We start from the raw sequence: 230,686 nt of genomic DNA on the forward strand, positions 1-230,686 counted from the left end.
AGATTTAATGGCAATGCGCAAGTTGGCATGGTGCGCTGACCCATTTTATAGTTCGTCGCCGGAAAATCTGGCGCTCCTCGCTTCGGCGATGCTGCAGTCGGTGAGATGCATGAGCTCGGCTAGTGTGATGTTGTGGTTTTCTTGCACTAATCGTTGTAGTTTCACAGCAACGGGCTCTAATTGCGCGCCATATTTCTGAAGCCCTTGTTCGATTTTGTGAATCAGATACGCACTGGCTGATGGTTGCTGTTGTTTAAGGGCTTGCGAGAGTTGTTGTAATTGCGGTGCTTCGCCAGTCACTAGCCAGTTTCTTGAGCGGCGAATACGTTTAATTTGACAGCTATAAATTAAGGCGACTTGTTTGGCGAGTTTGACTTCGTTGCCACCGATTTGGCGGATTAAGGAAGGCAGTTGGATATCAATTGTGGTATCGGTCATCGATAGAATTCTGCATGCAATTCAATTTAAATTCAAATTTCTGTCCTTTGGCTTGGCGTGAATAGTTACTGCGCTGGCCGGTTTGGATGATTCGATAATATGCTCACCGATAAAAATCACTGAGTTTAGTGTTTTTGTCGGTGAGTGATACTTTTTAGGCGAGTGTTAGGTTTTGCATTTTTTGCTGGAAGTCCAGTAGCGGATCGAGAGAAAAGTCTGCTTCTACCGAAAAAGTAAAGTCTCTAAATTGAGTTTGTACTTGTAATGTTTTTAGGTAGCTGAAACGAGGGTGCTCACCGAGAGACATGCCTTTGATGAGTCGCCAAGGGATGAACAAATGCTCAACATGATAATCGGTACGTTTTTCTCGAATGATATCGGTCCCCCAATTTGAGATCATTAGATCATGGCCATCACTCATAAATAATACGTCTTGCATTTTGTATCTAAACAGCCGAGCTAATAAGTGCTGGAAGCCTTTGGTCAGTTCTTCGTCGAGGGAACGTGAGGCTTGAAAGGCTAATATACTCACGGGTTCGGTGATTGCTTCACGTTGTAAAAAATATTGATAGACCTGCAGTTTAGCCCCCTCAACGGGTTCGTGCTGAGTCAGCGCTAACGGCTGGCTATGTTGATGCATCGCCTCTCTGATGATGTGAAGTGCTTTGGCGGCAATGTTTACCGACACGAGGCTGTAGTCAATATGGATGCTGTGGTGCCTTGAAAACAGCTGCAAATGACAGGACAGTAAGTCACCGCTGTGAACTATATAGTTGATGTCGGCATAGTCCAGAGCCTGTTCTTGTAATTCTGCAGCCTTGTTGAAACTAAGTACGCGGATCCTGTTAGCCTCTAGAATCACCACACTTTGATACATCAGCATGCCTGGCTCTAGATCCCGCCGAGCTTGGTCTACCGGAACTTTGAAGCAATATTTTGCGGCTAAGATCGCTTGTTGGTAGTGCTCAAATTGCGGTGGAATGTCGATGAGCGCCTTTACCTCCATCATCCAAGGGCCATATCTTCGGTATTCAAGGGTTAATTTATCCATTGCCATTCTCCAAAACCATCAGTGGTGCGTTAAATGAACCTAGCAAGTTGCTTTAAGTTTAGTTCAAGCGCATTAAGATTGACGGGCTGGGTGTTTTGTCTGCAATTAGTCGACACAAGTTTGATCTAAATCGTCTACAGCGAGGCCATGAGTTTTAATTTGGCAGGGGCGGAGGCGAGCCAAAAACGAGAGCAGGCTGAATACCAGGCTACTTTGGTATTCAGCGCTGATTGTTCGATTTATTCCGCGCTGAGCAATTGTTGTAGTTGCAGGCGTTGCTGCTCAGTCATTTGTGTTTTATTTAAAAATGGCATGTCTTTGCTTACGGTGGCTCGAGCAATAATACGTTCTTTCCAGCGCTCAATGTCTTGCCAATGGTCCAGCATCACTCCTCCGGGGGCTGTGGTAAACATGTCATCACTTGGGGTGCGGCTATGACAAGAGCTGCAGCGTTGCTGAATAATTGCACTCGCCTGTTGTTGAGCACTGGTTAAGGCATTTTGCTTAACCGTCGAGCTGGCGGTGCTTGCTGTGTTCAACTGCGATCTGCTGCCAGTCCAGCTGACGAATATAGCTAACAGTAGTAAACCGATAGCACCACTCACGATGATGCTGGGTTTATTAATGCCTTGATGTTTCAGATTGAAGAAGTGACGGATCCAGGCACTTAAACCGATCAGGGCACAGAGGATTAACCAACTATAGTGATGTTGGTAAATCATCGGATAGTGATTACTGATCATCAAAAAAATCACCGGCAAGGTGAGGTAGTTATTATGTACCGAACGGCGTTTCGCCTCTAAACCGGGGGCAGGATCAACCGCCTCTCCGGCACTAACTTGGGCCACCATCTTGCGTTGTCCGGGAATTATTTTTACCCACACGTTGGCAACCATGATTGTGCCGATAAGGGCGCCCATGTGAATGAAGGCGCCGCGGCCACTAAACACCTGGCTAAAGCCATAACAAAACAGAGCCCCCAAGACCACTAAAATGACGCTCAGTAATAGCGGTTTTTCGGCAATTGGCGAGCGCAGCAAGCCTTCATACAGTAACCAAGCACCAGCGATCCCACCAATACCAATGCTCACTGCTTGGCCAGCACTTAACATCATCACTTGAGGGTCGATTAAATACGCCTCGGCTCGCAAGTAGTAAATCCAAAATAACAGTAGGGTGCCGCTCAGCCACGTACTGTAGGCTTCCCATTTAAACCAGTGTAAATGCTCGGGCATTTTCTCTGGCCCCACCTGGTATTTGGCAACCTCATAAAAGCCACCACCATGCACCGCCCACAAATCCCCTTTAATGCCTTTTTTTAATTTCCATTCCGGTGGCGTTCTGAGATTATTATCTAACCAGACAAAGTAAAAACTCGCGCCAATCCAGGCGATGCCTGCGATCACATGAAACCATTTAATAAACAGAGCTAACCATTCGTAAAGCTGTGGCCACATAGACTAATTCCTTTTGTTATAAACTTCTTTTCCCGCAATATAGCTTGCCGCAATCAGTCGATCGTCGCCTAAAATATTGATGGCAAATAATTGTTCGCTCAAGTGATTACAGCGGGCGATCCGCTGACTCAGGATGGGCGTTGCGTGCAAATCGATTTCGATAAAGTCGGCTTCGCTGCCGGGGTTTAAATTGCCGACCCACTGCTCAATGCCCATGCTCTGGGCGGCGCCTTGAGTACATAAATACAAGGACTCGAAGGCGCTTAAGCTGGTCTGTTGCATCTGGCAAACCTTGTAGGCATCGGCCTGATTAGCAAACATACTAAGGCTGGTTCCACCACCGACATCACTAGCGAGCGCGACCGACACACCATTCTCCTGGGCGCGGTGATAGTTAAACAGACCGCTGCCTAAGAACAGGTTGGAGGAAGGACAAAAGCTGATGGTTGCTCCGGTGTCGCTTAAGGCCCGATACTCGCGGTCGGTGAGGTGGATACCATGGCCAAATAACGCTCTTTCTCTCACCAGTCCGTGCGCCTGATAAACCGATAAATAGTCTGAATGTTCGGGAAACAGCTCATTAATCCATTGCACCTCTGCGGTATTTTCCGATAAATGGGTTTGAATAAAACTGTCGGGATGTTCCTTGGCTAACTGACCCGCCTTCGCCAATTGTTGTTCGCTGCTGGTGGGGGCAAAACGCGGAGTAATGGCATAGAGTTGGCGGCCATTATGATGCCAGCGCTCCAATAATTTTTTACTATCGCGATAGCCCGACTCAGGCGTATCGCTGAGCGCCTCGGGGCAGTGTCTGTCCATCAATACCTTGCCACAGATCATGCGCGCGTTATAGGACTCGGCGGCTTCAAAAAAGCTATTTACCGATTGAGGGTGCACGGTTGCATAGACGCTAGCGGTCGTGGTGCCGTTGGCAAAGAGTTGCTGTAAGAAAAAGTCGGCCTGACCACGAGCGTAGACGGCATTGGAAAACTGCTGCTCGGCAGGAAAGGTATAAGTATTTAGCCAATCCAATAGCTGCTTGCCGTAGCTCGCAATGACTTCAATTTGTGGGTAGTGCACGTGGCTGTCGATAAGGCCGGGCAGGAGTAACCCTGTATGTTGTTGTACTTCGAGCTCTGGCTGATTTTTTAAATAATCTTTGGCATCACCGAGGTAGAGGATCCGACCTTGCTCGATCACTAATACACCGTCTTCGAGATAGCAGTAATTATCGTTAGGGTTGCTGGTTGACTTGGGGAAATGCAAAATTTTTCCGCGGTGAATGCTTGGTTGCATCTTAACTCCCTCGATAGGTGGAGTAGCTAAAGCCGCTGAGCAGCAGGGGAATGTGGTAGTGCGGTTGCGACGATTCGCTAATAAAGACCACCTCAGCTTGCGGGAAGAAGCATTGGCCAAAGTGTTGTTGGCAATAATCTTCGGTCACAAAACGCAGGCAATAACGGCCAGCTTTTAATTCGAGTGACGCAAAGCTGAAGCGCCCATCGGCATTAGTCAGTCCTTCGGCCAAGCAGTCGGCTTCGCCAAAGCGAAGTAATTGGACTGGAATGTGAGTCGCTGGTTGGCCGCGACTGGTATCTAAGACATGACAACTCAAGGTGCTCAAAATAAATTCTCCATTCTAATATGGCTGATTTGCTGTTGTTGTTCGGCGGCGGTGAGCAGTTCCTGTTCGCGACTGCGGCCGAAACGCTGTTGCAACAGTGCTAACATGGTTTCGGCGGATTTTCCGCTGGCACAAACGATGAAAATAAAGCCATAACGGGCTAAATATTGTTGATTTAGTTGCAGTAACGCTTGTAGCGTCTGCCGTTGAGCATCGCCGACTTGTGCTTGCTCGGCTTGACTTAAGTGTTTGCCGTGGCTGTACTTTTGTTGTAATGAGGCGAGATCGCCAATCATTGGGTGACCGGCAAAGGCCTCCAGCCAATCGCTCTCTGCTAGTTGAGCAAAGGCTTGTTGAGCGCTGTCAATAAAATGTGCTTTGCTTCGAAAGGGGCGAGCTTGTTCTAGCAAGTTTTGCCAGCGGCGACTGGTACAAACATTGGCCATTTCATTCTTAAATTGATGACTATTTTGTTGATTGAGCAAGCTTAAACGCTCGGCGATTGAGGCTGAGCTTGGCTTAATCATGCTGAGTTTCTCCACGGAGTTGTTGGCGCAGACGATTACTCGATTGCCATTGCTGCTGACGCTGTTGTTTACGATTTGACATGGCTTGTTCTGAGGGCTGCAGATTGAGTCGCTGGATGAGCTGGGCACTGATCGATACCGCCACTTGCATCGGCAGTTTTCCACTGACTTCGCTTAGGCCGATCGGACAGCAAAGTTGCGCCAGGCTGCTGGGGTCGCTCAGTTGCTCTTGAAGTTTTAGGGCAAACCGCTGCGCCTTGGTTTGTGAACCGATCAGCCCGACAAAGGCAAAATCTTGGCGCTGTAGGGCGGCCAAACAGAGCTTGAAGTCCAAGCTGTGGTCTTGGCTTAAAATCACCAAATAACTATTGGCGGGTAATGAGTCGATATATTGTTCAGGTTGTGGGTGATAGTGGGTGCTTACACCAATGACCGCGATTGAGTCTAACCAATCTTGGCGATTGTCGACCACGGTGACTTGATAGGGCAGCTGGCTGAGTATTTGGCACAATGCATGGCTGACATGGCCAGCACCAAAGATGTAGACCCGAGCTTGCTCAACTAGAAAGTACTCAAATAAGACCTGCACCGCACCGCCGCAGCACTGCGCTAAGTCGGCAGCCAGTGAGAAGCGCTCAATTTGATTGTCTTGTTGGTCCAACTTGAGTTGTTGACGGGCATGCTTAATCACATTTAATTCTAAGTTTCCACCGCCGAGGGTATCAAATTGTTGTTGGCTCGAAATGACCATTTTACTACCCGTGGATCGTGGCACCGAGCCAGCCTCGGCCAAGATCGTCGCAATACAAAAAGGCTGCTGTTGCTGCTTTAATAATTGGCAGGCATCTAACCAATTGTTCGGCAATAAACTATTTGACCAGTTCTGCATCTTGCTGCGCCTCTTGATAAGCAAATTGCTGCTGACAAGCCATTAAAATACGTTCACCGGTGGCGGGGGCATCCAGTTGAGGCCTTAGTTGATGCTGACTAATTGCTGCAACCGCATCTCGAATGGCGCACCAGCTACTAATTGCCAGCATAAAAGGGGGCTCACCTACGGCTTTGGAGCGGAAGATACTATGTTCTGGGTTAGCTTGGTCGAACAGGGTAATATTCATTTGTTTCGGGTAGTCGCCAATGGTTGGAATTTTGTAATTTGCTGGGCTTTGGCTCAGTAAGCGCCCCGCAGTGTTCCACACCAATTCTTCGGTGGTTAACCAACCTAAGCCTTGAATAAATCCGCCTTCAATTTGGCCGATATCGATTGCAGGGTTAATGCTGGTGCCCACATCATGCAAAATATCCACTCTGTCTAAACTCATCTCGCCAGTGAGGGTGTCGATGGTGACCTCGCTGCAAGAGGCTCCCAGTGAGAAGTAATAGAAGGGTCGGCCTTCGGCTTTGTTTCGGTCATACCAGATTTTCGGCGTTTTATAAAAGCCGGTGGTGGACAAAGAAATACGCTGTAGGTAGGCCATTTGTACCAATTCGGCCCAACTTAAATGCTGTTCGCCGACTTGTACCTGGCCATCGCTGATGTGGATCTGCTCGGCGGGAATTTGGTAATGTTGCTCGGCGAAGTCCAGCAGCCGCTGTTTGAGTTCATTGGCCGCGTTGTGTGCTGCCATGCCGTTTAAGTCGGTCCCCGAAGAAGCCGCCGTGGGTGAAGTATTCGGCACCTTGTCGGTTCGAGTTGCGGTAATTAACACGTAGTTAGCTGGGATCCCTAAAGTTTGGGCGACAATTTGCTGTACCTTAGTATGCAAGCCTTGGCCCATTTCGGTGCCGCCGTGGTTTACCTGAACACTGCCATCGGTGTATATGTGTACCAAGGCGCCGGCCTGATTGAGATGCTGCGCCGTGAAAGAAATCCCAAACTTAACCGGGCTTAAAGCCAGCCCCTTTTTAAAGGTTGGGTTGTTTTCATTCCATTGTTTCACCTGCTCGCGACGGGCTCGGTAATCACAATTTTTTTCCAGTTGTTGCATCAGTTGGCGCATTGCCTGATGTTGCTCGACTGGCATGCCGTAGTGGGTGGTGCAATTGTCTTGCTGGTATAAATTAAGGTAGCGAACATCCAAGGCATCTTGTTGGGTGGCGATGGCGATGTCTTCCATCGCTTGCTCGATTAAGATCATCCCTTGAGGCCCACCAAAACCTCGAAATGCGGTGTGTGACACCATATCGGTTTTTAAACGATGTCCCACAACTTCGGCCTTATTTAAGCTATAAGCGTTATCGGTGTGAAACATAGCTCGGTCGACAATCGCATCCGAGAGATCTGGAGAATGACCACATAAGCCATTCACTTCAATCTTGGCGCTTTCAATCAGTCCTTGTTTACTTAAGCCCAGTTGATAGCGGTTGTAGAAAGGATGGCGTTTGCCGGTTGCTGCCATATCAATGCTACGAGGCAGTCGGATTTTTACCGGCTTACCGGTTTGCCAACAGCCCAAGCTGGCCAAACATGCCCATTGTGCCGCCTGGGTCTCTTTACCGCCAAAACCACCGCCCATACGACGCATGTCCACGGTCACCCGATGAAAAGGAATGTTGATGACTTCGGCAATTAATTTTTGTACTTCTGAAGGATGTTGGCTTGAGGTATACACCATGATGCCTTGATCTTCGGTGGGCAGCGCGAGACTTACCTGACCCTCCAAATAGAAGTGTTCTTGGCCACCAACGTTTAGCTCACCACTTAGTTGTAATGGGCTGGTGGCGAGATCGGCTTGATTAACGTTAATGCCCATTTGGTGGCTAGGTAACACGGTAGGTTCCGGGTTCCCCGCCACTTGGGCTTGTTCGGCAGTGATAATCGGTTGGTCATCGGCTTGGTATTGCAGCAAGTTATCACTGGCTTGCTTGGCGATGTGCCAAGCTTGGCGATGGCTGTGGGCTAATACCAAGGCGATGGGTTGTTGAAAGTAGCGGATCTCTGTCTCGCTGAGTAATGGATCACCTGGGAAAATTGCGCCAATATCTTGGTGGCCGGGAATATCGCCGCAACGAATAAGCGCTACCACATCTGGCTGTTGGGCTAAAGTGTCGAGCTGTTGTTCGCTGACCTTTCCCTTGGCGATGCTACTACAAATTACTGCACCATGCAGGCAACCCGATGGGGTGGCCATATCATCGACAAATGCGGCTTCGCCCGCGACTTGTTTGGCTGCGCTTTCATGAGCCATCGATTGACCGATTACTTGGCTGGGTGCGCTTTGGTGGAGTTGTTGAGTGGTGAGTTTACGCATAAGCCGCTAGCCTCGTTGGGAGTTGGTTACAGTATAAATGGAAGCGTTTTAATAGGTTTTGTACCAGTAAAACCCGATAACTGGCACTGGCTCGAACATCGTCAATTGGCTTCACATATAGCGGGACTTGTTGTTGTACTTGTTTCAGTTTTTGCAGATTAAATGGGTGACCGAGCAAACAAGCTTCCAGCTCGCTCAAACGGACCGATTTAGCCGCAACTCCGCCGGCTGAGATAATGCAATGACTGACCCTATTTTCTTGGTCAAACTGCATGGTGACAGCTAGCACCACGGTGGCGATATCATCTTCAAAACGCTTACTTACTTTGTAAATTTGATGTTTGGTGCTGGGCGCAAGATCGGGCAGATGAATGGCGCTAATCCACTGCTCTGGACGCAGTTGGGTTTGTCGGTAGCCGGTGATGTAATCTTCCGGCGCGTACAATTCAGTATTGTTGCCATCATCTAGTTCAATTTTGCCACTTAAGCTGATGAGTAGTGGCGCAATATCGCCAATTGGGGAGGCATTGCCCAGACTGCCGCCCAAAGTTGCGCGATGGCGAATGGTTAAACTGCCTAAGCGGGCAAAGATCTCATCGGCTGTGGGGTAATGCTGTTGCATAAAGGCGTGCACCTGACTTAGCGGCATTGCCGCGCCAATCCGCCAACCGCCTTCGATACGCTCGATGACCTTGAGGTCGGGCAAATAGGTGAGGTCAATAATCTCATCGATGCGTTGCATTTGCTGTGTGACTTCTAGGGCTAAATCGGTGCCGCCGCCGATCCACTTCGCGTCCGGATGTTGCTGGCGAAGTTCGGCCAATTCTCGGCGCGAACGCGGTTGCCAATAATTATCACTGGTCAGGCTCGGGCATTCGGCCATCCAATGCTGTACGCCAGTTTCTCGTTGGCGAATATGATCGGTATGTTGGTTCGCGGTTGCTGCCACTTGTTTGGCAGCTTCAATGAGTGGGCCATAACCAGTACAGCGACATAAATTGCCCGCAAGAAATTCTTCCGGATGCTCAGGGGCAACCGATTGGCGTGATAGGGCATATAAAGACATCACAAAACCGGGGGTACAAAAGCCGCATTGGCTACCATGGTGGTCAACAATAGCCTGTTGTACCGGGTGCAAATTTTGGCCTTGCTTTAAATACTCAACGGTAATCACTTGTTTGCCGTGTAATGAATGTAGGGGCGTAATACAGCTGTTGATTTGTTTATAGCTGAGCTTGCCGCTGAGATCGATTTCTACCATTACCACAGTGCAGGCACCACAATCGCCACTGGCACAGCCTTCTTTGCTGCCCACTAGGTTTTGACGCTCTCGCAGAAAGTTTAGCAACATGGTGTCTGCGGCTTGTTGGCTTAAGCTAATCTGTTGATCATTAATCATTAGCTGTAACATAATCTCTCCTGCCTATTAAAACTATTTAGTTGTCCAATCGGTCAACTTTTTGAGCAAATTTTTTATTCTTGTACGCTATCTATTGTTCTGGCGTTGGTTCACTGCGATAAGCATAAGTGTCGGCAAAGCGGGATAAAATCCATTCCCCAGCGGTGACCGTGGGATAGCGACTGCTTTCGCCTTCGGCTAAACATGAGTCGAGTGTGCTTACTTCGGTATCGAAGTTCGGTTCAACAAAAAATGGCATCGAAAAACGGGTGGTTTGTTGGCTAGGGCTGGTTACTCGATGAGGTGTCGACTGATAGCAATCGTTGGTCCAGCGTTGCATTAAGTCACCAATATTCACCACGTAGCTGTTTTCTACAGGGCTGGCATCAATCCATTGACCGTGTCGGTCTTGAACCTGCAAACCACCGATTTGATCTTGATAAAGTAAGGTAATGCAGCCGTAATCGGTATGCGCTCCTGCGCCATTTTGCTGGCCCTGTTGTGGGGGATAATGGATTAAGCGCAATACACTAATTGGGCAAGTAAAACTCTTCGTGAAAAAATCCAGCGGCAACTTTAAAGCCAGCGCCATGGCTGACAAAAGCTTCAGAGCGACCTGTAAGCTGAGCTCGTATTGTTGTTGCATCAATTGGATAAAACCCTGTAAATGCGGATATTGATTCGGGCCGTACAATTGAGGACAACGAGCTACCTGCGGATGATAAGGGCTTAAGTCTAGCGCCATATCGAAGGTCTCTTTAAAGTCTTTTGGGCCGTTGGGGTCGAGCTGCTCTGCGCTAACTTGTCCCCAACCGCGGTGATTGCTGGAGTGCTGGATACTAATCTGCTGTTTTATCGCCTCTGGCAGCGCAAAAAATTGCTCGGCCATGGCTTGTACTTTGGCGAATTGTTCGGCTGGAATGCCGTGACCTACCACATAAAAAAAACCAGTATCACGACAGGCCTTATCTATGGCGTCGGCCACGGTTTGCCAATCTTTAGGATTGGGCTTATCCAAGGCTGAGATGTTGATGATGGGCAGGGTTAGACTCATGGCATGTTCCATTGCTGTGGTTGAGGTTTAAGCCGCTGCCAAGGTTTTGCTTTGGCAGCGGTATATTGCAGTGTGGATATTGTTCCTATTTAGGAATGCTGGCGTCGATCCCTTCGACGTACCACATCACGCTCGCTAGCTCTTGGTCGTTCAGTGATTTACCTGCAGGGATCACTTCTTTACCTTGGTTGTCTTTGATTGGTCCAGTGAAAGGATGGAAGGCGCCGGAACGGATCTTCTCTTGAGTATCGCTAATCGCTTGTTTCACGTCTTCCGGTAAGTTTGGATTAACCGATGTGATATGTAGCAAGTCTTCAGCAAAGCCGCCCCAGTAATCTTCAGACTTCCAAGTGCCATTCATCACTTCTTCAACGGTGCGTATGTAATGCGGCGCCCAGTAGTCACGCACTGAGAACATGTGAGCAGTTGGTGCAAAGTGGCTCATGTCTGATGCTTGGCCAATGCCTTTCTTGCCGCGTTTTTCTGCCGCAATTAGCGGAGCAGGGCTGTCGGTGTGTTGTAAAATAACATCTACGCCTTGATCCATTAATGCGTTGGCTGCGTCGGCCTCTTTACCTGGGTCATACCAAGTATTGGCCCAAACGATTTTAATTTTAACATCTGGGTTAACACTTTTAGCGCCGAGATAAACCGCGTTAATATCGCGAATGACTTCCGGAATCGGGAAGGAGGCAATGTACCCAATCACATTGGATTTGGTGGTCATGCCTGCCGCAACCCCAGAAACATAGCGACCTTCATACGTTCGTAGTACATAGGTCGAGACGTTTTTAGATCGCTTGTAACCTGTTGCATGTTCAAAGCGTACATTTGGGAATCGTTTGGCGACTTTCAGGGTGGGGTTCATGAAACCAAATGAGGTGGTGAAGATCAGTTTATGCCCCGATTTCGCCAATTGAGTGATCACTCGTTCAGCATCAGCACCTTCAGGTACGTTTTCCACAAAGGTGGTTTTTACTTTACCTGCAAAGTGTTTTTCCATTTCGATACGGCCTTGGTCATGCTCGTAGCTCCAACCATGGTCTCCGACCGGACCAACGTAAACAAAGCCCACTTTGAGTGGTTCGTCGGCCGCGTTAGATGCTGATGATAGGATGCTGGTGAAAGCCAATGCTGCAGCAGCCATCCATTTATTTATTTTCATGAAGAACTCCATTTCATTATTCAACGGTTGTGGTTGTCTATTTGTAATACCGAATAGCGATAGCAAAAAGCTGGCCACTTGGTCATGTTTTTTGATTTAAGTCAAAAAAGTAGATTAACACAAGCTTTGTTGTAAATACCTTTAGAGAGTTGTTATTTCCATCAGAAAAAATTGATTTGTTTTGGTGCGAGCATGGTTTTGCGGGCACTACTTTGGTGCAGTGTTAGAGCCTTGAATGGCTGTGGCTTAAGGTGAAAAAATTGTGTTGGATGTGTCAGTTGTGGTGGTTTTGTAGTCCTTAAGTTGCTTTTTGGTGGGTTTTTGTTTGCAAGCTTACTTTGTTGGCAGGTTCCTTGCGTTAATAAGCTGACTTAGTGGTCAACTTTTTTGATGCGCGTGAGTTTTTTTGACAGGGAGTTAGTTATGACTAGCGAAAACGGAAACACCTCTTCACAAGAGTTACTATTTGAACTGGACGATCGTCCGCCAGTGAGTCAGGCATTTTTCGCGGGCCTGCAACATGTGCTGGCTTGTTTTGTGGGGATTATTACCCCCACTTTGGTGATAGGAGGAGTGCTTGGACTCGGTGCACATATTCCTTACTTGATTAGTATGGCACTGATGGTATCTGGGGTTGGCACCTTTATTCAGGCGAAAAAAATTGGTCCCGTTGGTGCGGGCATGATTTGCGTGCAAGGCACCAGCTTTGCCTTCTTGGGCTCGGTATTGGCAGCGGGATTTATCGCTAAAAGCCAAGGCGGGGGGCCTGAGCAGATATTGTCATTAATCTTTGGGGTTTGCTTTTTGGGAGCATTTATCGAGATTTTCCTATCTCAAGTGCTGATCAAAATGAAAAAAATCATCACCCCTTTGGTTACTGGTATTGTCATTACCATCATTGGTATATCGTTGATCAAAGTGGGCATGACCGATCTGGCGGGTGGATTCAATGCGCCAGACTTTGGGAGTTTCCAAAATTTAATCCTTGGCGCTATCGTATTACTCACAATTATTATGTTGAATCGCTCCAATAACGCTTGGTTACGGTTATCGTCTATTGTGATTGGACTGGTCGTGGGGACCTTGATTGCTTTGGCGATGGGTAAATTGGACGGCAGTTCAATTACCGCACAGCCTTGGGTTAGCATTCCGGTGCCTTTTAAATATGGTTTTAGCTTTGATTGGGTCGCTTTTCTTCCAGTAGCCTTGATTTACTTCATTACTGCTATTGAATCGGCAGGGGATATTACTGCTAACTGCATTATTTCGCAGCAAGCAATTAAAGGCGATGGTTACTTAAAGCGGATCCGGTCAGGGGTATTAGCCGATGGGTTTAATTCAATGTTAGCGGCAACCTTCAATACTTTTCCAAATACCACCTTTAGCCAGAATAATGGGGTAATCCAGCTCACGGGTGTCGCCAGTCGTTATATTGGTTATTACATTGCCGCTATCTTGGTAATTCTGGGCTTGTTCCCCATGTTGGGGGCGGTGCTACAGCTCATACCTAAACCAGTGTTAGGTGGGGCTACTTTAGTGATGTTTGGAACGGTGGCGGCTGCCGGTGTTAAGATCTTGGCCAGCGATCAATTGAATCGTCGTAAGCTGTTGATTATGGCGGTCTCCTTCGGGGTGGGGCTCGGTGTGATTCTAGTACCTAATTTACTTCAGCATGCGCCTAAGTTAGTACAAAATATTTTTGGCTCGTCAGTCACTTCGGGTGGCTTAATGGCGATTTTCTTAAGCCTGTTATTACCCGAAGAACAAAGCACTGTTTCCTCGGAGGCTGTATCGCAGCCGAGTTCTGCGGTGAGTTGAATTTTTCGTACTTGAGAAAGTATTACAGTTTTGGCAGAATAGCGGGCAGGTGCTAGGGGGCGCCTACCCGCCAAGAGGAACTCACCCCAACCTGTCTGTTAAGTTGACGCTATAGGCTAAAGCGCAACAGACAAACCTCAATATCGACACTGTATGTCATTCTGAATATTGTTCTGCGGGAAACAAATTAAGTATTTGGGAAACATATAGATGTTATCTGCGACTGAAGAACTAAAAATTCGCGCCAAGCTTTGGCTTAAAAAGTCACCGGACACAGCTGAACACCGCTCACTATTAGCCTTAAGCAGGGGTAATCCGCCACAACTCAAACATGCCTTGTTGTTATTGGCGCGCCAAGCTGGATTTAAAGACTGGCAGCAGGCCCAGTTGATACTCAGTTGTGAGCAATCCCTAACCCGCCACCAGGATGCGGGTAAGTTTTGGCATGCCAAACCCTGCCTGAGTCTGCTCAATCACTGGTGTGCCTCTTATTCTGAAGCACTACACTTGCAAGTATCGCAGGGTGGCGTGTTGCTGCCTTATAAAACCCAGTATGTATTGGCTCAAGAGGTGTATCTGCAAGCTTTAGGCATGCGGGTCAGCGACCCGCTGTGGGCAGAACTTAACTACAACTGGTGCCAAGGCCCACAAGCACTTCGGCAAGCGCTTGCTTATCAACGCTTATTGGCGCAACAAACGGAATGTTATCGAGCGTGTTAGCTATTTATTAAAGTGTAATTAGTTACAGCTTTTGGCGGTATAAAGCCTTATTATTTATCGGTAATTTGTCTATGTACCGCGAGTTTGGCTCGCAATTTTATAAGGAAAGCTCAATGTCTAAGAAAATCTACTGCGTTGCGATGTTTAAACCTAAAGCAGGTAAAGAGAATGAGTTATTTAAGGTGCTGCAAGCTTTAGAACCTAATGCTGCGCGTGAAGATGGCTGTATCCAGTATACGGTGACACGGAAAATCGATAATCCTTTCGCGCCTGCCGACGGTTATCCAATTGCCTTTCACGAAATTTGGGCCGATCAAACCAGCTTTGAGGCGCACTGTGAGCGCCAGGAAATTCAAGATTTCTTTCAAACCCATTGTGTGGCCGAAACTGGCTTGGTGGAAGATGCGCTGGTACGTGCTTATAGTGATGAACCAGCCGATTTTGATGCGCCTATACTGGCTTAACTGCTGTATATTTAGAGCATCAAGTCTTAATTAACAGACTTTATAACATTCGGGGAGATGACGTATTGGTCGACATCTCCCTTGTTGTTTGGCTAGTTATCTGGTTGAGGGACTTCCTCCGCCATGGCCTGTTTGCGGGTCGCGGCGCTGGGAAGGCGAGTGACCAGATAGATCCCTGAACAGACCAACGCTAAAGCCAGTAAATATTTCCATTCTAAAATCGATTCATTTAAAAATAATGCTGAAAGCATGCTGCCAAATACTGGGATCAAAAAGTTAAACACGGTGATCATGGCTACTGAATTGTATTTGAGTAAAGTACTCCAAAGTGCAAAGGCAGCCGAAGATAACAAGGCCAAATAAAAAAGTAATAGACTGCTAGCAAGGTCAAACTGGCCAAGTTTTCCACCAAAGGCGAAACCCAAGGCGAGTAATACTAAGCCACCAATTGCTAATTGCCAGGCTGTCATCAGCATTGCGTCGATCTCTTGAGAGATTTTTTTGCCATAGATAGAGGCCGCCGCGAGGATAAACGCTGCCAAAACAATGGAGCCTTCACCCGCCAGGCTGAATTCAAAATTGAGTAATGACCCATTAAAATTAACCAAAAAGACCCCCGCAAAACCAACCAAGCAACCAATAGACTTGCGATGACTTAAACGATCATTTTTATAGATGAAGTGCGCTAGAATCACGCTAAAAAAGGTCCCGGTAGCATTCAAAATCGACGCTTTTACACCGCTCGCAAAGGCGAGGCCAATATAGAAGAAAACATATTGGAAACTGGTTTGACTTACACCGAGTAGTGCAATTTGTCGCATTTTCTTGATGCTCATCCCAAAACGATGTTTACCCATGATGCGGGCGAGTATCAGTAATAAGATACCGGCTAGCAGGAAGCGCTCACCAGCAAATACCATTTGTGAAGCGATGTCATGGGGGGCGATGGCCAATAATTGGTAGCCAGTTTTAATGGCGGGATAGGCACTGCCCCATAGTAGGGTACATAAAATGGCTAAGCCAAATACAACCGGACGACGGGTAAAGAAAATAGCGGGTGTGTGGATCATGAATTGTTAACCTTAGCCAAATCACAAGGCTCATCAGCCAGTTTTGCTGGCTCGAGCGTCCAACAACTTTGTTGATGAGAAAATCAAGCCAAGCACTATAGCTTATTTGTAGTATTTTATCTCGATAGATTTAGTTTATCAGCGGAAATATTTCATAGTTGAAGTGTATATTTGGGCTTCAATAACCGATATATCTATGTTTCTGTATCTTCGATCCACCGTGCTTTGGGAAGCGCCGCTCGTTCGCGCTCACGCGATGTGGGGTCCGCATGTTGCCCCCTATATGGCATAACACTCGCCCCAACCGCGAAATTAATTCTGGCGTGCGGTATCTACTTATTATTTAACATCAGTAGCTTGGCGCCAAATCCAATAAACACTAAGCCTGTGATGCTCTTGAGTAGACCTTGAAACAAGCCTTTATTCACCATGCTGGAGAGTTTCGACATCAATACTACTAGTGAAGAGAACCAAAGTAGGGCGATCAAAGCATGCACCGTGACCAGTAACAAGGCATAAACAATGGCTTGCTGGTGATTTGGAATAAATTGGGGAAAAGCCGCAAGATAGAACATCGAAACTTTGGGATTGAGAGCGTTGGTTAAAAAACCTTCCCAAAATGCGCTGCGCTTAGTTAGTGTTGTGAGCGGGGAACTGAGTGTAGTTGCGTCTTCAGATGATGACGGTTTTGGCTTATAGGCCGCCCATAGCGACTTTAGCCCTATCCAAGTGAGATAGATTGCGCCGACAATTTTGAGCAGCATAAACGCGGTCGCAGATTGATATAGCAGCGCGGCAAGTCCAAAAATGGAAACACATCCATGCAGATAGAAAGCCGCAACAAAACCAGCGATATTTAAAAAGCCAGCTTTTTTACCGGATGTAGGAACCGTTTTTGCTATCAATAAACCGTTGGGGCCCGGGGAGATCACCAAGAGACTGGTGACGACAATAAAACTGAATAGCTGAATATATTCCAAAAGGTACTCCTTGCGTGTTGTATGACCAACAATCAAGACAAATCAGTTGATGTCTTTGAATGGGATGCTGATTGCATGAGACGAAGATTAAAACAAAATAAGCAAGAATTGTGCAATAAATAATTCTTGGGTGTTCGGTGAAGTGTCGATGGGCAACTTACAGCAAACGATTAAACAAAATAGAAGGTTTGGTTTTGCTGCGTTACATCTGTGGCTTAAGATTGGCGTTTTGTTAAAAAGACTTGTCTGCTAGTGATGTCGTCATCTGCAGGGGCTACCGCTTCGATTTTAACTTTACCTTGAAACTCGACTTTAATTTTTACTTCTTTGTTACTAGTATGGAGCCTTATCACTATGTGCAAGGATTTGCAGTGCCAGCCTGTCGACCAATTATTATCTTATTTTTGTTTTTATTTCAGTTCGTTGTTCTTAATTCGTCTCAGGCCGCCGAGTCGCCATTTTGGCGAGTGAGCACTGTGCCACAGTGGGTGGTACAACATCCGGCAGTCGCCAGTAAAGTTTCAGATAAAAGGCTACCGTCGGCTAATTTTTTAGTCACCGATACCCAAGTGAATCTAAAAACCAAGCAGGTTCATTTTTATCGGCATCTTCGTTTGCAAGTGAATGATGTTAGGGGAATAGAAGATAACTCGGATATTAAAATCACCTTCAATCCTGATTTTCAACGCATAGAATTACACCATATTGAAATTCATCGTCAGCATCACAAGCTCAATCGCTTGTTTACTAAAGATATTCGTTTAATTGATTTGGAAACGGAACAACACAATAAACTCTATTCAGGGGAAAAGCAGTTACAGTTATGGCTAAAAGACGTTCGCGCAGGTGACATTATTGATTATAGTTTTAGCGTGATTGGCGAAAATCCAGTCTTTGCAGGCAACTTTAGCCAAACTTTTGGTTTGGGCTGGAGAGATAATGTTGCCCAGGTTTGGGTTAGCGTTGTCAGTCCGAAGGCCCGACCGCTCTCTACCCAAGTGGTGAATTTGGATACCAAGGTTAAAGTTGAGTCGTTGGCCAATGCTTTGCGTTATTCGGTTCATCTTGAAGATGTTCCCGCTTATGATGAAGATGGTCAGGCTCCCAGTTGGGATAATGTCTATCCTTTTTGGCAAGTCACTAGCTTTCAAACATGGCAAGAAGTGTCTAACTGGGCAGAGCAGTTATTTAATTTGCCAGAAGATGACTCTCCTGCATTTACAAAGTGGCTAGCCGACTTAAAGACAAAGCCCACTCAATTAGCGATTGAAAAAGCGATTGCCTTTGCGCAGCAAGAGGTCCGTTATTTGGGGATTGAAATTGCCGAAAATTCTCACCGCCCCCATCAACCTTCGCAAGTGTTTGATAATCGTTATGGTGACTGTAAGGACAAATCTTTACTGTTGGTTCGCGCCTTAAGAGCCATTGGCGTCGAAGCTTACCCGGTTTTAGTCTCTAGTTATAAACGCAATACTATTGGCGATTCCTTACCCAGCTATAACGCTTTTAATCATGCCATCGTGCGTATGACCTACCAAAACCGGCAGTACTGGATTGATCCAACGAATGCTTATCAAGCATCGCAGCTACAAACGATTGTGCCTGCTAACTTCGGCCAAGCTTTAGTGATTGCTCCTGGAAATACCGGCTTAACGACAATGCCTGAGTTAAATGCTAGTGATAACTTAGTGGATGTATCCGAAACCTTTCGCGCCGCCGATTACCAATCGCCGGTTCTATTGACGGTGAATAGTGTTTTTACAGGTACCGAAGCGGAACGCATTCGTTATGACATGGCGAATCAATCGATAAAACGTTTGTCTCAGGCTTATTTGGAATACTACCAACGCTATTATCCTGCGCTAAGAGCCCTGCAAGATATTAATATTAATGATGACAAAATAAGTAATCGCATTGAAGTGAAAGAGCACTACGTGTTAGATGATTTTTGGAGATTGGAACAAGCGGATGCGGTGTTCAGTTTGTATTCAAGTAGTTTGGACTATTACTTGAGGGTTCCCAAAAAAATAGACCGCCGCCAAGCTTATGCGCTTGGCGGGCCGATCACCGTTTCACATCAATCAAAATTGATTTTGCCGTATGATGTTGATTTTAGTGCGCTTAACGATGAGCAGCTGTTCGAAGATGATTATTTTAAATTTAGCGCCACGTTTGATTCCCATTATCGAACGCTTATTTATAAACAGCGTTATCAAAATAAACAAGCCGCAGTTGATGCAAAAGGTGTGCGAGCCTTTGCCAAGTTGATGCGTGAGGCCAGAAAACAATTAGATATTAGTTATAGCATCACCAATGTCACCTCTGATCCGGCTTATCAGTCGATGAATCAATTGGTTAATTTTTTATTAAATAAAAAGCAAGCCACTGAGCAAGGAGAGTGATCATGAAGCATTTGATTATCGGGTTCTTGCTTGTGTTGCTGCAAGCCTGTGCCAGTACTGACGCCGAGCAAACCAATACACAACAGAGAACCTCTGGGCCGGAGTTGAGCACGGGGCAGATGGCTGAACCAGCACCTCGCACAGCAAAGCCAGTTGAATTATATAGCGAGCAATTTTTTCTCAATTTTGAGTCAGCGCTCAATCAACAAACCGAAGACGCGTTATCCAGTAAAATAGATTACGATAAAATGATTGAGTATTTCATCGGCACCAAGGATCTCAACGCCACTGCTAAAGAGAACTTAAACAGATTGTTTTCAACGGTGAGTGAAGGCATGATTACCGGGATGAAGCAAACGCCAGATATGGAGTGGATGTATATCGGCAGTCAAACCGGTAATAATGGCTCTTTTATTAGTTATTACCGCGCGGCTCATCATGACCTTTTGGCTTATTATCAATTCACATGGTTGAACGGTGTTATTGTTGATGTTGTGAATTTAGCTTTAGGTGCGGGGATCTCTAGTGGTTTCGATTTCATACAAGAGAGTTCTCGTACTAATGTTTATTCCCATAAACAGTTAGATAATTTAGGTCTATTTTTTAAATACCTAGAAGACTCTCGCTATAATCAAATGCTACGCACTTATAATCTCATGCCAAAACGCTTTCAGCAGCAAGACTCGATACTTGGGGTTCTGCTACGAGTTCGCGATGATGTACCAAATCGAGAATTACCGGTTGCTTTGAGTCGTTCCTTGGCAAGACACAAGACCATACACCCCCGTTACTTTTTGTATTATTACGAGCAAAAAAAATACGAACTCGCCTTGGCATGTTTAGCCGCATACCCTGAGCCAGTGGTTAAGGATGTTCGAATTCAGGTGGAAATGGCTAGTTTACAAGATGCTCTAGGTGAGTCTCAATTGGCGGAAACCATGCTGGTTGACAGCATTCTTAAGCAGCCTTATCAACCTGATGCATACTTAGCGTTGCTCCATCTGTCAATGAAAACCCAGCAGAATGAACAAGCAGAACTGTTACTCAAAGTCTTATATGACCGTTTTTCGGTGGCTTACAGTAAGCAATCTCTGTTAGAGCTAGAGGCAGGCAATTCGTTTATAACAACGGCCAACTATCAACGTTACGCTAAATATATAAATTAGTGCTGAAGTGCTGGTGTATGAGCCAGCTCAGTCCTGTATAGCATTATCGAGACGGCAAAAGCCAATGGGCTGATACTCTATGATTACATGGTCAAATGTATGAAAGAGCTAGCAAAGCCAGAGCCTGCTCTCGACGCTCTGTTGCCCTGGAACTTCTCACACTAAAATGGCCCGTGGGATCGTGGGGCGCGCTTACCCTGGAAATGATCACTCAACAAGATAAAGTCGGATCCAGTGCTGTCGGTCACATGTCAATAGGGGGGTGGTGAACGGTTACGTCCACTTCATCTATAAGGTCATAGAGTTATTTAAACTTATGAGTGTAATTTACTGCTGATGACAAAAGAGAAAACAGCATAAGTGAGAGGTTAAAACACCCCACAATTACAATGCCCATCACTATCGTATTATTGTTTCCAAATAGACCGGGTAAACTACTAAAGATAAAACCCATTCCAAATTGCATTATTCCAACTAAAGAGGAGGCTGGACCTGCATTGTTTGGAAAAGCTGACATTGCCAGAGCGGTACTATTTGCAGCTATTAGTGGCACCATGCCAACACAAAAAAATAGAGGAATCATTGTGTAGATTAACGATGATGATGATAAAGATAGCATTAATAATACAGAAAAAATTACGCTAAAAATCATTGACATCTTCAGTATCTGAGTAAGCGTGTAGCGTGATAATAACAGTCTATTAATTTGGCTGAAAACAACTATGCCACAGGCGATAACACCAAATGCAAATCCATATTGAGTTTCGTTTAATTGGTAGATCTTCATAAACAAATCTGGAGATGCTGCGATAAAGGTAAACATTACTGAAACGGCTAAAGAGCTAATAAGACATGGGATCAAGAAAGCTTTAACTTTCAGAATGTTGATAAACTGTCTGGCAATATCATTGACAGAAATATTTTTTCTTTCGTTATACACCAAAGTTTCTGGGATATAACGTAACGTCGTATATAAGCAAAAGAAACTGAAAACAGATAATAATAAGAACACAGATTGCCAAGCAAAATGGCTTATTAAGAAGCCACCTGAAATAGGAGCAAGTACGGGGCCTATTCCTTGCATCACCATCATCGTTGATAGTGCTTGAGCACTTTGTTTCTGATCGAATAAATCTTGAATGATTACCCTACTCATTACCATTCCGGCAGCTCCACCAATGCTTTGTATAAACCGAAGCACAATGAAAAGCTCATAGTTAGTGGTAAACATTATGAGTACTGATGCTATAAAGAAAATGGCAATCCCAGTTATTACGGGAGTCTTTCTTCCCCAACGATCTGATATTGGTCCGTATAACAGTTGTCCGACAGCTAACCCTAAAAAAAATATAGAAAGGCTTAATTGTAAGCTTGGTGTCGAAGTATTCAGAGTTTCGGCCATAGCAGCAAACCCAGGCAAATACATGTCTGTAGCGAATGGTGCAAAGGCGGTTAGCATTGCTAAAACCAGTATGATGGCCTTATGATTAACTTTATTCGTTGATTCTATATACATAATAATTAGGGGCTTCCAAGAAAATAGTCTGCCAGTATCGATGTACTGGCAGAACTTAGGTTTATGGGAAAATTAACTGTTTATCGGGTAGAGATATATCCACGGTATTGAGTTAAATGATCTGATTCCGGTCTATCAAGTAAGAATTCCCCAACAAAATCTTTATAAGGTTCGATGTATGGGAATTGGTCATATTCCGCCCAAGAAGGTTTCTTAATCTTATCTTTTACTTCAGACATAGCCTTTTCCCACTGCTTACTACTGTCAAACCAAATTTCAGCTACCCTCTGGAACGGACTGGTTCGTGGAGTGTTCAGTACACGACTTGATATAATTCGGTTTACTTCTGGTAACTTAGCAAGTTCTTTAGCAAAAGATTCTTTAAACCATTTGTCACCTTCTTCTTGGCTAATTCCGTCTGGATATTTAAACGCAATCGTCCAACGGTAGTTAGGACCATCTTCAATAGTACGGTCGCTGCCTTTAATATCGTCTTCCCAGAACATTGGTAGGAAAACAAATACAGTAGGGTGGTAGCCTTCTCTGCTCCCCATCCAAGTTGATGGACGAAGTTCACCATCGCTAGGTTGGCGTGTGAGTTCCAAATATTCCTTTGAATAAACTTCGCTAAAAGCTAGGCCGTTTGGTGTGGCTGAATCACTAGTGTTAAAAGGGTTTAATAACCAATAATGTTCAGTCATTATCCAGTTGTACGTACCATAATCTTCACCGTTTTTTGGAACAGGGAGCGCCCGGTAAGTTGCATATTTAGTTACATACGGCATGAATTGCGAAATGCTATCGGGCACATGATATTTGTATAGCCAACGGTATGCAGCAGGTAAATCACTATCATCTCTTACAGATACCATAATCATACTGCGCATTGGCGTAACTTGAACTGGATTAGCCTTTTGAACTTTTTGCGTAGCTTCATTAGACGGCTCTGCATTTACCCAGCCGTTCATACAGAAAATAGAGGATAGAAGTAGCGCAGATAAACCTAGTTTAGAAATAGACATAAAATGTACTCTTTGGTGTATTGGAACTACTTATTAGTATATTTCCGTATCATTAATATAAAAAATATATTATTTTTATCTGTGTGATATATTAATTTTATTTAATACTTTTAAAGTAGAGAGATTTGAAGTGGATATTAAACAGTTGAAGTATTTTGCATGTGTGGCTGAAGAGCTACACTTTGGAAAGGCTGCGGAAAAATTACATATTGTTCAACCCGCGTTAAGTATTCAAATCAAAAATTTAGAAGAGCACTTAGGAGGAAAACTATTTGTTCGTAATAAGCGAAACGTTGCTCTGACAGATGCTGGTAAAGACATTCTGAGTAAATCATATAAGATAATCAATGCGATGGACGAGTTACTAGAGTATTCAGAGGCGTTATTCAATGGTACAGCGGGGCACATCAATATTTCTTATTCTGGACTTGCTGCTTATACTGGCGTTATGGGAAGTGTCATTGAAACATTTAGACAAATGTATCCAGATATCGCGGTTGGTTTAGAAGAACATGACCCATATGAGCAGCTCCAGATGGTGCAGAATGGTGATATTCATACAGCGTTTATGACGACTATGAAGAAAGACATACCAGCAGGGTTACGATCTCTTCATTTGACTTCGTCACCTTTAACGTTTCTTCTCCCCAAAAATCATCATTTATCTACTAAGGGAATTGAAAATTACCAGCAATTAGAACATGAAGCATTTGTTATATATGCTTCTCCTGATGATACTCAAGCAACTGCGATCATAGAATCAGTGTGCGGCTTCAAACCAATTATTTCTCACAGAGCTTCTTCAGCGTTATTACTACCTTCGTTAGTGAGTGCTGGTTTAGGTATTGCGATTATTCCTAAGGCATTTGAAAAAATATCTTATCAGACAGACACGGTATCACTTCCATTACTTGAGCCACAAAAGATGGACATTAGTCTCATTTTCTTGGATAATGAAAAATCAGAAATAGTTAATAGATTCAAAGAGATAGTGAAAACACTATCTTTAACTTCTCAAGGTTTATCTGATTTATAGAAATGAAGGAATATGTCCGTCTTAGGCATAGTTAAAATGGTGCTTCATGAAAAATCTAGGTGAATAAACTAGACGAGAATAAACTAGACACCCATTCTAAAAACAAAAATCTTTCACACTCTCGATAACCAAGATTACGCTTTTAAATCCCATCATCTTCGCCGAGTAGCGCAAATGAACAAGGGAGCAAAGTTGGAGTCTGTTTGAGCGTAGCGAGTTACTTCAAAAATACATACAAAAATTAACAGCTTAGCACCAGTAAAGGCCCATGGAGGAGCTCAAAAACACCGGGCATCCAACAAGCATTATCGAATGCTTACTTGAAATCCCAAGGTCTATTTGCGCTACGATATGGATGGATAAAGCTTCACCATTCTAAGTGAAACGCCCTGTGCGGAGCCGCATGCAGGGTGTTGTGGGGGCTGGAGGCTAGATACCTCCGGCTACCCGACTAGGTTTTTTGTACCTGGTTTTTGGCAATATTTTTAATGCGTTTATTAGCGCCATTTTCAGATAAGCCTTTCAAAATACTTTCATCAATATTTTGTAACTCTAATAGAGCTTCATGGACAATGGAGTCACCTGAATCCAGGCAACGAGCTTGCAGCTCAAACTCGGCATTGCTACACAATTCCCGTAATAGCCTATAACGTATTGCTTGTTTTAGGGGCCACTTGCCGAACTTACGACTCTCGGTACATACCTTTTCAAATTGGGCATCAGTAATCCATTGACACTTAAGTAATTCAATAGCAGCACTTCCCCCCATAACCACATCCGTATCGTTAAGTGTTAATTCAAGGAATTGCGCTATCTCCTGATCCGTAGCCGAGTCACGAGTTCTTAGCCAATGTATAAATGCGCCATACCGATAATGTTCATACCCTTCATGCCCAGAACTTTCCTGATCTTTAACTTGAGAGGAAAAATATTGTTCTTCTAGCATTCGATATTCAATCCACTTCGTAGGGTAATCCTCCCATTATTAACCGCATTTATTCGTAGAATTCATGCTGCCGTTTTTAGTGGTGGGAACCCTCCATTTGCAAGGTGTGGTCGTTGATGATTGTAGAACCATAACCATTGGGTCGCCCGATCTTGAACATCTTCAAGTGTGTCAAACAAATACTTACTCACTAAGCCAAACCTCATAGTACGGTTGAACCTTTCTATATAGGCGTTTTGTTGTGGGTTTCCTGGCTGAATATAATCGATTCGAATGTCGTGGTTGTTGGCCCATTTAATAAACGCATGGCTAATGAACTCAGGACCATTGTCGCAGCGGATCGCAACAGGTTTGGTTCGTTGTTCGATGAGCTGCTCTAAGATCCGAGTGACTCGTACTGTGGGCATTGAAAAATCAGGTTCTGACGCCAGACCTTCACGTTTGTAATCATCTATCACATTGAATAAACGGTACTTCCGGCCATCAGATAGCTGATCATGCATAAAGTCCACGGACCAAACTTGGTTTGTTTTAATCGGCTCTTTAAGAGGCTCTGGCGTATGGCGATTCAGGCGTCGTTTTGGCCTAATACGTAAGTTTAGAGCCAATTCGCAGTAGATCCGATAAACCCGCTTATGGTTCCATGTATACCCTTTAACGTTCCGCAAATGGTGAAAACACAGGCCAAAGCCCCAGTCAGAGCAGTCTTCACTGTTGCACAGCGTTACTAACTCCTGAGCTATCAACTCATTCTCAGGTTGAAGCTTCGATTTATAGCGATAGCAGGTCTCGCTGATCCCAAACCAATAGCATGCACTTTTAATGCTGATGTGATAGTTCGCCACCGAACGCTGAGCCATCAATCGACGCTCACAGGGCTTCACCACTTTTTTGCCATCGCCTCTGAGATCACCTCTGCTTTAAGGCGTTCTTCCGCATACATCTTTTTAAGCCGTCGATTTTCATCTTCGAGTTCTTTCATCCGCGCCATAAGGGATGCGTCCATACCGCCGTATTTCGAACGCCACTTGTAAAAGGTTGCGTTGCTCATTCCATGCTCACGACAGAGCTCAGGAACAGGTGTACCAGCCTCAGCCTGCTTGAGAATAGATAAGATCTGACTGTCCGTGTAACGTGACTTTTTCATGTTGAATCTCCTGTATTTACTATACGAGAAAATTCTACTTTTGCATGGGATTAATTTTCGGGGGGATTACCGGTAAGGGTTTCGCGCCGTTCAACCTGTCTTAGCTAAACTCGCCTTGGGAAAACGAACAAGGCTTTGGCCCCGCTAACATCAACAGCGTTATTTACTATAGAAAGGAGCATCGGGCTTGTTCAACACCCGAATAAGGTGTCGGCTGCGCGACACCTATTCTTATTGTTAACTGCACTTTTTCGCAATGACTAAACCATGATTACTACTACCAAGTAATGATGGTTCCGCACACGTGGAAAGGTGATACTTCAGCCAAGCTTGATACTGCTTTTCGTTAAGCTGGTTGACCTCTTGATCAATAAAGCGAACATAACCATCCGTTGCAATATGGTTTTCGACACAAAACCCCGTTTGAACTGCGAGAGATTCAATTTCGGATGGTTTAGCAAAGTAACCTGTTCTAAAAAATGGATCTACGGCAGGTGAAGTCACTAAACCACTTTCATTTAACTCACTTAACATAGTTGGCAAAACTAAATCGCTGGACATTTTTGCGAGCAAACCTGCAACAAAGAACCGGCTGATATAAGCTATTGCAACTATGCCGTTTGGTTTTAAAACTCGATTAGCTTCTTTCAACACCGCTTCTCGGTCTAACTTTGATTGTATGTGATAAAGCGGTCCTAAAATTAATACGACATCTTGGGTGTTATTCTCTATAAAGCTTACGTCCGTTGCATTTGCTTCGTAGACAGACAAACTCAAAGATTGGCGTTTTGCATTATTATTAAGTTGTTCGACTAATTCAGGAACTAGCTCAACAGCTGTTACATTAATCCCTTGCTGAGCATAATGAAGTGAATAACGACCAGTCGCAGCACCAAGCTCTGTTAAATTGCATGAAGGATCTATATAAGACTCCAACATACTCAATGTTGTATCAAACTCAATACGCGTAATATTTTGAGAAAGAAGACGCTTCTCTTCATCAAACTTTGCGTAGTACTCCATATATTCTTCTTGCACGACTTCCTCCTGAGATAATAAACTAAACACCCATTCTAAAAACAAAAATCTTTCACACTCTCGATAGCCAAGATTACGCTTTTAAATCCCATCATCTTCGCCGAGTAGCGCAAATGAACAAGGGATCAAAGTTGAAGTCTGTTTGAGCGTAGCGAGTTACTTCAAAAATACATACAAAAATTAACAGCTTAGTACCAGTAAAGGCCCATGGATGAGCTCAAAAACACCGGGCATCCAACAAGCATTATCGAATGCTTACTTGAAATCCCAAGGTCTATTTGCGCTACGAGATGGATGGATAAAGCTTCACTATTCTAAGTGAAACGCCCTGTGCGGAGCCGAATGCAGGGTGTTGTGGGGGCTAGATACCTCCGGCTACCCGATTATGCTTGAATTTCATACAGCTCCACTAACTTACTGATAATCTTTTCTTCGTGCGAACCATTACCTTCAATGCGGTCTAGACGATTACGTAAGAGATTGAACTCACTTTCTGTTTTGATTTTACCGCGTTTGATGACTCGCTGAATTTTAGCATTTTGCTTTTCAAAGTAATCTGGATTTACCGAATTCACAGCTTGGTAAAAAGCGCTAAATGCTTTAGAACGGAAATTTGGTTCGAGGTCCTCAATTAACAACGACAGATCGTTAATACCTTGCTCTAAACCCTTAGCGATTTCGGATTTTGGTGCTGGAAAATTATTGTCATTTACCCAGCCTTTTATTTGATCAATAGATTTAGAAAACCCCTCGATAATTGGAGCCAATTGTTCGCTTCCAATATCAGAAAAAGCCTCTAATACTTTTTGGCATATTGCTAAATTCATATCAAATTTAGTTTTGCGCATATCCCTCGCGGTTCCCCTTTTTGTTAGGCATTTGCGTGATTGTTAACACGAATAGGCCCCATGTGTAACCCGTATACGATTGAGAGATTCCTTTTAGTGTTGTGAAAAAATATCATATAGCCAGTATTATTTGGCTCACCATACTCTTCTTTTTTGCCGTAATATTCCAAAAACCAATTCAGCTTCTCTGCCTTTTTCTTCTCACTGCCGTTAAATCGTTCTGTGAGGTAGTTTACATATGAAATCCTATCATTCGCAAAGCCGACGTGAATACGCGTCACGCCTTTTTCAACAACAAAAGAATAATCTATATCTTTTTCATCCGAATCTTCTCTTATATCTACTGATGAAAAAGCTGACAGCTTGCTGAAGACTTCATCTGGAATTGAGTCCAAGTCTATGACTGGGAATTCTGGTTCAAATTTTTCTTTCTTGAAGAAACTAAACATAGGGTTGCCTATATATTTTTGTCCCAGCGAACGCAGTGAGCGATTACAGCGGCTTGTTATATGCCATTCAGCTTCCTTAATTACTGGAATTTTAGCTAGCCATAACGCCTACCACATACTGAATACACTGCAACACATTTCAACATTGATGGCTATTTTTCACTTCATGAGTGTTTTCATAGTCACACTGACAAGTTTCGTAGTCAAAACTTCCGCCCCGATCCAAGCAGCTATCAACACCTAAATCGTCACATGAACAAGTGAGTGCTATTAATGTATTTTTCACTCAAACTCCGGTGGCATATAACGCCAAATTAAGGTGTGAACAACGCAGACACCTTACTTAAATCATTGTGCCATAAACACTAAACTGGCTAGAAGTGAAAGCGCCAAGCGTTGTGAATCTCTCTTAAATTTATTGTGTACGCCCAGCATGGGCATGAACTAATGAGGTGAAAGTCCTCTGTAGGAAGGTCACCGTTTAATAATATTTTGATTATTAAACGCTAACTACTAGCGAATGGCAAGGGCATTGCCGCGAGGGAATGTCTGAAGGAAGCCGGACGTCTTTTTATCTAAAGAGAGGGCGAACTGATGAACAAGAACATCATATGAGGCGTAGGCTGGAGGCGAGTTGGCACAAGACAACGAAGCCATGTGATCTAACGGCCACCGTAAATGATGCAGCAGTGCAGAGAAAAGAGAAAGTGCATGTTCTACTTCTTATAAACAAAGAGTGGGAGATCTGCTTAACAAGCGATTGTTTAACTCACGCTATGGCGATTTAAGCAGACGGCGTTTTTAGATAAAGAGCCCAATGCCGCTTTATTGTGTAATGGTTGGGACATGATGAAGGCCTGAACCTGAAAATCAATGAGGAGCCTGTGCAGCTCATTGTCTCCGTATCCGACCGGACTGAGGAGTCATGGCGCAAAAACAGAAGCCATCATTGGAATGCAAAGGAGCTAATCGGCCGTTGTATTTTAACCGTTTTCAGGAAACGCCCTGTGCGGAGCCGCATGCAGGGTGTTGTGGGGGCTGGAGGTTAGATACCTCCGGCTACCCGATTATGTTTCTCTTTTACCAAAACGGCCACCATGAAAAGAATGTTTGTCGACGAACGTTTTTAATGTCGGCAGTAGTAAATGGAACATCTGATACACCATTTTGTGAAGCCAACGAACCTGTAATATAGCGTCCGCCGCGAACTACCATCTTGGGATAGACTGAACCATCATTTAGTTTCACATCAATCCAGTGGCAATCCATTTTCATTTCAGCACCCAATTTACTTAATAAGTGCTGAGGTATTTCAATTTTACTCATTGCCATCCTTGAGGAGCGTAGCGACGAGTTAGTGAGCCGCATTGTTATGAATTACGGTACTCACCGATTACCTCAATTTTGCCCACAATATTCTCATTGAGAGTTTCAAGGTCTTCCGCAGGCACCCACCATTCAGTGTGCCGTTTAGCTCCTACACATTTGATTGGATATTGGTCCATAAAGGATTTCTTTACTTCAAACTTTGTCACGTAACCTGCGCCAAAATCCGTAATATTCCATCGAGTAACCTCAATAGCGTATTCTTCACTAGTTACGGGATAGAAAATTGGCTGTTCAGGCAAGCGCGGTGGCCATTTTGTAAAGCCCGACTCGGCTACTAGATCGAGTTCCTTTTGGCCCAAAGGCCTATAACAGGTAACGGTTTCCATTATTTCCTTCGTGATTCATAACATTTTATTAGTGCGCATGCGCGTTTACCTTGTTGGACCAGTGAAAACGCGCACAGTTAACTATCTGTATGTAATGAACTTATCAGTATTCTGCTAAATACACCATCAGGAAAAACGCGCATGCGCGTTTTCCAAACCTATTATCTCAAATCGTAAATATATAACTGATTGATAAAAATGAATAATCTGAATTAGTGCATGTATAAACGCGCAAATTTTTTCACTATTTCCCTTGATATCCTAGGAGTCCAAATAATACCGTATAAAAAAGGCCTTAAGCACAATCTTAAGGCCTTTTCGTTAAGCGCTAATCGCTAAGATTTAACCGCCGCTTTACGTTTCGCAGCCTGGTAGTCGAGTCCGGCCTTGCTGCGCTCCCAAAGGGGGCGTAGCAGTGGACTGAACAGAACCAGCGCGGCGATGCTAATGAAGCTGAGGGTGAGAGGACGTTCCCACAAAAAGCTGAGTTCGCCATCACCAATTAACAGGGCGCGGCGCAGGTTGTCTTCGAGCATGCCGCCGAGAATAAAGCCGAGTAGCATCGGCGCCATCGGAAAATTCAGCAGGCGTAAACCTAAAGCGGCTACACACACCGCCACCATAATCAAAATGTCCATACTATTGAACGACACCAAATACACTCCGGTGATGGAAAACAGCAGGATCATAGGGACTAAGTAGGGACGTGGAATGTTGAGTAACTTGGCCAAATAGGGGATCAGTGGCAAGTTTAAGATCAACAAAATAATGTTGCCAAAGTACATCGAGATGATGATCGACCAAAATAGGTCAGGGTGTTCGATGTACATGCGTGGGCCGGGTTGGATCCCATAGGCAATCAATGCGCCCAATAATACGGCAGTGGTGCCCGAACCAGGGATCCCAAGCGTGAGTAAAGGGACAAACGAGCCAGTGGAAGCTGCATTATTGGCCGATTCTGGCGCAGCCAGTCCCTTGAGTGAACCTTCACCAAATTTTTTCTTATCTTCTGGCTTGGCAATGTTGCGCTCAACGCCATAAGCCAAAAATGAGGCAATGGTTGCTCCGGCGCCGGGTAATACGCCGACAAAGAAGCCAAGAACAGAGGAGCGTAGGGTCGGGGCGGCAATCTCTTTGATTTCGTCCTTGCTAAGTTTTAAGCTGCCCAGCTCGGCCATCATTTTTTGTTCTTTGCCACTGTTGCCGGGATCTTCAGGTTTGAGTACCGACATCAGCGTTTCGGCGAGGGCAAAAGTGGCCATGGCTAATAGTAAGAAACTGAAACCATCGATTAGATCGAGTTGACCAAAGGTGAAACGTTCTACGCCTTCACTGCGATCAGTTCCCACCGTAGCCAGCATTAAGCCAAGAATGGTCATCATAATTGCTTTTAGTACTTGGCCTTTTCCGGAGAAGGCTGCGACCGCTGATAAACCCAAGACCATCAGCGCGAAGTAGTCGGCGCTTTGAAAGCTTAAGGAGACTGAGGCCAGCGCTGGAGCGGCAACTAGTAGCATTATTGCGCCAAGGGTTCCGCCAGTGAATGAGGCATATGCCGCAACCGCTAAGGCCTTACCTGCCTGGCCTTTTTTAGCCAGCGGGTTGCCGTCGAAGGCGGTCACCACGGTGGCACTACAACCGGGGGCATTAATTAAAATGGAAGATGAGGAAGCACCAAAAATTGCGCCATAGTAGACGCCTGCCATTAAAATTAAACCCGATGAAGGCTCTAAGCTGTAGGTGAGGGGGATCATCAAGGCGATGGCGGTAATCGGGCCAAGGCCTGGCAGCATGCCGATAAAGGTACCGACTAAACAGCCAACCACCACCATCATTAGGTTCATTGGCATGATTGCGGTGCCAAGTCCGGCTAAAATTCCGTCTAACATGTGTTACTCCTTGCGACTGGTTTACGTTTAAGCATTAAACCAGTGCCATAGCTGTCCAGGTTCCAGATAAATATCTAATATTTGAGTCAATAGCGCCCAAAATACCAGGGTAAAGATCACTGCGACCATGATTGCTTTTTTATGCTTGGTTTCGCCCATCAGGCGAAAACTGAGCACTAAGAAAAAAATCGTGGCGAGTACAAAACCCAACCAGTTCACGAACCAGCCGTAGGCGAACATCACTGCCAGCAATTTTGTTACTGCCTGCCATTGGGTGTGCTTAAGACTGGTGAGTAGATCTTGACCTCCGCCGATAATTAGCGCCAGAGAACACACAAGGCCGCTAATGGCTAAAAACTGTGGCAGAGTTCGCGGAGTAAAGGGTTCAAACTCGGCACCGGCAAATAGTTGAATGTCGTAGCTAAAATAGCCGTAAAACAAAGACAGCAGCAAAAACACTAGGCCGCCTATTCGTTGATTGCTAAGTTGCATATCTTGCTCCAGATTAAAAAAGGCCGGTGTCGATTCCGACACCGGTGCTTAAGCGAGTGTTTGGCTTAAGCAAAAGATTCAGCAAGGGATTTTCTGGCTGAAGTGAAGCTATTTAAGAAACCCTAGTTCTTTCATCAGACTACCGACGATTTTTTCCTGTTGCTCGAGAAAGCCGTAAAATTGGCTGTAGGGAACAAAGTTATTCACCCAGCCATTGCGACTGCGCACGGTTTCCCATTCTGGCGTGTCATACATCGCTTTTAGCTCGTTAGAGAACTTTTCTGCTTGTGCCTGACTAATTCCTGGCGCAGCAAAAAAACCTCGCCAGTTAGCAAATACTGTGTTGTTACCCATCTCTTTGAGGGTGGGGACATTAGGGGCATCTTTAACTCGTTGTTCAGCGGTAATTGCTAAGATCCGAATTTGCTCATTTTTAGCCATCTCTAAGGCCTCACCCAATCCGGTGGAGAGCAGAGCCGTTTCGCCAGAAAGCAAGCCAGCCATAGCTTTTCCGCCCGCATCATAGGCGACATAACGCAATTTCATTGGGTTTAAGCCTTCGTTTTTAATTGCTGCCGCAGCAATTAAGTGATCTAAGCTGCCGCGTGCACTGCCGCCAGCCACTTTGACCTTATTCGGATTGTCTTTAAAATCACTGACCACTTGATCCCAATGGGTATATTTGGAATCGGCACGCACGATTAATGCACCATAATCAGCGATGGTTGCAGCAATCGGTGTTAGGTCGCGAAATGATTGTGGAAAAACCCCCGTTAATGAGCGAACTACAATCGGAGTCGAGTTCACCATTAAGGTGTGATCTTGGGTTTTAGCCGTTTCAATCAGGTGAGCGATGGCTTTTCCGCCGCCACCCCCGCTCATGTTTTGAAAGGATACTTTGTCGATAATGCCCGATTTCATCAGGGCTTCACCAGTGCCGCGGGCGGTGCCGTCCCAACCACCACCGGCGCCGCCGGGAATTAAAAAATGAATTTCTTCAGCTTGTACAATGCTACTTAAACTGGTGGCCAATACTGCGGCCCCTACTAATGTTCTCAATAATTGAATCTTGGCGAACATGTTGGCTCTCCTTGTTCCATAGGGTGTCCAGAAGATCTGAACGTGACTTCGCCAGTTAAAATTATGTTTTTCAGCGAAGAAGGTTAACGCAATGTTAACGAAAGGTGATTTTTTATAAATAAAAGCCAAGTAATGGCTTTAAAATTCATATTGCTGATTAAGTTCATATTGTTCACGGGAGTGCAGTTCGATGCTCGTGCTAAGCTCATTTGTGTGAATACAGGGAGAAAGGAATGTATCAACCTGCTCGACTATTCAGTTATCGCGCTCGACTGCTACTGATTATGCTGCTCTACAGTTTGTTACAATTGAGCATTGTGGTGGTGACCAGCTACTGGTATGTAAGTGATTCAGAGTATCAAGACAAAGGTGAGCGTGCGCTGGATGTGGCAAGAGTGGTGGCCAAGTTACCGGATGTGGTGGCAGCAGTAGAGCGTGGAGACAGTGAGTTTTTGCAATTACTGGCGGAAGAGCTGCGCCGTACCATGGGCGCCAGTTTCATTGTGGTGGGTGATGCCAATGGTGTGCGCTTAGCGCACCCGAAGCAGGAGCGGATCGGTCAACCGATGGTGGGCGGTGATAATTACGCTGCGCTTAGTTTGGGCGAAGAATATGTGTCGCGGGCGAAAGGCTCTTTAGGTGTGTCGGTGCGCGGAAAAGTACCGGTAAAAAACGCGCAAGGAAATATTATCGGCATCGTTTCGGTGGGCTATCTATTAGAAAAAATTGATGTACAACTCAAGCCCTATCTGTATTTTATGATTTTATTAGTGATGGGGGTTTTGTCACTGAATATGCTCATTGGCTGGTGGCTGGCACAGCGAATTAAAAATACTTTATTGGGCTTTGAGCCGGAACAGATGAGTCGACTTTATGCTGAGTTACAGGCGACCTTGAATACCATTCGCGAAGGGGTGATAGCGATTAATCGAGAGGGTATCATCACCAACATTAATGCTAATGCGATCCGTTTGTTGGGTAAAGATCAAGGCGCGCAACCCAGTCCGGTCGGTTTGTCGCTTCGCGATTGGTTACCCGACAGCGACATGGTGGAGTTACTCGACCAACCTCAGGCGCAAAGCGACATCGAGTTGCTGCATGGCCATTTGCTGATCGCCAACCGAGTACCGATGCGCGACCCTCAAAACTCATTTATTGGCATGGTTTCAAGCTTTCGTCGCAAAGATGAAATTACCTCGCTCACTCAGCAACTGTCGCAAATTAAAGCCCATTCGGAAGCGCTGCGGGTGCAAACTCATGAACATGCCAATCAGTTGAATACCATCGCGGGTTTAATCCAGCTAGGCCAAGGTGAAAAGGCGCTGCAGTTTATTGGTCAGGCGAATGATCAATTTCAAGAGCTGATTCATTTTTTGATTGAGGCGGTCGATGACTCGGTGATTGCTGGCTGTATATTAGGCAAGTTCCATCGCGCTCATGAGCTGGGTTTGAGTTTGCATATTGATCCTGACAGTAGTTTACATCAGTTGCCTGAACACTGTGGCTCGGAGCAAATCGTGACTATTGTGGCGAACTTGCTGGATAACGCCTTTGAAGCGACTCGCAGAAGCGAGTCACCGTCGCCGATTAATTTGTCGATGACCGATCTTGGCCACGACATTATTATTGAAGTGGAAGATTTTGCAGGAGGCATTCAAAATAGTTTACAGGCCAATATTTATCAGCAAGGGGTCACCAGTAAGAGTCAGGAGGGGCATGGGATTGGCCTTTATTTAGTCAAAGAAACAGTGCAAATATTACGGGGTAATGTGGAATTTAGTAGCGATCAAAATGGGACTCGCTTTACCGTTTATTTACCCAAGCAATTGAAGTAGGAGTCAGGCTATGATTGAGGTTCTTATTGTTGAAGATGATCAAGGGATCGCCGAGATTCACCACCAGTATTTACAACGCGTTAGTGACTTTGAGGTCTCGGGGATTGCTTTGAGCATTGCCGATGCCAAAATCCATATTCATGCCAAACCGCCACAACTGATCTTGTTAGATGTGTATTTGCCCGATGGTACTGGTCTTGAATTATTGAAATATATTCGTAGCCAAGATTTAGCGATTGATGTGATGTTACTCACTGCCGCCAAAGAAGCTGCCACCTTACAAGAGGCTCTGCGTAATGGGGTGTTTGATTACATCTTAAAACCAGTGGTGTTTCCGCGGTTGCAAGAGTCCTTGCAAAACTATCGAACCTATTTACAGCGCTTGACCCAAAATAGTAGTTTTGAGCAGCAAGATGTCGATAAGCTCATGCCAATGAGCGAGGGGGCGAGTGGTGGGGCAGAAAACAAGCGGCGCTTACCCAAGGGCGTTGATGCGGTCACACTTGATAAGGTGCGCGCGCTATTTCGGGAGCATGCCAGCTTAACTGCTGAGCTGGCAGGGAAACAGATTGGCAGTAGCCGCACCACGGCCCGGCGCTACTTGGAGTATTTGGTCAGCTGTAACGAGCTGAGCCCTGAAGTGGCCTACGGCGCGGTGGGTCGACCTGAGCGGGTGTATCATCGGGTTGCTTGAATTGGTAAAGCGTTTCACGAGAGCTCAATCACTTGGCGAGTAATTGAGCGGTGCGAATTTTAAAGGGCTCAAGTGCTTGCTTGGTTTGTCTCTGCACTCAGTTGATCGATTTGCTCGGCGTAAGCGACAAAACTGTCGCTCATGCTCATGCCTAGATCTTGATGATCCCAAGTCTGGAGTAGCCCGTGATAACCTTCTTTACCGGCTAAGGTATAGGCCGAAGAAACCCCTCTATAGGCTTTTGCGGACTCCATTGCTTGCCATTGCTCGCCTTGGTATAACTCTATTTCACTCACTCGTTGGCCTTGAGGAAGTTCAGCTTGATAGCGATAACGCAGCCGATGAAAATAGGGAAAGCTGCCATCGCCAGTGCCGACAATGCCGTTACTATAGGCATTGTCGATAGCCCCTTCGATCACGATGGCTAAGTCTGCACCTTTTATTAAATAACTTACGATGGCAATCTCGAAGGGCAGTAGCCGACCGCAAATTTCGGCTTTGGTGAGTGGACCTGTTTTTAATGAAACCCTTACCCCTCCGGCATTATGTAAGGCAAAGTCGGTGGGAGAGTGTTGGTTTGCCACCCAATAGAAAGCGGCACAAACCAGTGGCGAAACCTCGCTACCTTGAGGAAAATCAACGGTGGGCGCTCGGGTATGAAATAGTGATTGAGGCACCGTGGTAACCACTTGCTGATGCATCTTTTCAACTGCTGGTCGATAGTCTCTATCGATGAGTGTCTGCATTTTGGGCTCGGCAGAATAGTGGCTGAAAAATCGGCTCCCGCTTAGGTAGTGTTGCATTGCTTGATGTTGGGGAGGCGTCACTGGTTGTTCATTGACAAAGGCTTGCCAATTTTCGCTGAGTAAGAAGGATATGCCACCATCCATATGGGTGACCTTACCCTCGCGATTAAACCCGAGTTTTGCTAAGCCAATAGATTCGGCATGTTTGCCCGCTTGTAAGATCAGGCTATCATTCACCCAAGCAGGCCCTTGTTCACAGGAATTAAGGCCTAAGCTGCTAAAATCGCCAGTGAGGGTATGTGAGTGCCCACCCACAATCAGACTAATACCGTTAACCGCCTTGGCGAGTTCAACATCAGCCTGATAACCCAAATGGCTGAGTATAATGATGTGCTGAATATCTTGGTGATGTAAATGCTCAATGGTGGCGCGGGTGGTTTCGATAGCATTCAGAAAACTGCAATCGCTATCGGGACAACCAATCTGATGCATTAAATCATGAGTGATCCCAACAATCGCTAGCTGTTTATCGGCTAAAGGCTTTAATAGGTACTGAGCTATTTTGCGAGAATTATCATAGCGATAAAGATTGCTATGTGGTGCCAGAGGGTGGGCTTTGTTTTGGTCTTCTTGGCTTAAGTCCATGTTGCCAGCCAGCAAGGGAAAGTTGGCTTGCTCGATAAACTGCGCCACTGGTGCATTGCCTAAATCAAACTCATGGTTGCCAATGGTCATGGCATCGGGTGCTAAACGATTGAGTAGGCGAACGTTAGCTAAGCCCTTAAATTGGCTAAAGTACAAACTTCCCTGAAAGCTATCGCCAGCATGTAAAAATAATGAAGGGCAACGCTGTTGCTTAGCTTCTTGGCGGAGCTGTTCTACCGCCGTGGCGATGCGGGCGTAACCGCCACATTGAGCCTCTAAACGATAATCTTCCCCTTGAATATTGATCTTGAAGTGAACCATGGACGCTTCGAAATGAGAGTGGGTATCGTTGATATGAGCTAAGTAAAGCGAGTAGGGCATAGCGAAGAAGTTCTCCTAGGGCCTGATGTATATGAGATTGTTATTGCAGTTGTAGTGAGATCAGATGCTGGTAACCATTGAGCGGAGTCGCGATGAAAACTAATTGATCAACAATGATGATCCGCGAAAGATAAACAAAGCCTGAACAAACATGATACGTGAAATTGTGTTGAACGGAAGGCTTTACTCACTGGACTGACAAAAAACTCATTCTAGAGTTGTATCAGGGATTAAACTAAGCGGTTTAATCCCTGTTTTTTGTTAGTGGATCCGAGCATCGAAGGGCTTAGCGAGGCTCATCGGTGCGGCCAGTTTTTGACGAATTGGATTCGAGCTAATCAAGACCATTACCACAATGGTTGCCACGTAAGGCATCATGGCTAACAGGTTTGGCGAGATCGTCACCCCGAGTCCTTGCATCACCAAGTGTAAAATTGAAGCGGCACCAAACAGGTAAGCTCCTACGACTAAATAGCCTACTCGCCAAGAGGCAAATACTACTAAAGAGAGGGCAATCCAGCCACGACCCGCGGTCATGTTTTCCATCCACATTGGGGTATAAGAGAGCGACATATAAGCACCCGCTAAACCAGCAAAGGCACCTCCGGTAAGTACCGCTAGGTAGCGAACCTTGAGCACTTTGATTCCCAAAGCATTGGCCGAATATGGGTTTTCGCCCACCGCTCGTAAGGTTAGCCCGGCGCGGGTTTTATTGACGACCCACCAACAAATACCAGTTAAGGCGAAGCTGGCATAAACTAAGATATCGTGGTTAAACAGCAAGGGGCCAATAAAAGGGATTTCGCTCAGCAGTGGGATCGGTATGGTTTTAAAGCCAACCACCGTGGAGCCGACTAAACTGGCACCTAAGAAGGCACTTAAACCGGCACCAAAAATGGTTAAGGCGAGGCCAGTGGCCACTTGATTGGTATTTAAATTTAACGATAAGATACCGAAGATCGCAGCCATCGCCATGCCTGCAATGACGGCTAATAATAAACCTAAGGCAAGATTTCCAGTAAAATAGGCACCAGCAAAACCAGCCATCGCACCCATCAACATCATGCCTTCTTGGCCTAAGTTGAGCACTCCGGACTTTTCGCAAATTAGCTCACCAAGGGCGACCAATAATAATGGGGTTCCGGTTTTAATTGCCGCAACCAAAATTTGTTGAATTAGTTCGATATCCATTAAGCGGTTCCTTGCTTTGGTTCGGAAGAAGAGCGGCTGGTGCTCGCTTTGGGTTTACTTGGCTGCAAAACAATGCGGTAGTGGATCAAGAAGTCACAAGCTAGCAGGAAGAACAATAGAATGCCCTGAAATAGTCCGGTAATTGCGGTAGGCATACCCAGTTCAATTTGTGCCAGGTCACTGCCCATATACAAGGTGCCCATGAAAAATGCCGCGAAAATAATACCAAAAGGATTCAATCGCCCTAAATAAGCGACGATGATTGCCGCATAGCCATAACCGGGTGAAACTTGTGGGATTAGCTGGCCAATGGGTCCGGTTACTTCGGCAACTCCAGCAAAGCCAGCTAACGCACCAGCGCTAAGCATTACACTCCACACAATAAACTTGCTGCTGTAGCCTGCGTAACGCGCTGCGGGTTGGTCGGAGCCAAATACTCGCAGCTGAAATCCAGGCAGAGTGCGATACAGGATGATCCCCGAGCCAATGGCTGCCAATATTGCAATCACAATACTGATGGAGGCGCGACCTTGTTCACTTAAGGTGGGGAGTAATACCGAATCGGCAAAAACAGCCGATTCAGGAAAGCCAAAACCAGCGGGATCGACTAGCGGGCCATGAACCCCCCATAATAACAAATACAAACCCACGTAGTTCAGCATGATGGTGGTTAAGATAATATTGGTATGAAATAACTGGTGCAGCAGGGTTGGAATGGCAGCCCATAGTAGGCCTGCTAAGGTGCCAGCTAAGAGCGTGACGATTAACCAGCTATAGCCGCTGTCATCACCGGCCTGTAAGGCAAAATAGCTGCCCACCAAGGCGCCAACGAGTAGCTGGCCTTCGGCGCCAATATTCCAGATATTGGCTTTATAACAGAGGGCTAAGCCCGTGGCACAGAGCAGTAAGGGCGTGGTTTTAACCATCAGTTCGCCCAAGTTATAACTGTCACTCAAGGGCGCAATAATAAACACTTTAAAGGCCGTTGCGGGGTTAATATCCAGCGCTAAAAACATCATGCTGGATACCAGCATGGTGAGTACGACCGCAATTAGCGGTGACAACCAAGACATTAACTTTGATGATTCTAAACGCGGTTGGGTTTTAAGCACGTCGCAGGCCCTCCTCGGGTTCATCGTGGTTAATAAAGCCGCCTGCAATCCATTTGCCTACTTGCTCAATATTGGTTTGTTCGGTATGCACGGCTTGTGACAGTTGCCCCTCATATAAGGCGGCAATTCGGTCTGAAATCATAAATAGCTCGTCAATATCTTCCGACACCACCAAGATAGCGGCACCGTTATCACGTAATTCAATCAGTTGCCGATGAATCGCACTAGCAGCACCAATGTCGACTCCCCAAGTTGGGTGGGCACAGATCAAAATGTCGGGTTCTTGGTCTACTTCACGACCAATAATGAATTTTTGCAAGTTACCGCCCGACAAGCTTTTGGCTTGAGAATGGGCGTTATGACACTTTACATCGTTGTGATGAATAATTGCCTTGGCCAGCTCAACTACCTTATGCTGCAAAATCAGCCCTCGTTTGGTGAGCCCCTTACGCGCACTGGTGAGTAGGGTATTGTCGGCTAGGCTCATCTCGGGCACGGCGCCTTGTCCTAGGCGGTCGGCGGGTACGTAGCTCATCCCTAATAGGCGGCGCTCGCCGGCATTTAATTTGCCAACGTTGCGCTCATGCATCACGATATTGCTGGCTTCGGCACGGGTATCTTCACCGCTCAGTGCTTCCAGTAAATCTTCCTGACCATTGCCTGCCACCCCTGCAATGCCTAAAATTTCGCCGCGGTGCAGACTTAAATTAACCTTGTTTAAACCCGTTCCAAAAGGATTGGTGGGGGGCACTGTTAAGTCGCGGGTCACCAGTACTTCGTCAGAGCCGATCCGTTTATGGTAACGCTCCGAGAGCACCGCATCGCTGCCTACCATCATTCGGGCGATAGAATCGGGGGTTTCGTTGGCGGGCACACATTCGCCACTGACTTTACCACCGCGTAAAATAACTGCGCGGTCACACAATGCAGTGACTTCTTTGAGTTTGTGGCTAATAAATAGAATGCTGCAGCCTTCACTGGCAAGGGTGCGCAAGACTTTAAATAAGCCCGAGACTTCCTGAGGCGTTAATACTGAAGTGGGCTCATCCAAAATCAGTAGTTTTACGTCTTGGATCAGGCAACGTAAGATTTCTAAGCGTTGTCGCTCGCCGATGCTCAGATTATATACGTAACGATCTGGGTCGACCTTCAACTCATAGTTGGCGCTTAACTCGATAATTTTGGCTCGCAATGCGGCGGCGTCTTTCACCACGCCAGCATCGAGGCTTAGTTCAATGTTTTCTTGCACGGTGAGCGTTTCAAAGACCGAGAAGTGTTGAAACACCATGCCAATCCCCATGGCCCGGGCCATGTTAGGAGAAGTGATTTTGACTTCTTTCCCATTCCACAGGATCCCACCTTCATCGGCTTGAACCACACCATAGATCATTTTTACTAAGGTGGATTTCCCCGCGCCATTCTCACCCAACAGGGCTAAAATCTCGCCCTTTTCTAGTTGCATGCTAACTTGGTCGTTGGCAATAACGCCGGGGTAGCGTTTGGAGACTTGCCAAAGTTCTAACAATGAATCGTGTTGGTTCATTCTGAGTCCATTCAATGTGTATATTTAACAGCTTGCCACAGCTAATGCATAAATCTGACCATTTGTTCAAGTTTATTGTTGTAGCTTACAAGTTATAAATGTTTAAAATATGTTGTACTTGATTGGTGCGCAATTTGCCAGTTTTGAAGCATTATGGTGCGCACCTAGCTTATCGCTGTGGCGACAGATTAGCACTAGTGATTTTATATTTTATCATTAATAATGCCTGACTTATTAATCGGGTCAGCGAATATAGAAGGGACTTCACGCGCATGGTAAAAACGACGGTGACGCAAGGCGGCACCATTCGAAAGAAGAATGAAAAAGTAATTTTGAAAGCTGCAACTCATGAGTTTGCAAAGCATGGTTATCAAGGGACATCTTTGCAAGTGATTGCCGACCGTGCGGAATTACCTAAGGCAAATTTACTGTATTATTTTAAGTCTAAGCAGGGTTTATACAAGGCTTTACTGCAAGACATATTAGCCATGTGGAACAATGCTTTTGAGCAGACCACAGTGGAAGATGATCCAGTAGAAGCCATCAGCGCCTATATTCGCTCAAAAATGCGCTATAGTCGCAGCCATCCGAAAAGTTCACGTATTTTCGCCATGGAAATTATTCAAGGTGTACCCAATGTGAAGGATCAATTGCAATTACCCGTCATCGATTGGGCTAACAGTAAATCTGACTTGATCCGAGCCTGGATTGCACAAGGTAAAATACGTCCTATCGAACCACTCAACTTATTATTTTTGATTTGGGGCGCGACCCAATTTTACGCCGACTTTGATACCGAAATTAAACTGATCAAAGGCCGAGCCCTAAACCAGCAAGAGTTTAACCTTGCGGAACAAAATCTGATTGATATTGTGCTGCGAGGGATTGGCTTAGTTAAAGATTGAACTTGATTATTTGGTCAGCTTTTTGCTTGTCCTGTTAGCATATGTTTTGTTTACAAGGGTGAGATGCCAACGATGTCTGTCGCGACACCAACTGCCACCAAATTATGGATTAAAGATCCGTTAGCTGTATTTAATGGGGCGATCAGCGGCCCTGATGCTGAACGTGACTGTGCGGGCGGATTAGTGGTACAAGGGTCGACGATCCTTGAATGTGTGGCGGCTGGCCAACGGCCGACGGGCACCATTGATGATATTTTTGACGCACATCGCTATGTGCTGATGCCGGGCTTGATTAATACCCATCATCATTTTTATCAAACTCTGACCCGCTGTCTACCCGCGGCGATTAATCAACCTTTATTCCCGTGGTTGCAAACTCTCTACCCCATCTGGAGTGGCTTAACAGCTAAACACATCGAACTTGCCACCGAAATTGCTTGCTGGGAGCTCATGCTGAGCGGTGCAACCACGGTGGCCGATCATCATTATGTGTTTAATCACGCACTGAGTGATGCCATCGATATTCAAGCCGAAGTGGTGGGGCGTTTAGGTGTGCGGGCGACCTTGACGCGCGGTAGCATGAGTCTGTCGCAAAAAGATGGCGGCCTGCCGCCGGATTCAGTGGTACAGAGTGAACAGCAAATTTTAGAGGACAGCCTGCGGCTGATCAAACGTTATCACGACGCGGATGACGGCAGTATGTTACAACTGGCCCTAGCACCTTGTTCGCCGTTTTCGGTGACGCAGTCACTGATGTGTGAAACCGCACAGTTAGCGAAACGTCATCGCGTACGGCTACATACCCATTTAGGTGAAACCATAGATGAGAACGATTTTTGCCTGAAAAAACTGGGCATGCGTCCAGTTGATTACTTGGAGCATTGCGGCTGGATGGGGCCACAAACTTGGCTGGCTCATGGCATTCATTTTGATCCCAGTGAAATACGACGTTTGGGTGAAGCGCAAATCGGTATTGCTCACTGTCCTACCTCGAATATGGTGCTCGCCTCGGGGATCTGCCCAACACTGGATTTAGCGGCCGCTGGATGTCATATCGGGATGGCCGTGGATGGTTCGGCCTCCAACGATAGTTCGAATATGATCCAAGAATTGCGACATTCATTGATGCAGCAGCGCTTACGTTATCGTGCTGATCAAATCACCCATCTACAAGTGTTGAACTGGGGAACTCAAGGCAGTGCTTCGGTACTAGGGCGAGATGATATTGGAGTGCTTGCGCCAGGCAAACAAGCTGACTTGGGCTTGTATCAATTAGACGGACTTAATTTTTCTGGGGCACATGATCCTTTGGCCGCGTTGATCTTGTGTGGCGCGAGTCAGGTGAGCAAGTTAATGGTGGCTGGCAAGTGGCTGATTGAAGATGCAGAGCAAACACGGGCGCAATTAAATCAGTTGAAAGCGCAACACCATCAGTTCGCAAAACAGCTGCTGGGCTAAACCTGAACAATGGCCTGCAAGTGTTGTCACTGTTTGATTCGACGGTGAAGTGCCAATGCGGGAGAGCTGCAAAACAAACGGCATTTTATTTCGCTTGGCTGAAGGCTTTGTGCTCTCCTCATTGCTTGTTTGCTGAGTGGTTTTAGCCTTGCAATAACTCGTGGTCTTTGGGGAGTTGGTTGGCTAACCATAATACTAATTTATGGCGCATTTCCGGTCCGGTCAGTTTATCTTTGGGCAGTGGGGTAAGACGTTTGTCTTCGGCCAATAACATGTACAGGGCTTCCACCTTATCTTTCTCAGAAATTCCTGGCGGAAATTTGGCAAAACCACGTTGTAAGGCATAAACCTCGCCGATTTGTATGGCCTTTTTTAACAGTTGTGCTTCGTGTTTATATTTTTTCACTCAAGGTCTCGCTGTGTCTACCATCTACTCCCTTCAACATACGGTAAAGCGCAGCTCAATAACAGGGCTTAACTCACTAAATCTAAGTTAAGCCCGGACTTGGCTTTATGTTGCCGAAAAAAACAGCATTTATTGCTAAGTGCTCAGTTTTGGGATGCAGCCTTTAGAAGGCTTGTTATTAACTATTATCGATGGCTTCTGCGGTTACCTCGTTACCGCTGCGTTTACCGTCGAGGAAGGCGCTGGCATTGGCGAGCGTGGTATTCGCGATGGTTTGTAACGCTTCGTCGGTTAGGAAGGCCTGATGACCAGTAAAGATTACATTGTGGCAAGCGGATAAACGGCGGAATACATCATCGAGGATCACTTCTGCCGACAGGTCTTCAAAGAATAGCTCTTTTTCATGTTCGTACACATCTAAGGCTAAACCACCTAAGGTGCCATCTTTAAGTGCTTCAATACAGGCGAGGGAATCGACCAATTTGCCACGACTGGTATTGATTAATAAGGTGCCTTTTTGCATCTGAGCGAAAGCAGACTTACCAATTAAGTAAGTATTTTCAACAGTTAAAGGGCAGTGTAGGGTGATGATGCGTGACTGTGATAAAAGTTCGGGCATGCTGACATACTCAATACCTAGCTCTTTCGCTGCGTCGTTGGGATAGGGGTCGAAGGCTAAAACCCGACAGCCAAACCCTTTTAAAATACGGGCCGTGGCTAAACCAATTTTACCGGTGCCAATCACGCCTGCGGTTTTGCCAAAGATATTCATACCAGTTAAACCTTCGAGCGAAAAATTGGCATCGCGAGTGCGTTGGTAGGCTTTATGGATCCGGCGGTTTAATGTCATCATCAAGGCTATTGCATGTTCGGCGACCGCCTCTGGCGAGTAGGCGGGTACTCGTGACACGGTGATACCTAAAGCTTCCGCCTCGGCTAGATCTAAATTGTTGAATCCTGCGCAGCGCAACAGTACCAACTTTATTCCCAGTTGATGCAATGCCTGCAAGGTGGGGGCCGATAAATCATCATTCACGAACGCACAGACTGCATCGCTGCCATGCGCTAAACGAGCCGTTTGTGTACTGAGGGCGGTATCAAAGTATTCAATGGCAAATGCTGAAGACTTATTTTGGGCATCAAAGTGTTGACGGTCGTAGCGCTTCGCGCTAAAAAAACTAATCTTCATGACTTCTCCTAAAAACAAAGCTTAGCTAGTAATAGCTTGTTATGTAATTTTATTACATAATAGCTTCATTGAATGACGGATGTCGACCGATTGTGATTAGAAAATTTCAGAAATCAATAGCCTTTGAAATTGGCCTGGGTTTAGCCATTATTTATGCAGCCCTATGGGCCGGACGAGGTTTGAGTTACCTTACCGGAAACCTTCTCCCCGCAAGTATTCTAGGGATGTTACTGCTGACCATCCTGTTGCAGTTAAGATGGATTAAACTGGCTTGGGTGGAGCGAAGTTCAATGCTATTTGTACGTTGGATGTCGTTATTATTTGTACCTATTAGTGTTGGTTTGGTCGACCATCTTGAAACTTTATTTCAGGCTTTGCCTGCGATGATGATGACCTGTGTATTAGCGACCCTCATTTTGTTAGTTGTGGTGGGTAAAATTTATCAGTATTGGGAGCAGAAGGCGGAGCGTCAGTCATGATTAATCTGATTTATTTACCGCTAACCATCGCGCTCTACATTTTTGCTAAACGCCTGCAACAACGTTACCCCTCACCATGGTTAAATCCGGTGCTGATTAGCCTGACTGTATTGGTGATTGCACTGTTAAGTTTTGGGATCGCGTTCAGCGATTATAACCAATACAGTGGTTGGTTAAGTGAGTTATTACAGCCAGCGGTTGTCGCCTTAGGTGTGCCTTTATACAAACAATTACATGAAATTAAGCGAGAACTGCCGCGCATTGCGTTGACCGTATTGGCGGCGGTGCTTATTGCTGTGAGTTCAACTTTGTTGATGGCATTGTTGGTGGGGGCTACACCAGTGATCGCCGCGTCTTTATCGCCCAAATCAGTAACGACTCCGATTGCCGTTTTGATTAGTGAACAGGTTCAAGGTCAGCCTGCGCTCTCCGCGATTGCGGTTCTAATCACTGGTTTGGTGGGGGCGGTTGCGGGTTTACCAACATTAAGGTTGTTCGGTATTCATTCCATTAAAGCACAAGGCATTGCCATGGGCACCGCTTGTCATGCTTTGGGGACGGCTCGTATTTCGGAAGATGGACATCAACAAGGTGCCTATAGTGCTTTGGCTTTGGTACTTAGCGCGATCTTTACCGCTATTTTATGTCCGATGATTGTGCCTTTTATTTTTTAGTCATTTTACTGCGGCAAAGCAGCCAACAAGCCATTTGAACCTTATTCAATGGCTTGTTGGTGTAATCTTACCCCCTTGTTTTTTGAAACTTCAATTACTTTACAAATCATCACCTCATGCGTTTATCGGCGTAGATCCCATTGCTCAAAATTTATGAGAACCTGATCACATTTATTTGCTTAGCCTGCTAAGCAATGTATTATGCTTAGCAGGCTAAGTAACTGAGGATTAAATGATGGATGATATCGCAGTGTTTAAACAATTGTCGTTGGCCGAGCAACTCAGTCGAGTTGCCCGTTTGTGGCGGACGGTGGCCGATCGTAAGTTGACTTCATTGGGTCTGACTCATTCGCGTTGGACGGTATTATGGAAATTAAAAACCTTAAACGACCATGTGAGTCAGAAAACACTCGCCAATGCATTGGAAATTGAATTGGCCTCGTTAATGCGAACTTTAAGTCAACTTGAAAGCCATGGTCTGATCGTTCGTGATTGCTGTGAGAGTGATAAACGGGTGCGTATTGTTAGCTTTACTGAAAATGGAATTGCGCTCATGACTCAGGTGGAGGGGCGTATTTTAGCGCTGCGGCGGAACATTCTGGCCAACATTGATGAAGCGGCACTTACTCAGTTTGAAACTGTGCTTGAGACCATCACCCATAATGCTTTACACCAATTAAACGACAATCATGTTGAGATCGAGGAGTCTGTGACATGACTGTAGAACAAAAATTTGCCCGTTGGATAAAGTTTTCGATACTGGTGTTTGTCATGGTATTTACTTACTTTTTATTTGCTGATTATAAAATTCCGTTGACACCTCAGGCCATGGTGAGTCGTGGGGTGACTCAGGTAGTGCCTCGAGTTAATGGTAATGTTGTTGCGATTCATATTGCGAATAATCAGTTGGTGAAGCAAGGCGATTTATTATTCACTATCGATTCAAAGCCCTACCAGTTGGCAGTGGAAAAGGCTGAGTTAGCGTTAGAGCTAGCCCAGCAAACTAACCACCAGTTGGATGCATCTTTAGCTGCGGCGAAAGCCGATGTTGTGTCGCTAGGGATAGTGGCGCAACAGAAACGGCAATATGCACAACGACTGGCAGAGTTATTTATCAAGCACAGCATTTCTCAGCAGCAAAAAGATGATGCACAAAGCGAATCGGTGGCTGAACAGGCTAACTTGCAGGCCGCTCAAGCTCGGCTAAATGCACTGCGGTTCAGTCGGGGTGAGATGAATGATAATAATGTTAATATTCGGCTTGCACGTAACCAACTTCGTCAAGCAAAACTCAATTTATCTTATACCCAAGTGAGGGCCGAGCGAGGGGGCATTGTGGCCAACCTGCAACTGGCCGCTGGGGCATATGCAACCGTGGGTCAGCCCTTATTAGCTTTGGTTTCAACGGAAGCGGAAGTTATTGCCGATTTTCGTGAAAAAAGTTCTCGCTTGGCGGTCACGGGAAGTAAAGCACTCATCACATTTGATGGCGATCCGGGGCAACTTTACTCGGCATCGGTGATCGGTATGGATGCTGGTGTGAGCGTTGGGCAGTTTGATGCTAATGGGCGTTTAGCAACACCCAGTACTTCTACCCGTTGGGTCAGAGATGCCCAACGGATGCGTATTCATTTTTCGCTAGAAGGTGCTCAAACCGCTGGTTTACCTTCTGGTGCTCAGGCAACGGTACAGCTATTACCCGAAGATGGTTTATTTCGCTGGCTCGCTAAAACGCAAATCAGTTTACTGAGCATGCTGCATTACATCTATTAAGGCTGAGCTATGAATTTGTGGCATCGCCCCTTATCGGAGAATGATCTTCGCCAAGCTTTACGAATAGCCTGCGGTGCTTGTCTTGGATTTCTCATTTGTAAATTTTTTGAGTTGAGTAACGGGGTCTTTTTTGTGGTGACCCCGATTTTATTGCTGGGAATGGTTCCGGTGATGAATGGTCATGTGGCTCGCCAATGTATTGCAGCGGCAGTGGTTTGCGGGATTGAAGTTGGCTTACTCGCTGGCTTATTTGGCAGTCATACCATCTTAATGAGCATGTTGGTGTTTGTATTATTCCTATATAAGTTCGCTTGTATGTCAAAAGGTAGCTTGTTTCTATTTGGAGCCACAAGTTTATTGAACTTAAGTATTATGCTGCACTTTGCAAGTTATCCCAGTACCGATTTGAATGATTTGATTTTCACTAATATGGGAGCCAATCTGCTGTCGGTATTGATTGCTTTTTTGGTGACAGCCTTGATCCCCGATGTAGCTCCTCGACCCAAACCAGCCGTATTAGCAAAGCAAGCTCACCGAATGCGGCATGAAGCGTTGATGGGGGCGTCAATTGCCACTATTTCATTCTGGGTATTTCAAGTGTTTGACTTACAAGATTCGATGTCGGCTCAGGCGACGACCATTTTATTGCTGTTTCCAATGCATTGGAATGGTGCTTTAAGTTATGCCAGAAAAAGGGCGATAGGCACTATGTTGGGAGTGAGTACAGGCCTTGTCTGTCAGCTAGTTTTATATCATTGGTCTGGACAAATGATCTTGGTACTTCCGCTATTGTGGATTGGACTGTTGTTGTTTAGCTATGTTCATTTGAAAGAGGGCGGTGGTTCAGGCGTTGGGTTTGGTGCTCTCACGACTTTAGGGATCTTATTTGGGCAATACCTTACACCGAGTAACGATTTGGTTTTCAGTGGTCTTTATCGACTAAGCAGTATTTTGTTTGCTACGGTTGTTACTTTGTTGGTGTGTTACCTGATTCATCGATTACTTAACAGCTTTGCGTTGACACGCTTTGGTCACTAAGCCTGCTATCAAAGATAAGCGGGTCGTAAGTAAAAGCGTAAGCAGCCGGCTTACGCTTCTTTTCCTTTCATTAAGCAGGTGATCTTGGCGTGAACGTTTAGCCGTTGGCGACTCTTAATTGCTCTGTTTGGCTGGCGAGGTATTCATTATAGCTGCCTTGAAAATCGATAATGCTTTGCTCTTTTATTTCGATTACTCGGCTAGCGAGCGAGGATACAAACTCGCGATCGTGGCTCACAAAAATGACCGTACCATCGTAAGTCTCTAAAGCTTGATTAAGCGCTTCAATGGCTTCCATATCGAGGTGGTTGGTGGGTTCGTCGAGCACTAGTACATTATTGTTTTGTAGCATCAATTTGCCAAACAACAAGCGATTTTTTTCGCCCCCCGAACATACTTTTGATTTTTTATTGAAGTCGTCTGCACTAAACAATAGTCGACCTAATAGGCCGCGAACCATTAAGTCGTCGTGTTTGGCACTACGCCATTGCGACATCCAATCAAAGATCGAGAGTTCACAATCAAAATCGCTACTGCTGTCTTGTGGACAATAGCCAATGGTGGCATTTTCAGACCACTTAATGTCTCCATTGTTGGCTGAAATTTGTTTCATCAAACAGCGTAAAAAAGTGGTTTTTCCTGCTCCATTTTCGCCAATTACCGCCAACTTTGCACCCGCTTCCAAAATAATATTACCTTGGCTGAATAGCGTCTCACCGGCAAAACCGTGGGCTAGATCTTCAATGATGAGTGCTTGACGGTGGAGTTTTTTATCTTGCTTAAGGCTAATTGAGGGCGTTCTACGGCTGGAAGATTTAACTTCGTCGAGGGTGATCTTTTCCATCCGTTTGGCTCGTGAGGTAGCCTGCTTGGCTTTAGAAGCATTGGCTGAAAAACGGTTCACAAAGGCCTGTAGTTCATCGATTTCGGCACTTTTCTTCGCATTTTCGCTATGCAGTTGCTCTCGGATCAGCGAAGACGCTTCGATGAATTTCTCATAGTTTCCGGGGTAAATACGCAGTTCGCCGTAATCAATATCGGCCATGTGGGTACAGACCGAGTTGAGAAAGTGGCGGTCATGGGAAATGATGATCATCGTGCACTTACGTTGGTTCAGTACTTTGGCTAACCACTCAATGGTATGAATATCTAGGTTATTGGTGGGTTCGTCGAGTAATAATATATCTGGGTTTGCAAATAGAGCTTGTGCAAGCAAGACTCGTAACTTCCATCCCGGTGCCACTTGTGCCATTAGCCCGTAGTGAAGCTCTTCGGCAATGCCTGCTTCTAATAGAATTTCACCCGCGCGACTTTCGGCACTGTATCCGTCCATTTCAGCGAATTCAGTTTCCAAGTGAGCCACGTCCATTCCGTCTTGTTCTGACATCTCGGGTAAGGCATAAATACGGTCGCGTTGTTGTTTGATTTTCCATAGGGCCGCATCGCCCATAATTACAGTATCTACCACACTAAAAGCTTCGAAGGCGAATTGGTCTTGGCTTAAGGTTCCAACCGTTTCGCCGGGGCTGATTGACACATTGCCTGAGCTAGGGGCTAGTTCTCCGCTAAGGATCTTCATAAAGGTTGATTTACCACAGCCGTTGGCGCCAATTAAGCCGTAACGGTTACCATTGCCAAACTTAGCGGAAATATTTTCGAATAGTGGCGTGGCGCCAAATTGCATGGTGATGTTTGCGGTAGAAATCAAAAGGTAATCCTAGAAAGATGGCCACGAAGGCTGAGATAAGCGGTATAAGGGGGCGCACTATAAAGAGTTGTCTCGCTAAAGTCGAGGGAAGTTGTGTGTTTATTAATCCGTTGGGTAGTTGAAGACGCAATCGCTGACGCCAGGATCCGTGTTCGAAAAGGATTGGTCACCAGCTAAGATTTGGTTAATTTTGCGCTACTGGATTGTTATGATGTTGTTTTGACAGAGGAATCGTTAAATGGCTAATATTTTTTCAGGGATTGCTGAAGATTTTCAGCAAGAGCAGTTTAGTGATTTGCTAGAGCGTCCCAATATACGTATCGAGCGGATCGTTTCTTTTGGTCATCGTTCACCCGAGCAAGGCTGGTACGATCAAGCCGAGCACGAATGGGTGATGGTATTGGAAGGCAGTGCCAGCTTGTTATTTGAAGACGGTCACGAGCAACATTTAAATAAAGGGGATTACTTTAATATCCCCGCCCATGTTAAACATAAAGTCAGTCAAACTGCAGCCGATAGGCCAACCATTTGGCTCGCTGTTTTTTACTCTTAAGCAAACTCGAAGCTTGGGGAGTTTGAAGTTGGCACTTTGATGAGTCGTTTGGCTGCCTTTGCTGTTAAGTTTCATGGTACTAGAGTTGTTTTCAAATACTTAAGGCTTCTGTTTTTTATGCTGGACTCTCTAATACCCATCTAACTCATTCTCTGTTCATTCTTGCTGATCTAAATCAGCGCTACTAGTTACTGCGCGTCATGCCTGATTATCGGTAGATTTATGTTGCGTAATCAGTTGTTCATATAATGAATCAGATTGGTATAAAAATTCAATCACATCGAGTTTAAAGCGAGAAGAGTCAAAATTCTTCACTTGTTTGGTAACTTATCTAACTTAGAAAAAGATTCAATGCAGACATCCTTTAACGGGGATCATCCATTCACCACCAAACTATGGATAAATTTTGAGACATATTAAAAAATTTCAAATTGTAACTAAAACTATGATTGATTTTTATTCGAGGGAGACCCATTTAAATGCAGCGCAATTAAATGGGGCTTAGGCGAACCCTTCAGCTGTGCGGGTTGTTCATTGATTCGAGCTTGGTCCATGAGTTATGTCGGTAACTACATTTTATCGGATCAATTAACAATAAACGCTTGCAAAAGTTATCACTAGAGAGCTTTTAGGATAGAACTTATTTGTTGATTTCTCGGTCGTAGCTGAGGCGTTTTGCTGCATCTAAGGTGAGCATTTGCATAAATGCTCGAGTTTCTGAATCGCTGCCTGCTGGTGTTGCCGCACTCCCCGCGCCAAATACGTTGGTGGGTACATTGCGTTTGGCAAAAGCATCGGCCCACAAGCTTTGAATTTTCACTTCAGCTTCGAGTTTTTGAGCAAGCGCGTTATCAGCTTCCAGAATGACCCGTTTTTGGTAGGCTTCTGCTTCCGCTAACGTTCTTTTAGTTTCGGCTTCGATGCGGGCTTTTTCCAGGTCAATTTCTGCGGTTTCTTTGGAAATCTCGGCTTGCGCCTTCATTTTTTCAGCGTTGGTGATCGCAAGTTGTTTGTCGGTTTGTGCTTCTGTGGTTTTTTGGATCTGTTCTACTTTCGCTTTGGCTTGACGCTCTGCCACTTCGCGCTCACCTCGGGCAATTGCGAGTAAGCGCTGCTCTTCTTCCTGCACTCGTTGTTCTCTGGCAATCGCGCGGTCTGCCGAAGCCTTTTGTTTTAATTGCATTCGTTCGATAAATTTGGCGTTAGGACGCATATCTGTGACCAAGGCGGATACGACGGTGACCCCAAAGTCGAGGAAACGTTGCGATTTTCGGCGCGGTTGTCCGTTGCTATCTAGAACTTTATTTACTACAAACACTGTTTTACTGTCATCGCCATATTCTTGCTGATCTTTGCCTAGCGCAGCATTAGCACTGCCGCTGGTGGCTTGTTTAGAATGAATGGTAATTTCTTCGCGCTTCACCAATAAGATCCCACTGCTCATTTGATTTTCAAACTCAGAATTAAATTCGGTTCGTCCGCCAGCATAATATTCTTCTGCGGCCATCAGCGAAGCATTGGCCTGCAAAGTTTCTTTAAACGCCGGGATCAGCGCTGTACGTAGCAGGTTTTCAGGGGATCTAAATTCGTGGGCTAGTTTTAAAAAGGAGTCATGGTCAGAGGGAATTGAAAAGCGCACTGTCGCCTCAGCATGGGCGTCTACTTGGTCAAGAAACATGATGCTCATCGGCGGTAAACTAGCTGAGGAATTATCCGAATCTTTCTCTGCACGGATTGGGTTTGCCGAGGCACCAGTAAGCGCTTGTACCGTCATTGAACGCTTCCAGGAATTATAACGACCAAAGGGATAAAATTTATAACCGACCTCGGTGACAACCGCTTCATTACCGGTGACCGTACGTACATGATAGATATAGCCGGGCTCTGCGTAGAAAAACGAATTACTGAGGGTATAAATTAAAGCCGCCAGTGCAACCAGACCCACAATGAATTTGTAATTAAATTCAAATTTACTGGCTATTTTTTTCACGCTTTTGGCTGCATCGTTATTTTTGACAAGATCGTCAGACATGATGAGTTCCTTCTACTCGGTTTTTGACTTGGATTTTTGCGGGGCGCATGATAACAGAATTAAAATACTAATAATGACTTTTTTGTCAATTTAATTTAGGGCTTATAAATTTGATGAGGCAAAGCCAGCATACTTTGCTGGCTTGGAGATGATTTAGGCTTTGGCCGGAATATTTTTTAGGGTGCTGAGCAGTAATTGCCAGTATTTTTCGACCGCTGCAATTTCTACTTTTTCATCGGGGCTATGCGGAAATTTAATGGTGGGGCCAAAGGAGGCCATATCCCACTGAGGGTAGGCCGATTTGAATAAGCCACATTCCAAGCCCGCATGGATAACCATCACTTTCGGGCATTCACCAAATAGCTGTTGGTAGCTATCCTGAATAACGGTTTTGAGCACCGAGTCTGTTTCTGGTTTCCAACCCGGATAAGCACCAGAGAAGCTAAATTTGGCATCAGTTAAGCTAAACAACGAGGCTATGCTGGCTTCCACTTGGAGACGGCTTGAGTCGATGAGCGAGCGAACTAAGATTTTGATCTCGATGTTACCTTGCTGATCGCGTTTTATTACACCTAAGTTCAGAGAGGTTTCGACTACGCCGACGATGTCTTGGCTCATGCTCACCACACCATTGTTACAGGCGTTTAGGCTATCAATTACTTGACTTGATAGGCGCGCGCTAAAGCTTTGTTGTGGCGTGGTTATTTCGGTGAGTTCGATACATAAATTGGTTTCTACTTTACCAAACTCATCGGCAATGGCTTGACGCTGTTGTGCTACTAAATCGATGAGGGCGGTTTTTTGGCTCGCATCGTAGACCAGCTGACAGCGGGCTTCGCGTGGGATGGCGTTACGCAGACTACCGCCCTGAATATCGCATAAAATCGGTTCTAAGCCTTGTTGTTGCATTGCCGCAAGCACTCGTAACATCAGTTTGTTGGCGTTAGCGCGTCCGCTATCGATATCACAACCGGAGTGTCCTCCCTTTAAACCTTTAATGTTGAGCGCGATGGCGGCTTGTTGGTTGGTGGTTGGCTGATAGTTTGCTGCAAAAGTAATGTTGGTATCACCGCCACCGGCACAGCCCATATATACTTCCCCCTCTTGCTCGGAGTCAGTATTAATGAGCAGCGAACCTTCTAATAGGCCAGCCTCAAGGCCAAATGCGCCGGTCATACCCGCTTCTTCATCAATGGTAAATAGAGCTTCAATGGGGCCGTGGGCAATTTTGTCACTGGTTAATATGGCTAAGATCGAGGCGCCACCAATACCATTATCTGCTCCTAATGTGGTGCCTTTGGCGGTGACCCATTCTCCATCGATATAGGGCTGAATCGGATCTTCGGCAAAGTTGTGTTGGGTATCATTGTTCGCTTGGGGAACCATGTCTAGATGGGCTTGTAGGATCACTCCTTGTCTATCTTCCATGCCTGCTGTGGCTGGTTTTTTGATAATGATATTCCCTACGGCATCTTGGAAGTGCTCTAGCTGGTGTTGCTGGGCTAAGCTAAGTATCCAATCAATCATGGCTTGTTCATGTTTAGAGGGGTGGGGAATAGAACAAATTGTTGCGAAGTGCTGCCATAGCGGCTGGGGTGATAGAGAAGACAATGTAGACACAATGTTACCTTAAATCTGTTTTTTTAGAATTAACTCACTTTATCAGCAAGGAAACTTTAATATAAGTCTGCTTATTGGCTTTTGTTTAGAATATATACGTATTGGCTAGAAAAGTTGAATCTGGATGACCGTTAGCATGATAACTCGCTACTAAAAAGGGATAAATCACGCAGATAAACGAAGTATTTCTATTTTATCCAGCTATCTTAACGTTCTAAGTTGAAAAAAATGGTGGTTTTTACTGATCTAGCTCAGTTTGGTGAGAACATACAGTAGCTTCTTGCTGGAGCCATGAATATAATGCCCCGCGATTGCCGCTACTAGCACAACGGAGTCCTCTGTATCGGCCCAATAAATACCTGTTGTCCAAGGAACATACATCGAGATGTTAGAGAAACTATTTAAATTAAAGGCGCATGGTACGGATCTGCGCACTGAAGTTATTGCTGGGATTACTACCTTTTTAACAATGGCTTACATTATCTTTGTAAACCCAAGCATGTTAGCGGCCACTGGGATGGATCAAGGAGCGGTATTTGTCGCGACTTGTTTAGCGGCCGCAATTGGTTGCTTTATTATGGGCTTGTATGCCAATTATCCGATTGCTCAAGCGCCGGGAATGGGCTTGAATGCCTTTTTCACCTACGGGGTGGTTCTTGGTATGGGACACACTTGGCAAGTTGCCTTGGGTGCGGTATTTCTCTCGGGTTGTATTTTCACTTGTTTGAGCTTATTTAAAGTTCGTGAATGGATCATTAACTCGATCCCACAAACACTGCGGGTTGGTATTGCCGCGGGTATTGGTTTGTTCCTCGGTTTTATTGCCTTACAAAATGCCGGCATCGTGGTGGATAACTCAGCCACTTTGATCAGTTTAGGTCACCAAAACCCGCATCAGATGATCTTAGCGGCTTTAGGTTTCTTCCTGATTATTGGCTTAGAATACCGCAAGGTTAAAGGTGGTGTACTTATCTCCATTTTGGCGATTACCGCTTTATCTATTGTACTGGGTTATAGCCAGTATCATGGTGTGATGTCGATGCCACCGAATCCAGCACCTACTTTCTTACAACTGGATATTGCGGGCGCCTTCGATATATCGATGCTCAGTGTTATTTTTGCATTTTTGTTTGTGGACTTGTTTGATACAGCTGGAACCCTTACCGCGGTTGCGCAGCGTGGCAACTTATTGGATGAACACGGTCACTTACCTAATTTGAAAAAAGCGTTGTTGGCCGATTCAACGGCCACTGTAACCGGGTCACTATTGGGAACGTCAAGCACCACATCTTACGTTGAAAGTGGAGCGGGTGTTGAAGTTGGCGGACGCACTGGTCTTACTGCTGTGGTTGTGGGGATCTTATTTGTATTGGCATTGCTGTTCTCTCCTCTGGCCGGGATGATTCCTGCCTATGCCACTGCTGGTGCCTTGTTCTATGTTTGTATCTTGATGCTATCGGGTCTCGTCAATGTTGATTGGACTGATTTGACCGAGGCTGCACCCGCTGCAATTGTGGCAATCTTGATGCCCTTGTCCTTCTCGATTGCCGATGGTATAGCGGTTGGTTTTATTTCTTACGCAGTGATTAAATTACTGGCTGGACGCCATAAAGAAGTTCCCCTTAGCGTATGGGTTCTGGCGCTAGTATTCTTGCTAAAGTTTGCATTTTTCTAGTCATTTTGTATTTTTTATAAAAAGCCATCACAACGTGATGGCTTTTTTTTATGTTATATTTTCTTCATTAATCAATATTTAGGCCTGCGAATGTGAAAGAGAATCTCTCTGAAGTGCTGTTTAAACCACGGATCAATGTGCTCGAAACATCGGCAATTTCTAATACTTTGGCGAAGGATTCTACAGCGGAAGGACAACAAGAAGGACGTAACTGGTATCGTTTGTTACGTCGTGAATATTGGGCTTGGTTAGGTTTAGACCCGATTGAAACCGAACGCTTATTTGCCGACATAGCGATAAGTGATAAACCTCGTACCAGTGCATTACTCGATACGGTGGGGGGCTATCAACCAGGAAATTGGAATTTTGAGTGGATGCAACGTGCCGTGCGTCATCAAACGGAAGCCAAGAAAGCCGAGCAAGGTGGTGATAAATCATTAGCTTACCAGCAGTTTTTAAATGCTAGCTATAGCGCGACGATTGCCGCTTATCCACATTTTAAAGGGGATGATCTGGCCACTTCGGCTCAAGCTTTAGCTTACAATAACTTTGCTTCGGCGATGCAACAAAGTGAATATGTTTGCAAGACCATGCAGATTCCCATCGAAGGTAAGAAAGTCGCCTGTTATCTGCATCTGCCCGATACCGATTCGATAAAACCGGTGGTATTAGTTAGTGGTGGACTTGATACTATACAAACTGAGCTCTATCCCATATTTGAACGGTTTTTAGCGCCTGCAGGTATTGCGATGTTAAGTATAGATTTACCCGGCGCTGGTTTCTGTTCACCGTGGCGCTTACAGCAAGATAGTAGCCGAATTCATCTGGCTGTATTGGACTACTTGCCAGAAATTCCTTGGGTGGATCAAGATAGAGTGGGGATCTTGGGTTATCGTTTTGCTGGAAATGTTGCGGCGCGTTTGGCTTTTCTTGCTAGTAACCGCCTAAGAGCTGTGGTCACGATTGGTGCGCCAGTCGACCGACTATTTACCGATGTCACCCGTTTTCAGTCGATGCCGCAAATGTATCGAGATTGTTTAGCGAACCGCAGTGGTGGTAACTCGGCGAATCGCGATAACTTATTCTATCGTTGTCTGCCTTTGTCACTGAAGACCCAAGGAATTTTAGGTGGCGCTAGAACCAAACTGCCGATGTATATTGTTGGACGAGAGAACGACCCAATCTCACCGCAAGCAGATATTACGCTGCTCGGTGCTGCCTCTCAAAGCAGTCAGGTTAGTATGATGAAAGAGCATGATTACTTACAAAATTACAATCAAATCTTTACGGAGGTCACGCAATGGTTACAAAAGCATTTGTGACTTCATTATGTTGTGGTCATTATGGTAAGGTAATAATTTAGACAATAATCACTATGGAGAGATTAAGCGCATGGAAGTGACTTGGCCAAGCCATGGAAAGTTAAGCTCAACATTTACGGCTATGGGTCCTTATTATCGGAAGGAACATAGCGTAAAGGAACAGTATTTTTTTGATTGCCTAGCCTCATGTGTTAGCGCTAAGCCAGCAGCTGAAGAACGAGAGTTTTTTGGTTGGTGGCTGGAGTTGCGGCTGGTTGATAGTGGCTTTGAATATCATTATTGGTATGGTCTCTACGACAAACAAGGTGAATGGCAAGAAATGTCGATCCCGCAAAAAAATCTGCAAGAGGTGCAACAGTCTTTAGACGTTTTCTACCAAAAATTAGTTACCCAACTGGACAAATTTAGTATCACCCTGAGTGCTGCTCCTTCCTTATCCCCGAACTTGACTCTCCCGGCAGCTTAAACGAGAAAGTTATATAAAATTGGCGCACAGAGTCTGTGCGTCAGGTTTTTATCAGGTAGAATACAAGCTTTGCGTTTTACCCGAGTTGGGATCATTAATTACCATGTCGAAGCAAACTATTGTTGTTAAGTTGGGGACCAGTGTGCTTACTGGTGGCACTGCTAAACTCGATCGAGCCCATATGATAGAGCTGGTTCGTCAGTTTTCCCTGTTACGCAAGGCTGGTCATCAGCTTATCGTTGTCACCTCCGGTGCGATAGCCGCAGGACGCGAGCATCTATCGTTGACCCATTCTAATATCGCACCAACTATCGCCAATAAACAAATGTTAGCGGCAGTTGGTCAGACCCGTCTGATTCAAGTGTGGGAAAGTTTATTCAGTATTTACGGCCTGCATGTCGGACAAATGCTGCTAACACGTGCCGATTTAGAAGATCGGGAGCGCTTTCTCAATGCGAAGGATATGCTGAAGGCTTTATTAGCGCATGGTATTGTGCCCATTATTAATGAAAATGATGCGGTTGCCACAGCCGAAATCAAGGTCGGTGATAACGATAACCTCTCGGCCTTGGCGGCAATCCTCGGCGAAGCCAATAAATTGCTGCTGTTGACGGATCAACCCGGTTTATTTACTGCAGACCCTCGTAATAATCCTCAGGCAAAATTGATCGAAGAAGTCCACGAAATTGATGCTTCAATTCGCGCCCTCGCTGGCGATAGCATCAGTGGTTTGGGCACTGGTGGTATGACGACTAAGTTACAAGCGGCGGAAATTGCTGGTCGTGCAGGCATTGAAGTGGTGATTGCTGCCGGGCATAGTGAAAATGTGATCACCCGGATGAGTAAAGGGGAGAGTGTTGGCACCCGATTCTTGGCAATATCAACGCCCCTGGAGCATCGCAAACAGTGGATCTTGGCTGGACCGCCGCCCCATGGTGAGTTAGTGCTCGATGGAGGGGCATGTAAAGCCGTTGTCGAGCGAGGATCTAGTCTATTACCTAAAGGCATTATAATCGTTAAAGGCGAGTTTAACCGGGGCGATGTGATAAGTTTGGTGAATACAGACGGTTTAGAGATCGCGCGTGGTATCTGTCGTTATCAGGCAAAAGATATGCAACAAATAAAAGGCTTACATTCAGAGCAAATCGATAAGACTCTGGGTTATGGTTATGGGTCGGTGGCGGTTCACCGTGACGACCTAGTACTGAAATAGGATGAATAAATGAGTTTACAGCAATTAGGCCAGCGAGCTAAACAAGCGAGCTTTGAACTGGCGACATTAACGACTCGTCAAAAAAATCAGGCTCTGGCTGCTATTGCCAGCCAACTCGAAGCGCAGCAAGCCAGCATTTTAGCCGCCAACAATGTAGACCTAGAGGCCGCTCGTCAAGCAGGCTTGTCTGAGGCTCTACTGGATCGCTTAATGTTAAATAGCGAACGGTTAGCTGGGATCGCCAATGATGTTCGAAATGTGATTTCTTTAAATGATCCGGTGGGTAGCGAGATGGACTGCCGGGTTCTAGAAAATGGTTTACGTTTATCTCGTCGCCGGGTGCCACTGGGTGTGGTAGGGGTGATTTATGAAGCTCGGCCTAATGTGACCATCGATATTGCCGCCTTATGTTTAAAAACGGGGAACGCCAGTATTTTACGCGGTGGTAAAGAAACTTTTCACTCGAATATGGCCTTGGTTGCAGTGATCCAATCGGCCTTGCAACAAAGTGGCTTACCTGCTGCTGCGGTACAATATATTGAACAGCCAGACCGTGAATTAGTCGCCGAATTGCTTCGTTTAGATGAATATGTTGACATGATTATTCCGCGAGGTGGCGCAGGGCTTCATAAAATGTGCCAAGAGAATAGTACGATCCCAGTGATTATTGGTGGTTTTGGTATTAGTCATATTTACGTGGATAACAGCGTAGACTTGGCTGCGGCGATCAAGGTGATTGAAAACGCCAAAGTACAGCGCCCATCAGCATGTAATGCTTTAGATTCCTTATTGGTGGATCAGAATATTGCCGCGGAGTTATTGCCGCAATTAGCCGAGTGTATGAACCAATCTTCGGTGAAATTAGTGGCCACCGACAATGCCATGAGCGGATTGGCTGCGGCCAAGGATTTACAGTTAGCCAAGGCGGGTGATTTTGACACCGAATGGCTGAGTTATACCTTGGGCGTGAAGGTGGTCGCCAATGTGGATGAAGCTATCGCCCATATGCGAAAGCACAACGCGAGTCATTCAGATGCTATTTTATCGAACAATCTGCAGTCGGTAGAACGGTTTGTGAATGCTGCGGGTTCGGCGGCGGTGTATGTGAATGCTTCGACGCGATTCACCGATGGTGCTCAGTTTGGTTTAGGTGCTGAAGTTGCGGTATCCACCCAGAAACTACATGCACGTGGTCCGATGGGCTTGGAAGAACTGACCAGCTACAAGTGGGTCGGGATTGGCGATATGTTGGTCCGGCCTTAAATATGAGCAATTGAAGCTAGTCTGAGGGCTAGCTTATTTATTCAAGGGAAGTTCATGGCGCGTCACTTATGGTTAATTCGTCATGCCAAATCGAGTTGGCAACAGCCTTGGATAAACGATCGGGAACGTCCCTTGAGTGCTCGAGGAAGAGCCGCTGCGGCATTGATGGCATGTGACTATGCGTTGCCATTTGCTCGACTTGAATTGCTGCAATGCTCACCAGCGATCCGCGCTCAACAAAGCTGTGAATATTGGTTAACCCAACGTCAGTTGCACTGTGACCGGTATATCGAAATCGACCTGCATGTCACAATTGAGGCAAGTTTATATACCAGTCGCTGGGCGGATCTACTGTTACATATCCAAGCTTTCGCCGATCGTTACCATCATGTTGCGCTGATTGGGCATAATCCGGCTTTGGAACAGTTGCTGGAATACCTAACGGCGCAACAGTTGCCTAAATTTCCGACGGCGAGTCTTGCTATCCTAGAGTGTAATGTCAGCGCTTGGTCCGAATTGACAGAAGGTAGTGCTAACCTGGTGCTGTTTGATACCCCCAAACGTCGGCTCGCGGCAAAGCCTTGAACCCTTATACCAACGAATTGATTTGTATTTATAGGCGATGAGCTGAGGGGTTTGAAACAAGCGTGCAATGAGCACAGGGATAAACAGCGCCTGACTTATCCCTAGATGTGATCAATTCGCTTATTTCTCAAATAGAGCTGCAACCTTGTAGTCCGAATGGAAGCTAATTTCACTAAAGGCCGTCCAAGTTCTGGCTACGTTTGTTCCAAAGCCTATAATTCGAGCATATTTGGCAGTAATGGGCGTAAAATTATAACGTTCAAAATCTTTGACCTTACCACTGGTCCAGGTTTTAAAGATACGTCGCCATTTTTTACCATCCATGGAGGTTTCCAAAGCAAATTTTTGTTTACGTTCATTCCCCTTATAAATCATGACATCTACCGAGTTTATCTCCTGAGGAACGTTGAATTCAAAATCTATCCATGATTCGCCTTTGTTTGCCCAGCGGGTTTTGTTGTTTCCGTCGATAACATTAGTTGCGATATGATTTTGGTCATGACTATTCGCAGTCACCTTCACCACATAGTAATTTGCAAGGCTTGAACCAGAGAATGCCAGCAAGGCGCCTAGAACCATCACATTGACTATTTTCTTCATTCCTTTATTCCAAATAAGTACATTTTTCAAGGCCGGGTACGATTTTTGTTCAAGTTGACTCGATAAAGGGTCAACATTAAACAATGTTCTCTCCTGCGCTGTATTACCTTGCAAATATTTGTTTAGGCTGGTTTGATTAAGCCTATTTTTATTATGATTTGTTTATCAAAGGAGCGACAAGGCGCTCAAGTGAGGCCGATGTTTGGCTTCATTCTTAATGATACTGGTCTCAGTGTTGCGTATGAAAGCTGCTGAAGCCTGCGCCAAGTTAAGATTTGGCGCAGGCCTTACGGTTAAGTGTTTAGACTATTTTGTAAACTCAACAGCAGCTGAATCATCGGATTGGAAACGGATATCATAAAAGGCGGTCCAGCTCTGGGATACATCGGTACCAAAACCATTGATCCGTGCAAATTTAGCTGTCACTGGTGCGAAATTATAGCGTTCGTAATCTCGGGTGGTTCCGCTACTTACCGCTTCAAAAACTTTCTGCCAGTTTTGACCATCGCTTGATACTTCTAAGTTAAAACTGGCTTTTCGTTCATCTCCTTTGAAGACTGATAGGTCTAGCTTTGAGAGTTTTTGCTCACCTGCGAATTCAAATTGGATCCACGATTCGCCTTTATTTGCCCAGCGAGTTTTTTTGCTGGAATCAAGTACGTTTTTCGCAACGTGGGCTTTATCGTGGCTATTGGCCTTCACATCGACAATTTCTAGATTAGCAAAGGCTGAGCTTGAGCATAGTAGGGCACTAATTAGTAAAAATGTTTTTTTCATTTCGATCTCCATATGTTAGTTATATTTTTTTATTGTAAATCTCTCGTTTATCGTAAGTGCTAGATTTTCCTAAATATTCACCGTGAATATAACCACCCTCAGAAATAAACTCTGGGATTTGCTGCGGTTGTCCTTTTAAAGTTGCATCTAAGGCCACTAACGCTAGCGGCTCTAGTGCATCAATTCTGGCATTAAGCAAAGCGTGATGATTTAGGAAGTATCCACGAATAAAGCGATGTTTAAGAATGTTGTTGCCAATCGCTCGCGCCAATTCGAGATATTGCTGGTCAGAGGATATCTTGTACATTTCGAGGGCACTGAAAATACCGCTAGGATCTTGATTATTAAGGTTTAAGTTTAATTGGCTCGGTTTTGTTTTTGGTTCGCCAATATCTCCCCATCCAAGATGTTTTGTCATGTTGCGTGCTAGGGCCCATAACGCTTGGTCGCCAGATAAACGATAAGCCTTTAATAAGGGAAATAAATACTTTTCACTGTCGATGACTTGAGCTTGAAATATACGGCCTTTTTTTCCGTAGTAACCGTCGCGTACTAATGGGATCCCCGTGATATCAGTACCATCATTGAATACCGCTTTAAATTGGCCTCTTTCGGCATCGTAAGCCACTCGATAAAAACCTTTTAAGTCTTTCACCGCCCAGCTTAAGATTTCGCTGTCTTGATGTTTTTCGGCAATGTAAAGCTTGACCAAGGCACTGCTGATGGCTATCGAATTAGCATTGCCTCTGAACAAGACATTGCCTTCTTTGGCTATCGCACCATATTCAGGACCAAACTGGCGTTGGGCACGGTCACCATATTTAGAATTGGTGTCATTATCGGATGGGGGAGATGATTCTCGTTGGCGCGGTGATGTAAATTGATAAACTGGGGCTCCAGTTTTTGGGTTACTGGCGAGTTCATATTGTTTTAGTAAAAATTTAGCCCAGTGATTGGCACCTTCAGCAATCTTCGGTTCGGCTAACTCTGTCAGTTTATAGGCCGCGTAGATAAGGTCTGAGCCGGCATTGATAAAGCTTAGACCTTTACTGAGAGGTAACTCGGGCAGTTTTGATGGTTCGACAATATCATCGGATAGCTTGCGTTGAAAAACTTTATCATTATAAGATTTTGAATATCGACCATGACGCCCCATATCCATCCTCTTCCAATTATCTAGGTGAGCGTTCCAAAAAGCTTTTATATATTTTTCAGTTGCCTTCGCATCCACTTGATGCAGAAAACTATAATAAGGAAAGTGATTTTTTAATTCATGAACTTGGTTTTTATTCTGAGGGCCTTCTAATTCCAAGCTATCCAGATTAATAAAACGATGACCTCCCCAAAAGAATAATCCATTTTCATGACTATAATTTTCTAGAAAATATCGCGCAGTTTTTTCTGCGGCTTGGTGGTACTTATCATCGCCAGTCACTAGGCTGAGACCATTTAAAGTTCGCATGAAGTTTTGTTGGCTCGCAAAGTTTGAAATAGTCACACGGTGTTTATCTGGGTAGATCCATTCGACTGGTTTTCGAGTGATGGTGTTCACGCCATCGGCGAGCAGTGGACTGCGATTTGAATGACTTCTTGCTTCGGTTAATACGTTATTCACATAGCTCTTCACCGCCTCTAAACGGCGTGCATCTTGATTGTTATATTGAGTACCAGCTTGCGCAATAAGAGGTAGTAAAAGCGATAAAACGGTGAGCGTTCGCATATTCGCGGTTTAATTACCAAGTCATGAGTTGTTCCTAGATTAATAACGTATTCAATTTTTTGTCAATTTATTTAAATTAATTGAACCGTTATTTCAACCATTGATCACAATCGTGTTAGTGAATGAAATATATCGATTATCTATTTGATGGTTTTGTCGGTTTAAACTGCCCTTGAATGAACGGGATTTACCAAGCTAAGATTACCGAGCATTTTGGGGAAGGGGTCGGAGCTTGCGGTTAAATGTGGCAGCGCGAGCTAGGGTAGTTATTGGTTGCAAGCATGTGGGATCCGGAGAGTATGACTCTCCGGGGGAATCTAGTGGTGACTATTTAACTTCGATGCCTTTCGCTTGTAGGTCAGCATGGTAGCTAGAACGTACCAGAGGACCACAGGCCGCATGAGTAAAGCCCATTGCCTCAGCTTGTTTGCGAAGCTCGTCAAACTCTTCTGGTGGCACATAGCGGGCTACGGGCAAGTGATGTCGACTTGGTTGCAAGTATTGTCCCAGTGTGAGCATGGTGACGCCATGGTCACGTAAATCTTGCATTACTTGCAGAATTTCTTCATTGGTTTCACCCAAACCCATCATTAACCCGGATTTGGTGGGGATATTCGGATGAAGCTCTTTAAAGCGTTTTAGCAAGGTTAATGACCACTGATAATCTGAGCCAGGGCGAACCTGTTTATATAGGCCTGGCGCCGTTTCTAGATTGTGGTTAAACACATCCGGGGGATTGCCATCTAAAATTTCTAGAGCCTTATCCATACGGCCTTTAAAATCAGGGACTAAAGTTTCAATCTGAATCTTTGGACTACGGCTGCGAATTTCTTTCACACATTCGGCAAAGTGGCCCGCGCCGCCATCCCGTAAGTCGTCGCGATCAACTGAAGTAATCACCACATAGCGAAGTTTCATATCGGCGATGGTCGCAGCTAATTTTACTGGTTCTTCTTGATCTAAAGCCAGTGGTTTTCCATGACCAACATCGCAGAAAGGACAGCGACGAGTACAGATGTCACCCATGATCATGAACGTAGCCGTGCCATGGTTAAAGCATTCGGCTAGGTTAGGACAGGAAGCCTCTTCACATACCGAGTGCAAGTCATGCTTGCGCATTGCACTTTTAATTTCATTGATTCGGGTACTATCTGAAGGTAATTTAATACGCATCCAGTCCGGCTTGCGTAACATGGTTTCCTTCTCTGAAGGGATCACTTTTACCGGAATAAATGCCATTTTGTCGGCATCACGAAGTTTTACTCCGGCTTCCAATCGCACTTTTTTTGCACTCATAATGGGAGCTGTCCTCGTTGATATTCTATTTGGCTATAGCCAAGTTGTTGTGCCAAAATCTCGGTGATTTTCTCAGCCACTTGCTCGACACTGGCTGAGTGTTGAAAATCGGCAATCTGGGTCATCTCCAATCCAGCGTAACCGCAGGGGTTAATCAGTAAAAATGGACTTAAATCCATATTTACATTCAGCGCTAGGCCATGAAATGAACAACCTCGACGGATCCGCAGACCCAAAGACGCGATTTTTTTCTGTTGAACATAGACCCCAGGGGCCTCTTTCTTGGCATAAGCTTCGATTTGATAACTAGCCAAGGTTTCGATGATACTTTGTTCTATCGCGGTAACTAATTGGCGTACACCAAGTTTACGACGACGAATATTCAGCAAGGGGTAAGCAACTAATTGACCCGGCCCATGGTAGGTCACTTGTCCACCGCGATCCGCTTGAATGACTGGAATGTCACTCTTTGCTAAAAGGTGTTCGGGTTTTCCGGTTTGGCCTTGAGTAAACACTGGCTCATGCTCTACCAGCCACAGCTGATCAAGCGAGTCTTCAGTACGTTGCTCGGTGAAATCTTTCATGGCTTGGAAAACCGTTTGGTAATCCTGCTGGCCTAAATGGCGAACCTGTAATATTTGCTGATTGGACATTTATAATACGTGTCGAACGTCTTCTATGGCACCAATTTCGGTGTAAAGGCTTTCAATATGAAACTTACTCGTGACTTTTACCACTAAGGTAATGGATTTGTAGTTTCCCTTGCTACTTGGACGAGTTCGCGGGCTATAGTCACCAGGCGCTAAGTTCTGAATCACACTAAGCACTTCATCTTCTAATGTGTGGCTATTCACTCCCATGATTTTAAAGGTAAAATCGCAGGGAAAATCAAGATATTCATCAAATTTGGTTTGCATAACTGACCTAAGGATACCGTTCTAGATGCTTTCAAGAAGCGAACTTAAAATAAAAACGCGTTATTCTAACGCGTTTTTATGATGTTTGCCTAAAATTTCCGTATCGCTTTATCTTCTATCAAGCTAGTCCTTCGCTTGTATGATTAAAATAGTGAAGCAAAAAATAGTTTGATGTAGTCAACTAGGCGTTTAAACAGACCGCCCTGTTCTACGTCTTGCAATACCACTAAGGGGTATTCGGCGACATCTTTACCATCGACTTGGAAAAATACTGACCCAACTTTTTGCCCTTTTGTTAAGGGTGCTTTGAGTTCTTCTTTTAGTTCAAAACTTGCTTGTAGTTTGCTCGCCTGACCCCGTGGTAGCGTTAATGCTATATTTTGGTCAACCCCCAAAGAAACACTGTCTTGGTCTGCCATCCATACGGTTTGTTCTACAAAACTATCACCCGCTTGGTAAGGTTTGACCGTTTCGAAGAAGCGGAATCCCCAATTGAGTAACTTTTTACTTTCGGCGGCTCTGGCTTTTGCTGAATTAGTTCCCATTACAACCGAGACTAAGCGCATGCCGTTATTGGTTGCTGAAGAGACTAAGCTATAGCCTGCGTGCGAAGTATGGCCAGTTTTCATACCATCAACGTTAATACTCTTGTCCCAGAGGAGGGTATTGCGGTTATGTTGGGTAATGCCGTTGTAGGTAAAAGATTTTTCTTTATAAATTGCATACTCATCCGGCGTATCACGGATTACCGCGCTGGCAAGGATCGCAATATCTTTTGCGGTAGAGTATTGCTCGGTGTTATCTAGGCCATGGCTGTTGACGTAGTGAGTATTTACCATACCTAGGTGAGCGGCCCAAGAATTCATCAGGCTGGCGAAAGAGTCTTCACTACCTGCAATATGCTCGGCCATTGCCACACAAGCATCGTTTCCAGATTGGATAATAATGCCTTTATTGAGGTCTGAGACTTTAACTTGTTTGCCGACTTCAATAAACATTTTGGAAGAGTCGGGGAAGTTTTTTGACCAAGCTTTTTCGCTGATGGTTACCATGCCATCCGGATCGAGTTTTCCAGATTTTATTTCTTTACCAATAATGTAACTGGTCATTATTTTCGTGAGGCTCGCTGGGGCGAGGCTTTTTTCCTCATTTTCGGCAGCGAGTACAGTGCCTGAGTCAAAGTCGACTAAATAATAAGCTTTTGCCGCAATGATAGGGGCATTTGGAATGACTTGTGGCGCAGCATCGGCAAGGCTCACATTGCTGACAATCAGAAGCGCGGAAGCGCAGCTAACACGCTGAAATACATTTTTAATCATGTTGGGCTCTTTGGCTTGTTAGTCAATTAACTTGGAAGGACATCACTATAACAAAACTTAAGCCTTGTTGGTAAGTTCCTACGCTAAATCCACTAGTTTGCTTTTAGATGAATAATATAGGCGTCTTTATATTGGCCTTGCTTAATTTGGGCTAAATTTTTCTCGGCGCTGAGGACATCCTGGTAAGGTCCAGCTCTAAGTTTTTGCCAACCATTTTCAGAAATTAATTGTGTGCTTACACCTTGGCCGTCGAGTTGACGTTGATGTTGTTCGATTTGTTGTTTGTTTTTACTGGCCAATAGTTGGATAAAATACAGAGCTTGATGGCTGCTTTGTGGTTCGGGGCTGGTTTTTTGATCATCGAAGCGAAGCAACTTGATTTTTACCTTGGCGGTACCCGCCTTGAGCATGTCTAGTTTGTAGGCTGCTGCGTAGGAGAGATCGATCATTCGCTGTTCATAAAAGGGGCCACGGTCATTGACCCGGACAATTACCGAGCGCTGGTTGCTTAAGTTGGTGACTTCCACGTAGCTTGGTAGAGGAAGATTTTTGTGGGCAGCGGAAAGACTGTACATATCGTAAATTTCACCATTAGAGGTGAGGTGCCCATGAAATTTTTTACCATACCAAGATGCTAGACCGGTGTCTTCATATTGTTCAATATCCTGCCAAACCTGATAGTTTTTCCCACGTACTCGATAGTCTCGATTACCTTGGCGGCTATAAGGCTCAAACCGCGGCACAGGGTTTTCCAAGTGGGCAAGCTCAGGTGCCTTATCTGGGGCCTTATCTTGACTGATCCCATAACGTTGGTCGCTTGGAGATGAGCTACAAGCCGTAAGAAGGCTCAATAGACCAAGGCTTAAGCAAAGCTTAATCATCGTGTGATTAATTCGCATCAAGTTGCGCCTTTGCTTGTTTGAGTTGTTGGCTAAATTGATAGACCGCCATGGCATAGAGGGGACTACGGTTATAACGAGTGATGACATAAAAATTGTGTTCCGCGAGCCAATAGCTATAACCATTAGTTTCTTCTAATTGTAGCAACTTAACCATTTTATCTGCGCTTAAGTCGTCGTCACTAGCAATGCCAGCTTGGGAGAGTTGTTGCCAAGTATGTATTAATTTTAATTCTTCACTTAACCACGGTTTGGCTTGGGCTGCACTCGCTGTCGCGGGATGGACCACGGGTTGGTTAATTTTCCAGTGATGTTGGCTAAAGTAATTAGCGACGCTGCCAATTGCATCGATGGGATTGTTGAGCATGTCGATACGCCCGTCTTGGTCGAAGTCGACCCCATAATACAAGTAGCTTGAGGGAATGAATTGTCCGAATCCCATTGCGCCAGCATAAGAGCCTTTAATCTCATCTAAGCCCCAGCCTTGTTGTTCCGCCAATTTGATAAAATAGCCAAACTCTTTGCTGAAAAATTGGCCTCGTTTGGGGTAATGAAAGCCAAGCGTATACAGCGCATCGAGCACTGAATAAGTACCTTTATGGCGACCGTAATAGGTTTCCACGCCAATGATCGCAACGATGATTTCTGCGGGGACTTGAAACGTTTGCTCTGCTTTAGCTAAACTTTTTTGATGTTGTTGCCAAAATGCTAGGCCAGCATCTAAACGCTCCTTAGTAAGGAACAAATCACGGTATTGGTACCAAGGTTTTGCTTCCCAAGGGCGTCTGATAGCATCGATAACCGCTTGCTGAAATTGGGCTTGTTTAGTGGCTTGTTGTAAATCTTTTAAGGGAATGTTTAATTCCTGACTTAAGCTGGTTAGCCGTTGCTGTTGATTCGCTGCAAAGGCAGAACTGATTCCCAATTGACAAATAATAAGCAGCAAATAACACCAACGCATAATAATCCTTATTGGGCATAAAGCCGTTTATGGGTATGAACAGACATTAGAATGCCAAAACCAGCCATTAGAGTCACGATAGAAGTACCGCCATAGCTGACTAAAGGTAGTGGAACCCCAACAACAGGTAGTAAACCGCTGACCATACCAATATTGACAAATATGTAAACAAAGAAAGTAAGAATAATACTGCCCGCGAGTAAGCGACCAAAAGCGGTTTGCGCTTGGCTTGCGATATATAGTCCCCGGCCGATGACGTAAAAATATAGGCAAAGTAATAACATTACGCCAATAAAGCCAAATTCTTCGGCGTATACGGCAAAAATAAAGTCGGTGTGTCGCTCGGGTAAAAAATCTAACTGGGATTGGGTGCCTTGCAGCCAGCCTTTGCCAGAGAAACCTCCGGAGCCGATGGCAATCTTGGATTGGATGATATGATAACCAGCCCCTAAAGGGTCACTTTCGGGGTTGAGTAGGGTTAATACCCGTTGGCGTTGATAATCATGCATTAAGAAAAACCACAATAGTGGTATAAAGGCGGCAATTATACCAGCGGCTGCGATGACTAGACGCCAACTCATGCCTGCTAAAAACAGAGCGAATACGCCAGATGTCGCCACCAATAGCGAGGTGCCCAAATCTGGTTGTTTAGCAATTAATAAGGTGGGGGCTACCGCGAGCGCAGTTCCGATAAATAAGTGTTTTAAACTCGGCGGTAGAGAGTGTTGACTAATGTAGCGTGCCACCATCAATGGTACTGCCAATTTCATGATTTCTGAAGGTTGAAAGCGAACCACACCTAAATCGAGCCAGCGTTGCGCTCCTTTACCAACATCACCAACCAGCAATACCGCCAGTAGCATGAGTAGGCCACTGAAGTAAAATAAGGGGGTCCAACGCATATAAACATCGGGGGGAATTTGTGCCAACACAAACATCACCACCGCAGCTACTGCGAGGCGAATTAATTGGCGATTCAGCATGGCAACACTTTGGCCACTGGCACTGTATAGGACACATAGCCCTAAGCCTATGAGGGCGAGTAAACCGAGTAATAGTGGCCAATCTAAATGAAGCCGCCACCAAAGTGAGTTGTTTTGCTGTTGGCTAAAGCTCCCCATTATTGAACACTACCTTTTGTTTCAAAATAACTATCAAACATACTACGAGCGAGCGGTGCGGCATTACTACTGCCGCCACCGGCATTTTCGATGACCACAACGGTGACAACTTGGGGATCATCAAAAGGTGCAAAGGCGACAAACATGGCATTGTCGCGATGTTTTTCTTTAAGCTTATCCGCATCATATTCTTGGTCTTCGGCGATATTCACCACCTGTGCGGTTCCTGATTTCCCTGCCGCTTTATAGGCTGTGCCTTTGAATGCTCGGCGCCCAGTACCGTTACTTTTGTTAATTACACCATACATACCATCGAGTGCTATTTGCCAATTCTTTTGGTTTTTCAAGTCGATTGGCGGTTTAATTTGTGGCGGAAGGCCAATATGCGAGTGGCTGTCTCCAACACTTTTTAAGATCCTCGGAGAGATGATCTTGCCGCGATTGACTAAAATATTTGTTGCTTGCACGAGTTGTAAGGGGGTTGTGGTCCAGTAACCTTGGCCAATCCCTACCGAGATAGTATCGCCTTGCCACCAAGGTTGGCGATAGCGGGCTCGCTTCCATTCCCGACTCGGCATATTGCCTCGACTTTCCTCGTGGATATCGATGCCAGTATATTCACCAAAACCAAACTTACTCATATAGTTATGAATTTGGTCGATGCCTGTTTCGTAGGCTAGCATGTAGAAGTAGGTGTCAACACTTTGTTCGATAGCTTTGTATACATCGACCCAACCATGGCCCCAGCGCTTCCAGTCGCGGAAGCGACGTTTGGTATTCGGAATTTGAAACCAACCTGGATCCCAAATTCGTTGTTGTTCAGTAATCGTGCCTAATTCCAATCCCATCACCGCTAGCTCCGGTTTGACGGTGGATGCAGGAGGGTAAACCCCTTTGGTTGCGCGGTTAATCAGGGGGCGGTCAGTTGAATTGAGTAATTTGTTGTAGTTCTTGCTGCTAATTCCGTTGACAAATAAATTGGGATCGTAGCTTGGGCTAGAAATCATCGCCAGTACCCCACTGGTTTTTGTATCAAGTAAGATGATGGAGCCACGGCGTCCATCTAACAGGCTTTGAGCTCTTAATTGAAGACGAATATCGACATTGAGGTAGAGATCTTTGCCCGGTACCGGGGGGACAATCTTCATGGTGCGAATAATTCGTCCCCGGTTATTGACTTCGACTTCTTGATAGCCAACGTTTCCATGTAAGATTTCTTCATAATAACGTTCAATGCCCTGTTTACCGATGGTGCGAGTTGCATCATATTCGGCAAGTTTATTTTCTTTTTCTAAACGCTGTAAGTCTTTGACATTGATGCGTGCTACATAACCGAGCAGATGAGTCAGGCTATCGCCATAGGGATAATATCGAGTTAGGCTCGCTTCGATACTCGCGCCTGGAAATTTATGTTGTTGGGCACTAAACATCGCCACTTGTTGCTCGCTTAGCTGTGATTTTAGTACCACCGGCTTAAAGCGACGAGTATGTTGTTTAGTTTGGTAAAAACGTTCAACGTCAGTTTCGCTTAAGTTTAGCAACTGGCTGAGCTGCTGGATTAGTGTCTCGAGATCGTTCGCCTTCTCAGGAATAATTTCTATGCTGAAGTTGGGCCGATTTTCTGCCAGTAGAACCCCGTTTCGGTCATAAATTAAACCTCGGGGTGGGGCGAGCGGCAGAACCTTAATTCGATTATCATCCGAGCGGGTGGTATAGGTTTCATGCTGTTCAAATTGCAGATAGTAAAGGTTTGCTAAAAGCACACAAATGAGCAGAAAAATACCAACAATCGAGACCAAACTACGACGAATAAATAATCGTGATTCAGCCGAGTGATCTCGCATTGCGACGCGTTGTCTTGGCATATCTTAGTAACTATTCCCGATGGTAAGGATGGTTGGCGGTAATGCTCCAAGCGCGATAGAGCGTTTCAGCAACGATCACTCTTACCATAGGATGAGGCAACGTCAGCGCCGATAGAGACCAACGTTGTTCAGCGATATCGATGCAACTGGGCGCTAAGCCTTCGGGGCCACCAATTAATAGGCTGACATCTCTGCCATCCATTTTCCAGAGTTCCAATTGCTGTGCTAACTGAGGGGTCGTCCAAGGCTTACCCGTTACTTCCAGAGTCACCACGCGGTTGCCTTTGGGGATCACCGCAAGGGTGGCTTCCCCTTCTTTGTCGAGGATGCGTTTAATATCGGCATTTTTGCCGCGCTTTCCAGCATTGACTTCGACTAGCTCTAGCGGCATATCTTTAGGAAAGCGACGAGCATACTCTTGATAAGCGGTTTCTACCCAACTGGGCATTTTGGTGCCGACCGCCACTAGTTGGATCTTCATCCAGCTTTAGACTCTGCGTGGTTTGGTGCCCACAGTTTTTCTAGTTGATAAAAGTCTCGAGCGCTGTCTTGCATTATATGTAATACCACATCGCCTAAATCAACTAATACCCATTCAGATTCTGCCACACCTTCTAAGCCGATAACCTCAAATTCTGCGCGTCTAGATTCGGCAATCACATTATCAGCAATGGATTTCACATGACGTTTAGAATTACCACTACAGATGATCATCGTATCGGTCACACTGGAAAATTGGCTTACGTCTAGACTTTGAATATCTCGACCTTTCATATCTTCGATTTTATCGATCACAAAATCGATTAGCTTTTTGTTTTGCAACAAATCAACCCCAAATTTGAACTAAAAAGTGAGTATACCACGCTCGGTCAAGCTAGGTTAAGCGCCATAGAGCTTATGTTGCACAATATAATGAGCGACGGCGGGAGAAAGTTTCGTTTTAAGTTGCGCTAAGCTAGCCCCTTTAGAAAGCATCTGACGAATTTGGGTCGATGAAATTGCCATGGGTTCTAATTCACAAAAATAGACCTTACCTGCACGTTGTTGTGTAGGTTGTTGATTGAGTTGTTGTAGCTGCTGGCAGTGCTTAGGGGCTAACCACTGGGCCAGCGCTTCAGAAATGTTGAGGGGGTAGCCGGGGCGTGCGATGACCAGTAGATGAGCATGATCGCATAAATTTTGCCAATGATGCCAGCGATCGAGTTGATTAAATGAGTCTAGCCCCATGACAAAACCAATCGCGTTAGTGGGATATTCGGTGGCCAATTGCTGTAAGGTTTCGTTGGTATAAGAATGGCCGCCTCGATCAACTTCCCGCCAGTCTATATGTAACTTCGGGTGATTGATTAAGGCTAGCTCTAGCAGCTGCTTGCGTTGGGCTGCAGAGGCATGTTGGCGAGCTTTTAATGGTGATAAGGCATTTGGGAGTAGGGTTAAATCTAAAGCCTTGGTTTGCGTGAGTAGTTGCTCGGCACTGCGTAAATGGCCAAGGTGGATCGGATCAAAGGATCCGCCAAAAAATAATTTAAGCGGGCTCATGTTGTACTGACGCGAGTTCGAAAACTAAACGTTCTAATTGATGCCAAGCTTGCTCTCCAGCAAATTGTTTAATCGCTTGGTCGATGGCTGCAATTTGTAGCCTAGCTCGATTGATTTGCTGCGCGTTGTAACGTTTAGCAGCCTGACTGATTAAGCCTTGGCGCTTGTTCCATACCCCATGTTGTTTAAATAAACTTGAATGGTGGTTGCTTGGCTGTTGTTGCAATAGTGCTAAGAGTTTAAATTCTTTATCCAGCGCCCAGTTTATTAAGGTGGGTTCTTCGCCTTCTAGACGGAGCTGTTTGATGATCAGTAAACCGCGCTGAAACTCCCCAGCAAGTAAGGCATCTACTAGTTGAAAACTTGAAAAGTGATTGGCATGTGACAAGCCTGATTCAATCTCTTTTAAGCTGGGAAGTTGTGGCCCCCAACGCAGTGCGATATTAGAAACTGCTTGATTCAGAGCCAGTAAATTACCCTCGTAGTAATGCAACAAGAGGGCGATTAACTCATGATTTGGGCTTAAATGATGTTGTTGAAGGCGCTGCCGGATCCAAGCCTGTAATTGGCCCCCTTCCGGTGTATAAACCATCACCACTAAACCGTGTTTTTCCAGCTGTTGGTACCAAGCCTGTTTTTCACTGGTTTTGCTGAGTTTAGGCAGGCTGAGTAATAATCGCGTTTCTGGATTGACCAATTTGAGCACTTGCTCAAGTTGAGTTTGTGTGGATTTATCAGGAGCTTTATCGAGTTGCAGCTCTATCAGCCGATACTGACTAAACAGTGATAATTCAGACATTGCATCAACAATGCTGGGCCACTCAAAGTCGGTGTCTTGGGTGAATTTTATCCGTTCTTCTGCTAGCCCGTGTTGCTGTAGCTGCTGACGAATATAGTCGATGGCTTCGATTTTAATCAGTGGTTCTTCGCCCGCGACTAAGAAACAGTGAGTGCTCGCGATATCTTGCTGCACAAGCCGATCGGCGAAGATCCGCATGCTACCAGCTTACCGTCGCTAATTGACGCATGATTTGGTCGGCGGCCATTCCCCGTAACTCGGTGTATAGGAGCTCGCGCTCTCGTTGCTTGGCTAAAGCGGCTAAGGGGTTATCTTGGAAGTCTCGGTGTAATTGTACCGTTAGTGGGTAGTTGCCAACATCGGCAATCTGGAGGTAGCCAGCAACACGGTAACTCAGCTCATATTCGGCGACTTGTCCATTGGCAAATAATGACAAGGTTCGCTTATTTATTTCTTCACCACCAATATGAAGAGTGGGAATATCCTCTTGAGGGGAATCAATCACCTGAACATTGTTTTGTGCTAACTGACGTTTTAGCTCACGGATTAGGGGGCTAAATTCATCACTAGAAGACAAATAAACTTGGGTGAGTTTTTCATCGAGTAAATAGCTACCACGAGGGGCAAAGCCACAAGCGCTGAGTATACTTAGACTCAGGATTAGCAATCCATAGCGCAGGTTTTTAAGATTCATACTTGCTCGTATTTAAAATGGCGGAATCTGCTAACAGACTCCGCCTAAGGTTTAGTTGGCAACAATGTTGAGTAATTTACCAGCAACGTAAATTACTTTACGTACAGTTTTTCCATCAACAAATTTGCTTACATTTTCATCGCTCATGGCTAAGGCCTGAACGGTGTCTTGATTCGCGTCAGCGGCTACGGTGAGTTTAGCTCGTAGCTTGCCATTGACTTGAATGACGATGAGTTTACTATCTTCAACCATGGCGTCTTCGTCGGCAATAGGCCAATCCGCAGTATCAATCTCGCCCTGATTTCCCAAAAGTGTCCAAAGTTGGTCACAAATATGAGGGGTGATAGGCGATAGCATTAATACCACGGCGTTGATTGCTTCGCGGGTTACCGCACGAGTATTTGCATCAGACTGGTCAGCTTTCGTCAGTTTGTTCATCAATTCCATAATTGCAGCAATCGCTGTATTAAAGGTTTGACGACGGCCAACATCATCACTTACTTTGGCAATGGTTTTGTGTACTTCACGGCGTAGATCTTTTTGCTGGGTACTGAGGCTTGCCAGATTGACTGCGCCCGCTGTGCCTGCGTTAATATGTTCAAAGCTGAACTTCCAAATTCGACGCAAAAAGCGTAGCGAGCCTTCTACAGCACTATCTTGCCATTCAAGTGTTTGCTCTGCCGGAGCCGCAAACATCATGAACAAACGAACCGTATCAGCCCCGTATTTGTCTACCATCACTTGCGGGTCAATACCGTTATTTTTCGATTTCGACATCTTGCTCATACCAGCGTAAACCAAGACTTTTCCAGTGGCTGTTTTGGCGCTAGTAATTCGGCCTTTTTCGTCTTTTTCGGTAATTGCATCGACAGGCGAAACCCATACTTTGCCGCCTTTTTCGTCTTCATAGTAGAAGGCATCGGCAAGTACCATTCCTTGAGTTAATAAGCGTTTGAAAGGTTCGTCTGACTCGACTAAACCAGCATCGCGTAATAATTTGTGGAAGAAACGAGCATATAATAAGTGCAAGATGGCATGTTCGATCCCGCCGATATATTGATCGACTGGTAGCCAGTAGTTGGCTTGCTCGGGGTCGAGCATCACATCCTGATTATTGGCGCTACAGTAACGAGCGTAATACCAGCTGGATTCCATAAAGGTATCGAAGGTGTCGGTTTCATGGAAGGCTACTTGCCCTTCAAACTCAGTTTTTGCCCACTCCGGGTCGGCTTTGATTGGCGAGGTGACGCCATTCATCACTACGTCTTCTGGTAGCACAACTGGTAGTTGGTCTTCTGGGACGGGAACCACATCACCATTGGCAAGGTTAAGCATTGGAATGGGGGTACCCCAATAGCGCTGTCGGCTAACGCCCCAGTCTCGTAGGCGAAAGTTAACCTGTTTGCTCCCTTTGCCAATCGATTCAAGTTTGGCGGCTACCGCATCAAAAGCGGCCTTAAATTCTAAGCCGTCAAATTCACCAGAGTTGAACACCTCGCCTTTTTCGGTAAAGGCTTGCTCTGATAGGTCTAGTGCTGCATCGCTTGGTTTAATTACACCAACAATTTCTAAGCCGTAGGCTTGAGCAAATTCATAGTCTCGTTGGTCGTGGGCGGGAACCGCCATGACAGCTCCAGAGCCGTAACCCATTAATACAAAGTTAGCCACCCAAATTGGCACCAGCTTGCCAGTTAGCGGATGAACGGCATTTAGCCCGGTGGCCATGCCTTTCTTCTCCATCGTCGCCATATCGGCTTCGGCTACTTTGTTGTTTTTACATTCATCTATGAAAGTGGCTAAGTCTGGGTTGGTTTTTGCAGCTTCTAGGGCGAGTGGGTGCTGTGCTGCGATACCCACATAAGTGACCCCCATGACGGTGTCAGGGCGGGTCGTGTAAATTGAGAATTGTTGGTCGCTATTTTCTAAACCAAACTGCATTTCGACGCCTTCGGAGCGGCCGATCCAGTTTCGTTGCATGGTTTTAACTTGTTCTGGCCAGTCATCTAGCTGGTCTAAGTCATCTAATAGCTCTTGCGCATAAGCGGTGATCTTAATAAACCACTGCGGAATATCTTTTTGCTCAACTAAAGCTCCAGAGCGCCAGCCGCGACCGTCGATCACTTGTTCATTGGCGAGTACGGTTTGATCGACCGGGTCCCAATTCACGGTGGCCATTTTTTTGTAAACTAAACCTTTCTCATAAAGCTTGGTGAAAAACCACTGCTCCCAACGATAGTAATCTGGCTTACAAGTTGCCAGCTCGCGGTCCCAGTCGTAACCGAAGCCTAGCTGTTTTAGCTGAGTTTTCATGTACTCAATGTTTTCGTAAGTCCATTTAGCTGGTGCGGTATTGTTGTTAATCGCAGCGTTTTCGGCAGGTAAACCAAAAGCATCCCAACCCATTGGTTGCATCACATTTTTACCCTGCATGCGCTGGTAGCGTGATACGACATCACCAATGGTGTAGTTGCGCACGTGGCCCATGTGTAAACGACCACTTGGGTAGGGGAACATCGACAGACAATAAAATTTTTCTTTCCCTGGCTGTTCAACGACTTTAAACGTTTGTGCTTGCTCCCAGTGCTGTTGCACTTTGGTTTCAATTTCACGTGGATTGTATTGCTCTTGCATCTGTGGATTCTTCCAGAATGAACCAAAATTTGGACATGGTAGCATATGCTACCGTACTCGATCCGCATAGGATACCGAGTCCGCTTGCTGACAACAATAGCTAGGCCCTGTTTATCTTTGTGTTGAGGTTTGTTGTGCTTGGTTTTTTATCACAAATGAGTAGGGATTTTCTCGGAGATAAACGAAAGTCAGTTTTTGATAAAGCGCCATGGCATGCTGTCTACAGTCGATTGGTATTCCAGAATAAACTGTGTTTAGCGCACATTCATAGGTAAGCAAACAGGCTATGCTTAACTAAGAAGCTAATCTTAAGGAGTGGGTGGGTATGCCAAAACGAATTAAAGCCTATCAGGCCTTTGTTAAAGATTTAGAACAGCGTATTCAGCAAAGTGGCGAAGTGAGTCGTGAGGAGTTATCTAAACTCATTGATGCCACTCAAGAGTATTTGCATGCAGCGAGTGACTTAAGTAAGGATGAATGGCAGCTGATTGCTAACTACGTGCGACGAGACTTGAGTGACTGGCGGGATGACTATCGTCGCGCCTATGAGGAAAGTCCGTCGATGGAGATGCTTAAACAGAGTATTTGGTATTGGTTAGCCAAATTAAGTGACCCGAGCCAAGTGGAATGGCATGAGTTGCTTGGTGATCTGCAACATCAAGGTATTTACCAGCGTGGAGAGTTGATTGGTTTGGGGGTTCTTGAATGTGCTCAATGTGGTGAGCACACCGCCCTATGGCACCCCACCATTATCGATGCTTGTCCGAAATGCCAAGGGGAGCGTTTCTATCGCCACCCCATGAGCCATGTGGAGGATTAAGCTTTGACTGAGCGGCGTTTTAGCCAGTAGGGCAGAGCCGTGGCAAAACCGAATAGGATGAGCAAGGCGATTGGCCATAAACCCAAGCGTTGATAGGGCGTCGCGCCAGTAGCTGGCGTGACCGCACCGCTGAGAGTCAGCTGTTGATATTCTGGCGCTCGTTGTTGGATCTTGCCAAAGCGATTAATAATTGCAGTGACCCCGGTATTCGTTGACCGTAGCACTGGACGGCCAAATTCGAGAGCGCGCATGCGAGCAATTTCTAAATGCTGCTGAGGTCCAATGGAATGGCCAAACCAAGCGTCGTTACTCACTGTTACAATGGCATCCGTTGTATCGGTTAATTGTGGCCTGAGTAGCTCACCAAAGGCGATCTCATAACAAATGGCTGCAAGCCAGTGATGTCCTTTTACCTGTAAATTATTTTGGTTTTCTTCACCGCGGGCGAATGAAGACATTGGCAAATTAAAATATGGCGCGAGAGGTCTTAACAAATCCTCGAAGGGAACAAACTCGCCGATCGGTAATAAGTGATTCTTATAATAACGATTAGGGTTTTCGTAGTAGTAACTGGCGCTGGCAGCAACTTGCTCGGTTTGCTGCCCTAGGGTGATTAGCGCGTTGTAGTAGCGATTGCTTTGTAGGTCATGAGCGATGACGCCAGTGATCAATGCTTGTTGCCGCTGGAGTAATTGTCCATCTAAGTCATGCAGAAAGTCGATCACTTGATATTCGATGGCTGCAATCGCCGACTCTGGCCAAATAATCACATCGGCTTGTTCTATGTTTAGGGTTTGTTGTTGATACATGCTCAAGCTCTCAGCACGATTCTCGGGTAACCATTTGATGTCTAATGGTACGTCTCCTTGCACTAAAGCGACTTGAATTGGTGTCTGCGCGGTGGTCCAAGCGTGGCCTTGAAATAACCAGCCGACAAGTAGCGGAGTCGCGACTATAACAGCGGCTAGCCAGCGCATTTTTCCTTGAATGGTGATTAGCAGGGCACTCGCAGCAGCCAACAGCAAGACTAACCAAGTGACGCCGTATAAGCCAAATATTGGGGCGATGCTCGCCAATGGAGAGTCGATTTGGCTATAGCCAGGTTGTAACCAAGGAAAACCAGTGAGAACCCAACTTCTTAACCATTCGCTGAGTAGCCAGCAAGCGGGAAACCAAGCCAAGTAAAATACCCAACGGCGTTTTCCTCGCCATTGATTGGCTAAGTAGCAAGCGAGGGCGGGATAAAGCGCTAAATAACAGGTTAATAAGGCCATTAAACTGAGGCTGGCTATCAATGGCATTCCGCCAAATTCGGCCATGCTCACATGGACCCAGTGAACCCCGTAACCAAACCAGCCTAAACCATAACAGAAACCGAGCTTAAAACCGGAACGACTGGGCTTGAGTAGTCCTAATAAAGCCAGTAATGATAGTGGCATGAGTGGCCAATAACCATAGGGAGCAAAGGCAAAAGGGGCGATTAAACCACTGACTAAAGCGGCTAATAGACTTAGCCGCGGGCTTAACAATAAGGGCATATTAGTCTTGTATATTCAATTGATTGGCATTCTCTTCAGGAATGCTGACCTGTAGCTGGACTAAGCGACGGCGGTCTGCGGTGCGAATTTTGAAATGGTAACCTTCTACGGTAATACTTTCACCTCGTCCAGGAAGATGGCCGAAGGCATGGGTCACCAAGCCGCCGATAGTATCTACTTCGTCATCACTAAAATTAGATTTAAAATAATGATTAAAATCTTCGATGTCGGTCAAGGCATTCACTGAGTAGGTTTTGTCATTAATTCGGCGAATGTCATCTTGCAGACTTTCTTCGTTGGCGAATTCATCTTCAATATCGCCTACGATGATTTCTAAAATGTCCTCGATGGTTACAAGGCCAGAGACGCCGCCAAACTCATCCACCACAATGGCCATATGGTAGCGTTTGCTACGGAATTCTTTTAATAACTTATCGATGCGTTTACTTTCTGGTACCACCACCGCGGGGCGAATCACTTGGCTCAGTGGTGTGCTGGCTGCATCTTGACTGAACGCATAGCCGAGTAGGTCTTTGGCGAGCAAAATACCTTCGATATGGTCCTTGTCTTCATTTATCACCGGAAATCGCGAGTGTCGCGCTTCGGTAAGTGTTGGTAAAATTTCAGCGATGGTTTGGCTGATGTCTAACGTGACCATCTGGGAGCGAGGGATCATAATGTCTCTCACTCGTTGACTCGATACATCGAGCACCCCTTCGATCATCTCGCGGGTATTTTGGTCGATCAGCTCGCGTTGATTGGCGTCTTGAATTACTTCTACCAAGTCCTCTTTACTCTTCGGCTCGCCTTGCATGAGTTGAACTATTTTGTCTAGCCAACCTTTTTTAGCTGAGCCGTTGCTCGAGTGAGGGTTGTCGTCGCTCATATACTTGTTTTTACCTAGTTGTTTAATAGGGGTCGCTAATACCCAGTTTGGTGAGCACGGCAACTTCTAAAGCTTCCATTTCTATTGCGTCTTGCTCATCAATATGATCATAACCTAGCAGATGAAGGCAACCATGTACAACCATGTGTGCCCAATGGTCGAAAACAGCTTTACCCTGCTGTTGGGCTTCGTATTCAACCACTTGTCGACATATTACTAAATCACCCAATAAAGGCAATTGTATTCCGGGAGGAGCCTGAAAGGGGAAGGATAATACGTTGGTGGGTTTATCCTTATTTCGGTATTGGTGATTGAGCGCCTGACTTTCTGCTTCATCGACGATGCGAATGGTTAATTCGATATCTTGCGCTTGTTCAACTAGGGTCGCATTTAGCCAAGCTTCAAAAGCGCTTACGGTAGGCAAGTTTTGTTTATCACCTGTGGCGATCTGTAAATCAACCATCGCCATTTTATTGCTCACTCGTTTGATTGAGCTGCTGAGTGGCACGGCGTTGCTGTTGTTTTTCAGTTGCAATACGGTCTCGTTCATCTTGTTGCTCGTAGGCTTCGACGATCGCGGCGACAATTGGATGGCGCACCACATCTGCGGCTTGGAAGAAGTTAAAACTTAAAGCTTCCACTTCGCTCAGTACTTCGATGGCATGCCGCAAGCCAGATTTTTGATGGCGAGGTAAGTCGACTTGAGTAATATCTCCGGTGATCACCGCGCGCGAGTTAAAGCCAATTCGAGTCAAAAACATTTTCATCTGCTCTACAGTTGTATTTTGACTTTCGTCTAAAATAACGTAGGCATCATTCAGGGTTCGGCCACGCATGTAAGCTAGTGGTGCGACTTCAATCACATTGCGCTCGATGAGTCGTTCAACCTTTTCAAAACCAAGCATTTCAAATAGTGCGTCATAAAGTGGACGTAAATATGGGTCAACCTTTTGGCTTAAATCGCCGGGTAAGAAACCCAATTTTTCACCTGCCTCAACGGCTGGGCGGGTGAGCAAAATTCGTCTCACTTCCTGACGTTCTAAGGCATCCACCGCACATGCTACCGCGAGGTAAGTTTTACCCGTACCAGCAGGGCCAATACCAAAAGTGACATCGTGACCAAGCATGTTGCTAATATAAGTGGCTTGATTTGGGGTGCGTGGTTTGATGACGCCCCGTTTGGTCTTAATGTTTAACTGCTTGCCGTAGTGAGGGCTCCCTTCTTCGTCTTGCTCCAGGGCTTGGCTCTCTTGAATAGCGAGGTGCACTTTTTCGGGACTTAACTCCGGTATATCTCCACCTTTAAGAGGTGCCGTCTCTACGTAAAGAGTGCGCAAAATACTCGCCGTAATTAGACAGATGCCATGACGACCGGTAATTTGAAATTGATTATTCCGATAGCTGATTTCAACCCCTAAGCGTTTTTCTAACTGTTTGAGGTTGTCATCGAGAGGGCCACATAATTGAGCGAGACGAGGGCTGGAAGCGGGCTCCAGATAAATTTCAATGGAATTGATTTTATTACTCAAATTGTTTTATGGGCAGGTTTTAAGAAACCTGCCGCTACTCCTTAAGGGGTTAGCATAGACTGCAACTAAGGGGTAAAGCTTGCCACGCCTAGGTGGTTTGCTTGCCCATCGGTTTTGTCGATAATAGTGGCAGGAGCGACGTCATTTCGCAACTGCATTTGTTGCTCAGTTCGGAGTAATTCACCACGTAAAGAATGAGCAAATACGTCGACGATCTTCACATCAACAAATTGACCAACCAGTTGGTGACCGCCTTCGAAGTTGACCACCCGGTTGTTTTCGGTACGTCCACGTAATTCCATTGGGTTTTTCTTCGAGGGACCTTCTACTAAAATCCGCTGTTCGCTATCCAGCATTCGACGACTCACCTGCATGGCTTGCTGGTTGATCCGTTCTTGCAAGATATACAGACGTTGTTTCTTCTCGGCTTCGCTCACATCGTCTGGTAGATCTGCCGCTGGTGTTCCTGGACGGGCGCTGTAGACAAAGCTATAGCTCATGTCGAAGTTAACCTGCTCGATTAGTTTCATGGTATTGGCAAAGTCTTCGGTAGATTCACCTGGGTAGCCAACAATGAAGTCGGAGCTGATTTCGATATCAGGGCGAGCCTTACGTAGTTTGCGAATAATCGATTTATATTCGATTGCAGTATGGCCACGCTTCATCAAGTTGAGGATCCGATCGGCGCCGCTTTGTACCGGTAAGTGTAAGAAGCTGACTAATTCAGGCGTATCAGCATACACTTCGATAATATCGTCAGTAAACTCAATTGGATGACTGGTGGTAAAACGAATACGGTCAATGCCATTAATGCTGGCGACGTAACGTAGCAATTCGGCGAAACTACAGATACTGCCGTCGTGCTGGAGACCACGGAAAGCATTTACATTTTGTCCCAGCAAGTTGACTTCGCGAACGCCCTGTTCTGCCAGTGAGGCGATCTCATAGAGTACATCATCTAAGGGGCGGCTGACTTCTTCGCCACGGGTATAAGGTACTACACAGAAGGTACAATACTTACTACAGCCTTCCATAATGGATACAAAGGCAGTAGCGCCTTCGGCACGAGGTTCAGGCAACCGATCAAATTTTTCAATTTCAGGGAAGCTTACGTCTACTACCGATTTCTCGCCACCTTTCACTTGTTTGATCATTTCAGGCAAGCGATGTAGGGTTTGCGGGCCAAATACAATGTCTACGTAAGGTGCGCGTTCGCGGATAGCTTTGCCTTCTTGTGAGGCCACACAACCACCTACGCCAATCACCAAATTAGGATTTTTTTGTTTCAGGGTTTTCCAACGGCCAAGCTGGTGGAATACTTTCTCTTGAGCTTTCTCTCGAATAGAACAAGTATTCAATAGCAGTACATCGGCTTCATTGGCTTCTTCAGTTAGCTGAAAACCATGGGTAGCATCTAGTAGGTCGGCCATTTTAGAGGAGTCATACTCGTTCATTTGGCAGCCCCAAGTTTTGATATGCAGCTTATTTCCCATCGTTTTACTCATTATTACATCGTTGAAAAAGGACGCATATTTTACTGGTTTATATTGGTTCTGACCAGCGTCAATTGTATGCTTTCGTGGCCGGAGAGGTAAAAAACGTCTAGCAGTGCTGAGTATTGATATCGAATTGAATTATTGTCGGCAAGATTAGCTTCAACTCTAGGCTTCGGGTTAAACTTGCTGCAAACGATTTGGCTAATGTGGTTCGAGTGGAAAAATTTGATGTAGTGGTTGTGGGTGGCGGCATGATCGGTGCTGCCAGTGCTCAAGGTTTTGCCTTGCAAGGTTTGCGCGTATTAATGATTGAGTCTTATGTACCGGAGGCTTACCAACCCAGTCAAGCACTCGATTTGCGGGTGAGTGCGATTAGTCACGCCAGTGTACAATTGTTAAAGAAATTACAAGCTTGGTCTGCCATTTGCGCGATGCGTGTATGTCCCTATCAGCAGCTACAAGTCTGGGAAGATCCTCTGGATAAATTAATTTTTGATTCTGCCCAGCTTAATTTGTCTGAGTTAGGTTTTATGGTTGAAAATCGAATTATTCAATTGGGACTTTGGCAGGCGAATCAACTCTCCGGTGTGGTTTGTCGAATAGCCAAGCAAAGCCGATTAGTGAGTAATACTAGTGAAGGTGTAGTGCTGTCGGTTGATGATTCTGAGATCACCGCCAAACTGATGGTGGTGGCTGATGGTGCAAACTCCAGTATGCGTCAACAATTGGGCTTAGGCATCACTGCTTGGGACTATCGCCACGACTGTTTTGCGATTAACGTTAAACTTGATGCACCGCAGCAAACGGCTACTTGGCAACAATTTTTCCCTAGCGGTCCTCGAGCTTTTCTACCACTAGCCAATCAGCACGCTGCACTCATTTGGTATGATGCCAAAGATACTGTGCGTGGATTAAAGCAACTCAACAAATTACAGCTTAAAAAACGCATTGAAGCAGAATTCCCGAGACTTCCAGGAGCGATTGAGATCTTAGATAGTGGCTGTTTTGCATTGACTCGCCGGCATGTGAATCGTTATCTGAAACAGAGTGCGGTGGTGATTGGTGATGCTGCACACACCATTAACCCCTTGGCTGGGCAGGGCGTGAATCTTGGCTACCGTGATGTGAAGTGCTTGCTTGCACAAATTGAGCATTATGGTTTAGCTAATAAAGGCAAGGCCTTGCGCAGCTTCAATGTGCGGCGTCGTCCTGATAACTTGATGATGCAAACGGGGATGGATTTATTTTATTTGCTGTTTTCGAATTCCCTAACACCCGTTCAGCGGTTACGCCAACTGGCGATCAAAGGTGCGCAGGGGAGTGGTCCCATCAAAGATTGGGCCTTGAAGTATGCACTGGGTGATATATAACCAGACAATAGAAATGTTAAACAAGTGAAAGCCTGCTCGATGCAGGTTTTTTTATTCGCTGTGAATTGACCAAAGAAAAAGGCCTGCTAAAAAGCAGGCCTTTTAAGGTGGCAGGGATAGCTGGATTTGAACCAACGAATGGCGGCATCAAAAGCCGCTGCCTTACCGCTTGGCGATATCCCTACAAAACTCTTTAAATTGTCTTCTTCACTAAAGAAGAATGGTGCGGAAGGAGAGACTTGAACTCTCACACCTTGCGATACTAGAACCTAAATCTAGCGCGTCTACCAATTCCGCCACTTCCGCAAATTGTTTTACATCAGACTCTTGATAGTGAGAATGATGGTGGCTATGGCGGGACTTGAACCTGCGACCCCAGCATTATGAGTGCTGTGCTCTAACCAGCTGAGCTACATAGCCATCTATAATGTTGCTAAGCAACACTACAAATTTATCGGCAGGGAAAGCAAACGCTAGTCTACGACATAGTACTTACTGCCTTACCTGGGTAAATTACCCTAATCAGTTACTGCATTCTCAAGTGATAAACTTGAGGACAATAAAAGTGGCAGGGATAGCTGGATTTGAACCAACGAATGGCGGCATCAAAAGCCGCTGCCTTACCGCTTGGCGATATCCCTGCAGAAACTTACACTCGAAACAATGTTTCGATAATCTTCACCCTAAAGTGTAGACCAACAACCAAGAATCTTAGTTCTTGTTGTTTAACTCAAGTATAAATACTCAAGCTTTAAAAGGTGGCAGGGATAGCTGGATTTGAACCAACGAATGGCGGCATCAAAAGCCGCTGCCTTACCGCTTGGCGATATCCCTACAAATTGTATCTTTCTCAAGAAAGATGGTGCGGAAGGAGAGACTTGAACTCTCACACCTTGCGATACTAGAACCTAAATCTAGCGCGTCTACCAATTCCGCCACTCCCGCAAATTGTTTTACATCAGACTCTTGGTAGTGAGAACGATGGTGGCTATGGCGGGACTTGAACCTGCGACCCCAGCATTATGAGTGCTGTGCTCTAACCAGCTGAGCTACATAGCCTTGTGAACGACGCTTTGCGTTGTTAACGGCGCGTATTATGCGTATCTGTCCTAGGAGCGTCAACCGTTTTTTTTCCAAAAAACTGCAAAAAAGTCTGTTTGAACAGTTTGTGTACGCGATGAGGCTTGTTTGTACAACTTGACTGTTTGCTTTGTGGCCAATTAGTCCTTTTAGCCTGTATGTGCGCTAATTTTGAACACGGTATTATTTCAAATTTTTATGACTTGTGATGGTGTCTTGGCATGAATGCGAAGTGCATGTTTGAACTCATCAATGGTCTCTGCGTTCTGAATGGGGTGATTGGTTTAAGCGTGCGCAATGAGTGTAAATAGCTTACGGCTTAATACTAATCTGATTCATTATATAAGCAACTTATTGCGCTGCATAAATCTGTCGATAACGAGGTATAAAGTGCCGTAACTCGTGGCTCTAATTACAAGATACATCAATCAGTTAGCGCGGATTTAGGCCAGCAACAATCAACCAATAATGAGTGAGGTTGGTATAAGGCATCGAAGGCTTGTCTATGGAGCTAAATAATAACCTTAGGTCGCTAAGCCTAGAAAATATCATTGATTGAGGTAAAAAGTAGGTGCTATGTCCATGGGTAAGTAAGGTGAATGAGTACATTAAACAATAAAAAAGCCAACCTAAGGTTGGCTTTTTGTGAAGTTCTAAGGTTTAAACGTTAAATAAGAAGTGAATCACATCACCATCTTTAACCACGTAAGTTTTCCCTTCTTGACGCCATTTACCAGCTACCTTTGCGCCAGATTCACCCTTGTATTCGATGTAGTCGTCATAACCAACCACTTCCGCGCGAATATAACCTTTTTCAAAGTCGGTATGAATCTTACCTGCTGCCTGGGGCCCTGTAGCGCCAACAGGCACGGTCCAAGCTCGCACTTCTTTCACGCCTGCGGTGAAATAGGTCTGCAAGTCGAGCAACTCGTAACCTGCTCTAATCACTCGGTTGAGTCCGGGCTCTTCCAAGCCCATTTCGTCCATAAACTCGGCTTTTTCTTCTGCGTCTAGTTCGGCGATTTCGCTTTCTATTTCCGCACAAACAGCCACTACGGCAGCATTTTCGTTCGCGGCGATCTCTTTTACTTTATCTAAGTAAGGATTATTCTCGAAACCATCATCGTTCACGTTGGCAATGTACATGGTTGGTTTCGCGGTTAAGAAGTTCATGTAAGCGATGGCTGCTTTTTCTTCTTTGCTTAAGTCTAAGCTACGTAGCATTAAGTCAGCTTCGAGGTGGGCTTGTACTTTTACCAATACCTCTAACTCAAATTTGGCCTCTTTGTCGCCACCTTTGGCTTTTTTAGCAACCCGGATTTGAGCTTTTTCACAGGTATCTAAATCAGACAAGGCTAGCTCGGTGTTAATTGTGTCGATGTCTTCTGCGGGGTCAACTTTACCTGACACGTGCACGATGTTGTCATTTTCAAAGCAACGAACCACATGTCCAATGGCATCCGTTTCACGGATGTTTGCTAAAAATTTGTTACCTAAACCTTCTCCCTTAGATGCACCCGCAACCAAACCTGCAATGTCTACAAATTCCATGGTGGTGGGTAATATGCGTTGTGGGTTTACAATTTCAGCCAATGCATTTAGGCGCTCGTCAGGTACCGGCACTACGCCGGTATTTGGCTCAATAGTACAAAATGGAAAATTTGCAGCTTCAATGCCGGCTTGAGTCAAAGCGTTAAAAAGGGTTGATTTACCCACATTTGGTAAACCAACGATGCCACATTTAAATCCCATAATATTACCTATTGTCTAGGGGCTTAGCCCGCTTTGTAACTATGTAATCGATTCATTGCTTTGCTTAAACCATCTTTAAGCAAAATATCGGTACTGCGCACCGCTTCATCAATTGCATCATCAATCTGTTGTTGGTCGCTTTTAGGAGCTTTTCCTAAAACGTAGCCTGAAACGCGGTCTTTATGACCCGGGTGTCCAATTCCTATCCGTAAACGATAAAAATCCTTGTTATTGCCAAATTTACTGATGATATCGCGCAGACCGTTATGTCCGCCATGTCCGCCACCTTTTTTAAAGCGAGCGACACCAGGGGGTAAATCAAGCTCATCGTGAGCAACCATGATTTGCTCAAGCTCGATACGATAAAATTTAGCTAAGGATGCAACGGCTTTACCGCTGAGATTCATAAACGTTGTGGGGATCAATAAACGGAGTTCTTGGTCTGCCAACTGAATACGGCCGGTCAATCCGAAGTGTTTACTGTCTGGTTTTAATTGGATGTGATGATTGTTGGCTAGTTGAGAGACTAACCATGCACCAGCGTTATGGCGGGTCGCGGCATATTCGGGGCCTGGATTACCCAGGCCCACGAGTAAACGAATTTCGTTTATCACTATTCTTCAGTAGCTGCTTCTTCAGAATCAGCAGCGTCTTCAGAGATACCTTTAGGCATTGTGATAGAAACTACTGCTTGGTCGTGGTTTTCACCTTTACCAAGAACAACAGAAACGACGCCTTCCGGAAGAGCGATTTCTGAAACATGAATAGAAGCGCCTAACTCTAGGTTCGCGATGTCTACTTCAATGTATTCAGGTAGATCTTTAGCCAAACAGCTTACTTCGATCTCAGTTGATAGGTGGTGTACTTTACCGCCATTTTTCACTGCTTCTGCTGAATCTTCGTTTAAGAAGTGCAGTGGTACTGATTTAGTAATGGTGTGGCTATTATCAACACGTTGGAAGTCGATGTGTTGAATACGTGGTTTGTAAGCATGACGCTGCATGTCTTTTACTAGCACATCTACGGCAGTGCCAGCAACGTTTACAGTAATGATGCTTGAGTAAAAAGCTTCCGCTTCTTGAGCTTTCATTACGTGGCGCTGCTCAAGCGTAATTGAAACAGGCTCTTGGCCTGCACCGTATACGATAGCTGGAACTTTATCTGCGTGACGTAGGCGGCGGCTCGCACCTTTCCCCAAGTCAGTACGCAGTTCAGCGTCAAGTTTGATATTAGACATTGTGTTTCTCCAAATAAATAAATGAGGCTAAGGTTTCGCGACCAAACCCTAACCAGTACCTCATTGAATGAGTGAACGAATGCATAATACGTCATTACTTCAATTCAAAAGGCGCAGCATTCTACCATTGAGCTTTTTGAAAGCCAATAAAAAAGCACGGTAAATCTGTTACAGTATCCATTGAATTAAGTTTGTGAGTCTGCTCTAGGCGGCGTAAGGCGTTCAAAACACCTAATTTTTAAACTAAGTTTGTGAGAGTGTTGAAGAACATCCAAAGTTCTAAAAACTAGTATTTAATTAAAGTTGTGACTGATAAGCTCAAAATGACGCTTGTACACTTGATTAGTTCTACGCCTTAGGTCTCAAAGTGATATTCAGCTAATACGTATTTGTACAAAACGAGTTTGGCTGCTTGTATGAAATCTGTCCTTCTGCTTTTTAGTATCCCAAAAGGCAGAATAGCATTACTTTTCAGTGGTGCTATCAATGAAAGCTTTAGGACAACGTTCATGGCATACTCAAAAATCAATTGCGATAACTTGCACGCCAATGCAGATAAAGTGTATGCGGTAACCTTTTAGTTAATCTTTTCCATTACAAAGTTAGTTAACAACTGTCCATTAATGTCTACTTTCTGTTTTTTTACGACACAGAAGCCAAAGTGTTCATAAAATGGTCGGGCTGTTTTACTCACCTGTGAGTAGTAACGCTTTATACCTTCCGAGCGCCCTTTAGCAAATAAGCGCTCCATTAATAATCTACCCACGCCGATACCTTGATATTCGGCATGACAGAAAAAATGATCAATATATCCATCCTGTTGCAAGTCTGCGAAACCGACTATTTTCCCATTTAGTTCTGCGACAAAAGGATTCATATCATCCACTCGCTTTTGCCAAACAATCATGTCTAAGTTATCAGGAGCCCAGGCAGTTACCTGTTCTAGAGAATAATCATTGATGTTTATATTTCGGATCGTGTGATACTTCAGTTTCCACGTTTCTGATGCATCTGTTTTTTGGTAATTTCTTATAATAATCATAGTTTTTTTACGGTTCCTTAATTTTCAGAACGTTATTTTACTAACGATTTATCACCATGAATAGCCACATAGTGTTGTGCTTTGGGATGAATATGCGAAATCAAAAAACTCATTGTAGTGGTACGGTTAATTTGGCCACCTAGTTAGAGGTGACACTATGAAAATGAGAGAGAGAGAAAACAAGACACCCAAACTAAAAGCAAAAAGTGTCAAAGAAGACACCCACCCCAACTAAGAACGAGAAAACAAGACACCCAAACTAACGAAACGTTTATTATGGTCTAAACTGTCAATAGTGATTTATTTGGGGGAGTTAACATTATGCCTCGGTCAAGACGCTCGCAAGTGAGCTTATCGGATACACCCTACTATCATTGTGTTTCGCGTTGTGTTCGACGGGCGTTTCTGTGTGGCGAAGACCAACAAACCGGTAAAAGCTATGAGCACCGCCGCCAGTGGGTCGAGGATTATCTGCTCAAATTAGCGTCGGTGTTCGCCATTGATGTTTGTGCTTATGCTGTCATGAGTAATCATACCCACCTCGTGCTACATGTTAATCAGCCGCAAGCAGAAGCTTGGTCAATGGATGAAGCCTTAGAACGTTGGCATAGCTTGCATCAGGGCACCTTACTGACTCAGATGTATCTTAATCTTGAGCTACGTCCGCAGTTAAGTGAGGTGCAACTGCAGGCCATTCGCGCCACCGCCGAAGTCTATCGGGCTCGACTCTTCGATTTAAGCTGGTTTATGCGCCATTTAAACGAACACATTGCGCGAGCCGCCAATCAAGAAGACCAATGTACCGGTCGATTTTGGGAAGGACGCTTTAAATCCCAAGCGCTTTTGGATGAAGCCGCACTCATGGCGTGTATGGCTTACGTAGACCTAAACCCCATCAGAGCCAAGATGGCAAGTACACCAGAGGACTCGGCCCATACCAGCGTACAGCGACGAGCAAAAGCCGCTCAGCTAAAACAAGCCCAGGCAACAAACCTGTTTCCCTTTGTGGGTAACCCAAGAGAGCCGATGCCCCAAGGCTTACCCTTTGAGCTGAAAGACTATCTTGAGTTGGTTGATATGACTGGACGCATGGTAAGAGAGGATAAACGGGGTGACATCGACAGTGGTGAAAGTTCCATCATCCAACGCTTAGGGATAAATGAAGCGCAGTGGCTGACTTTAAGCGGAGAGTTTGAACGGCACTTTTCTGGCGCAGTCGGTAAAGAGCGCTTGCTCAGGCAATATCATCAGCATATGGGGCACAAACGAACGGCCGGTTTAAGTTGCTGCAGACGTTTGCTAAATCGCACTTAAGTGCGAGCTTACTTTCGAACCATTCATTCTCCATCAGCTTTGCTGAGGCGTGTATTTCCTCAGAAATCATCAAGATGAGTGATTAATGATGAATTCAGCCACCAATCAGCATGATTAACGCCAGAGGACTAAATAATTGCAGTGGAATTACTTTCACAAACGGTGTTGCTGTCTCCATGGTTCTTATCATGGATGTCTATGCTCTTTTTAAACGCCTTATATGGTGAGTTAGTATGATGCACCATCGATCTTGCGAACTAGAATATTTGAAAGTACTTTATTTTCAGCCATTCTCATATTGACCGCCAAGATATTTTCGGAGCATTTCTGCGTTGTTACGTAATGCGTCAGGCAGCCACATGAGTTGCAACGATGAAACTCTACTTCTTTGTCTCCCCAACAATAAAAAGCAGTTTTCTCATTCATATTGATTTGAATTTGCTCTGGAGAAAAGTACGCCCAAGCCGCAGCATAACGACGACAAATAGAACAGTTACACTCGCCAACTTCTTTAGGGAGCGAACTTAATGTTAAACTAACATTTCCACAGTGACACTTTAATTCCATTCGATAATTCTCTGTATTCACCTAACACCGCAATCTAGATAATCCCTTGGAAATTCATATAAGTAGACGCGCCCCCCGTTGTTTAAGCTAATTGATTTCGCCAAAAACCTTTTCTATCAAATCCTGCGCGGAGGCTTTCAGGATGTGCGAAATTGAAATTCTACACTAAATGCTTATTGGGCTGCGCCCTTATATTCACAAAAAACACCTTAACTCTCTGATGGTTGCCCCTACATCACTCTTGGATTGCGACAAATTGTCTCTCATTGAACTCGGGCGCAATAGCACAAACCGAACCTAAACACAGCATTAAATGCATGGACCGCTTGCTCGGTAATCACCCTCTAAATCGTGAATGTTTAGCCATATACCAATGGCATGCTCGGCAGATTTGCGGGGCTAATCTCATGCCTGTGGTGCTAGTAGGTTGGACTGATGTGCGTGAGCAATGACGCGTGATGACCTTACGTGCATCTATCTAATAAAAGGCCGCTCCATTACTTTGTATGAACGCACCTTCGAGTTCAACGATTACAATGCACCATGTAATCATCATCAGTTCCTATCTGAGCTAGCCAGTGTGTACACCGTTGATAGTGACGGATCGGGATACCGTAATACTTGGTTTAGGGAGGTGGCCTCTTATGGGTGGTATTGGTTGGGTAAGTTGCGGGGAGAAGTTTGTTATCAGCTCAGTGAACAATGGGAACTCACTAAAACGGTAAATTTAGCCGTTAATCGGCATGACAATAAATAATAGCAGTGGAATTACTTTAACAATTGGTGTTGCTGTCTCCATGTTTCTTATCATGGATGTCCATAGTCTTTCATAGTCTTGCTTTAACAATTGGTGTTGTTGTCTCCATGTTTTTTATCATGGATGTCCATAGTCTTGTTTTTTGCGTATTGACACTGCCTCTGGCTACCCCAAGCACTTCCGCTATCTGTGTGCGGTTGTAGCCACGCTTAAAGTGGTAGATAGCCATTAAGCGAATTTTTAATCTAGGATCTGAGGTTTTTTTTAAGAGTCGTTTCAGTTCATTATGTGTATGTATGCGGATAAGTACTTGAATGAGCGATAAACTATTAGATCAGATATTTAGCGCAATCGGTATAACAAGTCTCTGTCCCAAAGCGATATAGACAAACCTCGTAAATAAAAAAAGCGAACCATGCGGTTCGCTTTTTACGCGTTGCTGCCATTAAGTCACAAACTTAATGGCCCCAACGACAAGTAGCATATTTTAATATGCTTGTTGTCAGAACATTGCAGAAATTGATTCTTCATTGCTGACGCGTCGAATCGCTTCTGCGAGCATTGGCGCTAAAGATAATTGACGTACTTTTTCCAAATTACGCATTTCATCTGTTAATGGGATAGAGTCAGTAATAATGACTTCATCGAGTGCAGAATCGGTAATGTTTTTCGCGGCATTACCCGAGAATACTGGGTGAGTCGCATAGGCAAATACCCGCTTAGCACCTTTGGCTTTGAGTGCTGCAGCTGCTTGGCAAAGCGTACCGCCAGTATCGATCATATCATCAACCATGATGCAATCACGGCCATCGACATCACCAATAATGTTCATGACTTGAGCAACATTTGCACGCGGACGACGTTTGTCGATGATTGCTAAATCACTGTCATTAAGCATTTTCGCGACGGCGCGGGCGCGGACGACGCCACCGATATCGGGTGATACCACAACCGGTGACTCGAGGTTTCTATCTAACATGTCTTGCAATAGCACTGGGCTACCAAAGGCATTGTCGACAGGTACGTCGAAGAAGCCTTGAATTTGTTCTGCGTGAAGATCAACGGTTAGAACTCGGTCAACGCCGACACTTGATAGAAAATCAGCCACAACTTTGGCTGTAATTGGCACCCGTGCGCTGCGTGGGCGACGGTCTTGACGAGCGTAACCAAAGTAGGGGATTACCGCAGTAATACGACCCGCAGAGGCGCGACGTAGAGCGTCAACCATCACGATCAGCTCCATTACGTTGTCGTTGGTTGGAGCACAAGTGGATTGGATAACAAAGATGTCTCCACCACGAACATTTTCATTGATTTGTACACTAATCTCGCCATCACTGAATCGACCTACTGATATATCACCAAGAGTGGTATATAGGCGATCAGCAATACGTTGGGCAAGTTCGGGCGTGGCGTTACCGGCGAAGAGTTTCATGTCTGGCACGATGGAAACCTCAGATTTATCGGGTCAAAAGAGCGTTACGTTGTTTAATACCTAAGAAGACGGTTCCTTAAGTATCTACTGTGTTGTTGAGTGTTGTTTTGTGATTCAATTGCTGATGAAGCGGCGATTGATTACAGGCCTTACACACAAAGCCGGAAATATTCTTAGGACATTTCGCCAAAACTGACAAGGCTTCATGTTCCGTGTCGAAGGCGGCAAAAACGCAACTACCCGTTCCGGTCATCTTCGACGGCGCGTATTCTACCAACCAGCGAAGAGCTTGTGCAACCTCCGGATAAACTTTAGCCACAATTTCTTGGCAATCATTTTGCCAATCTGCGTTGGATAATTGTTGCCAACTTCTTTTGGGCGTATCTCTGGGTAAGTCTGGATGGCCAAATACACTTTCTGTCGCCACATGCACCTGAGGGTGCAGCACTAGATACCAAGGCTCTGAAATTTCGACGTTTTGCAGTTTTTCGCCAACCCCTTCTGCAAAGGCACTATGCCCATGAATAAAAATAGGCACATCGGCGCCCAGTTGCAAACCGAGTTGAGCTAAGTCTTCAATAGCAAGTTGACACCCCCACAGTTCATTTAATACCAATAGTGTGGTCGCAGCATTGGAGGAACCACCGCCAATGCCACCGCCCATCGGTAAATGCTTGTCTAAAGTGATGTCGACCCCTTGGGTGATCTGACAATGTTGCTGAAGTAGCCGGGCTGCTTTGACGACGAGATTGTCATCGGCAGGGAAGTCTAGTTTGCTGGTTAGTGAGATGCTGCCGTGTGGATTCGCAACAAAATACAGTTGGTCGCAATAGTCAATGAATTGAAACAGGGTTTGAAGTTCATGGTAACCGTTAGGAAGACGCCCATTTACATATAAAAATAAATTGAGTTTAGCGGGAGAGAGCCATGGGCCGCTGTTTATTTGTTTAGTCATGTATTTGCCATTGATGAATATTGAGTTTCAATAGAGTGCTTTTTGAGCGAATTTCCAGTTGGCGCGGTAAAGCAAGCTGTCCGTACTGAGCATAATTGAGGTAATTCACCTGCCAGTTATCGGCTGTCGTGAACGCGGCTAAACGATGCTGCGGATTTAATTGATAATCATTTTGAGTCGGGATCCCGAGTAACCAATTCGGTAATTGGGCGATGGGGACTTGCCAACCGGTTAGCTGCATGATTAGTTGTTGCGCATTGTCACCGAAATACTCTTGGTTTTTGGTTTTTACCCACACCTTGTGTGGCTGATAATGTAACTCGATGGCTTGGGTTCCCAAAGGGCCATTGAGTTTGAGAATGCTTTGCTCGCCATCCTGTTGCCAAGACAAATTTGCTGCTTGGCGCGAAGTTTCGCCAATAAAGGCGATCTTGCCACTGAGCTGCCAAGCTGTAAGTTGCTGGAGTTGGCTGAGATGTTGGTCCCACTCACTATTTTTAGTTGTAATTGGGGGCTGGATGGTACAGGCGCTGAGTGACACCGCGAGTACGATAAATAAGGCAAATTGGCGCACAATAGCTCCGGTCTTTTTTTGCAGTATAAAAGTTTGCATAGGTGACTGTAAATTACCTAAAAGCAAAGATGTGTTGTAAAAGCTCGATAAAAATAGTCTAACTGGCGGCGCTTTGCGATGGAGTTTCTTTTATTTAGCCCCTTATTCCCGTACAATTTCTCTTTTTACCCATAGGATACGGCGCAACAAAGCCCCACAGCGATGACCTTGTTAGTCTTAGGAATCAATCATAAATCTGCTCCCATTGGTTTGCGTGAACTTGTCGCGTTTAGCCCAGAGCAAGTCAACCAAGCCTTGAGTAAAGCAGTTGCAGAGCTTGGTGTTGAAATGGTGATCGTATCAACCTGCAATCGTACTGAACTCTATTGTCATTTAGGAGAAGTTGATAGTACCGATGTCATTAATTGGTTAATTTCTTATAAACAGTTGCCCGAACAAGAAATTATCTCTTGCTTCTATCAGCACCAGCATCAGCAGGCAGTCGCTCATTTAATGCGAGTTGCCAGTGGTTTAGATTCGCTGATTTTAGGTGAACCGCAAATTCTTGGGCAAATTAAACAAGCCTACAATGAATCACGTGAAGCCGGTGCCGTCGGCAGTGTATTAGAGCGCTGCTTTCAGCGTGCATTTTCGGTGGCGAAAGAGGTTAGAACCAATACCGATATTGGCGTGAACGCAGTCTCGGTGGCCTTTGCTGCAGTCAGTTTAGCCAAGCAAATCTTTGATGATTTAAGTGAATCTAAAGTGTTGTTGGTTGGTGCGGGCGAAACCATCGAACTGGTGGCAAAGCACTTGGTGGATAAAGGGGTGACGCATTTGATGGTGGCAAACCGAACGGTGTCACGCGCTAAATTGTTAGCTGAGCGATTTTCAGCCGATGCGATAACCTTAAATGACATCCCTTTGCACTTGGCTGACTTTGACATTGTGATTAGTTCTACAGCGAGTCCTTTACCGATTATTGGTAAAGGCATGGTGGAGAGTGCTTTGAAGAAACGTCGTTATCAACCGATGTTTTTAGTCGATATTGCGATCCCGCGAGATATTGAAGAGCAAGTTGGTGAGTTACGCGATGCCTATTTGTATAGTGTTGATGATTTGGAAGGCATCGTTGAGCAGAATATGGCATCACGCGCTCAGGCAGCAGAACAGGCTGAATTTATTGTTGAGACTCATAGCGAAACATTTATGGGCTGGTTACGGTCATTGGAATCGGTAACCACCATTCGTGATTATCGAAGTCATAGTGAGCGGGTCCGCGACGCCGCGGTAGAAAAAGCACTGGAGTCTTTAGCCAATGGCAAAGATCCAGCAATAGTGATCCGTGAAACAGCTTTCCAATTAACTAACAAGCTTATTCACGCCCCAACAGAGGCGATTAATAAGGCGGGACGTGATGGCCGCTTTGATGAATTGGCTGTGATACGAGAGGCCGTAGGCCTAACTAAATAACCTGATTATTGTCGATGCTTCGTTGCTAATCATGGTTGGCGAAGTATTGTATTTATAGAGAGAAAGCATGAAAGCGTCCATTATATCCAAGCTTGAGACCCTACAAGAGCGGTATCAAGAAGTTCAAGTATTGCTCGGTGAGCTAGAAGTTATTTCTGATCAGAACCGTTTTAGAGCCCTGAACAAAGAATACTCTCAACTAGAAGAGGTGGTGAACTGTTTTACCACTTACCAACAGGCACAAGAGAATTTTGATTCTGCCAACGAAATGTTGAACGATGACGATCCTGAAATGCGAGAAATGGCTGAGTTAGAAATCGCCGATGCCAAGCAAGAGATGGCGCGTTTAACCGACGAATTACAGTTATTATTGTTACCGCGGGATCCCAATGATTCACGAAGCGTATTTTTAGAGATCCGAGCTGGCGCGGGTGGTGATGAAGCGGCTATTTTTGCTGGCAATTTGTTCCGTATGTACAGTAAGTTTTCTGAAAATCAGGGCTGGCGGATGTCGATTGTATCAAGCAACGACAGTGAGCAAGGCGGTTATAAAGAGCTGATTGCAAAGATCGACGGTGAAGATGTATATGGTTTAATGAAATTCGAGTCTGGCGGACACCGGGTGCAACGGGTGCCTGAAACTGAGTCACAAGGCCGGATCCACACCTCTGCTTGTACCGTCGCAGTGATGCCGGAGATCCCTGAAGCCGAACAAATCGAAATTAATCCCGGTGATTTACGGATCGATACCTTCCGAGCTTCTGGCGCGGGGGGGCAGCACGTGAACAAGACTGACTCTGCGATTCGTATTACCCATATACCCAGTGGAGTGGTGGTGGAATGTCAGGAAGAGCGTTCTCAGCATAAGAACCGGGCCAAAGCGATGTCAGTATTGTCGGCTCGTTTACAGGCTGCAGAAGATGATAAACGTCGTGCAGAAGAAACCAGCATGCGTCGTGAGTTGGTTGCCAGTGGCGATCGGAGCGAGCGGATCCGCACCTATAACTATCCACAAGGTCGCGTGAGTGACCATCGTATTAACCTTACTTTATATCGCTTAAACGATATTATGGAAGGGGATTTATTAGCCTTACTCGACCCTATTTTACAAGAATTTCAGGCAGACCAACTCGCGGCCTTGGCAGATAATGACGCCTAAGCCACCAAGCATCGCGGAGGCTTTAAATTGGGCGAAGCAGACTCTATTTAGTGGTGAGTCTCCGCAGATTGATGCTCGCGTATTATTACAATATGTATTGCAATGTGAACCAGCATACCTGATGACTTGGCCTGAGCGTCACTTAACGCAAGCTCAATGGGATGATTATCAATATTGGGTATTTAAGCGCCAAGGGGGACAGCCAGTGGCTTATATTACTGGTTTACGTGAATTTTGGTCCTTACCTTTAAAAGTATCAGCGGCGACGCTCATTCCACGTCCCGACACTGAAGTTTTAGTTGAACTAAGCCTAAAGAAAGTCACTAACCAAGCCGATACAGAAATAGTTGACCTTGGTACAGGCACGGGGGCGATCGCTTTAGCAATTGCCAGTGAGTTGCCCTTGGCCAAAGTATATGCTTGTGATGTGCGTTTAGATGCGGTTGAACTAGCGCGTGAGAATGCTCAAGGTTTAGATTTAGAACGAGTTGATATAAGACAGGGTTCTTGGTTTAGTCCGTTTGAGGGGCAACGCTTTAATTTAATTGTGAGTAATCCACCCTATATTGACCCGCAAGACCCACATTTACAGCAAGGTGATGTGCGTTTTGAACCAAGCTCTGCACTTACTGCTGAGCTTCGAGGTTTGGCTGATATTCAGCATATCATTAGTTCTGCTCAGGCTTATTTAAAGCCGGGTGGGTGGCTGCTGTTAGAGCATGGTTTCGATCAAAAAGAAGCCATTCAGCAACGATTAACTGCTGAAGGTTTTGTACAAGTATTTACCGCGCAAGACTATGGTGGCATGGATAGAGTCAGTGGCGGTTGTTATCTCGTTTAGTTGGACGGGTTATAACATCGTCAGTTGGGTGACTGAACAATTAGCTAAAGGATAGGGATTGAGTGATTTTTCGCATTTTAGGTATTGAAGAAGAAATCGCTGGGCAATCTTTTGGGGAGGTCCGCAAGAGTTTGCATCGACTGTGGTTAGATTGGCTTAAGGTCAACCCTGTTGCGCAGGGCACCGCTCCGCGTTTTGAACAATTAAAGCAATTGTTCTACCAAGACTTAGGTTTTAGTGGTGATTGGCAAAGTTACTACCATAGTAACAATTTGTTGATTCATGATGTGCTAGAGCGGCGCAGTGGAAATGGCACGACTTTGTCCGTGTTATTTCATTATTTTGCTCGTAAATTAGAGCTAGAATGTCAGGCTATTGTATTTCCTGCGCAAACGATATTAGCCTTTAACATTGAAGGGCAGGGGGTATATTTTGATGCCTTTGCTGGAGAATCCAAAAGCTTGGCGCAGTTAGCGGTGATGCACCGTGGTTATAAGGGCAATTTGGCCAGTTTAATTAAGGAAAACCTGCAACCACTCTCTTCGGTAGAGATGACGCTACGCTGGTTAGCAGAGCTGAAGGCGGCTTGTTTACGGGAAGAACTATTTGAGATGGCCTTACGGACCTCTCAGGTTTTGCTGCGTTTAAAACCTGGTGATCCTCACGAAATGCGTGATCGCGGTTTTATTTACCAACAATTGGATTGCAATAGTGTTGCAATTAACGATTTTGAATATTTTATTGAGCAATGTCCCGATGATCCCTTATCGAAGATACTGAAGATGCAGATCAACACGATGGACGCTCAGCCTGCAATTTTGCATTAAGAGGAATAGCATGCAGCAACAAACGATTAATATTGGCGAAATTAAAGTCGCCAACGATGCACCCTTTACCTTATTCGCTGGGATGAATGTACTAGAATCTCGTGAATTGGCGATGCGCATCGCCGAGCATTTTGTGGAAGTCACCGACAAGCTTGGTATCCCCTATGTATTTAAAGCTTCGTTTGATAAAGCGAACCGCTCTTCTATTCATTCTTATCGTGGTCCTGGAATGGAGCAAGGTTTACGTTTACTCGAAGAGATCAAACAGCAGTTTGCTATTCCAGTGATCACCGATGTTCACGAAGTGGCGCAAGCGGCTCCTGTGGCGGCGGTCGCTGACGTGATTCAATTACCGGCATTCTTGGCCCGTCAAACAGATTTAGTGGAAGCGATGGCTCGCACGGGGGCGGTGATTAACGTTAAAAAACCGCAGTTTTTGAGCCCATCACAGATGGGAAATATTGTCGATAAATTTGCCGAATGTGGCAACAATCAGGTGATATTGTGTGAGCGGGGCAGTAACTTTGGTTATGACAATTTAGTCGTCGATACGCTGGGGTTTGGCATCATGAAGCAAGTGAGTCGAGGCGCACCCGTTATTTTGGATGTGACTCATGCCTTACAGTGTCGTGATCCTTTAGGTTCGGCTTCGGGTGGGCGTCGAGAACAGGTTGGAGACTTGGCTAAGGCAGGCATGGCGACGGGTTTAGCGGGGCTGTTTCTGGAGGCTCATCCTGATCCTGATGATGCTTTATGTGATGGGCCAAGTGCCTTGCCTTTATCGAAACTAGAACCTCTCCTTAAGCAAATTAAAGCGCTGGATGATTTGGTGAAGTCTTTCGACAATTTAGATACCCTCTCAAAATAAGAAATTTGTCGTTAATGGTAACTTTAAGTTTCCCTGAGCTTTTTCTCTTGTTAGGGTAAACTGAATAAGCTAGACGTATTCGCTAGGTCTAGCGACTTTGCTAAACAGATAAAATGGAAGTGATATGTTAAAAAAAGCCTTGCGCACCGCTTGTTTGGTCGTGACTTTGGGTTACCTAAGCGCTTGTGCTAGCACTTCAAGCCAGACGCCGAATACAGTTGTTCTTGCAACGCCATTACAGGTGAATTATCAATCAGAAGTTGCGCTGGCTCGCTTGGGACAAATGCTTAGTTCTGGTGAATATGATCAACAACAGATGGCGCAGCTATATTACGAACGAGGCATTGTATTTGATCGTGTTGGGCTACGAGCCTTAGCCCGCTTCGACTTTAATCGAGCCATTCAGTTAAAGCCCGACTTTGTCGAAGCGTATAACTTTCTGGGGGTTTACTTTACCTTAGCCGAAGAATTTGACAGTGCTTTTGAAAGCTTTGATTCGGCCTTGGAGCTTGAGCCAGATTATGCATTCGCTTACTTTTATCGCGGTTTAGCACTGAATTACGCAAATAAGCCAAAGTTGGCAGTGGTTGATGTTAAACGCTATGCTGCTCAGGCTCCCAATGATCCTTACCGCGTATTATGGCGTTATCTCATTCAATTAGAAGCGGGTGAAACAGACGCATTAACAACGCTACAAGCGGCTTTAGCTGAATACTCTAGCGAACAGGACTGGGGTTGGCAGATTGTTCGCCTCTACGCTGGCCAAATCGATCAACAGCAGTTTTTGGCCAGTACGATGGCTGGCGAAACGGATAATCGCGCTTTGGCGGAGCGGCTTTGTGAAGCATACTTCTATATGGCGAAGCTCGCACAACGGGCGGGGAATCAGACCTTGGCCAGCAGTTATTTCAAACTCTCTTTAGCGAATAACGTTTATGATTTTGTCGAACATCGTTTAGCTTTATTTGAGTTGCACCGCTATGAGAGCCAACCCTAACCGGCTCTCATTGAGCTTGTTTTAGTCTTGCTGGTGGCGGATCCCAGCAATTTGATGCCAGTAGCCATTGACACTATCCGGCGTAGGAAATCGTTCGGTAGTTTGGCTGCGGCGGCGAAAGGCTTCTAGGTGTTCGATACTATCTTCACCTAGTGGACTAATTCTCACGATATCGACCAAACCCTGCATACTTTGTTGGTCATTAATTAAGTCGTAACAATCTCCCGACATGGTTTGAATACCATTTAATACAAATAGTGGCTGGCCTTCTTGGCTATCGACGCGGCGTCCATTTGGGTAATTAATGCAGCAGGTTTCGCAGTTGTCTTTGCTTTTCCCCTCAGCCTGAGCGGTAAAACAACGGGCTGAATAAGCCAGTGGTAAATGCCCGTAAGCAAAGACCTCTATCTCAAAGCGTTCACGGATCCCCATTTCAATACATTCATTACTAAGTTTTTGTAGCCAATCTCGGGAAAGTTCAACGGGCATTACCCAGCGTTGCATTCCTTGGTCAAGCAATACTTTCAGCGCATAGCCATTGTAAATATTAACCGCAGGACCGCAGACGAAAGGCAAACTGGCTCTATGTGCTTCTTCGATGGCACTAAAGTCATTTGCTTCGATTAAAAAATCGCCATTACTGACTAATTTTTGAAGTTGTTTAATCTCTGAAGGTGCTTCTAACAAAGCCATGGTCGATATTACAACTTGTTTGCCAGCGAAGCTGAGTTGTTTCGCTAAGTCTAGCCAGTCTTGTACCTTCATATTGCGTCGTTTGCTACATACGGTTTCGCCGAGATAGACAATGTCGGCGCTGCTGGCCTTGGCTAGATGATAGAACTCTTCAATTTGTTGGTTGGGCCAATAATATAGAATTGGTCCTAGTGCATATTTCATATGGTACCTATCCTTTATTGCCAAGCTTTTTGGTAAGCACCCAAAGTGGTTTGGCTGCCTTCAGATAAATTAGCTAATTGACTCATCCAGTGGCTTTTCGCGGAAAAACTCTCTGGGTTTGCTTTAAAGCTATCGATTGCTTCTCGCCACACTTGGGTCACTTGAGCGACATAGGCGGGACTACGTTGGCGCCCCTCTATTTTTACAGCGGCTATATTGGCGGCGAATAACTCTGGAATCAGTTCAATGGTATTGAGGCTGGTGGGTTCCTCTAAGGCATGATAACGCTGTCCGTCTACATCAAAACGCCCCTTACATAAGGTGGGGTAGCCGGCGGTTTCATTCGGAGCATAGCGGTCAATCAGAATGTTGTTTAGCCTAGACTCTAAGCCCTGTTCGGTTTCTTGCCAACGGACATAAGAAGCGGGTGAACAGGCTCCAACGGTATTGGGCGATTCTCCGGTTAAATAGGAGGACAAATAACAGCGACCTTCTGCCATGACACAAAGGCTACCAAAAGCAAATACTTCCAGCTCCATATCTGGGCAAGCTCTCGAGAGTTGTTTGACCTGATGGATGGATAATACTCGTGGTAGCACAACACGTTTTACCGCAAAGTTACGTTGATAAAAAGCGATGGCCGAAGCATTGGTTGCCGAGGCCTGCACCGAGAGGTGAACTTCTAGGTCTGGGTACTGTTGCTTCGCATATTCGAGCAAACAAATGTCGGCTAGAATGACGGCGTCAGCGCCGATATCAACGGCGCGGTCAATGGCTGAGAACCAAAGATGTTGCTGTTGTGGATGTGCAAAAGTATTAATCGCAATATGTAATTTACGCCGATGTTGCTTTAAGTAGTCGACCGCTTTATCAAGCTTCTTTCCTTCAAAGTTTAAACCAGCAAAATGGCGAGCATTAGTGGCGTCTTTAAAGCCAATATAGATAGCGTCGGCGCCGTGATCCACCGCCGCTTTAACTGCAGGTAAAGAGCCTGCAGGGCAAAGTAATTCCATAGGTCCCTCTCAAGAGATTTTTTGTTATTTTACTGGTCTTAGTTATTCAGGATATTGACTCAGAGCAGGTTTGATGTTGGCAAAGTTGAGTAAACTGAATCACTTATCTGCTCGATCTATTGTTTATATATGAGGAAATGAAGTGCTGGATAGCTTGAAACAATCTTTAGTGAAAGACATGCCCAAAATATTGAGCATTCCTGTGAAGTTCTGTCCTTTTGCTGTGCAAGGCTTGGTTTTAGAGAAAGCGCTAGCCCTTGCTTTTGCGGAAGCAATTGAAGAAGGCGATCTTGATTTTTTGCTACAACGTTGGTTGAAGCTTGAAGTGACCGATCTAAATGCTAGCTGGTTTGTCACTTTTCAACAGGGAAAATTGCGGGTTCAAGCGAATGCGCCTCAAATTGATGTCAGTTTTTCTGGTCAGCTTAATGAATTTGTATTGCTCATGGGACGCCAAGAAGATCCAGATACATTATTTTTTCAACGCCGCTTAAAAATAGAAGGTGATACCGAGCTCGGTTTAGAACTTAAAAATTTACTGGACAACTTAGACTTTGACAGCCTGCCCGCATGGCTTAGCGAAGGCTTGAAAAAAAGTGCCGGCATGGTGCTGCAATATCATAGCGCGTAACAGGGTTTGCGATTTAACCAGCCATTTGGTGCTTTTTAAATGGTCACTATAAAGTAGCTAGCAGAATCCTTGTGCTTATTTCTCCTTAGGAAACACGGCAATTCGGGTCTGTTTGCTCTTGGTATGCTTCTGCTGGCGGTGATTCAAATTCATTTATCTCAATAAAACTGAACATAAAAAATCATTCGCTGCCAGGTTTCTATCGCTTAAATCTCTCAAATTGTTGTTGGATTTGTTGATAAAGTTCTGTGGTCCATGGGGGTAAGTGATCTGGTACTGGAAACAGCGGCAATAGCCTTGGATCGTGCGGGGCGATAACCACTGAACTATTGCCGGGGCCAATACGTTCCACCAAGATAAATAAATCTTCGATATTTTGATCGCCGATGGCTAAACAGCCGATTGATGACGCTTTGCCATGAATAAAAATGTTTGAACCGGGCTGCTTGCGTTGTTCCAACTTTGCTTTGGCAAGATCGAAACTATTAGGGTAGTTCAGTTTCATCGAAAGATGAAATTGACTATTCGGGTTTAGAGCCTCAATCTGATAGATCCCCTCGGGGACTTGCAAGTCCCCTTCTCGAAGCTTTGGCCCTGCCGTGCCACTCGCATGTCGGATCCAATAAGTATGAATAAAGTGATAACCCTCCCCACTGTCGGCCCATAGCTCTAAGCGTCGTGAACGTTTGCTCGTCAATAAGGTGATTTTTTGCGGCGGGTAATCGACTTTAGCGGCGACAAATAGCGGTAATAAACGCTTTAGACTATCGTTATGGTAGGCCTTTATAGCCTGACTAATGGAGCGTTTTCCTGCTAAGTGCTGAGTCGAGTTTGGCCATGTAGCAGCCATTATAGAAAAACAATAGCCACCAAGGAGGGCATAAAAGCATAGTCGAATGAAACTCAAAGGTGAATGCTCGGTAGATTGCTGAGGCTGCAGTGTACTTGTTGTTTTGTCTTCTGACTAGCGTTGCCATGTTGGCTGCTGGTTGAATTTGCTGACTAGGCAAGTCGTGAAAATGAGAAATTTGGGGATTGGGATGAAATACAGGATTAAGTTACTCATTGCTTGTTCTCTATTCACGAGTATTCAGCTACAAGCTCATACATTGGAAGAGCTGAGTTACATGAGTGAAGACTTTTTCCCTTACAACTATGTTGAACAGCAACAGCCGCAAGGTTTTGCTGTGGAACTGTTAAGTTTGGTATTTCAGCAATTGGGTAGCCCGCTCCCAGAGATCCAGTTTTTACCTTGGAAACGGGCATACGCAAAACTGCAGCAACTGCCTTATACGGTGTTATTTTCAACTATTAAAACTGCCCAGCGAGAGTCAAAATTTAAATGGGCTTGTCCAATTAACATCGGTCAGGCCAATTTATATGCACTGAATGACAGCAAAATTGAGATCACGGCGTTGGCGGATTTAGCGAATTATAAAGTTGCATTACTCAGCGGTCAGTCGATCCATGCTTATCTAAATGATGCTGGCCTACAGCATAATATCGTGGCGATTAAGACGATTGAGCAAGCATTTAAATTATTAGCGCTACGCCGAGTTGATTTGTTGGCTCTGGTCTCGGAGCACATCGACCCACATGAACTAAGCTTCAAACAAGTCTATAGTTTGTTCGATAATGAATACTGTTATGCTTTTCATCCATCGGTGAGTGAGCCCGAATTACGACGCTTTCAACGAGCCTTGCAGTTAGTCGTCAGCTCTGCGAGTTATCAAAAGCTCTACCAAAAGTATTTTAAGTAGTTGCCTTATGGTTGGTTCCGACTTTAGTCGTAGGCTCGTGTTAATAACTTGTTAATTTGCAACTTGTTCATTAGCATGATTATTCGCTCGCTTGAAGATGGCGGGTGCCATAGAAATTCATCGAGAGCTGCTGATAATTGGCGTGATTAAGGCGTCGAGAGCTTTGAGTCGTTGATGACGCACGCTTAAATCAGCAAGTTGTAGGCTAGGGCTGAGTTTTCATCGTTTAGATATTCAGGATCAAGGGTTCGCGTGGTCGTAGAACCTTTACTAAGGAGAGTAAATCATGGCTTATTGGCTAAAAAGTTTATTACTACTGACAACAATGCTCGGTGTAACAGCGCAAGCGGACACCGCTAAAAACTACTTGTTGGCAACTGCGAGTACCGGAGGAACCTATTATCCGGTGGGGGTCGCATTGGCAACCCTAACTAAGGTGAAGATCCAACCGACCCATAAAGTGAGTGTTTCTGCGATTAATTCTGCTGGTTCAGCGGAGAACATTAAGTTATTGCGTGATAAAGAAGCTCAGTTTGCCATCTTACAGGGGCTCTATGGTTCCTATGCGGTTAATGGGAGTGGTCCTCTTGAACAACAAGGAAAGCAAACTCATCTGCGCTCTATTACTATGTTATGGCAGAATGTTGAGCAATTTGTTATTCAAAAGCAATACGCGAAAACAGGGGATATTAGCGACCTACTAGCATTAACTGGAAAGACACTCGCCTTGGGTAAGAAAAACTCCGGAACTATTGGCTCGAACCGTTTTCTACTGGGGCATCTTGGGGTTGATATTGATAGCCAAATGAAACTTTTTTCTGCAGGTTATGGCCCCTCTGCGGAAGCGCTACAAAATGGCCAAGTAGTCGGCATTAACACGCCGGCAGGGGCTCCTACCGGGGCTATCACTAAGTTATTTGCCGCAGCGGCGAAAGATGTTGTACCGCTGGATATTAGCGATGAGCAAATGCAGCAGGCAAATGGGGGCCTGGGTTTATGGACTCGGTATGTGATACCCGCAGGCACCTACCCGAATCAGGCAAAGGACTGGAATACCATTGCGCAACCGAATTTTTTAGCGGTACATGCTGACGTGGATGAAGAATTTGTTTATTTGTTGACCAAAACGATTTACGAAAACTTGGCTTTTTTACAGGCGATCCATAAAGCAACCCTCGCCATGTCGTTAGAAAAAGCGCTGGCAGGTTTGCCTGCTCCACTTCATCCCGGTGCGGCACGTTACTATCGCGAACAGGGGATTCAAATTCCCGATAACTTGGTGGCGAAATAAGCGCTTGTTTTGGCTTAACAAGTCAGTGAGTTTGCTTGTTAAGCCTCTCCATATCATAAGACCAAGCCGAATCACCGATAGAAAGGGCTTCAAATATTCAGTGCGAAGGCCTCTCGTGAGCATTGATCCCGTGGTCATCTTTTGCTGATGGAAGCAATTCTCATCATACGTGCACTTCGCATGCACTTTTATTTATGCACCGCGCATTATTGTTACTCAAGGAGCTTCTGCTATGCAATGGAATGCAGTCCCCGATAGTATCCGTCAAGAAGTCAACGAAACCCGTTCCTTGTCATTGGTGTATGTGCTGGGGATCGTGATTAGTCTAGTGCATGTCTATTTCAATATTTTCGCCGATATTGCAGTTCTGCAACAAAATATTATCCACTTTGCAGGTTTTGTCTTGTTATGTGGCTTGCTGAAGCCGCTGACAAAGCATCACTTGGCCAGTTGGTTGGATCGTATATGGGTATTTTCTATCACGCTGTCAGCGATTTATTTGCTGTTTGCCGAAGACTTGATTTACCAACGGGGCGTTCGTTTAGTCACTCTCGATTGGATCTGCGGCATAGTGGTGATCCTCGGCGCGATTGATATGACGCGTCGGGCGACAGGTTGGGTGATCCCATTGCTCATTGTGAGCTCTATTTCCTATTTGGCCTGGTGGGGCAATTATGTGCCGGGCGTGTTTCAATTCAAAGGTTTAAGTCTAGAGACGCTGTTGTTTCGAAGTATTTATGGTGACGATGCCATCTTTGGCAACATCGCCCGAATTTCGGCGAGCTTTGTGTTTATGTTTATCCTGTTTGGTGCCTTTTTATTACGCTCGGGCGCAGGGGATTTTGTGATCCACTTGTCAAAAAGCATCGCCAGTAAACTGGTTGGCGGACCAGGGATTGTGGCGATTATCGCCTCAGGTTTAACCGGGACTATTTCTGGTAGCGCAGTGGCCAATACGGCTTCAACTGGGGTGGTGACGATTCCTCTGATGAAAAATGCTGGATTTAGTGCACGTTTTGCTGCCGCCGTTGAGGCTTCGGCGTCGACTGGAGGGCAAATTGTCCCCCCGATTATGGGGGCTGGTGCCTTTGTGATGGCTAGTTATACTCAGATCCCCTACAGCACCATCGTCATCGTGAGTATTTTTCCTGCGATATTGTATTTTGCCTCACTGGTATTTTACGTGCGAACGGAATCTTACAAAATGGGTTTAACGCGTACCATGGAAAAAGGCGCGCCCTTACTGCCGATGGTGTTGCGAGAAGGTTTATCCTTTATTGTGCCCGTGAGTTTATTGATTAGCTTACTGGTGATGGGGTATACCCCGACTTATGCGGCGGTGATCGCAATTATCACGGTGGTTATCAGTTCCTGGTTTACCCCGAATAAGATGGGTTTTCGAGCCATCGCCGATGCATTTGCACTAGGGGCGCGAAATATGGTGGTAACTGCGGTATTGCTCTGTTCCGTAGGCCTGATTGTGAATGTGATCGCCACCGCCGGGATTGGTAATACCTTTTCGTTAATGATTACCGAGTGGTCAGGCGGAAGCTTATTATTGGCCTTATTGTTGGTGGCTATCGCTTCTTTGGTTTTGGGGATGGGTTTACCGGTCACTGCCTCATATATTGTACTGGCGACCTTGTCGGCACCCGCCTTGTTACAATTAATGGCGAACGCCGAGTTGGTGAGAGTGTTGAGCACCACAGAGATCAGCAGTGAGCTGCATGCGGTATTAATGCTGCTGGGGGTGGGGGCAGAGCAAAGCAGTTTGAGCTTAGTGGAGGCGCAAACTTTAGTCAGTCAAATCCCTGATGAGATGATGGCCTTGCTGCAACCGATGTTGCTTGATGATGGCAAAATAGCGATGTTGTTGCTGTCTGCTCATTTAATCATTTTCTGGTTGTCGCAAGACAGTAACGTAACCCCGCCAGTTTGTTTATGTACCTTCACTGCTGCCGCTATCGCCAAGTCGCCACCAATGGCGACCGGTTTTACTTCCTGGAAAATCGCCAAGGGTCTATACATCATTCCCTTGTTATTTGCCTATACGCCTTTAGTGCAGGGGGCGGGGTGGGAGCCGATACTCGTGTTTGCTTTTGCTTTGCCCGGCTTATACGCCTTTACTTTAGTGATGCAGGGCTGGCATAAACGACAGCTACAGATTTGGGAGCGAGTGCTGATGGCCGCGTTGGCCACGGCTTTATTGTATCCTTTGGGTTTTGTTTGGCAGTTGTTTAGCTTGTTCTGCCTAATTATATTTGTGCTTTACCTTGGCAAAAGCGCCAAACTGAAACTGTCTTCGGTGGAGTCGTGAAAAACCGCCAGCAAGCTCAGTGATAGTGCTTAAGTGCCTGGCGGATACTTCAAACAACTTAGTTCAAACATCTTAGGGAATGCCGGGTAGAACAAGAATTCGTCAATCCATAAAAAGTTTGACTCAATTGGCTGAATTGCGAGCGGTTGAACTGAAATAGCCTTTACATTTTAAAATCATAAACGTAATATTCACACCGCTGCGGAGGGGTGGCAGAGTGGTCGAATGCACCGGTCTTGAAAACCGGCAAGGGTTAATAGCCCTTCGAGAGTTCAAATCTCTCCTCCTCCGCCATATTAACTTGGCATGTCATCAATCAGAACATGACACTTTAATTGCAGCAACACCCCTGCGGAGGGGTGGCAGAGTGGTCGAATGCACCGGTCTTGAAAACCGGCAAGGGTTAATAGCCCTTCGAGAGTTCAAATCTCTCCTCCTCCGCCATTTTTAAAAGCCATGCTAAAGCATGGCTTTTTTCGTTTCTGCTCGGCACTTATTGTGCGAGCGGATAAAGACGCAGGTAGTTTTTCAGGGCATTTGCTAGATTTACCGACCAAAACTGTCCCGCTAAACTTAAGTTAAGCTGTTGGCCGTGCTGTGTGACCAGGCCGTTTTTTTGCCAAGCATCAAACAGCGTTTGACAATGGCGAAACACCTGCGCGCCTTGAGGAAGTTTAGCCGCGCTTAGCTCTCCTTGGTCACAGCCGCTGACAATGGCAGCTTGTAGCGTGGCATCTTGGCTCGGTGGGGTTAAGGTTTGAAAAGCCCAGCTGTTTTCTTGCACTGCATTTCTCCAGGTATCGATATCGCGAAACTGCATCATGCTAAAGCCATTGATTTTTCCGCCAGCCCCGGCGCCAATGGGCAAAATATCGACCCCCTGCTTGACCAGGCTATTGTAATGGCTTTGCTCTCGGGGATCGCTTGCCCAATGACAATAACTCAGCTGCTTTAAACCCTGCTTGGTGAAAAACTGATGCCCTTGGCGGTACATCAGTGCTTTTTCGCTGGTGCTTAAAGGTTGGGCAACTCCCTCCTTCTCCGAATTTCGTTGTAATGCGGTACCGCCAAATGTGAGCAGTTGATAGAGATCGACACCATGGACACCGCTGCTCAGCACATCTTGTAGATCCTGCTGCCAGTTTTCAGTCGTCTGATGGGGCAGACCATAGAGTAAGTCGATGGCAATAGTCGCTTGTTGTGAAGCGCTTAATTGTTGCAGCCGTTGGAGAATGGTCTCACGTTGGTCGAGCCGTTTGGCGCTGCGACGAACCTGGCTGTTAAAGCTTTGCACTCCAAAAGAGAAGCGATTAAATCCGCCCGCGAGCGCGGCGGAAAACTTGTCATCGTCAAATCGATTGAGTCGACCCTCTAAGGTGATTTCGCAGTCACTACTTAAAGGAAAGTAATGTTGGATCAGCTGACCAAGTTGCTTCAGTTGGGCTGAGTTTAAATCGGTGGGGGTGCCGCCGCCCACGTAGACTGCGTCGAAGGGCTGAGCCTTGCTCCAGGGATAAGCTGCTTTGGCCTTGAGCTCCTGTTCTAAAACTGCGAAATATTGGTCCATCATTTGCGGGCTACTGGCATATTGAAAAAAGCTGCAGAAACTACAGCGCACGCGACAAAAGGGGATATGAATATAAATCGCACGCTTTTGCTGTGAGGTTGGCGAAGCTGAAAGTTGTGCAAAGAGCTTGTTGAATGCGGTATCTCCTGACAGCTGTGCGCCGGTATTTTGCTGTGCATGGGCGGTGGTTTTTTTAGCGAAGGCAAACTGTAAAGGCGAAGGGCTTGCCTGGCCGGTGAGTGCTTCGGGTAAGGACGACAAAGACAGAGAATTTACTTGAGTCATGATTGGCTTCACAAAGTATTTATTGCAAATGTAAATTATTATCATTTGCATTTCATTGATCTAGACCAAGTCTACGCTGCTAAATGTTGAACAACATCTTTGGCTGATATCTGAGAAAATTGCCAATATAACTTGAATTTTCTTTGTAAGACTCTGTTCTTGTTGAAAGTAACTGAACTATTATTATTCTTCATTAACTGATCATCAAGGAATGAAGATGAAGCGCTGTTATCGTTTTGCAATATTACCCTTTGTGCTACTCATGAGTGTGTTAGTGGGCTGCAGCACCCAGCCCAGTCATAGTTGGCAGCCTGATCATAGCTATAAAATCACCGTGTTACATACCAACGATCATCATGGCCGTTTTTGGCAGAATAAATACGGCGAATACGGATTGGCGGCGCGTAAAACCCTCATCGATGGGATCCGTAAAGAGGTCGCGGCTGCAGGGGGCAGTGTATTACTGTTGTCTGGCGGGGACATTAATACTGGTGTTCCGGAGTCAGATTTACTGGATGCCGAGCCTGACTTTAAGGGGATGAAGTTACTCGGTTATGATGCGATGGCTTTAGGCAATCATGAGTTTGATAACAGCTTGGCGGTGCTGGCGCAGCAGCAGGAGTGGGCGGGATTTCCCTTCTTATCGGCCAATATTTATCAACGATCCACCGGTCAGCGTAAATTTCAGGCCTATACAATTTTCGACCTGCAGGGCGTTAAAGTGGCGGTGATCGGTTTTACGACGGAAGATACCTATAAATTGGTGCATCCCGATACGGTGGCTGATATCGAGTTTCGGGATCCCAAAGTCGAGGCGAAGAAGGTACTGGCAGAACTGCATCAACAAGAGCAACCGGATTTAGTATTTGCGGTGACCCACATGGGGCACTACGCCAATGCGCAACATGGGGTTAATGCGCCGGGTGATGTGAGTCTGGCGCGTTCATTAAAACCAGGTGAGTTAGACTTAATCGTTGGTGGCCACTCTCAAGAGCCAGTGTGTATGGAGCAGCCAAACCGTTACGATGTTCATTTTAAGCCTGGCGCGGAGTGTCAACCCGACCAACAAAATGGCACCTGGATCGTGCAAGCCCACGAATGGGGGAAGTATTTGGGACGCGCCGATTATACGTTTAAAAATGGTGAGTTTAGCCTCGATAGTTATCGCCTTATTCCAGTAAATTTGAAGAAAAAAGTACTGCTTGACGGTAAAAAGCTGCGGGTATTGGTCGCCGACGAAATTGCCGCCGATCCGCAAGCTTTAGCTTTGTTGAGTCCTTATCAGCAACAGGGGCAGGCGCAACTTGGGGTGAATATTGCGCAGCTCAAGGGACGTCTGGAAGGGGATAGAAATAAGGTGAGGTTTGCTCAAACCAACCTCGGTCGAATGATCGCAACGGCGCATATGCAGCGGGTGAATGCTGACTTTGCGGTGATGAACTCTGGCGGAGTGCGTGCTTCGATTGAGCCCGGTGATGTGAGCTATAAAGATGTTCTTACGGTACAACCCTTCTCCAATACCATTACCTATGTGGACATGAGCGGTGCTGAAGTGCTCGAGTATTTGTCGGTCGTGGCGACCATGCCGGTGGATACCGGGGCCTATGCGCAATTTGCTGGGATTGAGATGACCGTGAGTAACGGCAAGGTGAGCGATGTGGTGATTGCTGGTCAGCCGCTGGACAGCGCTCAAACCTACCGCTTTACTGTACCAAACTTCAATGCAGCAGGCGGCGATGGTTACCCTAAGATTACCGAACATCGGGGTTTTGTTGATACTGGCTTCGTGGATGCTGAAGTGCTAAAAGCCTTTATGCAACAGCATAGCCCGCTGAATGCGGCAGATTTCGCGGCTCAAGGAGAGATCACTTATCGCTAATTAAACGTTTCATCAATCAAGCTACATAACTGATTCTGGAGTTGGCTCCTTGCTTGATGGTTGCCTCGAAAATTTGGTCTCGAGCCTTATAATCGTCGGAGTATAGTGCTTAATACTTGCGTATTCATTGGGACTGATCAGTATTTTTCTAGGTCTGTTGTTAGGCTTGAACCACCGCCGACTTCAGGATTAACTCATACCATTACTTATCTTGGTATAAACCCGATTGCTGTTTTGCTAGCAAGTTGGGTAGCCGTTAAACCCATTTAGTGGTTGGTTGAATTGCATCATACATAGCTTTGTTATCTCACGCGGCTTTAAGCGTATAGACGAAGGGATATCACTTGGCTAAGTTCTCAAAAATTTGGATTACATCGACTGATTGGTTTTATGAATTTTCGGCTTAGCTTTCTTATGGCGTCACATCTAGGCGGTTGGGGAGAAACAACTCATATCAGCAGTGAGAGGATTGTGTCGCTTGTTCGATGAATAACTCACGATAAGATTTTGTCTCTAGGTCTGGAGTGCTTAAACCAAATTGACTGGCTAAGCTTTCGAGTTCAACTTTATAGTTTGCTAGCATTGACTGCTCATCGGTCATAATCGCAAATTCAGCAAAGTGTCCAATTCCTTCGAGATAATCTAGTGTTACATGGTACTGACCGATGAAGTAAATACTACGGATTTTTTTTGCTTGTAAAGCGACCTGATAGCCCATAGTTTGCAACATACTTTTTGCTGAGTTTGCATTGATGATATTCGTCGCTTCACAGCGATCAAACTCTGGACCTTTGACTATCCATAATTTTATTCCCGACGGTTCCATCTCACGGATACAAACACTCTTATTTTGCGCTTGAAGTTGTTGAGTGGATGTATCGAAGTAGCAATCCGATTCGACGTTATCTAGAAGCATTACCTTATGAGGTATCTTAGCTAAGGTTTGCAAAAAATCAGATTTTGACGGCAATTTAAATTTTAGTTCGACTTCATATTGCCCCTTGAAATGCTCTGAACTCATTTATTTTGCTTTCTTATTTTATCGGGAAGGACTGAATATTAGCATGACTGTAGCGCTAAAGTAGACAAAAACTCTTGAACCAAAGCGTGTGGGTGCGAAGCTTGCGACGAGCTGGCTAGCTCGTTGATTCAATGGTGCGATGTGACATTTCATTAATTATGTGGTATCGCAATATGCTATGGTGGGTCGAAGTAGTTTATTGTATTCAGTGTGATGCCACATGCGATGAGAGATGAGTTCTAAACGTGGTATTATTAATAACAATTAAAACAGTAGAGTTATAATATGTTGATTACATTTAGCTGTAAAGCCTATGCGGATATTACGATGTTTGGTGATGTGGGCCTACAGATGTTGAAGATGATGGGCCAAAGTGACAACGTGCCCGGAGCAATTTTGGCTGCAGATGTGGCAACCGCACTTGCTCAGTTAAAAGCTGCGATAGACCTAGCGGAAAAAGCGCCGGAACTTGGCGATATCAAAGATGAAGCCGACGATTTGATTGAAGCGCCAGTGAGTTTGGGGCATCGAGCATTTCCCTTAATTGAGTTATTGACCGCAGCTGCTAAAGAAGAATGTAACGTGATGTGGGAGGCGATTGGTAATCAACATCCATAAGGATGGCTAAGGCTTTTTGTCTGATTGCTTTGCGTAAGGTTTTTAGGGTGACAATAATCATGTAATAAGTATCTGTCAAACATACTAAGTCGCCTTGTTAGTAACAGCATTAGCCTCAGTTATAGTGTCCACTCATGTTAGTTTCTAAGTACGATTTGGCGGCTTCAACCTTGAGTCGGTGTACGTTTTTGTTAAACAGGCGTTGGTGGAATATGAATTTGAGATATTCATATTTGAATGAAACTGTTTTGTTGGTGATTGTTGATTCAGAACTTCAGTAAGAACATTGTTATTTCATTGCTGTTAAGTCATTTACGAAATCAGCGAAGTAAGCCTGCTTAAGGTTAGTTGAGAGTATGTTTTTCGGTTTTTCGCGCGCGTTGATGGCGCGGCTAAACGAAGGATCACTGAAGATACTTGTTAAAAATCATATCATAAGTACCGTCTTCCTTCATCGATGCAAGAGCTTTGTTGTAATCTGCAATGAGTTGTGTGAAGTCGCGTTTTCTTGTGAATGCGAGGTAACTTGGAACCGCCTCCAGATTCGGGGATAATTGCCTTATTTTATTGATTTCTCCCAGCGATTTAGCGGTGCTTAACACAACATGCCGATAGGAAGGGATCAAATCTACTCGGCCAGCTAAAAGTTTTCGAACATTACTTTTAGAGTTTTGAGCTACATCTATTTTTGAGAATAGTCCTTCAGCCAATGCAGCATCAAGTTTTGGCCCATAGCTGGTGTGATTAATCACGCCAATCGATTTATCAACCAATTTTGTGAGGTCACCGTCATAGGTAACTGTAGAATTACTCGAAACAAAAAAAGCTTGTACCTGAGTGATCAGGACTTCACTGGTATAGCTCATAAACTCTTGTCGTTCATCGGTTAAATATGCTGAGAATATACCATCTACATCACCAGATTTGACGGATTTTAAACATCGGGCCCAAGGCATGAGTTGAATTTCAACGGTATACCCAGCGCGATTAAATGCTTCATTTATAACATCAATTAAAATGCCCGTTTGTTTACCATTTTCTAGGTATGAAGTGGGAATACTGTCAGCTGCTGCGGCCAGCACAATAGTTTCAGCAGCGACTTTTTGATTAGATATTGTCAGTATTAAAATGGAAATGGCTAAATAACATATCCGCTTATATATTTTTTTTTGAAAAATATTTGTTAATGATTTCAATTTCAGAGCAAAGTGTTTGTTCAGCCTATTCAACATTTCGCTAGTCTTTGGGGATTGTTCATCGTGGCTCATTTTTTGAGACTGGGCATCTACAGTAGATTTATTTGGATACCGGGCAAAAAGTTTTACTGGTTTCATCTATATGTCAGCCTTTCAAAAATAAGTTCTTATGCCTTGAGTTGTTCAAGATACGCTCCGCTCGTATAAAAACATTTGGATACGGTTTCACTATGAAAATTTAGCCGCATTTTGTGGACCATTCATGTTTGCTTCAGACTTAAATTTTGCTCCGAAAAACCACATCAAGTTCTCATAGTATAGTGGGGAATCTGGTATTCACCCAATATCAACTCGTGGCATAAGGGACCTCTTGGCTTAGTCTGAGATAGCTTGATGGCTCTTAAATCGTGACTAATATTGATTAAAAGCAGTGGGTTTTTGCGTTTTCGAAGTTAACTATCCTGATTCAAGCAAAGCGATTTTTTGTGGTGTTGTGACCTGATTTTATGACTGAAAATTGTTTCGCCAGAATTTATTCTCAATCGACGTATTGTGTGTACCTCTTGGTTGGATTAACACCTCATTTTTGAACGAAACTCCTACACTTAGATCGAGGAAGAGTGAATCCATGAGGCTTCGATTTTGCCTGCTTCTTGGTGTGCTTATTACGCCCATGAGAAAAAGCGCTGATCTGGAACTCTCTAAACTCTGCTAGGCCTTGAATGAGGCCTTGAAATGAAGGATCGGCGTATGGAATTTAAAGATTACTACAACATCCTTGGCGTGAAGCCTGATGCGGGAAGCAAAGAGATCAAAGCGGCCTATCGTAAGCTCGCGCTGAAATACCATCCTGATATGAATTCTGATGCTCGAGCTGAAGCAAAGTTTAAAGAACTGGCTGAGGCGTATAAAGTTTTAAAACATCCCAAACGACGTGCTGAATATGATCAACTTCGCCAATATAGACAGCAGTCAAGTCACGGCTTTCGCCCACCACCGGGGTGGCGAAGTACCAGTTACGCTGAAGAGCCTGATAGCGAGCAATTCGAAGGTGATTTTTCTGAGTTTTTTAATTCAATTTTTGGTCAGCATCGGGCTACATTTCGGCAGCGGGCTTCAGCTGCGCCGCAACGCGGTCAGGATATCGAGATTGAACTGCCGCTATTTTTAGAAGAAACCATTCAACAAACGCATAAAACCATCGAGTATCAGCTGCCGGTGTTTCGTAACGGGCGGCTTGAGCATGTCACCAAGCAATTGAAGATTAAAGTGCCGATGGGAAGTTGCGATGGTGAACGGATCCGAGTGCCAGGCCAGGGGCACCCCAGTTCCAGTGGTGGCTTTGCGGGCGATCTCTATTTGCATGTTCGTTTAGTACCGCATCCGCTGTTTGATGTGCAGGGACATCATTTGTATATCTCATTGCCCTTGTCCCCATGGGAGGCCGCTTTAGGCACCAAGGTGACACTGCCCACCCTTGAAGGGAAAATCAGTTTATCGATCCCTGCGAATACTCAAGCAGGGCGCAAATTGCGAGTGAAGGGTAAAGGCTTAAGAAGTAAAAATGTCACTGGCGACTTATTTGCGGTGGTCAGCATTGCGATACCGAATAAAGCGACGCCACAGCAGCAAGCGTTATGGCAGGCGCTGGCCTCTAGTAGTCACTTTAATCCCAGAGCAGCGTGGAGGGAATGAGCATGAGTGAAGCTTTCGTCAATATATCTTTCAATGAACTCTGCCAACTTGCAGGAATAGAGCGTGATGTGCTGATTAATGTGGTGGAATACGGCATTGTTCAGCCACTAAAGGGGGAAGGGATAGAGCGCTGGATATTCGATACTACGAGTCTTCATTGGATCAAAAAAGCGGTGCGGCTTCATCAAGACTTAGAAATAGATTGGGTGGCGGTCGCCATGGTGGTTAACTTGTTGCAACAAAATGAAAATTTGTTGAAGCAAAATCAAGCTTACCAGAGACAGCTTCAGCGCTTTATCGGCGGCTAGCTAGTCTCTGGTGGTGATTGGTTCATGATTTGTCAGTTAGGTGAAGCTCAGCACTGTCCTTTATTGGTGTGGCAGTGTATCTGTTTGTTCGATGAATTGTTGAAACTGTTCGATAAACCAGATGAGCTTCGGATCCTGATAGCGGGTTTTATGCCAATATAAATTTAGTTGGTAGTTAGGAAGTTTAAAGGGCAAGGGACTTATGCTTAAACGAAGTTGTTGTTGCATCTGTTGAGCATAGCGATGGGGGAGGGTAAGTAAATAGTCGGTATTTTGCACAAAATAGGGAGCCGCTAATACACTGGCAGTTTTAATCGCAATCTGTCTCTTTTTTCTTATTTTGGCCAAGCTAATATCTACGATGCCGCGGGATTCGTTCCAAGGTGTGACTAGAATATGTTTATGTTCTAAAAATTGTTGTAAGTTGAGTGGGCCTGGGGTTCCTCGCTGCGCACAACGAGCATTAACATAGTGGTCTTCAAGCCAAGTTAAGCGCATTAAACTTTCGCTACTCTCTGGCTGATGGCTGAAACCACAGGCCAAGTCGAGCTCTCCCGATTTAAGCGCTGCTTCTGGTAGGCGTTGTTCTAATTGTAGAAACTCAATATTAATTGCTTTAAACCCTTGGCTTAAGTGAGCGGTAAACGCTTGCATACACCAAGAGCTATAGTCGGTAGTGGCGATTTTAAAGTTGTGGTTTTGCGTCGGCGAAAAGGCTTGAGATAACTCAAAACCCTGATTGAGCATGGTGAGTGCTGGCATCACATGTTCAGCCAAACGTTGGGCATAGGCTGTGGGTAGCATTCGGTTTTCGATACGAACGAACAGCTCATCGCCTAGTCGTTCTCGTAGGCGAGTGAGCGCATGACTACAGGCAGATTGACTCAGCTTAAGTGTTTCGGCGGTGACGGTTACAGAACCTGTTTGATATAAACTGGCAAATAGCTTCAGTAGATTGAGATCAATATTAGGAAATTTGTCCATGCACACTCTTCATTTGTCGCCTGCATATAATGCACTGTATTCATGAAGCTATAGAGCTTACACTCTCCCTACTTTGAGTCAACAGGATAAGCAAATGCCCTTAAATATTAGACCCGCAGAAAAAGTCGATGCTGCGACGATTTTAAATTTTATTCAGCAACTCGCAAATTATGAAAAGGAGCCGAAAGCGGTAGTGAATAGTGTTGCACAAATAGAACAACGTTTATTTGGTTCAGAGATCCATGCCCATGCGCTCATCTGCGAACAGGATGGTGTGGCGATTGGTTTTGCGGTGTATTTCTTTAACTACTCTACTTGGCTGGGTCAATATGGCCTTTATTTGGAAGATCTTTATGTGTCTCAAGATCAACGCGGTCAAGGGGCGGGTAAGGCTTTAATGGCGTATTTAGCTCGGCTTGCGGTGGCGAAAGACTGTGGCCGTTTTGAATGGTCGGTATTAGATTGGAATCAAAGCGCTATTGATTTTTATCATAGTATTGGCGCTCAGCCACAAGATGAATGGATTGCTTATCGCTTATCGGGTAAAAATCTAAAGCTTTTTGCTAGTATTGAAGGCTAGTTGTTGCTTTTTTTTGCTTAAAGTTGCCGCTTTGAACGGCGGTGAGTATGCTGAGCTTTGGTGAATAAATCGGAGCCATGGTGTTCGTTGGGAGCTCACCATTGCAGCGAAACACCTTGCGCCGAATCTTCAGGCTCCTTTGTTCAATGTTGGAAGACTGATTGTGAATTGAACGCGGCAAGCACCGTGAATTTGTTTGGCTCTCTATTCAGGCGTTGAAAAGTACCGTAACAGCGAAGTGTTGGGCAACTGCCCGTTTTTATAACAAAGCCAGCAATATATCTAGCTGGCTTTTTTGTTTTGAGCCGTTTGCGCTTGTTTGGAAACTCTCTCGTTATTTTCTAGTCTCTATATCTGTGAGTTTGCTCATAAATTCTCCATCAAATGATTGAGTACCGATGAGTTCGTGCTACCTTGTTTCCAGTATTCAAAACAGGGTTCCAGCATTTTGGAAAAAGAACTTAACATACCGGCTTTGAGTCGAACAATCAGAATTATTGACGTATTGGTCGCTCATGGAAATCTCAGTGCCAATCAAATCATTCGCATCCTCGGCCTACCGAAAAGTTCGGTGTATAACTTATTAAATCAACTCAAGCGTGAGCGGATTGTCGATCAAGATAGAACCGGCCAATATGTGCTGGGTTTGAAGTTACTCGAATGGGGTGGGGCCGTTTCTGCACATCAAGATTTAAGAGACGTTGCCTATCAGCATTTGGAAGCCCTTGCCAGCAAAACTGAAATGCTTTGTCATTTGGGGATTTTAGACAATGACACGCCTATCTATTTAGTTCGGGTGGATAGCCTATCGCACATCCAGGTGAAAACCTGGGAAGGCAAACAACTTTGTATTTATCGTTCGTCTTTAGGCAAATGCCTTTTAGCCTATTTAGATAAAGCAAAGCAGCAACAGATTATCAAATCAATCAGTTTTGTCGATCATCTCCCCAATAGCATTGGTTCACGGGCCGAGCTTGAGCAAGAGCTTACGCGAATACGAAGCCTTGGGTGGGCGAAAGATGATGAAGAAGATGCCGCCAATATTCGCTGCGTGAGTGCACCGATTTTCGATAAGCATGGTGCCGTTATTGCAGCGATTTCTTTGGTGGGTACGGTGATGCACATTGGTGATAATTTTACCTTTGAAGACGCCGCCTCAGAAGTACGAAACACAGCAACCGCAATATCTAGAGAGCTAGGTTTTAATGGAGAAGTAAATTAATGAATAGACCCCCAAAAGTATTATGTGCCTTATTAACGCCATGGAAAGATCAGTCCCCCAATTTGGCCGAAATCAGGCGAATTGTCGATTTTCAAATTAAGCAAGGTTTGCTCGGAATTTTCCCAATCTCTTCTGTGGGAGAGGCTGGCATTATGAGTTTTTCTCAAAAATGTGCGGTGATTGAAGCAGTTTGTGCCGAAGCGAAAGAGCGGGTTCCAGTTTGGAGTGGTATTCCTTCAAATAACGCAGATGAGAGTATTCAATTGGCGGCTTTTGCAAAGTCACAAGGTGCCACCGGATTGGTGTTAATGCCACCGGCTTTTTATCCCTGCGATGAAGCCGCGATTATTAGTTTTGTAAGCAAAGTTGCAGCCTCGACAGACCTCCCCATCTGTCTTTATAACATCCCTTTTATGGCGGATCCGATTAATGCCGAAACGGCGGCAAAACTAGCCCGTTTAGCCAATGTTGTTGGAATTAAAGATTCTGGCGGTTGTTCAGTTAATTTCATGAAAATGCTGAGCTTATGTAAAGCGGTTGATCCTGAATTTAGGGTGATGACTGGCCGCGAAGAGTTCTTATATGGCTCGTTGATGCTTGGTGGTGATGGTTGTATGACCGCAACTTCAGGGGTGATGCCAGAAGTGATGGTGAAAATTAACGCTTTATTTGAAGCCGGTCAGTTTTATGCGGCTAAAAAGCTTCAATTCGCAGCGATGGAAGCGATGATGGCGATGTCCTCAATTCGTTTTCCGTTTGGCTACCGAATTGCAATGGAAGCTCGAGGATTCGATATGGGTCAATCCCCATTAACCCATACCGAATCAGACTCGAGCTACACGACTGCCAAGGTTCAGAGCTTGGCAATATTAATTAACACACTAGTCGAATTAACGGTCAATTAACGATCGGGAGTATATAACAAAATGACGTTACCTAAAATAAAAGAAATTCGTGCCTATTACATAGGCGGGGCGACAGGTAAAAAAGGCAATGGTGGTGCAGACTATCATGACCAACAAGGTGGGCATTGGATTGATGACAAGATCTGTACCCCGATGAGTCGTTATAAAGAATATGAACAGTCTCGACAGTCTTTTGGGATTAATGTGCTTGGTACCCTGATCGTTGAAGTAGAAGCTGACGATGGCGCCACAGGATTTGCAGTTTCGACCGCTGGTGAGCCCGGTTGTTTTATTGTTGAGAAGCACTTAAATCGTTTTGTCGAAGGCAAGTGTGTCTCTGACATAAAATTAATCCACGACCAGATGATCCGCGCGTCAATGTACTATAACGGTGGCGCAGGTCTGGTCATGAATGTCATTAGCTGTGTTGATTTGGCGCTTTGGGATCTATTTGGCAAAGTCACCCAGCTTCCGGTATTTAAATTACTTGGTGGGGCTGTGCGGGATGAATTGCAGTTTTATGCCACCGGGGCACGACCCGATCTCGCTAAAGAGATGGGCTTTATTGGTGGCAAAATGCCCACGCATTTTGGTCCGCATGAAGGTGATGCTGGGATCCGTGAAACCGTGAAGCAGTTTAAAGACATGCGAGATCTTTGCGGCGATGACTTTTGGTTAATGGCCGATTGTTGGATGAGTATGGATGCTAATTATGCAATTAAAACCGCTTGGGCGATGCATCAAGCAGGTGTTAATTTGAAATGGATCGAAGAGTGTTTTCCCGCCAATCAACATCAAGCTTATCGTGAGCTAGTAGCAAAAGCCCCACCAGGTATGATGGTCACGACTGGAGAGCACCATGGCACCCTTGAGTCATTTCAAGAGTTATCTGAAACCGGGGTCAACATTATGCAACCAGATGTTGGCTGGTGTGGCGGATTAACCACGCTCGTAGAAATTGCGGCAGTGGCTAAATCTCGGGGCCAGTTAGTGGTGCCGCACGGCTCGTCCGTCTATTCTCATCACGCGGTGATTACTTTTACTAACTCACCTTTCAGTGAGTTTTTGATGACCGCGCCCAAAGCGGATCATACTCGTCCACAATTTGACCCTATTTTGATTAATGAGCCGGTTCCCGAGCGAGGTCGCATTCACAAAGACCAACTGGATAAGCCGGGATTTGGTGTTGAGCTAAATCGCGACGGTCTTACTCGCCCTTATACTCATTAATTATTAGGACTAGAGCAGGCGCGCTGCGTTCGCTCTAGTAATAAAAGGTCTTGTTATGAACAATTCATCATTGTTAGATTCTGCTGTCCATAAATCAATGGTCCGTCTCGTTCCATTGATGTTATTACTCTACATTTTAGCTTTTCTCGATCGAGCAAACATCGGCGTCGCGAAGGTTCAGTATATGGCTGATACCGGAATTGGTAGCGCCGCATTTGCCTCGGGGGCATCAATTTTCTTCTTAGCTTACGCCTTCTTGGGGGCTCCATGTAATTTGTTAATGAAGAAAGTCGGTGCCAAACGTTGGATCGCCTTTACCACCATCCTATGGGGCTTGGTTTCATGTTCGTTAGCGATTGCCGATACCGAAACTAAATTTGTGACCACTCGTTTCTTGCTAGGGGCTACAGAGGCTGGATTCTTCCCAGGAATGATTTACTTAACCTCTTTATGGTTCCCGCAAAAAAATCGCGGCACCATTATTGGTATGTTTTACGTGGGTCCCTGTATTGCCTTGGCTCTGGGTACCCCTTTTTCTGGGGCCTTACTCGAAGGTTTACACGGTTGGTTAGGCCATCCTGGTTGGTTTTGGATGTTCTTAGTGGAAGGTTTGTTAGCTGCTGCAGTCGGCGTATTTGTTTACTTTTATTTAGATAGTGAACCTAAACACGCCCGCTTTTTAAATGATGGTGAAAGAAAAGCCCTGATGCGCGAGCTGAGTCAAGAAGAGCAAAAATCGGTGGCATCGAGGATTTCTGATGCGATTAAAATTCCCCGGGTGTGGGCGCTCGCCATCGCTTACGGGGTGATCCAACTGTCGGTTTATGGTTTAGCATTTTATTTGCCTTCAACCGTTGCCAAGTTGATTAGCAGCGTTAATGTTACTTTTATTTCAACCCTTGTTGCAGCTATTCCTTGGGTGGTTGCAGGTTTTGCAACTTATTATATTCCTCGTTATGCGGCGAAGCGATTTGCTGAAGCGCATTATGCCGCCTTGGTATTAACAATTGCAGGGATTGGGGTCATTGGTTCTGCGGTGTTGAGTGCTTCTCCGGTTGCCTCTATCTTTTGTTTGTCTTTGGCAGCTTCCGGCTTTATTGCGGTTCAGCCGATGTTTTGGACGATGCCAAGCGCGATACTTTCCGGTAGTGCTTTAGCAGCAGGGATCGGTTTTGTGAACATGTTCGGTGCCTTTGGTGGCGCTTTGGGGGCTCCGGTTCGCGAATTTGCGGAACCAATATTTGGCAACCCGATGGCCCCTCAGATAGTGATGGGAGTGACAGCGATATTGGGCGCAATTTTGATTTACAGTTTACGTCCGCAACAAGCAGGCTCACAGCAGCCTATAGCCGAAGAGGTGATCGCTAAATAATGAACATGTAAATAAGGCGGCTTTAAAGCCGCCTTATTTTAGTTGGGATATGACAGCTCCGAGTCGCTACAGTACCCACTTCCAAATGATGAATAAGGCTAAGAAGCCGAAAAGATAAATCAGGCCAAGGTAACTGACGACCCGTAATCCGAGTCCACCTTTCAGCTCCGTTTTAATGGCCGCTGTGTTGACTAACTTGTGGTTGAGCCAAGCAAACATGGGGGTGGTCATAAAGGCGAGTGTCATGGCAAAGCCTAACATCGCTAATAAAGCAGATTTAAAAAATAATATAATCCCAAAGCTCACCACCGATACCACCAGCAACCAGCGCACAAATTGGCTATTGGAAGCCTCTGGTTGGCCTTTCAATAAAGAAAAACCTTCGGCGAGGGCTCGCGAATAGCCATCGTATACGGTGATCGACGAGCCAAAAATACACAAGAAAGCAATCACTGCGATGAGGTAGCGTGACCACTCGCCAATGGTACTGGCATACAAGCTCACTAATTGGTGAGAAAAACCAATGCCTCCAGCAGCTAAGGTTTCACCGCTGCCATTGAGAACTAATGCACCTAAGGCTAAAAATACTAAGGCCAATAACATTGTCGTCATATAACCGAGATTAAAGTCAAATAAGGCTGACTTGGCGGTGACTTTTTCATTTTGACACTGCTGCTTTAACCACAGTGAGGTAATGCCTGAAATTTCGATGGGGGCGGGCATCCAACCCATAGTGACCACTAAAAATCCAATGGTGGCCATATTCCAAGGCGAGGGCGCCTGATAATCTGCCGGAGCGACCGGCCCTTGATACCAGGCCATGGCGGTTGCACTCAGCGTTGCCACCACCAATGCCGCCATGATTATTTTGGCAACGTTGTTCAGCGCCGAAAAGTGACCCGCAATTAAGATGACTAAGCTTGCGGCTAAAATGATGGCACATAACACCGGCATGGGTAAGGCTACCGGCACAAAATAACCTAATAGACTAGCGGCAAACATGAGTAAGGCTGCCGAGTTCACCACGGCGGCGATACAATTGAGTAAAAAGGCTGTCAGCAGGTAGCCTTTGCCCATGCTCATATAACCCTGTTGCAGGGTTTGCTGAGTACTGATGGTATAACTGACACTCGCTCGGAAGAAAGGGTATTTAAATACGTTCACCAGAAAGATTAACAAGGCCAACTGCCAGCCAAATTTGGCGCCCGCCTGGGTGGAGGCAACTAAATGGCTGCCGCCAATGGCGGCGGTAGCCATTAAGATCCCGGGTCCAAGTAGCTGAATGATTTTTTGTAAAGATTGCACGGGGGAAGTTGTTGTGTTGGGAATACTCTGTTCCACTGGGGCGTCCTGTTGCTAAGTGTTGTGTTTATGTTTGGGTGTTTAATAATTATTCGAACATTGTAAAGCAAATATTCCATTTACAAAAAGCTTAGTTTTTAGCAAATGTTAACTGCCTCCCGCTGGGTGGTGGCCTTCGAGATATATCATCGATAAAAATGCAGTACGAAAAAATAAAAAACCAGCTTCATGAGAAGCTGGTTTTTAATTCAAGCAGACGCTTTAAACGCGGTCGTTTATTGACAAGTATCTGGCGCTAATTTAATGATTTCAGCTGCGCTGAGAGCGTCGTTGGCAACATAAGGGCTTAAACCTCCTTTACCAGCGGTCGCATAAACATAGTCGGCCAGGTCTTGGCTAGTTGCCATCATGTTTACGTTAATGGTGCTTTGACTCGCGGCATCATATCTGGCAAGCATATCAGGGACGTTACCGATTAATACGGATGAGCCATCGAGGCTGCTACCAGAACCCTGGGCCTGACAATTTGCGTTTGATTCGTAAACCTTGGTGCCACTGACCTTAAGACTAGAACCATCGTCGTAGACTAGTTTTGTGCCGATGATACTTTTGATCCAATAGTCAATATCATCTTTTTTCGCGTTATTGGTGTTGTTTAAGAACATATTATTTTCAAATAAGATGCTACCTGCTTTACGAACACTCAATACATCTTTTCGATAACCATAAAACACGTTGTTAAACATGTGTGACTGACCCCAGCGTAACAGCGGTACTCGACGTCCGGTGTTAAACTCCGAAGCAGCGTAAGAAGCATCATCGGTTACAAATAAGTTATTGTGAATTGTGGTTCGAATATTGGCATTCACCGGACGGCTATCACTTGAACCATGTAAAGCCGCGCGTTTCACGTTTTTCAATTTGTTAAATGAAACGGTGATGTTATAAGCACCTTGCTTCACATCGAAGGCGGAATCGCCAGTGTGGTCAAAGGTGTTTTGATGCAGCCAAATATCGTGCGATTGACCAGTTGAACGGATCATATCCGGATCGGCTTCATGGTCTTCGGTGTGGCCACCGCCAACAAAATGCATGTTGCTAATGATTACGTTTTCGGAGGCAGTATCGTCGCCATTACCAATTTCAAAACCGCTGTACTTAAAGTTGGCGTTCGCGCCACGTCCATCGATGGTAGTATTAGAGTGGATCATTGGAACTGCCAGCGCACTCTTCACATTGCTGTTATCAACGTTTAGTTTGATGTTGAAGAAGGTATTATCACAGTCGCTGCTGGAAACATCGTGATTGGTACACCATAATTCAGCGTCTAAACATTCGGCTTTGCTCGCATTGTCCAGAGCGCTGAGCACTGCAGGCTCCTCACAGGCTAAACGGTACATCGCAATGTTGGTATCGGCTTTAAAATCATCCTTATCAAATACAATCCAGTTGTAGGCATCGCTGCTAATTGCATTGAGTATTTGTTGTTCAACCAGCGAGCCATCTGTCGGCTTTTTGATGACAACCAAGTTACTATTACCACCTACATCATAACCGCCCACGGCTTTGCTACCGTAACCCACCGGCTTACCCAAGCTAGAGGATAAACACTCAACCTTCTCTTGTTCGCTTAATGAAGATTCGTCCCAATTCACATCAGCGTTTGTCACTAAGTCATGACAAGCGTTAATCGTGCTTGAATCTATGGTGGCGTGATACGCGGCACTGAGGTGCTCAGTCCCTGCCTTATCAGTGACACCTAACCAGTAGTAGTAGCTGCCGTCGGCGAGATTTTTATCGCTGTAACTGACGTTATCGATGTTGGATTGAATAGCGTTGCTACCCTCGAAGGTGGCGTCGGTATCACGGTAAACTTTCTGATTTGCAACCTCAATACTTCGAGCCGTCCAGTTTAAAGTGACTGAGGAACCAGCCGTTTTACCACTGAAAGTGAGAGTTGGTTCGGAGGAGGGCGTCGAGCCACTGCTGGAAACTTTGAAATCTGCAACCGTTGCAACTCCTGTCGAGCTGAGAATTTCGAAGGTGAGGCTATTGGTCTTGATGGTACTGATGTTGATGGTGCCCGCACCAGAACCCGACATGATCACCGAATCACTGCTTGCCTTGGCATTCACACCCACCGTAGTGTTTGAGCTATCTTGATTGATTAATTGCCACGCGCCGATGTGACCTTGATAATTAGCGGCTTCAGTGATGGTGACTGAGCTAATGTTTTGTTGCGCTGGCCAGGTAATAGAAACAGAACCAGTTGCGCCAGCTGGAGCCCAATAGCTGCTAAGGTCATTGTCAATAACGTTGTCGTAGCTGGTGCCATTGGCGAGGCTGCTACCAGTGGCGGTTGCACTTGGCGTGCTGTTTGGTGTGCCACCGTCAGAGGAACCCCCGCAGGAGGTGACAGCTAACAATAACAAGTAGCCCAGTGGCTTCATTGTTAGTGTTTTACCCTTGCTTATCATGATACTAGTCCTTATTTATCAAAACACTTTATCTGCGAGAACGATTACTTATTGTGAATAACCGTACTGTTTTTGGTTGATATTTTACTGAGGTTTAAAGAACCACATAATGTTCAATCTAAATTTATGTATAACTAAATAGTTAAATTTATCAAAAATAAAATAACGAGCGAATTTAAAAGAAACATCGGTTCAAAAAAATTAGCGTGTGATCATTATAACGACAAAGCCTTAAATATAGCCATGATGAAAATATTCAATATTTGCGGTAAGTCACTAAATTACTCGCGAAATTTTAATGATTGAGTCTTTGGGGTGCAGAATTGAATTTTTGAGGAGCGGTTATCAACTTGATATTTTTAATTATTTGTTTCGTCAATAAATTCATTCAAAATATGATCGATTTTTAGTGGCAGTGGGTGGATGAGACTCGCTTTATTAAGCGATAAGCCTCGGTGAAATGATAACTGCTAGCTCTTTGAATGGGTTGTCGCGATAGCTTCAGATGGTTATCGGAGAAAGAACTAGTATGAAAGATAAAAAGCCAGCCTCGCTAGAAGCTGGCAGTATTTAGTTTATTGAAGCATTATTGGCAAGAAGAGGGGGCCTGCGCAATCACTTGTTGGGTGGATAAAGCCGCAGGGGATAAATAGGGTGTTAAACCGCCTTTACCTGCTGTGGCAAAACTGTATTGCGCCAAATCGTCACCAGCACTGAAGCGATTACTATTAATTACGCTTTTACTGCTGCTGTCGTAGCTGGAAAACATATCTGGGGTCGTTCCATAAGACGCACTTAAATCGCCAGGATTGCCTTGAAGCTGGCAATTGGCATTGGCGTACCAAACATAGCTTCCACTGATCTCTAAGCCGCCTTCGCGATAGTCACGTAATAAAGTTTCAAGCCAGTAATCCATGTCATCACCCTTGCTGTTGTTGATATTATTCAGGAACATATTATCTTCAAAAGCAATTCGACCACCCACGCGTACACTCAGCAGGTCTTTACGATAGCCATAGAATACGTTGTTAAACATATGTGATTGGCCTCGACGCATTAGTGGCACTCGACGCAGGCCATTGTAGGCACTGTCACCAAAATGCTCATCGGTGGTAATGAACAAATTATTATGAATGGTGGTGGTGATTTGGTCGTTCACGGTTCGGCTATCGCTAGAACCATGTAAGGCAGCACGTTTTACATTGATCAATTTGTTAAAGGATACGCTAATATCGTAAGCGCCCACTTTCACATCAAAGGCTGAGTCACCCGTATGCTCGAAGGTATTTTGGTGGATCCAAATATTATGCGACTCTCCTGTAGAGCGCAGCATGTCGGGATCAAGATTGTGGTCTTCGGTGTGGCCAACACCAATGAATCGGTTGTTGGTGACAATTACATTTTCGGTGACATAGGTGCTACTACCACTGCTGTCTGCACCCATTTTGAAACCACTAAATTCAAAAGTAACTTTGCTGGTGCGTCCATCAAGGGTGGTATTGGAGTCGATCATCGGAATTTTGAGTGCATTTAGACTCTTATCGTTGAGCTTATCGTTAAAGAAGGTATCGTCACACTCATCACTTGCTACACCATGGTTCGAACACCAAAGTTGTGGGTTTAAACATTCCGCTTCGCTGGCACCATCTAAGGCATCGAGTACATCGCCATTGCTACAACCGAGGCGGTACATGGCAACGGTTGTGTCTGTGGCGAAGTCGTCTTTATCGAAGACTATCCAGTTATAGGCAGGAGAACTAATCGCGTTGAGGATTTGTTGTTCAACAGAAGTACTACTGTTTTTAGTAATCACAACAAGGTGACTGCCGCCATCAGGGTTGTAGCCCCCGGTGGTTTGACTACCGAAGCCGACAGGCTTACCTAACGATGTAGCCAGACACTCGACGATTTGTTGTTCTGTTTGTAAGGATGATTGCCACCAGTTGATTGAAGGGTCGTTGACTAGTTGATTACAATCGGCATCAAGATCTACATTGCCGGAGTCATCCGATACATTGACGGTCGCTGCAGTGGCGTCAGTATTGTAATTATTTCCTTCACTGTCGGTGAATTTAATCCAGTAGTAGTAAGTTCCATTTGCTAGGCCGCTATCGGTATAGGTGTTTGCGGTTATTCCCGAGGCTATTCTCACTCGTCCAGACGGATCGGCGTCGGTATCGCGATAAATTTGCTGACTTGCAAGATCAATGCCGCTGACACTCCAATTGAGTAATACGGAGTCGTTGCTGACCGAACTTGATAATGATGATTCAAAAGAGGGTTGTTCCGGTGTTGTGCTACCGCTACTACTATAGGTTTCAAATTCAGCCACGGTGGCTAAACCGGAAGCGCTGAGGATTTCGAAGTTAAGCTTTTTGGTGCTTATCGCGTTGAAATTTATGGTTCCAGCACCTGAACCAGTGGCCAGTACCGTGCCGTCATCATTATTGACGAGCTGCCATGAACCGATATTTCCCTGATAGCTTGTGGCTTCAACAATGGCGACAGAGGCAACACTCACTTCGCTACTCCATTTGATTGAAATTCTGCCACTACTGCCGTTGGGTGCCCAATAACTGCTTAGATCACCGTCTCGAACATTTCCATAGCTGGTGCCACTGGCCTTGCTACTACCATCGGATCCGGCTCCGATACTTAGATTATCTGCGGCTAGCAGTGCATTTGAGTTGAGTGTTAGCACCGATAACAGTAAGTATCCCAAGGGCTTGAGAGTGCCTACGTTGGTTTTACTAATCATTGATTTAGTCCTTTATCATGTAGTTTTAGTCAATTGATTCGTTCAATTTTTGTATAGGGTATTTTTGTTATATCTATTTATTTATGATGGTTCGATGATGCCTCCGATCTGTATTTTCTAAATGATTACGCTTTTTGATAATATTTTAGTAATAACTATTTATTATCAAAATACTGGTTTATTAAAAGTAAATATTTGTTTCTTTTGTGAGCAGTTATTACATTTAGATAAGATGACAAAAATAGCAATAAGGTTTTTGACAAAAACATTAAATAGGTGTTGTGGATCACTTTCTATTGTTTAGTTGTGTGGACTTAGTCGCAGTATATTGAAGGGAGAAATATGCTTTTATAAGGAATAAAGTCAGCAATTTGATATGCTGACTTTAAGTGATTGATGGTTAGTTGGGTAGGCTTAGCTTGCCGATTTGGCAATCAGCAAGTCGCCATGTAAGGCGACAAATTTATCGTACAACTGCTCTTCGCTTTCGACATAAGCTGGGTTAACGCTGATGCAGTCGATAGGACAAACAGCGATGCAAGTTGGCTGTTCATAGTGGCCTTTGCATTCGGTACAACGCGCAGGATCAATGACTGTCATCCTGCCATCGTAGGAGATGGCCTGATTCGGGCATTCTGGCTCACACATGTCACAGTTGATGCATTTTTTGCTAATTTGTAGCGCCATGCTTAACCTTTGGCGCTTGCTGTTTGATGAGGGTTACGGGTATTTTGCCCTGATTGTAGATTGCGCATCAACAATGCATGCGCTAAGTCTACATTTTCGGGAACTGGCAAAAACACGGTATGTCCGCTGCCTTTTGCATCATCGATGAGCTCACCTTTTTTATTTTCAAGATGCTCCAGTTTGAAGCTCAGGTTCCCTTGAGGGGTCATCAACTCGAGCGTATCACCTAAGATGAATTTATTTTTTACGGTGACTTCGGCCAAACCATTCGGATTGCGTCCGGCCACTTCGCCAACAAATTGTTGGCTATCACTGATTGAATAACCGTAGTCGTAATTTTGATACTCGTCGTGAGTATGACGACGCAAGAAGCCTTCGGTGTAACCACGATGGGCTAAGTTTTCTAAGGTGCCCATTAAATTTGGGTCGAATGGCTTACCAGCCACCGCATCATTGATCGCCTGACGATAGACTTGGGCGGTGCGAGCACAGTAGTAGAAAGATTTGGTTCGGCCTTCAATTTTAAGTGAGTGCACACCCATTTTTGTTAAACGTTCGACGTGTTGAATCGCCCGTAAATCTTTCGAGTTCATAATGTAAGTGCCATGCTCGTCTTCAAAGGCGGGCATATACTCGTTGGGGCGCCCTTGCTCTTGGAGTAAGAAGACTTGGTCGCTGGGTGCGCCTGCGCCTAAGGTCGGCTCTACGATTTGCGGCTGAGCGGCGATAATGTCACCCACTTCGTTTTCTTTGGCTTCGTGAGCGTTATATTTCCAACGGCAGGAGTTGGTGCACGTTCCTTGATTGGGGTCGCGTTTGTTAATGTAGCCTGATAACAAGCAGCGGCCAGAGTAGGCCATGCAGAGGGCACCATGGACAAAAACTTCTAATTCCATCTCTGGAACTTTCATCCGAATTTCTTCGATTTCGTCTAAGGATAGCTCGCGGGACAAAATTACTCGTTCAACCCCTTGCTGTTGCCAGAACTTCACCGTTGCCCAGTTGATCGCATTCGCCTGAACTGAGAGATGGATGGTTTGTTCAGGAAAAGCTTCTCGCACCATCATGATCATACCAGGATCCGACATAATGAGAGCATCGGGTTGCATCGCGATGACGGGTTCAATGTCACGTAAATAGGTTTTTAGTTTGGCGTTATGCGGCGCGATGTTACTTACCACATAGAGCTTTTTAGCTTGCTGGTGTGCTTCGTTAATCGCCAGTTCAAGGTTCTCATGATTAAATTCGTTATTACGTACGCGTAATGAGTAACGAGGTTGGCCTGCATAAACAGCATCAGCGCCGTAGGCAAAAGCGTAACGCATATTTTTTAGGGTGCCAGCAGGTGACAGTAATTCTGGTTTGAACATCAAAGCTCCGGGTCTGAGTCGAATCATTGAGAATGGCTGCGAGCAGCACAATAAGGGCGCGCATTTTACGCTTTGCTAAAGGGGCTTGCAATGGCTTTGTATGAAAAATCACCAACCATTAAGTAACTACTTGAAAGTATGTTAATGGTTGGTGAAATAGGTAAGTTTAAATGAGGACTTAGCTGGTTAATTCGCCGCCTAGGGCTGCAATGAGATCAGGGATCATTTTACTGAGTTCGCCGCTGGTCAGGGCAAAGTCGGCATCGAAGCGTGCCGCTACATCGCTTTTGTCGATGTCTTCATTTTGTTCGGTGATGGTATCGGTGAACTTCACACCTTTGATACTCATATCTTCACTGAGGATAAAACGTATTGATTCAGCCCAAGTTAGTTCTAGTTTAGTTACAAATTTATCGGCATCTAAATGCACTTTAATTTCGTCACTGAATAAGTCTTGTTCTTTACAGCGAATAATACCACCACCTTCTAGGGCGCTACGTAACTCGGCTTCTTCGCCCAATTCAAAATTAGCCGGAACCAGCTTTTCGTTTAACCAGTCGGTCATGGTGACATCGGCTTGGTTTGCTAACTTAATTGGTGTCACAGGTAAGCTGCCTAAGGATTTACGCAATAGCGAGACGACTTCTTCGGCTTTCTTTACGCTACCCGCATCAACCGCAATTAAGTCGTTTTCTGGACTAATCCAAGCGTAAGTTAAATTGGTTCTGGAAAAGGCTCGAGGTAATAAGCTCAGTATAATTTCTTCTTTCAACGCATCTTTTTCGGCTTTTTTAAGCGGGCGTTGTTGCTCTTGTTCAATAAGTTCAATTTTATCTTGTAAGGTATCGCGGATCACCGAAGCAGGGAGCATTTTTTCTTCTTTCTTGGCGCATACCAAGTATTCGTTCCCGACAACATGAATCAAACTTTGACCGAATTTACCCATGGGGGCTACCCAACCAAACTTGCTTAGGTCTTGGCTTCCGCAAGGGCTAAAGCTTAGCTCGTCTAAGGTAGCGTCTAGCTTTTCTGGTTCGAGTTCCAGTTCTTTGGTGATTCGAAACAACATTAGATTTTTAAACCACATAACGGATTGGCTCTTTGTCAAATAAGGGGCGCTATTCTAACAAAACTACCGCACTTGTCAGTGGCCATTTTCGTTTTTTTAGTTTGAGCTTTGACTTGCAAGACGCAATGATTGATTTTGTTGTCGTCGCGGATCCAGATTTGAACAGTTTGTTAATGATTTGTGATCTGAATCGAGATCTCGCACATGAAATAGGAGCTGACTCACATCGGCATGGCGCACGATTATCCATACTCAAAATCCACTTATTCAGTTGTGAATGCCTAAATGACATTTTCCAAGTTTGCTTCGACTTTAAGCTTACGCCAAGCCAAAACCTCCGACAGCGATGAGATTAGTGATATTTGGCTGGCGGCAAGTTTACGAGCGCATGACTTTTTGCCGAGTAGATATTGGTGGGAGCGGCAAGAGGCCTTACAACGTTTGTATCAATACGAATCGGAAGTGTGGGTGGCCGAAGTGTCTCAGCAGGTGTGTGGTTTTTTAGTTTTGGTACAGCATCAGTTGATTGCTTTGTTTGTCAGCCCGCATTGGCAGGGCAAAGGGATTGGCTCTCAGTTACTGGCGTTGGCAAAACGTCTTCGTTCGCATCTTCAGTTACATTTGTTTGTCGACAACGTAGCGGCTTATCAGTTCTATTTACGGCATCGTTTTCAAGTATTGCGTTACCGGTCCGAGCGTTATACTGGCTATCCCTTGGTACATATGGGATTTGGAGCTTACCCTAAAATGAGCGCCAGGGCTTAAGTCCTGGCGCTTGATCGCATTTTGCCGAACTTACTTGCCGTAAAGATTTTCAAAGCAGTAGTTGGTTGCGTCAACGAAACCTTCGACACTGCCGCAATCAAAGCGTTTACCTTTAAATTTATAAGCCATGACACAGCCGTTTTGGGCTTGAGTTAACAGTGCGTCGGTTAACTGAATTTCCCCATTTTTACCGGCGGGGGTATCGCGTAATAAATGAAATATGTCTGGGGTGAGAATATAGCGACCGATCACCGCTAAATTGGATGGCTCCTCGCCCAATGGTGGTTTTTCGACCATCGACGTCACTCGAAATAAATCATCTCGTAAGGCTTCGCCTTCGATCACGCCATATTTATGGGCCTCTTCTTTTGGTACTTCCATAACGGCGATAATCGAACAGCGGAATTGTTGATATAGTTTTGCCATTTGCGCAAGAACACCACCGTCATCACCAAAACATAAATCATCGGCTAACACTACGGCGAAAGGTTCTTGACCAATTAAAGTCTCACCACATAACACGGCATGTCCCAGGCCCATCATTTTTTTCTGGCGGGTATAGGTACAATTAACATTATCGACTAGGTGACGAATTTCTTTGAGGTAGGCTTCTTTACTGGTGCCGGCGATTTCATTTTCGAGCTCGTAACTGATGTCGAAATGATCGGCGATGGCACGCTTGCCTCGGCCTGTGATAAATGCCATATCACTCATACCCGCAGCAACGGCTTCTTCGACGCCATATTGAACCAGGGGTTTGTTAACGATGGGAAGCATTTCTTTAGGCATTGATTTAGTGGCCGGTAAAAAGCGGGTTCCATAGCCTGCTACCGGAAATAGACATTTCTTTATCATGGACATAGCAACTCCTTGTATCCTTTCAACGAGGCTCGTTTCAAGCCTAAGCTTAGTGTTATTGAATATCTAAGGTAAACGCAGCAAGAGCGATGCCAGTGTCGTTGCGCATGCTCGTTAAGCGTTTGTTTTAGAATTGTTTTATATGAATTCACTTGGTTTGGCCAGAGACTTCCAATGATTCAATTGCACTGCTTTAGTGCATATTTATCGGCTGAACCAAAATAATGCATTAAAACGGGACAAAGGGCACTAAGTAAAGATAATTATTTTTTATGTTAATAGTCGTTGGTTGTTTATTGATTGTTTTTTATATATGAAACAACGTATTACATCGGTTTTAGTTAACCGGGATTGATTATTTACGATTGGCACGTTACTTGGAGAGTTATATTCAAATACGTACAATGTTGATCACTGAGGGCTGTCTATGCAAAAACTCGAACACCTATTACAGCAAATTTTTGGTGATTCTGTACCTGAGTCGCTGGGCCATGACATTGGCTTAAAGATAGAAGCGGCTAAATCCACCTTTCCTCGTTATCAATCATGGTCGGAACAAGATCTGATTTTGATCAGTTATGGGGACAGTGTGTTGACTGAAGGCCTATTACCTTTGTCAAGTTTGCATCGGTTTTTAGGTGATTATTTAGAAGGACTGATTAGCGCCGTTCATATATTGCCTTTCTTTCCGTTTAGCTCCGACGATGGATTTTCGGTGATTGATTATTATCAAGTCAACTATAGCCTGGGGGATTGGCAAGATGTTGCGGCGCTCAATCAGGACTTTGAGTTGATGTTTGATTTGGTGATGAATCACTGTTCCAGACAGAGCCTTTGGTTTAATGATTTTGTAAATGGTTCGGGGGAAGGGAAAGATTATTTTATCGAGTCTGATCCCTCGCTGGATTATAGTGAAGTGACTCGGCCGCGCACTAATCCTTTAATTGTTGATGTTTATACTAGAAAAGGCTTAAAGCATGTTTGGGCCACCTTTAGTGATGATCAAATTGATTTAGATTTTTCAAATCCAAAGGTGCTATTAGCTTTTATCGATATTTTTATTTACTACTTAAATAAAGGTGGGCGGTTTATCCGTTTGGATGCGGTGGCTTTTGTTTGGAAACAACTCGGTACTAATTGCATTCACCTCCCGCAGACCCACGCGATTGTTAAGTTGCTACGTTGGGTGATGCAACAACTCGATCCAAACTTAGTCTTAATCACCGAAACTAACGTCCCTCACCAAGAGAATATTAGTTATTTTGGTGCCGGAGATGAGGCTCATCTGGTCTATCAATTTGCTTTACCCCCTTTACTGTTACACGCTTTAAATCGTGGTAACGGACACTATTTAACGGCGTGGGCTCGTGATTTAGCGGCATTGCCAGAAGGCTGTAGTTATTTTAATTTTGTCGCCTCTCATGACGGTATCGGTGTTCGGGCGGTGGAACAGATTATTCCGAAACATGAAATTTCCGATTTGGCGGAGTCGGTGCACAACTTTGGTGGTTTTGTCAGCATGAAATCTAATGGTGATGGCACTCAAAATCCCTATGAACTAAATATTTCTTTATTTGATGCCTTGCAGGGAACTCGTACGGGCTCCGATCAGTGGCAGGTTGAGCGGTTTTTATGTAGTCAGATGGTGTTGTTAAGTTTACAAGGGATCCCGGGGATTTATATTCATAGCTTAACGGCGACCGCTAATGATCATTTACTGGTGGAGCAGACTGGGCGCACTCGTTCGATTAATCGTCATCGTTGGCAGCGTCAAGAGTTTGAAGATTTATTAGCTCAAGGGCATAGTGCGCAAGCTCAGGTGTTTCATCGTTATCGCGATCTGTTGGCTTTGCGTAAGTCGATCGCAGCCTTTAACCCGCAAGCGGCTCAGCGCGTTTATGATTGTGGCGATGCTGTATTTGTGCTGCAACGAGGTTTAGCGCCAAATGGAGGTGTATCTTTGTCACACGAAGCGCTATTAGCAGTCTTTAACCTCACAAAATATCCGCAGCATCTTGATCACTGTGCTCAGTTGCCACAGGCCTACTTAGGGGAATGTGAAGACTTACTTAGTGAAGAGCGGCTTAACTTAGTGGACTATAAACTGAAGCCTTATCAAGTATTGTGGTTATGCCCAGTGACAGATTAAGTATATTGGTTTACGCCTTATAAAAAAACTCGGCCTTGATGCCGAGTTTTTTATTTCAGAATTGGATATTCGGCTTAGCAGTTGTCTGCTTCAACCGCTTCATAGAGGCGTTCTAAAAAGTCAGGAGCTGCGCTTTGTACACGGTTCCAACTTGGGATGAATGGTGTCGCAGAGGGATTATCGAGGAAGGTTTCTCCTGCTGCCATAATTGCCTTGGCAAACAGTTCTACAGCGTCTTCTTCAGCATGGCGGTCAAGGGTTAAACCGTTAATCAGTGCATCGCTGTGGTAATTTTCGATAAAGTCTAAGGCCATTCGATAATAAGTCGCTTTTAAAGTGCGTAGCTTACCAGGACTAAAAGTGTGCCCTTGGGTGGCGAGCTTTCTAATCACCGCTTTACTGATATCGGTGGCCATCTTAGCAAGACCCGTATCTAGGTTGTCGATGCTGAGTTCTTGGTGCTTATGGTCATAAACATCGGCAATATCCACCTGACAAATGCGATTGGTCGAATGATTACGGAAGACTTCCGATAATACGCCAATTTCTAAACCCCAGTCGGAGGGAATACGAATGTCATTAATTACATCTGATTGCATGGAGAACTCTCCAGCCAGAGAGTAACGGAAGCTATCAAGATATTCTAAGTAGTCATCATAACCTTCTATTTTTTTGAGCGCTTTCAATAAAGGCGTGACCAACAAACGCGCAACGCGACCATTTAATTTTCCATCGGCATGACGCGCATAAAAACCTTTACAGAATTCGTAGTTAAATAGCGGGTTGGCAACCGGATACATGAGTCGTGCGAGCATGCTTCGATCGTAGGTAATAATGTCACAGTCGTGCAAACCAATCGCTTTACTCTTACCCGACGCTAGGGCGTAGCCAAAGCAATACCATACATTCCGTCCCTTTCCGGCCTCTTTTGGAGCTAAGTTGAGTTCGGCTAGTTGCGAGTCGAGGGCTCGCAGGCGCGGGCCGTCGTTCCAAAGGATACGTACATGTTGTGGCAGCTCAGCAAAATAGTTCTTGGCAAAGGCAAATTGCTCTTCGGTGGCGCAGTCTAAGCCAATGATTATCTCGCTGAGGTAGGGTACTTTCGCTAGTTCTGCCACAATCGTGGCGAGGGCTGGTCGCTCTAATTCAGAAAACAAAGAGGGGAGTACCAGACTCATTGGCCGAACCTTGGAAAAAGCCATCAACTCTTGTTCTAGCTCTTCTAGTGGGCGGTCAGTTAAGTTGTGTAAGGTCGTTACAATACCGTTTTGATAAAAATCAGCCATGGTTATGCTCCAGTTAAAAAAGAATGTAAAACTTGTTGTATCATTTTGTGCCAACCATAGGGCCCTGGGTGTGGGGCTAAACTGCAGTTAGGATGGTCTATATAAAGGGCGGGGGCGTGTTTGCGTGGAATTATCACTGCCAAGTCGGCTTGTTCTAACATACTGCGATCGTTTTCGCTGTCACCGAGCGCGAGATTAAAGAAACGATGTTGGTAGTACTGTTGGTAATGTTGATTTAACCAGCGCATCGCGTCGGCTTTGTCTAGGCGAGCCTTGATATGTAAAAAGCGTCCTCCTTTGATCACCGCTAAATTGTGTGCTTCCAATTTTTTTATAAATAATTCAAGTTGCTCTGGGCTGTCATTCCATAATACCGGTTCAGAGGCCATGCGTTGCTTGGCCAGTTGCGCCTCGTATTTATTGAGACCAGTGTGTAGTTGTACCTCTTCTGCATTCATATCATTAAAGCCCTGAAAGCGAAATTGGCAACGTTGGCGAAGTACGCTTAAGTATTGGCAAATGTCGGGGTAGCTAGGGCCAAATATTTTAATATTCCATTGTTGCTTGCCTACATTGAGGGGACTTAAGTCATCAATTTGTAAAGGGCTGTGCGAAGGGATACATATGGCAGAGCCATTTTCGACCACGAAGGGCTGTTCAATTCCCAGTTTCTTTTGAAGTTCTAAGGCTTCCATTAAGGTTTTACTGGTATTAAAAATCACTGGAATGTTCAGTAGCTTGAGTTGTTTCAAGCTGGGCTGCGCGGGTTCGAAGCTATAAGAATCGTGGTCGAGTAAGGTGCCATCTAAATCGGTAAACACGAGTAGGTTGCTTGCATTAATTTGCAACTCTGCTGGAGATAGTTGTTTGGCTAAATACGGCATATGGCCTCAATATCGATGAATGATACATTTATTTATTAGAAGCAGGAGCAATGCCACAGTCGCTAAGTGCTACCTTAGTCAATAGATAAAATCTCTAATTATCATAAATTTACCATGATTTATTATGCCCTTTAGTCACTGAAGCTTGAGATTTGTTTTGCATTGTTTTGGTGCAAAGCTTTGCTAATATTTAGGTGAAGCCCTTTATTGGTGCGAATATATATTTGTTGGGTGGTTTGACTTACACTGACTGCTGTCATAAATCTGTCATTAATACGTCGCATAATTGCCACAGTTTCTTAGATCGAGATAAAAGTAATGCCAAGGAAGATACTTGTTGTAGAAGATGAAGCTCCAATTCGTGAAATGCTTTGTTTTGTATTAGAGCAACACGGTTATGAGCCAATTGAAGCTGCGGACTATGAGCAAGCGATAGCACAGTTAACTGAACCTTATCCAGAGCTGGTATTACTGGACTGGATGTTACCCGGTGGTAGTGGGATTTCTATTATTAAACATATGCGTCGCCATGACTTAACGCGCCAGATCCCCGTGATTATGTTAACCGCGAAAGGTGAAGAAGAAGATAAGGTTCAAGGTTTAGAAGCGGGCGCTGATGACTATCTTACCAAGCCTTTTTCTCCCAAGGAATTGATGGCGAGAGTGAAGGCAGTGATCCGTCGTATTTCACCGACATCTTTAGAAGAAACCATTGAAGTTCAAGGTTTACGTTTAGATCCAGTTTCACATCGAGTGAGTGTCGAAAATGAACCCTTGGATATGGGGCCTACAGAGTTTAAGCTATTGCACTTCTTTATGACTCACCCCGAGCGTGTTTATAGCAGAGAACAACTGCTAAATAATGTGTGGGGAACTAACGTGTACGTAGAAGATCGGACGGTTGATGTGCATATTCGTCGCTTACGTAAGGCTATAGGCCTACAAGGCTATGATCGTTTGATTCAAACCGTTCGAGGTTCTGGGTATCGTTTTTCAACTAGAGTGAAATAATACGAATGTTTGTGCCTTTTTCTTGGCAACGAGTAGTGTGGCGGGTCGCGTTGGTGTACTCGCCTTTATTCGTTTTGGGGATACTCACCGGGTATATTCTTGAGCTGAGTTTGTTATCGGCGGTGATCCATATTATATGGATGTATAGCCAGCAGCATAAGTTGCTTGATTGGTTGTACAATCAGCGCAAGCTGTCCCCGCCTCATGGCTCAGGGAGCTGGGAGCCTGTTTTTCACGGCATTTATAATATGCTGAAGCGACGTTTAGGCCGCGAGCGGGAACTTGCTCAGTTGATGAAGTATTTTCGTCTCGGTGCCGAAGCTTTGCCAGATGCGATTGTCGTGATCAATCAAGATGGCGCCATCTTGTGGTGTAATCAATTAGCGCAAGGAATGTTGGGTCTAAAGTGGCCTGCCGATGCAGGCCAGCATTTAACAAATTTGGTGAGAACACCGAGTTTCGTGAATTACTTGCGTAAAGGTCGCTTTAAGCAACCCTTAGAAATCGTGAGCCCAGTGCAGGCTGGTGTATGGTTAGAGTTTCGGGCGATGCCCTATAGTCAGCAGCAGTTATTGCTGGTGGTTCGGGATGTTAGTCAACTGCGTCAATTAGAAAAAATGCGTAAGCGTTTTGTTTCTAACGTGAGCCATGAGTTGCGTACTCCGCTCACCGTGTTACGGGGTTACTTGGAAATGCTCGATCAAGAGCAGGTTGATCCTATGATATGGGGGAAAGCTCGTAATACGATGCTGGACCAAAGCGCTCGGATGGAAAATCTGGTCAATCAATTGCTGACTTTAGCTAAAATCGAATCGGCCTCGGTTGAGGATAGTCTTGAACCGATTAACTTTTCCGAAATGGTCCGTAATTTAGAAATGGATGCCAGTGGTCTCGCTAAGGATAAACAGCTGGATTTTGATTTTAATATTGAAGCTAATATTAAGATTAAAGGAGAACGCGAACAGTTACGTAGCGCCTGTGGTAATTTACTTGGTAATGCCATTAAGTACTGTACTGAACCGGGACGGGTAGAGGTAAGCTTGTCTTTGGTGCCTCAGGGGGCTTTGTTTTTAGTGAAGGATTCAGGGCCAGGTATTGCACCAAAACACCTGCAGCGTCTTACCGAACGATTTTATCGGGTAGATAAAGCTCGCTCCAGAGATACCGGCGGAGCAGGCCTTGGTTTATCCATCGTAAAGCATGCATTGCAACATCATGATAGCGAACTTAACATCAAGAGCCGATTAAATCAGGGGAGCTCTTTTAGTTTCATTATTCCGCGAAAACTCTTTATAAAGTCTTAGTTATTGATTCGGCCGAGCGGTATGTTCGGCCTTAGTAAGCCCCAAAAGCGACTGATGCTGTCGCAGCTTGCATCGATAACGAGTGCTAAGATATTTGTAATTTCCCTATTATTCTTTTCATCTCAGGCTTGTGTTTGGCGACTTGCTTAAGCCAAATTCGAAGTCATTCGTATCGTCAACTGATCCTTAGATAGATGGTCTGTTTAAATCTTGGGAGCCAAAATTGTTCAAACACCATTTCAGTGAGAGCCGTGAAAGATTAAATGACGCTATTAATGTACTTGAACGGCGCCATTTTGAGTTGAAGTTGGTAGAACAAAGTAAAAGAAAAGCGAGACGGGCGCGGTCGTTACGCAGGCATCCGGTATTTGAACCTCGACCGTCTATAGTTTTTTCGCGAGTAATGGCTTAGCGAACAAGGTTTTTCTGATGTTTCATCAAAAGTTCAATTTTAAAGGCAGCGCTGCAGTTGATGAACGTGGTATCAAAAACGGAAAACTCATTCCTGCTATTTGGTGACCAAAATATTGTAGCGTGTTGTTGTTCATTAGCGATGATAACAGCGTCTGTGTGTGTGGTGAGATCCCTCTTTAATTTAGCGAATGCTGATTTGATTGTGGGCAAGGCCGACCGTTGGTTAGTGTTTAAATTGCCTAATCGATCTCCATTATTGATGGATATTTGCCGATATCAGTCCGCCGGAATGACGATTAAGACCCCGTTAAATATAGCTAAACAGGGGATTTTATAAAAAAATTGTTTTGACATATAAATGTCACATAGTCGAAATATAATCGTCATCGAATTCACCAATACTACATGACGAAAATAACTTAACGCGTCATTTATGGAGATAAAGATGACATTGAAAAAACTTGTAAGTGCAGTAGCTATTTCTGCTTCGTTGTTAACCACTAGCGTACTTGCAGCTGGCCTGGACGCCACGCTTCCGGAATACCATAAAACGACAGGTATTTCTGGTAACCTTTCATCTGTAGGTTCTGATACTTTAGCAAACATGATGACGCTATGGGCGGAAGAATTTAAGCGTGAATACCCAAATGTAAATGTACAAATTCAAGCGGCGGGTTCTTCTACTGCTCCTCCTGCGCTGACTGAAGGTACATCACAGTTTGGCCCGATGAGTCGCCAAATGAAGAGCAAAGAAGTTGAAGCGTTTGAGAAGAAATACGGTTATAAGCCAACTAAAGTACGTGTTGCAATCGATGCTCTCGCCGTATTTGTACATAAAGATAACCCGATTAAAGGTTTAAGTTTGGCGCAGGTTGATGCTATTTTTTCTTCAACCCTAAAATGTGGTGAAAATGGTGCTGCTGAGCGCTGGGGCGAAGTTGGTCTAGATGGCTCGTGGGCTGATAAAGACATTCAATTATTTGGTCGTAACTCAGTGTCGGGTACCTATGGTTACTTTAAGAAGAAAGCCTTATGTAAAGGTGACTTCAAAAACTCGGTGAACGAGCAACCTGGTTCTGCTTCTGTGGTTCAATCGGTATCTTCATCTTTGAATGCCATTGGTTATTCAGGTATCGGTTACAAGACTTCAGGTGTTAAAGCGGTCGCACTTGCTAAGAAAGGCACTGATTACATAGCCGCTAGCTTAGACAACGCAGCTACTGGTAAATACCCATTGTCTCGTTTCTTATACGTTTACGTGAACAAGCACCCTAACAAGCCTTTAGCCCCAATGGAGCGCGAGTTCCTTAAAATGATTCTGTCTAAAACTGGACAGCAGATTGTTGCTAAAGACGGTTATGTACCACTACCTTCTAAAGTTGTGTTATCTGATTTAGAAAAAGTTGGTATTAAGCTTTAATAATTAAAGCTTAAAGCGACCCTCGCTTCGGCGGGGGTTTTTACGTTTAGGCCTTCAAACATTTTGATGACTAAGTTGAGCGGGGTAACTGGTTCTCGTTCATGTATTTTGGCAAGGACTGATAGCCCTCAGTTCAATAGCTCTGTTAAGCGCTTGCTCTTTGGTTTACCACCGCACCAATCAACTTGCATGAGGAGCCATCAGCGTTAGCTGCAGGGTAAGCATCAAACTTTGTATTTAGCACCGCCGCATCATATTTAAGACTCCTCGCAAAGTCAGGAGCAAATAACAGCATTTGCTAGCAAGAAAATCTAAGCTTCGAAAGAAACATAAGGCGCAAGCTGTATCTTGAGTTCAGATGGTCGCTATTCCTCATGATGCTTGACCATGAGTGATAGTTGGATCGGCGATGAACTGGATCCAAAGCGTTTAAAATACTGAATGGCTAAGCTTGAAATCCTTCTCAGCCGAGGATCTTGGCGAATATACAGATTAACTAAATTGTCACTTGATGTGTGACCCAGATCACTATAGATTGTTATTGTGACTTGAGTCACAAATACGCTTAAATCACTAGGTATTTTAAATCCTGAGGAGAAAGACCATGTTTGATTATTTTGGTGTACTTTATTCATCGTATTACTTTACGAAAGCTGATGACTTTAACTACTATTGCGAAACTCGCAAGGACATTCACCGTTAAGCAATTTTGTAGGTAACGCTATGTACTATCGTCCGATTATTGGTTCAGCATTGTTAACTATTGTTTGTTTCGGATACCTTGGACAATTTAAACAACAGCAGAGATAAATGGAATGAGTCAAGCTAGCCCGAATGCCTAAATCACTTTGGTTTTTTAGGCATTTTTTATGCGTAATCCAAAATAATCGCTGATGCTTCCCCCCAACATTTTTATTTCCAAAAATTCAAAATACTTCTTGCAATGTGATCTGTATCACATTATATTTTAACTGTGACTTGGGTCACACTTTATTAATATTTAGGAGAAAGATTATGTTTGATTATTTTGGTTCTTTATACGCAAATTACTACTTCACTAAAGTCCATGGTTTTAGCTCAACGGAAGAAAAAAATATTCACCGTTAATCCTCACATTTGAACATGTGGGCTTAGCACTTAACTTGTCGCCTGAGGCGATGAAGTGATAGTCAACTGAGCGAGACTGAATCATGGGTCAAATGTTTTAAAATGCCTGATAGCTTAAACGCATCGGGCATTTTCCATTTTTACTCCTAAGCTGCTTATATTCCCTCTGTTTTATCTTCCTAGACCGCATATTTTTAAGCCGAATCAAACAACGTCATTGATAAATTATTTATACTATGCACTAATTTTTTATTAATGAGAGTATTCATTTTGTCTATTCAACCACAAATTCTCGAAGCAATTCCTAGTTATGCGAGTTGTTTGCGATTGAGCCTGGTCGACTCTCAGTCGCTGAAAGCCTGTCTGGGCAATATTGCCAAGGTATATTCGAAGGAAGATAGCCTTGTTGGTCTAGGTGCTCCTTTGTTAGCACTGCTAAATATAGATGTTCCCGGTTTGAAGTCAGTTGCTAGTATTCAGGGAATACGGCGTAGTAGTCCTGCGAATCAAGATGATTTGTGGCTGCGAGTGAGTGGCAAAGATCCAGGCCAAGTGATGTTACGAGTAAACCAGTGGCTGGCAGTGTTAACACCAACTTTTGCGGTTAATGAGCAGTTGGAGGGCTTTCGCCATGATGGAGGAAGAGACTTAAGCGGTTACGAAGACGGTACCGAAAACCCTGATCAAGAGCAGGCACCGAATGTTGTTGCCTTAGCAGGAGAGAAGGGGATCGCAGGCTCCTCGATGCTTGCAGTACAAAAATGGCAACATCAACTACAACACTTTCATCATCTACCGAGTGAGCATCAGGACAACATTATTGGCCGGCGTAAGCATGATAATGTCGAGTTTCCTGAGTCACCAAGCTATGCTCATGTTCGGCGTACAGCCCAAGAAAGCTTTACTCCAGAAGCATTTATGTTACGCCGCAGTCTCCCTTGGATACAGGGTCAGCAGTGTGGGCTTAATTTTATTTGCTTTGCCAATAGCTTTTATCCTTTTGAAGCACAACTTAAACGGATGTTGGGCTGCGAAGACGGTATCGAGGATGGCTTATTTCAGTTTAGTCGCCCACTCACTACCAGCTATTATTGGTGCCCACCGGTTGATGAACAAGTTCTCGACTTAAGGATCTTAAAGCTCTAACTTAGTGCTCTAGTATCGTCTGGTATAGGCTCATCCCACGCGCTTGATAATTTGCGAGAGCGCTGGGGTGGTCTAAATCACAAGTATGCACCCAGACTTTATTTGCCTGCCATTGCCAGGCAGTTTGCAGACAGCGGGTGAGTAAATCCCCGCCTAGCCCCTGTCCTAAATAATCTGCAGTTAAGCCAAAATATGCGATTTCAACACTGTTGTCTGAGTGTTTATGTAGTTCAAAATAACCTGCTAACAGTCCCTTAATATAAGCCCCAAAGGTGCGTAGCTGATTACTTTCGATGTAATCAAGCCATTGTTGTTCAGACCAAGCTAATTTGTCGTTCCATTGCCAGTTTTGACCCACGGCAATATAAAATTCTCGGCTTTTTTGTGCCTGTTGTTCGATGATTTCTTGTACCGATAAATGTTCGTTCATCGGCTTAGCTGATAATTGGCTGAGGCTGAGTTGTTGTAAATAGTATACTTTACTGCTCATTGTCATAAAAAATGAAGGAATGATGAATCCAGTCTAACATGATGTTTTCACTATCCGTAATCACACCATATTTAATAAGTGATTAATTTATAGGTTAATTTATCAGTGTAATGAATGCGATACATGGTGTCAGGTATTTTTACAGACGAAGCTATTGCATTTCGCTTTGTGTTATCAAGCTGTTGATTTTTTAGGTTGATTGTTACTGGCTTGGTTTATGCATTTACAACCCTAAGCAAGCATCATGTTGTTCACTGATTTAGCGGTGCACTATATAAGTGAGTAACTGATTTCATTATAGAGGGCATTATGTTGATCAAATTAATAAAATTAGCTTTTGTCATACTTATTGTTGGTTATTCCAGTTGGGGTTCGGCTGCGCCGGTGACCAGCTACGTTCCTTCCGGAACATGCAATACCAATAACGTGGTGCTTCGCTCCATGATGTTATCAGGGGGAAGCGAAGAACTGCTTTCAAGTGCTCATTCGGCGAGTTCATGCTTAGTGTTTGCTGGTAATGATGATGGTCATGCCAATGATCCTATAGTAAATATTGGTCAAAAAAATGATGGATTGTTGAATACTCGCTATGGTGCTTCTAACGACTTGTTCTTTATTGAGCCTGAGGATTTACAAAATCTAGATAATCAGCCTTTAGGTGTTGCCGATGACCCAGGTTGGATCCACTTAGCGAGCGTAAATGCTGATATGCAAGTTAATTATGATCAAGCGGGTCCCATCGTCCCTGGAGGCTTGTCTTTATCGATCGATGACTTATTGAATATGACTTTTAACTGCGTGGCTGGTCGTCGTGGAGAGTGTACCTCGGTAAATTGGGTTATCGAAACCGACCCTGGCATTATTGGTGATGTTAGCCAGTTGTTAGGTGCGGCAAGCTTTGATCACTTGGCTTTTTCGATCAAAGTAGCAAAAGGCTTTATTATTTATGATTTCGATTTTATTGATATTTTTCAACAAGAATTAGCGAATGACCCGGCTTCAAGTTTGAATTTCCAGACGCCTTACAAATTGTCAGGGTCTTTAGATACCGATGATTTTGAGAATCCTCAAGGTAACAGTACACAAGCTATTTCGCATCTGAATGTATGGGCTCGTGACCCCGCAGATCCAACACAAGTGATGGAGCCTAGTTCATTTGGTATTTTGGTTATTGCTCTACTGGGATTGATGATTGCGCGAATATCTCGTAAATCAATGTTGGTTCGTTGGTAAATGAAAGCTAATGATAAACGCTTTGCTTGATGCAGCTTGATCTTATGAAATTTTAGTTGAGCGAGATTTAAAATCTTATCAAGCCGTGCATACTTGGCGTGTAGTGCTGGTTCAGCTTCTGCGCGGTTAAACAAGCCTGATAAATGTATGTTCAAGCTTCAGATGGGTCTGCTGGTGTGGCTGATTGATTGTAGTGAGGTAGCCGTTTTATCGATATTAATGATTACCGTGGTTGCCTTTATTCAAGTGGTCATGCTTGAGCGATAAAGCGAGCGTTTATTCATCAAATTGAATGCTTGGTGCGTTTGTTAGCTGCCCCGAACTACTTATCGATGTGGACTGATTGGTTCTGCTCGGTTTGATTCAGCGGTGCGACGAGGCGGTAACGCTGCAGTTGATGAGGTTTTTTGTATGGCATGCCATCATGTGTTGGTTCATTTTGTCAGGTATTGAGGCAGTTGTTGGTGAACAGAGGCTGGTGATGACTTGCCCGCCGATAACTCAGGCAGGCAAGTTGGTTTTGAACCATTTAAGTGATGGTCTCATTATCCTCATCAATTATCCGACGAAGCGGCCTCGATTCAATCGCTTTGAAGTAATCGAGAGTCCATAATTGAGAACGAATTTTACGACGATTTCCTCTGGGAACATAACTATTGAGCTGTTGAGCGTCGATGATGCGCGCTTTGGTGGTGTCAGCAAATTGTAGTTCTAATAAGTCGATGACTCGTTGTTTGAGTGTTTCATCATAAATAGGGACGCCGACCTCGACTCGTTCTTCGATGTTGCGAGTCATCCAGTCGAAGGAGGCAATGAAGACTTGATTTTCCCCGCCATGGTAGAAATTAAATACCCGAGGATGTTCTAGGAAACGATCGACGATACTAATGATGTGAATGTTTTCACTCACGCCTTCTAATCCCGGAACCAGAGAGCACATGCCCCGAATAATCATCTTTATTTTAACCCCAGCCTTACTTGCCGCATAGAGCCGGGTAATGATTCCTTTGTCCACGAGGTTGTTCACTTTAATCGTAATCGCGGCGGGGTTTCCTGCATTGGCTTGGTTGATCTCATAGTCAATAAGGCTAAATAGCCGACGCCGAGTATCGTTGGGCGATACGATTAAATGCTGAAACTTAAAACGTCGATAAGGCTGTTGAATAAACCGAAAAACATTATCGATTTCTTGGCCAATCTCTTGGTTTTTGGTGAAAAGAGCGAAATCGGTATATATTTTGGCAGTTTTTTCATGAAAATTACCGGTACCAATATGGCTATAATAGACTCGTTGGTCGCCTTCTTTGCGTGTAATGAGCAACAGTTTGGAATGTACTTTCAGAGAAGGAACTCCGAAAACCACCTTAACCCCGGCATCGGTCAGTAGCTGAGCCCATTCAATGTTTGCTCCCTCATCGAAACGAGCCCGTAGCTCAATGACAACGGTGACGCGTTTACCATTGTTGGCTGCGTCAATGATTGAGTTCATCAAGTGCGACTTTTTGGCGACTCGATAAATATTAATCTTGATACTACTCACTTTAGGATCAAAAGATGCCTGGCGGACAAACTCTGAAATGTAACGAAACTTGTGGTAGGGGTAATAGAGTAAAATATCCCGCGCTGTAATTGCGTCGAATACCGTATCAAATTGGTCGAAATCGCGACAATTTAACGCGGACATCTTTTTGTTTTCTAGGTACTTACGCCCCACGTTAGGAAAGCCGATGAAGTCTTTAAAATTGTGGTAACGACTGCCGCCGACACTGTGGTCTAGCTTAGAAATATGTAGCATATTACTTAAGCGTTTAATCATGCTGCTCGGCATATCCCGATCATAGACAAAGCGCACCGGCTCTGCGGTTAGGCGCTGTTTGATCCCTTCCGACATTTTTTCGAGTAGACTCTGGTCCACTTCATCATTTAAGTCATACTCGGCATCACGGGTCATCTTAATCGAGTAGGCGGCGGCACTATCGTATTCGTAAAACCCACGTAATAAATCGTCGAGACAAAAACGAATAATATTATCCAAAATAATCATTGTTTTACGGGTTCTTCCTCCATCGGGAGGAAGCACCACAAAGCGTGGTAAATTATCTGTAGGAATTTCAATAAGTAAATGGTTTTCCTGCTTAGCATTTTTCACTTCGACGGCTAAATAGGTATATTCATCTTTCAGGAAGCGAACCAAATCGGTCCTTTTGGTCAATACGATTGGCGTAATGTGGCGCAACACCTTATCTTTAAAGTATTTTCTGACCCAATTTTGATGGTTTTCACTGAGTTGGTCTTCGTTGATCAAGAAAATATTTCGTCGCGCTAAGGTAAGAATGATTTCTCGGTAAGTATCATCAAAATCTTGTTGAAGTTCTGCCAACTTAGTTTGAACGTCGTTAAGAAGCTGGATTGAACCGTCATCTTTTTGCTTTAGTTCATTTAAGATAATACGGCGTTTTAGCGCGGCCACCCGCACCTTGAAAAATTCATCCTGATTGTTTGAAAAAATCCCTAAAAATCGCACTCGTTCAATGATTGGAACGGAATTATCTTGTGCTTCTTGCAATACTCGTTGGTTAAACGAAAGCCAGCTTAACTCTTTCTCTATATATAGACTGTCGCTCATTTTATACCTTTGTTACTTATTGCTCGTCGGAGAAATCAACCATTAAATCATCAGCTAACGATTCTAAAGATTGTTGGATAGCGATACGTTGCTGTTCATCTGCGCAGGGGACTTGTAACTGCGCGGTAAAAATCAATCCGCCCCAATTCGGCGCACTGCTAACACTGGTGGTGATTTTACTTAAACTCACGCCGAGTTGATTTAGCGCTTGAGTAACTTCTTGAACAATGCCAACACGATCATTGGCTGTCACATTGATGCTAATTTGTGTCTGTTCGGCATGGTCGTTATGGTCGCCTTCAGCGATATTGACCAATAATCCATGCTGATTATTTAGGTCATCACACAGTGCGGACAAATGTGCATCATCGACTTCAATATGTAAAATTCCTGTAAATTGCCCCGCCAGTTCGGTAAGGCGACTGGCTAGCCAATTGCCATGGTGTTTGACCACTAGCGTTGATAATTGATCGACAATACCCGGACGGTCTTTTCCAATGACGCTGACAACCAGTTGTTTCATGAATTGACTCCTACAAAGTGCTTCGCTGGGAAAATGGGTTCCCTTGTTTAAGATGCTAAGCATTGCCCTAAAGTATGCATAGCTTTTATGGATTAGGGAAGGTCTTATCCTCTTGAAATAGAGAACAAATTAGCCAAACCTACAATATAATTTTTCGGTAACAATAAACACGTATTATTGTCATAATCTCTTGCTAAAGATAGTTGAGCGGTCACTATTCGCCCATTGATTTGATATTTTTTTTAACTCTTGCATCCTGTAACAATACTGTCATAAAACTGCCATATACTTTCGCCAGACCTATTAGATTGTGAGGGAAACATGACGCAGTCAGTGTCATTTAATAGCAGTGCCCAACGGCTGATTAAGGACCGATTAACCCGCTACGGTGTAAGTGCTGGCGGGATAGTGGTGTTGTTAGCATTAATTTTAATCTTCTTTTATTTATTGTATGTGGTTGCACCGATTTTTTATGGGGCTAGTCTCGATAAACTGAAGACTATTCCATTGCATGATAGCAGTGCTACGGTCGCCATTGGTGTCGAAGAACAAAATGAAATTGCTTATCGTTTTAATATGGACGGTAGTTTGCAATTTTTTGATCTTACTAAAAATAATACCGAATACCCTAGTTATCAGCTTGACGCTGATATTACTTCAGCTGACCGTACCGTGCCGAATCAAGGTTTAGTCGCTTACGGTACTGCTCAAGGTGAAGTATTGGTCGTGACGCCTAAGTTTAGTGTTAGCTACCCTAACGATAAGCGTTTAATTACGCCAAGTCTAAGCTATCCCATGGGTGAGCAGGCCTTGTCAATTGATGAACAGGGTAAGGCTATCGTTAAATTGGCTTTCGAGCGACAAGAAGAGTCGGCGATGGTGGCTGCGATTACCGAAGATGGTCGAGGTTTGTTAGTGGCTTTGGACGCAGAGGAAAACATGTTCAGTGATTCCCTGGAGTGGACCGCTTCTCGAGCCGATATTCCTAGTTTGCCTCAAAATATTGACCAAATGTTGGTAACACCTGATTTACGCCGCTTGTATATTCGTAGTGGCAATCAACTAGCTAATTATAATATCTCCGATATCGATGATATCCGTCTGAATTCAGTGGATTTCATCAATAGTAAAGGCGCGAATGTAACTCGCTTAGCCTTGCTTTCGGGGGCCAGCTCGTTGATTGTTGCCAATGATAACGGAATTGTTACGCAGTGGTTTGATGTTGCTAAAGATGGTGTGCGTAAACTCACGCAGATCCGAGAGTTTGATGCTGGCGCAAACATTAATGACATTGGGGTTGAGTATTTCCGTAAAGGCTTTGCAGTTGGCGCAGATGATGGCTCCATTTCTTTGTTTCATACCACTGGTGGTGGTCGTTTGGTTCGAGAGGATACTAAACTTGGCACCAGCTTGAACTTGGCATTTTCTCCTCGGGCGAGTGGTTTACTGACCGAAAATGAGCAAAGCCTAACCTTCTATCATGTCGAAAATGAACACCCTGAAGTCACCTGGCAGGCGCTATGGCATAAAGTATGGTACGAAGGTTATCCGGAGCCACAGTATGTGTGGCAGTCAACTTCCGCAAGTGATGATTTTGAGCCTAAGTTAAGTCTGGTACCTATCTCATTTGGTACGATTAAGGCAGCTTTGTATGCCATGTTATTTGCAACGCCAATTGCCTTGGCGGGCGCGATTTATACCGCCTACTTTATGTCTTCTTCGTTACGTAAGGTGGTTAAACCGACGGTCGAAATTATGGAGGCCTTACCCACGGTTATTTTAGGCTTTTTAGCCGGTCTTTGGTTAGCACCGCTGATCGAGGATAACTTGCCTGGGGTGATTGCCATTATGATATTGCTGCCGATCGGATTTTTGGTGACCGCTTTTGCCTGGAGCAAAATGCCTAAACAATTGCGTCAAATGCTACCAGAGGGCTACGACGTGATGGTGTTGATCCCGGTGGTGATATTTATTGGCTGGGGTTGCATTGAAGTGAGTCCGTTGTTGGAGCTATGGTTGTTTGACGGTGATGCTCGCTTATTCTTAACCAACGAATTGGGGATCAGTTTTGACCAGCGTAACTCTATGGTGGTGGGCCTTGCCATGGGATTTGCGGTCATCCCCACTATCTTCTCGATTGCCGAAGACGCCATTTTTTCAGTGCCGAAGCACTTAAGTAATGGTTCATTAGCGCTCGGTGCAACACCTTGGCAAACCTTGGTTAAAGTGGTTATTTTAACCGCAAGTCCGGGGATTTTTTCTGCTGTGATGATGGGCCTAGGTCGCGCGGTCGGTGAAACAATGATTGTCTTAATGGCCACCGGTAATACTCCGGTTATGGATTGGAGTATTTTCCAGGGGATGCGTACCTTAGCGGCGAATATTGCGGTAGAAATGCCTGAGTCAGAAGTGGGAAGTTCACACTATCGGGTGTTGTTCTTAGCGGCCTTTGTCTTGTTTGTATTCACCTTTGCATTTAACACCATTGCTGAATTTGTGCGCCAACGTCTGCGCGACAAATATAGCTCGCTGTAATAGGGAAGTGGGAAATAACCGATGAATAAGTGGTTTAAATCAGGTAACCCGTGGATTTGGATGACCGCCGGGGCTGTTAGCATTAGTTTGGTTGCAGTTGTCGGCTTGTTGTTACTGATTGCGGCTCGAGGTTTGGTTTATTTTTGGCCGAGTCCGGTAATGGAAATGGAAGTTCACCAGTTTGGTAAAAACCAAACGGTCATTGGTGAGCTATATGAAACCGAGTTAGTTCCAATTGAGCGTTTACAAGCTTCCGGTGCGAATACCGAAGGCTTGGATGGTGCATTTGTGGAGCGCTTTTTGATCAAAACGGGTAATCGTGAATATGTGAATTTAGATTTTCGTTGGTTAAGCGAAAACGAAATCGTGTCCAAGCGCACACCTAAAAACATCGCGGTCGTCGAGCGTAGAACTAACGGTAACTTTTATGGTTATGTAGAAGGGATCATTAAAAATGGCGTGCATATTGAGGCAGCAAAAGATAATCAACATACTCAATTATTCGAGTTGTTAGATCGCTCAAATGGGATCATTAAACAAGCTGATGCTTTACAGCGGCACAAAATTGGTGGGGTGAACTATCAACTTGAGCGCTTACGTTTGAAACAGCGTCGATATGAATTGGATGATGCATTGACTGCCGAACATCTAGCGGATATTGAGGCGCAGACTAAGCAGCTACATGAAGAGTATCAAGTTTTAGAGAAGCAGTTATTTGCTTATCGAGATGAGGCTAAACGAGACCAATTAATCATTCGTGATATGCGTGGTGAATTGGTCACCATCCCGATGAACAATGTACTAGATGTGTTTTTCCCGAATGAAATGAACGGCTTTCAGAAGCTCGGACATTGGCTGCATCAGGCTGGTAAATTTGTGGTTGATGAACCGCGTGAAGCCAATACCGAAGGCGGGGTATTCCCGGCTATCTTTGGTACGGTATTCATGGTGATGTTGATGGCAGTGATTGTGACGCCGTTAGGGGTGGTTGCGGCTATTTACCTGCACGAGTATGCCGCAAATAATGGCTTCACCCGCTTGATCCGGATTGCTGTGATTAACCTGGCGGGAGTCCCCTCGATTGTTTATGGGGTATTTGGCTTAGGTTTCTTTGTTTATATGTTAGGCGGCAGTATTGATTCCTTGTTTTATACGGAATCCTTACCGACACCAACCTTTGGTTCGCCGGGCGTTATTTGGTCAGCTTTAACTTTAGCTATTTTAACTTTGCCAGTGGTGATTGTTTCTACAGAAGAAGGTTTATCGCGCATTCCTAGCGCAGTACGCCAAGGGTCACTGGCCTTAGGGGCAACCAAAGCTGAAACCTTATGGCGGATTGTGATCCCCATGGCAAGCCCGGCAATTATGACTGGTCTGATTTTGGCGGTTGCTCGTGCTGCGGGTGAGGTTGCGCCACTGATGTTAGTGGGGGTGGTGAAACTTGCGCCAACTTTACCTGTAGACGGCAATTTCCCCTTTGTTCATTTAGAACGTAAATTTATGCACTTAGGTTTCCATATTTATGATGTTGGCTTCCAAAGCCCCAATGTCGAGGCGGCACGACCTTTGGTATATGCCACCGCATTTTTATTGGTCACGGTAATCATTGGCTTAAACTTAGCTGCGATTCAAATCCGTAACCGTTTACGTGAAAAGTTTAAAACGTTAGACCAATAAGCTAACGGCAAATTTGTAGGAAAAAAAATGATTTCTTTGAATACAGAACTTCGTCGAGATACAAAATTAGATTTGGCTAACTTAAGTGCTGAACAAACCGCATTAGAGGTTAAAAATTTAGACCTCTATTATGGGGATAAACAGGCTTTGTTTGATGTATCGATGAAGATCCCTAAGGGACAAGTTACCGCCTTCATTGGTCCATCCGGTTGTGGTAAATCAACCTTATTACGTTGTATTAACCGGATGAACGATTTAGTCGATATTTGTAAGATCAGTGGTGAAATATTGCTGCATGGCCAGAACATTTACGATAAGAGTGTCGATGTTGCTGCGCTGCGTCGCAATGTAGGGATGGTTTTTCAACGCCCCAATCCATTTCCAAAGTCTATCTACGAGAATGTCGTTTATGGCTTACGTTTACAAGGGATGAAGGATCGTCGAGTATTAGATGAAGCGGTCGAACGCTCATTGCGTGGCGCGGCAATTTGGGAAGAGGTGAAAGACCGTTTGCACGATAATGCCTTTGGTCTATCGGGTGGTCAGCAGCAACGTTTAGTGATTGCGCGAGCGATTGCCATCGAGCCTGAAGTGTTGTTACTGGATGAACCAACTTCGGCCTTGGATCCTATCTCGACTTTAACCATTGAAGAATTGATTAATGATTTAAAGAGTCGTTATACGGTGGTTATTGTGACTCACAACATGCAGCAGGCGGCCCGAGTCTCCGACCAAACGGCCTTTATGTATATGGGGGACATGGTGGAATATGCGGATACTAATACCTTATTTACCACGCCAGCGAAAAAACAAACCGAAGATTACATTACAGGCCGTTACGGTTAAGTCCCCGTGACTGAGGAATTATTATGGATAAGTTGAATATGAACAAACACATCTCTGGCCAGTTTAACGCTGAGTTAGATCATGTGCGTAATCAAATTATGGCGATGGGAGGTTTGGTTGAGCAGCAGCTTAAAGATGCCTTAAGTTTATTAAATCGCCCCAACGCTGAGTTAGTGATAAAGGTCATCAATACCGATAGTAAGGTTAATTCTTACGAAGTCGCTATTGACGAAGAGTGCACTCGTATCATCGCTAAACGTCAACCAGCCGCGAGTGATTTGCGGGTCGTAATGGCCATTATTAAAACTATCGCGGATTTAGAACGAATAGGTGATGCTGCGGCGAGCATCGGTCGTATGGTTGAGCGGAATATGGATAAGCCTTTAAAGGCTTCATTGATTAGCTTAGAGCATCTAGGGCAACACACCGCGAAGATGTTGCATGACGTGTTAGATGGTTTCGCTAGAATGGATGTGGATATTGCTTGGCAAGTCCATCAAGAAGATAAAAAAGTGGATAAAGAATATGAACGACTCATCCGCGAATTGATGACGTACATGATGGAAGATCCTCGCTCCATCCCACAGGTGCTCGATGCATTAAATGCTGCTCGCGCCATCGAACGGGTAGGAGATCGTTGCCAAAATATCGCTGAGTACATTATTTACTTTGTGAGAGGTAAAGATATTCGCCATTTGGCAGGAGACGAAGTCGAAAAACTACTTTAATCTGAGTTTTTCTATTAAAAAGCTGGCAATAAGCCAGCTTTTTTATTTGCTATTTCTCAACAATAACGCTGCGACTACAGTTGATGCTGATTATTTTTGAGCAATTATTACATTTTTCACAGCTTGCTGGTCTGAGCTGTTATGACCGCAAGGTTTGTTTTATAACAAGCTATTATACGTATTCCTACCGATAGAAAAATCTCCGTTTTAAACATTTGAATCGCACAGCAAAAGCTAAACGTTTAAAAAACAATCTAAGATTATGTTTTTTAAAACCTTATATTATGTATTTTGTTTTCATTGTTTACCTTTTTGCAACGTTAACCTTTACGTAAACGTAAATCAATCAATCTCATCTCGTATCTTAAAAAACAAAAAGTAATTAAATTACGTAATTAAGTTTCATAATTAGACCTTGGTGGTAAGTTTTATCTCGCTGATAAATTCATTTTATAGAGTGATAACTTTAAATAATGCTTTGCTTTTAATTTATCTGGTGATATAAAAAACAGGCTCTTGAGGGTTAATTAAAACGGTCGTTTTAATTTATCAGAGGCTTTATACTTTAGTTTTAAGGGGCTATTCGGTGATAGGTTTTTGATGTAAGTTGAATTACAGATACGTAATAATTACATTGCTATCTTTGGTTTAAAGCCTATCGATAACTTGAGGTTTGTTGCTTTATTGTTAACTGAAGTGTTTGGCTAACTTGATGATTGCTGATTAAGTTGAATGTTCACTTGGTATGCGGTTATGCGTATATAAAGATTGCGAACATAGTAACAATATACTTAATAATGCATCCTCGTCGTCAAATAAAGGGTTTAGGTGATAACGATAACAAATCAAGACGCAGCATTATTTGGGTCGATTGACCGATTGCCGAGAGGCTAATCGCAAGTATAAGCGGTGTAAAACAAACTAGGTGAATACGCAGTACAGTTCGCTGTACTCAGGAATGAAAGTCGAAGAGGGATTGAACATGACATTAACAAGAGAACAGCAAATTCAAGCATTAGAAAAAGATTGGGCCGAAAATCCTCGTTGGAAAGGGGTGAAGCGTCCTTATAGCGCTGCAGAAGTGGTTAAGTTGCGAGGTTCGGTCATCCCTGAGAATACGATTGCTCGTCGTGGCGCAGAAAAATTATGGTCTTTGGTGAATGGCCAAGCTAAAAAAGGTTACGTGAATTGCTTGGGGGCTCTCACGGGTGGTCAAGCGGTACAGCAAGCTAAAGCAGGGATTGAGGCGATTTACTTGTCGGGTTGGCAGGTAGCGGCTGATAATAACTCTGCATCAAGTATGTATCCTGATCAGTCGCTATATCCAGTCGATTCGGTGCCTAAAGTGGTAGAGCGGATCAATAATTCTTTCCAGCGAGCTGACCAAATTCAATGGGCAAGTGGACTTTCTCCCGCAAATGGCGGTTTAGATTACTTTTTACCCATTGTGGCTGACGCTGAAGCTGGATTTGGTGGGGTTTTGAATGCTTTTGAACTGATGAAAAGTATGATTAAAGCAGGCGCTGCAGGTGTGCACTTTGAAGACCAACTCGCTTCGGTGAAAAAGTGTGGTCATATGGGAGGGAAGGTGCTGGTTCCCACTCAAGAAGCGGTACAAAAGTTGATCGCAGCCCGTTTTGCGGCCGATGTTGCCGATGTTCCAACTCTGGTGATTGCTCGTACCGATGCAAATGCAGCCGATCTATTAACTTCTGATGTTGACCCTTACGATGCAGAGTTTTTGGAGGGTGAACGTACCAGCGAAGGTTTTTACAAGGTTAGAGCGGGTATCGATCAGGCCATTAGTCGTGGTTTAGCTTATGCAGAATATGCCGACTTAATTTGGTGTGAAACTGCAACGCCTTGTTTAGAAGAAGCACGTAAATTTGCCGAAGCAATTCATGAAAAATACCCAGAGCAATTGCTTGCTTATAATTGTTCGCCTTCGTTTAATTGGCGTAAAAATCTAGATGACGAAACGATCGCTAAATTCCAACAGGAATTGAGTGATATGGGATATAAATACCAGTTTATCACCTTAGCTGGGATCCATAATATGTGGTACAACATGTTCGATTTGGCTCATAACTACGCTCAGGGCGAGGGGATGAAACACTACGTTAATATGGTGCAAGAAAAGGAATTTCAAGCTGCTGATCGTGGTTATACCTTTGTCGCCCACCAGCAAGAAGTAGGGACAGGCTATTTTGACCAAGTGACTAACGTCATTCAAGGCGGTAAGTCCTCGGTGACTGCTTTAACAGGATCTACTGAAGAAGAACAATTTAGTTAGTAATCGAACGATTGACTAAATTTGTACAGAATAAGATCAGTTTAACTGACGTTGTTCGTTAATTTGGCAGCCTTTTGGCTGCCTTTTCTGATTGAAGCGCTGTGAGGTTCAAGTTGAGTATCACTAACTCGCGTTAGTCATTTGGCGCCGAGTATATGTGAGTTTGATTTATGTCGATTGTAAATAGTGGTTAGCTTGAACTAATACTTGGCGATATAAATCCAAACAGACCGCGTCAATATCAGTGGCGTGTTGTTCTAAATCATGGGCCATGAGCACGAGTGGTGCCGGGCGGCGTAGGCGTTGGCTAATAGCTTCAAGTGTTCGGCCCAAGCTGGCCCGATGATGGTATTGATGTAACCAATCGTATTGTTGCATCCGCTGTGCGGTAAGCTTTGCCTGGGCTGGCAAGGGGAAGTTAGCGAGTTGCTGATAGCAGTGCTGAATAAAATCGCTGCGGTTTAGTATCGAGAAATCTTGCCAATGTTGACTGAGTAAATGGTCGAAATATACGTCGAGAGCGATCCCAGCATAGCGGCGTAGCTTGGGTCGAAAACAATGCTGTAAACCGGTTTTGATCACCATCTGGTCAATGAAGCTGTCGATATGTCGATGCAGTAAAATACCTTGTTGCTCAAACAGTGGATAATTTTTCCAGGCCTTACCTTTGACAAAGTCACCTAACAATGCACCGGGAATCGAACTCTTCGTTTGTTGAGCAATGTGGAAATGCGCGAGATAGTTCATTTTGTGAAACTGATGTCTGTGGTGTTATTCATTAATGATACGCACCGATAGCACCATAGATCCCTTCAATGAGCATTTGGCAACCAATAACCGCTAAGATCAGACCCATTAATCGAGTAATAATATTGATCCCTGATTTTCCGAGCAAGGCTTCTAGCTTTTGTCCAAAAATGAAGAACACGAAGGTGATCAAGCACAATAGAGCAAATGCGCTTACGGTTATCGCAATATCTTGCCAAGCATTTGAAGCTGAAAAACTCATTGCGGTGGCAATTGTTCCTGGGCCAGCCAAAATAGGTACTGCTAAAGGCGATATTGCAATATCTGTATCGCTTTCCTCTGAGGTTTTATGCATTTCGGAATGTTCTCCATGGAGCATATTGTAGCCGATGAGAAAAACTAAGATGCCACCAGTAATCCTGAGTGCTGGGAGGGTAATTCCAAACATGTGGAAAATGGTTTTACCTAATAATGCGAAGGCTAAGATGATAAAAAATGAGACCATTAATGCTTTAATTGCGATGGCTTTTTGCTGTCTTTCAGCTAACTGACCGCTTAATCCGATAAATACTGTGGTATTTGCAATAGGATTCATAATGGCAAAGAAGCCGAGGAATACCGTAATGGCGTGTTGGGTCAATTCATTCATCTGAAATCCTTATCGCTGAAGAAGATAGCGTTTACGGTCAAGGTGGTTCGCGACCGAAGTTTTTGATTTGTGGCGAGAGAGGTCGGCGATTGGTGAAGTCAGTTCATGTTTCTCAATTGCTAGCCTTTCTTACAGAGTTGCCAAAATATCGTAAGCTGAAATAAGACAGATTAACAGAGCTTTAGGCCTTTCTCGAGCTAAAAAAAATCCAGCACTAGGCTGGAAAAAAACATAAGGAATGGCTAATACGGGCTATTGCTGGAGGCTAAATAGCAGGGGCGATTAGCGGCCCCATAAATCGACTTATTCGAAACGACTGAATACGACGCTAAAGGATGGAAGCACCTCGCGATTTATGTGATGAAGAATACCGTGATATAGATCACAAAACAACTTTTATTGTAATTTTTTTACTTAATTTTTATTCTTTTTTAGTCATTTTTGTGAAAATCCAAAGTAATACAATGAACTATGTAGTAATTATACTTAATCTTCGGTGTTTTGCGGTTCTTGTTCCGCTAACATTTCTAGCAAGGATATGGCTACACCAACAAAATCTGTATCAGTAATTATGCCTAATAACCGTTTACCTTCTACGACGGGGAGGCAGCCGATACGATGTCGTTCAATGTGTTTAGCGGCTTGCTCAACACTCGCTTCGGCGGATACGGTGTGTAACTTGGTAATCATGATATGTTTTAGCATGATTTGTTGTTCATGGGCTCGTCTTTGTTCTGGAGTGGTTTTTGTTAATGATGATTCTTGCGCGGCGAGTAAGGTTCGTTCACTGACTAAACCGACCAGTTGCTGTTGCTTGTCGAGGATGGGTAGGTGGCGAATTTTGAATTCCTTACACAGACTAATCGCTTCTTCTAAGGTAGTTTGTTCAGTGCAAGTGTGTGGCGTAGTAGTCATGATGTCTGCAATTTTAATCATAACGAGCACCTCTGGTTGTCATCTCTTCTTTAAATCTAGAGGTTCTCGGTGAATTTGGGTTGATAAAAATCAACGAATTTTGTGCTTTTTCAAGGTGCGGTACAGACTTGTGGTGTTGCTTATAAAAGCGATGAAAATATCGTGAATTATCTTGCTAAATTGATGAATATCTACTGCTCATTCCCTTCGTTTTACTTCTGATCTTTGTTGCTGGTTCGAGCTTTGGTGATGGTTTTTGGGGGGATTACCGGGCTGCTTGTTATTGGCTTTAGTGAGGTCGATGGTAGGAAGCGGTGTTCGCTAGATACATCATGAAATAACAGGGAATAGGTGAGCAAGCCGAAGGGCTTGGTTGAGCATTGTTTACTTGCTCCCTATGAAACAGGGCTTAACGGTAGGCTATGAAGTCTGCCTACCGTGAGTCGTGATAAAACTGCCAATGAACACTCGATTTGCGCGAGTGTTCTCGTTTATTTCTGCTGAATGATGGCTAAAACAGTTTGTGATAGAGACGATTGGCATAGTCATCAGTCATGCCCGCAATATAATCAGCAATCACGCGTGCTTGATTACTTCCATTTTCGCCTGCTTGTAGCCAACGGGTTCGGGTATTTAGTGGCAACAAGCGCTCAGGGTCGCTGGCAAAGGCTTGAAATAGCTCCATGACGACTTGTTGGCCTTTGAAACGGGTCATTTCTATCTCAGGGGTTTGAATGACATAATGTAAGACGAAACGCTTAAGTACGTCTAAGGCTTGCGCCATGGGGGGCTCCATGGCGGCTTGTAAGTCCAATAATGGATCGTCGAACAGTTGTTGATGACGAAGCCTGATAGAGGTGATAAAGGCATTTACTAAGCTGCCTATCGCATCTTTTTGATCATAGTGATGTTGGCTGAATAGTTTTACGGATAACTCGCCAATTTCATCGGCTAACCAGCAATCTTTGATATCGGCAATCGCCGAGGCGACTTGTTCTTGCCAATCGTGGCGGCTGACAATACCCATGACAATGGCATCTTCAAGGTCGTGCACACCATAGGCGATGTCGTCGGCTAGTTCCATAATGGAGCAGTCTAAAGACTTAAAGCTGCTCTTACGATGTTGCTGGCTACTCACCTCGCGACTTTGTACGAAACGTTGGCGATCGTTTAAGCTAAAGCTGGCAAGGACCCAGTGATATAATTCACGGTCGTCATCATAGATCCCTTTCGCAGGGGTCCAATCTGCAACCTTTAACTGACGGAAGCTTTTGGCTTCTTGAGGCAGTGGTTGGCGCTGTAAGTGACTTAATAAACATGGGTATTTGATAATACCTAACAGAGTTCGTCGCGTCAGGTTCATGCCATTCGACTCGGTATACGGCTCTAATTTAGTTAAGATCCTAAAGGTTTGGGCATTGCCTTCGAATCCCCCGTGATGACGCATCATATAGTGCAGCGCGACTTCTCCACCATGGCCAAAGGGAGGGTGGCCGATATCATGAGCGAGACATAAACTCTCAATGAGATTTAATTCGGGTAAAAAGTGATGTGGTAGGTCCTTTAAGGAGTGAATGTGGCCGATAATGCCTGTACCAATCTGCGATACTTCCAGCGAATGAGTTAAGCGGGTTCGGTGAAAGTCATTACTGCCGATGCTGAGCACCTGAGTCTTGTTTTGTAAACGACGAAACGCTGCAGAATGAAGGATCCTCGCTCGATCTCGTTGCCAAGGAGTGCGATGATCATTGCGTCGTTGATTTTGTTCTTCAACAAATCTTGCTATGCCATCTTGTTCGAACAGTCCATTCATTTGGTGGGCTCCCACTACTACACATTCACTACCTTACACTACCTTTAGTAAAAATAGTATGTGCTTAATTTTAAGCAAAAAAAAGGCACCAAAAGTGCCTTACTATTTTCAGCCGAGAGCTTTAATCGACTTGCCGATAGCCATCTAAAAAATTTGCAATTCTTCCTATTGCTTCCCTTAGCTCTTCTTCTCGAGGTAAAAAAACAATCCGAAAATGGTCAGGTTTGGACCAGTTAAAGCCAGTACCTTGTACAATTAATATCTTTTCCTGCTGCAACAAATCTAGGGCAAATTGTTGGTCGTCCTTAATGTTGAATTTTTCCACATCAAGTTTTGGAAATAGATACATTGCGCCTTTGGGTTTTACGCAGCTAATTCCTGGGATATCGTTCAGCAGTTGCCAAGCAAGGTTGCGTTGTTCATATAAACGCCCCCCGGGAACAATTAATTCATTGATACTCTGATAGCCGCCGAGTGCTGTTTGAATTGCATGTTGCACGGGCACATTGGCACATAAGCGCATCGATGCCAGCATGTCTAAACCGTCGATGTAGTCCGTCGCGCGATGTTTCGGACCACTAACGAGTAACCAACCAGAACGGAAGCCACATACGCGATAAGCTTTGGATAAGCCGTTAAAGGTTAAGGTGAGCACGTCGTCAGATAATGTCGACATCGGGATGTGTAAGGCATCATCATAAATAACTTTAGAATAGATCTCGTCGGCAAATAGAATCAAATTATGTTCACGCGCCAATTCAACCAGCTCGAGAAGAATTTCTTTGCTATATACCGCTCCTGTTGGGTTATTTGGGTTGATCACCACCAAGCCTTTGGTACGAGGTGTAATTTTACTGCGGATATCGTCTATATCGGGAAACCAACCTGCTTGTTCATCACATTCGTAGTGAACTGGATTACCGCCAGATAAGGTTACGGCAGCTGTCCATAGCGGGTAATCGGGTGATGGGACTAACATTTCGTCGCCGTTATTTAGCAGTGCCTGCATCGCCATCACGATGAGTTCACTAACGCCATTACCGAGATAAATATCTTCGAGGGTGGTGCTACGTAGTCCTTGTAACTGGTAGTGGTGCATTACTGCTTTACGGGCCGAAAATAAACCTTTGGAGTCGCAGTAACCCTGAGCTGTCGGCAGGTTATGGATCACATCGACTAGAATTTCTTCAGGCGCTTCAAAATTAAACTCTGCAGTATTGCCAATATTTAACTTCAGTACACGGTGACCTTCTTCTTCAAGGCGTTTGGCTTGCTTTAATACAGGACCTCGTATGTCATAACAGACATTGTCGAGTTTATGGGATTTCGCTATTTGATACATGATAGTTACAGCCTTAGATGGATATGCTTATTAACTTATTTTTTGAGCTTGCTTGCAAGCCTTTGCGATGAGTATTTATACTTTTTTAGAATTTTTTATGGCTGATGCGATTTTGTGCGATGAGTTGATGATAAACTGCTACTTATAGTAGATTTTTCATTGTGAGACTATGTTAGAACTCAAGCATTTAAAAACCTTACAAGCGCTTCGAGAAAGTGGCTCCTTGGTGGTTGCCGCTCAGCGTTTATGTTTAACTCAGTCCGCTTTATCTCATCAACTCAAAGATCTTGAATCACGTATTGGCGCTAAACTATTTGTCCGAAAGACCAAACCATTACGCTTTACCATGGCGGGTTTAAGAGTATTAGACTTGGCCGATAATGTTATAGAACAGGTACAGCATACAGAGCGTGAATTGAGCCGTCTAGTTGGCGGTCAGGCTGGGCGGCTGCATCTCGCCATTGAGTGTCATAGTTGTTTTAATTGGTTGATGCCCGCTATCGATCATTATCGTGGCTTGTGGCCAGATGTGGAATTGGACTTTAGCAGCGGATTTAGTTTTGAACCCTTACCCGAACTTGCGTTGGGGCAGTTGGACTTAGTGATTACTTCTGATCCCCAAGTGTGGGAAGGGATTAGTTATTGGCCATTGTTCTCCTATCAACCGACATTAGCGTTAAGTCCTAATCATCCCTTGGTGAATAAACCGATCATCGAACCGGAAGATTTTTCCAAGCAAGTGCTAATTTCCTATCCTGTGGATAGTCATCGTTTAGACCTCTTTAATTTGTTTTTGGACCCCGCTGGTGTGGAGCCCTTGGCGATCCGTAAAGTTGATATGACCATCATGATGATGCAGTTGGTTGCCAGTGGCCGGGGAGTTGCGGTATTGCCCAATTGGGCATTAACTGAATATGTTAATAAAGGTTATATCGTGACCCGCCCCTTAGGGGATGGAACATTGTGGCAAAACCTTTACGCAGCCCGAGCTCAAAGTCATCAAGATAGTGCCTACATTGAAGCCTTTCTAGACATTGCCCGCGAGCATTGCTTTAGCCATTTAGAGGGGATCAAACCGATAGTCTAAAACGGCTTTTATTGAGTTATTAGATGGGGTCGATGGCAATCAATTGATTATCGAACATATTCTTGATAAGGCCCACAAATTCATCGATAAACTGTTGCTGCTGCTGGGTTGGACTGCTCATCCAAACACCAGATAAGACTTGTTCTAAGTCATTCATCACCGCGTCCATTTCGCGAATAACGGTGAAGCGATGTTCACTATCGAGGTGCTCGTGTTGGCGACACACTAACATCACGTTGTCAGATAACTTTTCAGTGACATAATCGCATATTGTTAACGGATTCTGTTGTGCCTGCGTATGTTCAAATAACGCAAGATTGTCACTTAAGAAGCCAATTAGCTGAACGTAGCCTTCACTATCAGTTACCATCGTTCTGTTTCCCTCTTCAACTTTATCTTTATCTGTTTAGTGTATAACGAAATATGACTTAAAAAAAATGTCAGTGAACAAATATGTTAGCTCTATAAGGTCTGAGTTAACTCAGCAGACTGAATATAGGCTTGATTACAAGAATTGGGTAGATAAAGTCTCGGATTCGCCCGTTTTAGATCGCTTAAATGATATTCTAACAAACGCTTGTCTATGGGAGCTGTGCTTTCAGTTTGTTGTAGCCAATTGACTAAGGATTTTGTGTTCTGTGCAAATGCCTGTTCTAAGTCGACGATTTGTTGTTTAGTTTTTTGTATTTGCTCCACATTTAGGGGGGAACGCTGTACTAAATTAATCAGGTAAGGCGTCAGCTTGTGGGCTTGTTTAAAATAACTATCACGAATAGGGACAGGAGACAGCTTCAATTGCTGCTGGCGTTCTAGTTGACCGCAGATATGATTCGCTTTAAGTAAGCCTACGGTTTGTTGGATCACTTGGTTGATATCAAAACCTTCGCCGTACATTTCATGGATCCCAGTGGCTAAGTCATGTTTAGCCAGCCGTAATTTGGGAAAGTTGAATTGTTCTCGAGTAAACACTCTTACTCGGTTAGGGGCCGCATGCCGGGGGACGATAATCGCCAGTTGATCGCGCTTTTGCTCAAAATATAGGTTGGCAATCGCGTGCTGTTGTTCACTTAAGCTAATCAGCCGACCACTAATTTGGCAATCTACGGACTTAGGTTTATCACCGATCTGGTTGGCACTAACATATTGTTGAGGATAATCGGGTAATGCCTGAACTTGTCCCAGTTGGCGCTGCAAATAGTGAGTTGCAATGGCGGCACGACAAATGGCGGTTTCATCTAATGGCTCGATGTTAAATACCTTCCAGGCAATTAATGCAACCATGAGTATTAACATACTGCTACTCATAACAATCAATGGTTGCCGTCGAATGATCATAACTGCCTCGTAAACTAGAAAATAATAGCCATAGTGTGTTTATCTGTTGTTTTTCAAAAAACTAAAGGACTATTTAGAATTATAGCGTCTTACTTGGCAGCGCTTGATCTTCTTTTCTCGGTGAATTTTCTAGCTAGCTTAAACTCGGCGCATACGTCGTGTTAGCACGCCAACAAGCTGTCTAGCAGAATTGCCAATTTAAAGTTCTTTACAGGACAAATTTTACAACCTTGTAGTGTGAACTTATGGCCGACTAAGGCCGCGTGCGTTTGGTGATTATTTAAACTTGCTGTTTAATTATTTAAGGCAAAGCAGCGTTTGAGAAAACTAGTGCCGGCATGAATCATTGCGCGTCGCGTGGCGATTGATTCGGTTCTTATTTTAAAGTCATCGTTTCGTCGTTAACAATTAGCTGACTGCTTGGGGCGAATGCCCCAACTTTAAATATTATGCTCGTTATTTTAGGCGGTTTTTTGTTTGACCGGAGGTCGCGTCGCTAATTCGATCCTTCCTTTGGGTTTACTACAACAGGTGAGGACTTGGCCTTGGGGAATATTGGCTAAAGGGGGCGTGGAATATTCAACTTCCCCCTTTAATAGGGTGTTTCTACAAGCGCCGCAGACACCTTCTCGACAATGATATTCAGGATTAAATCCTGCCTGCTCAAAGGCTTCTAGAATACTGCGATGGTGGCTATCAACCACCACCTCAATACCATCAGCGATCACTCGGCCTTCTTGATGCGGCATTACAGCTCAAAATCCTCAAAGTCATCGACTGCAATGGTTGAGTCAATTTGTCCGACGAGGTAGGAACTGATTTCAGCTTCTTGTGGTGCGACCTGTACATTGTCTGAAACTAGCCAAGAATTTATCCAAGGGATCGGGTTACTGCGGTCTTCAAAGCAAGGGTGTAAACCCACGGCTTGCATTCGGTTATTGGTTATATATTCAACGTATTGACAGAGGATCTCTTCATTCAAACCTATCATTGAACCGTCTTTAAATAGGTACTTGGCCCATTGTTTTTCTTGTTCAGCTGCATCGGTAAACATCCGCCAAGCGTCTACCTCACATTCGGCCGCTATTTCGGCCATCTCAGGATCGTCTTTCCCTTCGCGCATTAAATTAATCATGTGCTGGGTGCCTGTGAGATGAAGAGCTTCGTCACGGGCAATGAGCTTAATGATTTTGGCATTGCCTTCCATGAGTTCACGTTCAGCAAAGGCAAAAGAACATGCAAAGCTTACATAGAAGCGAATTGCTTCAAGTACATTAACCGACATTAAACAAAGGTAGAGTTTCTTTTTCAACTCACGAAGTGAGACGGTGTAAGGCTTGCCATCGAGCAGATGTTCTCCTTCGCCATAGAGGTGATACATTGAAGAGGCTCGAATTAAATCGTCGTAATATAGTGCAATGTCATTGGCTCGTTTGATGATTTCTTCGTTTTCCATGATGTCATCAAAGACTTCACCGGGATTTCCCATCACATTACGAATAATATGGGTATACGACCGCGAGTGGATGGTTTCACTGAAAGCCCATGTTTCTATCCAAGTTTCGAGTTCAGGTAGGCTCACCAAAGGCAATAGAGCGACATTGGGAGAGCGTCCTTGAATACTATCAAGCAAGGTTTGGTATTTTAAATTACTAATGAAAATATGCTGCTCATGTGCGGGCAATTTTGCATAATCGATGCGGTCTCTGCTGACATCCACTTCTTCTGGACGCCAGAAAAATGACAATTGCTTTTCAATTAATTTTTCAAAGATAGGATGACGTTGTTGGTCATAACGAGCCACGTTTACCGGCTGACCAAAGAACATGGGTTCTTTGGTGGCATCGTTGGCTGTTTGGGTAAAAATTGAGTAGTTCATCTACATTATTCCTAACAATTCTTTGCGCCTAAGCGCGTAAACTTGGCTTAAATTTTACATGCACCGCCGGCGCAATCATCATCTTCTGGCTCGGGTTTCATATTATCGTGCTGGTCGCTAGCGCCATCACGAGTATTATGATAATACAGAGTTTTTACGCCATATTTATAGGCGGTTAGCAGGTCGGCAATCAAGATTTTCATGGGGACTCGATTACCCACAAAGCGTGATGGATCGTAGTTAGTATTAGCCGAAATACTTTGGTCAACAAACTTTTGCATTAAACCCACTAATTGCAAATAACCGTCATTATTTGGGATATCCCAAAGTAATTCATAGCTATTTTTGAGGTTTCCAAAGTCAGGCACCACTTGTTTTAGAATGCCGTCTTTACTGGCTTTTACACTGACGTAACCGCGTGGTGGTTCAATGCCATTGGTCGCGTTGGAAATTTGGCTGGAGGTTTCCGATGGCATCAAGGCTGATAAGGTTGAGTTACGTAAGCCGTAAGTGGTTATTTCTTGGCGTAATTCTTCCCAATCGTAATGCAGCGGCTCGTTGCTTAATTGATCCAACGATTTTTTATAGGTATCGATGGGCAGAATACCTTGCGCATAGGTGGTCTCATTGAACATCGGGCAGGCACCTTGCTCCTTGGCAAGACGCATCGATGCTTTTAACAGCCAGTACTGGATTGCCTCAAAGGTGCGGTGGGTTAAATTGTTGGCACTACCGTCACTGTATTTGGAACCATTCTTAGCCAAATAATAGGCATAGTTAATGACCCCAATCCCTAAGGTGCGACGGCCAAATGACCCTTTTTTCGCTGCTAGTATGGGGTAGTCTTGGTAATCGAGTAAGCTATCTAAGGCTCGAACTGCAAGATCTGACAAGTCTTCCAATTCGTTGAGATCTTCAATCGCCCCTAAATTGAAAGCCGATAGAGTACATAGGGCGATTTCACCATTCTCGTCATGCACATGCTGTAACGGTTTGGTGGGCAGTGCAATCTCTAAACAAAGGTTTGATTGACGAACTGGTGCTTGAGCCGGATCAAATGGGCTATGAGTATTACAGTGGTCGACGTTTTGAATATAAATACGTCCGGTAGAAGCACGTTCCTGCATCAATAAAGAGAACAAATCAACGGCTTTAATCGCCTGTTTACGGATACTAGCGTCTTGCTCGTATTTTAGATAAAGCTGCTCGAAGGTATCTTGATCTTCGAAAAATGCATCATATAAACCCGGTACATCGCTGGGCGAAAATAAAGTGATGTTTTCACCCTTCACCAAACGTTGGTACATTAACCGATTCAGTTGCACCCCGTAGTCCATATGACGAACTCGGTTATCATCAACGCCTCGGTTGTTCTTGAGTACTAATAGTGACTCGACTTCGAGATGCCAGAATGGATAGAAGATAGTTGCAGCGCCACCACGCACACCACCTTGTGAACAGCATTTAACCGCCGTTTGAAAATACTTATAGAAAGGGATACATCCAGTATGGAAGGCTTCTCCCCCACGGATCTCACTACCCAAGGCGCGGATCCGTCCAGCGTTGATGCCGATCCCTGCGCGCTGTGATACGTAAGTTACAATCGATGATGCGGTGGCGTTGATGGACTCTAAGCTATCACCACACTCAATCAATACACAGGAGCTGAATTGACGGGTTGGGGTGCGTACTCCCGACATGATCGGTGTTGGCAAGGAAATCTTAAATAAAGAGGTCGCATCGTAAAAACGGCGAATGTAATCCAAGCGAACTGATTTGTCATAATGGGCAAATAAACAGGCTGCTACTAGGATATACAAAAATTGGGCACTTTCGTAGATCGTGCCAGTGACGCGGTTTTGTACTAGATATTTACCTTCCAGTTGTTTTACTGCTGCATAGGAAAAGTTCATATCGCGCCAGTGATCGATAAACTCATCCATTTGGGCAAATTCTTCCACGGTGTAGTCTTTCAGCAAATGCATGTCATAAAGACCCGCTTCACATTGTTTGACCACATGTTCGTAAAGCTTCGGTGGTTCAAACTGACCGTAGGCTTTTTTTCGTAAGTGGAAAACTGCTAAACGAGCGGCTAAAAATTGGTAATCGGGCGTTTCTTGAGAAATTAGATCTGCAGCCGCCTTGATAATCGTTTCATGGATATCTTTGGTGGCCATACCATCGTAGAATTGAATATGTGATTTTAGTTCGACCTGTGAAACGGATACATTTTTAAGGCCCTCGGCGGCCCATGTAATCACTCGGTGAATTTTATCCAAATTAATGGCTTCTTGTTTACCGCTACGTTTGGTTATCAGTAGATCTGTATTCATGAATGGAGGGCCTATATCCTAATTTTGTGCTACTGGCTGTCTAGTATGGCAAATATTGCCTGACTACTAGATATAGTGTTTATAAATTTATTTGATACAAGATAATGAGGTTTTGTCGATTTCGCAAGACTTGGAAAAATGAAGAACTTGTGCATAACATGCGGATAATTGCTATATGTTAGTGCTTACTAACTAGCTATCCATGTGACTTTGTTAGCGTGGCGTTAATGCAAGTTCTTTTTGCTATAAAAATAGAAAATTATTTATTTTTATGAAAACTTGAAGCGGTTTATAATTTAGCCAAATGTTTGGCGATTAGCTGTTCAAGTTGCTCACTTTTTTGACAGTGTAAATCGGCTTGCCAAGTGTGGATATTGTCATTTTCCGAAATATAGCCCCATTCGGCTAAAATAGTCGTCATCTGGGTGTTGTTTCCAGCTTCGATGTCACGCAGAGCGTCGCCAACATACAAACAATGCTGTGCTGCTACTTTGAGTTGTTGGCAGGCATGTAACATGGGTTCCGGATGCGGTTTCCGCTGGCTAACCGTATCGCCTCCGACTAGCGTTGCACAGCTCGCAAACTCAGTAAAGTAAGCAAGTAACTGCCGACTTAAACTTTCAGGTTTGTTTGTCACGATCCCCCAAGGTGTAGATGTTGCATCTAAGTAGGCTAAGGTTTGCTGAATGCCAGGGAATAAATTAGTGTCGATGCAGATGTTCGACTGATAAAAGTCGAGTAATTGTTGACGCAGTTTGGTTTGCTCTTGTTGATGCCAACTTTCGCCAAAACCAAAACCCAGTAGCCCCATGGCACCATGGGAGCTTAAAGTTCGAGCATCACTTAAACTAATGAGTGGTTGCTGGTGCTGCGCTAGTACATGATTTGCGGCCGCTGCAAGATCAGGCGCGGTGTCTAATAAAGTACCATCTAAATCAAATAGTACCGCAAGTTTATTGTTCATCCTGATCCTGCTTGGCAAGTTGTAACATGTAATTCACATCGACATTAGGGCTTAAGCGAAAGTGCTCAATCACTGGGTAAAATTGTACCCCGGTAATGGCCTGACTTTGTAGGCTGTGCTCATCAGCCCAGCTGAGCAACTCTGAAGGACGGATAAATTTATCATGCTGATGGGTTCCGTTGGGAACCAGCTTGAGCAGTTTTTCTGCCGCCAGAATCATAAACAGGTAGGCTTTTGGGGTACGATTGATGGTTGATACAAAGAGGTAACCGCCGGGCTTGACCAATTTGGCGCATGCTGCAATTACCGAGCTTGGATCGGGCACATGCTCAAGCATTTCCATGCATGTCACCACATCGTATTGGGCAGGCTGTTGTTCGGCGTGCTGTTCGGCGGTGGTCTGCAGATAAGTTAATTGTGCCCCGGTTTCTAAGGCGTGCAATTTGGCGACTTCAATTTGCTCTTGCCCCATATCGATCGCAGTCACATCAGCCCCTCGCAGGGCCATACTCTCGGCTAATATTCCGCCACCACAACCGATGTCGAGGACTTGCTTGCCAAATAGTCCCTTGGCTCCCCGCTCAATATAGTCGAGACGTAATGGATTGATCTGGTGCAGGGTTTTAAAATCCCCTTGTTCATCCCACCAACGGGAGGCTAAGCCTGCAAAATGTGCTATTTCTTGGTGGTCAACATTTTGGCTGTTATTTGGCTGTTCCATTGGTCTCTTTATCCAAGTCATTATTTATAAGTATTATAAGAACTTGTTCATCCTAGCCACAAGCTTTTGTTGAATTCCGGTAGTTTTTCATTTTTCTAAAAGAAAAGAGCGACATCAGGCCTGTTAAGGCGTCGGTTTTATGGTAAAGTTCTCGATTACGCTGAGTAATTGTAACAAGCAATAAAAACGAAGGATTTTGTCGTCTATGAGCGATCTTGCAAAAGAGATCATGCCTGTCAATATTGAGGATGAGCTGAAAAGTTCCTACCTTGATTATGCCATGAGCGTGATTGTTGGACGCGCCTTACCAGATGTACGTGATGGTTTAAAACCTGTGCATCGCCGGGTGTTGTTCGCAATGAATGTACTAGGTAACGATTGGAATAAGCCTTACAAAAAATCTGCCCGTGTGGTCGGTGATGTTATTGGTAAATATCACCCCCATGGTGATAGTGCCGTTTACGATACAATTGTGCGGATGGCACAGCCGTTCTCCTTACGTTATATGTTGGTAGATGGGCAAGGTAACTTTGGTTCGGTTGATGGTGATTCAGCTGCAGCAATGCGTTATACCGAAATCCGTATGGATAAGTTGGCGCACTCTTTACTGGCTGACTTAGAAAAAGAAACCGTTGATTACGTCCCCAACTACGATGGTACCGAGCAAATTCCTGCGGTGTTGCCGACTCGGATCCCGAACCTGTTAGTGAACGGAGCTTCGGGCATTGCGGTGGGCATGGCCACCAACATTCCACCACATAACCTCACCGAAGTGGTGAATGGTTGTTTGGCAATGATCGAAAATCCTGAGATCACCATCGACGAATTGATGGAATATATCCCTGCGCCGGATTTCCCTACCGCGGGTATTATTAATGGCCGCGCAGGCATTATTCAAGGCTATCGAACTGGTCGCGGTAAAGTGTCGATTCGAGCGAAAGCGGAAGTCGTCACCGACAAGGCCGGCAAAGAAACGATTATTGTTCATGAGATCCCTTATCAGGTGAACAAGGCTCGACTGATCGAGAAGATGGCCGAGTTAGTAAAAGATAAAAAACTGGAAGGTATATCTGCATTACGTGATGAATCCGATAAGGATGGCATGCGTATTGTGGTTGAATTGAAACGCGATGCAGTGGGCGAAGTTGTATTAAACAACTTATATTCACAAACCCAGATGCAAGTGTCCTTCGGCATGAACATGGTTGCCTTGGATAATGGTCAACCGAAGATTTTTAATCTTCAAGAGATGATCGAATGCTTCATTCGTCACCGCCGCGAGGTTGTGACACGCCGTACGGTATTCGAATTACGTAAAGCCCGTGATCGTGCGCATATCCTCGAAGGTCTAGCGATCGCGCTAGCCAATATCGATGAAATTATCGAGCTGATTAAAACCTCTCCGACTCCAGCCGAAGCAAAAACGGCTTTACTTGCTAAAGGTTGGGACTTAGGTGGTGTTGCGGCGATGCTCGAGCGTGCAGGCGATGATGCGGCTCGTCCTGATTGGCTAGAGGCCGAGTTTGGTATTCGAGATGGAAAATATTTCATCACACCGACTCAGGCACAAGCTATTCTCGAATTACGTTTGCATCGTTTGACCGGTCTTGAGCATGAGAAGATCATTGCAGAATACAAAGACTTATTAGATCTGATTGCTGAACTGTTGCATATCTTGAATACCCCGACTCGTTTGATGGAAGTGATCCGCGACGAGTTGATTGAAGTGCGCGAGCAATTTGGTGATGAGCGTCGCACCGAAATTTCAGCGAATAGCTCCGATCTGTCGATTGAAGATCTGATCAATGAAGAAGACGTGGTGGTGACGCTTTCCCATGAAGGCTACGTCAAATACCAACCTTTGAGCGAATATGAGTCACAGCGTCGTGGTGGTAAAGGCAAAGCCGCCACCAAGATGAAAGACGAAGACTTCATTGAGAAGTTGCTGGTGGCAAATACCCACGATACGGTCTTGTGTTTCTCAAGCGTCGGTAAAGTGTACTGGATTAAAGTTTATCAATTGCCGCTGGCGAGTCGTCAAGCGCGTGGTAAACCGATTGTCAACTTACTGCCATTGGGTGATGATGAGCGAATTACCGCGATTTTGCCCGTTCGTGAATATCAAGAAGACAAATTCATCTTGTTTGCAACGGCGAATGGCACCGTTAAGAAAACCCCGTTAACCGCCTTTAAGCGGCCATTATCCAGCGGTATCCGCGCGATTAACTTGCATGATGACGATAAGCTGATTGGCGTTGATATCACCAATGGTGACAACGAAATCATGTTGTTCTCTGATGCGGGTAAAGTGGTGCGCTTTAACGAGAAGCAACGGGATAGTGAGACGGGTGCGGTGAAACTCGATCCTGAAACCGGTGAAGAGCTGTTGGCCTTACGTCCAATGGGTCGTACCGCTGCCGGGGTTCGTGGGATTTCGCTTGACGCCGGTCAGAAAGTAGTCTCGTTGATTGTGCCAAATGGAGACGGAGACATTCTAACCGCCACCGAAAATGGCTATGGTAAACGAACTCGTTTAGATGAATATCCGGCGAAGAGCCGCGCGACCAAAGGTGTGGTATCGATTAAGGTGAGTGAGCGGAATGGCTTAGTGGTGGGGGCCGTGCAGGTGACCGAACTACAAGAAATGATGCTGATTACCGACGGTGGTACCTTGGTTCGTACTCGGGTCCATGAAGTTTCGTTGGTTGGCCGCAATACCCAGGGGGTAACGTTAATTCGTACTACCGAAGGTGAAAAGGTGGTTGGTCTACAACGGATTGACGAAATCGAAGAGGCAGAGTTTGAAGACTTAGCCGATGGTGAAGTAGCGGAGCAAAACGCTGAGGCTTCCCTCGACAACGATAACTCAGCCGCTGCCGAAGATGATTCGGCGGCCAGTGAGACTGATGCCGAATAGTCATCGGCTATAACATAAACGGGCGGCTTCGGTCGCTCGTTTTTGTTTGAGAGACCCGCCAAACCATTGGTATAGCCTATTACAGGCGGTATAAAATGAACCACTGCAGTGGTCGAACACAACATAACAAAGAGATAGGCATGAGAAAAATCTACAATTTTTGTGCAGGCCCGGCGATGTTGCCAGAGGCTGTGATGCAACAAGCCCAAGCTGAGTTTTGCGATTGGCAAGGTTTAGGGGTATCGGTCATGGAAGTGAGTCATCGAGGTAAAGAATATATCGCGATGGCTGCCGAGGCCGAACAAGATCTCCGCGATTTACTGGCGATTCCCGATAATTATAAAGTTCTATTCTGCCAGGGAGGGGGGCGTGGACAATTTGCTGCTGCCCCTCTGAACCTGCTTGGGGATAAAACCAGTATTAGTTATATTACCACCGGACAGTGGTCGAAAAGTGCCGTTGTCGAAGGTGAGAAACACGCGGCAGCCAAGGTGTTTGATGCACTGGCTGTGGATGAGCATGGTCAGGTTTCAGTGCAAGACAGCTCTCAATGGCAATACGATAAAGATTCTGCCTATGTTCACTACTGCCCCAACGAAACCATTGAAGGGATCGCCATCGAAGAGACTCCAGATGTGGGAGATATGATTTTAGTGGGGGATTTTTCTTCTACCATTTTGTCTCAGCCTATCGATGTTAGCCGCTATGGACTGATCTATGCTGGCGCACAAAAAAATATCGGCCCTTCGGGCTTGGCAATTGCCATCGTGCGCGAAGATCTGTTGGATAAAGCTCATTCACTCACCCCAGGTATCATGAATTACAGCGTATTGGCGGCCAGTGATTCGATGTTTAATACGCCACCGACTTACTCCTGGTACTTGGCTGGCTTGGTGTTTAAGTGGTTGAAGCAGCAAGGTGGCTTAAGCGCTATGGCTGAAAAAAATGCCGCTAAAGCCGAGTTATTATACCGATTTATTGATGCGAGTGACTTTTACCACAACTCGGTCGCGCCAGAGAATCGTTCAAAGATGAATATTCCCTTTCAACTGGATAATCCCGAGTTGGATGCACTGTTTTTGAGTGAAGCGGCACAAGCAGGTTTGATGACTCTGAAAGGACATCGCATTGTGGGTGGCATGCGCGCCAGTATTTATAACGCGATGCCCATTGAAGGGGTGCAAGCGCTGGTGGCCTTTATGGCCGATTTTGCACAGCGTCATCCGCAAGGCTAGCCAAACACTGGCAATTTTATCAAGCAATTAAGCCAGTCTATTGGCACTAAAGAAGTAGAGATAATAGATAAATGGAACAATTAACCCTACAGCCAATTTCACAAGTTGACGGTGAAATTAACCTTCCAGGCTCCAAGAGTGTGTCGAACCGAGCATTGCTGTTAGCTGCTCTCGCCGAAGGTGAAACGGTTCTTAACAACTTACTCGATAGCGATGATATTCGGCATATGTTAAACGCGCTGAAAACCCTGGGAGTGTCTTATCAGCTTTCTGACGATCGACGTCGTTGCACGGTGACGGGTTTAGGACGTGCCTTTAAGACGGAGCAGGCTGAGCAGTTGTTCCTTGGGAATGCCGGCACAGCCATGCGCCCACTGTGTGCCGCTTTATGTCTCTGTGAGGGGGAATTTAGCTTGACTGGCGAGCCTCGCATGGAAGAGCGACCGATTGGCGCCTTAGTCGATGCTTTACGCCAAGTGGGTGCCAACATCGATTACTTGAAGAGTGAAGGTTACCCGCCGCTGAAGATCAATGGTACCGGTTTGCAGGGTGGCAAAGTGAGCATCGATGGCTCGGTTTCCAGCCAGTTTCTAACCGCATTCCTGATGGCCGCCCCCTATGCTCAAGCTGACGTTGAAATTACCATTATTGGCGATTTGGTGTCCAAGCCTTATATTGATATCACTTTGAAGATGATGGCCGCTTTTGGGGTCGATGTAGCAAATGATAACTATCAGCGTTTTGTGGTCAAAGGCCAGCAGGTGTATCGTGCTGCCGGCGAGTTTCTGGTTGAAGGCGATGCCTCTTCTGCCTCCTATTTCTTAGCGGCCGGCGCGATTAAAGGTGGTCAGGTAAAAGTCACAGGGGTGGGCAAGAAATCGATGCAGGGTGATGTGTTATTTGCCGATGTATTGTCGGCCATGGGCGCAGATATTGAATGGGGCGATGATTATATTATCGCGCGCCCGGGTGAGCTAATGGCGGTGGATCTGGATATGAATCATATTCCCGATGCTGCCATGACGATCGCTACGACGGCGTTATTTGCTCGCGGTACCACTTGTATTCGCAATGTATACAACTGGCGTGTTAAAGAAACAGACCGCTTAAGTGCAATGGCGACTGAGTTGCGTAAAGTGGGTGCCACGGTTGTCGAAGGTGAAGACTTTATTGAAGTGACGCCACCGGCAAAAATCAAGCATGCAGCAATCGATACCTACGATGACCACCGTATGGCGATGTGTTTCTCTCTGGTGGCTCTGAGTGACAGCGCGGTGACGATTAACGATCCGAAATGCACTTCTAAAACTTTCCCTGACTATTTTGAACGTTTGCAACAGCTTAGCTCGTAAAAAAGGTCGCTAAATTGTTACAACTTAGTTAGTCTAAAGGGGTCACTTTTTTGTGACTCTTTTTTTATATCTGCATTTTGACTCACCTTGGTGGGTTTAATAATTAAATAGGCAAAAAGCCAACACTAAAATGCAGCAAAAACGGTAATGGATACTATGAATGTATATACAGCTAGACAGGCGATCTTAGATCGTCGTCAGCGAGTGGCTGCCTATGAATTGTTATTTCGTGATGGGCCAGAGAATGTATTTCCCAATATAGACCCCCATGAAGCCACTTCTAGGTTGATTATTCGTACCCAGTTAAATCAGGGTTTACAGGAAATCACTCAAGGAAGACCAGCCTTAATTAACTTTTCAGAAGATAGCCTTTATTCAGATATTGTCTGTTTGCTGCCTAAACAGCAGGTTGTGATTGAAATTCTGGAATCAGCAAAACCCAGTAAAAGGCTATACAAGCGTTGTCAATACTTGGTTCGCAGTGGTTATCGTTTAGCTTTAGATGATTTTATTTATCATCCTGAGTGGGAACCATTTTTTAAACTGGTCTGTTTAATAAAGATAGATATAAGAAAAACACCCTTGAATCAACTAGGGTCTTTTTTTGCTGTTATCAATAACTATAAAAGTATCAATTTATTAGCGGAGAAGATCGAAACTCAGCAAGAATATCAGCAGGCGAGAGCTTTAGGTTTCAGCCTCTTCCAAGGTTTTTATTTTTGTCGGCCCGAAATGCGCCAATCTAAGGAGCTGGATGCCAGTTATCAGGTGATCTCTCGACTATTTCATGCAACCAGCAAAGACGAGGTTAATGTGAATGAAGTGGTCGGTTATTTCGAGCGAGACACTAGTTTAGCTTACAAGTTATTGCGTTATGTGAATTCGAGTCACCAGCCAATTGTGCGAAATATCGTATCGATCAAACAAGCGGTCGTATACGTTGGAAATGCTCAATTACGTAAGTTAGTTGCGATACTGGCTAACGCAATGACCGTTAGTCATAAGCCCAGAGAGTTGATGAGAATGTCATTACATCGGGCTCGTTTTTGTGAGTTGGTCGCAAACCGTCTATCACAGGTCAATAGAGACAGTGCTTTTTTATGCGGCTTATTTTCTTTATTAGATGCGATATTAGATAAGCCATTGAGTGAAATTCTTGGTGCTTTACCATTGGATCAAGACATTAAGGCTGCACTATGTAGTGGGCAGTCATCTGTGTTAGGTATCATGTTGCTCACGATAAAATCCTACGAACAGGGCAATTGGGCCTTGAGCGAAAGTTTGGCTCAGCAGTTAGAGATCGATTATCTGGATATTGAACAATTTAACTTGCAAGCGCTGCTATGGAGCGAAGAGTTTCAATCTTTGTTAAGTCCAACAGCATGAAATGAAGTTTAGGTCTTGATGAAAAAACAGCTTCATTTTTATAAAAGAATACCTTGAAACGATTATCGGTAATGATCGATTCTACTTTCGATTTCTATCACCATTGATGGTGGTTCGAACGAGGATCTCCAATCGGCGAATAGTGAAAAGAAACCTCACGATAGTCCTAGTCATAGTGGTGTGAAGTTTTGGCTCGCTTATTGAATTTGTGAGTTAGCAAACATTAATAGGGTTTTTACTTGGTTTTTATTGCATATAAATCAAATAATATTTGATTGATTTTGGTAAGCTGCATAGAGAATATTTGTACTTGGCGCATAGAATGCCGAGACAGCGGGAATTTTTAGGAGCTAAATAGTTTGCAGTGGTGCCTCGTTAAATCTTTAACGTTGCTAGTGGTAGCTTGTTGTTGGTCGTTGGGTGCTCATGCCTATATAGTCAATGCCAGTGAATATCAATGGCTCGAAGATCATCCAAAGGTGAAAGTTGCGGTGGTTGCTGAGCGACTTCCTTTGGAATTTTCGGACCCTCAGGGACAAGCTCAGGGCTATGCGGTTGATATGTTGGCCCAGTTAGCTTCACAAACCCATTTAGTTTTTGATTATCATGTGTTCTCTAGCATCTCCTCTGCAGTGCTTGCTTTGCAGCAAGGTCAGGTAGATATGCTTAGTAGCGCACCTCGTCATCATCGGCTAAGTCCTTTTGTTCATTATACCCAAGCCACCGAGCTGCAAACTCTGGTTGCCTACCAAAACTTAAATCATGCCCGTTTTAGTTCTGTTGAACAGTTATCTGGCCAGAAGGTGGCGGTGGTGATGGGCAGTAGTGCTCATGAAATTGTCGCGAAACAGTTTCCCAATCTAAGTCTTCAGCCATTTACTCGCTTGTTCGATGCGATGCAGGCATTAGCACAACAACAAGTGGTGGCGATCGTCGCAGGAAATGACGAGGTCGCCGCACAACTTCGAGCAATGCCACAATGGCATATGCAACAAGCCTTTCAGTTTGACCAAGATCTAGAACATCGATTCGCCGTTCGTGATGATTGGCCAATGTTGGTGAGTTTGCTTAACCGCGGTCTGAACTCCCTTGAGCCAAACTTTAGCCAGCAGAGTTACCACCGATGGCAATCGATTGTCGCAACGACCCAGCCAAGTAACACCGTATCTTATTGGTGGGGACTCGGGTTATTGCTACTGTTTATCGTGATTGGTGCTGGTTTCCTATTCATCCAGCAAAAATTTCATCGCCTAAAATACAAAGCCACCCTGTTACGTGAGCAATTAGACTATTGGAAAAATCATGATGAGGTAACGGGCCTGCCAAATCGAAGACATATGACCCGCTTAATTGCCGATTGGTTAGATGATGCTTTACCTATGTCGGTGCTGATGTTCGATTTTCCGCGGCAAAACGAAGTATTTGAGAACTTTGGCCAACATCTCGGAGAAGTAACTAGAGAAGCATATGCTAAGCGCGTACAGAAGAGTTTGCGTCGGCATTATCCGGAGGCTCAGCTCGGTTATTGGTATCATCATTATTTTGTGGTGGCGATACCAACGGTGAATCGTGATAAAGAAGTCATTGCGATCGCCAAACAGATCATTCAAAGCTGTCGAGGTTGGTTACGTTTAGAGCAATTACAGTTGTTAACTCGCTGTCATGTTGGCTATAGCTGTTTTCATCCTGGTCGAGATGCGATCCACAGCGATGCTTTACTGGCAAATGCATTTACCGCTTTAAATCATGCGGTAAAAGATGGCAGTAGTATCTGCCGTTATCATCCCGACTTTAGTCAGGCAAGCCTCGTTAAACTGACCCTTGAATCTAAATTACGTAAAGCGATTGCCAATGATGAATTGGAGTTATTTTATCAACCTCAGTATTGCTTGCTTTCGAACCAAGTGATCGGCGCTGAAGTATTATTGCGCTGGTTTACCGATGGGGGGGCGATTTCTCCTGATGAATTTGTGCCTGTCGCTGAAGAAACAGGCTTAGTGCTGCAATTAGATAAATGGGTGTTTGAGAATGCGATGCGGTTCATGGCGCGCTACGCAAGTCAATTGGCGAAAGACTTCAAATTATCCGTTAACTTTTCCGCTGCAACGGTGTCTTTAGGTCATGCGGAGAAAATCGCGATTAGTTATGCCCAGCAATGGCAGGTGAATCCGCAACGGATCTGTATTGAAATTACTGAATCTGCCATGATGGAACAACCAGACGAAGCGAAGGCAAGCATTCAACGAATGCGAGATGCGGGTTTTGGAATTGCGATTGACGATTTTGGGACCGGTTACTCGTCTATGGCCTATCTGAAACACCTACCAGTCACCTTGTTGAAAATTGACCGTGCCTTTGTGAGTGGTTTGGAAGATAACCTGTCCGATCAACATATTGTTAAAGCGATGGTTATGGTTGCACGTAGCATGAAATTCCAAGTATTAATCGAAGGTATTGAAACGCAGAATCAAGCCAATATTGCGTCGGTGATGGGTTGTGAGCAAGCCCAAGGTTTCTTTTTTGCCAGACCGCAAGCTGAGGTTGATTTTGTACAACATTACTTACCTAAACCCCACTTGAAGGAGCCGCTTCGTTTAGTGGGTAGTTAATCTTGGCTCGCCTTTTGCTTTCCCTTGAGTAACAACGATAAATGCCATTAATCTGGCGGGAGAGGGAAATCATGAGAGTTGAGTCAGCAAATCTATTTAGCGAACTCCAATCAATGGCCGGTGAAATGAAAACTGGCGGTATTGCTCAGGATATAAATCAAGCTAACGCACCGCTAGGCCTCTCAAAAGTTAATAGTGACTTTGGCAGTTTATTAAGTGACGCCATTAATAATGTGAATGGCTTACAGTCGAATGCCAATGATTTACGAACCCGTTTCGATTTAGGCGATCGTAACGTTGGTATTGGTGATGTGATGATTGCTAGTCAAAAATCCAGTATTGCTTTCGACGCAACGGTGCAGGTGAGAAATAAATTAGTTGATGCTTACAAACAAATTATGTCTATGCCCGTTTAATGGGACTAGGAGTATATTGTGGCGAGCGAAGGGAGTAACGCAATGAGTCAAGAACAAGCACTACTAGGCTCCGATAGCGATAGTGATAATTTAGAAGCAACGGAACAACAGAGTTCTGCACTATCATTTTTGAGTAACGGTGATGTTCTGCGCCAAATTATTATGATTTTGGCCCTCGCAATATGTTTGGCAATGGCGGTGTTTTTGCTGATGTGGGCGAAAGAACCAGAGATGCGACCACTGGGGACCATGACCACCAATGAACTGGTTGAGACCCTTGATTTTCTCGATCAGGCAAAAATACCTTATACCATTGAAGGTAACTCGGTATTAGTCAATGCTGAACAATACCAAGATATTAAGTTAAAACTTCGTCGCTCAGGGCTGAGTGAGGCTGCGCCAGCTGGAGAGCAAATTCTGCTCAATGATATGGGCTTTGGTGTCAGTCAGCGTTTAGAAGGTGAGCGTTTAAAACTGAGTCGCGAACGTCAGTTGGCGACAGCCATTGAACAAATGAAGTCGGTGAATAAAGCTCAAGTTCTATTGGCCATTCCCAAAAGTAATGTATTTGCCCGTCAGGAGCAAAAACCTTCTGCCACCGTGGTTCTCAGCCTGCGTAATAATAATGGTCTGGTGCAAGAAGAAATCGATTCGATTGTTGATATTGTCGCCTCAGCGGTACAGGGTCTTATTCCAAGCCGAGTGACGGTGACCGATCATAATGGCCGTTTGTTAAATTCTGGCAGTCAAGATCCGTTATCTTCGCGTACTCGTAAAGAATTTGAAATGGAGCGTAAGCGCGAATCTGAATATAAAAACAAGATTGACGCTATTTTGATCCCCGTTGTAGGCTTAGGTAATTATACAGCTGAAGTTGATGTGACCTTAGACTTCACTGCTGTAGAGCAAACGCAGAAGCGCTATAACCCCGATTTACCGGCAGTTCGTAGTGAATTCACGGTTGAAAATAATAATGTTGGTGCTGGCGCGATAGGGATCCCTGGAGCCTTAACCAATCAACCACCAGTCGCTGCACAGATCCCAGAACAAGCAGGTGGCGCAAATGCACAAACTCAGTCTGGAAGTAGTCACAAAGAGGCCACGCGTAACTATGAACTGGATACAACAATTAGTCATACCCGTTCTCAAGTGGGGGTGGTGAGGCGAGTGAGTGTTTCGGTGGCATTGGACTATAATAGTCAAGTTTCTGACAGTGGTGAAACGACACGTGAGCCACGTTCTGCAGAACAGCTCGCTAGCATTCGCCGTTTGTTGCAAGGTGGCGTGGGTTTCAATTTAAGCCGTGGTGATACACTCGAGGTTGTGAGCGTACCATTTACTCGACCTGAAATATTAAGCGAAGCTGACTTGCCGTTATGGGAGCAGGCATGGTTTTGGCGAGCAATGCGGATTGCGGGCAGTGTATTAGTTCTGATTGTATTGATTGTGGCCGTGGTTCGTCCGATGTTAAATCGTATTCTTTCTAGCGGTGAAGAGAGTGAGCATGCTGAAACTGATTTAGATGCGGCACTTGCAGCTTATGAAAATGATGATGATTTACAATTGATTTCGGCCGACAATACCGAAACAGATTTTGGGATCCGTGATGGACAGCTTAAACTACCGGACCTACATAAAGATGAAGACATGTTAAAAGCGGTGCGAGCCTTGGTCGCGAATGAACCTGACTTAGCCGCGATGGTAATCAAAGACTGGGTAATTAACGATGCCAAATGAAAATGAAAATGATATGGATCCAGAAGTCGTTCTGGAAGGAATGAGCGGCATTGAGCGAGCCGCGATTCTGATGCTGAGTTTAAATGAAGATGACGCAGCGACCATATTCCGCCATTTAGAACCCAAACAAGTACAACGTTTGGGGATGGCAATGGCATCGCTCGAGGATTTTTCCCATGAGCGAGTGGTTGCGGTGCATCGTTTATTTATCGACGACATTCAGAAATACACCAATATTGGAATTGGCAGTCAAGACTTTGTACGTAAGGCGCTTACGGCAGCCTTAGGTGAAGATCGCGCCTCCAGTCTGGTTGACCAAATTATTATGGGCAGTGGTGCTAAGGGCTTGGACTCTCTGAAATGGATGGATGCGCGTCAAGTGGCGAATATCATTCAAAATGAACACCCACAAATTCAAACCATTGTTCTCTCTTATCTTGAAGCTGAGCAGTCGGCTGAGATTATGTCGCAATTTGCCGAGAAAGTACGGCTTGATTTAATGATGCGGATTGCCAACTTGGAAGAAGTTCAACCCGCTGCCTTAACCGAATTAAACGAAATCATGGAAAAACAGTTTGCAGGGCAAGCTGGAGCTCAAGCGGCCAAAATGGGCGGCTTGAAGGCGGCAGCCAATATTATGAACTTCCTCGATACCAACATGGAAGGCATGCTCATGGATTCGATCCGCGACAGCGACGAAGAGATGGCGCAGCAAATACAAGATCTGATGTTTGTTTTCGAGAACTTGGTCGATATCGACGATCGTGGTATTCAAACCTTGCTGCGTGATGTTCCTGGTGAGTTACTACAAAAAGCATTGAAAGGTGCCGATGATGGGCTGAAAGAGAAAATCTTTAATAACATGTCGAAACGTGCCGCTGAAATGCTAAAAGATGATTTGGAAGCGATGGGCCCAATTAAAGTCAGTGAAGTTGAAACCGCGCAGAAAGAAATCCTTGGTATTGCTCGCCGCTTATCCGAAGCTGGCGAAATTATGATTGGTGGTGGCGGTGGTGATGAGTTCTTATAATCGATGACAGAACAAGATAAAAGTGAATCAACAGACGAGCACGACTCTGAACTAAAACAAGACGCTAGCCAATCATCTATGGATGATGACGAGATTGCGGCTTTATTGGCTGAGACTCAAGGTTCACCAGTTGAAGTTGCCGACCAAGAATCACAGGCGATGATTGATGATGTTCTGGCAGATACTTCCGTCGGCCCTGAGCCTGACGATATCGTCTGGCCTTTGCCCAATTTTTCAGACGCAGAGCACCGCCAGCATGGGCAATCGAGTAACGCATATGGTGTTAAGCCGTCTTGGGTTGATCAGCCAGAACCAGAAGTAGAGCCTGAAATTCAGTTCGAGCCGATGACCATCGAAGAGTTAGAAGCGCTTCGCCAATCGGCTTACGATGAAGGTTTTGCTGAAGGCAAATTGGCGGGCCATGAGGCCGGTTTACTTAGTGGCCATGAAGAAGGGCTTGCAAAGGGGCTTGAGGCCGGACAACAACAAGGTTTAAGCCAAGGCTTAACTGAAGGCCAACAACAGATCGATGAATTAAGTGCCCATTGGGCTGGTTTGGTGGGGCAGTTACATCAGCCAAAGGCGCAAATAGATGCGGAGGTTGAGCAACAAATAGTTGATCTTGCGATGAAGTTAGCGGCAGAAATCGTTCAAGTGGAATTGCAGACAAACCCTGAGATTATTGTTAAAACAGTGAAACAAGCAGTGGCCGCTTTACCGTTACAACAGCAGAGTATTCAAATCCACCTTCACCCTCTAGATTTAGCTATTGTTGAGCAGGTCTTTCCTCCCGAAACCCAACAGAAGAAAGGTTGGCAGCTATTGACTGATGGTAGCCTTACTCAAGGTGATTGCCTGATTGAAAATGACTTATCTTCGGTGACTGTAGAGATGAGTGAAGTGATTCAGCAGAGCTTACGCTCATTTATTCGTCAAAATGGTCAAGATGATGACTCTGATCCAACGGCTTAAACGTTATCAAACAAGCCACGTGCGCAATAACCCTACAGTGGCGGGTAAGTTAACTCGTGTGGTGGGGCTGACTCTTGAAGCCATTGGCTGCCGTGCTCCGCTCGGATCTTTATGTGCAGTCGAGACCTTAGATGGATTTTTAGAAGCGGAGGTGGTTGGTTTTTCTGGCGATAAACTATTTCTTATGCCTAGTGAGCAGTTAACCGGTGTATTACCAGGGGCTCGGGTGATCCCTTTACATGAACACCATGGTATTCCGGTTGGTATGGAGCTATTAGGTCGGGTGATCGACGGGTTAGGTAAACCCCTCGACGGTTTAGGCGAAATTCATTGCAAGCAGGTGGATAATTTAAGTTCAGTCCGTTTAAATCCCATGGCTCGAAAGCCAATTAAGCAACCACTTGATGTCGGTGTGCGTTCAATAAACGCGGTGCTTACCGTGGGGCAGGGGCAACGAATGGGATTGTTTGCCGGATCGGGGGTCGGTAAAAGTGTCTTGATGGGCATGATGACTCGAGGCACCACGGCCGATGTTGTCGTGGTGGGTTTGATTGGTGAACGAGGTCGAGAAGTGAAAGAGTTTATCGATGAAATCTTGGGAGAGGAAGGGCGTCAACGCGCGGTTGTCATCGCCGCCCCTGCCGATGCTTCGCCGTTAATGCGATTGAAGGGCTGTGATACAACCTTAACTATTGCTGAGTATTTTCGAGATCAGGGTTTGAATGTTTTACTGTTAATGGATTCATTGACTCGTTATGCTCAAGCGCAGCGCGAAATTGCTTTGGCCATTGGCGAGCCGCCAGCGACCAAGGGCTATCCGCCTTCGGTATTTGCCAAGTTGCCACGTTTGGTGGAGCGGGCAGGTAATGGCGGGGAAGGCCAAGGGTCGATTACTGCATTTTTCACGGTACTCACCGAAGGGGACGACTTACAAGATCCTATTGCTGATGCCGCCCGTGCTATTTTAGATGGCCATATCGTTTTGTCGCGTGAACTCGCCGATGCTGGCCACTATCCTGCGGTCGATATAGAAAAATCGATTAGTCGCGTTATGCCAGCCGTGACTAGTGATAACCATCAATTATTGGCCCGCCAATTGAAATCCTTAAATTCTTCTTACCAACAAAATCAAGATCTTATCGCAATTGGTGCCTATCAGCGAGGCGCCGATAAACGAATTGATTTAGCCATTGCCATGAAGCCTCATTTGGACCAGTTCTTGCAACAAGAAATGAAAGAAGTTGTAGCTTATGACGAAAGTCTGACGCGGATGCAGCGTACCATGCAAATGGCTAACATCAACGCCCAAGGTCCGCTCAACTAGCTACCAATAGAACCGACTAGGAGAGTACCATGGCGAGGCGAGCGTTATATTTAATGGTTGAGCGTTTGCAGGAACAAGAGCAAGATGCGGCGACTGAAATGGCTCAAGCTCAACAACAACTCAATGAATTTGAGACTCAACTGGCGCACTTACAGCAATACCGTCGTTCTTATCTTGAGCAAGCTTTAGCGAAGGGAGTTGATGGTTTGCACGCCGATAGTTTCCATCAATATCAATTGTTTATTCAAAAGTTGGAACAGGCGAGTGTTCAACAAGGTAAGAGCATTGAACAAATTAAAAAAAATGTGATGTTGAAACGCAAGCAATGGTTGGATCTGCAGGCTAAAAGAAAGGCGATGGAGTTGCTGATTGATAAACAGCTGAAATTGAAACAACAGCAGCAAATGCGCGAAGAGCAAAAGTTGCTTGATGAATATGCTTTATATGCCCATTTACGTGGTCAAGCATAATTGGCGTATTTTTTGCCTAATACTTATATGTGCTATCGCTTTGCCGCTTTGCTCGATGGAGACTCTGTGTTTCTTTGCTCGCATGGTAAATAAAGATAATTTTTAAGGGTAAGCAACAATATGGAATTATTGTTAACAGATACCGCCGGGGCTAATCAATTCTCGGCCTTAAGCAGCGCTTCGCTAAGCCCTTCTGCTGGAGCTGGCGATTTTGCAAAAATGGTTAGTGAGTTGGATAACTTACCTAAGGCTGAAAATGCCCTTGGTTCTTTAGTTAAAGAGCAGTTTGTTAAACCGCAAACCGAGCAGAATGCCTCTCAGTCATCGCTTGAGTCGCAAAGCCCTTCAGATTTACTGAAACAGTTGACTGACGCAAAACAAGTTGTAGTTGATTTAAATCAGACTGGTGCTGTGGAAGGAGAGGCTGAATCTGAAGAGCCGCAGTCGACAGCTAAACTTACGGATTTAACCACTTTATCTGAGAAAGAGGATACCGATGTGAAGGCAAGCGGCAGGGATCTGCCGCTCGATATCGAAACTGATGACGTAGACCTTTCTCTTGAAGATTCGAACAGCGCCGCTGAAGCTCATGCAAAGGCTGGCTTTGACAGTGAAGAATTGTTGAACCTCGACGAAAAAGTAACTGAGGATAAAACAGCAGCGGACTCTGATGAGACCGATCCCGACAGCGATCTCATCGCGATGCTAACTAAGGATAGCTCGTTGGCAGAAGTGACTGCTTCGAGCAAGTCGCAATCATCGGATCAAGCTGACAGTGAAAGTGTTGAAACTGCAAACACGAAACTCAGTAATGGAACTCCAACTCAGCTGGAAAAACAAAATGTCACTGAGGGCTCTAGTGTTCCCAAACAAGCCGTCAGCACGGTCGTTGATGATGCTGCGGCTAAGGATGTAACTACTCAGGCCAGCGATCGTCCTCAGCAAAAAGTAGCGAGTGATTTGAGTAAGGCTGAAGCATCAAGCGGTGGCACACCGCCAGAGAACAAAACTGATGATAAACAATCAGTTAATGCCCAATCAACGCCACTCAGTGGGCATGGTAAGCTCGAGCAAGTTGAGTTAGCAAAAAATCAGTCAACTCATGCGACTGGTAGGCTTGAACAAACCGATATAACTAAGGCGCAGAATAGTAAGCTTGAACAAGCCGAGTTAGCCAAGTCTCAATCAGCTCAATCTGCCCAAGCCAACAGCATTGCTGATAAGTCGGCAGGTTCGGATACGGTGAAAGCCGATCCTGGTCAGCAAGCTGCGACTGTGACTTCAAAAGTCGAGTCGAATTTGAATGCTGTCGCAACAAGCGGCGAACGCCGCTCTGTGAATCAAACCTCAACGTCTAGCGGTGATACAGTGGTTGCGGCGCAGCAGAGTGGGACGACTAACGACACTAAATTAAACGCCAATCTTAGCCAAGCGAAAGAAATCACGCCTGAGCAACAGCAGCCAACACCACATCGGGTTGTCGATGCAAAAGTTCAGAGCTTTAGTCAAGTTGCAGAATCAGCGAATAAAACTCAAAGTGGGACTGCTGAATCAGGTGCCCAAGCTGATAAGTTCGCAAGTTCAGCGTTTGCAGATGGGCGTGCCACGAGCGAAGGTAAGCATAGTGATGATCATCAACAACAAGGGCAGGCTCAACAGCATACGGCAGCTCAAGTTGGCTTAACTGAATCGGCTAGAGCACAGCAGACGAATCATCACTTTAATGGTGTCTCTGGAGCAGAGTCCATTAATCGAACTGAGCAAAATGGCGAGATAAGCCTGAAGCAAGCTCAACAAGCGAATCAACTCAATGACAAAAATGGGCTGATGAATCAACGTTTAAATCCGAGTCAATATCAAGCGCCTGCAGAATTAAATCAACGCGTGCAATATATGCTAAGCCAAGGCATGCATAAAGCTGAAATCCGTTTAGATCCTGCTGAGCTGGGTAGTATGCATGTGCGCTTGCAAATGAATCATGAGCAACAAGTATCGGTACATATTCAGGTGCAAAACCCGCAAGCACGAGAAGCCTTAGAGCAAACCATGCCTCGGTTGCGTGAAATGCTTCAACAACAAGGCATAGAGCTTGGTCAAAGTTCGGTCAATCAGCAGCATCAAGGGAGTTCTTCTAATCAAGGCCAAGGTCAATCTTTAGCGGGTGGTGGGACAGAGAGTCTGCGTCGCGGTATTGAGGGCGGTGTTGAACAAGAGCTAGACAGTTCGCAGATAAATCAATCAAGTCGTGACGGAATCGACTTCTACGCATAGTTTATTTGCTGCTAAGGCTGTTGTCGTCCATCCTAACTATGTAATAATCAAATCAGTTTTAGTTATTAATTCATGGAAGCATAAATGGCTGAAGAAACAGAACTAAAAGTAGAGGAAGAGGGCTCAGGGAGTAAGAAGAAGCTAATCATCATTGTTGCCATTGTTGCCGTATTGGTGATCGGAGGTGTGGTTGGCTTTCTGTTAATGAGCGGCGGTGGGGATGAAGCACCAGCTGCAGCCACGCCTTCAGAAGAAGCCACGTCGAGCGTTACCCATAGTGCCTTATATGTTGGTATGCCTCGGCCATTTGTATTTAATATTGTCGGCGATAGTCGGGACCGTTTGGTACAGATCAAGGTGCAGTTATTAGTGAGAGGCACGGTCAACGAAGAGTTAGCGAAGCTACATATCCCATTGATTGAAGGCACCTTGTTGAATGTTTTTAGTTCCGCGTCGGTTGACGATTTGTCGACGCAACAAGGGAAAGATGCTTTGCGAGAGAATTCGCTCGTTGAAACACAAAAAGCATTAAAAGAAATTACTGGTAAAGTAGTGGTTGAGAAAATTCTCTTCACCGGTTTTGTGATGCAATAAAGGAATACCGTGAGCGATTTATTAAGCCAAGACGAAATTGATGCGCTGTTACATGGTGTCGATGACATAGAAGAGGACATTATTGAGCCAGAAATGTCTGGCAGTGTGGTTGAGTTTGACTTCTCTTCCCAAGATAGGATTGTGCGTGGTCGGATGCCAACGCTTGAGTTGGTGAATGAACGCTTTGCTCGACATATGCGGATTAGTTTATTTAACATGATGCGCCGTACCGCTGAGGTGTCGATTAACGGCGTACAAATGATTAAGTTTGGTGAATACGTTCATACCTTGTTTGTTCCTACGAGTTTGAATATGGTTCGTTTCCGTCCATTGAAGGGGACGGCCTTGATCACCATGGAAGCTCGCTTGGTGTTTATTTTAGTGGAAAACTTTTTTGGCGGTGATGGCCGTTATCATGCCAAAATTGAAGGTCGAGAATTTACACCCACCGAGCGCCGCATCATCCAGATGCTGCTGAAGTTAATCTTTGAAGATTATGTTGAAGCTTGGGCGCCAGTTATGGATGTGGGCTTTGATTATCTGGATTCTGAAGTGAATCCAGCGATGGCCAATATTGTTAGCCCTACCGAAGTGATCGTTGTAAGTTCATTTCATATTGAGTTAGATGGCGGTGGCGGAGATTTTCATATTGCCATGCCATACTCGATGTTGGAACCGATTCGTGAACTACTTGACGCGGGTGTGCAAAGTGACAAACAAGATACCGACCAACGCTGGAGTTCGGCGCTTAGAGACGAAATAATGGATGTTCCGGTTGGTTTACACACCAAGTTATTAGAGACCGATGTCACTTTACGACAGTTGATGCATTTAAAAGTGGGGGATGTTATTCCGGTCGTGATGCCCGAAACCGCAATGTTATTTGTAGAAGACTTACCAAGTTACCGAGTCAAAATTGGCCAAAGCAACGAGAAAATGGCACTGAAAATTGAAACTCAATTAAAACGTCCGGACACTGTGAAGAGTGATTTGGAATTGGTCGTCAGTAGCAGCCGTCGACTTACTAGCGATGATTGAGATAAATGAGGAAAAACAATGAGTGATCAAGATGATATGGCTGATGAGTGGGCAGCAGCAATGGCCGAAGCAGAGCCAGCTCCGTTAGAAGAGTTTGTCGATGAATCTAAGCCTATCTCAGAGGAAGAACAACGTAAACTCGATTCAATCATGGATATTCCGGTCACGATTTCCATGGAAGTTGGTCGTAGTAATATTAGTATTCGTAATTTGTTACAACTTAACCAAGGCTCGGTGGTTGAGCTGGATAGGGTGGCAGGCGAACCCCTCGATGTATTAGTGAATGGTACTTTAATCGCACATGGCGAAGTGGTGGTGGTAAATGATAAGTTTGGTATCCGTCTCACCGATGTGATTAGCCAAACCGAACGGATTAAAAAGCTCAAGTGATGCAATTGCGCAAATTAGCTTATTTATTGGCTTGTAGCATGGTATTACCTGTATATGCAGAGCAGACGACGGCAAGTACCTCTAACAGTCAGGTGGAATTGGTCTCTTGGCTGATGTCTTTTGCTTTGGTCTTGGTGACTATTTTTGTTTGTGCTTGGGTTTTAAAGAAAACCCGTTTGAGTCAATTTGCTGGCGGTCAAGCGAAGGTTGTCGCAAATTTGGCTCTGGGAACACGAGAGCGAGTAATGGTCGTGGAGATTGGCCAGCAACAATATCTGTTAGGGGTAACTGCACAATCAATTAACCTGTTGGATAAATTAGAACAACCTCTAGAGGTCAAGAATAATTCTGCCAACGGAAACTTCGCAAAACAGCTGCAAGGAATGTTATTTAAAAATGAAAAGTAAGTGGCTGTTATGGCTTTTGGGTATTGGTTTAGTTTTTAGCTTACCCAGTTACGCCCAGAATGGGATCCTGCCAGCGATTACTATGACGACCAGTCCCGATGGCGGGCAAGAGTATTCAGTCACACTACAAGTTTTAGCCTTAATGACTGCATTGTCATTTTTGCCAGCTTTGGTGATTATGATGACCTCTTTCACCCGTATCGTCGTGGTGATGTCTATCTTACGTCAAGCCATGGGGTTGCAGCAAAGCCCGTCGAACCAAGTCATCATTGGCATTGCGCTATTTTTGACTTTTTTCATTATGTCACCCGTGATTGATAAGGTGAATGAGAACGCGGTACAGCCCTATCTCAATGAGCAGCTAAGTTCAACCGAAGCTTTTGAGCAGGCCAAGCAGCCGCTGAAAGAGTTTATGTTGGCGCAAACGCGTTTGACTGATTTAGATACTTTTATCCGGATCTCAAAAATTGAAGTCGGCTCTCCTGAAGAAGTTCCGATGACGGTGCTTATACCAGCCTTTATTACTTCAGAACTGAAAACCGCTTTTCAAATTGGCTTTATGTTATTTATTCCTTTTTTGGTGATTGATTTGGTTGTCGCTAGTATTTTGATGGCGATGGGAATGATGATGTTATCGCCGATGATTGTATCCTTGCCTTTTAAGTTAATGTTGTTTGTATTAGTGGACGGTTGGAGCTTAGTGATGGGCACTCTCGCCAATAGCTTTGGTGTGTGATAGATAAGCAAGGAGTAAGGTAATGCAACCAGAAGTCTTTGTTGATGTATTCCGGATGGCACTTGGGCAGGTGGTTATTTTGGTTTCAGCGGCGATTATCCCTAGCTTATTAGTTGGTTTAGTGGTCTCTATTTTTCAAGCGGCAACCTCCATTAATGAACAAACCTTAAGTTTTCTGCCTCGCTTACTGGTTACTTTGGCATCGCTGATGTTTGCGGGTCATTGGTTTACAGAAAAGCTCATGGAATTATTTTTTACCATGGTTGATATGATCCCGCAGGTTGTTGGCTGATGGAATTTTCTGCCGAGTTGATCATGGCTTGGATTGGACAATATTTATGGGCCTTTACGCGTATTGCGGCGATGTTGATGGTGCTAGCCAGTTTTGGCGGAAAGACGGTTCCAACTCGAGTTCGGATATTGTTGGCTTTAGCGATTACTTTTGCTTTGGTTCCGGTATTACCCGATGTGCAAGGTATAGAGTTATTCTCGTTACAATCCTTTATTGTGGTATTGCAGCAAATATTAATTGGGGTCGCGATAGGTTTTATTTCTCAATTACTGATGCAAACTTTTGTCGTGGGCGGACAAATTATTGCGATGCAAACCAGTTTGGGTTTTGCTTCTATGGTTGACCCCAATAATGGTCAGAGCACTCCGGTAGTGGGACAGTTTTATCTATTGCTGGCAACGTTATTGTTTTTGGCGATTGACGGTCATTTACAGTTAATTAGCTTAATTGCGATGAGTTTCGAAACGCTGCCGATCGGTATGCATGGTTTAAGTAGTATCGATTATCAGCAACTGGCCGGCTGGTATTCGCAACTATTTCTTGCAGCTTTAGCCTTGTCGATTTCTTCAGTGGTGGCAATGTTGTTGATCAACTTCTCTTTTGGCATCATGACTCGGGCTGCGCCGCAGTTGAATATTTTTAGTATTGGCTTTGCGGTAAGCATGCTATTTGGTTTATTTATTTTATGGTTAACCATTGGTGGCTTCCTGGCTCATTTTCAACGACAGTGGGAGGTAGGCCGAAGCATGGCATGTACCATGCTTCGTATTGGTTGTTGACCAATAAGGCTAAGATACGATGGCTGATGATGATCAAGAACGTACCGAAGAACCCACGGCGAAAAAGCTTGATGAAGCTCGTAACAAGGGGCAAATTGCTCGCTCTAAGGAGTTGGGTACTGCGGCAGTTTTGATTACGGCTGCAATCGCAATTATGGCTTTTGGTGGCATGCTAGCCGAGTCAATGGTGAAAGTCTTTGAAGTTGCTTTTACTCTGAGTCGTGAGCAAGTATTCGATGTTCACCTATTGTTTAAAAATATTGGCTCGATTGCTTGGCTATTGTTTAAGCCGATGTTGTGGATCATGGGGTTTATTGCTTTGGCAGCCCTACTCGGAAATACCTTATTAGGTGGTATATCGTTTAGCTGGGAAGCTGCGATGCCCAAGGCGAATAAGTTATCTCCCTTGCAAGGGTTTAAAAGAATGGTTGGCGTACAAGCTTTGGTAGAGTTTGTTAAAAGTGTTGCCAAAGTGATAGTGATAGCTGGTGTTGTTTGGATTGTATTACGCTGGAAATTTGCCGATATCTTGTCTTTAAGCCTACAGTCAATTCCGGGCTCTATTGTCAATGCTTTAGATATGTTGCAATGGATGTTGTTAGCGCTGGTTTGTAGTTTAATTATTATTGTTATCATTGATGTCCCTTACCAGATATGGAATCACAATAACCAGCTCAAAATGTCTAAGCAGGAAGTGAAAGACGAGCACAAAAATATGGAAGGAAGCCCTGAAGTTAAGGGGCGGATCCGTCGTTTGCAAATGGAAATGGCTGCTCGTCGTATGATGGCAGATGTGCCGCAAGCGGATGTGGTTGTCACCAATCCGACTCATTTTTCGGTGGCGCTTCAGTATGACAGCAAGGCGGGTGGTGCGCCGAAAGTGGTGGCTAAGGGTGTGGATGAGGTGGCGATGAAAATCAGAGAGATCGCTCGTCATTACGAAGTCCCTATTTTAGAAGCGCCAGCCTTAACACGTTCTCTGTACCATACCACGAAGCTCGGTCAGGATATTCCTGATGGGCTATATGTCGCAGTGGCTCAAGTATTAGCCTTTGTGTTCCAGTTGGAGCAGTACCGTAAAGGTCGAGGACAACGACCTAAACCTGTGGCTGATGATTTACCTATCCCCGACGAATTACGATACTAAGCTCAATTCTATGATTTCTCTAGGTGTACCTTTGTTGTTGGCTTAGTTATTGCTTTTCTAAATTATCTCTTGCTCTACAGTCAGTATTTCGTCATTTATGGAAATCATTAATCGTCTCACTAGCTTGAAGCTTCAAGACTTCAAAAAGATAGATGCCAGTCTCATCAAAGGTTTTGGTACGCCAATGGTGGTATTGGCTACCCTTGGCATGGTGGTTCTGCCAATGGCGGCATGGCTACTGGATATCTTGTTTGCATTTAATATTTCCTTAGCCTTGGTGGTGCTTTTGGTTGCAGTCTATACCAAGCGACCCTTGGATTTTGCGGTATTTCCTACGGTGCTGCTGGTTGCCACTTTATTGCGTTTAGCCCTAAACGTTGCATCTACTCGAGTGGTCCTTTTGGAAGGACACAATGGCGGAAATGCTGCGGGTAATGTGATTGAAGCCTTTGGTTCGGTAGTGATTGGTGGAAACTATGCTGTCGGCTTAGTGGTCTTTCTTATCTTGATGATCATTAACTTTGTTGTGGTGACCAAAGGTGCGGGTCGGATTGCCGAGGTGAGCGCGCGTTTTACTTTGGATGCGATGCCGGGTAAGCAAATGGCGATTGATGCGGATCTTAATGCTGGCATTATCGACCAAGAGCAGGCACGTGTTCGTCGTAGTGAAGTGACTGGCGAAGCCGATTTTTATGGATCGATGGATGGCGCGAGTAAATTTGTAAAGGGCGATGCGATTGCTGGGATCCTGATTCTTTTTATTAATATTTTAGGTGGTTTCATTATTGGTGTGGCCCAACACGATCTGAGTTTTTCGCAAGCGGCAGAAGTTTACACTCTGTTAACCATCGGTGATGGTTTAGTCGCGCAAATTCCATCGTTACTACTATCTATCGCTGCTGCTCTGATCGTGACCCGTCAAAATACCGAAGCCGATATGGGCGAGCAAGTTAGCTTGCAGCTGTTTAAAGATCCACGGGTTATGATTATCTGTGGTTCTATTTTATTGGTGATGGGGATTGTTCCGGGAATGCCGCATTTGGCATTCTTAAGTTGCGCTGCGGTGTGTTTGGTGACCGCGTGGTTACGGCATAAAGCCGATGTTAAAAAAGCTGCAGATACAGCCTTACAGCCAGCCAGCACTCATCCTCGTAATAGTAATGAGCCTAAAGAGTTGGGGTGGGATGATGTACAACCAGTTGATGTGATTGGTCTGGAAGTTGGTTATCGATTAATCCCGCTAGTTGATAAGACTCAAGGCGGAGAATTGCTTGCTCGGATTAAAGGTGTACGTAAAAAGTTATCTCAAGATTTCGGTTTTTTGGTGCCAGCGGTACATATTCGTGACAATCTGGATTTAGGCCCTAATCAATATCGAATTACCTTGATGGGGGTTACTTATGGTGAATCTGAAGTATTCCATGATCGAGAAATGGCGATCAATCCGGGCCAAGTATTTGGTAAAATTGAAGGCCAGCCAACCACCGATCCTGCATTTGGTTTAGAGGCGGCTTGGGTTGCAACCGAGCAGCGTGAACACGCCCAAACCCTTGGCTATACGGTTGTTGATTCGGCGACAGTGGTTGCCACCCACCTTAGTCAATTGTTAACCAATAATGCAGCTAATTTATTGGGACATGAAGAAGTACAAAATTTGTTAGACATGTTAGGAAATAGTTTACCTAAGCTTGTTGAAGGTTTAATCCCAGATACCCTGAACTTATCTACTGTTGTTAAAGTGCTGCAAAATTTACTGAGTGAAGGGGTGCCAATTAGGGATGTACGGAGTATCGTTCAGACCTTGGTGGAATACGGACCGAAGAGCCAGGATGCCGATATTCTGACCGCAGCTTGTCGTATTTCTTTAAAACGTTTAATCGTTCAAGAGCTAATTGGTAGTGAAGCAGAGTTACCGGTCATTACTTTGTCACCAGACTTGGAGCAAATATTGCATCAATCTATGCAGGCAGGTGGTAACGATGGTGCAGGAATGGAACCAGGTTTGGCCGAAAAACTGCAAGTATCTTTAACTGAAGCATGCCAAAATCAAGAATTAGCAGGCCAACCAGCGATATTATTGACATCCGGTATATTGCGTTCGAGTATGTCGAGGTTCGTTAAAACAGCAATGCCTGCATTACGTGTACTGTCGTATCAAGAAGTGCCGGAAGATAAACAAATACGTATTGTGAGTTCAGTTGGGCAATAGGTCCAATGGGTAAGCAAAAGGAAGGTGACCAGTGAAAATGAAACGCTTTTTTGCAAAAGACATGCGGACCGCGTTAGCCGAGGTGAAAGAGACTCTTGGTAGTGATGCCGTGATCATGTCCAACAAAAAGGTGACCGGAGGCATAGAGATTGTTGCTGCGGTGGAGCCTTCCAAGACTAATGCTAAGGGAGAAAACTCATCACGAGAGTTAGCCGATGATAGCGTCAATTTATCGTCCGTCAAACCTAAGCACAGTTCTAAAACGTCAACAAACCAACAGCTTGGTCATGATTTTGACGAAAATGCGAGCCTCAAAGATAATTTGACTAATTTTATGCAGCGCCATCAAAAGCGTCAGCAAGAAAATTTGCAACAATCCAGCTTAAATAAATCGCAACGGCCTCGAACCGTTCAGGCTCCTCGCTCCTTGGCTCAGCAGCAAGGGTGGATACAGCAAGGTTCAGCAGCCAAACCTGCGGCAAGCCGTATTGCAACGCCAAGCGCAGAGGCGAATCACAGTGAAGTGGGTGAATTAAAGAAAGAAATGGCAGCGATGCGAAAGTTGTTGGAACATCAAGTGTCGGGATTAATGTGGCAGGAAGTTGAGCGGCAAGAGCCTGTTCGAGCGATGTTAATCAAACAGTTACAGTTGGTTGGTTTTGATGAGGATATGGCCGATCAGGTGGCTGGTTATATCCCCGAAGAGCTAGGCGTACAAGAAGGCTGGCAGCATTTACGGGAATTACTGGCAAATCAGCTCCCTGTCGGCCAAGATGAAATATTGTTAAAAGGTGGAGCGGTTGCCTTATTGGGCCCGACGGGGGTCGGTAAAACAACCACTATCGCCAAATTAGCTGCGCAGTTTGCTATGCGCCATGGTCCTGATAGCGTGGCGATGATTACCACAGATACTTATCGTATTGGTGCTCATGAGCAACTGGCAACTTATGGTAAAATTATGGGCTGTGCAGTTCGAGTGGCGAATGATGAAGCTGAGTTGTCCCAGCTTTTATACCAGTTTAAAGATAAAAAGTTAGTCTTAATCGATACCGCTGGTATGAGCCAAAGAGATATCCGTCTACATGAACAATTAGACAAGTTAGTCAAAAATAGCCAAGTTAATATCCGTAATTATTTGGTGATGTCAGCCAATGCTCAGCGACGGGTAATTGAAGAAACTGTAAATCAATTTAAGCGAATTCCTTTGGCTGGTACCATACTTACTAAATTAGATGAAAGTTTAGCGTTAGGTGAAGTGTTAAATGTAACCTTGCGTCATGCTATACCAATCAGTTACGTTACTCATGGTCAGCAAGTACCAGAAGATATTGCAGTGGCGGTGCCTAGCGAATTAGTTGAGCAAGCTTTGTCGGTGATAGATAAGCATTCTCAGCAACACTTTTGGTTTAGTGAAACCGAACAACAGAAGGTTTCGGATGTATTCTAAACATAATGATTTTGATCAAGCTAGCGGCTTACGAATGATGCAACAAAAAAATAATGTGAAAGTAATCGCAGTGACTGGTGGAAAGGGTGGGGTTGGTAAAACCAACGTGACGCTTAACATGGGAATTGCAATGGCGGGTCAAGGCAAGCGAGTCATGGTCCTTGATGCGGACTTAGGTTTGGCGAATGTTGATGTGCTACTTGGGCTGCGCGTGACTAAAAATCTGTCGCATGTGCTATCGGGAGAGTGCACTCTTGACGAAGTATTAGTTGAGGGACCAAATGGGATTCTGATTGCGCCAGCAACTTCAGGAACTCAATCCATGGTTGAATTAAGCCCTGCGGAACATGCAGGTTTAATTCGCGCTTTTAGTAGTATGAAAACACCGATAGATGTTTTGCTGGTTGATACCGCAGCGGGCATCTCTGATATGGTGTTGAGTTTTGCAAAAGCGTCGCAAGATATTTTAGTCGTCGTGTGTGACGAACCAACATCAATTACCGATGCTTATGCCCTGATTAAACTACTCTCTAATAATCATGGGGTGTATAAATTTAAAGTTGTTGCCAATATGGTTCGTAGTTTAAGAGAAGGTCAGGAGTTATTTACCAAGCTGACTCGGGTGACGGAACGGTTTTTAGATGCCACTCTCGAGTTAGTGTCTTGTATTCCCTATGATAACAATGTCCGATTGGCCGTTCGCAAACAACGTGTTGTGGTTGAAGCCTATCCTAAGTCACCAGCGTCTTTGGCATTTCGCTCTTTAGCCAGCAAAGCGGCTACTTGGCCGATACCTGAGCAAGCGGGAGGACATTTAGAATTTTTCATCGAGAATCTTCTCGAATTTGGACAACGCAAGAATAGAGAGCAGCTTAGTGAATAAAGTTGCCGCCTACGCCAATACCAGCGTTAACGACACTAATGCGTTAGTGGAGCGTCACGCCATTTTGGTTAAACGGATTGCCCATCACTTAATGGCTAGGCTACCGGCTAGTGTTATTGTGGATGATTTAATCCAATCTGGAATGATCGGGCTGATAGAAGCCGCTCGTAATTTTGATGGCTCTAAAGGTGCTAGCTTTGAAACCTATGCAGGGATCCGAATTCGCGGCGCGATGCTTGATGAAATACGCCGTGGCGATTGGGTTCCGCGTTCTGTACATAAAAATAGTCGAGCGATTAGTGACGCTATAGCTGCTGTTGAAAGAGAAAAAAATGGTGACGCTAAAGACGCTGAAGTTGCTGAAAAACTCGGGGTTTCTCTTCGCGAATACCATACGATGCTAGCGGATGTTAATTGCGGGCGAATCTTAGGCATTGAGGACCTTGGGGTAAACGAGGATGTCATTTCTAACGAAGAAAGTCGCGAGCAAAATCGTCCTTTCGAAGGTTTTGCAAATCAACGATTTCAACAATCTTTGGCGGAGTGCATCAAAGGGCTACCTGAACGAGAAGCCTTAGTATTATCGCTTTATTACGATGAAGAGCTTAATCTTAAAGAAATTGGTGAAGTATTAAGCGTTAGTGAGTCGAGAGTGAGTCAAATTCATAGTCAAGCGCTTGCCAGAGTGAAAACTCGAATGCGAGATTGGACACAATAGAGAAATTCATCCTTACAAAACTTATAAAAGATGGACTAAAATTGTGTTTATTAAGGCATAATAATGTATTACATAAATTTGTGACCCGTTTGTGGGCTAGTAAAACATCCAGCTGGGGGACGTACCTTGGATAAAAATATGAAAATTCTGGTTGTTGATGATTTTTCAACAATGAGAAGGATTATTAAGAACTTGTTGAGAGATTTAGGTTTCAACAATACACATGAGGCCGATGACGGTAACACCGCGCTACCAATGCTTAAGGGTGGCGATTTTGAGTTTGTAGTGACTGATTGGAATATGCCTGGTATGGAAGGTATCGATTTGTTGAAAAACATTCGTGCCGATGAGAGTTTAGCTCACCTGCCTGTATTGATGGTCACCGCGGAAGCGAAACGTGAACAAATTATTGAAGCCGCACAAGCCGGAGTAAATGGTTATATTGTAAAACCTTTTACAGCAGCTACTTTAAAAGAGAAGCTCGATAAGATTTTCGAAAGATTACAATAAAAGGAAGACGCGTGAGCACCGATACTCCGATTATTTCATTAGCGGATGCGCAACAACTGGTGATGCTACTTGAAATGGGAAAGGTCGCCGAGGCGAACCAACTAGTCAGTGAGCTATGTGCTCCAAAAGCTAACTTGCTGTTTGATAAAGTTGGCCAGCTCACTCGTCAACTTCACGATTCATTAAATGATTTCAAATTGGATATTCGGATCAATGAACTCGCGAACCAAGAAATCCCCGATGCCAAAGAACGTTTAAACTATGTCATCGAAATGACCGATCAAGCTGCTAATAAAACGATGGATGCAGTCGAGTCGGGTTTGCCGATTGCTGATAAATTAACCAATGATATCAATGATATTATGCCTGTATGGCAAAATTTGATGGATCGGAAAATTGAGTTAGGCCAATTTAAAGCGCTGTGTCACCAAATCGATATTTTTCTGACTAGTTCTTCATCTGATGCCGATAAACTACGTAACATGCTTACTGAAATTTTAATGGCACAGGATTTTCAGGATCTTACCGGGCAAATGATTCGAAAGGTGATCACTTTAGTTCAGGAGGTTGAAGAGAATTTAGTTGAGATGCTCACCTTGTTTGGCACTGACATGGTGGATGTCGCTCCTGGTCAAGATGATAAAAAATCGGGTGTTGAAGCAGAAGGCCCTATAATTAATAAAGAACAAAGGGATGACGTTGTTAACGATCAAGACGATGTTGATGACTTGTTGTCTAGTTTAGGATTTTAAGGGAGTAGCGCATGTCGTTTGATGTAGATGAAGACATCTTACAAGACTTTCTGGTAGAAGCGGCAGAGATCCTAGAGCAGCTTTCTGAACAGCTTGTTGATCTAGAAAAACGTCCTGATGATAGTAACTTATTGAATGCTATATTTAGGGGTTTTCATACCGTTAAAGGTGGTGCTGGTTTCTTATCATTAACTGAACTCGTTGACGTTTGTCATGGTGCGGAAAATGTGTTTGACACATTACGTAACGGTGGCCGCGGGGTGTCATCAGAGTTAATGGATGTCATACTTGAAGCACTTGATTCCGTGAATGATATGTTTGCTAAGGTGCAAGCAAGAGAACCTTTAACACCAGCTTTGCCAGAGCTTATTGAGCGATTGCATCAATTATCTCGGCCTGCTTCAGAAGATCAGGTGGTGGTTGAGCCGGAATCTGAGCCCGAGCCCGAGCAAATTCCAGAGAGTAAATCAGCTACTGGCACTGGTATTGATGATATTTCTGATGACGAATTTGAAAGCTTACTCGATGAGTTGCATGGCTCTGGTGCTCCAAAAGCGGCTTCTCAAGCGAGTCCGGTAAGTGCTGCAGCCCCTAGCGAAACTGCGAGTGGTGGCGATATTTCTGATGATGAGTTTGAAAAGCTACTCGACGAGCTACATGGCTCTAAAGCACCAAGTGCTAAACCTGCCGCTGTTACGCCAGTGGAAACGGCGACGAACAGTGACGAAATTGGCGATGATGAATTCGAAAAGTTATTAGATCAGCTGCATGGTGCCGGTAAAGCGCCTGAGGTTAAGGCGGCAGCCAAGCCCGAAGTCACCCCGAAGGTCGAGCCGAAGAAAGTTGCACCAACAAAAGTTGCAGCTACTCCGAAAGCTGCTGCTCCAGCCAAGTCTGAGCCGGCAAAAGCAGCGCCCAAACAAGCCCCTCAGGGGGAAACGACGGTTCGCGTCGATACCCGTACTCTCGACGAAATCATGAATATGGTTGGGGAATTAGTTTTAGTCCGTAATCGTTTGGTTAGTCTTGGTTTAACCAGTAATGATGAGGATATGGCTAAGGCGACCTCTAACCTTGACGTTGTGACCGCTGATTTACAGGGTGCAGTGATGAAAACTCGAATGCAGCCTATTAAGAAGGTGTTCGGTCGTTTTCCTCGAGTCGTTCGTGATTTAGCTCGTAGTTTGAAGAAAGATATTAACTTGGAATTGGTCGGTGAAGATACCGATTTAGACAAAAACCTAGTGGAAGCGTTAGCCGATCCACTGGTGCATTTAGTGCGAAACTCGGTTGATCACGGCATTGAAATGCCAGACCAACGTGAAGCGGCAGGAAAACCGCGTACTGGTGTCATTCGTTTGTCAGCCTCGCAAGAGGGTGATCATATCTTGCTGATGATCGAAGATGACGGCGCGGGGATGAATGCAGATAAGCTTAAATCTATCGCTATAGAGCGCGGTGTTTTAGATGCCGATGCGGCGGCAAGAATGCCAGACAAAGATGCTTATAGTTTGATTTTTGCACCAGGTTTTTCGACAAAAACTGAGATTTCTGATATTTCGGGGCGTGGTGTTGGCATGGATGTGGTCAAAACCAGTATCACCCAGCTGAACGGTTCTGTGGATATTGATTCTAAGCTTGGAGGCGGTACTACTTTACAAATCAAAGTACCATTAACGTTAGCTATTCTACCCACTTTGATGGTTGATGTAGGTAAACAGACTTTTGCTTTACCACTCACCAGTGTAAATGAAATCTTTCATCTGGATTTAACCAAAACCAATGTTGTTGACGGTCAGGAAACCGTTATTGTCCGTAATAAAGCTATACCTCTATTTTATTTGCAAGATTGGTTGATCCGTAATAGTCAATCTGGACAGAGAAGTTCTCAAGGACATGTGGTTATCGTACAGATAGGCCAACAACAGGTGGGATTTGTCGTTGACAACCTCATTGGGCAGGAAGAAGTTGTGATAAAAGCGCTTGACCAGTTATTGCAAGGTACCCCTGGAATGGCCGGGGCGACGATTACCAGTGATGGTCGTATCGCACTCATACTCGATATTCCTAGTTTACTAAAACGCTACGCTCGTAAGTTATAACGCCGAGCACAGCCCTTAAAAAGAATTGAGTATGGCAATAAAAGTATTAGTTGTTGATGATTCTAGTTTTTTCAGACGTCGAGTCAGCGAGATTATTAACGCTGACCCAAGCCTTGAGGTGATAGGTGCAGCTAAGAATGGCCGCGAGGCCATTGAAATGGTTGCAAGTTTAAAACCTGACGTGATTACCATGGATATTGAAATGCCAGTTATGGATGGCATTACGGCTGTAAAAGAAATTATGGCCAAACATCCCACGCCAGTGCTGATGTTTTCATCGTTAACCCACGATGGTGCTAAAGCGACCTTAGATGCTCTAGATGCTGGTGCACTTGATTTTATCCCCAAAAAATTTGAAGACATTGCTCGTGATCGTGAAGAAGCCGTCAGCTTGTTACAACAACGAGTAAAGGCCATTGCCAGACGCCGAGTGATAGCGCGTCGAGCGCCATCGAGTCTGACTCCCCGAGCCGACAAACCTTTGACGCCAAGCGCCCGGACGCCACTAAGGCCGACGACCGCGGCAAGCAGCCAACCTTCGGTAGAGCGCAAGGTTCGTACGTCTGGTGTGTTTAAACCTTCAGGAAAACGCTATAAATTAGTCGCGATAGGGACCTCTACCGGTGGTCCGGTGGCTTTGCAAACAATTTTAACGCAGTTGCCGGCTGGGTTTCCTAAGCCCATTTTATTAGTTCAGCATATGCCAGCTACATTTACAGCTGCATTTGCTCAACGCTTAAATACACTGTCACGGGTTAATGTGAAGCAGGCCGAGGATGGAGATGAATTGCGACCGGGTTGTGCTTATCTCGCACCCGGTGGCAAACAGATGTTAGTTGAGCCTCGCGGTCAGTATGGTCGCTTACGAATTATTGATGGCAATGACAAAGTCAACTATAAACCTTGTGTCGATATTACTTTTGCTTCTTTGGCGAAAAGTCATCAGGGCGACGTTTTAGCCATGATTTTGACTGGTATGGGGGCTGATGGGCGAGATGGTTGCCGTTTATTGAAAGATAAAGGCTCAACGATCTGGGCTCAGGATGAAGCCAGTTGTGTTGTTTATGGTATGCCACAGGCCGTCGCAAGTGCTGGACTCGCCTCCAATCAAATGCCTCTCGATCGTTTTTCTGAAGCGATAGTTATGGAAATTGGTAATGGATAAACTTAGCATCTTTGGCGTTATTTTAGCGTTCTCAGCTGTTGGGTTTGGTCATGTTTTTGCTGGTGGGTCGTTAGACGATTTAGTCAATGTACATGCATTAACAATTGTATTGGGGGGGACTATCGGCGCGGTGATGTTACAAACGCCGAGCAAACAATTTGTGCAAGCTCTGAAAGTGATACCGAAGGTTTGGTTTCAGTCGCAAGATAATGTACAGAACCAAATTCAATTGATATTGAATTGGTCTCATATTGTTCGTAAAGATGGTTATTTGGGCCTAGAACAACAGCAAAAACATGCAGATTCGTTTACTTTACGCGGTTTACAAATGCTGATAGACGGTGCCGAAGCTCAACAATTACAACAATCCTTAGAAGATGTCATCGACTTAGAACAAAGTCGTTTGGAACGTCAGGCGGGGGTGTTTGAAGCCATGGGGGGGTACTGCCCTACGGTGGGTATTATCGGTGCAGTACTTGGTTTGATTCAGGCTATGGATTTTTTAAGCAGTCCTGAGTTACTTGGAAAGGGAATTGCGGTTGCATTTGTTGCGACCATTTATGGTGTTGGTTTCGCCAATTTTATTTTCTTGCCTTTTGCCAATAAACTTCGCTCGCAAGCGGGGGATCGCGCTATTTATCAGGAAATGACTTTAGCTGGATTGGTTTCAATCGCTGAAGGTGCCAGTAGTATTGAAGTAAAGCGTCGCTTACATAGCTTCGTTGTGGATATCGACTAGTATGCGTCATCGCTATGCTGCAGCTGCTAAGCGAAATGCAAACACAGAGCGTTGGTTAGTCTCCTACGCTGATTATATGACATTGATGTTTGCGTTGTTTGTAGTACTTTACGCGATGGCGATTACCAATGAAAAAGATTACCCCGAATTGCAACAACGCTTACAACAGGCGATTGCCTTATTTGAAGTTTCTGATGGGCAAGCTGAACGGAATGAAACGGTCTCGTCAACGGAATTGCTGATGGAATATGGTCACTCGATTTTGGATGGTCAAGTTATCATGCCTAACGTGCCGCCAACGACTTCAAACTCAGTTGCTCAGTCTAATCTAACCGAACTCGCAAGCCAATTGGCTATTGAACTTAAAGATATTTTCAAAACTGACGACATAGTAATAAATAGTGATGAAGACTGGCTAACCATTGAGTTAGATAGTCGACTTTTTTTTGCTAGTGGTAGTGCTTACTTGCTTAAGCCTGCTGAACAGTTAGTTTTACGTTTGTCCGAAAAGCTTAAAATGGTCGATAATTATATACGAGTGCGTGGTTATACCGACGAGCATAGTATTGATAGTGAACTCTATCCAAGCAATTGGGAGTTGTCAGCCGCTCGGGCCACAAGAGTTGTTCGGGAATTGCAGTCAGATGGGATTCAACCGCAGCGAATGGCTATCGAAGCCTACGCTCAATATGCCCCGTTATCCGTGAACGGAAAACTGCAAAGCGATAAACAAAATCGAAGGGTGGTCATTGCACTCTCTAAATACATTTGGGACTCTTCAATTGCCCAATCGTCAGTTGTCGAACAAGCGCCAGCGGGAGATGAGCAGAAAGTTGTTAAGCCAGATAGTGAGACAATGTTAGCGGTGCCATTGGAAGGTGGTGGGGTGCGATTTACGACAAGGCAGGAAGAATAGGTGAAAGTTTGGACGGTTGCTAATCAAAAAGGCGGTGTCGGTAAAACTACAACGGTGATATCTCTGGCTGGTCTACTAGCGCAACAAGGAAAACGTGTCCTATTACTCGACACTGATCCCCATGCGTCGCTCACCAGTTATTTGGGATTTGATGTTGATAGTGTTCAGGGCACTCTTTATGAACTTTATCAAAACAGTCAACTCGACGATGCGATGGTGACTCATAGTATTCAAGCGACTTCGTTTGATAATTTAGATTTAATTCCCGCAAGTATGGCTTTAGCTACTTTGGATAAAGTGTTGGGGCAGCGTGAGGGAATGGGCTTGATTTTAAAGCGCATTTTGGCGCGTATTGAACATAAGTATGATTATGTGTTAGTTGATTGCCCACCAGTTCTGGGGGTGATGATGGTTAATGCTTTAGCTGCGAGTGAGCGAGTATTAGTGCCTGTTCAAACAGAGTTTTTAGCCATTAAAGGTTTGGAGCGCATGGTTAAAACCTTGAGTATTATGCAACGCTCTTGTCCTAACCGCTTACGCTATACGGTTGTTCCAACGATGTATGACAAGCGAACTCGTGCTTCATTAGCGGCCTTAAAGGAACTACAAGAAACTTATCCGAACAACATTTGGAATTCAGTGATACCCATCGACACCAAATTTAGAGATGCTAGCCTACGGCATGCGCCACCTTCCTATCATATAAAAAATTGCCGCGGGGTATTTGCTTATCAAACCTTACTCGCTCATCTTCTGCAGATGACCGATGAGCAGGGGCTATTATGAATAGCGATACCTTGATGGAGCAGGCTTTAGGGAGTTATTTTGATTCTTTATTGAAAGAACCTGAAAGTGTGCCTCTCAGCCCTGTTAGTGAAACCTTGAATCAGTCTTCGTTTGCCCCTGAACCTCAAGTGAAGCCGCTTGCGACTTTGTTCGCAGAAGCCGAGCAACGAGTTGCCGCTGTTGCGGAGGCTAAGCCGGTATTACTCCCTATTAAAGAGTTACCAGAACAGCCTGCACCAAAAGTTGAACCCGAGCATATAGCGCCTGCTGATGAGTCTTTGCCAGCAACGAGTATTCAAGTAGAAGAGCAGCTTGTTGAAGCGCCTTTACCGGAAGAATGGCACAATATCGAAACCGATAATGAGTTTCAGGTTCTATTTTTTGAAGTTGCAGGCGTTACTTTTGGAGTGCCCTTGACTGAGTTGGGCGGAATTCATCGTATTAGTGAAGTTAGCCCACTCTTTGGTAAGCCAGATTGGTTCGCTGGCATTATGATCGAGCGTGAACAAAAGTTAACGGTTGTCGATACCGCTAAGTGGGTGATGCCGAATCAGCCTTTTGAACCTGACTATAAATACCTGGTTATGCTTGGTGAAAGTAGTTGGGGTTTGAGCTGCGAGAAGCTATTTGGTACCGAGCGGTTGAATAAAGATGATGTAAAGTGGCGTGTTGATCCCGGTAAACGTCGTTGGTTAGCGGGAATGGTCAAACAAAGGATGTGTGCTTTATTGCATGTTGAAGAGCTACAACGAATGCTTTCTCAGGGGGTAAATATAGATGGATGTTAGAACTGTGAGGTAGAGCGAGCTCTGTTTAATTGAAAGACTAGGTAAATCCGCCGTTTAGTTTTATAACTTATGATATATACTTGAATAGATAAGAGTTGCGAGATCCAATTGGACTCATGAATAAAAAGGACATGCAGATGAGCGAGCAGCGTAACGTCGCAGAAAATATTGCCGAGGATGAAGTTCTACAATGGGTAACTTTTCAGTTGGAAAGTGAGACCTATGGTATTAACGTGATGCAGGTACAAGAAGTATTACGTTATACAGAAATAGCGCCGGTGCCAGGAGCGCCAAACTATGTTTTAGGCATTATCAACTTGCGTGGTAATGTGGTCACGGTGATCGATACGCGTTCCCGGTTTGGTTTGCCTTCATCAGATATTACCGAAAATTCACGGATCGTGATTATAGAAGCTGAATCACAAGTCATCGGGATTTTAGTGGATAGTGTTGCTGAGGTGGTTTACTTACGTTCTTCTGAAATAGATGCCGCACCAAACGTGGGTACTGAAGAGAGCGCGAAGTTCATTCAAGGTGTTAGTAATCGGGATGGACAGTTATTAATTTTGGTTGATCTCAATAAGCTGCTTTCTGATGAAGAGTGGGATGAAGTAAGCTCAATATAAATGGATTGGATTAATCTTGTTGCGTTATTGGTTATGTTGCTTGGCCTTGTGGGTGTTTACTGGTTAACACACAAGGCTAATCGACATATAGATTCCAGTGAAGCCAAAATGGCGAGTTTGGAACTGGTTGTTAAAAATTTGTTAAGTAAGCATCGAGCCGCTGAAAAAGAGCTGCAAGAGTTACACGTAGCCAATGCTTCTTTAGTTCAAGAATTAGAACGTCAGGCTGAGCAAGTCGAGCAAGCGTTTATTCGTAGCGCTCAAATTGAGTCACAAGATCCTGACAGCAAGTTGTACACCCGTGCCGTCAAATTGGTCGAGTTAGGCGCTGATTTAGAAGAGGTGATGCGCGAATGTGAATTACCTAAAGCCGAGGCTGAACTTCTATTAAGTCTACGGAATAAAATGAAAGGGCAAGCAAGCTAGCCTTGCCTTCTCTTCTCTTCTCTTCTCTTCTCTTCTCTCTGAACCACTGCACTTGCCAAGCCCCGTTTGCTGTTTGTTCCACAAAATCCTATTATCATGATTGAGTCAGAGTCGCTACAATGCGCGTTTAAAGTAGACTTAATGGTAGGTCTTCGGAACTGAATTTAGTGGTATTTGATTCAGCTAAATTAAATGTTCAGGGCAAGGTTGTTGTATTGTCCTGCGTTGTTGCTGCATGAATCTGCTATTTTATATGTTCTTATTGTAATCGGTAGGGGGGCTGCTGTAGTTGTTTTAGCTTGATTGGTTTTTCTTTGTATTTTGGACGGTTATCTCGATCTGCTTATCTTTTACATCTATTTTCTGAGTCAGTTGTCAGTTGTTCTTAATGGCAGCCTTATGCGCTCGAGCTCCTAGTCGGCGGCCATGATCTATACACGAACGGCCGACCATATTCGATTGCTTCTGTACTTTGCGGAATGGTGTTTATTTCATCGTTGCTGGTCCGACTGAATATCTATTTTGATTTGGCTTTACTTTGATGGAACATCTCCTTAACATATTCGTTATTTCAATTGCTTGCCTAGATTTACGATCTAGCTGTGATACCATCCCGACACTTATTATATCAAGACACATTTGAATGCTGGAAGCTATTGGACTTTGCTGTGTTAGAGAAGAGCGCGTTCTTTTTGACAATTTATCGTTTACCTTAAACGCTGGCGATATCCTGCAGGTAGCAGGTCCCAACGGTGCGGGGAAAACTAGTTTATTACGTTTGCTTGCGGGTTTGTCTCGTCCTGAGCAGGGAGAGATCCATTGGCAAGGGCAGAGCATTAATCAAATCTCTGATAGCTTTCATCAACACTGCCTGTATTTGGGGCATCATGTTGGGGTAAAGGCAGAGTTAAGTGCCGTAGAAAACCTACAGTTTTATTTGGGGTTGGCGGGTCAGTCCATGTCATTGGGGCAGCTATACGACTTGTTGGCTCGAGTCGGTTTAGCGGGTTTGGAAGATGAACCAACAGCACACTTGTCGGCTGGACAGCAGCGCCGAGTTGGCTTGGCTAGGTTATGGCTTGTGGAACGTCAATTATGGATCCTAGATGAGCCCTTTACCGCAATCGATAAGCAAGGTGTTACTTATTTAGAAGCCGTACTGAAGCGACATGCAGAGGCCGGCGGAATGATATTGCTCACGACGCATCAAACTTTAAATATCGATAGTGCCCATTATCGCGTGTTAAACATTGAGCCTGCTTATGAGGAAATTGTTTAATGCGGGTTTTTGTGAGTGTTGTTAAACGTGAGTTGTTAGCTGCATTTAGACAAAAGTCAGAAGTTGTCAATCCGCTATGGTTTATTTTGATTGTGATAACTTTGTTTCCTATTGCCGTTGGGCCAGAGCCGCAGTTATTGGCGAAAATTGCGCCTGGAATTTTATGGGTAGCGGCTTTACTCTCCTCATTATTGTCTTTAGAGCGCTTATTTCGAGATGATTATGCCGATGGCTCATTAGAACAGATGTTGTTGAGTGGCTCGTCTTTAGCGTTGATCGCTTTAGCAAAAACAGTGGCGCATTGGATGATTACAGGCTTACCAATTTTACTGCTATCACCGCTGCTTGCAGTTTTGTTATCCCTAGAATGGCAAAGTTTTAAGGCTACATTCTATACCTTATTATTAGGAACCCCTGTACTGAGTTTAATTGGTGCAGTGGGCGTAGCCTTAACAGTGGGCTTGCGTAAAGGTGGTGTATTGCTGAGCCTATTAGTTTTACCTTTGTATATTCCTATATTGATTTTTGCGACTTCTGCGATTGAAGCCGCATCATTAAACTTGCCCTATACGGGCCATTTAGCGATTATGGGTGCGATTAGCTTATTGGCGCTCACTTTGGCTCCCTTCGCTACCGCCGCGGCATTAAGAGTTAGCGTTAACTAAATATAATAATAAATTATTGTCAGAGAGTACTTACCCTAATGTGGAAATGGTTACATCCTTATGCAAAACCGCAAGCCAGCTATGAACTTGCTGGAAAATTTGTACCTTGGTTGAGTGTATTGGCCCTTATTAGTTTTGTTGTGGGCTTAATTTGGGGCTTGGCCTTTGCGCCCGCCGACTATCAGCAAGGCGATAGTTTCAGAATTATTTATATTCATGTTCCTTCGGCAATATTATCGATGGCGGCTTATTCGTCGATGGCAATTGCCGCTTTTATCGGCTTGGTGTGGCAAATTAAACAAGCTGATATTTATGTGGCAGCAGTCGCTCCTGTTGGCGCTGTCCTTACCTTTGTTGCTCTATTTACTGGGGCTGCTTGGGGGAAACCAATGTGGGGGGCATGGTGGGTATGGGACGCTCGTTTAACCTCTGAGTTAATTTTGTTGTTTTTGTACTTAGGTGTCATCGCCCTATACAACGCATTTTCGGATAAAGTTATGGCTGGCAGAGCAGCTGGGATCTTGAGTCTAGTGGGCGTTATTAATTTGCCAATCATTCACTATTCCGTGGAATGGTGGAATACCCTACATCAAGGGGCCACGATTACCAAGTTCGCGAAACCGTCGATTGATTCTCAAATGTTATGGCCCTTATTGCTGAACATATTTGCTTTTGGGTTTTTCTTGGTTGCGGTCAGTTTGGTTCGCTTTAGAACCGAGCTGTTAAGGCGAGAACGCCGCCGCCCTTGGGTACAACAACTTCTTATCAAGCCAGATCAACGGGAGGGTTAATATGATGCAATTTGATTCAGTCGCTGATTTTTTTGCGATGGGTGGTTACGCGTATTACGTATGGCTGGCCTATGGCGTGAGTGCGCTCGCCATGGGAGCGTTGGTCATCGATAGTTTGATTAAACGAAGAGCGATTATTAAATCGGTGACGCATTATTCGGTGCGGCGAAAACGGGTACAAGCAGCGAAAGAGATGAGCGAGCACTTATGAATCCTAGACGTAAAAAACGCTTAACCATTGTTATCTCTATTGTGTTGGGTTTAGGGGCATCCATTGGTTTGTTGCTCTATGCACTGGCGCAAAATATCGACTTGTTTTATACCCCCACAGAATTAGTTAAGGGGAAAGGTCCACAGGCACTTAAACCGGAACTGGGTCAGCGATTGCGGATTGGTGGTTTGGTATTGCCTGGCACTGTTGAGCGTTCTGCAACAAGTTTACAAGTGAGCTTTAAACTGAGTGATGCCGGCGGCGAGATTGTGATTGTTAATTACGAAGGTATTTTGCCGGATCTATTTCGCGAGGGGCAGGGGATTGTCGCGCAAGGTGTATTGACCGCCGTTAACACCGTGTCGGCCTTCGAAGTATTGGCTAAACATGATGAAGAATACATGCCGCCCGAGGTTGCCGAATCTTTGATTGGAATGGAACATTTTAAACCTGAATATACTGAAGCCCAATTGCAGGGCTCTGCTCACTAGAGATATCTATTATGATTCCAGAACTTGGACATTATGCGTTGATCCTAGCGGTCACATTGGCCATTTTACAAAGTGTTTACCCTTTGTGGGGGGCTAGTAAAAATAGTGTTTTGCTGATGCAGTCGGCAAGACCTTTAGCTTTGGCCCAATTTGCTTTTGTTGGATTGTCGTTTGCGATTTTGAGTTATGCCTTCGCGGTCAATGATTTTTCAGTCGCTTATGTCGCGAATAACTCAAATAGCCATTTACCTCTATATTTTCGTTTATCTGCGGTTTGGGGTGCTCACGAAGGCTCCCTATTGCTTTGGGCGCTCATTTTATCTGCTTGGGGAGCAGCGGTTGCATTATTTAGTCGAAGCTTGCCGCTAGATGCTGTGGCGCGAGTGGTCGCGGTGATGGGGATGATATCGGTCGGTTTCTATTTATTCATTTTACTTACTTCAAATCCCTTCGAGCGCACGCTGCCGTTTTTCCCAGTTGATGGTCACGATCTTAATCCATTGTTGCAAGATGTCGGATTAATCTTCCATCCCCCGCTATTGTATATGGGGTATGTGGGCTTCTCGGTGGCCTTTGCTTTCGCTATTGCGGCCTTAATCTCAGGACGTTTAGATTCAACTTGGGCTCGTTGGTCTCGTCCTTGGACAATGGCTGCTTGGGTATTTCTTACTGTCGGTATTGCGCTCGGTAGCTGGTGGGCGTATTACGAGTTAGGTTGGGGTGGTTGGTGGTTCTGGGATCCAGTTGAAAATGCTTCTTTTATGCCGTGGTTGGTAGGAATTGCTTTGTTGCATTCTTTGGCGGCAAGTGAAAAGCGTGGGGTGTTTAAAGCGTGGACGGTGCTATTAGCGATTTCAGCTTTTTCTTTAAGTTTACTGGGCACCTTTCTGGTTCGCTCCGGTGTATTGGTGTCGGTACATGCCTTTGCTAGCGATCCGGCCAGAGGACTATTTATTTTGGCCTTTCTGCTGGTGGTTGTGGGCGGTTCGCTATTGCTGTTCGCGCTGCGTGCTTCAAAGGTTAAGAGCCGTGGATCTTATCGTCTGTTCTCGCGAGAAACTTTTCTGCTGATCAACAATGTATTGTTGGTGGCTGGCTTGGTTGTCGTGTTACTTGGCACTTTATTGCCGTTGATCCATAAGGAAATTGGCTTAGGAAGCATTTCGATTGGTGCCGCTTTCTTTAACCGAATGTTTAGCTGGATGATCGTTCCCTTTGCCGTTGCTTTGGGGATTGGCCCATTGCTGCGTTGGAAGCATCAAGATCCTCGGTCATTAAAAAAGCCCTTAGTTTGGCTTGCTCTGGTGAGCCTGTTATTGCCAGCCATACTGATGTTCATTATGGCACCGCAGTTCTATGCGCTGGCATACATGGCCTTAGTACTGGCGATTTGGATCATCACATGTACCGCTTTAGAAGTCTATTTACGGGCAACCCATCGTCATCGTTTTTCTAAGGGCTTGAGTACCTTAAGTCGCTCTCATTGGGCGATGGTATTAGGACATATAGGCTTAGCTGTATCGATCATTGGTATTTCGATGACCAGTCATTACAGTATTGAGCGAGATTTGCGTTTAGAGGCAGGGGACTCGGTGACTTTTGCCGCTTATCGTTTTCACTTCAAGCGTGTGGAACCCTTACAGGGGCCGAATTATCAGGGGCATGTAGCAATTATTGACGTTTATAAAGGCGCTGACTTGAGTACCACCTTACGTGCCGAGAAACGCTTTTATCGAGTACAGCGAAATATGATGACCGAGGCAGCTATCGACGCTGGTTTATGGCGTGATTTATACGCAGCCATGGGCGAGCAGTTACCCGGTGGCGCTTGGGCGGTCCGTTTATACTATAAGCCATTTATTCGCTGGATATGGTTTGGAGCGCTGATTATGGCGATCGGTGGATTGTTTGCCATGAGCGATAAACGTTATCGTTTTAAGGTGAAGCGAACACACCACAAAGATACGCTTGCTCATGAAACAAAAGCTTATGTGGAAGGTGTTTAAATGAATAAGCGATTATTTTATTTTCTACTGCCTTTGTTACTTTTTTTGTTAGTCGCCATATTTTTATATCGTGGCTTATATAGTGATGCAACAAAATTGGAATCGGTATTGGTGGGGAAACCAGTGCCAGTTTTTACCCTACAAGATCTTTATCAACAAGATAAGCAGCATAGTGCTGATATTTTTAAAGGACAACCGTTGCTACTCAATGTGTGGGCGACTTGGTGTCCGACTTGTCGCGCTGAACATGCTTTTCTGAATAGCTTATCCGAACAAGGGGTGAAAATCGTAGGTCTTAATTATAAAGATGACCGACAAAAAGCCATTGATTGGTTAACTCAGCTTGGTAATCCCTATCAAATTAATCTATTTGATGGAAAAGGACTACTTGCCTTAGATTTGGGCGTATATGGGGCTCCCGAAACTTATTTCATCGATAGTCAAGGTATCATTCGGTATCGCCATGTTGGTGATGTAAATGCTCGTAACTGGCAGCAGGAATTAGGCGCTATATACAGTCGCTTGGAGTAATGACGATGAGATTAAGGCAAGCCTTTTATCTTATATTATTGGTAATACTGCCGCAGTTTGCGATGGCGGCGATTGAGGTCCATGAGTTTGACTCTGTACAGCAAGAAACCTTGTTTAGAGAGTTGACTCAAGAGCTTCGTTGTCCAAAGTGTCAGAATAACAATATTGCTGATTCAAATGCGGGCTTGGCGCAAGATCTGCGAGAGAAAACCTACCAGATGGTCAAAGCGGGTCGCTCTAAACAACAAGTTTTGGATTATATGGTGGCCCGTTATGGTAATTTTGTGCGTTATGATCCTCCGTTGACTCCCGCGGTTCTGCTGTTATGGTTGGCACCAGCTTTTATTATTATTTTTGGCTGTTTCACTATATGGCGTTTGGCTAGGCGCAAACCAGCCCCAGTCGTTGGTTTAGATGAACAAGAACAAAAGCGATTAGCTGAGCTAATTAAACAAACGGAGCGAGAGTCAGAATGATAGTTTTTTGGTTAGCTGTAGTGGCTTTAACCTTACTTGCCTTGGCCGCAGTGGTTTTACCACTCTGGTTGCGCCGCCAGCAAGCATCACTTACCCAAACCGATTTAAATAAAGCATTGTATAAAGATCGGCTGTTAGAAATCGAGCAAGAAAATCAGCAGGGCTTAGCGGATGATCGCGAACAGCTGGTGACGGAGCTACAACACAATCTGTTAGACGATATTCCTGAAAGTTCGCTTAAAGCAGAAACTCGTTATTCAGCTTGGGTATTGTTAGTCAGTTTGGTCTTCGTTGCCACAGTTCCTGTGGGACTCTATTATTATTTGGGGAGTGCGAAACAAGTTCAACATTGGCAATCGATCATCCAGCAAATGCCAGAATTGAGTAATAAGGTGTTGTTAGCTCAAGGTGGACCGGTTAGTGAGCAGGAACTCACCGATTTTGCTTTGGGTTTACGAACCAAGCTTTATCAAGATCCGAATGATAGCCGAGGTTGGTTTTTATTGGCGAAGGTAGGCCAAGCAATGAATCGTTTGGATGTGATGACCGATGCGGCTGAAAAAGCCTACGCGCTAGATGCCGATAGTCCCAATGTGTTAGTCGTTTATCTTCAGTCATTGTTTTATAGCGGTGATGCGATGGCAAAGGCTCGCGCCGAGCGTTTGTTGGTGGCGGCTTTACAGAAAATGCCAAATCAACTGGAATTGTGGTCATTATATTCTTTTTTAGCAGTCGAGCAGCAACAGTACTCATTGGCGATCGAGCGTTGGCAAAAAATGTTAAGCCTCGTTGATTCTGGTTCAGAACGCGCTCAAATGTTGAATAAAAATATTCAATTTGCCCAAGCGCAAATTGCTCAGCAGAGCCAGGCGCAAGCGCAACAGCAATCATCTTTATCAACAGAAACTCCCACCTCAGAGCCAAACTACAGCGTGACGGTGAACCTGCAAGATGGTTTAGTCGCACCAGAATCGAGTTTCTTATTTGTGTTCGCAAAGGCTGTGAATGGGCCGCCAATGCCATTAGCCGCCAAGAGAATTGCCCACCCTAAGTTCCCATTAACCGTTACACTTTCAGATAAAGATAGTATGATGGAAGGCTTGAAATTATCACAACAAGCTGAATTCTATATAAGCGCTAGATTGTCTTACGATAATAATGCACAGACAACCACTGGCGATTGGGAAGGGAAGTCGTCAACGATTTCCCAAGGCAGTGATTTACCTATTTCTTTATTAATTAATACTCCCTTGTAGTTTTGTAGGTGTATTGTCAGTATTTAAAGTTTGCGCTATTAAGCGATTGAACTTAATGACATAATAAATGGCTGCTGAAAGGCAGCTTTAATTTTTGTATGATTGGATTGCGTTAAACAAGAGCATTTTGTTTGTTAAGTTCTATAGTTGTAACGTTACCAAGGAAGGAGCATTCAGTGCTACGTCATGTTGTATTTGCGTTTTTGACGTTTACCGCGATTTTTTCAACTGCTTTATCGGCAGCGGAACAAGGTGAGCCAGTTACCGGTTTTTCTGATCCTTTTGAAGGGTTTAATCGCAGCATGTGGGAGTTTAACTACAATTATCTAGATAAACCCATCTATCGCCCGGTCACTCATGTGTATGCTGATTATGTGCCCTTTGGTTTGCGTGAAGTCTTAAACAATGTGATCCGAAATTTGGAAGAGCCCGCTAGTTTTGCAAACAATTTATTGCAAGGAAAAGTTGAGCGTGCCTCGAATAATTTAGTTCGATTTTTGTTTAATTCCAGTTTTGGGATATTTGGGATTTTTGATCTGATGGGACGTTCAGGAGCCAAGCGAGACATCGAAGAGTTTGGTGATGTAATGGGCTTTTATGGCGTCCCTGAAGGGCCATTTGTCATGATACCGGTACTAGGACCGACGACCGTGCGTAAAGAGGTGGGGGACTGGGTTGATGCCTTTGCTTCTCCGTTGTCTAACTTAAGTTATGCGGAGCAAGCGGTAAAATGGGGTTTAGATGGACTGTATAAACGGGCTTCAGTGATTGAACAAGAACCGCTACTAGACAACTCTCTTGATAGTTACACCTTTATCAAAGACGCTTATCTACAATACCGATTATATCGTTTTTATAATGGTAAGCCTCCGACTCAGTCGAAACAGGATATCGATTCCGCCCTTGAAGGCTATTTAGATGAAATCGAAGGTTACTAAACGCGATTGGATTTTTGTTGGAATGGCCTTTGCTCGGCCCTTGGTCTAGGTTCATTTTGATCTGAATTGTGAGCGTTTTTGCTCACAATTTAGGGCGATATAAGAGCTTTTATTGCTATAAAAATAAAGCCTGATAAATAAATTTACCTATAACATTAATCGCGATGATTATGCCTAATGGAGTCACAGTTCTCATTTTACTGAGCTATGCTTATTGAAGCAAAGCTCGGTTCTGCTGTATCGCAAACCCTCAATCTCCTCGCTTAAAGTTATGTTTCAGTTAGTTTTTGGTTGTTTTTATTTTTTGTAAGCAAGCTAGCGTTCTCGAGTTATTACTTATATAGTCAAGCTGTTAAGCTTTAAAATACGTTATTAACTTATTAATAAATAAGGAAAAAGGTTGTCGATTAATGCCTCAGCATGATGAGAATCCACTTTATGGGATTTCTATATTAGTTGTAGAGGACGAACCTGTGTTTCGTCAGCAACTGCTTGCCTTCTTGACTCAGCAGGGGGCTTTAGTATGCACTGTTGAAGATGGTTATGAGGCCTTGCAAGCGATTGCTCAGCAGTCTTATCAACTGATATTGATGGATCTACAAATGCCGAGGATGAACGGGCTTGAGTTGTTGGAACATCTTGATAGTTTTCCGGGAATTATTATTGTTATTTCTGGAAAAAGTAGCATGGCCGATTTACGTAAAGTATTACAACTCGGTGCCAGTGATTTTTTGGTGAAACCATTAATCGACTTTAGAGAATTAACGCATACGATTCTTTCTAGTTTATCGATGCTGGAGCAACAAGATTCACAAATGGAATTTGCTGAATTTAGTGAGCATAAGGCACATTTTAAGGCAAATGATGCACAAGCAAGCTTGGTTTTAAGAGAAATGTTGCCCAAAACCACGCAAGAAATTGTGGGTTTCTTTTGTCATTATCGTCTAAAGGGACAAACTTTATTTCCGCTTATCAAGCAAATCGATCAGCATCATGTTGGTTTTTTAGTGGTTGATATTTGTTTGTTGGGCGATGAAGGGGTTATTGCTGCAGTCATTATTAACGGTTTCTTTCAAGATATGTGGAATCGTTTCTTAGTGAATGATCGCTCAGCTCTGCAACCCAGTATGGCATTAAGTACTTTAAATAAGATTATTAAAGCTGCCGATTTAAGAGCTTCTGTGGGCTGCTTGTACGGCATTATCGCCCATGATAATGTGCACTTTGCTAATGCTGGTCTACTTGATGCCCCCTCGCCATTTGATGCTGCTCATCCAGGTTTGGCTTTAGGCTTGAATGTTGATGCGCATTATCAAGAAGGGGCGGCAAAGCTGTCTGATATTGGGTTTAGCCTACGATTTAGAAACCTAGCCGAAGACCATATTAATTTAAAATTATTTCCGGTGACTTAATTTACCTTGGACGGTCTTATAAGGGGGCTCGAACCGCAATCTAGACCGAGCTTGACGGTTAAATAGTCTTTTGAAACATCCAGTATTGAAACTAACCCAAATTGCTTGATCTCCTCTTTTGTAACGCGCCATGCGGTCGTATTGCTCTTCTCGGCAAGGATTCAGTTTTTATTTAGCCTATAATTTTGCTTCCAATGAAAGGTTACAGCGCAAATGCTGTGGTAATCCTCCCATTATTAACCGCATTTATTCGTAGAATTCATGCTGCCGTTTTTAGTGGTGGGAACCCTCCATTTGCAAGGTGTGGTCGTTGATGATTGTAGAACCATAACCATTGGGTCGCCCGATCTTGAACATCTTCAAGTGTGTCAAACAAATACTTACTCACTAAGCCAAACCTCATAGTACGGTTGAACCTTTCTATATAGGCGTTTTGTTGTGGGTTTCCTGGCTGAATATAATCGATTCGAATGTCGTGGTTGTTGGCCCATTTAATAAACGCATGGCTAATGAACTCAGGACCATTGTCGCAGCGGATCGCAACAGGTTTGGTTCGTTGTTCGATGAGCTGCTCTAAGATCCGAGTGACTCGTACTGTGGGCATTGAAAAATCAGGTTCTGACGCCAGACCTTCACGTTTGTAATCATCTATCACATTGAATAAACGGTACTTCCGGCCATCAGATAGCTGATCATGCATAAAGTCCACGGACCAAACTTGGTTTGTTTTAATCGGCTCTTTAAGAGGCTCTGGCGTATGGCGATTCAGGCGTCGTTTTGGCCTAATACGTAAGTTTAGAGCCAATTCGCAGTAGATCCGATAAACCCGCTTATGGTTCCATGTATACCCTTTAACGTTCCGCAAATGGTGAAAACACAGGCCAAAGCCCCAGTCAGAGCAGTCTTCACTGTTGCACAGCGTTACTAACTCCTGAGCTATCAACTCATTCTCAGGTTGAAGCTTCGATTTATAGCGATAGCAGGTCTCGCTGATCCCAAACCAATAGCATGCACTTTTAATGCTGATGTGATAGTTCGCCACCGAACGCTGAGCCATCAATCGACGCTCACAGGGCTTCACCACTTTTTTGCCATCGCCTCTGAGATCACCTCTGCTTTAAGGCGTTCTTCCGCATACATCTTTTTAAGCCGTCGATTTTCATCTTCGAGTTCTTTCATCCGCGCCATAAGGGATGCGTCCATACCGCCGTATTTCGAACGCCACTTGTAAAAGGTTGCGTTGCTCATTCCATGCTCACGACAGAGCTCAGGAACAGGTGTACCAGCCTCAGCCTGCTTGAGAATAGATAAGATCTGACTGTCCGTGTAACGTGACTTTTTCATGTTGAATCTCCTGTATTTACTATACGAGAAAATTCTACTTTTGCATGGGATTAATTTTCGGGGGGATTACCCTGTCTCTAAGGGCATGGCAAAATAAATGAATACATTGCTTGTGAAAGAGGTTAATTAGACGTCATAACAACGAACCGGCATCCTTCATGCCATCATCACTATTTCAGTATGTGCTTCTGCTATTCTTTGTTTGTTGCTGTACTCAATCTGTCAAAATCAGTAGTATTGCAGCCATTTAGACGAATCAGGGTAAAGGCGTAGCATGAACAGAAAAGGTATTATCTTAGCGGGGGGCTCGGGAACTCGACTTCACCCGCTTACCAAAGTGATTAGTAAGCAATTAATGCCTGTTTATGATAAACCAATGATCTATTATCCGGTCTCAACACTATTGCTTGCGGGGATACGAGATATATTGATTATTTCAACGCCGGAAGAGTTACCTCGCTTTAAAGAATTGCTGGGTAGTGGTCGTCAGTGGGGCGTGCGGTTTGAATATGTCGAGCAGCCTTCACCGGATGGCTTGGCACAAGCATTTATTTTAGCGGAAGATTTTCTCGATGGCGCTCCCGCTTGTTTAGTGCTGGGTGACAATATATTTTATGGGCATGACTTAATTAAGTCTTTGAGAAAAGCTAATCAGCATAAAACTGGTGCAAGTGTATTTGGTTATCATGTTACCGATCCTGAGCGTTACGGTGTGGTTGAGTTCGATGATTCGGGGAAAGCGATTTCTATCGAAGAGAAACCAAGCACTCCTAAATCTAATTATGCGGTCACTGGCCTATATTTTTATGATGAGAAAGTGGTTGAGTTGGCAAAGACCATTCAGCCTTCTGCTCGTGGCGAACTAGAAATTACCGACTTAAATAATCTCTATCTTCAACGAAATGAGTTGAGCGTTGAATTAATGGGGCGTGGCAGTGCTTGGTTAGATACTGGTACACACGACTCTTTACTGGAAGCGTCTCAGTTCATTTCGGTGTTAGAAAAGCGCCAAGGATTAAAGGTTTGCTGCCCTGAAGAAATAGCCTATCGGCAGGGTTTTATTGATATTCAGCAATTAAAAGCGCTCGCCGAACCGATGTTAAAAAATGGTTATGGGCAATACTTGATGAACCTAGCAAACGACTAAGCATGTAGCCAAGAGATGGTCAAATGAAATTTATTGAAACAGTAATCCCTGATGTGAAAATTATAGAGCCAAGTGTATTTGGTGATGAACGTGGTTTTTTTATGGAAACTTTTCGTCAAACGCTTTTTTCTGAATTTTGTACTCAGCAAGCTTTAGTGCAAGACAATCACTCCAAATCTAAACAAGGAATATTGCGGGGTTTACATTATCAAACCGAACATACCCAAGGAAAGTTAGTGCGGGTGGTCAGCGGTGAAGTGTTTGATGTAGCCGTTGATATGCGAGCCAATTCAGCTACGCTTGGTCAATGGATTGGCGTGATATTATCCGCCGAGAATAAACGCCAGTTATGGGTTCCCGAAGGATTTGCACACGGTTTTTATGTGGTGAGTGCGGAAGCAGAGTTTGTTTACAAATGTACTGATTATTATGATCCCAGCTCTGAAGTGTCAGTGGCTTGGGATGACCCAGATATTGGTATACAGTGGCCCCTCGTGAATGGCTTAGCGCCATCTTTATCAGCGAAGGACCAACAGGCCATTCAATTTGTCGATGCGCCTCGTTTATAAATCAATTTACATGTCGTTTTGTGAGTAAACAATGAAAGTACTAGTTACCGGGAAAGGTGGCCAATTAGCTTGGGAATTACAGCAAGCTAAGCCTGAAGGCGTAGAGTTATTTAGCCTTGGCATTGATGAGCTGGACATTACTGATCAGTCTGCGGTTGAGCTGGCATTCGCAACAATTAAACCTGATGTTGTGATCAATGCTGCGGCTTATACCGCAGTTGACTTGGCCGAGTCACATCAAGATATTGCTTACGCAGTTAACCAACAGGGGCCTCGATTTATTGCCCAAAGTTGTAAGAAAACAAACGCTTATTTACTACATGTTTCAACCGACTTTGTTTTTTCGGGTGATAAGGCGACGCCTTACTCGGTGGATGCGGTGGCGAAACCTCTTAATGTATATGGCGCATCTAAGTTAGCGGGTGATTTAGCGGTGGCAGAGGTGCTTGCGGATCAGGCCTTGATCGTACGCACTGCATGGGTGTACTCAGTGCATGGTAATAATTTTGTGAAAGGCATGCTCAAGCTGATGGAAAGCAAGTCAGAGCTAGGGATTATTTACGATCAAGTCGGCACGCCAACTTGGGCCAAGGGACTTGCCTTGTGGTTATGGACCATGGTAGCGAAATTAAATAAAGATGAAAACACAGCTGGAGCTTATCAGTTGGCGGGTACAGCTAAAGGGCAAGTTTCTACTTTTCATTGGACTGATGCCGGGCTTGCGTCTTGGTATGATTTTGCGATCGCGATTCAGGAGTTAGGGCTTGAAAAAGGTTTGCTTAGTCAGGCGATCCCCATTAAGGCGATCCCCGCCAGTGCTTATCCTTTACCCGCAGTTCGCCCCTCATTTACGGTACTCAACAAAATCACAGCCGAGCAGGCTTCAGGCATAGAGACCATACATTGGCGTAAGCAATTAAGCCTCATGATGGATCAATTAGTTTAAGTATCAGAAGTATTAATCATAGATTTAGAGAAACGATTACAGTTGGATATTATGAATTCAAGAAAAATGTTGGTGACGGGTGGCGCTGGTTTTATTGGTGCTAACTTTGTGCATTATTGGTTGGTGAACCATCCTGGCGACAAAATCGTCGTATTAGATGCACTTACCTATGCAGGTAATCGCGCTAGCCTTAAACCAGTTGAAACGGATCCGAATTTTAATTTTGTACAGGGTGATATTTGCGATACGGCATTGGTTGAGTCGTTGTTGAAAGAGCATCAATTAAATACAATTGTGCATTTTGCGGCTGAATCACACGTCGATCGCTCAATTACTGGGCCGGATGCCTTTATCGAAACCAATATTATTGGCAGTTATAGTTTACTTAAAGCCGCAAAAAAGGTATGGATAGATGAGCCTAAAAGCCAAGGTTTAGAGACCATCCCACATCGTTTTCACCATGTCAGCACTGATGAAGTATATGGCACTCTTGGGCCCAGCGATCCAGCTTTTACTGAAGAGACTCAATACGCACCAAATTCCCCTTATTCAGCCAGTAAGGCAGCTAGCGACCATTTGGTACGCGCTTATCACCATACTTACGGTTTACAGGTAACCACCTCAAACTGCTCAAATAATTATGGCCCTTATCATTTCCCTGAGAAATTAATTCCGCTAATCATTACCAATATCTTAAACAATAAGCCTTTACCTGTTTATGGCGATGGCCAGCAGATCCGTGACTGGTTGTATGTCGAAGATCATGCCAGAGGTATCGATTTGGTGTTGAACAAAGGGCGAGTAGGCGAAAACTATAACATCGGGGGCCACAACGAATGGGCTAATATAGAGATCGTGAAGTTGGTGTGCCAATTGTTAAATCAACGATTTAGCCAAAACCCAATTTTAGCTGTTCAATATCCGCAGGCTACGGCAGCCATCGCAAACAAGGCAGAAAGTTTAATTACTTTTGTTGAAGACCGAGCAGGGCATGATCAGCGCTATGCTATCGACGCTAAGAAAACTCAACAAGAATTAGCTTATGTACCTCAAGTTTCTTTTGAACAAGGAATCGATCTAACCATTGATTGGTATCTCAATGCTCAAGATTGGCTAAAGACATTGTAGTTATCTTTATTGAACCGAGAGTTCTGAATGAAATGGAACTCTCATTTGCAATTTCTGTTAGAGACAAATTTGATTGATTACGGTGATGGTATTTGCTTTGTGGTGAGAGTAAATACCGTATATGTTGCTCATCAATGAGTTAGATCTAACACACTTAACTCGGTTTCTTTATCGCCACTTCCTATCACGAATTTCTAGCTTCAGTCACCAATACTTAGTTTTAGTCTTAATTTTTAAGCGATTGCGGCACTATAAACCAGAAAGAACCCCACCGATTGTATTTATTTGCTCTAAACTAAAAAGCAATCGACAGTATGTAAAATAACCTGTCGATTGCTTAGAATTCGAAGTTATTAAAAGTAGCATAATGTTATAGCAGCGTTGCTAGTAGTTGTTAGTCACATAAGTTAATCTGATTCTGTTTTATATTCTATAACGATATAACGAACTAAGAGCTAAAGACTAAATGGAAAATTATAACTTAACTCATCTAAAAGCATTAGAAGCTGAGAGCATCCATATCATTCGCGAAGTCGCGGCTGAATTTGATAAGCCGGTGATGCTTTATTCTGTGGGTAAAGACTCTGCGGTAATGCTTCATTTAGCGCGCAAAGCTTTCTTCCCAGGCAAAATTCCTTTTCCTTTATTACATGTCGATACTAACTGGAAATTCAAAGAAATGATCCAGTTTAGAGACCAAATGGCCAAAAAATATGGCTTTGAGTTATTGGTTTTCAAAAATCCCGAAGGGCTAGAAATGGGGATCAACCCATTTGTGCATGGCAGCGCGGTTCATACCGATATCATGAAAACTCAGGGGCTTAAAAAAGCCTTAGATCAATATCAGTTTGATGCCGCTTTTGGTGGTGCGCGTCGCGACGAAGAAAAATCTCGGGCAAAAGAGCGGGTTTATTCTTTCCGCGATAAAAATCACCGTTGGGATCCTAAGTCACAACGCCCCGAGTTATGGAATAGCTATAACTCAAAAGTAAATAAAGGGGAGAGTATTCGAGTATTTCCTTTATCTAACTGGACAGAGTTAGATATTTGGCAATATATCTACCTCGAAAATATCGATATCGTTCCGCTTTATTTAGCGGCTAAACGTCCGGTAGTGGAACGTGACGGTACCCTGATTATGGTTGATGATGAGCGTATGCCTGTCGAAGAGGGTGATATTCAACATAAGATGGTGCGTTTTAGAACGCTAGGCTGTTACCCCTTAACTGGTGCAGTAGAGTCAGAGGCCGATACCTTGCAAGATGTGATTCAAGAGATGCTGTTAACTAAAACTTCCGAGCGTCAGGGCAGAGTGATCGATCATGACAGCGCGGGCTCAATGGAAAAGAAAAAGATGGAAGGTTATTTTTAGCACTTGGAGACCAACCAAGCGTGATAGAAAAACTAAACCAAACAGTAGCTTGCGAGCATCGAACGACGAATATCAGAGTATTCCGTTAATATATAAATATTTTTTTGAGCTGTAAGATGCCCCGTGCTAACAGCTCGAAGTGAGGGAACCATGTCACACCAGTCAGATTTAATTGCTTCAGATATTGAAGAATATTTACAACAACATGAACAAAAGCAACTACTACGCTTATTAACTTGCGGCAGTGTAGATGACGGTAAGAGTACCTTGATTGGGCGCTTGTTACATGATTCAAAAATGATTTTTGAAGATCAATTGGCCAGTATTAAAAATGACTCGAAACGATTTAATACCACCGATGGAGAGTTTGATTTAGCACTACTGGTTGATGGTTTGCAATCAGAGCGAGAGCAAGGCATTACAATTGATGTTGCCTATCGTTATTTCTCAACGGATAAACGTAAGTTTATTATTGCCGATACCCCTGGGCATGAACAATATACCCGCAATATGGCCACTGGTGCCTCGAATTGTGAATTGGCGATCGTGATGATTGACGCACGCTACGGCGTGCAGGTTCAAACGCGGCGCCATAGTTTTATCGTTTCGTCTTTAGGTATTAAACAGGTTGTTGTTGCAATTAATAAAATGGATCTGGTTGATTTTTCTGAACAGCGATATGAAGAAATTAAAGCAGAGTATCAACAATTCGCTGAAAATCTAAAAATCGAGAACATTAAGTTTGTGCCAATTTCGGCGCTCAATGGAGACAACGTTGTCGAGCGCAGCGAGCAAAGTGCTTGGTATCATGGTGAAACTTTAATGGGCATGCTAGAAAGTGCGCCGATTAGCTCTGGTTTAAATTTCGACGATTTCCGTTTTCCCGTGCAATATGTCAATCGGCCAAATTTAGATTTTCGTGGCTTTTGCGGCACCATTAGTTCCGGTGTTGTGCGTAAGGGGGATGAAGTTACGTCATTGCCTTCGGGGAAAGTTTCCAAAGTGAAGAGCATCGTTACTTTTGATGGTGAGCTAGATGAAGCATACGCGCCGATGGCGGTAACGCTCACTTTAGAGGATGAAATTGATGCCAGCCGTGGAAATATGCTGGTTCATAGCAATAACAAGCCATGGGTTGCAAGCAGTGCCGAAGCAATGATCGTTTGGATGGCAGACGATCCTTTAATTGCCAATAAGCAATATGATTTTAAATTGGCAAGCAAAACGACCTCGGGTTCAATTGCGCAAATTGAGCACCAAATTGATGTGAATACACTGGAAGAAAAACCCGCAGTGCGCTTAGCTTTAAACGAGATCGGTGTTTGCCAAGTGCAGTTTAGTCAGCAGGTCGCATTTGACGCTTACAGTCGCGCGCATGGTACTGGTTCATTTATTATCATTGACCGAATTAGCAATGTGACCGTAGGCGCGGGGATGATCCAAGCCAAGGGCAAGCTTGAAGAACAAACGGTAAACAGTGAGTTTTCAGCTTTTGAAATCGAACTTAATGCGCTGGTTCGTAAGCATTTCCCTCATT

The 230,686-nt window shown here is 44.7% G+C and carries 205 protein-coding genes, 9 tRNA genes and 2 pseudogenes (1 of these 216 running past the window's edge); 112 read left to right on the plus strand and 104 right to left on the minus strand.

What is annotated here, in order from left to right; all coding sequences use genetic code 11:
* Nucleotides 1–45: 45 nt before the first annotated feature.
* The 11 genes from ACRRS0_RS07720 to ACRRS0_RS07770 all read right to left on the minus strand — a co-directional run bounded on the left by ACRRS0_RS07720 (nt 46) and on the right by ACRRS0_RS07770 (nt 11,966).
* A complete protein-coding gene (locus ACRRS0_RS07720) occupies nt 46–438 on the minus strand; it encodes a ribosome recycling factor family protein (protein WP_432453780.1) in 393 nt (130 codons plus the stop codon).
* A gap of 154 nt (nt 439–592) precedes the next feature.
* Nucleotides 593–1,489: a hypothetical protein gene (locus ACRRS0_RS07725; protein WP_432453779.1), complete on the minus strand. Its 897-nt coding sequence runs from the start codon at nt 1,487–1,489 to the stop codon at nt 593–595.
* Nucleotides 1,490–1,728: 239 nt separating this feature from the next.
* A complete protein-coding gene (locus ACRRS0_RS07730) occupies nt 1,729–2,946 on the minus strand; it encodes a urate hydroxylase PuuD (protein WP_432453778.1) in 1,218 nt (405 codons plus the stop codon).
* A gap of 3 nt (nt 2,947–2,949) precedes the next feature.
* Nucleotides 2,950–4,242 (minus strand): guanine deaminase, encoded by a 1,293-nt coding sequence (gene guaD, locus ACRRS0_RS07735; protein WP_432453777.1) that lies wholly within the window; start codon nt 4,240–4,242, stop codon nt 2,950–2,952.
* Between the two features lies 1 nt (nt 4,243).
* Nucleotides 4,244–4,570 (minus strand): hydroxyisourate hydrolase, encoded by a 327-nt coding sequence (gene uraH, locus ACRRS0_RS07740; RefSeq protein ID WP_432453776.1) that lies wholly within the window; start codon nt 4,568–4,570, stop codon nt 4,244–4,246.
* Nucleotides 4,567–5,097, minus strand: coding sequence for a 2-oxo-4-hydroxy-4-carboxy-5-ureidoimidazoline decarboxylase (uraD, locus tag ACRRS0_RS07745; RefSeq protein ID WP_432453775.1), 531 nt, complete (start codon nt 5,095–5,097; stop codon nt 4,567–4,569). Before uraD ends, uraH begins: the two co-directional genes overlap by 4 nt.
* Nucleotides 5,090–5,986, minus strand: a complete 897-nt coding sequence (gene xdhC, locus ACRRS0_RS07750; protein WP_432453774.1) for a xanthine dehydrogenase accessory protein XdhC — start codon at nt 5,984–5,986, stop codon at nt 5,090–5,092. Before xdhC ends, uraD begins: the two co-directional genes overlap by 8 nt.
* Nucleotides 5,967–8,348, minus strand: a complete 2,382-nt coding sequence (xdhB, locus tag ACRRS0_RS07755) for a xanthine dehydrogenase molybdopterin binding subunit (RefSeq protein ID WP_432453773.1) — start codon at nt 8,346–8,348, stop codon at nt 5,967–5,969. The genes xdhC and xdhB overlap by 20 nt, the downstream gene beginning before the upstream one ends.
* A complete protein-coding gene (gene xdhA, locus ACRRS0_RS07760; RefSeq protein WP_432453772.1) occupies nt 8,341–9,759 on the minus strand; it encodes a xanthine dehydrogenase small subunit in 1,419 nt (472 codons plus the stop codon). The genes xdhB and xdhA overlap by 8 nt, the downstream gene beginning before the upstream one ends.
* A 79-nt stretch (nt 9,760–9,838) precedes the next feature.
* Nucleotides 9,839–10,801, minus strand: a complete 963-nt coding sequence (locus ACRRS0_RS07765; RefSeq protein ID WP_432453771.1) for an isopenicillin N synthase family dioxygenase — start codon at nt 10,799–10,801, stop codon at nt 9,839–9,841.
* A gap of 85 nt (nt 10,802–10,886) precedes the next feature.
* Nucleotides 10,887–11,966 (minus strand): BMP family ABC transporter substrate-binding protein, encoded by a 1,080-nt coding sequence (locus ACRRS0_RS07770; protein ID WP_432453770.1) that lies wholly within the window; start codon nt 11,964–11,966, stop codon nt 10,887–10,889.
* A 423-nt stretch (nt 11,967–12,389) separates the two neighbouring features.
* Between ACRRS0_RS07770 and ACRRS0_RS07775 the strand changes: the two genes are divergently transcribed.
* The 3 genes from ACRRS0_RS07775 to ACRRS0_RS07785 all read left to right on the plus strand — a co-directional run bounded on the left by ACRRS0_RS07775 (nt 12,390) and on the right by ACRRS0_RS07785 (nt 14,968).
* Nucleotides 12,390–13,784, plus strand: a complete 1,395-nt coding sequence (locus ACRRS0_RS07775) for a uracil-xanthine permease family protein (RefSeq protein ID WP_432453769.1) — start codon at nt 12,390–12,392, stop codon at nt 13,782–13,784.
* Between the two features lie 210 nt (nt 13,785–13,994).
* Nucleotides 13,995–14,504, plus strand: coding sequence for a hypothetical protein (locus ACRRS0_RS07780; RefSeq protein WP_432453768.1), 510 nt, complete (start codon nt 13,995–13,997; stop codon nt 14,502–14,504).
* Between the two features lie 113 nt (nt 14,505–14,617).
* The gene (locus ACRRS0_RS07785) at nt 14,618–14,968 is read left to right on the plus strand and encodes a putative quinol monooxygenase (protein WP_432453767.1); all 351 of its coding nucleotides are present in this window, start codon (nt 14,618–14,620) and stop codon (nt 14,966–14,968) included.
* Nucleotides 14,969–15,060: 92 nt separating this feature from the next.
* Here the strand turns inward: ACRRS0_RS07785 and ACRRS0_RS07790 are convergent, their stop codons facing one another.
* A complete protein-coding gene (locus tag ACRRS0_RS07790) occupies nt 15,061–16,038 on the minus strand; it encodes a DMT family transporter (RefSeq protein ID WP_432453766.1) in 978 nt (325 codons plus the stop codon).
* Nucleotides 16,039–16,370: 332 nt separating this feature from the next.
* Nucleotides 16,371–17,018 (minus strand): LysE family translocator, encoded by a 648-nt coding sequence (locus ACRRS0_RS07795; protein WP_432453765.1) that lies wholly within the window; start codon nt 17,016–17,018, stop codon nt 16,371–16,373.
* A 371-nt stretch (nt 17,019–17,389) separates the two neighbouring features.
* Here ACRRS0_RS07795 and ACRRS0_RS07800 point away from each other — a divergent pair, with 371 nt between their 5' ends.
* The 3 genes and pseudogenes from ACRRS0_RS07800 to ACRRS0_RS07810 all read left to right on the plus strand — a co-directional run.
* Nucleotides 17,390–19,420: a DUF3857 domain-containing transglutaminase family protein gene (locus tag ACRRS0_RS07800; protein WP_432453764.1), complete on the plus strand. Its 2,031-nt coding sequence runs from the start codon at nt 17,390–17,392 to the stop codon at nt 19,418–19,420.
* Nucleotides 19,421–19,422: 2 nt separating this feature from the next.
* Nucleotides 19,423–20,586: a hypothetical protein gene (locus ACRRS0_RS07805; protein ID WP_432453763.1), complete on the plus strand. Its 1,164-nt coding sequence runs from the start codon at nt 19,423–19,425 to the stop codon at nt 20,584–20,586.
* A 21-nt stretch (nt 20,587–20,607) separates the two neighbouring features.
* Nucleotides 20,608–20,751 (plus strand): annotated as a pseudogene (locus tag ACRRS0_RS07810) (transposase domain-containing protein); the annotation flags it as partial.
* A 139-nt stretch (nt 20,752–20,890) separates the two neighbouring features.
* Here the strand turns inward: ACRRS0_RS07810 and ACRRS0_RS07815 are convergent.
* The gene (locus tag ACRRS0_RS07815) at nt 20,891–22,102 is read right to left on the minus strand and encodes a multidrug effflux MFS transporter (RefSeq protein WP_432453762.1); all 1,212 of its coding nucleotides are present in this window, start codon (nt 22,100–22,102) and stop codon (nt 20,891–20,893) included.
* A gap of 80 nt (nt 22,103–22,182) precedes the next feature.
* On the minus strand, nt 22,183–23,124 hold the full coding sequence (locus ACRRS0_RS07820) for a hypothetical protein (protein WP_432453761.1): 942 nt from the start codon (nt 23,122–23,124) through the stop codon (nt 22,183–22,185).
* 130 nt (nt 23,125–23,254) lie between these two features.
* Between ACRRS0_RS07820 and ACRRS0_RS07825 the strand changes: the two genes are divergently transcribed.
* Nucleotides 23,255–24,160, plus strand: a complete 906-nt coding sequence (locus ACRRS0_RS07825; RefSeq protein ID WP_432453760.1) for a LysR substrate-binding domain-containing protein — start codon at nt 23,255–23,257, stop codon at nt 24,158–24,160.
* 451 nt (nt 24,161–24,611) lie between these two features.
* Here the strand turns inward: ACRRS0_RS07825 and ACRRS0_RS07830 are convergent, their stop codons facing one another.
* The 10 genes from ACRRS0_RS07830 to ACRRS0_RS07875 all read right to left on the minus strand — a co-directional run bounded on the left by ACRRS0_RS07830 (nt 24,612) and on the right by ACRRS0_RS07875 (nt 33,764).
* Nucleotides 24,612–25,106 carry a hypothetical protein gene (locus ACRRS0_RS07830; RefSeq protein WP_432453759.1) on the minus strand — a complete coding sequence of 165 codons (495 nt, stop codon included), beginning with the start codon at nt 25,104–25,106 and terminating at the stop codon, nt 24,612–24,614.
* Nucleotides 25,107–25,168: 62 nt separating this feature from the next.
* Nucleotides 25,169–26,253 (minus strand): IS3 family transposase gene (locus ACRRS0_RS07835; RefSeq protein WP_432451743.1). Its coding sequence is split into 2 segments (ribosomal slippage): nt 25,169–26,004 and nt 26,004–26,253, totalling 1,086 coding nucleotides; the frame shifts between segments, so codons are not numbered across the junction.
* 237 nt (nt 26,254–26,490) lie between these two features.
* Nucleotides 26,491–27,291, minus strand: coding sequence for a class I SAM-dependent methyltransferase (locus ACRRS0_RS07840; RefSeq protein WP_432453758.1), 801 nt, complete (start codon nt 27,289–27,291; stop codon nt 26,491–26,493).
* Nucleotides 27,292–27,674: 383 nt separating this feature from the next.
* Entirely contained in the window at nt 27,675–28,139 is a 465-nt protein-coding gene (locus tag ACRRS0_RS07845) for a hypothetical protein (RefSeq protein WP_432453757.1), read from the minus strand.
* A gap of 23 nt (nt 28,140–28,162) precedes the next feature.
* The gene (locus ACRRS0_RS07850; protein ID WP_432453756.1) at nt 28,163–28,588 is read right to left on the minus strand and encodes a hypothetical protein; all 426 of its coding nucleotides are present in this window, start codon (nt 28,586–28,588) and stop codon (nt 28,163–28,165) included.
* A 1,080-nt stretch (nt 28,589–29,668) separates the two neighbouring features.
* Nucleotides 29,669–29,914 (minus strand): hypothetical protein, encoded by a 246-nt coding sequence (locus tag ACRRS0_RS07855; RefSeq protein WP_432453755.1) that lies wholly within the window; start codon nt 29,912–29,914, stop codon nt 29,669–29,671.
* A gap of 44 nt (nt 29,915–29,958) precedes the next feature.
* Nucleotides 29,959–30,303 carry a hypothetical protein gene (locus ACRRS0_RS07860; RefSeq protein WP_432453754.1) on the minus strand — a complete coding sequence of 115 codons (345 nt, stop codon included), beginning with the start codon at nt 30,301–30,303 and terminating at the stop codon, nt 29,959–29,961.
* A gap of 335 nt (nt 30,304–30,638) precedes the next feature.
* Nucleotides 30,639–32,192 carry a tripartite tricarboxylate transporter permease gene (locus tag ACRRS0_RS07865; RefSeq protein WP_432453753.1) on the minus strand — a complete coding sequence of 518 codons (1,554 nt, stop codon included), beginning with the start codon at nt 32,190–32,192 and terminating at the stop codon, nt 30,639–30,641.
* A 27-nt stretch (nt 32,193–32,219) separates the two neighbouring features.
* Nucleotides 32,220–32,684, minus strand: a complete 465-nt coding sequence (locus tag ACRRS0_RS07870) for a tripartite tricarboxylate transporter TctB family protein (protein WP_432453752.1) — start codon at nt 32,682–32,684, stop codon at nt 32,220–32,222.
* 108 nt (nt 32,685–32,792) lie between these two features.
* Entirely contained in the window at nt 32,793–33,764 is a 972-nt protein-coding gene (locus ACRRS0_RS07875) for a tripartite tricarboxylate transporter substrate binding protein (RefSeq protein WP_432453751.1), read from the minus strand.
* 233 nt (nt 33,765–33,997) lie between these two features.
* Here ACRRS0_RS07875 and ACRRS0_RS07880 point away from each other — a divergent pair, with 233 nt between their 5' ends.
* Both ACRRS0_RS07880 and ACRRS0_RS07885 read left to right on the plus strand, forming a co-directional pair.
* Nucleotides 33,998–35,599 carry an ATP-binding protein gene (locus tag ACRRS0_RS07880; RefSeq protein ID WP_432453750.1) on the plus strand — a complete coding sequence of 534 codons (1,602 nt, stop codon included), beginning with the start codon at nt 33,998–34,000 and terminating at the stop codon, nt 35,597–35,599.
* 10 nt (nt 35,600–35,609) lie between these two features.
* Nucleotides 35,610–36,293 (plus strand): response regulator, encoded by a 684-nt coding sequence (locus ACRRS0_RS07885; protein ID WP_432453749.1) that lies wholly within the window; start codon nt 35,610–35,612, stop codon nt 36,291–36,293.
* A gap of 68 nt (nt 36,294–36,361) precedes the next feature.
* Here ACRRS0_RS07885 and ACRRS0_RS07890 read toward each other — a convergent pair whose 3' ends face one another.
* The 4 genes from ACRRS0_RS07890 to ACRRS0_RS07905 all read right to left on the minus strand — a co-directional run bounded on the left by ACRRS0_RS07890 (nt 36,362) and on the right by ACRRS0_RS07905 (nt 41,911).
* Nucleotides 36,362–38,065 carry a bifunctional metallophosphatase/5'-nucleotidase gene (locus ACRRS0_RS07890; RefSeq protein WP_432453748.1) on the minus strand — a complete coding sequence of 568 codons (1,704 nt, stop codon included), beginning with the start codon at nt 38,063–38,065 and terminating at the stop codon, nt 36,362–36,364.
* Between the two features lie 261 nt (nt 38,066–38,326).
* Nucleotides 38,327–39,256 carry an ABC transporter permease gene (locus ACRRS0_RS07895; protein WP_432453747.1) on the minus strand — a complete coding sequence of 310 codons (930 nt, stop codon included), beginning with the start codon at nt 39,254–39,256 and terminating at the stop codon, nt 38,327–38,329.
* Nucleotides 39,256–40,368 carry an ABC transporter permease gene (locus ACRRS0_RS07900; protein ID WP_432453746.1) on the minus strand — a complete coding sequence of 371 codons (1,113 nt, stop codon included), beginning with the start codon at nt 40,366–40,368 and terminating at the stop codon, nt 39,256–39,258. The genes ACRRS0_RS07895 and ACRRS0_RS07900 overlap by 1 nt, the downstream gene beginning before the upstream one ends.
* The gene (locus tag ACRRS0_RS07905) at nt 40,361–41,911 is read right to left on the minus strand and encodes an ABC transporter ATP-binding protein (protein WP_432453745.1); all 1,551 of its coding nucleotides are present in this window, start codon (nt 41,909–41,911) and stop codon (nt 40,361–40,363) included. The genes ACRRS0_RS07900 and ACRRS0_RS07905 overlap by 8 nt, the downstream gene beginning before the upstream one ends.
* Before the next feature lie 272 nt (nt 41,912–42,183).
* Here ACRRS0_RS07905 and ACRRS0_RS07910 point away from each other — a divergent pair, with 272 nt between their 5' ends.
* Together ACRRS0_RS07910 and ACRRS0_RS07915 are read left to right on the plus strand one after the other, a co-directional pair.
* On the plus strand, nt 42,184–42,816 hold the full coding sequence (locus ACRRS0_RS07910; protein ID WP_432453744.1) for a TetR/AcrR family transcriptional regulator: 633 nt from the start codon (nt 42,184–42,186) through the stop codon (nt 42,814–42,816).
* Nucleotides 42,817–42,888: 72 nt separating this feature from the next.
* Nucleotides 42,889–44,274: an 8-oxoguanine deaminase gene (locus ACRRS0_RS07915; protein WP_432453743.1), complete on the plus strand. Its 1,386-nt coding sequence runs from the start codon at nt 42,889–42,891 to the stop codon at nt 44,272–44,274.
* Nucleotides 44,275–44,416: 142 nt separating this feature from the next.
* On the opposite strand, the gene ACRRS0_RS07920 is transcribed toward ACRRS0_RS07915, so the two are convergent.
* Together ACRRS0_RS07920 and ACRRS0_RS07925 are read right to left on the minus strand one after the other, a co-directional pair.
* Complete coding sequence (locus ACRRS0_RS07920) at nt 44,417–44,680, minus strand: DUF5062 family protein (RefSeq protein ID WP_432453742.1); 264 nt, start codon at nt 44,678–44,680, stop codon at nt 44,417–44,419.
* Between the two features lie 178 nt (nt 44,681–44,858).
* Nucleotides 44,859–45,869: a 2-hydroxyacid dehydrogenase gene (locus ACRRS0_RS07925; RefSeq protein WP_432453741.1), complete on the minus strand. Its 1,011-nt coding sequence runs from the start codon at nt 45,867–45,869 to the stop codon at nt 44,859–44,861.
* Between the two features lie 92 nt (nt 45,870–45,961).
* On the opposite strand from ACRRS0_RS07925, the gene ACRRS0_RS07930 reads away from it, so the two are divergent.
* The 5 genes from ACRRS0_RS07930 (at nt 45,962) to ACRRS0_RS07950 (ending at nt 49,833) form a co-directional block, all read left to right on the plus strand.
* Entirely contained in the window at nt 45,962–46,348 is a 387-nt protein-coding gene (locus tag ACRRS0_RS07930) for a CidA/LrgA family protein (protein ID WP_432453740.1), read from the plus strand.
* Complete coding sequence (locus ACRRS0_RS07935) at nt 46,345–47,022, plus strand: LrgB family protein (protein WP_432453739.1); 678 nt, start codon at nt 46,345–46,347, stop codon at nt 47,020–47,022. The genes ACRRS0_RS07930 and ACRRS0_RS07935 overlap by 4 nt, the downstream gene beginning before the upstream one ends.
* A gap of 232 nt (nt 47,023–47,254) precedes the next feature.
* Nucleotides 47,255–47,740 (plus strand): MarR family transcriptional regulator, encoded by a 486-nt coding sequence (locus ACRRS0_RS07940; RefSeq protein WP_432453738.1) that lies wholly within the window; start codon nt 47,255–47,257, stop codon nt 47,738–47,740.
* Entirely contained in the window at nt 47,737–48,795 is a 1,059-nt protein-coding gene (locus ACRRS0_RS07945; protein WP_432453737.1) for an HlyD family secretion protein, read from the plus strand. The genes ACRRS0_RS07940 and ACRRS0_RS07945 overlap by 4 nt, the downstream gene beginning before the upstream one ends.
* Nucleotides 48,796–48,804: 9 nt before the next feature.
* Nucleotides 48,805–49,833 (plus strand): DUF2955 domain-containing protein, encoded by a 1,029-nt coding sequence (locus ACRRS0_RS07950; RefSeq protein WP_432453736.1) that lies wholly within the window; start codon nt 48,805–48,807, stop codon nt 49,831–49,833.
* A gap of 97 nt (nt 49,834–49,930) precedes the next feature.
* On the opposite strand, the gene ACRRS0_RS07955 is transcribed toward ACRRS0_RS07950, so the two are convergent.
* A complete protein-coding gene (locus tag ACRRS0_RS07955) occupies nt 49,931–51,541 on the minus strand; it encodes an ABC-F family ATPase (protein ID WP_432453735.1) in 1,611 nt (536 codons plus the stop codon).
* A 238-nt stretch (nt 51,542–51,779) separates the two neighbouring features.
* On the opposite strand from ACRRS0_RS07955, the gene ACRRS0_RS07960 reads away from it, so the two are divergent.
* Entirely contained in the window at nt 51,780–52,094 is a 315-nt protein-coding gene (locus ACRRS0_RS07960) for a cupin domain-containing protein (RefSeq protein WP_432453734.1), read from the plus strand.
* Between the two features lie 640 nt (nt 52,095–52,734).
* Here ACRRS0_RS07960 and ACRRS0_RS07965 read toward each other — a convergent pair.
* Nucleotides 52,735–54,126, minus strand: coding sequence for an SPFH domain-containing protein (locus ACRRS0_RS07965; protein ID WP_432453733.1), 1,392 nt, complete (start codon nt 54,124–54,126; stop codon nt 52,735–52,737).
* A 153-nt stretch (nt 54,127–54,279) separates the two neighbouring features.
* Nucleotides 54,280–55,746 carry an aminoacyl-histidine dipeptidase gene (locus ACRRS0_RS07970; protein ID WP_432453732.1) on the minus strand — a complete coding sequence of 489 codons (1,467 nt, stop codon included), beginning with the start codon at nt 55,744–55,746 and terminating at the stop codon, nt 54,280–54,282.
* Between the two features lie 385 nt (nt 55,747–56,131).
* Between ACRRS0_RS07970 and ACRRS0_RS07975 the strand changes: the two genes are divergently transcribed.
* The 6 genes from ACRRS0_RS07975 to ACRRS0_RS08000 all read left to right on the plus strand — a co-directional run bounded on the left by ACRRS0_RS07975 (nt 56,132) and on the right by ACRRS0_RS08000 (nt 62,270).
* Nucleotides 56,132–57,421, plus strand: coding sequence for an NCS2 family permease (locus ACRRS0_RS07975; RefSeq protein WP_432453731.1), 1,290 nt, complete (start codon nt 56,132–56,134; stop codon nt 57,419–57,421).
* A gap of 92 nt (nt 57,422–57,513) precedes the next feature.
* Nucleotides 57,514–58,743 (plus strand): alpha/beta hydrolase, encoded by a 1,230-nt coding sequence (locus ACRRS0_RS07980; protein WP_432453730.1) that lies wholly within the window; start codon nt 57,514–57,516, stop codon nt 58,741–58,743.
* 70 nt (nt 58,744–58,813) lie between these two features.
* Entirely contained in the window at nt 58,814–59,209 is a 396-nt protein-coding gene (gene crl, locus ACRRS0_RS07985) for a sigma factor-binding protein Crl (RefSeq protein WP_432453729.1), read from the plus strand.
* Nucleotides 59,210–59,312: 103 nt separating this feature from the next.
* Complete coding sequence (gene proB / locus ACRRS0_RS07990; RefSeq protein WP_432453728.1) at nt 59,313–60,422, plus strand: glutamate 5-kinase; 1,110 nt, start codon at nt 59,313–59,315, stop codon at nt 60,420–60,422.
* 9 nt (nt 60,423–60,431) lie between these two features.
* On the plus strand, nt 60,432–61,685 hold the full coding sequence (locus tag ACRRS0_RS07995) for a glutamate-5-semialdehyde dehydrogenase (RefSeq protein ID WP_432453727.1): 1,254 nt from the start codon (nt 60,432–60,434) through the stop codon (nt 61,683–61,685).
* Nucleotides 61,686–61,739: 54 nt separating this feature from the next.
* Nucleotides 61,740–62,270: a SixA phosphatase family protein gene (locus tag ACRRS0_RS08000; RefSeq protein WP_432453726.1), complete on the plus strand. Its 531-nt coding sequence runs from the start codon at nt 61,740–61,742 to the stop codon at nt 62,268–62,270.
* Nucleotides 62,271–62,390: 120 nt separating this feature from the next.
* On the opposite strand, the gene ACRRS0_RS08005 is transcribed toward ACRRS0_RS08000, so the two are convergent.
* From ACRRS0_RS08005 to leuS, 17 genes are all read right to left on the minus strand, one after another.
* A complete protein-coding gene (locus tag ACRRS0_RS08005; RefSeq protein ID WP_432453725.1) occupies nt 62,391–62,870 on the minus strand; it encodes a discoidin domain-containing protein in 480 nt (159 codons plus the stop codon).
* Nucleotides 62,871–63,176: 306 nt separating this feature from the next.
* A complete protein-coding gene (locus tag ACRRS0_RS08010; RefSeq protein ID WP_432453724.1) occupies nt 63,177–63,647 on the minus strand; it encodes a discoidin domain-containing protein in 471 nt (156 codons plus the stop codon).
* 19 nt (nt 63,648–63,666) lie between these two features.
* Nucleotides 63,667–65,367: a hypothetical protein gene (locus ACRRS0_RS08015; protein WP_432453723.1), complete on the minus strand. Its 1,701-nt coding sequence runs from the start codon at nt 65,365–65,367 to the stop codon at nt 63,667–63,669.
* A 327-nt stretch (nt 65,368–65,694) separates the two neighbouring features.
* Complete coding sequence (gene lipA, locus ACRRS0_RS08020; protein WP_432453722.1) at nt 65,695–66,663, minus strand: lipoyl synthase; 969 nt, start codon at nt 66,661–66,663, stop codon at nt 65,695–65,697.
* On the minus strand, nt 66,660–67,316 hold the full coding sequence (lipB, locus tag ACRRS0_RS08025; RefSeq protein WP_432453721.1) for a lipoyl(octanoyl) transferase LipB: 657 nt from the start codon (nt 67,314–67,316) through the stop codon (nt 66,660–66,662). Before lipB ends, lipA begins: the two co-directional genes overlap by 4 nt.
* Nucleotides 67,317–67,580, minus strand: coding sequence for a DUF493 family protein YbeD (gene ybeD, locus ACRRS0_RS08030; protein ID WP_432453720.1), 264 nt, complete (start codon nt 67,578–67,580; stop codon nt 67,317–67,319). It abuts the gene before it with no gap.
* Nucleotides 67,581–67,723: 143 nt separating this feature from the next.
* The gene (locus ACRRS0_RS08035; protein WP_432453719.1) at nt 67,724–68,899 is read right to left on the minus strand and encodes a serine hydrolase; all 1,176 of its coding nucleotides are present in this window, start codon (nt 68,897–68,899) and stop codon (nt 67,724–67,726) included.
* Between the two features lie 92 nt (nt 68,900–68,991).
* The gene (locus tag ACRRS0_RS08040; protein WP_432453718.1) at nt 68,992–69,798 is read right to left on the minus strand and encodes a septal ring lytic transglycosylase RlpA family protein; all 807 of its coding nucleotides are present in this window, start codon (nt 69,796–69,798) and stop codon (nt 68,992–68,994) included.
* Nucleotides 69,788–70,759: a lytic murein transglycosylase B gene (gene mltB / locus ACRRS0_RS08045; protein ID WP_432453717.1), complete on the minus strand. Its 972-nt coding sequence runs from the start codon at nt 70,757–70,759 to the stop codon at nt 69,788–69,790. The genes ACRRS0_RS08040 and mltB overlap by 11 nt, the downstream gene beginning before the upstream one ends.
* 8 nt (nt 70,760–70,767) lie before the next feature.
* Entirely contained in the window at nt 70,768–71,880 is a 1,113-nt protein-coding gene (gene rodA, locus ACRRS0_RS08050; protein ID WP_432453716.1) for a rod shape-determining protein RodA, read from the minus strand.
* The gene (gene mrdA / locus ACRRS0_RS08055) at nt 71,880–73,745 is read right to left on the minus strand and encodes a penicillin-binding protein 2 (RefSeq protein WP_432453715.1); all 1,866 of its coding nucleotides are present in this window, start codon (nt 73,743–73,745) and stop codon (nt 71,880–71,882) included. The genes rodA and mrdA overlap by 1 nt, the downstream gene beginning before the upstream one ends.
* A 10-nt stretch (nt 73,746–73,755) precedes the next feature.
* Nucleotides 73,756–74,226 carry a 23S rRNA (pseudouridine(1915)-N(3))-methyltransferase RlmH gene (gene rlmH / locus ACRRS0_RS08060; RefSeq protein WP_432453714.1) on the minus strand — a complete coding sequence of 157 codons (471 nt, stop codon included), beginning with the start codon at nt 74,224–74,226 and terminating at the stop codon, nt 73,756–73,758.
* On the minus strand, nt 74,223–74,567 hold the full coding sequence (gene rsfS / locus ACRRS0_RS08065) for a ribosome silencing factor (RefSeq protein ID WP_432453713.1): 345 nt from the start codon (nt 74,565–74,567) through the stop codon (nt 74,223–74,225). The genes rlmH and rsfS overlap by 4 nt, the downstream gene beginning before the upstream one ends.
* A 57-nt stretch (nt 74,568–74,624) precedes the next feature.
* The gene (nadD, locus tag ACRRS0_RS08070) at nt 74,625–75,284 is read right to left on the minus strand and encodes a nicotinate-nucleotide adenylyltransferase (protein ID WP_432453712.1); all 660 of its coding nucleotides are present in this window, start codon (nt 75,282–75,284) and stop codon (nt 74,625–74,627) included.
* Nucleotides 75,271–76,281 (minus strand): DNA polymerase III subunit delta, encoded by a 1,011-nt coding sequence (gene holA, locus ACRRS0_RS08075; protein ID WP_432453711.1) that lies wholly within the window; start codon nt 76,279–76,281, stop codon nt 75,271–75,273. Before holA ends, nadD begins: the two co-directional genes overlap by 14 nt.
* A 1-nt stretch (nt 76,282) precedes the next feature.
* Nucleotides 76,283–76,777, minus strand: coding sequence for an LPS assembly lipoprotein LptE (locus ACRRS0_RS08080; RefSeq protein ID WP_432453710.1), 495 nt, complete (start codon nt 76,775–76,777; stop codon nt 76,283–76,285).
* A 51-nt stretch (nt 76,778–76,828) separates the two neighbouring features.
* Nucleotides 76,829–79,408, minus strand: a complete 2,580-nt coding sequence (gene leuS / locus ACRRS0_RS08085) for a leucine--tRNA ligase (protein WP_432453709.1) — start codon at nt 79,406–79,408, stop codon at nt 76,829–76,831.
* A 325-nt stretch (nt 79,409–79,733) separates the two neighbouring features.
* On the opposite strand from leuS, the gene ACRRS0_RS08090 reads away from it, so the two are divergent.
* Nucleotides 79,734–80,228, plus strand: a complete 495-nt coding sequence (locus ACRRS0_RS08090; RefSeq protein ID WP_432453708.1) for a zinc ribbon-containing protein — start codon at nt 79,734–79,736, stop codon at nt 80,226–80,228.
* Here ACRRS0_RS08090 and lnt read toward each other — a convergent pair.
* The 5 genes from lnt to miaB all read right to left on the minus strand — a co-directional run bounded on the left by lnt (nt 80,225) and on the right by miaB (nt 85,674).
* Nucleotides 80,225–81,766, minus strand: coding sequence for an apolipoprotein N-acyltransferase (gene lnt / locus ACRRS0_RS08095; RefSeq protein ID WP_432453707.1), 1,542 nt, complete (start codon nt 81,764–81,766; stop codon nt 80,225–80,227). The two genes, ACRRS0_RS08090 and lnt, sit on opposite strands and share 4 nt — an antisense overlap.
* A gap of 1 nt (nt 81,767) precedes the next feature.
* A complete protein-coding gene (gene corC, locus ACRRS0_RS08100) occupies nt 81,768–82,652 on the minus strand; it encodes a CNNM family magnesium/cobalt transport protein CorC (RefSeq protein ID WP_432453706.1) in 885 nt (294 codons plus the stop codon).
* Between the two features lie 22 nt (nt 82,653–82,674).
* Nucleotides 82,675–83,121 (minus strand): rRNA maturation RNase YbeY, encoded by a 447-nt coding sequence (ybeY, locus tag ACRRS0_RS08105; protein ID WP_432453705.1) that lies wholly within the window; start codon nt 83,119–83,121, stop codon nt 82,675–82,677.
* 1 nt (nt 83,122) lies between these two features.
* Nucleotides 83,123–84,181 carry a PhoH family protein gene (locus ACRRS0_RS08110; RefSeq protein WP_432453704.1) on the minus strand — a complete coding sequence of 353 codons (1,059 nt, stop codon included), beginning with the start codon at nt 84,179–84,181 and terminating at the stop codon, nt 83,123–83,125.
* 65 nt (nt 84,182–84,246) lie between these two features.
* Nucleotides 84,247–85,674, minus strand: a complete 1,428-nt coding sequence (gene miaB, locus ACRRS0_RS08115; protein WP_432456192.1) for a tRNA (N6-isopentenyl adenosine(37)-C2)-methylthiotransferase MiaB — start codon at nt 85,672–85,674, stop codon at nt 84,247–84,249.
* Nucleotides 85,675–85,892: 218 nt separating this feature from the next.
* On the opposite strand from miaB, the gene ACRRS0_RS08120 reads away from it, so the two are divergent.
* Nucleotides 85,893–87,047 (plus strand): FAD-dependent monooxygenase, encoded by a 1,155-nt coding sequence (locus ACRRS0_RS08120; RefSeq protein WP_432453703.1) that lies wholly within the window; start codon nt 85,893–85,895, stop codon nt 87,045–87,047.
* Between the two features lie 108 nt (nt 87,048–87,155).
* On the opposite strand, the gene ACRRS0_RS08125 is transcribed toward ACRRS0_RS08120, so the two are convergent.
* The 11 genes from ACRRS0_RS08125 to ACRRS0_RS08175 all read right to left on the minus strand — a co-directional run bounded on the left by ACRRS0_RS08125 (nt 87,156) and on the right by ACRRS0_RS08175 (nt 92,158).
* A tRNA-Gln gene (locus ACRRS0_RS08125) sits at nt 87,156–87,230 on the minus strand.
* Nucleotides 87,231–87,268: 38 nt separating this feature from the next.
* Nucleotides 87,269–87,353, minus strand: a tRNA-Leu gene (locus tag ACRRS0_RS08130).
* Between the two features lie 37 nt (nt 87,354–87,390).
* Nucleotides 87,391–87,467, minus strand: a tRNA-Met gene (locus tag ACRRS0_RS08135).
* Nucleotides 87,468–87,613: 146 nt separating this feature from the next.
* Nucleotides 87,614–87,688: transfer RNA gene (locus ACRRS0_RS08140), tRNA-Gln, on the minus strand.
* Between the two features lie 118 nt (nt 87,689–87,806).
* Nucleotides 87,807–87,881 (minus strand) — tRNA-Gln (locus tag ACRRS0_RS08145).
* Between the two features lie 26 nt (nt 87,882–87,907).
* Nucleotides 87,908–87,992, minus strand: a tRNA-Leu gene (locus tag ACRRS0_RS08150).
* A gap of 37 nt (nt 87,993–88,029) precedes the next feature.
* Nucleotides 88,030–88,106: transfer RNA gene (locus tag ACRRS0_RS08155), tRNA-Met, on the minus strand.
* Between the two features lie 681 nt (nt 88,107–88,787).
* On the minus strand, nt 88,788–89,879 hold the full coding sequence (gene ychF / locus ACRRS0_RS08160) for a redox-regulated ATPase YchF (RefSeq protein WP_432453702.1): 1,092 nt from the start codon (nt 89,877–89,879) through the stop codon (nt 88,788–88,790).
* 23 nt (nt 89,880–89,902) lie between these two features.
* Nucleotides 89,903–90,493: an aminoacyl-tRNA hydrolase gene (gene pth / locus ACRRS0_RS08165; protein ID WP_432453701.1), complete on the minus strand. Its 591-nt coding sequence runs from the start codon at nt 90,491–90,493 to the stop codon at nt 89,903–89,905.
* Nucleotides 90,493–91,116 (minus strand): 50S ribosomal protein L25/general stress protein Ctc, encoded by a 624-nt coding sequence (locus tag ACRRS0_RS08170; RefSeq protein ID WP_432453700.1) that lies wholly within the window; start codon nt 91,114–91,116, stop codon nt 90,493–90,495. The genes pth and ACRRS0_RS08170 overlap by 1 nt, the downstream gene beginning before the upstream one ends.
* 577 nt (nt 91,117–91,693) lie before the next feature.
* Complete coding sequence (locus tag ACRRS0_RS08175) at nt 91,694–92,158, minus strand: GNAT family N-acetyltransferase (protein ID WP_432453699.1); 465 nt, start codon at nt 92,156–92,158, stop codon at nt 91,694–91,696.
* A 321-nt stretch (nt 92,159–92,479) separates the two neighbouring features.
* Between ACRRS0_RS08175 and ACRRS0_RS08180 the strand changes: the two genes are divergently transcribed.
* Nucleotides 92,480–93,472 carry a transposase gene (locus tag ACRRS0_RS08180; RefSeq protein WP_432453698.1) on the plus strand — a complete coding sequence of 331 codons (993 nt, stop codon included), beginning with the start codon at nt 92,480–92,482 and terminating at the stop codon, nt 93,470–93,472.
* Nucleotides 93,473–93,700: 228 nt separating this feature from the next.
* On the opposite strand, the gene ACRRS0_RS08185 is transcribed toward ACRRS0_RS08180, so the two are convergent.
* Complete coding sequence (locus tag ACRRS0_RS08185) at nt 93,701–94,039, minus strand: GFA family protein (RefSeq protein ID WP_432453697.1); 339 nt, start codon at nt 94,037–94,039, stop codon at nt 93,701–93,703.
* A gap of 169 nt (nt 94,040–94,208) precedes the next feature.
* On the opposite strand from ACRRS0_RS08185, the pseudogene ACRRS0_RS08190 reads away from it, so the two are divergent.
* A pseudogene (locus tag ACRRS0_RS08190) lies at nt 94,209–94,763 on the plus strand (IS4 family transposase); the annotation flags it as partial.
* A 103-nt stretch (nt 94,764–94,866) separates the two neighbouring features.
* Here the strand turns inward: ACRRS0_RS08190 and ACRRS0_RS08195 are convergent.
* From ACRRS0_RS08195 to lolB, 4 genes are all read right to left on the minus strand, one after another.
* The gene (locus ACRRS0_RS08195; RefSeq protein ID WP_432453696.1) at nt 94,867–95,025 is read right to left on the minus strand and encodes a hypothetical protein; all 159 of its coding nucleotides are present in this window, start codon (nt 95,023–95,025) and stop codon (nt 94,867–94,869) included.
* Between the two features lie 273 nt (nt 95,026–95,298).
* Nucleotides 95,299–96,240, minus strand: coding sequence for a ribose-phosphate pyrophosphokinase (locus ACRRS0_RS08200; protein WP_432453695.1), 942 nt, complete (start codon nt 96,238–96,240; stop codon nt 95,299–95,301).
* 67 nt (nt 96,241–96,307) lie between these two features.
* On the minus strand, nt 96,308–97,186 hold the full coding sequence (ispE, locus tag ACRRS0_RS08205; protein WP_432453694.1) for a 4-(cytidine 5'-diphospho)-2-C-methyl-D-erythritol kinase: 879 nt from the start codon (nt 97,184–97,186) through the stop codon (nt 96,308–96,310).
* Complete coding sequence (gene lolB, locus ACRRS0_RS08210) at nt 97,179–97,799, minus strand: lipoprotein insertase outer membrane protein LolB (protein WP_432453693.1); 621 nt, start codon at nt 97,797–97,799, stop codon at nt 97,179–97,181. Before lolB ends, ispE begins: the two co-directional genes overlap by 8 nt.
* A 162-nt stretch (nt 97,800–97,961) precedes the next feature.
* Between lolB and hemA the strand changes: the two genes are divergently transcribed.
* The 6 genes from hemA (at nt 97,962) to nlpI (ending at nt 103,904) form a co-directional block, all read left to right on the plus strand.
* Nucleotides 97,962–99,212, plus strand: a complete 1,251-nt coding sequence (gene hemA, locus ACRRS0_RS08215; protein ID WP_432453692.1) for a glutamyl-tRNA reductase — start codon at nt 97,962–97,964, stop codon at nt 99,210–99,212.
* Between the two features lie 67 nt (nt 99,213–99,279).
* Nucleotides 99,280–100,371 carry a peptide chain release factor 1 gene (gene prfA / locus ACRRS0_RS08220; protein ID WP_432453691.1) on the plus strand — a complete coding sequence of 364 codons (1,092 nt, stop codon included), beginning with the start codon at nt 99,280–99,282 and terminating at the stop codon, nt 100,369–100,371.
* A complete protein-coding gene (gene prmC, locus ACRRS0_RS08225; RefSeq protein ID WP_432453690.1) occupies nt 100,361–101,212 on the plus strand; it encodes a peptide chain release factor N(5)-glutamine methyltransferase in 852 nt (283 codons plus the stop codon). The genes prfA and prmC overlap by 11 nt, the downstream gene beginning before the upstream one ends.
* 62 nt (nt 101,213–101,274) lie before the next feature.
* The gene (locus ACRRS0_RS08230) at nt 101,275–102,039 is read left to right on the plus strand and encodes a SirB1 family protein (RefSeq protein WP_432453689.1); all 765 of its coding nucleotides are present in this window, start codon (nt 101,275–101,277) and stop codon (nt 102,037–102,039) included.
* A 10-nt stretch (nt 102,040–102,049) separates the two neighbouring features.
* A complete protein-coding gene (gene kdsA, locus ACRRS0_RS08235) occupies nt 102,050–102,907 on the plus strand; it encodes a 3-deoxy-8-phosphooctulonate synthase (RefSeq protein ID WP_432453688.1) in 858 nt (285 codons plus the stop codon).
* 124 nt (nt 102,908–103,031) lie between these two features.
* Nucleotides 103,032–103,904: a lipoprotein NlpI gene (nlpI, locus tag ACRRS0_RS08240; protein ID WP_432453687.1), complete on the plus strand. Its 873-nt coding sequence runs from the start codon at nt 103,032–103,034 to the stop codon at nt 103,902–103,904.
* Nucleotides 103,905–103,925: 21 nt separating this feature from the next.
* On the opposite strand, the gene ACRRS0_RS08245 is transcribed toward nlpI, so the two are convergent.
* A complete protein-coding gene (locus ACRRS0_RS08245; protein WP_432453686.1) occupies nt 103,926–104,801 on the minus strand; it encodes a U32 family peptidase in 876 nt (291 codons plus the stop codon).
* Between the two features lie 14 nt (nt 104,802–104,815).
* Nucleotides 104,816–105,814: a ubiquinone anaerobic biosynthesis protein UbiU gene (gene ubiU, locus ACRRS0_RS08250; RefSeq protein WP_432453685.1), complete on the minus strand. Its 999-nt coding sequence runs from the start codon at nt 105,812–105,814 to the stop codon at nt 104,816–104,818.
* A gap of 142 nt (nt 105,815–105,956) precedes the next feature.
* Between ubiU and ubiT the strand changes: the two genes are divergently transcribed.
* Nucleotides 105,957–106,445 (plus strand): ubiquinone anaerobic biosynthesis accessory factor UbiT, encoded by a 489-nt coding sequence (ubiT, locus tag ACRRS0_RS08255; RefSeq protein ID WP_432453684.1) that lies wholly within the window; start codon nt 105,957–105,959, stop codon nt 106,443–106,445.
* Nucleotides 106,446–106,644: 199 nt separating this feature from the next.
* Here the strand turns inward: ubiT and ACRRS0_RS08260 are convergent, their stop codons facing one another.
* Complete coding sequence (locus ACRRS0_RS08260; protein ID WP_432453683.1) at nt 106,645–107,295, minus strand: L,D-transpeptidase family protein; 651 nt, start codon at nt 107,293–107,295, stop codon at nt 106,645–106,647.
* A 190-nt stretch (nt 107,296–107,485) separates the two neighbouring features.
* Between ACRRS0_RS08260 and ACRRS0_RS08265 the strand changes: the two genes are divergently transcribed.
* The 5 genes from ACRRS0_RS08265 (at nt 107,486) to ACRRS0_RS08285 (ending at nt 112,257) form a co-directional block, all read left to right on the plus strand.
* The gene (locus ACRRS0_RS08265) at nt 107,486–108,205 is read left to right on the plus strand and encodes a substrate-binding periplasmic protein (protein WP_432453682.1); all 720 of its coding nucleotides are present in this window, start codon (nt 107,486–107,488) and stop codon (nt 108,203–108,205) included.
* Nucleotides 108,206–108,491: 286 nt separating this feature from the next.
* Nucleotides 108,492–109,496 (plus strand): TAXI family TRAP transporter solute-binding subunit, encoded by a 1,005-nt coding sequence (locus ACRRS0_RS08270; protein ID WP_432453681.1) that lies wholly within the window; start codon nt 108,492–108,494, stop codon nt 109,494–109,496.
* A gap of 232 nt (nt 109,497–109,728) precedes the next feature.
* On the plus strand, nt 109,729–111,813 hold the full coding sequence (locus tag ACRRS0_RS08275; protein WP_432453680.1) for a TRAP transporter permease: 2,085 nt from the start codon (nt 109,729–109,731) through the stop codon (nt 111,811–111,813).
* Between the two features lie 203 nt (nt 111,814–112,016).
* Nucleotides 112,017–112,107, plus strand: a tRNA-Ser gene (locus tag ACRRS0_RS08280).
* Nucleotides 112,108–112,166: 59 nt separating this feature from the next.
* A tRNA-Ser gene (locus tag ACRRS0_RS08285) sits at nt 112,167–112,257 on the plus strand.
* A gap of 49 nt (nt 112,258–112,306) precedes the next feature.
* On the opposite strand, the gene hutW is transcribed toward ACRRS0_RS08285, so the two are convergent.
* A complete protein-coding gene (hutW, locus tag ACRRS0_RS08290; protein ID WP_432453679.1) occupies nt 112,307–113,665 on the minus strand; it encodes a heme anaerobic degradation radical SAM methyltransferase ChuW/HutW in 1,359 nt (452 codons plus the stop codon).
* A gap of 217 nt (nt 113,666–113,882) precedes the next feature.
* Between hutW and ushA the strand changes: the two genes are divergently transcribed.
* Nucleotides 113,883–115,544 (plus strand): bifunctional UDP-sugar hydrolase/5'-nucleotidase UshA, encoded by a 1,662-nt coding sequence (gene ushA, locus ACRRS0_RS08295; RefSeq protein WP_432453678.1) that lies wholly within the window; start codon nt 113,883–113,885, stop codon nt 115,542–115,544.
* Between the two features lie 454 nt (nt 115,545–115,998).
* On the opposite strand, the gene cyaB is transcribed toward ushA, so the two are convergent.
* Entirely contained in the window at nt 115,999–116,565 is a 567-nt protein-coding gene (gene cyaB, locus ACRRS0_RS08300) for a class IV adenylate cyclase (protein ID WP_432453677.1), read from the minus strand.
* A 285-nt stretch (nt 116,566–116,850) separates the two neighbouring features.
* On the opposite strand from cyaB, the gene ACRRS0_RS08305 reads away from it, so the two are divergent.
* Nucleotides 116,851–117,183: a DUF1840 domain-containing protein gene (locus tag ACRRS0_RS08305; RefSeq protein WP_432453676.1), complete on the plus strand. Its 333-nt coding sequence runs from the start codon at nt 116,851–116,853 to the stop codon at nt 117,181–117,183.
* Between the two features lie 404 nt (nt 117,184–117,587).
* Here ACRRS0_RS08305 and ACRRS0_RS08310 read toward each other — a convergent pair whose 3' ends face one another.
* The gene (locus ACRRS0_RS08310) at nt 117,588–118,517 is read right to left on the minus strand and encodes a substrate-binding periplasmic protein (RefSeq protein ID WP_432453675.1); all 930 of its coding nucleotides are present in this window, start codon (nt 118,515–118,517) and stop codon (nt 117,588–117,590) included.
* A gap of 612 nt (nt 118,518–119,129) precedes the next feature.
* Here ACRRS0_RS08310 and ACRRS0_RS08315 point away from each other — a divergent pair.
* Both ACRRS0_RS08315 and ACRRS0_RS08320 read left to right on the plus strand, forming a co-directional pair.
* Entirely contained in the window at nt 119,130–120,074 is a 945-nt protein-coding gene (locus tag ACRRS0_RS08315; RefSeq protein WP_432453674.1) for a DnaJ C-terminal domain-containing protein, read from the plus strand.
* Nucleotides 120,075–120,076: 2 nt separating this feature from the next.
* Entirely contained in the window at nt 120,077–120,382 is a 306-nt protein-coding gene (locus ACRRS0_RS08320) for a chaperone modulator CbpM (protein WP_432453673.1), read from the plus strand.
* A 60-nt stretch (nt 120,383–120,442) separates the two neighbouring features.
* On the opposite strand, the gene ACRRS0_RS08325 is transcribed toward ACRRS0_RS08320, so the two are convergent.
* Nucleotides 120,443–121,366, minus strand: coding sequence for a LysR family transcriptional regulator (locus ACRRS0_RS08325; RefSeq protein WP_432453672.1), 924 nt, complete (start codon nt 121,364–121,366; stop codon nt 120,443–120,445).
* A 94-nt stretch (nt 121,367–121,460) separates the two neighbouring features.
* Between ACRRS0_RS08325 and ACRRS0_RS08330 the strand changes: the two genes are divergently transcribed.
* The 5 genes from ACRRS0_RS08330 (at nt 121,461) to ACRRS0_RS08350 (ending at nt 126,675) form a co-directional block, all read left to right on the plus strand.
* Nucleotides 121,461–121,946 (plus strand): GNAT family N-acetyltransferase, encoded by a 486-nt coding sequence (locus ACRRS0_RS08330; protein ID WP_432453671.1) that lies wholly within the window; start codon nt 121,461–121,463, stop codon nt 121,944–121,946.
* Between the two features lie 448 nt (nt 121,947–122,394).
* Complete coding sequence (locus ACRRS0_RS08335; RefSeq protein WP_432453670.1) at nt 122,395–123,168, plus strand: IclR family transcriptional regulator; 774 nt, start codon at nt 122,395–122,397, stop codon at nt 123,166–123,168.
* Complete coding sequence (locus ACRRS0_RS08340) at nt 123,168–124,073, plus strand: dihydrodipicolinate synthase family protein (protein ID WP_432453669.1); 906 nt, start codon at nt 123,168–123,170, stop codon at nt 124,071–124,073. Before ACRRS0_RS08335 ends, ACRRS0_RS08340 begins: the two co-directional genes overlap by 1 nt.
* 21 nt (nt 124,074–124,094) lie before the next feature.
* Nucleotides 124,095–125,303, plus strand: coding sequence for an L-rhamnonate dehydratase (gene rhmD, locus ACRRS0_RS08345; protein ID WP_432453668.1), 1,209 nt, complete (start codon nt 124,095–124,097; stop codon nt 125,301–125,303).
* Between the two features lie 55 nt (nt 125,304–125,358).
* Complete coding sequence (locus ACRRS0_RS08350) at nt 125,359–126,675, plus strand: MFS transporter (RefSeq protein ID WP_432453667.1); 1,317 nt, start codon at nt 125,359–125,361, stop codon at nt 126,673–126,675.
* Nucleotides 126,676–126,741: 66 nt separating this feature from the next.
* Here the strand turns inward: ACRRS0_RS08350 and ACRRS0_RS08355 are convergent, their stop codons facing one another.
* The 6 genes from ACRRS0_RS08355 to rdgC all read right to left on the minus strand — a co-directional run bounded on the left by ACRRS0_RS08355 (nt 126,742) and on the right by rdgC (nt 136,356).
* Nucleotides 126,742–127,932, minus strand: a complete 1,191-nt coding sequence (locus ACRRS0_RS08355; RefSeq protein ID WP_432456191.1) for an NRAMP family divalent metal transporter — start codon at nt 127,930–127,932, stop codon at nt 126,742–126,744.
* A 320-nt stretch (nt 127,933–128,252) separates the two neighbouring features.
* Nucleotides 128,253–130,454: a pectate lyase family protein gene (locus ACRRS0_RS08360; RefSeq protein ID WP_432453666.1), complete on the minus strand. Its 2,202-nt coding sequence runs from the start codon at nt 130,452–130,454 to the stop codon at nt 128,253–128,255.
* Between the two features lie 586 nt (nt 130,455–131,040).
* Nucleotides 131,041–133,212: a pectate lyase family protein gene (locus ACRRS0_RS08365; protein ID WP_432453665.1), complete on the minus strand. Its 2,172-nt coding sequence runs from the start codon at nt 133,210–133,212 to the stop codon at nt 131,041–131,043.
* Nucleotides 133,213–133,626: 414 nt separating this feature from the next.
* Nucleotides 133,627–133,899: a YfhL family 4Fe-4S dicluster ferredoxin gene (locus ACRRS0_RS08370; protein ID WP_432453664.1), complete on the minus strand. Its 273-nt coding sequence runs from the start codon at nt 133,897–133,899 to the stop codon at nt 133,627–133,629.
* 2 nt (nt 133,900–133,901) lie between these two features.
* Nucleotides 133,902–135,269: a prephenate-dependent tRNA uridine(34) hydroxylase TrhP gene (gene trhP / locus ACRRS0_RS08375; protein ID WP_432453663.1), complete on the minus strand. Its 1,368-nt coding sequence runs from the start codon at nt 135,267–135,269 to the stop codon at nt 133,902–133,904.
* Nucleotides 135,270–135,447: 178 nt separating this feature from the next.
* On the minus strand, nt 135,448–136,356 hold the full coding sequence (gene rdgC / locus ACRRS0_RS08380; RefSeq protein ID WP_432453662.1) for a recombination-associated protein RdgC: 909 nt from the start codon (nt 136,354–136,356) through the stop codon (nt 135,448–135,450).
* Nucleotides 136,357–136,623: 267 nt separating this feature from the next.
* On the opposite strand from rdgC, the gene ACRRS0_RS08385 reads away from it, so the two are divergent.
* Nucleotides 136,624–137,103 (plus strand): GNAT family N-acetyltransferase, encoded by a 480-nt coding sequence (locus ACRRS0_RS08385; protein ID WP_432453661.1) that lies wholly within the window; start codon nt 136,624–136,626, stop codon nt 137,101–137,103.
* 30 nt (nt 137,104–137,133) lie between these two features.
* Here the strand turns inward: ACRRS0_RS08385 and galU are convergent, their stop codons facing one another.
* Nucleotides 137,134–137,958 (minus strand): UTP--glucose-1-phosphate uridylyltransferase GalU, encoded by an 825-nt coding sequence (galU, locus tag ACRRS0_RS08390; protein ID WP_432453660.1) that lies wholly within the window; start codon nt 137,956–137,958, stop codon nt 137,134–137,136.
* A 430-nt stretch (nt 137,959–138,388) separates the two neighbouring features.
* On the opposite strand from galU, the gene ACRRS0_RS08395 reads away from it, so the two are divergent.
* The gene (locus tag ACRRS0_RS08395; RefSeq protein WP_432453659.1) at nt 138,389–140,110 is read left to right on the plus strand and encodes a sugar phosphorylase; all 1,722 of its coding nucleotides are present in this window, start codon (nt 138,389–138,391) and stop codon (nt 140,108–140,110) included.
* A gap of 74 nt (nt 140,111–140,184) precedes the next feature.
* Here the strand turns inward: ACRRS0_RS08395 and ACRRS0_RS08400 are convergent, their stop codons facing one another.
* A complete protein-coding gene (locus tag ACRRS0_RS08400) occupies nt 140,185–141,396 on the minus strand; it encodes a glycosyl transferase (RefSeq protein WP_432453658.1) in 1,212 nt (403 codons plus the stop codon).
* A 2-nt stretch (nt 141,397–141,398) separates the two neighbouring features.
* Nucleotides 141,399–142,280: an HAD-IIB family hydrolase gene (locus tag ACRRS0_RS08405; protein ID WP_432453657.1), complete on the minus strand. Its 882-nt coding sequence runs from the start codon at nt 142,278–142,280 to the stop codon at nt 141,399–141,401.
* Between the two features lie 318 nt (nt 142,281–142,598).
* Here ACRRS0_RS08405 and phoB point away from each other — a divergent pair, with 318 nt between their 5' ends.
* The 4 genes from phoB (at nt 142,599) to ACRRS0_RS08425 (ending at nt 148,682) form a co-directional block, all read left to right on the plus strand.
* Complete coding sequence (gene phoB, locus ACRRS0_RS08410; protein WP_432453656.1) at nt 142,599–143,291, plus strand: phosphate regulon transcriptional regulator PhoB; 693 nt, start codon at nt 142,599–142,601, stop codon at nt 143,289–143,291.
* Nucleotides 143,292–143,296: 5 nt separating this feature from the next.
* Nucleotides 143,297–144,595, plus strand: coding sequence for a phosphate regulon sensor histidine kinase PhoR (gene phoR, locus ACRRS0_RS08415; protein WP_432453655.1), 1,299 nt, complete (start codon nt 143,297–143,299; stop codon nt 144,593–144,595).
* Between the two features lie 859 nt (nt 144,596–145,454).
* A complete protein-coding gene (locus ACRRS0_RS08420; RefSeq protein WP_432453654.1) occupies nt 145,455–146,429 on the plus strand; it encodes a PstS family phosphate ABC transporter substrate-binding protein in 975 nt (324 codons plus the stop codon).
* 1,377 nt (nt 146,430–147,806) lie between these two features.
* Nucleotides 147,807–148,682, plus strand: a complete 876-nt coding sequence (locus ACRRS0_RS08425; RefSeq protein WP_432453653.1) for a Dyp-type peroxidase — start codon at nt 147,807–147,809, stop codon at nt 148,680–148,682.
* Between the two features lies 1 nt (nt 148,683).
* Here ACRRS0_RS08425 and ACRRS0_RS08430 read toward each other — a convergent pair whose 3' ends face one another.
* Nucleotides 148,684–149,172, minus strand: a complete 489-nt coding sequence (locus ACRRS0_RS08430) for a GNAT family N-acetyltransferase (RefSeq protein ID WP_432453652.1) — start codon at nt 149,170–149,172, stop codon at nt 148,684–148,686.
* A gap of 309 nt (nt 149,173–149,481) precedes the next feature.
* On the opposite strand from ACRRS0_RS08430, the gene ACRRS0_RS08435 reads away from it, so the two are divergent.
* Nucleotides 149,482–150,405: a hypothetical protein gene (locus tag ACRRS0_RS08435; protein WP_432453651.1), complete on the plus strand. Its 924-nt coding sequence runs from the start codon at nt 149,482–149,484 to the stop codon at nt 150,403–150,405.
* Nucleotides 150,406–150,934: 529 nt separating this feature from the next.
* Here ACRRS0_RS08435 and ppk1 read toward each other — a convergent pair.
* Together ppk1 and ACRRS0_RS08445 are read right to left on the minus strand one after the other, a co-directional pair.
* Complete coding sequence (gene ppk1, locus ACRRS0_RS08440) at nt 150,935–153,031, minus strand: polyphosphate kinase 1 (RefSeq protein ID WP_432453650.1); 2,097 nt, start codon at nt 153,029–153,031, stop codon at nt 150,935–150,937.
* 16 nt (nt 153,032–153,047) lie between these two features.
* Nucleotides 153,048–153,554 carry a glycine cleavage system protein R gene (locus ACRRS0_RS08445; protein WP_432453649.1) on the minus strand — a complete coding sequence of 169 codons (507 nt, stop codon included), beginning with the start codon at nt 153,552–153,554 and terminating at the stop codon, nt 153,048–153,050.
* Nucleotides 153,555–153,875: 321 nt separating this feature from the next.
* On the opposite strand from ACRRS0_RS08445, the gene ACRRS0_RS08450 reads away from it, so the two are divergent.
* The 5 genes from ACRRS0_RS08450 (at nt 153,876) to aceA (ending at nt 161,633) form a co-directional block, all read left to right on the plus strand.
* The gene (locus tag ACRRS0_RS08450) at nt 153,876–156,089 is read left to right on the plus strand and encodes an ABC transporter permease subunit (RefSeq protein ID WP_432453648.1); all 2,214 of its coding nucleotides are present in this window, start codon (nt 153,876–153,878) and stop codon (nt 156,087–156,089) included.
* 21 nt (nt 156,090–156,110) lie between these two features.
* On the plus strand, nt 156,111–157,766 hold the full coding sequence (gene pstA, locus ACRRS0_RS08455) for a phosphate ABC transporter permease PstA (RefSeq protein WP_432453647.1): 1,656 nt from the start codon (nt 156,111–156,113) through the stop codon (nt 157,764–157,766).
* A gap of 27 nt (nt 157,767–157,793) precedes the next feature.
* Nucleotides 157,794–158,612, plus strand: coding sequence for a phosphate ABC transporter ATP-binding protein PstB (gene pstB, locus ACRRS0_RS08460; RefSeq protein WP_432453646.1), 819 nt, complete (start codon nt 157,794–157,796; stop codon nt 158,610–158,612).
* Nucleotides 158,613–158,635: 23 nt separating this feature from the next.
* Nucleotides 158,636–159,340 (plus strand): phosphate signaling complex protein PhoU, encoded by a 705-nt coding sequence (phoU, locus tag ACRRS0_RS08465; RefSeq protein WP_432453645.1) that lies wholly within the window; start codon nt 158,636–158,638, stop codon nt 159,338–159,340.
* Between the two features lie 982 nt (nt 159,341–160,322).
* On the plus strand, nt 160,323–161,633 hold the full coding sequence (gene aceA / locus ACRRS0_RS08470) for an isocitrate lyase (RefSeq protein WP_432453644.1): 1,311 nt from the start codon (nt 160,323–160,325) through the stop codon (nt 161,631–161,633).
* Nucleotides 161,634–161,801: 168 nt separating this feature from the next.
* Here aceA and ACRRS0_RS08475 read toward each other — a convergent pair whose 3' ends face one another.
* The 5 genes from ACRRS0_RS08475 to ACRRS0_RS08495 all read right to left on the minus strand — a co-directional run bounded on the left by ACRRS0_RS08475 (nt 161,802) and on the right by ACRRS0_RS08495 (nt 167,099).
* Nucleotides 161,802–162,380 (minus strand): ACP phosphodiesterase, encoded by a 579-nt coding sequence (locus ACRRS0_RS08475; RefSeq protein WP_432453643.1) that lies wholly within the window; start codon nt 162,378–162,380, stop codon nt 161,802–161,804.
* Nucleotides 162,381–162,411: 31 nt separating this feature from the next.
* On the minus strand, nt 162,412–163,029 hold the full coding sequence (locus tag ACRRS0_RS08480) for a MarC family protein (RefSeq protein ID WP_432453642.1): 618 nt from the start codon (nt 163,027–163,029) through the stop codon (nt 162,412–162,414).
* 486 nt (nt 163,030–163,515) lie between these two features.
* Complete coding sequence (locus tag ACRRS0_RS08485; RefSeq protein ID WP_432453641.1) at nt 163,516–163,965, minus strand: CBS domain-containing protein; 450 nt, start codon at nt 163,963–163,965, stop codon at nt 163,516–163,518.
* Nucleotides 163,966–164,455: 490 nt separating this feature from the next.
* A complete protein-coding gene (locus ACRRS0_RS08490) occupies nt 164,456–165,757 on the minus strand; it encodes an anti-phage deoxyguanosine triphosphatase (RefSeq protein WP_432453640.1) in 1,302 nt (433 codons plus the stop codon).
* Nucleotides 165,758–165,878: 121 nt separating this feature from the next.
* Nucleotides 165,879–167,099, minus strand: coding sequence for a pyridoxal phosphate-dependent aminotransferase (locus tag ACRRS0_RS08495; protein WP_432453639.1), 1,221 nt, complete (start codon nt 167,097–167,099; stop codon nt 165,879–165,881).
* A 169-nt stretch (nt 167,100–167,268) separates the two neighbouring features.
* On the opposite strand from ACRRS0_RS08495, the gene ACRRS0_RS08500 reads away from it, so the two are divergent.
* Nucleotides 167,269–168,186 (plus strand): LysR family transcriptional regulator, encoded by a 918-nt coding sequence (locus ACRRS0_RS08500; protein ID WP_432453638.1) that lies wholly within the window; start codon nt 167,269–167,271, stop codon nt 168,184–168,186.
* A gap of 19 nt (nt 168,187–168,205) precedes the next feature.
* Here the strand turns inward: ACRRS0_RS08500 and ACRRS0_RS08505 are convergent, their stop codons facing one another.
* From ACRRS0_RS08505 to ubiG, 7 genes are all read right to left on the minus strand, one after another.
* Entirely contained in the window at nt 168,206–168,556 is a 351-nt protein-coding gene (locus ACRRS0_RS08505) for a DUF3802 family protein (RefSeq protein ID WP_432453637.1), read from the minus strand.
* 92 nt (nt 168,557–168,648) lie between these two features.
* Complete coding sequence (locus ACRRS0_RS08510; RefSeq protein WP_432453636.1) at nt 168,649–169,479, minus strand: hypothetical protein; 831 nt, start codon at nt 169,477–169,479, stop codon at nt 168,649–168,651.
* 503 nt (nt 169,480–169,982) lie between these two features.
* Nucleotides 169,983–170,270, minus strand: coding sequence for a class I ribonucleotide reductase maintenance protein YfaE (yfaE, locus tag ACRRS0_RS08515; protein ID WP_432453635.1), 288 nt, complete (start codon nt 170,268–170,270; stop codon nt 169,983–169,985).
* A complete protein-coding gene (gene nrdB, locus ACRRS0_RS08520; protein WP_432453634.1) occupies nt 170,270–171,400 on the minus strand; it encodes a class Ia ribonucleoside-diphosphate reductase subunit beta in 1,131 nt (376 codons plus the stop codon). Before nrdB ends, yfaE begins: the two co-directional genes overlap by 1 nt.
* A gap of 47 nt (nt 171,401–171,447) precedes the next feature.
* Nucleotides 171,448–173,733 (minus strand): class 1a ribonucleoside-diphosphate reductase subunit alpha, encoded by a 2,286-nt coding sequence (gene nrdA / locus ACRRS0_RS08525; protein WP_432453633.1) that lies wholly within the window; start codon nt 173,731–173,733, stop codon nt 171,448–171,450.
* Nucleotides 173,734–174,022: 289 nt separating this feature from the next.
* Complete coding sequence (locus ACRRS0_RS08530; RefSeq protein ID WP_432453632.1) at nt 174,023–174,697, minus strand: HAD family hydrolase; 675 nt, start codon at nt 174,695–174,697, stop codon at nt 174,023–174,025.
* A complete protein-coding gene (ubiG, locus tag ACRRS0_RS08535) occupies nt 174,687–175,418 on the minus strand; it encodes a bifunctional 2-polyprenyl-6-hydroxyphenol methylase/3-demethylubiquinol 3-O-methyltransferase UbiG (RefSeq protein WP_432453631.1) in 732 nt (243 codons plus the stop codon). Before ubiG ends, ACRRS0_RS08530 begins: the two co-directional genes overlap by 11 nt.
* Before the next feature lie 205 nt (nt 175,419–175,623).
* Here ubiG and gyrA point away from each other — a divergent pair, with 205 nt between their 5' ends.
* From gyrA to ACRRS0_RS08760, 45 genes are all read left to right on the plus strand, one after another.
* Nucleotides 175,624–178,335: a DNA topoisomerase (ATP-hydrolyzing) subunit A gene (gyrA, locus tag ACRRS0_RS08540; RefSeq protein ID WP_432453630.1), complete on the plus strand. Its 2,712-nt coding sequence runs from the start codon at nt 175,624–175,626 to the stop codon at nt 178,333–178,335.
* Nucleotides 178,336–178,475: 140 nt separating this feature from the next.
* Entirely contained in the window at nt 178,476–179,570 is a 1,095-nt protein-coding gene (serC, locus tag ACRRS0_RS08545) for a 3-phosphoserine/phosphohydroxythreonine transaminase (protein ID WP_432453629.1), read from the plus strand.
* A gap of 71 nt (nt 179,571–179,641) precedes the next feature.
* Nucleotides 179,642–180,922 (plus strand): 3-phosphoshikimate 1-carboxyvinyltransferase, encoded by a 1,281-nt coding sequence (aroA, locus tag ACRRS0_RS08550; protein WP_432453628.1) that lies wholly within the window; start codon nt 179,642–179,644, stop codon nt 180,920–180,922.
* Nucleotides 180,923–181,078: 156 nt separating this feature from the next.
* A complete protein-coding gene (locus ACRRS0_RS08555) occupies nt 181,079–182,308 on the plus strand; it encodes an EAL and HDOD domain-containing protein (protein WP_432453627.1) in 1,230 nt (409 codons plus the stop codon).
* Between the two features lie 359 nt (nt 182,309–182,667).
* Nucleotides 182,668–184,917 (plus strand): putative bifunctional diguanylate cyclase/phosphodiesterase, encoded by a 2,250-nt coding sequence (locus ACRRS0_RS08560; RefSeq protein ID WP_432453626.1) that lies wholly within the window; start codon nt 182,668–182,670, stop codon nt 184,915–184,917.
* Between the two features lie 71 nt (nt 184,918–184,988).
* On the plus strand, nt 184,989–185,333 hold the full coding sequence (gene fliE / locus ACRRS0_RS08565; RefSeq protein WP_432453625.1) for a flagellar hook-basal body complex protein FliE: 345 nt from the start codon (nt 184,989–184,991) through the stop codon (nt 185,331–185,333).
* A gap of 42 nt (nt 185,334–185,375) precedes the next feature.
* Nucleotides 185,376–187,070, plus strand: coding sequence for a flagellar basal-body MS-ring/collar protein FliF (gene fliF / locus ACRRS0_RS08570; protein ID WP_432453624.1), 1,695 nt, complete (start codon nt 185,376–185,378; stop codon nt 187,068–187,070).
* On the plus strand, nt 187,060–188,100 hold the full coding sequence (gene fliG / locus ACRRS0_RS08575) for a flagellar motor switch protein FliG (protein WP_432453623.1): 1,041 nt from the start codon (nt 187,060–187,062) through the stop codon (nt 188,098–188,100). Before fliF ends, fliG begins: the two co-directional genes overlap by 11 nt.
* Nucleotides 188,101–188,103: 3 nt before the next feature.
* Nucleotides 188,104–189,072, plus strand: coding sequence for a flagellar assembly protein FliH (locus ACRRS0_RS08580; RefSeq protein WP_432453622.1), 969 nt, complete (start codon nt 188,104–188,106; stop codon nt 189,070–189,072).
* The gene (fliI, locus tag ACRRS0_RS08585; protein ID WP_432453621.1) at nt 189,047–190,396 is read left to right on the plus strand and encodes a flagellar protein export ATPase FliI; all 1,350 of its coding nucleotides are present in this window, start codon (nt 189,047–189,049) and stop codon (nt 190,394–190,396) included. The genes ACRRS0_RS08580 and fliI overlap by 26 nt, the downstream gene beginning before the upstream one ends.
* A 29-nt stretch (nt 190,397–190,425) precedes the next feature.
* Complete coding sequence (fliJ, locus tag ACRRS0_RS08590; RefSeq protein ID WP_432453620.1) at nt 190,426–190,866, plus strand: flagellar export protein FliJ; 441 nt, start codon at nt 190,426–190,428, stop codon at nt 190,864–190,866.
* 120 nt (nt 190,867–190,986) lie between these two features.
* Nucleotides 190,987–193,137: a flagellar hook-length control protein FliK gene (locus ACRRS0_RS08595; protein WP_432453619.1), complete on the plus strand. Its 2,151-nt coding sequence runs from the start codon at nt 190,987–190,989 to the stop codon at nt 193,135–193,137.
* 84 nt (nt 193,138–193,221) lie between these two features.
* The gene (gene fliL / locus ACRRS0_RS08600) at nt 193,222–193,731 is read left to right on the plus strand and encodes a flagellar basal body-associated protein FliL (RefSeq protein ID WP_432453618.1); all 510 of its coding nucleotides are present in this window, start codon (nt 193,222–193,224) and stop codon (nt 193,729–193,731) included.
* A 9-nt stretch (nt 193,732–193,740) separates the two neighbouring features.
* Nucleotides 193,741–194,769, plus strand: coding sequence for a flagellar motor switch protein FliM (fliM, locus tag ACRRS0_RS08605; RefSeq protein WP_432453617.1), 1,029 nt, complete (start codon nt 193,741–193,743; stop codon nt 194,767–194,769).
* Between the two features lie 18 nt (nt 194,770–194,787).
* Entirely contained in the window at nt 194,788–195,159 is a 372-nt protein-coding gene (gene fliN, locus ACRRS0_RS08610; protein ID WP_432453616.1) for a flagellar motor switch protein FliN, read from the plus strand.
* Nucleotides 195,159–195,566: a flagellar biosynthetic protein FliO gene (gene fliO, locus ACRRS0_RS08615; RefSeq protein ID WP_432453615.1), complete on the plus strand. Its 408-nt coding sequence runs from the start codon at nt 195,159–195,161 to the stop codon at nt 195,564–195,566. The genes fliN and fliO overlap by 1 nt, the downstream gene beginning before the upstream one ends.
* The gene (gene fliP, locus ACRRS0_RS08620) at nt 195,556–196,302 is read left to right on the plus strand and encodes a flagellar type III secretion system pore protein FliP (protein ID WP_432453614.1); all 747 of its coding nucleotides are present in this window, start codon (nt 195,556–195,558) and stop codon (nt 196,300–196,302) included. The genes fliO and fliP overlap by 11 nt, the downstream gene beginning before the upstream one ends.
* Before the next feature lie 22 nt (nt 196,303–196,324).
* On the plus strand, nt 196,325–196,594 hold the full coding sequence (fliQ, locus tag ACRRS0_RS08625; RefSeq protein ID WP_432453613.1) for a flagellar biosynthesis protein FliQ: 270 nt from the start codon (nt 196,325–196,327) through the stop codon (nt 196,592–196,594).
* Complete coding sequence (gene fliR / locus ACRRS0_RS08630) at nt 196,594–197,373, plus strand: flagellar biosynthetic protein FliR (RefSeq protein ID WP_432453612.1); 780 nt, start codon at nt 196,594–196,596, stop codon at nt 197,371–197,373. The genes fliQ and fliR overlap by 1 nt, the downstream gene beginning before the upstream one ends.
* 19 nt (nt 197,374–197,392) lie before the next feature.
* Nucleotides 197,393–198,520: a flagellar biosynthesis protein FlhB gene (gene flhB, locus ACRRS0_RS08635; RefSeq protein WP_432453611.1), complete on the plus strand. Its 1,128-nt coding sequence runs from the start codon at nt 197,393–197,395 to the stop codon at nt 198,518–198,520.
* 97 nt (nt 198,521–198,617) lie between these two features.
* Nucleotides 198,618–200,729 (plus strand): flagellar biosynthesis protein FlhA, encoded by a 2,112-nt coding sequence (gene flhA, locus ACRRS0_RS08640; RefSeq protein ID WP_432453610.1) that lies wholly within the window; start codon nt 198,618–198,620, stop codon nt 200,727–200,729.
* A 31-nt stretch (nt 200,730–200,760) separates the two neighbouring features.
* Nucleotides 200,761–202,176 (plus strand): flagellar biosynthesis protein FlhF, encoded by a 1,416-nt coding sequence (gene flhF, locus ACRRS0_RS08645; RefSeq protein WP_432459121.1) that lies wholly within the window; start codon nt 200,761–200,763, stop codon nt 202,174–202,176.
* Nucleotides 202,166–203,059, plus strand: a complete 894-nt coding sequence (locus tag ACRRS0_RS08650; RefSeq protein WP_432453608.1) for a MinD/ParA family protein — start codon at nt 202,166–202,168, stop codon at nt 203,057–203,059. Before flhF ends, ACRRS0_RS08650 begins: the two co-directional genes overlap by 11 nt.
* Nucleotides 203,052–203,777 (plus strand): RNA polymerase sigma factor FliA, encoded by a 726-nt coding sequence (locus tag ACRRS0_RS08655; RefSeq protein ID WP_432453607.1) that lies wholly within the window; start codon nt 203,052–203,054, stop codon nt 203,775–203,777. The genes ACRRS0_RS08650 and ACRRS0_RS08655 overlap by 8 nt, the downstream gene beginning before the upstream one ends.
* A gap of 126 nt (nt 203,778–203,903) precedes the next feature.
* Nucleotides 203,904–204,287: a chemotaxis response regulator CheY gene (gene cheY / locus ACRRS0_RS08660; protein ID WP_055734955.1), complete on the plus strand. Its 384-nt coding sequence runs from the start codon at nt 203,904–203,906 to the stop codon at nt 204,285–204,287.
* Nucleotides 204,288–204,298: 11 nt separating this feature from the next.
* The gene (locus tag ACRRS0_RS08665) at nt 204,299–205,039 is read left to right on the plus strand and encodes a protein phosphatase CheZ (RefSeq protein WP_432453606.1); all 741 of its coding nucleotides are present in this window, start codon (nt 204,299–204,301) and stop codon (nt 205,037–205,039) included.
* A gap of 11 nt (nt 205,040–205,050) precedes the next feature.
* Nucleotides 205,051–207,141, plus strand: a complete 2,091-nt coding sequence (locus ACRRS0_RS08670) for a chemotaxis protein CheW (protein WP_432453605.1) — start codon at nt 205,051–205,053, stop codon at nt 207,139–207,141.
* A 31-nt stretch (nt 207,142–207,172) separates the two neighbouring features.
* Entirely contained in the window at nt 207,173–208,306 is a 1,134-nt protein-coding gene (locus ACRRS0_RS08675) for a protein-glutamate methylesterase/protein-glutamine glutaminase (RefSeq protein WP_432453604.1), read from the plus strand.
* Entirely contained in the window at nt 208,299–209,045 is a 747-nt protein-coding gene (locus tag ACRRS0_RS08680) for a flagellar motor protein (RefSeq protein WP_432453603.1), read from the plus strand. The genes ACRRS0_RS08675 and ACRRS0_RS08680 overlap by 8 nt, the downstream gene beginning before the upstream one ends.
* 1 nt (nt 209,046) lies before the next feature.
* On the plus strand, nt 209,047–209,961 hold the full coding sequence (locus tag ACRRS0_RS08685; RefSeq protein WP_432453602.1) for a flagellar motor protein MotB: 915 nt from the start codon (nt 209,047–209,049) through the stop codon (nt 209,959–209,961).
* Nucleotides 209,962–210,747, plus strand: coding sequence for a ParA family protein (locus ACRRS0_RS08690; RefSeq protein WP_432453601.1), 786 nt, complete (start codon nt 209,962–209,964; stop codon nt 210,745–210,747).
* Nucleotides 210,744–211,535 (plus strand): chemotaxis protein CheW, encoded by a 792-nt coding sequence (locus ACRRS0_RS08695; protein WP_432453600.1) that lies wholly within the window; start codon nt 210,744–210,746, stop codon nt 211,533–211,535. The genes ACRRS0_RS08690 and ACRRS0_RS08695 overlap by 4 nt, the downstream gene beginning before the upstream one ends.
* A gap of 137 nt (nt 211,536–211,672) precedes the next feature.
* Complete coding sequence (locus ACRRS0_RS08700; protein ID WP_432453599.1) at nt 211,673–212,161, plus strand: chemotaxis protein CheW; 489 nt, start codon at nt 211,673–211,675, stop codon at nt 212,159–212,161.
* Nucleotides 212,162–212,587, plus strand: coding sequence for a DUF2802 domain-containing protein (locus ACRRS0_RS08705; RefSeq protein WP_432453598.1), 426 nt, complete (start codon nt 212,162–212,164; stop codon nt 212,585–212,587).
* Between the two features lie 643 nt (nt 212,588–213,230).
* Nucleotides 213,231–213,866, plus strand: coding sequence for a cytochrome c biogenesis heme-transporting ATPase CcmA (gene ccmA / locus ACRRS0_RS08710; protein ID WP_432453597.1), 636 nt, complete (start codon nt 213,231–213,233; stop codon nt 213,864–213,866).
* Nucleotides 213,866–214,531: a heme exporter protein CcmB gene (gene ccmB, locus ACRRS0_RS08715; protein ID WP_432453596.1), complete on the plus strand. Its 666-nt coding sequence runs from the start codon at nt 213,866–213,868 to the stop codon at nt 214,529–214,531. Before ccmA ends, ccmB begins: the two co-directional genes overlap by 1 nt.
* A 38-nt stretch (nt 214,532–214,569) precedes the next feature.
* Nucleotides 214,570–215,322: a heme ABC transporter permease gene (locus ACRRS0_RS08720; protein WP_432453595.1), complete on the plus strand. Its 753-nt coding sequence runs from the start codon at nt 214,570–214,572 to the stop codon at nt 215,320–215,322.
* Nucleotide 215,323: 1 nt separating this feature from the next.
* Nucleotides 215,324–215,533, plus strand: a complete 210-nt coding sequence (ccmD, locus tag ACRRS0_RS08725) for a heme exporter protein CcmD (protein WP_432453594.1) — start codon at nt 215,324–215,326, stop codon at nt 215,531–215,533.
* Nucleotides 215,530–216,024: a cytochrome c maturation protein CcmE gene (gene ccmE, locus ACRRS0_RS08730; protein WP_432453593.1), complete on the plus strand. Its 495-nt coding sequence runs from the start codon at nt 215,530–215,532 to the stop codon at nt 216,022–216,024. Before ccmD ends, ccmE begins: the two co-directional genes overlap by 4 nt.
* Nucleotides 216,025–216,035: 11 nt before the next feature.
* Nucleotides 216,036–218,030: a heme lyase CcmF/NrfE family subunit gene (locus tag ACRRS0_RS08735; protein WP_432453592.1), complete on the plus strand. Its 1,995-nt coding sequence runs from the start codon at nt 216,036–216,038 to the stop codon at nt 218,028–218,030.
* Nucleotides 218,031–218,561, plus strand: coding sequence for a DsbE family thiol:disulfide interchange protein (locus tag ACRRS0_RS08740; protein ID WP_432453591.1), 531 nt, complete (start codon nt 218,031–218,033; stop codon nt 218,559–218,561).
* Between the two features lie 5 nt (nt 218,562–218,566).
* Nucleotides 218,567–219,037: a cytochrome c-type biogenesis protein gene (locus ACRRS0_RS08745; protein ID WP_432453590.1), complete on the plus strand. Its 471-nt coding sequence runs from the start codon at nt 218,567–218,569 to the stop codon at nt 219,035–219,037.
* Nucleotides 219,034–220,293, plus strand: coding sequence for a c-type cytochrome biogenesis protein CcmI (ccmI, locus tag ACRRS0_RS08750; protein WP_432453589.1), 1,260 nt, complete (start codon nt 219,034–219,036; stop codon nt 220,291–220,293). Before ACRRS0_RS08745 ends, ccmI begins: the two co-directional genes overlap by 4 nt.
* A gap of 176 nt (nt 220,294–220,469) precedes the next feature.
* Entirely contained in the window at nt 220,470–221,231 is a 762-nt protein-coding gene (locus ACRRS0_RS08755; protein ID WP_432453588.1) for an MlaA family lipoprotein, read from the plus strand.
* Nucleotides 221,232–221,641: 410 nt separating this feature from the next.
* Nucleotides 221,642–222,643 carry a response regulator gene (locus tag ACRRS0_RS08760; RefSeq protein WP_432453587.1) on the plus strand — a complete coding sequence of 334 codons (1,002 nt, stop codon included), beginning with the start codon at nt 221,642–221,644 and terminating at the stop codon, nt 222,641–222,643.
* 259 nt (nt 222,644–222,902) lie between these two features.
* Here ACRRS0_RS08760 and ACRRS0_RS08765 read toward each other — a convergent pair.
* Nucleotides 222,903–223,987, minus strand: a protein-coding gene (locus ACRRS0_RS08765) for an IS3 family transposase (protein ID WP_432451743.1) whose coding sequence is annotated in 2 segments (ribosomal slippage) — nt 222,903–223,738 and nt 223,738–223,987 — 1,086 coding nt in all. Because the reading frame shifts where the segments join, the coding sequence is not laid out codon by codon here.
* 274 nt (nt 223,988–224,261) lie between these two features.
* Between ACRRS0_RS08765 and rfbA the strand changes: the two genes are divergently transcribed.
* From rfbA to cysN, 6 genes are all read left to right on the plus strand, one after another.
* Nucleotides 224,262–225,134, plus strand: a complete 873-nt coding sequence (gene rfbA / locus ACRRS0_RS08770; RefSeq protein WP_432453586.1) for a glucose-1-phosphate thymidylyltransferase RfbA — start codon at nt 224,262–224,264, stop codon at nt 225,132–225,134.
* Nucleotides 225,135–225,157: 23 nt separating this feature from the next.
* Nucleotides 225,158–225,703, plus strand: a complete 546-nt coding sequence (rfbC, locus tag ACRRS0_RS08775; protein WP_432453585.1) for a dTDP-4-dehydrorhamnose 3,5-epimerase — start codon at nt 225,158–225,160, stop codon at nt 225,701–225,703.
* Nucleotides 225,704–225,734: 31 nt separating this feature from the next.
* Complete coding sequence (gene rfbD, locus ACRRS0_RS08780; RefSeq protein ID WP_432453584.1) at nt 225,735–226,649, plus strand: dTDP-4-dehydrorhamnose reductase; 915 nt, start codon at nt 225,735–225,737, stop codon at nt 226,647–226,649.
* A 51-nt stretch (nt 226,650–226,700) separates the two neighbouring features.
* Nucleotides 226,701–227,777: a dTDP-glucose 4,6-dehydratase gene (gene rfbB / locus ACRRS0_RS08785; RefSeq protein ID WP_432453583.1), complete on the plus strand. Its 1,077-nt coding sequence runs from the start codon at nt 226,701–226,703 to the stop codon at nt 227,775–227,777.
* 466 nt (nt 227,778–228,243) lie between these two features.
* Nucleotides 228,244–229,149 (plus strand): sulfate adenylyltransferase subunit CysD, encoded by a 906-nt coding sequence (gene cysD / locus ACRRS0_RS08790; RefSeq protein WP_432453582.1) that lies wholly within the window; start codon nt 228,244–228,246, stop codon nt 229,147–229,149.
* Nucleotides 229,150–229,299: 150 nt separating this feature from the next.
* Nucleotides 229,300–230,686: the 5' portion of a sulfate adenylyltransferase subunit CysN gene (gene cysN, locus ACRRS0_RS08795; protein WP_432453581.1), read on the plus strand. Its footprint extends 35 nt past the window's final position; only the first 1,387 of its 1,422 coding nucleotides appear in the window; it begins with the start codon at nt 229,300–229,302; its stop codon lies off the right edge, out of view.

Origin of the sequence: Agarivorans sp. QJM3NY_29 (assembly GCF_050870835.2) — a bacterium.
GTDB lineage: Bacteria > Pseudomonadota > Gammaproteobacteria > Enterobacterales > Celerinatantimonadaceae > Agarivorans.

Bases quoted from the DNA above. Each gene is read 5' to 3' on its own strand.
- ACRRS0_RS08175 (WP_432453699.1), bottom strand. From the start codon at position 92,158: ATGATTATTATAAGAAATTACCAAAAAACAGATGCATCAGAAACGTGG.
- cysD (WP_432453582.1), top strand. From the start codon at position 228,244: ATGGAAAATTATAACTTAACTCATCTAAAAGCATTAGAAGCTGAGAGC.
- galU (WP_432453660.1), bottom strand. From the start codon at position 137,958: ATGATAAAGAAATGTCTATTTCCGGTAGCAGGCTATGGAACCCGCTTT.
- ACRRS0_RS08340 (WP_432453669.1), top strand. From the start codon at position 123,168: ATGAATAGACCCCCAAAAGTATTATGTGCCTTATTAACGCCATGGAAA.
- ACRRS0_RS08315 (WP_432453674.1), top strand. From the start codon at position 119,130: ATGGAATTTAAAGATTACTACAACATCCTTGGCGTGAAGCCTGATGCG.
- fliG (WP_432453623.1), top strand. From the start codon at position 187,060: ATGCCAAATGAAAATGAAAATGATATGGATCCAGAAGTCGTTCTGGAA.
- ccmE (WP_432453593.1), top strand. From the start codon at position 215,530: ATGAATCCTAGACGTAAAAAACGCTTAACCATTGTTATCTCTATTGTG.
- ACRRS0_RS07915 (WP_432453743.1), top strand. From the start codon at position 42,889: ATGTCTGTCGCGACACCAACTGCCACCAAATTATGGATTAAAGATCCG.
- ACRRS0_RS08310 (WP_432453675.1), bottom strand. From the start codon at position 118,517: ATGAAACCAGTAAAACTTTTTGCCCGGTATCCAAATAAATCTACTGTA.
- ACRRS0_RS08400 (WP_432453658.1), bottom strand. From the start codon at position 141,396: ATGGCTGATTTTTATCAAAACGGTATTGTAACGACCTTACACAACTTA.
- ACRRS0_RS08445 (WP_432453649.1), bottom strand. From the start codon at position 153,554: ATGAAACAACTGGTTGTCAGCGTCATTGGAAAAGACCGTCCGGGTATT.
- rdgC (WP_432453662.1), bottom strand. From the start codon at position 136,356: ATGTGGTTTAAAAATCTAATGTTGTTTCGAATCACCAAAGAACTGGAA.
- ACRRS0_RS08435 (WP_432453651.1), top strand. From the start codon at position 149,482: ATGTTGATCAAATTAATAAAATTAGCTTTTGTCATACTTATTGTTGGT.
- prfA (WP_432453691.1), top strand. From the start codon at position 99,280: ATGAAAGCGTCCATTATATCCAAGCTTGAGACCCTACAAGAGCGGTAT.
- nlpI (WP_432453687.1), top strand. From the start codon at position 103,032: ATGTTAAAAAAAGCCTTGCGCACCGCTTGTTTGGTCGTGACTTTGGGT.
- ACRRS0_RS07725 (WP_432453779.1), bottom strand. From the start codon at position 1,489: ATGGATAAATTAACCCTTGAATACCGAAGATATGGCCCTTGGATGATG.
- ACRRS0_RS07830 (WP_432453759.1), bottom strand. From the start codon at position 25,106: ATGCTAGAAGAACAATATTTTTCCTCTCAAGTTAAAGATCAGGAAAGT.
- ACRRS0_RS08010 (WP_432453724.1), bottom strand. From the start codon at position 63,647: ATGAAAAAAACATTTTTACTAATTAGTGCCCTACTATGCTCAAGCTCA.
- ACRRS0_RS07775 (WP_432453769.1), top strand. From the start codon at position 12,390: ATGACTAGCGAAAACGGAAACACCTCTTCACAAGAGTTACTATTTGAA.
- ACRRS0_RS08265 (WP_432453682.1), top strand. From the start codon at position 107,486: ATGAAATACAGGATTAAGTTACTCATTGCTTGTTCTCTATTCACGAGT.
- ccmD (WP_432453594.1), top strand. From the start codon at position 215,324: ATGATGCAATTTGATTCAGTCGCTGATTTTTTTGCGATGGGTGGTTAC.
- ACRRS0_RS08760 (WP_432453587.1), top strand. From the start codon at position 221,642: ATGCCTCAGCATGATGAGAATCCACTTTATGGGATTTCTATATTAGTT.
- uraD (WP_432453775.1), bottom strand. From the start codon at position 5,097: ATGATTAAGCCAAGCTCAGCCTCAATCGCCGAGCGTTTAAGCTTGCTC.
- ACRRS0_RS07790 (WP_432453766.1), bottom strand. From the start codon at position 16,038: ATGATCCACACACCCGCTATTTTCTTTACCCGTCGTCCGGTTGTATTT.
- ACRRS0_RS08185 (WP_432453697.1), bottom strand. From the start codon at position 94,039: ATGGAATTAAAGTGTCACTGTGGAAATGTTAGTTTAACATTAAGTTCG.
- ACRRS0_RS08355 (WP_432456191.1), bottom strand. From the start codon at position 127,932: ATGGCTACCGCCGCCATTGGCGGCAGCCATTTAGTTGCCTCCACCCAG.
- nrdB (WP_432453634.1), bottom strand. From the start codon at position 171,400: ATGAACTACTCAATTTTTACCCAAACAGCCAACGATGCCACCAAAGAA.
- fliN (WP_432453616.1), top strand. From the start codon at position 194,788: ATGAGTGATCAAGATGATATGGCTGATGAGTGGGCAGCAGCAATGGCC.
- guaD (WP_432453777.1), bottom strand. From the start codon at position 4,242: ATGCAACCAAGCATTCACCGCGGAAAAATTTTGCATTTCCCCAAGTCA.
- ACRRS0_RS08490 (WP_432453640.1), bottom strand. From the start codon at position 165,757: ATGAATGGACTGTTCGAACAAGATGGCATAGCAAGATTTGTTGAAGAA.
- ACRRS0_RS08695 (WP_432453600.1), top strand. From the start codon at position 210,744: ATGAATAGCGATACCTTGATGGAGCAGGCTTTAGGGAGTTATTTTGAT.
- ACRRS0_RS08735 (WP_432453592.1), top strand. From the start codon at position 216,036: ATGATTCCAGAACTTGGACATTATGCGTTGATCCTAGCGGTCACATTG.
- ACRRS0_RS08170 (WP_432453700.1), bottom strand. From the start codon at position 91,116: ATGTCTAATATCAAACTTGACGCTGAACTGCGTACTGACTTGGGGAAA.
- rfbD (WP_432453584.1), top strand. From the start codon at position 225,735: ATGAAAGTACTAGTTACCGGGAAAGGTGGCCAATTAGCTTGGGAATTA.
- fliR (WP_432453612.1), top strand. From the start codon at position 196,594: ATGGAATTTTCTGCCGAGTTGATCATGGCTTGGATTGGACAATATTTA.
- ACRRS0_RS08180 (WP_432453698.1), top strand. From the start codon at position 92,480: ATGCCTCGGTCAAGACGCTCGCAAGTGAGCTTATCGGATACACCCTAC.
- ACRRS0_RS07950 (WP_432453736.1), top strand. From the start codon at position 48,805: ATGAATTTGTGGCATCGCCCCTTATCGGAGAATGATCTTCGCCAAGCT.
- kdsA (WP_432453688.1), top strand. From the start codon at position 102,050: ATGCAGCAACAAACGATTAATATTGGCGAAATTAAAGTCGCCAACGAT.
- ACRRS0_RS07870 (WP_432453752.1), bottom strand. From the start codon at position 32,684: ATGCAACTTAGCAATCAACGAATAGGCGGCCTAGTGTTTTTGCTGCTG.
- ACRRS0_RS08305 (WP_432453676.1), top strand. From the start codon at position 116,851: ATGTTGATTACATTTAGCTGTAAAGCCTATGCGGATATTACGATGTTT.
- hemA (WP_432453692.1), top strand. From the start codon at position 97,962: ATGACCTTGTTAGTCTTAGGAATCAATCATAAATCTGCTCCCATTGGT.
- proB (WP_432453728.1), top strand. From the start codon at position 59,313: ATGTCGAAGCAAACTATTGTTGTTAAGTTGGGGACCAGTGTGCTTACT.
- fliJ (WP_432453620.1), top strand. From the start codon at position 190,426: ATGGCGAGGCGAGCGTTATATTTAATGGTTGAGCGTTTGCAGGAACAA.
- ACRRS0_RS08705 (WP_432453598.1), top strand. From the start codon at position 212,162: ATGGATTGGATTAATCTTGTTGCGTTATTGGTTATGTTGCTTGGCCTT.
- ACRRS0_RS08495 (WP_432453639.1), bottom strand. From the start codon at position 167,099: ATGTATCAAATAGCGAAATCCCATAAACTCGACAATGTCTGTTATGAC.
- pstA (WP_432453647.1), top strand. From the start codon at position 156,111: ATGAATAAGTGGTTTAAATCAGGTAACCCGTGGATTTGGATGACCGCC.
- aroA (WP_432453628.1), top strand. From the start codon at position 179,642: ATGGAACAATTAACCCTACAGCCAATTTCACAAGTTGACGGTGAAATT.
- fliQ (WP_432453613.1), top strand. From the start codon at position 196,325: ATGCAACCAGAAGTCTTTGTTGATGTATTCCGGATGGCACTTGGGCAG.
- ACRRS0_RS07860 (WP_432453754.1), bottom strand. From the start codon at position 30,303: ATGGAAACCGTTACCTGTTATAGGCCTTTGGGCCAAAAGGAACTCGAT.
- rfbC (WP_432453585.1), top strand. From the start codon at position 225,158: ATGAAATTTATTGAAACAGTAATCCCTGATGTGAAAATTATAGAGCCA.
- ACRRS0_RS08195 (WP_432453696.1), bottom strand. From the start codon at position 95,025: ATGGCTATCTACCACTTTAAGCGTGGCTACAACCGCACACAGATAGCG.
- ACRRS0_RS07910 (WP_432453744.1), top strand. From the start codon at position 42,184: ATGGTAAAAACGACGGTGACGCAAGGCGGCACCATTCGAAAGAAGAAT.
- ACRRS0_RS07780 (WP_432453768.1), top strand. From the start codon at position 13,995: ATGTTATCTGCGACTGAAGAACTAAAAATTCGCGCCAAGCTTTGGCTT.
- fliO (WP_432453615.1), top strand. From the start codon at position 195,159: ATGCAATTGCGCAAATTAGCTTATTTATTGGCTTGTAGCATGGTATTA.
- leuS (WP_432453709.1), bottom strand. From the start codon at position 79,408: ATGCAAGAGCAATACAATCCACGTGAAATTGAAACCAAAGTGCAACAG.
- ACRRS0_RS08395 (WP_432453659.1), top strand. From the start codon at position 138,389: ATGCAAAAACTCGAACACCTATTACAGCAAATTTTTGGTGATTCTGTA.
- rlmH (WP_432453714.1), bottom strand. From the start codon at position 74,226: ATGAAGATCCAACTAGTGGCGGTCGGCACCAAAATGCCCAGTTGGGTA.
- phoB (WP_432453656.1), top strand. From the start codon at position 142,599: ATGCCAAGGAAGATACTTGTTGTAGAAGATGAAGCTCCAATTCGTGAA.
- ACRRS0_RS08370 (WP_432453664.1), bottom strand. From the start codon at position 133,899: ATGGCGCTACAAATTAGCAAAAAATGCATCAACTGTGACATGTGTGAG.
- ACRRS0_RS07850 (WP_432453756.1), bottom strand. From the start codon at position 28,588: ATGTTTAGTTTCTTCAAGAAAGAAAAATTTGAACCAGAATTCCCAGTC.
- rodA (WP_432453716.1), bottom strand. From the start codon at position 71,880: ATGGGGAGCTTTAGCCAACAGCAAAACAACTCACTTTGGTGGCGGCTT.
- ACRRS0_RS08555 (WP_432453627.1), top strand. From the start codon at position 181,079: ATGAATGTATATACAGCTAGACAGGCGATCTTAGATCGTCGTCAGCGA.
- ACRRS0_RS07965 (WP_432453733.1), bottom strand. From the start codon at position 54,126: ATGTCTGACGATCTTGTCAAAAATAACGATGCAGCCAAAAGCGTGAAA.
- rhmD (WP_432453668.1), top strand. From the start codon at position 124,095: ATGACGTTACCTAAAATAAAAGAAATTCGTGCCTATTACATAGGCGGG.
- ACRRS0_RS08485 (WP_432453641.1), bottom strand. From the start codon at position 163,965: ATGATTAAAATTGCAGACATCATGACTACTACGCCACACACTTGCACT.
- ACRRS0_RS08500 (WP_432453638.1), top strand. From the start codon at position 167,269: ATGTTAGAACTCAAGCATTTAAAAACCTTACAAGCGCTTCGAGAAAGT.
- ACRRS0_RS08505 (WP_432453637.1), bottom strand. From the start codon at position 168,556: ATGGTAACTGATAGTGAAGGCTACGTTCAGCTAATTGGCTTCTTAAGT.
- ubiG (WP_432453631.1), bottom strand. From the start codon at position 175,418: ATGGAACAGCCAAATAACAGCCAAAATGTTGACCACCAAGAAATAGCA.
- ACRRS0_RS08005 (WP_432453725.1), bottom strand. From the start codon at position 62,870: ATGAAGAAAATAGTCAATGTGATGGTTCTAGGCGCCTTGCTGGCATTC.
- nrdA (WP_432453633.1), bottom strand. From the start codon at position 173,733: ATGAATACAGATCTACTGATAACCAAACGTAGCGGTAAACAAGAAGCC.
- ACRRS0_RS07960 (WP_432453734.1), top strand. From the start codon at position 51,780: ATGGCTAATATTTTTTCAGGGATTGCTGAAGATTTTCAGCAAGAGCAG.
- lipA (WP_432453722.1), bottom strand. From the start codon at position 66,663: ATGAGTGCAAAAAAAGTGCGATTGGAAGCCGGAGTAAAACTTCGTGAT.
- ACRRS0_RS08260 (WP_432453683.1), bottom strand. From the start codon at position 107,295: ATGGCTGCTACATGGCCAAACTCGACTCAGCACTTAGCAGGAAAACGC.
- ACRRS0_RS08360 (WP_432453666.1), bottom strand. From the start codon at position 130,454: ATGATAAGCAAGGGTAAAACACTAACAATGAAGCCACTGGGCTACTTG.
- ACRRS0_RS08350 (WP_432453667.1), top strand. From the start codon at position 125,359: ATGAACAATTCATCATTGTTAGATTCTGCTGTCCATAAATCAATGGTC.
- miaB (WP_432456192.1), bottom strand. From the start codon at position 85,674: ATGGGAAATAAGCTGCATATCAAAACTTGGGGCTGCCAAATGAACGAG.
- fliF (WP_432453624.1), top strand. From the start codon at position 185,376: ATGAGTCAAGAACAAGCACTACTAGGCTCCGATAGCGATAGTGATAAT.
- ACRRS0_RS08330 (WP_432453671.1), top strand. From the start codon at position 121,461: ATGCCCTTAAATATTAGACCCGCAGAAAAAGTCGATGCTGCGACGATT.
- ACRRS0_RS08015 (WP_432453723.1), bottom strand. From the start codon at position 65,367: ATGCGAACGCTCACCGTTTTATCGCTTTTACTACCTCTTATTGCGCAA.
- ACRRS0_RS07785 (WP_432453767.1), top strand. From the start codon at position 14,618: ATGTCTAAGAAAATCTACTGCGTTGCGATGTTTAAACCTAAAGCAGGT.
- ACRRS0_RS08325 (WP_432453672.1), bottom strand. From the start codon at position 121,366: ATGGACAAATTTCCTAATATTGATCTCAATCTACTGAAGCTATTTGCC.
- nadD (WP_432453712.1), bottom strand. From the start codon at position 75,284: ATGAGCCCGCTTAAATTATTTTTTGGCGGATCCTTTGATCCGATCCAC.
- ispE (WP_432453694.1), bottom strand. From the start codon at position 97,186: ATGACTAAACAAATAAACAGCGGCCCATGGCTCTCTCCCGCTAAACTC.
- ACRRS0_RS08270 (WP_432453681.1), top strand. From the start codon at position 108,492: ATGGCTTATTGGCTAAAAAGTTTATTACTACTGACAACAATGCTCGGT.
- lnt (WP_432453707.1), bottom strand. From the start codon at position 81,766: ATGCCCTTATTGTTAAGCCCGCGGCTAAGTCTATTAGCCGCTTTAGTC.
- ACRRS0_RS07975 (WP_432453731.1), top strand. From the start codon at position 56,132: ATGTTAGAGAAACTATTTAAATTAAAGGCGCATGGTACGGATCTGCGC.
- aceA (WP_432453644.1), top strand. From the start codon at position 160,323: ATGACATTAACAAGAGAACAGCAAATTCAAGCATTAGAAAAAGATTGG.
- flhA (WP_432453610.1), top strand. From the start codon at position 198,618: ATGGAAATCATTAATCGTCTCACTAGCTTGAAGCTTCAAGACTTCAAA.
- xdhA (WP_432453772.1), bottom strand. From the start codon at position 9,759: ATGTTACAGCTAATGATTAATGATCAACAGATTAGCTTAAGCCAACAA.
- trhP (WP_432453663.1), bottom strand. From the start codon at position 135,269: ATGTTCAAACCAGAATTACTGTCACCTGCTGGCACCCTAAAAAATATG.
- fliE (WP_432453625.1), top strand. From the start codon at position 184,989: ATGAGAGTTGAGTCAGCAAATCTATTTAGCGAACTCCAATCAATGGCC.
- rfbA (WP_432453586.1), top strand. From the start codon at position 224,262: ATGAACAGAAAAGGTATTATCTTAGCGGGGGGCTCGGGAACTCGACTT.
- ACRRS0_RS07855 (WP_432453755.1), bottom strand. From the start codon at position 29,914: ATGAGTAAAATTGAAATACCTCAGCACTTATTAAGTAAATTGGGTGCT.
- corC (WP_432453706.1), bottom strand. From the start codon at position 82,652: ATGAGCGACGACAACCCTCACTCGAGCAACGGCTCAGCTAAAAAAGGT.
- ybeY (WP_432453705.1), bottom strand. From the start codon at position 83,121: ATGGCGATGGTTGATTTACAGATCGCCACAGGTGATAAACAAAACTTG.
- hutW (WP_432453679.1), bottom strand. From the start codon at position 113,665: ATGACTCAAGTAAATTCTCTGTCTTTGTCGTCCTTACCCGAAGCACTC.
- fliI (WP_432453621.1), top strand. From the start codon at position 189,047: ATGATGACTCTGATCCAACGGCTTAAACGTTATCAAACAAGCCACGTG.
- ACRRS0_RS07940 (WP_432453738.1), top strand. From the start codon at position 47,255: ATGATGGATGATATCGCAGTGTTTAAACAATTGTCGTTGGCCGAGCAA.
- ACRRS0_RS08420 (WP_432453654.1), top strand. From the start codon at position 145,455: ATGACATTGAAAAAACTTGTAAGTGCAGTAGCTATTTCTGCTTCGTTG.
- ACRRS0_RS07865 (WP_432453753.1), bottom strand. From the start codon at position 32,192: ATGTTAGACGGAATTTTAGCCGGACTTGGCACCGCAATCATGCCAATG.
- ychF (WP_432453702.1), bottom strand. From the start codon at position 89,879: ATGGGATTTAAATGTGGCATCGTTGGTTTACCAAATGTGGGTAAATCA.
- ACRRS0_RS08430 (WP_432453652.1), bottom strand. From the start codon at position 149,172: ATGAGCAGTAAAGTATACTATTTACAACAACTCAGCCTCAGCCAATTA.
- serC (WP_432453629.1), top strand. From the start codon at position 178,476: ATGAGAAAAATCTACAATTTTTGTGCAGGCCCGGCGATGTTGCCAGAG.
- ACRRS0_RS08740 (WP_432453591.1), top strand. From the start codon at position 218,031: ATGAATAAGCGATTATTTTATTTTCTACTGCCTTTGTTACTTTTTTTG.
- ccmA (WP_432453597.1), top strand. From the start codon at position 213,231: ATGCTGGAAGCTATTGGACTTTGCTGTGTTAGAGAAGAGCGCGTTCTT.
- ACRRS0_RS08365 (WP_432453665.1), bottom strand. From the start codon at position 133,212: ATGATTAGTAAAACCAACGTAGGCACTCTCAAGCCCTTGGGATACTTA.
- lolB (WP_432453693.1), bottom strand. From the start codon at position 97,799: ATGCAAACTTTTATACTGCAAAAAAAGACCGGAGCTATTGTGCGCCAA.
- ACRRS0_RS08090 (WP_432453708.1), top strand. From the start codon at position 79,734: ATGCCAAAACGAATTAAAGCCTATCAGGCCTTTGTTAAAGATTTAGAA.
- ACRRS0_RS08580 (WP_432453622.1), top strand. From the start codon at position 188,104: ATGACAGAACAAGATAAAAGTGAATCAACAGACGAGCACGACTCTGAA.
- ACRRS0_RS08040 (WP_432453718.1), bottom strand. From the start codon at position 69,798: ATGCGAATTAATCACACGATGATTAAGCTTTGCTTAAGCCTTGGTCTA.
- ACRRS0_RS08530 (WP_432453632.1), bottom strand. From the start codon at position 174,697: ATGAACAATAAACTTGCGGTACTATTTGATTTAGATGGTACTTTATTA.
- ACRRS0_RS07895 (WP_432453747.1), bottom strand. From the start codon at position 39,256: ATGGATATCGAACTAATTCAACAAATTTTGGTTGCGGCAATTAAAACC.
- ACRRS0_RS08035 (WP_432453719.1), bottom strand. From the start codon at position 68,899: ATGATTAAAAATGTATTTCAGCGTGTTAGCTGCGCTTCCGCGCTTCTG.
- ACRRS0_RS08475 (WP_432453643.1), bottom strand. From the start codon at position 162,380: ATGAACTATCTCGCGCATTTCCACATTGCTCAACAAACGAAGAGTTCG.
- ybeD (WP_432453720.1), bottom strand. From the start codon at position 67,580: ATGCAAACCAAATTTGATGAATATCTTGATTTTCCCTGCGATTTTACC.
- phoU (WP_432453645.1), top strand. From the start codon at position 158,636: ATGGATAAGTTGAATATGAACAAACACATCTCTGGCCAGTTTAACGCT.
- xdhB (WP_432453773.1), bottom strand. From the start codon at position 8,348: ATGCGTAAACTCACCACTCAACAACTCCACCAAAGCGCACCCAGCCAA.
- flhB (WP_432453611.1), top strand. From the start codon at position 197,393: ATGGCTGATGATGATCAAGAACGTACCGAAGAACCCACGGCGAAAAAG.
- ACRRS0_RS07945 (WP_432453737.1), top strand. From the start codon at position 47,737: ATGACTGTAGAACAAAAATTTGCCCGTTGGATAAAGTTTTCGATACTG.
- ccmB (WP_432453596.1), top strand. From the start codon at position 213,866: ATGCGGGTTTTTGTGAGTGTTGTTAAACGTGAGTTGTTAGCTGCATTT.
- holA (WP_432453711.1), bottom strand. From the start codon at position 76,281: ATGCGGATCTTCGCCGATCGGCTTGTGCAGCAAGATATCGCGAGCACT.
- ppk1 (WP_432453650.1), bottom strand. From the start codon at position 153,031: ATGAGCGACAGTCTATATATAGAGAAAGAGTTAAGCTGGCTTTCGTTT.
- ACRRS0_RS08000 (WP_432453726.1), top strand. From the start codon at position 61,740: ATGGCGCGTCACTTATGGTTAATTCGTCATGCCAAATCGAGTTGGCAA.
- xdhC (WP_432453774.1), bottom strand. From the start codon at position 5,986: ATGCAGAACTGGTCAAATAGTTTATTGCCGAACAATTGGTTAGATGCC.
- ACRRS0_RS07815 (WP_432453762.1), bottom strand. From the start codon at position 22,102: ATGTATATAGAATCAACGAATAAAGTTAATCATAAGGCCATCATACTG.
- ACRRS0_RS08510 (WP_432453636.1), bottom strand. From the start codon at position 169,479: ATGTTAATACTCATGGTTGCATTAATTGCCTGGAAGGTATTTAACATC.
- ACRRS0_RS07820 (WP_432453761.1), bottom strand. From the start codon at position 23,124: ATGTCTATTTCTAAACTAGGTTTATCTGCGCTACTTCTATCCTCTATT.
- ACRRS0_RS07890 (WP_432453748.1), bottom strand. From the start codon at position 38,065: ATGCCCTACTCGCTTTACTTAGCTCATATCAACGATACCCACTCTCAT.
- ACRRS0_RS07935 (WP_432453739.1), top strand. From the start codon at position 46,345: ATGATTAATCTGATTTATTTACCGCTAACCATCGCGCTCTACATTTTT.
- ACRRS0_RS07805 (WP_432453763.1), top strand. From the start codon at position 19,423: ATGAAGCATTTGATTATCGGGTTCTTGCTTGTGTTGCTGCAAGCCTGT.
- ACRRS0_RS07905 (WP_432453745.1), bottom strand. From the start codon at position 41,911: ATGAACCAACACGATTCATTGTTAGAACTTTGGCAAGTCTCCAAACGC.
- ACRRS0_RS08670 (WP_432453605.1), top strand. From the start codon at position 205,051: ATGTCGTTTGATGTAGATGAAGACATCTTACAAGACTTTCTGGTAGAA.
- ushA (WP_432453678.1), top strand. From the start codon at position 113,883: ATGAAGCGCTGTTATCGTTTTGCAATATTACCCTTTGTGCTACTCATG.
- crl (WP_432453729.1), top strand. From the start codon at position 58,814: ATGGAAGTGACTTGGCCAAGCCATGGAAAGTTAAGCTCAACATTTACG.
- ACRRS0_RS07730 (WP_432453778.1), bottom strand. From the start codon at position 2,946: ATGTGGCCACAGCTTTACGAATGGTTAGCTCTGTTTATTAAATGGTTT.
- ACRRS0_RS08595 (WP_432453619.1), top strand. From the start codon at position 190,987: ATGGAATTATTGTTAACAGATACCGCCGGGGCTAATCAATTCTCGGCC.
- ACRRS0_RS08680 (WP_432453603.1), top strand. From the start codon at position 208,299: ATGGATAAACTTAGCATCTTTGGCGTTATTTTAGCGTTCTCAGCTGTT.
- ACRRS0_RS07845 (WP_432453757.1), bottom strand. From the start codon at position 28,139: ATGCGCAAAACTAAATTTGATATGAATTTAGCAATATGCCAAAAAGTA.
- ACRRS0_RS08080 (WP_432453710.1), bottom strand. From the start codon at position 76,777: ATGAATCTTAAAAACCTGCGCTATGGATTGCTAATCCTGAGTCTAAGT.
- yfaE (WP_432453635.1), bottom strand. From the start codon at position 170,270: ATGCCGCATCAAGAAGGCCGAGTGATCGCTGATGGTATTGAGGTGGTG.
- ACRRS0_RS08385 (WP_432453661.1), top strand. From the start codon at position 136,624: ATGACATTTTCCAAGTTTGCTTCGACTTTAAGCTTACGCCAAGCCAAA.
- ACRRS0_RS08480 (WP_432453642.1), bottom strand. From the start codon at position 163,029: ATGAATGAATTGACCCAACACGCCATTACGGTATTCCTCGGCTTCTTT.
- ACRRS0_RS08720 (WP_432453595.1), top strand. From the start codon at position 214,570: ATGTGGAAATGGTTACATCCTTATGCAAAACCGCAAGCCAGCTATGAA.
- mltB (WP_432453717.1), bottom strand. From the start codon at position 70,759: ATGCGTTGGTGTTATTTGCTGCTTATTATTTGTCAATTGGGAATCAGT.
- ACRRS0_RS07885 (WP_432453749.1), top strand. From the start codon at position 35,610: ATGATTGAGGTTCTTATTGTTGAAGATGATCAAGGGATCGCCGAGATT.
- ACRRS0_RS07875 (WP_432453751.1), bottom strand. From the start codon at position 33,764: ATGTTCGCCAAGATTCAATTATTGAGAACATTAGTAGGGGCCGCAGTA.
- ACRRS0_RS08685 (WP_432453602.1), top strand. From the start codon at position 209,047: ATGCGTCATCGCTATGCTGCAGCTGCTAAGCGAAATGCAAACACAGAG.
- lipB (WP_432453721.1), bottom strand. From the start codon at position 67,316: ATGTCCAATCAGCAAATATTACAGGTTCGCCATTTAGGCCAGCAGGAT.
- ACRRS0_RS07880 (WP_432453750.1), top strand. From the start codon at position 33,998: ATGTATCAACCTGCTCGACTATTCAGTTATCGCGCTCGACTGCTACTG.
- prmC (WP_432453690.1), top strand. From the start codon at position 100,361: ATGACGCCTAAGCCACCAAGCATCGCGGAGGCTTTAAATTGGGCGAAG.
- ACRRS0_RS08745 (WP_432453590.1), top strand. From the start codon at position 218,567: ATGAGATTAAGGCAAGCCTTTTATCTTATATTATTGGTAATACTGCCG.
- fliP (WP_432453614.1), top strand. From the start codon at position 195,556: ATGAAAAGTAAGTGGCTGTTATGGCTTTTGGGTATTGGTTTAGTTTTT.
- ACRRS0_RS08320 (WP_432453673.1), top strand. From the start codon at position 120,077: ATGAGTGAAGCTTTCGTCAATATATCTTTCAATGAACTCTGCCAACTT.
- ACRRS0_RS07765 (WP_432453771.1), bottom strand. From the start codon at position 10,801: ATGAGTCTAACCCTGCCCATCATCAACATCTCAGCCTTGGATAAGCCC.
- ACRRS0_RS08275 (WP_432453680.1), top strand. From the start codon at position 109,729: ATGCAATGGAATGCAGTCCCCGATAGTATCCGTCAAGAAGTCAACGAA.
- ACRRS0_RS08650 (WP_432453608.1), top strand. From the start codon at position 202,166: ATGTATTCTAAACATAATGATTTTGATCAAGCTAGCGGCTTACGAATG.
- mrdA (WP_432453715.1), bottom strand. From the start codon at position 73,745: ATGCCAAGACAACGCGTCGCAATGCGAGATCACTCGGCTGAATCACGA.
- pstB (WP_432453646.1), top strand. From the start codon at position 157,794: ATGATTTCTTTGAATACAGAACTTCGTCGAGATACAAAATTAGATTTG.
- ACRRS0_RS08700 (WP_432453599.1), top strand. From the start codon at position 211,673: ATGAGCGAGCAGCGTAACGTCGCAGAAAATATTGCCGAGGATGAAGTT.
- ACRRS0_RS08675 (WP_432453604.1), top strand. From the start codon at position 207,173: ATGGCAATAAAAGTATTAGTTGTTGATGATTCTAGTTTTTTCAGACGT.
- phoR (WP_432453655.1), top strand. From the start codon at position 143,297: ATGTTTGTGCCTTTTTCTTGGCAACGAGTAGTGTGGCGGGTCGCGTTG.
- ubiU (WP_432453685.1), bottom strand. From the start codon at position 105,814: ATGGAATTACTTTGCCCTGCAGGCTCTTTACCTGCAGTTAAAGCGGCG.
- gyrA (WP_432453630.1), top strand. From the start codon at position 175,624: ATGAGCGATCTTGCAAAAGAGATCATGCCTGTCAATATTGAGGATGAG.
- rfbB (WP_432453583.1), top strand. From the start codon at position 226,701: ATGAATTCAAGAAAAATGTTGGTGACGGGTGGCGCTGGTTTTATTGGT.
- ACRRS0_RS07770 (WP_432453770.1), bottom strand. From the start codon at position 11,966: ATGAAAATAAATAAATGGATGGCTGCTGCAGCATTGGCTTTCACCAGC.
- ACRRS0_RS07995 (WP_432453727.1), top strand. From the start codon at position 60,432: ATGAGTTTACAGCAATTAGGCCAGCGAGCTAAACAAGCGAGCTTTGAA.
- ACRRS0_RS08450 (WP_432453648.1), top strand. From the start codon at position 153,876: ATGACGCAGTCAGTGTCATTTAATAGCAGTGCCCAACGGCTGATTAAG.
- ACRRS0_RS07720 (WP_432453780.1), bottom strand. From the start codon at position 438: ATGACCGATACCACAATTGATATCCAACTGCCTTCCTTAATCCGCCAA.
- ACRRS0_RS08245 (WP_432453686.1), bottom strand. From the start codon at position 104,801: ATGAAATATGCACTAGGACCAATTCTATATTATTGGCCCAACCAACAA.
- cyaB (WP_432453677.1), bottom strand. From the start codon at position 116,565: ATGAGTTCAGAGCATTTCAAGGGGCAATATGAAGTCGAACTAAAATTT.
- ACRRS0_RS08405 (WP_432453657.1), bottom strand. From the start codon at position 142,280: ATGCCGTATTTAGCCAAACAACTATCTCCAGCAGAGTTGCAAATTAAT.
- fliL (WP_432453618.1), top strand. From the start codon at position 193,222: ATGGCTGAAGAAACAGAACTAAAAGTAGAGGAAGAGGGCTCAGGGAGT.
- ccmI (WP_432453589.1), top strand. From the start codon at position 219,034: ATGATAGTTTTTTGGTTAGCTGTAGTGGCTTTAACCTTACTTGCCTTG.
- ACRRS0_RS07925 (WP_432453741.1), bottom strand. From the start codon at position 45,869: ATGAAGATTAGTTTTTTTAGCGCGAAGCGCTACGACCGTCAACACTTT.